This is a genomic window from Halovulum dunhuangense (genome assembly GCF_013093415.1).
Classification (GTDB): domain Bacteria; phylum Pseudomonadota; class Alphaproteobacteria; order Rhodobacterales; family Rhodobacteraceae; genus Halovulum; species Halovulum dunhuangense.
In genome coordinates, this window is the sequence record NZ_JABFBC010000001.1 from 1788498 (window position 1) to 2012258 (window position 223761).

Here is a 223761-nt window from a genome sequence, read left to right on the forward strand (position 1 = left end):
CGTCTCTTCCCGCTCGTCCAGCGGGCTGCGCAGGTTGTAGGCGCTCTTCTTGTTCGAGCCCTTCTTGATGGCGAGTGCGTTCATCGGTCTGCCTGTGCTTTGCGTGTCTTGGGATTACGTCTGGCGCGCCGGAATGTCCACCGGCGCATGAAGGGGGGCTGAGCGGGGGGGATCGGTGCTTTCCGCCAGAAGCGCGAGGAAAGCTGCGTAACGTGCTGCAAGGGAAGCACTTGTCGCCGCGTCCATCTCTTCCAGATGTCGATCCCGCACGCCCTTGTTGAACTGGGTGAAGCAGGACTCCAGCACCTCGGTCGCGATTGTGCGCGGGTCGCCCGCAAGCCCCAGGTGGTCCAGGATATCGGCCGCCGCTGCACCTGTGTCGAAGGCGAGGCGGTCATAGGTCAGCCGCCTGACTCCCGGCAACGCCATCCAGGCGGCGGCGGTGACGAGCTGGTTGTCGATCCCCGCCACCGCATCCGCGAGGGTGCCTATCTCGGAAAAGGCGGGCTTTCCGTTTGCCCGCGAGCGTCGGCCATGATCGAGCATCGACAGGGCCACGTCGCGCGGATCGCGCAGGATCGCGTGGGCGCGGGCGTGACCGGCTTCGATCAGCCGCGCGACCGCGGGATCGGGGCGGGTATGCGTCTTGAGCACCACCGGATGCCCGAGCCTGCGCACGGCATCCAGCAGCGCCTCGGCCTGCGCCTCGCTCACATGCTCGATCGCGTTGATGCTGCGCGAGACGACCAGCCCCGGGACCACCGGCACCGGTTGGGGAAAGCCGGCCCGTTCCAATGCGGCGCGGGCCAGCTGAAAGGCGAGGGTGGAGCCGCTCTTTGTCAGGCCATAGCTGAAAAAGATGAACGGCTCCATTCTATTGCGATCCGATCTTAAACCAGGACCGCGCCGCCGGCGTCGATTGCATCCTCGGTCGAGGCATCGCCCAGCAGCATCTCGTTATGGGCCTTGCCCGACGGGATCATCGGGAAGCAGTTCTCGTGCTTCTCGACCAGGCAATCGAAGATCACCGGCCCGTCATATTCCAGCATCTCCATGATCGCGTCATCGAGCTTGGCCGGATCCGAGCAGATGATGCCCTTGCAGCCGAAGGCCTCCGCCAGCTTGACGAAATCGGGCAGCGATTCCGACCAGCTGTGGGAATAGCGCTCGCCATGCAGAAGCTGCTGCCACTGGCGCACCATGCCCAGGCGTTCGTTGTTCAGGATGAACTGCTTGACCGGCGCGCGGTACTGCACGGCGGTGCCCATCTCCTGCATGTTCATCAGCCAGGACGCCTCGCCCGCGACGTTGATCACCAGCGCGTCCGGGTGCGCGATCTGCACGCCGACCGATGCCGGCAGGCCGTAGCCCATGGTGCCGAGGCCACCGGAAGTCATCCAGCGGTTCGGTTCGTCGAAACCCAGGAACTGCGCGGCCCACATCTGGTGCTGGCCCACTTCGGTGGTGATGTAGCGGTCGCGGCCCTTGGTCAGCGCCTCCAACCGTTCCAGCGCGTATTGCGGCTTGATGGTGGTCTTGGAGTTCTTGTAGCTGAGCGACTTCACCGCGCGCCACTTCTCGATCTGTTCCCACCACTTCGCCACGGCGGCCGAGTTGGTCTTGCGCCCGCGCGCCTTCCAGATCTTGAGCATGTCCTCGAGGACATGACCCACATCCCCCACGATGGGGATGTCCACATGGATGTTCTTGTTGATCGACGAGGGGTCGATGTCGATATGCACCTTGAACGAGCGGGGGCTGAAGGCGTCCGTGCGCCCGGTGATCCGGTCGTCGAAGCGCGCGCCGATGCAGAGCATGAAATCGCAGTCATGCATCGTCCAGTTCGCCTCGTAGGTGCCGTGCATCCCCAGCATCCCCAGCCAGTTCTGCCCCGAGGCGGGGTATGCGCCCAGCCCCATCAGGGTCGAGGTGACGGGGAAGTTCGTCTCCTTCGCCAGTTCGCGCAGCAGCTGGCTGGCGCCCGGGCCCGAATTGATGACGCCGCCCCCGGTATAGAGGATCGGGCGCTCGGCCCGCTCCAGCGCCTCGACGGCCAGGGTGATGCGGTCGATGTCGCCCTTGACCTGCGGCTGGTAGTGGTTCGTGCGCGCCTTGGCCGGCGGGGTATAGGTGCCGGTCGCGAACTGCACGTCCTTGGGAATGTCGATCAGCACGGGGCCGGGCCGGCCCGAGGTCGCCACATGAAACGCCTGGTGGATCGTCTCGGACAGGCGGTCGGTGTCCTTCACCAGCCAGTTGTGCTTGGTGCAGGGGCGCGTGATGCCCACCGTGTCCGCCTCCTGGAAGGCGTCGTTGCCGATCATGAAGGTGGGAACCTGGCCGGTCAGCACCACCATCGGGATCGAATCCATCAGCGCGTCGGTCATCCCCGTGACGGCGTTGGTCGCGCCGGGGCCCGATGTCACCAGCACGACGCCCGGCTTGCCGGTCGCCCGCGCATAGCCTTCGGCCGCGTGGGTCGCGCCCTGTTCGTGGCGCACAAGGACGTGGCGGATATCGTTCTGCTGGAAGATCTCGTCATAGATCGGAAGGACGGCGCCGCCGGGATATCCGAATACGGTGTCCACGCCCTGATCCTTCAGGGCCTGAACCACCATCTGCGCGCCGGTCATCTGCCGTGCCATGCCTTCTCTCCGTCTCTGCTGGGGGAATTCCCCCGGTTGATGCGCCCATCCGGGCATAAAAAAAGCCCCGGTGGAGGGGCCTGTGCGCGGGAAGTGCCGGGTGAGGTTCACCTCATCCGGGGCCCGCGCGTTCCGATAAGTACGACGATCATGTCCATGCGTCTTGTTTAGGCGCGGCGATCGCCGGGGTCAACAGGCTATGCCGGGTTTTTATGTCTCGGAAGGGCGATGTAAAGCCATAAAATTACAAAAGCTGGCGGGGCGGCGCAGTTTTCGGCAGGGCGCCGCCTCAACCGGGATGCTCCGGGTCGTTTTCCAGCAGGATCGGCCGCCCATGCGGGGTGGCATGCGCCGCCCGGACCCAAGCGGCGGCGGTGCGGGCCACCTCGGCAGGTAGGGCGGCGCCGCGTTCGGCCAGCAGCGCCTCGAGATTGGCGAGCCAGTGGTCGTAATAGTCGCTGCCATCCGACGCCGCATCGGGCCCGTTCAGGCGCACCGAAAGTCCGGCGGTCCATTCCGCCCAGCTGAAAAGCCCGCGTTCCTCGAGCGCGACGGCCAGCGCGAAGGCCTGCGCCTGCCAGGGCGCGTCGAAGGCGGGGGTGTCAGGCCGGTTCAAGATAGGGCTCCCATGCGTCGATCGAGACGGTCAGGCCCGGGGCCGCCGCATCCCCCCACAGCGTGCGGCCGTCGAAGGCCACGGTATAAAGCCAGTGCGGATCCTCGCCGCGGCCATGGGCGTGGCTGTCGGGATAGACATGCACGCCGCGCACCGCCTCGATCACGCCGGTCTTTTCACGCGCATAGCCGGGCAGGCGGGTGTGGCCCCGGGGCTGGTGGTTGCGGGTGCGCACGGTATCGCCGGGGGCAAAGCGGGCAGGGGTCCGGACGGGGCGATCCACCGGACCGCCCCGCGCCATCACGGGGGCCACCTGCGCCGCCTGAAGCCGCCGCTCGGGGCGCAGCCCTGCGCGCAGCATGTGGCCCGCGGCCAGTTCGTCGGCGCCGACCTCGCCGTGGCGCTGGAGCAGGATTTCCAGCGCGCGGATCCAGATCTCGTAATAGCTCGACCCGTAATAGGTCAGCGGCGGCAGGCTCTCGCGGGCATGGCGGGATTCGTCGAGGGTCCAGTGCCCCAGCGCGCCGGCGGCCAGTGTCAGCGCCAGCGCGCGCTTCTCCCAGTCGGCATGGAACAGCGGCTCGCGCGTCTCGGGCGACACGGGCCCGAAGCCGTCGCGCCCGCCCAGATCCTGCGGGCCGTTCATGTGCCGGGTCCCTGGGCAAGGCCGCAGCCGATCATGCTGTCGCGGGTGACAAGCTCCGCCAGCGCCTCGGCGTCCATGCCGTCGGTGCCTGCGGGCCGTTGCGGCACCACGATATAGCGCAACTCGGCCGTACTGTCCCAGACGCGGATGCGGGTGGTGTCGGGCAGGATCACGCCGAACTCGGCCAGCACGCCGCGCGGATCGCGCACCGCACGCGCGCGGTAGGGGGGTGACTTGTACCACACGGGGGGCAGGCCCAGCACCAGCCACGGGTAGCAGGAACAGAGCGTGCAGACGACCAGGTTGTGCTCGTCATCCGAGTTGAACACCGCCTGCAGATGCTCGCCCTGCCGCCCGCCATAGCCCATCTCGGCCACCGCCGAGGTCGCGTCGTCCCGCAGCCGCGCGGCGAAGTCGGGATCGGTCCAGGCGCGGGCGACCACGCGGGCGCCGTTGCGGGGCCCGATCCTCGTCTCCACCGTCTCGATGATCGCATCCAGTGCTGCCGGGTCCACAAGCCCCTTCTGCGTCAGGATCGTCTCGAGCGCGCGCACCCGCGCGGTCATCGGGTCCATGTGGTTGTCGTGGTCGTCGTCGCCATGGTCGTGGTGGTGGTGATCGTGCATCCCGCTCTCCTTCGCGCGGACCACGATAGCTGTGCCGGCCGCGCGGGCGCAATCGCCAAGCGGGCCGCCACGAGATCCGCGAACAGGTGTTTGCAACCCCAGATCAGGTCGCTAGTCTGTCGGCGCATCGCCGACGGGAAACCTGGGCGGGAACAACAAATCGGGAGTGAAACATGGATCGCCGATCCTTCTTGCGGGCCTCGGCCCTTGGTACCACCGCAGCCGCCACGGGGCTTGCCGCGCCCGCAATCGCGCAGGGCAACATCACCTGGCGCATGGTCACCACCTGGCCGCGCAACTTCCCCGGCCTCGGCGTCGGCGCGCAGCGACTGGCAGACAAGATCACGGCCGCGACCGATGGCCAGCTGACCGTGCAGGTCTTTTCGGCGGGCGAGATGGTGCCGCCGCTCCAGGCGCTGGATGCCGTGATCGACGGCTCGGCCGAGATGAGCCACGGCGCCGCGTATTACTGGCAGAACAAGTCCGTGGGCCTGTCCTTCTTCACCGGCGTGCCCTTCGGCATGACCAGCCGCGAGCATGCCGCCTGGGTGCGCTACATGGGCGGGCAGGAACTGTGGGACGAGATCTATGACCAGTTCGGCCTGCAGGGCTTCCTGTCGGGCGACACCGGCACCCAGGCCGGCGGCTGGTTCAAGAACGAGATCACCGGCATCGCCGACGTGCAGGGCCTGCGCTTCCGCACGCCGGGGCTGGGCGGGCAGGTCTGGCAGCGCATCGGCGCAAGCGTCACGAACCTTGCCGCGGGCGAGATCTTCCAGGCGTTGCAGACCGGCGCGCTGGACGCGGCCGAATTCGTCGGCCCCTACAACGACCTGGCGCTCGGCTTCTACCAGGTTTGCAAGCATTACTACACCTCGTCCTTCGCCGAGCCGGGGCTTGCGACCGAACTGGTGGTGGACAAGGCGAAGTACCAGGAACTGCCGACCAACATCCAGGCGATCATCCGCGATGTCTGCCAGGCGGAATACGACCAGGTCGCGTCGGACTTCGCCGCCAACGACCCGCGCGCGCTGGCGACGCTGGTGAACCAGCACGAGGTCATCACCCACGCCTCGTTCCCGGACGACATCGTCGAAGCGGGCGCGAACGCCGCGAACGAGATCATGCAGGAACTGCTGGCCAGCGATGACGACCTGACCCGCCGCACGGCGCAAAACTGGGTCGGTGCGCTGAATGTCCTGCGTTCCAAGACCGAGAGCGCGGATCTGGGCTACATCCTGGCCCGCCAGCGTTTCGTTCCCTGAGACGCGCAGGGCCCGGCGTACAGCGCCGGGCCCTTTCCTTTTCTGGCCTGTCCTGACCTAGCGCAGCACGCCGGGCAGCCAGGTGACGATGCCGGGAAAGACGAACAGGATCGCGATCGCCAGGATCTGCAGAGCCACGAAGGGGATCGCCCCCTTGTAGATCATGCCGGTCGTGACCGCATCCGGTGCAACACCCCGCAGGTAGAACAGCGCAAAGCCGAAGGGCGGGGTCAGGAAGCTGGTCTGAAGGTTCACGCCCACCATCACGCCGACCCAGATCGGATCGAGCCCCAGCGCCAGCAGCACGGGCGCGGTGATCGGGATCACGATGAAGATGATCTCGAAGGTGTCGAGGATGAAGCCCAGCACGAACATGATCAGCATGACCACGATCATCGCGCCGATCGCCCCCCCGGGCAGGCCGGACAGGAACTCGTGCACCAGGTTGTCGCCGCCCATCTGCCGGAACACGATGGAAAAGACCGACGCGCCGAAGAGGATGATGAACACCATCGAGGTGATGATCGCGGTCTGCCTGACCACCTCGCGCAGCACCGTGAAGGACAGCCGCCAGCGCAGCGCCGCCAGCAGGGTCGCGCCCACGGCGCCCACGGACGCCGCCTCGGTCGCGGTGGCGATGCCGCTCAGGATCGAACCCAGCACGGTGACGATCAGCAGAAGCGGCGGCACCAGGGCGGTGATGACCTCTTTCCACAGGTGCCGGCGCTCGTCTGCCGGCACCGGCGTCGCCGGGCAGGTCTCGGGGTGGACGATGGCCTTGAACACCATGAACAGGACATAGATCGCGACCAGCATCAGCCCCGGCAGGAAGGCGCCCGCGAAGAGATCCCCGACAGAGACCGGGGTGGGCGCGAAATTGCCCTTGGCCATCTGCACCTGCGCGTTGATGCCGGCCAGCATGTCGCCCATGAAGATCAGCACCGTCGAGGGCGGGATGATCTGGCCCAGCGTGCCGCTGGCGCAGATCACGCCGGTGGCAAGCTTCGGGTCATAGCCCGCGCGCAGCATCGCGGGCAGCGAGATCAGGCCCATGGTCACCACCGTCGCGCCGACCACGCCCGTGGAGGCGGCGAGCAGTGCGCCCACCAGGATGACCGAGATGCCAAGCCCGCCGCGCAGATCGCCGAACAGCTTGCCCATGGTGGCGAGCAGCTGCTCGGCGATGCGCGAGCGTTCCAGCATCACGCCCATGAAGATGAAGAGCGGCACCGCGACCAGCACCTCGTTGGTCATGAAGCCGGTGTAGCGGCCAGCGAGCGCCGCCAGGTTCGAGGGGTCGAACACGTCCAGCCAGATGCCGAGAAGCGCGAACAGAAGCGAGGTGCCGGCCAGGGTGAAGGCGACCGGATAGCCCAGCATGAGCATGCCGATCACGCCGAAGAACATGGCGCCGGCGAGGATCTCGCCGATCAGGACAGGATCCATGGCGGGCTACTCCGTGCCGGTGTTGTAGCGGTAGGTGTCGGGCACCAGATCCTCGCGTCCCCGCAGGATCAGCACCGAACGCGCCAGCATCGCCACGCCCTGGAGCGCGATCAGCACGGCAAAGACGAGGATGAAGCTCTTGAGGATGTAGAGCCCCGGCATGCCGCCGATATTGGCCGAACCCTCGGAGAGCCGCCAGGAGCGCTCGACGAAGGGCAGGCAGTAGACGAAGACGATCACCGCGAAGGGCAGCAGGAACACGAGCGTTCCGACCAGGTCGGCAAGGGCCTTCTTCCGCACGGAGGCGGAGCGGTAGAAGATATCCACCCGCACATGGCTGTCATGGAAGAGCGCGTAGCCCGCCACGGCGGTGAACATCGCGCCGTTCAGCCAGACATAGAGATCCTGCATCCAGAGCCGGGTGTTGCCGAACAGGTAGCGCTCGACCACGACCCAGAAGCACACCACCACGATGCCGAGCGACAGCCAGGCGAAGACGCCCCCGACAAGCCGGTTCACCGCGATGATGGCGCGCGTCAGCTGCGAAAGACCTGCGAGCACTGCTCCCCCAAATCGCGCGGCGGCCGGTTGCGAGGATGCCGTTCGCGTCTGTCCTGCCCCGGGCTCGCGCGGGCCGCGCGGGGGCGCTTTCGATATCTGCGGTGGTATGCACTTTCGCGCCCCGAGGGGTCAACGCCTAACTCGCGGGCCGCGCGGCTGTGGCAGGGGCGGATGCCTCCGGCGGGGATATTTGGCGAAAGTGGAAGATGGGGGTGCCGCGCGTTCCCCCGGGGGTCACTCGGCGTCGGGCAGGTAGATCGCGGCGACCTGTTCGGCGATGGGGTCGTTGCCCAGCGGGTGGGTGTTGAGGCGCAGTTCCGTGTCGCTGTCGAGGCGCTGCCAGTGGCCGGCGCGGTAGATCTCGAGCGGCTTGAAGCGCGCCTTGTAGTCCATCTTGCGCGAGCCCGGCACCCAGTAGCCGAGATAGACATGCTCGAGCCCCGCCTCCAGTGCGATTCGGATATGGTCGAGGATGACATAGGTGCCGAGCGAGCGGTCGGCGAGGTCGGGGTCGAAGAAGGAATAGACCATCGAGAGCCCGTCCGACAGCACGTCGGTCAGGCAGACCGCGGTCAGGATGCGCCCCTCGGGGCCGGGGCGGTAGTATTCGACGACCCGGCTTCGCACCGGGGTTTCCTCGACCATGGCGGCGTATTCGTAGACGTCCATGTCGGCCATGCCGCCGTCGGAGTGACGGCTGCCGAGATAGCGGCGGAACAGCGCGAACTGTTCCTCGCTGGCCCAGGGGGTCGTCGCCTCGCGGTGGAGATCGGCGTTGCGCCTGAGGATCCTGCGCATCGAGCGGCCCGGGGTGAAGTCGCGGACCACGATCCGCGCCGAAAGGCAGGCCGCGCAATCGGCGCAGGAGGGGCGGTAGAGCACGTTCTGCGAACGGCGGAAGCCCTGGTGCGAGAGCACGTCGTTCAGCGAGTCGGCATTGCTGCCCTGAAGCGCCGTGAACAGCTTTCGTTCGACCCGCCCGTCCAGATACGGGCAGGGCTGCGGTGCAGTGACATAGAACTGCGGTGACTGCGGAAGACTGTGACGCATCGTACCTGCAAACCCGTACTCCGGAAAAAAGCTAGCAGCGGGTCCGGGTCTTGTCCAACGCTCAATCGAGCGGGCGATTGATTGCCGTGGTGCCCAGCAAAAGGTCGGGAACGCCCTGGTTGTAGCGCGTCAGCAGCATCGCCGCGACGGTTGCGATCCAGCCTATGACGCTGGCCATCAGGAACAGGAAGAGGCCCGTGTGCAGCGCCGCCGTCACCAGGTCGAGCCGGTGGCCGCGGCGGTCGCGGAACTCGATCCCCATCAGCATCATGCCCCATGTGGCCGACGACGCGGCGATGGTGAGGGTGCGGTAGAGAAAGCTCGCGCCGAACAGGATGAAGGGGAACAGCATCAGCCCGAAGCCCAGCGTCAGCACGCCGAAGACCAGGGTGACGGCGGCGGCCGCGACCAGGATCACGAGCGCGTCGATCACCCAGGCGGCGGCGCGCTTCGCGGGCACGCCGGCGTAGAACTGGCGGTCATGCTCGGGATGGGGAAGGTCGGTCCAGCTGTCCATGGGGGAGAGTGTGGGCATGGGGCGGATCTTTCTCAAGGGGAAGGGCGCCCCCGCGACGGGCGGAGGCGCGGATTTCGTCCGCGTCAGGCGGGGCTTTCCTCGGGCCGGCCTTCGCCGCGGCGCTTGGCGTCGTCCATGAACTGGTCGAACTCGGCCTGGTCCTTGGCCCGGCGCAGCCGCTCCAGGAAGGACTGGAAGGCGTTCTGCTCGTCCTCGAGACGCTTCAGCGTGTCGTCGCGATAGGCGTCGAAGGCGGAGTTGCCGGAGCTGCGAAAGCGGGCGCCGGTATGGGACCATCTGCGGGCTGAACAGGTCATGCGGTTGCTCCAGAACATGTAGGCGAGAAGGGCGAGGCCGATCGGCCAGAAGGCGATGAAGGCGATCACCATGGCGGCGATCCAGGCTCCCTTGCCGCGCGCGTCGAGCCACGCCTCGGCGTCCGAGAACCAGCGGGTAATCCTGTGCATGTCCGGTCCTTTCGATGTGAATGTGAATTACATTTACATAGATGGAAAGCCGAGGGCGTGGCGCAAGAGGGGGCGGGCGATTTTTTCACCGCGCCGCGTCGGGGGGGATCAGGCCGAGCCCGCGCAGGTAGATGCCGATGCCGCTTTCCAGCAGTTCCTCCGCCTCGAAGGGCGAGGTGCGGCCGGGGGTGCCGCGGGCGAACAGTTCGACCACGCCATGGGCCAGCGCCCAGATGTGATGGCTGACCATGGTCGCGGGCGGGCGGCGGTCGCGGGGCAGGCTTGCGATCAGCGCCTCGGCCGCGCGGGTCAGCACGGCAAACGCGCGGTCGGCGGCGATCTTGAGCTCGGGGTTCGCGGCCGGCGACAGCCCGCTTTCGAACATCGTTATGTAATGGCCCGGATGGCTGCGGGCGAAGGCGAGATAGGCGCGGCCGGCCGCCTCGATCCCCTTCAGGGGCGAGGGCGCGGCGCGGGCGACGGCGCGGCCCAGGCTGTCGGCGAAGATCTCGAAGCCCTGGCGGGCGGCTTCCTCGATCAGCTCCTCGCGGCCGCGCACATGGCGATAGGGCGCGCCGGGGCTGACGCCTGCGCGGCGCGCCGCCTCGGTGATGGTGAAGCCGAGGGGGCCTTTCTCCACCACAAGCTCCAGCGTGGCCTCGACCAGCGCCTGGCGCAGGTTTCCGTGGTGATAGCCGCGTCGAGGGGAGGCGTTGTCGTCGCCCATGTCGGCCTCAGGCAAGCCCCATGGCGCGGGGGCTGCCGCAGATGGCGCTGTCGGGCGCCTCGACCTCGAGGCCGGGGATCGCAAGTTGGCGCAGCACCAGCCGGATCGCGGCCAGCCGTGCGCGTTTCTTGTCGTCCGAGCGGATCACCGTCCAGGGCGCGTGGTCGGAATGGCTGCGCTCGTAAGTCTCGCGGATGGCGGCGGTATAGGCGTCCCAGCGCGACAGCCCGTCGATGTCGATGCGGCTGAGCTTCCACTGCTTCACCGGGTCGCTCTCGCGCGCAAGGAACCGGCGAAGCTGTTCGGCGCGGCCCACGTTGAGCCAGATCTTGATGAGGGTCACGCCGTCGTCGACCAGCATCTGCTCGAAACCGTTGACCTGCCCGAAGAAGCGTTCGCGCTCTTCGTCGGTGCAGAAGCCGAACACATGCTCGACGACGCCGCGGTTGTACCAGGAGCGGTCGAAGAACACCATCTGGCCGGCGGCGGGCATGTGGGCGACGTAGCGCTGGAAATACCATTGCGTCGCCTCGACATCCGAGGGTTTGGACAGGGCGACCACATGGGCCGAGCGGGGGTTCAGGTTCTCGCGGAAGCGCTTGATGACGCCGCCCTTGCCGGCGGCGTCGCGCCCCTCGAAGACGATGGCGATGCGGGCGCCGGTGTCGTTGATCCAGCGCTGCGCGCGGGCCAGCCCGACCTGGAGCGCGTCCATCTCGGCGTCATAGACCTTGCCATCCATTTCCCGCCGGTAGGGATAGGTCGGTTCGAGGATGTCGTCCTTGTCCGCGCCCCGCAGGGCCGTGCGCACGTCTTCGGGTGCGCCGCTCCGGGCAAAGGCGCTGATCGCGCCGTCAAAGGGTTTCGCGAATAGCTGGCTGTCCATGAGGCCCCCCCTGGGTGGTTGGGGGACTATGGGCCGCGGGTGGGGAAAGGGCAACTAGATCGCGGCGTTGAGCCGGGAAAGCGCCTGCGCCACGACCGGGGTTGCGACATGGTGGGGCATGTGGCCCACGCCTTCGAGCAGGGTCAGCCGCGCCTGGGGGATCGCCCGGGCGAAGGGGATCGCGTGGATGTCGGCGGGCACGATGCCGTCGGTATCGCCGTGGATCACCTCGATCGGCATGCTCAGCCGGTCGTAGCGGGGAACCATCCGCCGCAGATGGCCCTTGAGATTGCCCACGTCGGCTGCGTTCGCGCGCACCGTGGCGGGGCGCAGGGCAAGGTCGGCGCCGACATTCTCGGCATAGCCCTCGGGCGGGCGCTGGGGCGCGAAGATGCGGTCGAGCGCGCCGCGCACCAGGCTGTCGGAAGCCAGCGCCGGCAGGATGCGCGACACCAGCGGCCCGGTGACGGGATTGCCGGCCAGCCCGTACATCACCCCCACGCCGCCCGGCCAGACCTGGCTGGGGGCCGAGATCAGGACAAGCCCCGGCACCCGGTCCGGGGCGTCGATGGCCCAGGCCAGCGCTACCGAGCCGCCATAGGAATGGCCCATCACGATCGCCTCGCCGAAGCCCAGCTGCGCGGCCGCCTGCCGCATCAGCCGCGCCTGCACGAAGGGATCGTCGCCATCGCGTGCGGGGCGTTCGGAAAAGCCCAGGCCCGGGCGGTCGAACATCAGCAGCGTGTTCTGCCGGCCAAGCGCCTGCGCGGGGCCGATGGTCCAGTCGCGCAGGTTGCCGCTGGCGCCATGGATGGCGACGGCCTTCGGGCCGCGCCCGGCGATCTGGTAGTGCAGGCGGGTGCCCTCGACGGTAATGAAATCGCCCGAGGGGCGGGTGGCAGCCTGGGTCAGGTCACTCTCCGTGGATGCGGCGCAACCGGCCAGGCCCGCCAGCCCGACCGCGGATGCGCCCAGCACAAGCGCGCGGCGGCGCGGATCAGGCCTGTCCGATTTCTCCGAGGTCGAAGGGCGTGGTCTGATATATCTCATTGATCCAGTTGCCATAAAACAGGTGCGCATGGCTTCGCCACCGGTTCTCGGGCCTGCGCGTCGGGTCGTCACCGGGGAAGTAGTTCACCGGCAACTGGATGGTATCCCCGCTCGCGACATCGCGATCATACTCGGCCTTGAGCGTGGTCGAGTCGTATTCGAGGTGATTGAGCATGTAGAGCGCCCGGTGGCAGGGATCGTCCACCAGGCAGACGCCCACCTCGTCCGAGGCCATGAGGATCTGCAACTCGGGCTCTGCCTCGATGTCCGAGAGGCGCATCTCGGTCCAGCGGCTGACGGGCACCACGAAATCGTCCGAGAAGCCCCGCAGATAGGGCGAGGCGGGGGCGAGATTGCGGTGCCGGAAGCAGCCGAAGGCCTTTTTCGGCAGGGTGTCCTTGTGGATGCCGTGGAAGTGGTTGAGCATCGCCATGCCACCCCAGCAGACCCCCATCGTGTGATGCACATGGGTCTGCGTCCAGTCGAAGATCTCGTGCAGCTCGTCGATATAGGTGACCTGGCCGAACTCCAGATGCTCGATCGGCGCGCCGGTGATGATCAGCCCGTCGAAGCGGCGGTCCTTGATGTCCTGGAAGCGGTGGTAGAACGCCTCCATGTGCTCGGCCGAGGTGTTGCGCGTCTCGTGCTCGGACATGCGGATCAGCGTAAGCTCGATCTGAAGGGGCGTCGCGCCGATCACGCGGGCGAACTGCGTCTCGGTCTCGGCCTTTTTCGGCATCAGGTTCAGAAGCCCGATCTGCAAGGGACGAATGTCCTGCCGCGCCGCCCGCTCCTCGGCCATGACCATGACACCCTCGCGCGAGAGGACGTCATAGGCGGGCAGGTCGGCAGGCAGCTTGATGGGCATGGAGCTGTGTTTCCGTAACTGTGTTCAGGCGCGCTTAAATGGCCGCTCGCCCGGCTTCTGGCAAGGCCCGTGCGATCAGGTGCTCGAAATCGCGGGCCTCGCGGACCCGTGCCACGTCGTCGGCCTCGATCGTGACGCCCCAGTTCCGCGCGATGGCCGCATAGATCGGCAGGCGATGTTCGAGCAGCCGGCGAAAGCCCCAGCGGATGAAGTCGTCGGGATCCACTTCCGCCTCGGCCACGCCGCGCGCGGCGCGGTAGTCGTCCCAGATCCCGCGCAGGAACCCTTCGGTGTAGTACATCGGCTTCGGCGCCTTCGAGAAGCGCGCGACCAGCGCCTCGACATGGGCGTCCGTGCCGCGGATCCACACCGGCAGGATGTTCGACGACAGCGGCTTCAGCACCGGATCCTCGGGGTTTTCGGGGTCCACGACTTCGCAGAGCGAACCGGAGGTGTCGGCCACGAAATGCGGATAGCCGTAGATCGCCTCGGCCTTGTCCGCGAAATGCAGCGCATCGAGCGTTGCCGCCACTTCGGCCTCGTGGTGCTGGCGCTGGCGGCGGACATATTCCTCGAAGGGGATGCCGCCCTTTTCGGGGTTGCCGGGCTTGCCCAGATAGGTCGACAGCGGGGCCAGATTCTGGAAGGTGATGTTCGACGCGATGTAGATCGAGTCCGACATCAGAAGCTCGCGCAGGAACGGGTTGCGCATCGCCTCGCGCTTGAAGTTGTCGACGATGTGCTCGCCCATGTAGCGGGTGCCGATGCGGAAATCGACGCTGTAGTGGAACCACTGCCCGCTGTCGCGCAGGATGTTCGAGACATGGGTCTTGCCCAGCCCCGACATGCCGAACAGCGCCACCCGCTTGTTGGGCGCGGCAAGCCAGTCGCTGGCGGTGCGGTAGAGCATGGCGGGCCTCCCGGTGGGGTCGCGGTCGGCGCCATCGGTAATCGACGGGGCGCGGGCCTTCAAACGAAAAACGCCGCGCCCGTAGGCGCGGCGTCGTCAATCCCGGCGCGGGCGGGGTTACTTTGCCACGGCCGCCAGCGAGGTGGTCAGGATCGACTCGGCCTCGGCGCGGTCGCCCCAGCCGATGACCTTGACCCACTTGCCCTCTTCCAGATCCTTGTAGTGCTCGAAGAAGTGCTTGATGCGGTCGCGGGTCTTCTGCGGCACGTCGTTCAGGTCGTTGATATGGGCCTGGAACGGATCGACCTTGGCCACCGGCACGGCGATCAGCTTGTCGTCCATGCCGCCATCGTCTTCCATCTTCAGCACGCCCACGGGACGGCAGCGGATCACGACGCCGGGCTGAAGCGGGAAGTCGCACAGCACCAGCACGTCGGTCGGGTCGCCATCCGCGTGCAGCGTGTTCGGCACGAAGCCGTAGTTGCAGGGATAGAACATCGGGGTGTTCACCACGCGGTCGACGAACACCGCGCCCGACTCCTTGTCGATCTCGTACTTGACCGGCGCCCCGCCCGCGGCGCCGCCGGTGATCTCGATGACCACGTTGATGTCCTGCGGCGGGTTCTTGCCGGCGGGGATCTTGTCGATGTTCATGTGTCAGCTCTCCGTTCGTGATGCGGGATCGGCGCCGCCCGTAGCATGGATGCTGCAAGCGCGAAAGCGCCTTGTGCGGCGGCCGTCCGGGGCAGGGGCGTTTTGCCGCCCGCGCGGCCCGGGCCGTGGCGGATTTCGCGATTGCCAGCGGGACCGCCGCCGGCTTAGCGTCGGGCCATGATCCGGCAGCTTGTTCCCGCGCTTCTCCTGGCCCTTGCCGCCCCCCTGCAGGCCCAGCCCGTGCAGATGGAGGCCCTGTCGCCCGAAACGGCCCGCCTGATCCGCCCGGTGGCCGAGGTGGCGGCGCGTGACCTGCAATCGATGCCCGCGATCCGCCTGACCACCCGGATGGCCGATGTCTGCGGCGGGGGCGATGGCAACCCGCTGATGCGCTACTGCACGTCGGAGAACGTGATCTTCGTGGCAAGCCAGCTTGGCACGGCGGTGCCGGATGCGCGCGCGGCCTCCTACATGCTGGCGCACCAGCTGGGCCACGCGGTGCAGGTGCGCCACGGACAGGCCGATCTGGCGCTGGCCGCGATCCGTGCCGCCCCCGCGCGCGAGGCGGTGCTGCGCGGCATGGTCACGCGGCAGGTGGAATGCATCGCGGGCGTGCTGCACGGCCGTGCCTTCGGGGCCGAGGGTCCGTCGATCGCCGACTGGTTCGGGGCCGAGCCCTTCACCGATGCCCATTGGGGCCGGGCGCCGGTGGGCGGGGGGCCGCGCGTTTCCATCGGGCTTGGCCCCCGCGACGAATGGTTCCGGCGCGGGCGCATGGCGGGAACCCTTTCGGGCTGCGCGGTGGACGAGCTGGGGACCGAGAGGATCGAGCGCGCCGCGCGCTAGAAGCGGAAGTTCAGGCCCAGATGCGCCACGTCGGTGTCGGCGCTGTCGGCATTGTCGCGCATGTTCGACAGGTGGAACCAGCCAAGGCTCAGATCCGCGCCCTCGGTCAGGGGCAGAGTCAGGTCGACGCCGCTGCGGAACTGGACCAGCTCGCCCCCGTCGAACCCGCCGCCGATGTCGGACTGGTAGAGCGCGGGACCGACAAAGGGCGTGACCGTCGCGCCCGACAGCGTGAACGTCTTGCCAAGCCCCGCCGACAGGAACAGGTCGCCCTGATCCGAGGCGCCGAAGCCATAGACCATCCGGAACCGTTCGAATGCGAGGTCGTCGGGGCGTGCGGTCAGGATCACGAAGGCGTCGGGCTCGGTGCCGGTGCCGCCGTACTGGGTGACGCTGCCAAGGGTCACAGCCACATCCATCCGCGCGCCATCGGGGGGCGGCAGATCGCCCGGCGCGAACAGGATGGTCGCACCCAGCGCCCCGATCAGTTCGGCATAGCTCAAGCCCAGCGGCATGTCGTTCACTCCCCGTCTTGCGTCGACCGTTGCTAGCGGGATCGCGCGGCCTGCGCCAGAGGGGGGCGCGTCATTCGCCGGGCGCTGATGCGCCGAGGACGCGGTCGAGAAAGCCCGTCAGCCGCGCCAGCGCCTCGAGGCCGGCCGGGTCGCTCAGGTCGAACTGGTATTCGTGCCCCAGCGGCGGCTGGCGGTCGGGCTCGAAGAACAGCCGGTCCACCTCGACGCCCTTTGCGGCGATGCTCTCGGCCAGGATCGCGGATTGCGGCGCCAGCGGGTCGCCATTGCCGACCGAGACGAAGCTGGGCGGGAAGGCGGGCGTGACGTGGCGCTGCACCGCCATCTGGGCAAGGCGCGGATCGCCCGCGATGTCGCGCTGGCCGAAATAGGACCAGACGGCGGTCTCGACGAAGCCCGCGAACGCGCCGCCGCCCGTGAGCAGGGTGGGGTCGTAGATGCCGCAGAAGAGCACCACGCCCGATGGCGCGACCTGCGGCGGGGCGATGCCGAGCGTCTCCCCGTAGGCGGGATCGGTGAGGGCGGCGGCAAGCTGGCCCGCGATCTGGGCGCCCGCAGAATCGCCTGCGATCACATGGCGTTGCATGTCGATGTTAAGGATGTCGGCCGCGCGGTTCAGATGCTGCAGCGCGCGGGCGGCCTGCTGCACCGGCACGGGGTAACGCGCTTCGGGCGCGCGCGTGTAGCCAAGCGCGATCGCGGCCACGCCGCGATCCGCGAGAAGGCGCAGGTAGCCCGACAGGTCCGAGCGGTCGCCGGCCACGAAACCGCCGCCATGGATCCAGATGACGACCGGGTGCGGGCCCTCGCCTGCCGGCAGGTAAAGGTCGAACCTCTCGCGTGGCGCATCGCCGTAGGGGATGCCGACGCGAACCTCCACCGCGCCGGTGGAGTATTCCGCGAGCGCCGCATTGCGCCGCTCTGCATCTTGGCCAAACGCGTAGCGGATCAGGAGCACCCTGGGCCAGGGCGTGAAGACCCAGGCCGCAGAACCGAGCAGGCCCGCGACCAGGACAAGACCGACAAGGATGCGAATGCTTCGCCGCATGTGCCCACTCCGCTGATCGGGGTCAGCGTAGCGCAGCGTCGCGGTCACGTCGCCCGCTATCGGGTGGGTGGGCCGTGGCGTCGTCGCGTTGGTCCCGCCGGATCGCGGTCGTCTCCCGGCCCCGGCGGCTGGGCTTTGTTCGCGTCTGGTGGGCGCGGAAGGCGGCTTCGTCGGTGAAAGCTTCCTCGACCGTCCGGACCAACGGTGGGCTCGACGCGAAAGGACAGGCAGGCGGGTACGGCGCAGGTCAGGGCGCCGCCCGGCCGGATCATTCCAGTTCGATCGTGCCCGGCGGCTTCGAGGTGCAGTCGTAGAACACCCGGTTCACGCCCGGCACCTCGTTGATGATACGGGTCGCGGTCTCGCCCAGGAAGTCGTGGCTGAAGGGGTAGTAGTCGGCGGTCATGCCGTCCACGCTGGTGACGGCGCGCAGCGCCAGCGCGTAGTCATAGGTGCGCCCGTCGCCCATCACGCCCACGGTGCGCATCGGCAGGATCGCGGCGAAGGCTTGCCAGATATCGTCGTAAAGCCCGTGCTTGCGGATCTGGTCGATATAGACCGCATCCGCCCGGCGCAGGATCGCAAGCTTCTCGCGGGTAATCTCTCCGGGGCAGCGGATGGCGAGGCCGGGGCCGGGGAAGGGGTGGCGGCCCACGAAATGCGCGGGCAGGCCCAGCTCGCGGCCCAGGGCGCGGACCTCGTCCTTGAAGAGTTCGCGCAGCGGCTCGACCAGTTTCAGCCCCATCTTCTCGGGCAGGCCGCCGACATTGTGGTGGGACTTGATGGTGACAGAGGGGCCACCCGAGAAGCTGACGCTTTCGATCACGTCCGGGTAAAGCGTGCCCTGGGCCAGGAACTCTGCCCCGCCCACGGATTTCGCGTGCTTCTCGAACACTTCGATGAACAGTCGGCCGATGGTCTTGCGCTTCGTCTCGGGGTCGCTGACGCCCTCGAGCGCGCCAAGGAACAGCTCGCTCTCGTCGGCATGGATGAGGGGGATGTTGTAGTGGCCCTGGAACATGCCCACGACCTCGTCGGCCTCACCCTCGCGCAGCAGGCCGTGATCGACGAAGACGCAGGTGAGCTGCTCGCCGATCGCCTCGTGGATGAGGACGGCGGCAACGGAACTGTCCACGCCGCCCGAAAGCCCGCAGATCACCTTCTTGTCGCCGACCTGCGCGCGGATCTTCGCGATCGCCTCCTCGCGGTAGGCGCCCATCGTCCAGTCGCCGGTGAAGCCCGCGAGCCTTGTGAAGTTCCGCAGGAGCCGCGCACCGTTGGGCGTGTGGTGCACCTCGGGGTGGAACTGCACCGCGAAGAAGCGCCGCGCGGGGTCGGCGATCATGGCGAAGGGCGCGTTGGGCGAGGTGCCGATGACCTCGAAGCCGGGCGCAAGCTGCGTGACGCGGTCGCCATGGGACATCCAGACCTGTTCGCGCCCGCTCTCGAACCAGCCGGAAAAGATCGAGTCGTCGCCGTGGCGGCCGGCGGGGGCGACATAGGCGCGGCCGAACTCGCGCTCGTGCCCGCTTTCCACCCGGCCGCCCAGCATGTCCATCATCACCTGCTGGCCGTAGCAGATGCCGAGGATCGGCAACCCCATGTCGAACAGCGCGCGCGGCGGCCGCGGCGCGTTGTCGTCGAGCACGCTGGCAGGTCCGCCGGACAGGATGACCGCCTTTGGCGCCATCTCGCGCAGCAGCTGTTCGGTCACCGCCTGAAAGGGGTGGATCTCGCAATAGATGTTCGCCTCGCGCAGGCGGCGGGCGATCAGCTGGGTCACCTGGCTGCCGAAATCGACGATCAGCAGGCGGTCATGGGCTTTGTCTGTCATGGCGCGGCTTTAGGGCGCGCGCCGGATTCGCGCAAGTGGGGCGGCGCGGCCTCAGCCCCGTGCGGGGGCAAGGCCGGCTTCGGCGATCAGCGCGGTCAGGACCGCGACGTGATCGGCGACCGAGTAGGTCGCGTCATTCGTGCGGCGTGTCGTTTCGAGACGGGCCTCCCGTTCGATCAGGCGCGAGGCGGCGTCGCGTCCGATGGCGGCGTCGCGGACGATGCGCGGCAGGTCGCGGTCGCGGTGATAGAAGGCCAGCCCCTTGCGGGCGGCGCCCACCAGCATGCGGGGGCGGTTCAGGGTGGCGAGCGTGTCGGAAAGGCTGGGCATGGTCGTGATCCTGCGGTTGGAAGAAGGGCCCCAGTATCCACGACACAACCGAGCGTTGCATTTTTAGGCGAAGCAGCGAACGCACGTTTTTGAAAAAGGTGAAAATAACGCAAATTTACGCAATTTAACTGCGCATTTACCAAACAACCATAGGTGGTGATGCTCTGGATTTTGCAGAGTAGAGCGATCTCATATGACGCCATGCGCCCCACCTGATCGCGAGTTCGTAAATGGTCCCGGAAGGAGTGGCGGCCGGGGACTTCCCGGCCTGCCCCCCGCTGTAAGCGCTTATCTGGCCCATACCGAGGGCGGCCTGCCGATCCGTGCCATAGCACGAATCCGGCAGGTCCAGCCCTCGACCATCCTTCGCCAGATCCGCCGGATCGAGTCCCGCCGCGAGGATCCGCTCCTCGATGCGGCGCTCGACCTGCTCGCAGAGATCCTTCCGTCCGATACCGAAACACACACCCTTTCGGAGGACTGGGCAAAGATGATCGAGAACGACAAGCCGCAAACCCGTGAAATCGAGCGAGAGGCCCGCCGCATCCTGCGCCGCCTGTGCGAGAAGGATGCCTTCCTGGCCGTGGCAGACGGCATGGAAAAGGCGGCGGTGCTGCGCGAGTCGGTGCCGGGCCGGCACACGCGGACGGCGGTGGTGGACCGCGAGGTGGCGCACCAGTTCGCGCTGCGCGACTGGATCGCCTGCGCGGGCAGCGGCAGGATCGCGCGCTACACCGTGACCGAGGCGGGGCGCGCCGCGCTGAAGCGGCTGCTGGCCGAGGAACGGCAGGCGCGCTCCGAGGCGGATCCGGTGGTCACGCCCTTCCGAGCCCAGCACCAGGACTGGGGCGAACGGCGGGTCATGCGCCATGACGGCCGGGGCGAGACGCAGCTGCGCTGCAACCTGGCCGAAAGCCCGCTGACCATGCTGGGGCGCAAGCGGGACCGGGACGGGACGGCCTATCTTGCGCCGGAACTCGTGGATGCGGGCGAGCGGCTGCGCGAAGATTTCGAACTGGCGCAGATGGGGCCGCGGGTGACGCAGAACTGGAACAGCTTCCTCACCCCCTGCGACGGCCCGTCGCCCATCGCGCGCGGCCCGGCCGAGGGGCCGGCCGCGGCCCGCGCCCGGGTCCAGGCCGCGTTCGCGGCGCTTGGGCCGGGACTTTCGGACGTGGCCTTTCGCGTGTGCTGCTTCCTGGAGGGGCTCGAGACGGCGGAAAAGCGGCTGGGCTGGTCGGCGCGCTCGGGCAAGGTGGTGCTGCGCATCGCGCTAGAGCGGCTGGCGATGCATTACGGCATGGCGCGGCCCGCGCAGGCGCCGATGGTGCGGCAGGCCTGAGGCCGGGCGGAAATCATGGGGCCGGGGCGCGGTGTACTGCCCCGGCCCCATGCGTTCGAAGGGGGAAGACCGGGCTGGCGCAGGTGGTCCGGGCGGGTATGCTGCTTGCAGGTCCCGTCGGGGGGCGAAGGCGCCATTGCCGGGGATCTCAGGTGCGAAGACGATCGGCCCGGCATTCGGGCGCAGGAGACCGGATGGACCCGACCGACATATGGATCGAGCCCCAAGGCCGCACCACCCGCCTGTGCTACACCTGCGAAAGCCGGTTCTCGCGCCTGATGGTCTATGTACTCGCGCCTTTTCTGGCGTTGGGGCTGCTGGCTCTGGTCGCCGCGACCATTCACTCGAGCGGGGCGGTCGCTGGGGTGGCCGTGCTCATGCTTGCGCTGGCGGTCCTGTGGCTCGTCCAGCGGTTTCACGCGCGACGGGACGTCCACGCGATCACGTTCGAGCCGGCCGTCCTGGTGGTGGGCGACCGATCCATCGACAAGCGGAAGATCACGGGCCACGGACGGTCGGGGCTGGGCGGGGATGTCGTCGTTCCAGCCGACGGTCTGCCACGGAATTTCACCCCGGGCCCGCATCTTTTCGTCGAGACGGACGGCCGCCAGCTTCCGATCACACCGGCGATGCGCAGCGACCAGGCCATTCGCCTGCACCGGCAGTTCGAGGCGCTGTACGATACATGGAAGGCGGCCCCTGCGGAGTGACCTTCGATGGACACCCCGCAGGCGCGTGACGGACGATCCGGCGCAATCGACTGGCCCGTATCGGTGGGGATCGGTCGGGCTGTCCCGTTCTTCCGGTTCAGGCGGAAGCGGCGGCGATGATCGGGCCGAAATCCTCGGCCTTGAGCGAGGCGCCGCCCACCAGGCCGCCATCCACATCCGCCAGTGCAAAGATTTGGGCCGCGTTGCCGGGCTTGACCGAACCGCCGTACAGGATGCGCAGCGCGTTGGCGACCGGATCGCCGAAGCGTGCCGTCAGATGCGCGCGGATCGCGGCATGCACCTCGGCGATCTCGGGCAGGGTGGGCGTGCGCCCGGTGCCGATGGCCCAGACCGGCTCGTAGGCGATCACGGTATTGGCGGCGGTCATGCCGTCGGGGAGCGACCCGTCGAGCTGGGTGCGGATGACGTCCAGCGCGCGGCCCGCGTCGCGTTCGGACTCTGTCTCGCCCACGCAGACGATGGCCACGAGGCCCGCACGCCAGGCGGCTTCGGTCTTGGCGCGGACCACGGCGTCGCTCTCGCCATGATCGGCGCGGCGTTCGGAATGGCCCAGGATGACATGGCTTGCCCCGCAATCGGCCAGCGTTTCGGCGGAAACGTCGCCGGTATGCGCGCCCGAGGGCTGCGCGTGGCAGTCCTGCCCGCCGATGGCATAGGGTGCGGCCCCGTCGGCCAGAAGCGGGATCAGCGGTGCGGGCGGGCAGATCACCACCTCGCAGCCGGGGTCGGGGTGCGCGGCCTTCAGCGCATCGAGAACCGCGCGCGAGGCGCGGGTTCCGTTCATCTTCCAGTTACCGGCGGCGATCTTGCGGCGCATCACTCTCTCCCGCTGATGGATGTCGGGGAGGGACTAGCAAAGGCCCGGGCGCGGCGCAACGCGCGCGCGGCCCTCACATGTCGGCGAACTTGATCGATTCGCCGCAGCCGCAGGCTTCGGTCACGTTGGGATTGTTGAAGCGGAAGCCGGATTCCAGCAGCGAGGTCTGGTAGTCGATCTCGGTTCCGAACAGGAACATCTGCGCCATCGGCGCGATCATCACCCGCGCGCCGTCCTGTTCAACCACCTCGTCAAGCGGATCGACGCTGTCAACGTAGTCCATGGTGTATTCCATGCCCGCGCAGCCGCCTTTCTTGACGCCGATGCGCAGCCCCTTGGTGCCGCCCTGTGCCATCAGCTTCGCGATCTGGCGTGCGGCAGCCGGGGTCATGGTGAGGGGGGATTTTCCGGGGATGGAGAACATTGCCTTCGCTTTCGTTTGCCACGTTGTGAAAGGTAAGCCCTTGCGGCTGGCGCATCAAGGCCGGGCGGGGTTGCCGCGGACGGTGACGCCGGGGGCCACGTCGCGGGTGACGACCGCGCCCGCGGCGATGATGGCGTCGTCGCCCACCGTGATACCCGGCAGCAGGATCGCGCCGCCCCCGATCCAGACGTTGCGCCCGATGGTGACGGGGCGGCCAAGTTCCAGCCCGGCGGCGCGTTCCTCGGGGCTGCGCGGGTGGTCGGCGGCGTAGATCTGGACGGCGGGGCCGATCTGGGTGCCGTCGCCAATGGTGATGTCGCAGACATCCAGCAGCACGCAGCCATAGTTCAGGAACACGCCGTCGCCGATGCGTATATGGGTGCCGTAATCGACCAAGAACGGCGTGCGGATCACGCTGCCCGCGCCGATATGGCCCAGCAGCTCGCCCAGGATCTCGCGCCGCAGGTCGGCATCGTCCAGCGTGGTCTGGTTGTATCGCTTCATCAGCCGCTGCGCGCGGGCGCGCATTCCGGCCAGTTCCGCATCGCCGGGCCGATAGGGCAGGCCCGCAAGCATTTTCTGCCGCTCGGACAGGCTGGGGCTCACATGAACCCCAGTTCCAGCCGCGCCTCGTCGGACATCATGTCCATGCCCCATTGCGGCTCCCACACCAGCTGGACGTTCACCGTCTTGACGCCCGGAAGCGGTTCGATGGCTTCCGCGACCCAGCCCGGCATCTCGCCCGCGACCGGGCAGCCGGGGGCGGTCAGCGACATGGCGATCGAAACGTCGCCCTCGTCGCTGATCTCGATGGTGTAGATCAGGCCCAGATCGAAGATGTTCACCGGGATCTCGGGATCGAAGACGGTGCGGCAGGCCTCCACCACGCTGTCGTAAAGCGGGTGATCCGTGGTCGAGGGCTTGATGAGCGGCGTGCCTTCCATCGGCGCGTCGGGTATCGCGGTCATGTCGGATCCTCTTCCAATTCCCGAGCAAACATATAGGAAATTCGAGCGGCAAGGTCCAGTGGGCGCGAGCCCTGCCGGCATTGCCAATCCGCGGGCTTTGGGGGATGTCTGCGCGACCATCACAAGGGGGCAGGACATGACCCGACGCTTCGGCTTTTCCATCCACGCGACCGACGGGCGCGCGCGCACCGGCGCGATCGAGACGCCGCGAGGCGAGATCCGCACCCCCGCCTTCATGCCCGTGGGGACCGCCGCGACGGTCAAGGCGATGCTGCCGGAAAGCGTGCGCGCGACCGGCGCCGACATCCTTCTGGGCAACACCTATCACCTGATGCTGCGCCCGACGGCAGAGCGCATCGCGCGGCTGGGCGGGCTGCACCGCTTCATGAACTGGGACCGGCCGATCCTGACCGACTCGGGCGGCTTCCAGGTGATGAGCCTGGCCGAGTTGCGCAAGCTGACCGAGGAAGGGGTGACCTTCCGCAGCCATGTGGATGGCGCGCGCCACAGCCTGACGCCTGAGCGGTCCATGGAAATCCAGCGGCTTCTGGGCTCGGACATCGTGATGTGCTTCGACGAATGCCCCGCGCTGCCCGCCGACCGCGCCCGGATCGAGCAGAGCATGCGGCTTTCGATGCGCTGGGCCGCCCGCTCGCGCGAGGCGTTCGGCGACCGTCCGGGGCATGCGCTGTTCGGCATCATGCAGGGCGGGCTTGAGCGTGACCTGCGCGAGGAGTCGGCGGAAAGCCTGAAAGCCATCGGCTTCGACGGCTATGCCGTGGGCGGGCTTGCCGTGGGCGAGGGGCAGGAGGCGATGTTCGGCGTGCTCGACTATGCGCCGGGGTTCCTGCCGCAGGACAAGCCGCGTTACCTGATGGGGGTGGGCAAGCCCGACGACATCGTGGGCGCGGTCCAGCGCGGCATCGACATGTTCGACTGCGTGCTGCCCTCGCGCTCGGGGCGGACCGGGCAGGCACTGACCCGGATGGGGGCCGTCAACATCAAGAACGCGCGCCATGCCGACGATCCGCGGCCACTGGACCCGGAATGTTCCTGCCCGGCCTGCACGCGGTATTCCCGCGCCTATCTGCATCATGTCTTCAAGGCCGGAGAGATCATCTCCTCGATGCTGCTGACCTGGCACAACCTGCACTACTACCAGGAACTGATGCAGGGCCTGCGCGACGCCATCGCCGCCGGAAGGTTGGCCGATTTCGCCGCATCCTTCCACGCGCGCCGCGCCGAGGGCGATCTGCCGCCGGTCTGACGCGAGGGACCGCTTGCGCCCGGCGGTCCGAGGTCTAGGATGGGCAGGGCAGGGGTTCGCTTGAAACCCGGCGCGGGGCGTCACATCTACCCATACCAAGGATGGAGGCGCGGCGTCGCTGGGAAAACCGGGGCCCGCGCTTCGCAGCAGAGGACATGATAATGACAGAACAGAGCAGCATCACCCACCCCGTCCTGCCGCTTCGCGACATCGTGGTGTTCCCGCACATGATCGTGCCGCTTTTCGTGGGCCGCGAGAAATCCGTCCGCGCGCTGGAAGAGGTGATGCGCGACGACAAGCAGATCCTGCTGACCTCGCAGAAGAACGCGGGCGACGAGGATCCCAGGCCCGAGAACATCTTCCGCACCGGCGTCCTGGCGAATGTCCTGCAATTGCTGAAACTGCCCGACGGCACCGTGAAGGTGCTGGTCGAGGGCCGGCAGCGCGCGCGCATCGTCGAGTTCCTCGACAACGACACGTTTTTCGAGGCGCGGGCCGAGCTGATCGACGAGGTGCCGGGCGATGCCGCCACCACCGAGGCGCTGAAGCGTTCGGTCGTGGAGGAGTTCGAGCGCTACGCCAAGCTCAACAAGAACGTCCCCGAGGAGGCCGTGCAGGCCGTGACCGAGGCAGAGGACGCCGCCAAGCTTGCCGACACCGTCGCGGGGCATCTGGGCGTGCGGCTTGAGCAGAAGCAGGACCTGCTGGAGACATCCAATGTCGCCGAGCGGCTGGAGAAGGTCTATGGCCTGATGGAGGGCGAGATGAGCGTCCTCAAGGTCGAGAAGAAGATCAAGACCCGCGTCAAGTCGCAGATGGAGCGCACCCAGCGCGAATACTATCTGAACGAGCAGATGAAGGCGATCCAGAAGGAACTGGGCGACGGCGAGGGTGGCGCGGACGACGCGACCGAGTACCAGGAGCGGATCGGCAAGACCAGGCTCTCGAAAGAGGCGAAGGAAAAGGCCGAGGCCGAGCTGAAGAAGCTGCGGTCCATGAGCCCGATGTCGGCCGAGGCGACGGTGGTGCGCAACTACCTCGACTGGATGCTGTCGATCCCGTGGGGCAAGCGCAGCCGCGTCAAGAAGGACCTGCGCAACGCCCAGGAGATCCTGGACCAGGATCACTACGGGCTGGAAAAGGTGAAGGAGCGGATCGTCGAGTATCTTGCCGTGCAGAGCCGCGCGAACAAGCTGCGCGGCCCGATCCTGTGCCTGGTCGGCCCCCCGGGCGTGGGCAAGACCAGCCTTGGCAAGTCGGTCGCACGGGCCACGAACCGCGAATTCATCCGCATCTCGCTCGGCGGTGTCCGGGACGAGGCGGAGATCCGCGGCCACCGTCGGACCTATATCGGCTCGATGCCCGGCAAGATCATCCAGTCGATGAAGAAGGCCAAGACGATCAACCCGCTGATCCTGCTCGACGAGATCGACAAGATGGGCCAGGACTTCCGCGGCGATCCGGCGTCGGCCATGCTCGAGGTGCTCGACCCCGAGCAGAACGCGACCTTCATGGATCACTACCTGGAGGTGGAGTACGACCTGTCGAACGTCATGTTCATCACGACGGCGAACTCCTACAACATGCCGCGCCCGCTTCTGGACCGGATGGAGATCATCTCGCTTTCGGGCTACACCGAGGACGAGAAGCGCGAGATCGCGCGGCATCACCTGCTCGACAAGCAGCTCAAGGGCCACGGCCTGAAGAAGGGCGAGTTCGAGCTGACCGACGCGGCGCTGACCGACATCATCCGCTACTACACCCGCGAGGCCGGGGTGCGGAACCTGGAGCGCGAGCTTGCGAAGCTGGCCCGCAAGGCGGTGACGCAGATCGTAAGGGGCGATACGGCGAAAGTGGTCGTGACGCCAGAGAACCTGGAGGATCTGCTGGGCGTGCGCCGCTTCAAGTTCGGGCTCGCGGAAGAGGCGGACCAGATCGGCGTGACCACGGGTCTGGCCTGGACCGAGGTGGGTGGCGATCTGCTGTCCATCGAGGCGCTGCGCCTGCCGGGCAAGGGCCGGATGAAGACCACCGGAAAGCTGGGCGAGGTCATGAAGGAATCGATCGAGGCGGCCAGCTCCTATGTCCGCTCCAAGGCGACGGACCTGGGCGTGAAGCCGCCCGAGTTCGACAAGATCGACATCCACGTCCACGTCCCCGAGGGCGCGACGCCCAAGGACGGGCCGTCTGCGGGGATCGCGATGGTCACCTCGATCGTCTCGGTCCTGACCCAGATCCCGGTGCGCCGCGATGTGGCGATGACCGGCGAGGTGACGCTGCGCGGCAACGTGCTGCCGATCGGCGGGCTGAAGGAAAAGCTGCTCGCCGCCCTGCGCGGCGGCGTCAAGACGGTGATGATCCCGCAGGACAACATGAAGGACCTGCGCGACATCCCCGACAACGTGAAGCAGGGGTTGCAGATCATCCCCGTGTCGAACGTGACCGAAGTGCTCAAGGTGGCGCTCACCCGCCAGCCCGAGCCGATCGAATGGGACGAGGAGGCAGAGGCCGCGGCCGCCGCCGCCGCCCGGACCGGCGAAAGCGGGGCAGGGGCGCAGGCCCACTGATCCGGGCCACAATGCGCAAGAAAGGGGGCGGTCCGAATGGGCCGCCCTTTTTCGTGGTGGGCGCTGTGGGGGACTTTCGGTGCATCGGGGATGGACAGACGTCGCGACCGCTTTTAGCCTGTGCCCATATAAGGTCGTAAATACATAGAAATAACGAAATGTCTTCAACCGTTCTGCACCGGGGCGCACTGGCGCTTGCGTTGCTTCTGATCCTGCTCGTCTACTCCGGATTTCAGCGGGAGTTCGTCGACGATACGCTGATCACCTTCGTCTACGCCCGGAACTTCGTCGAACACGGCTTTCCCTACTGGCACCCGGATCTGCCACCCGTCGACGGCTTCACCAGCGCGGGGCACATGCTGGCGCTGGCGGCACTTCACGCGACGGGGCTGGGGCTGGTCGCGGCAAACTCGATCCTGATGTTCGGCGCGGGCGCGCTGATCATCTGGCTCTATCTGGGCGCGGTGCGCGGCCTGTCGCTGGCCGCGCAGATCGGCGGTGGGCTGGTCATCGTGCTGAACTCCAGCCTCGCGGCCTGGACCGGGGCCGGGCTGGACGGCATACCCTATGCCGCGGTCTTCTTCGCTACATACCTGGCGCTCGAACGGGCCATTTCCCTGGGCCGGTTCACGCCGTCGTTGACCCTTGCGCTCTGTGCGCTGGCGCTGATGCGACCCGAGGGGCAGATCATCGGGTTGGGGATCCTGGCCTTCTGGATCGCGCTTCTGGTGATGCGCCGGGTGGGACGGGGCGGCCTCGGATGGCTGCCTGTCGTACTGGTTTTAATTCTCGGCATCTTTGCGGTCCGCATGACGATCTACGGCCACCCGCTGCCGAATACCTTCTACGCCAAGAGCGGCGACCGGATGGCAGAGCTTGAGGCAGGGCTCTATTATCTCTGGGGCTGGCTGGTGACGGGCGCGGGGCTTCTTTCAATAGCGATCCCGCTGGCGGTCCTGCGCGGCTCGGGCGGCTGGCTTCGGCTTCTGTTCCTTCTGGGAAACATTGCGCTGGTCGCTGTGGCGGGGGGCGATTCACACATTGCCTTCCGCTTCATGCTGCCGGTCCTGCCGCTGATCGCGATGGATGTGGCCTGGCTGCTGAACCGCGTCGAGACGCGCCGGATCGCGGCCGTCCTGTTGCTGGTCCCGTTCTACCTGGCGCTGCAAGGCCAACCGCTGCTGGCCGGGCGCCCGCCATTGGCTGCATTGCAGGCCAGCCTTGCCGCGATCGGAAAGGGAGAGTGGCCGATGCGGGAGATCGGGCATGCATCGAACGCGGCGCGGGACATTGCTGCGGCGAAGGAACTTTCGTTCCTTTTCCCGCCTGACACTCCCATTGCTGCTACAGATGTCGGGGCACTCGCCTACGGTCTTGACCAGCCGGTCATCGACGCTCTGGGGCTGAACAATCCGGATCTGGCGCATTTGCCCAAACTCGACGGGGAACAAAACCGATGGGGGCTGCCCCGGGTAGCGCTTCTGGCGGAAGCAGAGGTGCCGGTGTTTCATTTCTGGTTTCCGTCGAGCCATGCCTGGAGTGCGTCGGGGATCATTTACGGTGAAGAAAGCTGCTCCGTTCCCGCACGGATGTTCGCGACATTTGTCGATCTGGGTGGTCAGGCCCTCGCCGACAATTATGCGTTGGTTTCGGTCCCAGCATCAGATGCAAGGTCCCACCCGCTCAATCTGGTCGTACATCAGCGGGAACTCGTGACTTTGTCCCTACGGGTACCGGAAATCGAGGTGACGACGGAAGTGCGCGATTTCGCCGAGATCTGTGCAGAGAGTATCGCAGAATGGGGAAGCTAGATTGGATGTCGATTGTCCAACGATATTCCCGCCCCAACCCTCTTGCGCAGCCCCGCGCAGTTGGGTATCAGCCTTCGCACCGGCGGGTGATTAGCTCAGTGGTAGAGCGCTTCGTTCACATCGAAGATGTCGGGAGTTCGAATCTCTCATCACCCACCATTTCCCCCCGCCCGGGCGGGCCCGGGTGATTAGCTCAGTTGGTAGAGCGCTTCGTTTACACCGAAGATGTCGGGAGTTCGAGTCTCTCATCACCCACCATGCGGGGCGGTGAGCGGCTGGATATGCGCAGCTGCGCGCTGCTAGTCTTCGCTCGTGGGGCATGGACGCGGTTGCAATCGCCCTTGTGGTCTGCGCGGTCGACATCGCGCATCGCCCCAGGTTGCGGCGTCGGCCGGCCGGGGTCGCCTTGCCTCCTTGCCTGTGGCCGCGGACGAAGGATCGGGCGCGGCTGGAGCGGCCGCTGCGGATGCGCCGGGCGTTCGGGGTGAAAAGACTGAAAAGGGCTTCAATCCCGTCTTGACGCCCCGGCGGTGCGAACGTAGAAGCAGCACACCTCGGAACTGCCCGAGGCGATGATCGCGCGGTTGTAGCTCAGTCGGTTAGAGTGCCGGCCTGTCACGCCGGAGGTCGCGGGTTCGAGCCCCGTCAACCGCGCCACATCGCCCCGTGTTCCAGGAAATGCGCGGTTGTAGCTCAGTCGGTTAGAGTGCCGGCCTGTCACGCCGGAGGTCGCGGGTTCGAGCCCCGTCAACCGCGCCACTTTCTTTCCCGGATGTCCGGTCTTCACACCTACGATCGAACCTTCCATCGGCGCGTACGTTCCGCGCCTGGGACTTGGCGCATACCCGAGAGTTCGTTTCTCCGAAATCAGGCGTATTGAAACGGGTTGTTCTGCGGGATCCGTGGGGCGGGATTGATCGGGGAACAACGGAAACCGGAAGGCGCGTGCAATCGCCATTCTCCGCCGCCTGCGCGCTGGCACATGGCGGTGCCGCTGGTGTTACGACTACCTGCCCAAATATGTGCGGGCCGATGCGCTCTTTTGCGGGGAATCCTCTCAAAAGAGGGCCTCTAGATTGAGGAAAAATGAGAGTGCGGCGTCCATTGAGTTTGAGTAGCTCCACTTCCTGCAACTTGCAGGAGCGCCTTCAGCGCCTCGAGGTTGTCCCCTTGAACCAGGAGCCCCTCGTCGCCCGCGCCATGGCTCAGATCGGGCACCTCATCCAGTAGCCGATACGGCACACGATCCGCCGCCCGCAGATCCTCGTCTCTCGTCAACCAGTGCAGAAGCGGCATGCCCGATCCTCATTCTCGCCACCGGATCTTCGTGGCCCGGCTTCCCCGCCGCACGATAGGGGATGAGGGTTCCGGGGGAAAGCGATCAGGTCGAGGTCACTCCCAGCCGCGGCGAATGTCAGTCCGGTGGCACTCCGGGCAATGGATGCTGGATGTGGGCGTCCGCTCCTCGCGGGCTTCTCGCTTTTCATGCTCGGTCAACGCTTCGGCCATGAATCGATGGCCGCAGTTGTTGCATCGTAATCGGATTGTCTCAGGCAAGGCTCACTCCCGCTTGCGCCAGGAATTCTGCCCACAAGCTTTCGGCCGCCTGGTGCGGTGTCATGCGATCCCGCTCGTTGCCACTCATGAAGTTCATCATGGCCGTCAGGAACATCTCGTATTCGTCGTGCTCGACGTTGAGGCAGCCGTTGGACGTGTTGTCGTCGGCGTCTTCGGCGAAGACATATGATATGTCCCCGAGGACATGGCCGCCCGTCGAGCAGCGAACGGTGATGTGGGCGGTGCCGCCACGCATCCGGGTCCGGTTCACCACGGTGCAGGAAAACTTCTTGTCTGACCTGTCCGTGAACCTGCCGCGAAGGTCCTCGAGGGCGTCCAGCTCGGCGGTCGCGTCCTGAAAGTAGCGCCGGATTTCGTCGAATGCCTGATCTCTGAAGTCGCTCCGGTCGATCTCGTCGAACTGGCGCTGCACCCTGTATTTGCGTGGTTGAGCCACCGACGCAGGGGCTCTGCCAAATTCTGGCTGCGAAGTAGCTGGTGCCTGATCCATGTCATCGAGGACGCGGGCGACTTCCTCCACGATGTTCAGGAACGCAGTGTTCTCGTTGGTCCAGTTGCTGATCGGCTTCCCGTCCTTGGGCAAGGCCTTGAGCTTCCTGAACGGGCTCGATTTCCAGTAGCAGTCCTCCACGATGATCGGAATGACCCGCGCCGTCCCCTGCTCGTGGCGCTCCATGGCCCGGGCCATCTCTCTGTCCATGCAGTAGTCCGAGTTCAGGAAGTCCGGGCTTATGAGCAGGATGATGATGTCGCAGTCCTCCAACTCGGCCGAGATCTGCCCGTCGATCTCTTCGCCGGCACGAATTTCGCGATCATACCAGGTCTCGATCCGCCCATCACGACGCAGGGGGGACAGATGGGTCTTCAGCCTCTCCAGCGTCTCCTCGTCGCGGTGTGAGTAGGAAACGAAGATCTTCATAACGGCGCCTGTTCATTATTTGTTCCGAAAATACAGATCGCCATGGCGGTCGTCAACCGCGCGGCAGGATCCAAGATCAAAGCTCGGGAAGCCCCAGAAAATGGCGGTCCTTCCTGTTCGTGATCATGGCGTCGATTCTTGCCTTTATCCGCGGGGCTTGCTCCGCAGGGACTGTTTCCAGGAAGGCCAGGAAGGCGCCGCCGTAGATGATCTTTCTGCGGGCATCCGCGCGTCGGCTCTCTTCTTTCGCCTTCTGCGCGAGGTCGGAGAGAAGCGCCTTCTTCTGCTCGATCTCGCGGCTCAGCACCTCGATCTTCTTCTGGTTTCTCGACATCCCGTTTTCCTTCTGTCCATGAACCCCCGGAGGGATGTCGTGCCCGGGTCGGCGCTCCGCTTCATCTTTCTTGCGACCATGATTGACTGCGGCGGTTTCGGAACCTGACGACCAAGGAGGTCGGAAGGCGCCGCAAAACATGGCGGCGTCTGGACTTTCGACCAAGATCTTCTTTCTCTCTGGCTAACCAAGGGAAATAAATGTCATCAAACGTGTATATCCCCCGAAACAGCAAGTATTACTACCTACGCGTCAGTATCGACGGGAAGTAATACCGGGAGTCGCTTCGCACAACTTCTAAGCGGGCCGCAGAGAAGAAAGCGCGAGAAAGGATCAAGGATCTGAGAGGTAAGGCCGGACGTGGCGAGACCGAGTGGCTCTTTCATGTTGGCTTCACGAGCTTCTACGACAGTCTTGATCAAGACGATGAGGGTCATGGCTGGTCCTCCACGACCCGCGCACGTTATCAGACGAGTCTGCGCCAGATCGGTCTGACTTTGACCGAGGTCTTCCAAGAGCGTGGCGAGGACATCGAGGCAATCGGAGCATGGGAGGTCGACCTTAGATCGGTCTCGGAATTCGTCTCCATGCGCAAGGATGCGGGGGCTTCGATCGCGACGATCAATCGCGACCTGACCGCTTTCAACCATCTCATGCGGCACATCAAGAACATGGGCTGGATCGATACAAATCCGGTCCTGCAGTTCGAGAGGCAGGGAATGAAAGAGAGCCTTCCTGACATCGTTCTCCCCACCTATGAGGAAATCAAAAAGCTGGGTCGGCGCGCCCCCGGCACTCTGTTCTTCTTCCCGACGTTCCTCGATGCGACTGGGGGCCGCGTGACAGAGATGTCGATGATCAAGTGGGCGGACGTGAAAGGCATGGAGCGACCAGTTGAGGGCCATGTCACGCTGACCCTTCGGCATACGAAGGGGCGCAAGGTTCGGACAATCACGCTTCGCCAGCAAGCGATCGACATCCTGTTGAAGATCCCGCGGTCCAATCAGTCGCCGTACGTCTTCTGGAACAAGACCGAGGATGGCTACTACCGCACCGCGGCCAACCTGTTCTGGGACTATGCGCAGGAGACGGGGTTCGCCGCCCGGCTCCATGACATCCGCCACAAGTTCGCGATCGAGCGGCTGAAGGAGGGCTGGTCGGTCTACCGGGTGCAGGGCTACATCGGCCATGGCTCGGTGAAGACGACCGAGCGATATTATTTCCGCTACCTGTCGCAGGAGCAGCAGGCGATCGCCAATGCGGACGGCAACGTCGGTCTCTGACTTACGCTCGCCGCAGACCATGAAAGCCCCGCCCGAAACGGCGGGGCTTCGTCGTTTCAGCAGATTTGATCGGATGTTGTCGAGGCACATGCGATGACAGGTCGGCATAGTCGGCGGAGCCGGCGCGGCAAAAAGGCGTCATACTATGCCGACTCCGGCACCGCTCGTCATATTGGGCCTGAGAGCGTTAAGCACGGAAGATCTATGTATATCAATGGTTTAGTGGCGGAGAGACAGGGATTCGAACCCTGGGTGGGGTCGCCCCCACAACGGTTTTCGAGACCGCCCCGTTCGACCACTCCGGCACCTCTCCGCACGAGGCTGTGGCCTGTGCGCGGCTGTTTAGGGATCGGCCGCGGCTTTCGCAAGGGGAAAATTCGGGCGCTCCGGCGGGTCGCGCCGGGCGGGTGAAAGCGGTTGACTTCGCCCGGTGTTTTGCCCATACAGCGGGCTTCCAGACCCTGGGGCATCCGCGCTGGGGCCAATCATTGCCCGGATCCGCCGGGCACGCTGTTCGAGGCGCGGGCGACCGCAGCAACGCCGCAAGGGGCCGCAGAACGCGACAGACAGGAGACGAACGCAATGTTTGCGGTTCTGAAGACTGGCGGCAAGCAGTACAAGGTTGCCAAGAACGACACCTTCGCCGTCGAGAAACTCGCGGCAGAGCCGGGCGAGACGGTGCAGTTCAACGACATTCTCATGCTGGGCGGCGATGCGGTCACCGTGGGCGTGCCCTTCGTGGCCGATGCCGCGGTGCAGGCCGAGGTGGTGGACCAGTTCAAGGGTCCCAAGACCATTTCCTACAAGAAGCGCCGGCGGAAGCACTCTTCCCAGCGCAAGAAGGGCCACCGCCAGCAGCTGACCATGGTCCGCGTGACCGAGATCCTGGCCAGCGGTGCGGGCAAGTCGGGCGTGAAGGCCGCGATCGGTGCCGGGTCGGCCCCGGCGGCAGCTGAATAAGGAGACGGGCAGATGGCACACAAGAAAGCAGGCGGTTCCTCCCGCAATGGTCGCGATACCGCGGGCCGTCGTCTGGGCGTCAAGAAGTACGGCGGCGAAGCCGTGATTCCGGGCAACATCATCGTTCGCCAGCGCGGCACCAAGTGGTGGCCGGGCCAGAACGTGGGCCTGGGCCGCGATCACACCATCTTTGCGACTGCCGAGGGCAAGGTGACCTTTCACAAGGGCCTGAAGGGCCGCACCTTCATTTCGGTTCTTCCGGCTGCCGAGGCGGCGGAGTAACCGACCCTCAGGTCACGACGGAATCGGGGCCCGGTCGGTGAAACGGCCGGGCCTTTTTTCATGTTTCGCCACTGGCGGAACGAAGGAGCGGGAGCAATGGCCCTGATGACCGGGAACGGCGCCGCGGCGCAGGCGGGCGATCAGCCGGTGCTGGTCACCGGACGCCTGAGGCTGCGCCCGATCGAGCCGGCCGATGCCGGGCTGATGCGGCTTTACGCGCAGGATGCGCGGGTGGCGCGCATGACCCGCAACATCCCGCACCCGCTGCCGCCGGGCGCCACCGAAAGCTATATCGGCGCCGTGCTGTCCGGCGCGGCGCGCGAAACGGTCTGGGCGGTGGAGCATCGCGCCTCGGACGGGGGCGGCTTCATCGGGGTCGTCTCGCTGGGCCGGAAAGGGCGCATCGGCTACTGGTTGGGCGCGCCGTTCTGGTCCACGGGCTTTGCCACCGAGGCGGTGGAGGCGCTGGTCTCCCACGCGCTCGAACAAGGCTATCCACGGCTCGAGGCCGAAGTGTTCCAGGACAACCCGGCATCGGCGCGGGTGCTGACAAAGGCGGGCTTCGCCTATGTCGGCGAAGGCGAGGGCTTTTCGATCGCGCGGGGTGCTACCGCGCCCGTCTGGCATTACGCGCTGGAGGCAGGGCAATGAAGTTTCTCGATCTGGCCCGCGTCAATATCCGCTCCGGCTCTGGCGGGAACGGCGCCGTCAGCTTCCGGCGCGAGAAGTTCGTCGAGTATGGCGGCCCCGATGGCGGCGACGGGGGCAATGGCGGCAATGTCTGGGCCGAGGCGGTGGACGGGCTCAACACCCTGATCGACTACCGCTACCAGCAGCATTTCTTCGCCCAGAACGGCAAGGGCGGCATGGGCCGCCAGCGCACCGGACGCTCGGGCGACGATATCGTGCTGCGGGTTCCGGTGGGGACAGAGATCCTCGAGGAAGACGAAGAGACGGTGATCGCCGATCTGACCGAGGTGGGCCAGCGCGTGCTGCTTGCGCGCGGCGGCAATGGCGGCTTCGGCAACCTTCATTTCAAGACCGCCACCAACCAGGCGCCGCGCCATGCGAACCCGGGCCAGGAGGGGGTGGAGCGCACGATCTGGCTGCGGCTGAAGCTGATCGCCGATGTGGGGCTGCTGGGCCTGCCCAATGCGGGCAAGTCCACCTTCCTTGCGGCCACCTCGAATGCGCGACCCAAGATCGCGGATTATCCGTTCACCACGCTGCACCCGAACCTTGGCGTCGTGGGCGTGGATGGGACGGAATTCGTCGTGGCCGACATCCCCGGCCTGATCGAGGGCGCGCATGAGGGCAGGGGGATCGGCGACCGTTTCCTTGGCCATGTCGAACGCTGCGCGGTGCTGCTGCACCTGGTGGACGGCACGTCCCTTACGGTGGCCGAGGATTACCACACCATCATCCACGAACTCGAAGCCTATGGCGGGCAACTGGCCGACAAGCCGCGGGTCACGGCGCTGAACAAGATCGACGCGCTGGACGCGGACGAGCTGGCCGAGCGAAGGGCCGCGCTGGAGGAAGCCTGTGGCGGCCCCGTCCTGACGATGTCGGGCGTCTCGCGCGAGGGGGTGACGGAAGTGCTGCGCGCGCTCTTGCGCGTGATCCGGGCCGACCGCGCGCCCGCCCATGAGGAGAGCGGGGAATGGCGACCCTGACCGGCAGCCGAAGCATCGACGCGGCCGAGACGCTCGATGCCGCGCGACGGGTGGTCATAAAGATCGGCTCTGCCCTGCTGGTCGATGCGGCGAGCGGCGCGCTCAGGCGTGGCTGGCTCGAGGGGTTGGCCGCGGACGTGGCGGCGCTCAAGGCGCAGGGCAAGGACGTGCTGCTGGTCAGTTCCGGCTCGATCGCGCTGGGGCGGCGGATCCTGGGCCTGCCGCAGCGGAACGACCGGCTGGACGAGAGCCAGGCCGCCGCAAGCGTGGGCCAGATCCGGCTGGCGCAGAGCTACCAGGAGGTGCTGGCAGCCCACGGGTTGACCGCGGCGCAGGTTCTGGTCACGCTGGAGGATACCGAGGACCGGCGGCGCTACCTGAACACCCGCGCCACGCTGCGGACCCTGCTGGGGCTGGGCACGGTCCCGATCATCAACGAGAACGATACCGTCGCCACCGACGAGATCCGCTACGGCGACAATGACCGGCTGGCCGCGCAGATCGCCTCGCTTTCCGGGGCGGACGTGCTGGTGCTGCTGTCCGATATCGACGGGCTGTACACCGCGAACCCGCGCGAGGATGCGGGCGCCGCGCATATCCCGCTTGTCGAGGCGATCACGCCCGAGATCGAGGGCATGGCGGGCGGCACCGGCAGCGCCGGGGCCAAGGGCGGCATGAAGACCAAGATCATGGCGGCCCAGGTGGCGATGCGCGCGGGCTGCATGATGGCGATCACCATAGGCGACGTGGATCGCCCCCTGTCCGCACTGCGTGCGGGCCAGAGTGCGACCTGGTTCCGGGGCCTGTCGGATCCCAAGGCCGCGCGCAAGCAGTGGATATCGGCGATGAAGCCCAAGGGGCGCATCGCCATCGACGCGGGCGCGGCGCGCGCGCTGCGCGACGGCAAGTCGCTGCTGCCGGCCGGCGTGACGGATGTGAGCGGGTGGTTCGAGCGTGGCGATCCGGTGGAAATCGCGGGGCCGGACGGCGTGGTCCTGACGCTGGGGCTGGCGGCCTATGATGCGGACGAGGCTTCGGCCATCATGGGCCTGAGGTCGCAGGACATCGCGGCGCGGTTGGGCCATCCGGGCCGGGCGGCGCTGGTGCATCGCGACGACATGGCAATCTGAGGGAGGCGCGCATGGACGGGGCGGAACTGGACATACCCGCACTGATGCAGGACATCGGGCGGCGGGCACGCGCGGCAAGCGCGGTGCTTGCCACTGCCGGCGCAGGGACGAAGCGCCAGGCGCTGGAGGCGGCGGCGGACGCGGTCTGGGCCGCGCGCACGGCGATCATCGAGGCCAATGCGCGCGATCTGGACTATGGCCGCGAAAAGGGCCTGTCGGCGGCGATGATGGACCGGCTGCGCCTGGACGAGGCGCGCATCCGCGGCATCGCCGACGGCCTGCGCGCGGTGGCGGGGCAGGCCGATCCGGTGGGCCGGGTGCTGGCGGAATGGGACATGCCCTCGGGGTTGCATATCCGCCGGGTGGCGACGCCGCTGGGCGTGATCGGCGTGATCTACGAAAGCCGGCCCAACGTCACGGCGGATGCCGGCGGGCTGTGCCTGAAATCCGGCAACGCGGCGATCCTGCGGGGAGGGTCGGAGAGTTTCCATTCCTCCAGCGCCATACATGCCTGCCTGGTCGAGGGGCTGCGGGCCGCGGGGCTGCCCGAGGACGCGATCCAGCTTGTGCCGACGCGCGACCGCGCCGCCGTGGGTGCGCTGCTGACCATGACCGAATACGTCGATGTGGTGGTGCCGCGTGGTGGCAAGGGACTCGTGGGCCTGGTGCAGGCCGAGGCGCGGGTGCCGGTCTTTGCCCATCTCGAGGGGATCGTGCACATCTATGTGGATGCTGCCGCCGAGCCGGACCTGGTTTCCCCGGTGGTGCTGAACGCCAAGACGCGGCGACCCGGCATCTGCGGCGCGGTGGAATGCCTGCTGATCGACCGCGCCTACCTGGCGGCACAAGGGCCGAAGGTGATCGAGGATCTGCTTGCGGCAGGCGTCGAGGTGCGCGTGGGCGAGGGACTGGAGCATCTGCCGGGAACCACTCCCGCGACCGAAGCCGACTGGGGCCGCGAGTATCTGGACCGGATCATCGCGGTGAAGCTGGTCGACGGGGTGGACGCGGCGATCGCCCATGTGCGGCGCTACGGCTCGCAGCACACCGATTGCATCCTGACCCAGGACGACGCCGTTGCCGCGCGCTTCTTCGCGGAACTCGACAGCGCGATCCTGATGCGCAACGCCTCGACCCAGTTCGCAGATGGCGGCGAGTTCGGGATGGGCGCGGAAATCGGCATCGCCACCGGCAAGCTGCATGCGCGCGGCCCCGTCGGCGCCGAGCAGCTGACCAGCTTCAAGTACCTGGTCGAGGGGCAGGGCAGCCTGCGGCCCTAAAGCAGCCGCGAGAACATCACCACCTGCTGCCCGGACAGGCCCTGCGTAGCGTAAAAGGCCCGGGCGGCATGATTGTCCGCCTCGGTCGCGAGCCATATCTCGGCGCAGCCCAGGTTGCGCGCAAGGGTCACGGCCGCCTGCATCAGCGCAGTGGCGATGCCCTGCCGCCGGAGCGCCGTGGCAACGCCCAGCTCTTCTATGTAAAGGCCGGGCGCCTTGTCGGGGTGGCGGTGCAGGACCGCAGAGAGTTGGCCCACGACGCGCCCTGCCTGGACGGCCACGAAAAGCCTTTGTGCGGGGTCCGCCAGATAGGCGCCCAGATGCGCGGCCGTGGGGGGATGCGCGAACACCCCTTCCGCGACATGGTCGAGAAGGGCGGTATTGTGCCGGCCGATCAGGGTCACATGCGGGCTCATGCGACAGGATTACCGCAAGTCCGGGCCGCGGGAATCAAAAAAGCCGCGGCAGGGCGCGGCTTTCGATGGGGGGGTGCGGTCGCGCGTCAGCCGCGCCAGGTGCGGATCGGGCCGCAATCCATGTGCACGAAGTTCGACCGGCCGTAGCGGCCGACGCCGCCGGCGTTGCAGGCCTGCGCGGCACCTGCCATCTGCCCGATGGAGCGCGAGCTCATCCGCAGATCTGCGGCCATGCCCCGCATGTGGTAGGAGTTCTGCGCCACCCCGCGACTGTTGGAGCGCAGCATCCCGTTGGTGGCCGGGGCCCGGTAGCCGGAGATGACGCTGTACGCCTCTTCGGTGTCCATCAGCTTGGCGGCGGCGGCCATGATGTCGAGGTTGCGCGGATCATACTGGATCATCTCGTTCTCGCGCCAGTCGCGCATGAACCAGCTGATCTCGCCAAGGGCTTCGGGTATGTACTCCCCCTCGATCCAGTAGATCGTATCGACCGACTCTCCGGTGCGGGGGCTGTTGAGGCGGATGCGGCGTATGTCGCCCGCGCCGCGCAGGAAGCCTGCCGCATTCGCGTAGACGGGGGCCGCTGTCGCTGCAACCGCGGTGAAGATCCCGGCGAGCACGTCGCGACGGGATGTATTCCTGGGTTTGTTGATCATCTGCCTGCGTCTGCTGTCTGTTGTCGTTGTCGGGTCTGCGCGTTTGCTGCGTCTCGTGCCGAGTGATCCAGAACCAGAGGGGACCGCGCTTTCCCGTGTTTGTCCGAGCTGCCTGCGCGACCGTCCTCTCGTGCCGTGGGTGGACTATTCCATCCGCTGCCGGACGCGCCAAGGAATAGTTTCACCCCCCATACACCAATGCGCGAGATTCCGCCGAATCGACACGAATAGTGGTGTTTGAATGTGACGCAGCGGCAACGGGGCGTGGCATTGCGGCAAAAGTCACACGTCAAACGAAAAGCCGCGCCGTTCGCCGGGTTGTGACTTTCTGCGGGAATCGCGTGGCGATAGATTCGGCGTCGTGCGGGCGCAGTATTTCAGGGCGCCCCGGAACAGGTGAGGCAGGCATGATCCGAATTGCGACTGGTCTTTTCTTTGCCGTGGCGCTGGGTACGCCGGCGACATTGCTTGGCAGTGCGTCCATTCTGTCGGCGCAGACTGTCACGTCGGACGCGCCGGCCCCCATGATCGTGCTGGATCCCGCGGCAGAGGAATTGCGCACGCTTCTGACAGCCGAAGGTGCCATGGCCGAGCCGATGCTGACGGTTTACGCGCAGCACGATTTCGCGCCGATCTGGACCGAGGCCAAGGCCGCGGCATTGTTCGACGCGCTGGAGGATGCCGCCTCCCATGGGCTGCCCGCCGCGCGCTACGGCCTGTCCGATCTTCTGGCGCTGGATCTTGCGGCGCCCTCGCACGCAACGCGGGAGATGGCGTTGTCGCGGGCGTTCCTGGCGTATGCGCGGGACATCAATTCGGGCATCATCGAGCCGGGCAGCGCCGACGGCGACATCGAGATCTCGCCGCGCCGGCCTGATCCGGCGGCCTTGCTCGAGGGGCTGGCCGAGACACCCGACGCCGCGTCCTACCTGGCGGCCCTTGCGCCGTCGCATCCCGACTACGCTGCCCTTCTGGGCGAGAAGCAGCGCCTGGAGGCGTTGATCGAGGGGGGCGCCTGGGGCGAGACGGTGCCCGAGGGCAGCACGCTCAGGCTGGATGACGACAGTCCCCGCGTGGCCGCGTTGCGCGCCCGGCTCGGGCGGATGGACGGGCGCGACTACGGCACGTCGAGCCTGTTCGATGCGGAACTCGAGACCGCGCTCAGGGCTTTCCAGCTGCGCCATGGGCTGAACGATGACGGCGTCGCCGGACCCGCGACGCTGGCCGCGGTAAACGCCTCGGCCGAGGCGCGGCTGCGCCAGGTGGTGGTCAACCTTGAGCGGCAGCGCTGGCTCAACTACGAGCGGGGCGCGCGCCACATCTACGTCAACCAGGCCGATTTCTCGGTCCGGGTGATCGACCATGGCAAGACCAGCTTCTTCAGCCGCACGGTGATCGGGCAGACCCGGCACAAGACCCAGGAATTCAACGACACGATGACCCATATGGTCGTGAATCCGACCTGGCACGTTCCCTATTCGATCGCCACCGAAGAGATGTTGCCTAAGCTTCAGGCGAACCCGAACGCGCTTGGCTCGAACATGCAGATCATGACGCGCAGCGGCACGCGCATCAATCCGACGCTGGTGGATTTCAGCCAGTTCAGCCGGGGCAACTTTCCGTTCCTGATCAAGGAAGCACCCAATCCGGGCAATGCGCTGGGTCTGGTGAAGTTCATGTTCCCCAACAAGCACAACATCTATCTGCATGATACGCCGTCGAAATCCCTGTTCGCCCGCGACGTGCGCGCCTACAGCCATGGCTGCGTGCGGGTGCAGAAGCCGTTCGAGCTGGCGCAGGTTCTGCTGGCGCCGCAGGTCGACGACCCCGAAGCCGCCTTCCAGCGTTATCTGGCCGGTGGGCGCGAGCGGCGCGTCGATCTGGAGCAGCCGGTGCCGATCTATCTGACCTACCAGTCGGCCTGGGTCGACGAGGCGGGCGTTCCGCAGTATCGCGGCGACGTCTATGGCCGGGATGCGCGGGTGTTCGATGCGCTGACCGAAGCCGGGGTGCGCCTGTCCACCGTTGAAGGCTGAGACGCAAGTCTTTACATCCTGAGGGGCGGCCGGGGCGACCGGGCCGCCCCTTGTTTTGCGCGGATGGACGGGAATAGCTGATGACGCACACCCTTGGCAGCATCGCAGAGGCGCTTGGCGCGACCGCAGAGGGGCGGCTGGACCTGGCGATCACGGGGGTGGCCGAGCCTGCCCGCGCGACGGAAAGCGATCTTGCGCTGGCGATGGAGCCGAAATTCGCCGAGACGCTCGGCCAGGGCAAGGCGCGGGCGGCGGTGCTCTGGCAGGGGGCCGATTGGCGGGCGCTGGGGCTGGAAGGCGCGATCTTCGCGCCGCGCTCGCGCTATGTGCTGGCCGGTGTCGGGCGCGTCTTCGCGCCGCCGCTGACGCTTCCGCATGGCATCCACCCCTCGGCGGTGATCGAACCGGGGGCGATACTGGGCGAGGATGCCTGGGTCGGCCCCTTCACCTATATCGCCGTGGGCGCCCGGATCGGGCCGCGGGCGCGGATCCTGAACCATGTGTCCATCGGGGCGGATGCGGTGATCGGGGCGGATGCGCTGATCCATCCGCATGTGCATATCGGCCCGCGGGTGGTGATCGGGGACCGCTTCATCTGCCAGCCCGGCGCGATGATCGGCGGCGACGGGTTTTCCTTCGTCTCGCCCTCGCGCGATGCGGTGGAGGAGGCGCGCGCCACGGGCCAGATCAGCGCGGCCAGCCGAACCCCCGGCTTTGCGCGGATCAATTCGCTCGGGTCGGTCCGGATCGGCGACGACGTCGAGGTGGGCGCGAATGCCGCGATCGATCGCGGCACGATCTCCGACACGGTGATCGGGGACGGCACCAAGCTCGATGACCTTGTGGACATCGGGCACAACGTGCAGATCGGCCGCCATTGCCTGCTGTGCGGCCAGTCCGGCGTTGCGGGGTCGAGCATCCTGGGCGACCGCGTGGTGCTGGGCGGCAAGGCCGGGGTCGCGGATCATCTGCGGATCGGGTCTGACGTTATCGTGACCGGCGCCTCGGGCGTGAGTTCCCATGTGCCGTCCGGGCGGGTGATGATGGGCAACCCGGCCATGAAAATGGACCTGAGCGTCGCCTCCTACAAGGCGCTGCGGCGCCTGCCGCGGCTTCTCGAGAAGATGGAGTCCGCGCTAAAACGGGTTCCAAAGGACGATTCAAGCAGGTAAGGGAGTGCCGGGGCACAGGTAGAGGACGGAATGACGAAGACTGTCGCAGAGCAGGTCATCGCCATCATCGCCGAACAGGCGCTGATGGAGCCTGGGGACGTGAGCCCGGACGCCACGCTGGACGATCTTGGTGTCGATTCCCTCGGCCTTGTGGAGGCGGTCTTCGCAATCGAGGAAACCTTCGACATTTCCGTTCCCTTCAACGCAAACGATCCGGCACAGTCCGAATTCGACATCAGCAATGTGCGCGCGATGATCGCGGCGGTCGAGAAGCTGGTCGCCGAGAAGGGCACCTGAGCAGCGCATGAAGCGTGTGGTCATCACCGGACAGGGGGCGATCTCGGCTCTTGGCGACAGCGCCGTCGAGAACCTTGTCGCCATGCGCGAGGGGCGCAATGGAATCGGCCCGCTGGAATTCCAGGATGTCGAGCGCCTGTCCATCACCATCGGCGGCCAGATCCGCGGCTACGATCCGGTGGCGCGTTTCTCGCGGCAGGAAATCACGCTCTACGACAAGTTCACCCAGTTCGCCCTGATCGCGGCCGAAGAGGCCGTGGCGCAGTCCGGGCTGGTGCTGACCGAAAGGCTGGCGGCCGAGGCGGGCGTGGTGCTGGGCACCGCGGGCGGCGGGTTGCAGACCCAGGACGAAAACTACCGCCAGGTCTATGAAGAGGGGAAGAACCGCGTTCACCCCTTCGTGGTGCCGCGCCTGATGAACAACGCCGCCGCAAGCCATGTGTCGATGCGCTACAACCTGCAGGGGCCGACATTCACCGTGGCCACGGCCTGCGCGTCGTCGAACCACGCGATGGGGCAGGCTTTCAACCTGATCCGCTGCGGGACCACCAAGGTGATGCTGACCGGCGGGTCGGAAAGCATGCTCTGCTTCGGCGGCATCAAGGCCTGGGAAGGGCTGCGGGTGATGTCCAAGGATGGCTGCCGGCCGTTCTCGGCCAATCGCAACGGCATGGTCCAGGGCGAGGGGGCGGCGGTGTTCGTGTTCGAGGAATACGAGCATGCGCGGGCGCGCGGCGCCGATATCCTGGCCGAGGTGGTGGGCTTCGCCATGACCTCGGACGCCTCTGACATCGTGATGCCCAACAAGGAGGGCGCCAAGCGCGCGATCCGCGGGGCGCTCAGGGATGCGGGGCTGGGACTGGACTCGGTGGGCTATATCAACGCGCATGGGACCGGCACCACGGCGAACGACCGGACCGAATGCGCCGCCGTGCGCGAGGTGTTCGGCGCGCATGCCGACAGCCTGATGATTTCCTCGACCAAGTCGATGCATGGCCACCTGATCGGCGGCACGGGCGCGGTCGAGATGCTGGCCTGCGTGATGGCGGTGCGCGACGGGGTGATCGCCCCCACGATCAACCACGAGGAAGCGGATCCCGAATGCGATCTGGACGTGGTGCCGAACGTGGCGCGCGAGGCGGATGTGAGCGTCGCGCTGTCGAACGCGTTCGCCTTCGGCGGGCTGAACGCGGTGCTGGCGGTCAGACGGATCTGACCGCCGCGCTTTCCGGTTCTCAGTTCGCGTTCATCGCATCGAAGGCGGCGGTGAACCCCGTAAGCGAAAGCTCCAGGATCACCGGTTGGTCCGGCGCCGACACCGACAGAAGCCGCGCCCGCACCGTGGCGCCGGCCTTCATCGCCGCCACTTCCTCGTCGGTGAGGCCAAAGCGCGAGAAGCAGCCCGAACGGGTGCACCAGTTGAACGGATATTGACGCGCCTCGCGCTCGTCGATCTGCAGGATCAACCCTTCGGTCAGCAGCGTTCCAAGCGGGGTGATGACGGTCACGCCGGCGGCGGCCTCGGCTTCTTGCGGAAGCGCCACGATGGTCATTTCCGAAACCGGGTTCTGCTCGTTGTCCACGGCAAGCTGGTACATGAAGCAGTTGTCGCTCGTCTCCTCGCAACGCAGTTCCCAGTCCCCGAATTCGGTGATCGTCAGTTCTGGCTGTGCTTCGGATCCCGCGGTCGGGGCAGGTTCCGCCGGGGCGGGGGCGTCCACCGTGGTCTCGGGGGCGGCCTCGGGAGCCGGCTCGGTCGTGGGCGCCGCATCCTGCGCAAGGGCGTGTCCGGCAAGGATCGAGCCCATCATCAGCGCTGCGATGGCGAGGCTTCGGCTATGCATGATCGAATATTCCTTGTCTGTTTTGGACAGTCGCCCCTGAGGTGTCAGTTGCCCGGCGGGATGTCAACGCGCGGAATGGCGGTTTCCAGGCTCAAGCCGGTTCCCGCTCAGGCCCTTTGGGAGTCAACAGAAAAAGGCACCTTGCGGTGCCTTTCCCGGCTGCTTTGCAGCGTTCTCTCCCTGTCGGACCGGCCGACTTGTGGGGTGACGCTAGGGCCGGATTTCCGCCGCGTCAACAAGGAGTCGCGGGGAAGCGTGCAGGGGCCGCCCGCTGCCCCGGTCGGTGCTGCCCGGCGCGGCACATGCCCAAAAAAACGGCCGCACCAAGAATGGCGCGGCCAGTCCCACAGGGGTGAGGGAAGGGGGAGAAGATTGCCCTAAACCCCCTGCAGGATGGCGCAGAGAGGTTAATTTTGTATGTTGCGAAAGTCACCAAGGAGCAGGGAACCCGATGACGGATGATACCAGCATATTTCTGGGCGGCGGCGGCGAGAGCCAGGCCGAGCCCTGCACCCTGGCTTTGAAATACGCCAACCGCCACGGGCTGGTTGCCGGGGCCACGGGAACCGGCAAGACGGTGACGCTTCAGATCATGGCCGAAAGCTTTGCGGCCCGCGGCGTCCCGGTGTTCCTGGCGGATGTGAAGGGCGATCTTGCGGGCCTGTCGCAACCCGGTGCGCCCACCGACAAGGCACACCAGGCGCTACAGGACCGGGCGGCGAGGATCGGCTTTGCGGATTACGGCTATGACGCGTTCCCGGTCGTGTTCTGGGACATGTTCGGCGAACAGGGCCACCCGGTCCGGACCACCATTTCCGAGATGGGGCCGCTTCTGCTGTCGCGGCTTCTCGAACTGACCGAGGCGCAGGAAGGCGTGCTGAACATCGCCTTCCGGCTGGCCGACGAACACGCGATGCCGCTCATTGACCTGAAGGACCTGCGCGCCTTTCTCGTGTGGCTTGGCGAGAACTCGGCGCAGGTGGCGCTGCAATACGGCAATGTCTCGACCGCGTCTGTGGGCGCGATCCAGCGGCGGCTTCTGGTGCTGGAGAACCAGGGCGCGGCGGGCTTCTTCGGCGAGCCGGCGCTGGAATTGCACGACATGATCCGCACGGGGCCCGACGGGCGCGGCCAGGTCAACGTGCTGGCCGCCGACCGGCTGATGTCCTCGCCCCGGCTTTACGCCACGTTCCTTCTGTGGCTGCTGTCTGAACTGTTCGAGGAGTTGCCCGAGGTGGGCGATCCCGAAAAGCCGAAATTCGTCTTCTTCTTCGACGAGGCGCATCTGCTGTTCGATGGCGCCCCCAAGGCGCTGGTCGACAAGGTGGAGCAGGTGGCCCGGCTGATCCGCTCCAAGGGGGTAGGGGTCTATTTCGTCACGCAGAACCCCGACGACGTGCCGCCGCAGATCCTGAGCCAGCTGGGCAACCGCGTGCAGCACGCGCTGCGCGCCTTTACGCCCCGCGACCAGAAGGCGCTGAAAGCGGCGGCCGAGACCTTCCGCCCGAACCCGCGCTTCGACACCGCCGAGGCGATCCGCGATGTGGGTGTGGGCGAGGGGCTGGTATCCACGCTTCAGGCCAAGGGTGCGCCGGGCATCGTCGAGCGGGTGCTGATCCGGCCGCCTTCCTCGCGCATGGGGCCGATCGGCGCCGAAGAACGCCGCGCCGTGATCGCCGCCTCGCCGCTGCGCGGGATCTATGACCGGGCGATCGAGGGGGAAAGCGCCTACGAGATGCTTCAGGCCAAGGCCGAGAAGGCCGCAGCCGAGGCCGAAGCGGCCGAGCAGGACAAGGCGCGCGAGTTCAACGCGGCGCGGCGCTATTCACCGCAGGACAGGGGCCGGGCCACGTCGCGCACGCGCGCGGACGACTCGATCGGAGAGCTGCTCATAAAGTCCGCCATCAAGACCGCGTCGACCAGATCGGGCCGCACCTTCATCCGCGGCGTTCTGGGCGGGCTGTTCCGGGGCCGCTGACCACGCGCACGCCCCGGCATCATTCGAGCTTGCGCACGCGCAGCTTCGTCAGGCGGTTGCGTTCGCGTTCCAGCACCTGGAACCGGAAGCCGTGGAAGTTGAAGATCTGCCCCTCGGTCGGGATGGTCTGCGCCTCGTGGATCACCAGGCCCGCGACGGTGTTGGCCTCGTCGTCGGGCAGGTTCCATTCGCAGGCGCGGTTCAGGTCGCGGATCGTCATGCCGCCCTCGATCGTCACGGATCCGTCGGGCTCGGGCGTCAGGGTCTGTTCCTCGCGGTCGTGTTCGTCGGCGATCTCTCCCACGATCTCCTCGAGGATGTCCTCCAGCGTGATCAGCCCGCGCAGCGCGCCGTATTCGTCCACGACCAGCGCGAAGTGGGTCTTGCGGCGCAGGAACTCGCGCATCTGATCCTCGAGCGTGGTGGTCTCGGGGACGAAATAGGGCTCCATCGCCACGTCCATCACGTCGAACTTCTCCAGCGCCTTCAGCCCGCCGGTCCGGCGCAGAAGCGCATCGACCGCGCGCAGCAGATCCTTGGCATGGATCACGCCGACCACGTTCTCGGGCTCTCCGCGGTAGACGGGGATCCGGGTGTGGGGGGATTTCAGGCAGGTGGACAGGATTTCCTGCGGTGGCAGGTCGGCGTCGATCATCTCGATGTTCTGGCGGTGGAGCATGATCTCCTCCACCTCGCGCTGGCCCAGGTCCAGTGCACCCAGCAGCCGGTCGCGCGCCTCGCGCTGCACGGCGCCCTCGGAGTGATGCAGCGCGATGGCGCCGGCGATCTCTTCCTGGGCGGCCATGATGCTGGCCTTGGGATCGGTCTGCACGCCCAGCGCCGCCAGGATCAGCCGCACGAGCCAGCGCACGGTGTTGACGATGGGCGACAGGAACCGCACCACCACCGCGATGACGGGCGCCACGCGGGAGGCGGCCGTCTCCGCGTTGGTGATGGCATAGGTCTTCGGCATCACCTCGGCGAAGACCAGCACCAGCGCCGTCATCACCAGCGTCGCCACCGCAACGCCGCTGTCGCCGAACAGCACCGTCAGCGCCGAGGTCGCAAGCGACGTGGCAAGGATGTTGACCATGTTGTTGCCAAGCAGGACCGCGCCGATCAGGCGCTCGTTGTCCTCGGTCAGGCGCAGGGCGGTCTCGGCGCCCTTGCTGCCCTTGTCGGCCAGCGAATGCAGCTTGCCCCGCGACGAGGCGGTCAGCGCGGTTTCCGAGCCGGAGAAGAACGCCGACATCACCAGAAGCGCGACCACTGCAAGGACGGTTCCCAGAAGGGCGGCGTCCAGGCCGGCGGCAAGGGTGGCGGTTTCGGTTTCCATGGCGTTCAAGGCTCCTTGAGGGGGTTCGTCCTGTTATGGGTCGGGCTGCGCGCCGCTTCAAGCAGGGTTGGCGTGGCGAGTCAGCGTGACAGCGGGTGCCGGGTCAGCACGATCTGGCGCAGCCGTTCCTCGAGAACATGGGTGTAGATTTCGGTCGTGGCCACATCGGCATGGCCGAGAAGGGTCTGGATCGCGCGCAGATCGGCGCCGTTGGCCAGCAGATGCGTGGCGAAGGCGTGGCGCAGCGTGTGGGGGGAGACATGCGCGGGGTCGATCCCGGCCCGCGCGGCGAACCCTTTCACCAGCAGGAAGAATTGCGTGCGCGTCAGGTGCCCCGCCTTCGCCCGCGACGGGAACAGGAACGGGGACGCCGTCGCCCCCTTGCGTGCCGCTTCCGCCTCACGCGCGTAGCGACAGGCGAGCCAGTCCGACAGGGCGGCGCGCGCCGGGTCCGAAAGCGGGACCATCCGCTCGCGCCCGCCCTTGCCGCGGACGAACAGCATGCGCGGATCGCCCCGCGCGGCGGCGACCGGCAGGGAGACCAGTTCGCTGACCCGCAGGCCGGTGGCGTAGAGCATCTCCATCAGGCAGGTGTTGCGCAGGCGTTCGCCGTGGGTGGCGCCGGTCTCGGCCGCGGCCCCGAGCAGCGCCTCGACATCCCCCTCGCTCAGCGTGGCGGGCAGGTGGCGGCCCTGGCTCGGGCCCGCGATCAGCGCCGCCGGATCGTCGCCCCGCAGCCCTTCGGTAAAGGCGAAGCGGTAGAAGCCGCGGATGGCGGACAGCCGCCGGGCGCGGGTTGCAGGTGCGCGGCCGTCGGCGGCAAGGGCGGCCAGATAGTCCTCGATATCGGCGCGGGTCGCCTCCGGGACGGCTCCGCCGCGCCGCATGAGGTGATCGGCGAAATCGCGCAGGTCGCGGGCGTAGCTCTCGATCGTGTTGCGCGCGGCGCCGCGCTCGGCCTGCTGGGCCTCGAGAAACGCGGCGAACCAGGGATGGGACATGGCTACGCCTCGGGCAGCAGCAGGATCGTTTCCGCCGCGACCCTGCGGGCGGTCTCGTCCTGCCCGGCCATGCGCAGCAGGTAAAGCGCGGCGGCCAGGTCGCCTGGATCAAGCTCCGGACCGGGGGCAAGCAGGGTCAGCACCTGGACCATCGCCTCGCCGATGCGCCCCTCGTCGATCATCGCGCCCAGCTGCGCGGCATCGGCCGAGGGCGGCGCAAGCTGGGTCAGGCCGCGGCGGACCGCATCCTCGATGGGCGACAGGGCTGTCCCCTGCGGCAGATCCGCCCGGCCGAGCGCGAGCGCCCGCAGAAGCATGTCGGACCCGTCATTGTTGTCGGGCAACCAGCGCGCCGCCTGCGGACCGCTTCCCGCCAGCAGAAGCAGCCCACCGATCCGCCGGCGCGTGTCCGTGTCCAGGCCGTCGCGCGGAAGGGCCGCAAGCTGGCGGGCATAGACCGTGGCCAGCGCAGGCCGCAGCCCCAGGTCCGACAACAGCCGGTCCGCGCGTTCCAGCGCCCCGGGCAGCGCCTGCGCATCCATCGTGGCAAAGGCCTGGTCCAGTTCCTGCACCGCCGCCATCCGGTCCCATACGCCGCCCGACGCGGCGGGGGTGTTCTGCCGGTAGGCGTCGAACAGCGGCTCTGGCTCCATCGCGCCCTCGCGCACCAGCCGCTCGCGTGCCTCGATCCGGCTGCGCAGCGGCGCCTCGTTGCCCGCGTCGAGCCAGAGAAAGGCCGTGGGCAGCGTCGTGGCCGAACGCGGCAGCGCCACCGCCTCACGCAGGACATGGTCGAGCGTGGTCAGCGGCCGTGGCGCGGGGGGCGGCGTCTCTCCCTCGAACAGCTGCGGGTCCAGGAACCAGGCGAGCAATTCCTCCTGCGCCGGGGCGATATCGCCCACTTCGCGGGCCAGTTGCAGCGTGAGCGCGGCGGCGGACCAGTCGCCCAGCCGGGCAAGGCAGAAGACCCGCGCCGGAAAGGTCGGCGACAGGCCCGGCGAGTCGCGAAGCTGGCCGCAGATCTCGTCGATGCCGCCCGCCAGCAGGGCGATGTCGAAGGCGCGGCGGAACAGTTCGGGATCGGCCACGCCGGCCAGTTCGATCAGCGCGCGTGCATCCTCGAGCCGCCCGGCCGCCATCAGCGAATCCAGCCGCGCCAGAAGCACGCCGTTGCTGGGTCCCGACCCGATGGGAGGAAGCGTCTCGGTCAGCACCACGCGGCGATAGAGCTCGCGCGCCGCCGGCACGCCTGCGGGGCGCAGTTCGAGGATCAGGCTGCGCACCCGCAGCGCCGAGGCATCCGCCCACATGTCCGGATCGAACCCCGACTCGCGTGCCGACAGCAGCCCGATGCCGTTGCGGATCGGATCGTCGAGCCGGCTGGTCATGATCTCCGCCTCGGCAAAGGGGGATACCGTTTCGGGAGAAAGCGCCGCCGCCTGCCCGTCGGCCTGGGGCGCGGGGGTGCGGATCACGTCCGAAAGCCAGCCGATTGCGCTGCGCGGCGCGTCGCTGGCCTGCACGGGCAGGCCTGAGGCCAGGGCTGCGGCGATGACGACGAAGGGCCAGCGCCTGCGGGTCATGCGCTCAACCCTGAGCGGGGGTGACAGGGACGACCAGGGGTTCCTGCGGGGCCGGAAGATCGAACAGCAGCGCATAGACCGACAGCGCGATGGCGCCCAGCACGAGTAGGAGGAAAAGGTATTTCAACAACCGCCCCATGGGATCTGCCCTGCCTGTATTGGCCCGTCGTCCCGGGCTCTGTCATGGGTTCCTTGACTATGGAACTTACTTCGGGCTTCGGGTTACATCAACCGGAACCGGAACAGAAAGCGCATATGCATGGCCGCCGATCCTGAGCAGAAAATCACCGTCACGCTCACGCGGCCGCTGGTTCTGGTCGGGCTCATGGGGGCTGGAAAGACAAGCGTCGGCAAGCGGCTTGCGGCGTTTCTTGATGTGCCGTTCCACGATTCCGACCACGAGATCGAGGCCGCGGCCGGTCTTGAGGTGCGCGAGATTTTCGAGCGGTTCGGCGAGCCCTATTTCCGCGAGGGCGAGGTGCGGGTGATCCGCAGGCTGCTTGGCGGGCCTGCGGGCGTGCTGGCCACGGGGGGCGGCGCGTTCATCCAGCCCGCGATCCGCGAGGACATCGCCCAGACCGGGCTGTCGATCTGGCTCAACGGCGATCTGGAGACGTTGTGGCAGCGGGTCCGCGACAAGCCGACCCGGCCGCTGTTGCAGCAGAAGGACCCGCGCGGCGTGCTGGGCCGCCTGCTGGAGGCGCGCGCGCCGGTCTATGCGCTGGCCGACATCACGGTGCCGACCGAGCTGGGCGTGACCCACGAGCAGATGGTGCGCCGCATCCTGGAGGCGGTCCGCGCCCATGACATCGCGCATCCAGAGCGGGATCCGGTCTTGAAAAGAAAGGGAAGCGCATGAGCGAAGAGGTCTGGGTCGATCTGCCGGGGCGCGGCTATGCCATCCGCATCGGCGAGGGGCTGATCGACCGCGCCGGCGCCGAGATGGCCGCCGTGCTGAGGCGCCCGCGCGTCTTCGTGCTGACCGACGAGACGGTGGCGGCGCTGCATCTCGACCGCTTCCGCGCGGGCTGCGCCGCCCATGGCGTCGGTGTCGAGGCGCTGGCATTGCCGGCGGGCGAGGCCACCAAATGCTGGGCCCGGCTGGAAGAGGCCGTCGAATGGCTGCTGGAATGCCGGGTCGAACGCAACGACATGGTGGTGGCGCTTGGCGGCGGCGTGATCGGCGATCTGGCGGGCTTTGCCGCCGCGATCCTGCGCCGGGGTGTCGATTTCATCCAGGTGCCGACGACGCTGCTGGCGCAGGTGGACAGTTCGGTGGGCGGCAAGACCGGCATCAATTCGCCGCGCGGCAAGAACCTGATCGGGGCGTTCCACCAGCCGCGCCTGGTGCTGGCCGATACCGGCCTGCTGGCGACGCTGCCGCGGCGTGATTTCCTGGCGGGCTATGGCGAGGTGGTGAAATACGGGCTGCTGGGCGATGCGTCCTTCTTCGGATGGCTCGAGACGAACGGCCCCGCGCTGCGAGACGGCGACCGGGCGGCGCTGCGCCACGCGGTGCGCCGGTCCTGCGAAATGAAGGCCGAGATCGTTCTGCGTGACGAGACCGAGCAGGGCGACCGGGCGCTTCTGAACCTGGGCCACACCTTCTGCCACGCGCTGGAGGCGGCGACCGGCTATTCCGACCGCCTGCTGCATGGCGAGGGGGTGGCGATCGGCTGCGGGCTGGCGCTGGAATTGTCCGCGCGGCTGGGGCTGTGCTCGCAGGAAAATCCCGTGCGGCTGCGCGCACATCTGCGGCAGATGGGCGCGCGCGCGGCGCTTTCGGACATCCCCGGCCCGCTGCCCGACGCGGATGCGCTGATCGACCTGATGCGGCAGGACAAGAAGGTGCGCGACGGCGCGATCACCTTCATCCTGACCCATGACATCGGCGCTGCCTTCATCGCGCGCGACGTGGATCTGGCACCCGTGCGCGCCGTGCTGGCCGACGCGCTGGCCGAGCGCCGGGCTGCCTGAGGCGCGCGCTTTGCGGATGACGCGGGGCCATAACACCGGCGCAGGAGAGACGGGTTCGATGCGCCGCGAGGACGGGGTCGCCCGCGACATCAGCTATGCGAGTTCCGCCCGCACCCGCGCGGGGCGCGGTCTTATCCGTTCGATCGAGAACCTGACCGGGCGGCCGGCTCTGATCCGCATGGCCGCGGGCTACGAGCAGGAGGTCGGCGCGGGCCGCGACTTCTGGCAGGTCATGGTCGAGCGTTACGGACTTCGGCTGGACCTGCGGGGCGGAGGGATCGAGAACATCCCGCGCGAGGGGCCGCTGGTCGTCATCTCGAACCATCCCTACGGTATTCTCGACGGGCTGATGCTGGGGCATATCCTGTCGCGGGCGCGGGGGGATTTCCGGATCCTTGCCAACCACGTCTTCCGCAAGGCGGCCGATCTGGACCGGGTCGTGCTGCCCATCAGCTTCGACGAGACGCCCGAGGCGGTGGCGCTCAACCTTGCGACCCGCAAGGAAGCGATCGGCTACCTGGCGCAGGGCGGCTGCATCGGCGTGTTTCCGGGCGGGACCGTCTCGACGGCGCTCAGGCCCTTCGGGCGGCCCATGGATCCGGGCTGGCGGCGCTTTACCGCCAAGCTGATCGCGCGCTCGGGGGCGCAGGTGGTGCCGGTCTATTTCGACGGCCACAACAGCCGCCTGTTCCAGATCGCGAGCCACCTGCACGCGACCCTGCGGCTGGCGCTGCTGATCAGCGAGTTTCGCATCCGCGTCGGCGGCAGCGTGCCGGTGGTGATCGGGCAGCCGATCCAGCCCGCGACCCTGGCAGAGCATGCCCGCGACCCGGCCGCGATGATGGATTTCCTGCGCCGCGCCACCTATCAGCTCAGCCCCGACCCGATCCCGGATCTGGGTTACGGGCTCGATTTCGATACGGCACGCTGAGGATGCCCGCGATCGGCGTCTTCGACAGCGGTCTGGGCGGCTTGACGGTGCTGGAGCGGTTGCAGGCGGCGCTGCCCGGGCAGGGCTTCGTCTACCTGGGCGACAACGCGAACGCGCCCTATGGCACCAGGTCCGCGGGCGAGATCCTCGACCTGACCATGGCCGGGACGCAGGCGCTGTTCGACCGGGGCTGCGGGCTGGTGATCCTTGCCTGCAACACCGCCTCGGCGGTGGCGCTCAGGCAGATGCAGGAATTCTGGGTGCCGGCGGACAGGCGCGTGCTGGGCGTGTTCGTCCCGATGATCGAGGCGATCGTGGGCCGCCCCTTCGCGCAGCGCGGCGCGCCCACGCAATCGGCGGTGTCGGACGTACTTCTTTTCGCGACCCAGGCAACGGTGGCGAGCGGCGCCTTCAGCCGCGAACTGTTCCTGCGCGCAAGCGGGGTGCGGGTGGTCGAGCAGGCCTGCCCGGGGCTGGTGGATGCGCTCGAGGCCGGGGACCGCGCGGCTGCCGATGCCATCGCCGCGGCGCATGTGCGCGCGGCGCTTGACCGGATGCCCGCGCCCCGCGTGGCGGCGCTTGGTTGCACGCATTACCCGCTGGCGGCAGGGGCCTTTGCGGCGGCGCTTCCCGAGGGGTGCCGGGTCCTGTCGCAGGGGGATCTGGTGGCGGCGGCGCTCTGCGACTATCTGCGCCGGCATCCGCGGCTCGCAGGGGGCGGCGGCAATGCCTATCTGACGAGTGGCGATCCGCAGGCTGTGCGCCGGGCGGCGCAGGTGATGACCGGGCGTGACCTGCCCTTTGCGCCAGTGTGAATTGCAGGGGCGGGGTGGATGCAGTAAACGCCTCGCACCGACGGAAAAAAGGTGAGGGACATGGCGGACAAGGCACGCATCGCGATCCTGGGGGCAAGCGGCTACACGGGGGCCGAGCTTGTGCGCCTGATCGCCACCCATCCGGGCATGCGGATCACGGCGCTGACCGCCGATCGCCGCGCGGGCGAGAGCATGGGCGCGGTGTTCCCGCATCTGCGGCACCTGGACCTGCCGACGCTTTGCCGGATCGAGGACGTCAACCCCGACGACGTCGATCTCTATTTCTGCGCGCTGCCGCACGCCACCTCGCAGGAGGTGATCTCGGCCCTGCCGCGCGACCGCAAGATCGTGGATCTGTCGGCCGATTTCCGGCTGCGCGATCCGCAGGTCTATGCCGAATGGTACGGGCGCGCGCACAGCGCGCTCGACCTGCAGGAAGAGGCCGTCTACGGCCTGACCGAGTTCTACCGCGACGAGATCCGGGGCGCGCGGCTGGTCGCCGGCACCGGCTGCAACGCGGCCACCGGCAATTACGCGGTGCTACCGCTGCTGGCGGCGGGTGCGATCGACCCCGACGAGATCATCATCGACCTCAAGACCGGCGTATCCGGTGCCGGGCGGGCGCCCAAGGAAGGCACGCTGTTTGCCGAGGTGTCCGAGGGGTTCCACGCCTACAACATCGCCAGGCACCGCCATATCGCCGAGTTCGAGCAGGAATTCTCGAAGGTGGCGGGGCGGCCCGTGACGCCCACCTTCGTGCCGCACCTGCTGCCGCAGAACCGCGGGATCCTCGCCACGGTCTATGTCAAGGGAGAGCCCGCCGCGATCCATGCGGCGCTGGCCGCGCGCTACCAGGACGAGCCCTTCATGGTCGTGCTGCCCTTTGGCGAGGCGCCGGCCACGCGGCATGTGCGCGGCTCGAATTTCTGCCATATCGGCGTGGTGGCCGACCGCCGCCCCGGCCGCGCGATGGTCTTCGCGACGCTCGACAACCTGACCAAGGGGTCGTCCGGTCAGGCGATCCACAATGCCAACCTGATGCTGGGCCTGCCCGAGACGACCGGGCTGGACCTGGCCCCGATGTTCCCCTGACAGGAGGCGCGCCATGGCCGGACTGAAGAAGAAGCGCCGCATCCAGCTGCTCATGGCCGGGGCGGGTCTGCTTGTGGCGGCGACCGGCCTGGTGATCTATGCCGGGCGCGATGCGTTCGAATTCTTCCGCTCTCCCTCGCAGCTGGCGACCGACCCGCCGCGTGTCGGCGAGCGGTTTCGCCTGGGCGGGCTGGTGAAGGAGGGAAGCTGGGTCCGCAACGGCGAGACGCATCTCTTTGTCGTGACCGACATGACCTCGGACTTTCCCGTCAGCTACACCGGGATCGTGCCGGACCTGTTCCGCGAGGGGCAGGGGACGGTGGTGACGGGCACCATCGAGGACGGCGTGTTCCGCGCGACCGAGGTTCTGGCACGCCATGACGAGCAGTACATGCCCAAGGAAGTGATCGACGCGCTGAAGGAACAGGGCGTCTACGAGGAACCGGAGCCCGCTTCCTAACCAAATATCAACCATTCTGGCGCAGTCTCCCGGCCGTTCCCCGAGCAATCAGATCAGGAGTGGCCGATGCAGAGCGTCGAGGCCATTGCGCGTGACATCGTCGCGCGCGAGGGCGGTTTCGTGAACGATCCCGACGATCCGGGCGGGGCGACCCGCCACGGCGTCACCATCCATACCTTGCGCCGCCTGGGGCTGGATCTGGACCGTGACGGCGACGTCGATGCCGAGGATGTGCGCAGGCTCAGCGTCGATCAGGCCGTCCGCATCTACTGCGAGGAATATTTCCGCAAGCCGGGGCTCGACCGTCTGCCCGCCCGGCTGCAACCCACGGTGTTCGACATGTATGTGAACGCCGGGGCAGAGGCGGTGCGCCTTTTGCAGCGCCTGCTGGCCGAATTCGGCGAGCCGGTCGCGGTGGATGGCGTGCTTGGGCCCCGAACCGCCGCCGCCACCGCTGCCGCCTGGGCCAAGGCGCCCGCACATCTCGCCGATGCCTACGGGATCGCGCGGCGCAACTACTACTACGCGCTGGCCGACCGGCGGCCTGCCAGCCGCAAATACGCCCGGCGCAGGGATGGCGGCAAGGGCGGCTGGATCACCCGGGCCGAGCATTTCATCTCGGACCGCTTTCGCCTGACGGAGGCCGAGCATCGCGCGCGGGTGGCCGCATGGGGTTGATCGCAAGGCTTCTCGGGCTCGCCCCCGCTGTCACCGGCGTGGCCGAGGTCTTTGTCGCCAACCGCACCCAGCAGGCGCGGCAGGACCACGAGGCGCAGATCGAGAGCCTGCGCCAGATGGGGGCCGAGTTCGCGCGCCCCGAGCGGGGCTGGTTCGACCGGCTGGTGGACGGGCTGAACCGCCTGCCGCGCCCGGCGCTGGCGATCGGAACGCTGGGGCTGTTTGCCTTCGCCATGGCCGATCCGGTCGCTTTCGGCGTGCGGATGCAGGGGCTTGCGCTGGTGCCAGAGCCGCTGTGGTGGCTGCTGGGGGCGATCGTCTCCTTCTATTTCGGGGCGCGAGAGTTGCATCACATCCGCTCGGCGGTGCCCGGGCCCGATGCGGTGCGCGCCACGGTGGGCAACATCGCGACCCTCAGGGCGCTGGAGGACGAGGCGCCCGTCTCTTCCACCGAGAACCCCGCGGTTGCGGAGTGGCGCGCCGCCGCGCGCTGAATTATGGTCCGCTCCGTTCATTTCGACCGGAGCGGAGCCATTTTTCGATGAAGACCTATGAATTCGACTGGGTGGATGCCTTTACCCGCACGCCCTTTGCGGGCAATGGCTGCGTCGTCGTGCATGGCGCCGCCGACATCGACGTGCAGGACCGGATGCGGCTGGTGCGCGAGACGAAGCTGTCCGAATGCGCCTATGTCGTGCCCAGCGAAAAGGCCGATTTCGGCGCCCGCTACTATCTGGCCGGGCGCGAGATCCTGATGGCGGGGCATCCGACCATCGCCACCGTCGCATCTCTGATCGACCGTGGGCTGGTGGACCTGTCCGCAGGTCACGCCGCCTTCACGCTGGAGGTGGGGGCGGGCGTGCTGCCGATCACCGTCTCGGGGCGGGGGCCCGAAGCGCTCATCACCATGACGCAGGCCGCCCCGCATTTCGGAGCGCGCTTCGATCCCGGGAAGATCGCGGGCCTCTATGGCCTTGCGGCGGAGGACGTGATCGGTGCGCCGCAGCTGGTTTCTACCGGATCCACCTACTGCATCACGGTGCTCAGGGACCGTGCGGCCATCGACCGGGCCGTGCTCGACCTCGCTCGGCTGGCGGCGTGGCAGGCGACGCTCGACCGTCCCGATGCGACGGCGATAGAGCCGTTTCTGGTGACGCTTTCGGGCGCGACACCAGCCGGCGACACCTATGCACGGCTTCTGCTGCCGCCGCCGAACCCGCCCGAGGACCCCTTCACCGGGTCGGCCACCGGCTGCATGGCCGCCTATCTGTGGCATCACGGCCTGATCGAAAGTGCGCGCTTCACCGCCGAGCAGGGCCACGGCATGGGGCGCCCGGCGCAGGGTGCGGTCGAGGTGCTTGGCCCGCGCGAGGCGATTTCAGGCGTGCGGCTGGGCGGGCACGGGGTGGTGCTGATGTCGGGCACGCTCAGATTGGCGTGAGCCGCGACAACGGGGACTTTGAAACCCGCCGGTGCGGCGCCTATGATCCGGACAACACTCCGGAGGGAACATGAGCGCCGAACTCGGGCATTTCGCCGTCATCCTCGCCTTCATGGTCGCGATCGTTCAGATGGTCGTGCCGCTGGTGGGCGCGCAGAAGAACTGGGGCAACTGGATGGCCGTGGCGGCCCCGGCGGCGCTGGTGCAGGCCGGGCTGGTCACGCTGTCCTTCGGGGCGCTGACCTGGGCCTTCGTCACCTCGGACTTCTCGGTCGAACTGGTCGCCACCAACTCCCATTCCGCCAAGCCCATGCTCTACAAGATCTCGGGCACCTGGGGAAACCACGAGGGATCGCTTCTTCTTTGGATCCTGATCCTAGCGGTGTTCGGTGCGGCGGTGGTGCTGTTCGGGCGCAACCTGCCGCATCGGCTCAAGGCGCTGGTGCTGGCGGTGCAGTCCTCGATCTCGGTCGCCTTCCTCGCCTTCCTGCTGTTCACCTCGAACCCTTTCGAGCGGCTGGAGTTTCCGCCCTTCGACGGCAACGACCTGAACCCGCTGCTGCAGGATCCGGGCCTCGCCTTTCATCCGCCGTTTCTCTACCTGGGCTATGTCGGGCTCTCGATGGCGTTCTCCTTCGCCATCGCGGCCCTGATCGAGGGCAAGGTCGATCCCGCCTGGGCGCGCTGGGTGCGGCCCTGGACGCTGGCCGCCTGGGTGTTCCTGACCATCGGCATCGGGCTCGGGTCCTGGTGGGCCTATTACGAGCTTGGCTGGGGCGGCTGGTGGTTCTGGGATCCGGTCGAGAACGCGTCCTTCATGCCGTGGCTGATCTCGGCGGCGCTGCTGCATTCGGCCATCGTGGTGGAAAAGCGCAACACGCTGAAAAGCTGGACCATCCTGCTGGCGATCCTGGGCTTTTCCTTTTCGCTCATCGGCACCTTCATCGTGCGCTCGGGCGTCATCACCAGCGTGCATGCCTTTGCGAACGATCCCACGCGGGGCGTGTTCATCCTGCTGATCCTTGCCGTCTTCATCGGCGGCGCGCTCACGCTCTTTGCTGCGCGGGCGGGCAGCCTGCGCTCTGACAGCGTGTTCGCGCTGGCCAGCCGGGAAAGCGCGCTGGTGATGAACAACCTGCTTCTGGTGGTGGCGACGCTGGTCGTCTTCGTGGGGACGCTCTGGCCTCTGGTGGCCGAGATGCTGACGGGGCGCAAGGTGTCGGTCGGGCCGCCCTTCTTCAACATCTCGTTCACGCCCTTCATGGTGGCGCTGGCGATGATCCTGCCGCTGGGCGCGATGCTGCCGTGGAAGCGGGCGCGTCTGGATCGGGCGTTCCGCCCGCTCTGGGGCGCGGTCGCGCTGTCGGTCGCAACCGGGGCGCTGGTCTGGTCGCTGCAAACCGGCGGCGGGATGCTTGCGCCCATCGGCGCGGTGCTGGGCACCTGGATCATCCTGGGCGCCGCCACCGACCTGGGCCAGCGGGCGAAGCTTGGCAAGGCAAGCATGGGCGAGACGTTGCGCCGCCTGTCGAACCTGCCGCGCGCCGACTGGGGCAAGGCGGTCGCCCATGCGGGGCTGGGGATCCTCTTCATCTCCATCGCCGCGCTCGAGGCAGGCCAGCGCGAGGATATCCGCGTGGTCCAGCCGGGCGAAAGCTATGCCTTTGCGGGCTACGACATCCGCCTTGACGGCGTGCGCCGCTTCGAGGGGCCGAACTACACCTCGGACATGGCCAGCCTGAGCGTGATGCGCGAGGGCGAGGTGCTGGCGGTGCTGAGCCCTGAAAAACGCTTCTACCCGGTGCAGCGCATGCCCACGACGGAAGCCGGCATCGACCGCGGGGTGATGCGCGATCTGTACCTGGTGATCGGCGACCGGCAGGAGAATGGCGGCTGGGTCGTGCGCAGCTTCTGGAAGCCGATGGCGAACTGGCTCTGGACCGGCATGATCGTGATGGCCTTCGGCGGCCTGCTGAGCCTGACGGACCGCCGCTACCGGCTGGGCGCGGCGGTGCGCCGCCGCTCCGACATGGTGCCCGCGGAATGACCCGGCTGGCGACCCTTCTGGCGGCGATCCTGCTTTCGGCGGGCGCCGTCCTGGCCGTCCAGCCCGACGAGGTGCTGGACGACCCGGCGCTTGAGGAACGTGCGCGCGAGATCAGCGCCGAGCTGCGCTGCCTTGTCTGCCGCAACGAAAGCATCGACGAGTCGAACGCGGACCTGGCCCGCGACCTGCGGCTTCTGGTGCGCGAGCGGCTGGTCGCGGGCGACAGCGATCAGGAGGTGCTGGATTACCTGGTGGCGCGCTACGGCGAATATGTGCTGCTGCGTCCGCCATTCTCGGCCGGGAACGCCGCACTCTGGCTGGCGGCGCCGGCCATGCTGATCCTGGGTGGCGGCATCGCCTTCGTCTTCCTGCGCCGCCGTGCGCGGCCCGCCGGGCCAGCTCCGCTGACGGCGGAAGAAGAGGCGCGGCTTCAGGCGCTGCTGAAGGGGGACAGCTGATCGCGGTTGCGCGAGCGCGCGCGCCGCGCCAGTCTGCCCCCCGACACTGACAGCGGGTCTTCGATGCAGTACGAGACGATCCTTTATGACGTGGCCGACGAGATCGCCACGATCACCCTGAACCGGCCCGAGGTGATGAACGGGCTGAACCCGCAGATGCGCGCAGACCTTCTGCACGCGATGCGCCGCGCGCCTGCCGAGGCGCGGGCCGTGGTGCTGACCGGGGCAGGGCGCGGCTTCTGCTCGGGGCAGGACCTGGGCGAGCGCAAGCGCGTTTCGGACATCGACCTGGAGCGCGTCCTGCGCGAGGAATACGAGCCGCTTCTCAGGGCCATCGCCGACTGCCCGGTGCCGACGATCGCGGCGGTGAACGGGGCCGCGGCAGGGGCCGGGGCGAATCTGGCGCTGGCGGCGGACGTGGTGATCGCCGCGCGCTCTGCCTTCTTCATGCAGGCGTTTTCCCGGATCGGGTTGATCCCGGATGCCGGCGGCACCTATTGGTTGCCGCGCCAGATCGGGCTTGCCCGCGCGATGGGGGCGGCGCTGTTCGCCGAGCGCATCAGCGCCGAGCAGGCCGAAAGCTGGGGCATGATCTGGCAGGCGGTACCCGACGACAGTTTCGCCGCCGAAGTGCGCCGCCGTGCGCTGCAACTGGCGCAAGGCCCGACCGAGGCCTATCGCCGGATCAAGACCGCGCTGCGCGAAAGCTTCGACAACGATCTCGGCGCGCAACTCGACCTCGAGGCGCGGCTACAGGGCGAGGCGGGGCAGACCCGCGACTTCGTCGAAGGGGTGCTTGCCTTCATGGAAAAGCGTCCGCCCCGCTTCGAGGGGCGCTGAGCGGCGGAGTGCCGCCGGGGCTTGACCCCGCCCGGCTTTGCGCGATTGTCGGGCCATGCGCCTGACCGATGCCATCACCCGCACGCCCATCCCCTTCGAGCCGCGCCTGGGCCAGGAGGCGGCCGCCCCCTTCGCCGATCTGGGCGACTTGTTCCGCGATCTCGTGGCGGGGGCCGCGGGGTCGGCGCCGCATCTGGCCCATCTGGTCCGGCTGGAAGGCGAGTGGCTGCACGACGCGGCGCAGCGCGATCCCGGGGCCGTGCTGACAGAAGAGCTTGCGGCCCTGGACCAGGTGGCGCTGCCAGATCTGGCCCCCGCGCTGCGACGTGCCAAGCGCCGGGTCGGGCTGCTGACCGCGCTGGCCGATCTGGGCGGCGCGTGGGGGCTGGACGACGTGACCGGCGCGCTCAGCGATCTGGCCGACCGCGCGCTTTCGCTCGGCGTCAGCCGGCTGGTGTCCGAGGCGCAGGCGGCGAACCGGCTGCCGCAGGTCGAGGCGGCGGATGGCGGGCTGTTCATCCTGGCCATGGGCAAGCTCGGCGCGCGCGAGCTGAACTATTCCTCGGACATCGACCTGATCGCGCTGTTCGATGAAAGCCTTTATCCGGCAGACGCTTATCCAGAGATCCGCAAGCAGTTCATCAGAATCACCCAGGCGCTGGCCAAGCTGATCGGAGAGGAGACCGGCGACGGCTACGTCTTTCGCACGGATCTGCGGCTCAGGCCCGATCCGTCGGTGACGCCGGTCTGCATCGGCATGGGTGCGGCCGAACGCTACTACGAATCCCAGGGCCGAACATGGGAACGGGCGGCCTATATCCGCGCGCGGATCTGCGCGGGCGACCAGGCGGCGGGGGCGCGGTTTCTCGAGGATCTGACGCCCTTCATCTGGCGCCGGCATCTGGATTTCGCGGCCATCGAGGACGCCCACGAAATGCGCCGCCGCATCCGCGAGCACAAGGGGCTGGGCGGCCCGTTCCAGCTTCCGGGCCACAACGTGAAGCTTGGGCGCGGCGGCATCCGCGAGATCGAGTTCTTCGTGCAGACCAAGCAGTTGATCTGCGGCGGGCGCGACCCGGCGCTGCGCGTCTCGCGCACGCTGCCGGCGCTGGATGCGCTGGTGGATTCCGGCTGGATCCCGGGGAAGCTTGCGCGGGAACTGGGCGCGGCCTATGTCGCGCACCGCACGCTGGAGCACCGGCTCCAGATGCTGGAAGACGCGCAGACCCATGCCTACCCCACCACCGACAAGATGCGCGACCGGCTGGCGGCATTCTGCGGCGCACCCGACCGCGACGCGTTCGAGGCCGGAGAGGCCGCGCGCTTCGGCCGGGTGCATGTGCTGGCCGAAGGATTCTTCGCGCCCGACCCGGAAGAGGCCGATCCCGACGCGCTGTGGGCGGCGTTCCCCGACCCCGAGGAAACCCGCGCGCTGGTCGAGGCCTGGCTGCGGCTGCCCGCGCTCAAGACCGAGCGGGCGCGCGGCATCTTTCGCCGGATCGCGCCAAAGATCGCCAGCCGGCTGGGCGGGGCCGCGGACCCGCATGGGGCATTGATGACGTTCGACCGGTTCCTGCGCGGGTTGCCCGCGGGGGTGCAGGTCTTCTCGCTCTTCGAGGCGAACCCCCATATCCTGGATCTGCTGGTGGACATATGCGCCACCGCCCCGCGGCTGGCCGATTATCTGGGCCGCAATGCCGCCGTGCTGGACGCGGTGCTGGCGCCTGGCTTCTTCGACCCGCTGGCGGGGGTTGCGGAACTCGAGGCGGAACTCGATGCGCGGCTCGACGCGGCCGAGGGCTACGAGGGGGTGCTGGACGCCGCCCGCATCTGGGGGCGCGAGCAGTCCTTCCGGGTGGGCGTGATGCTTCTGCGCCGGATCGCCACGCCCGAAGAGGGCGCGGTCGCCTATTCCGCGCTGGCCGAGGCGGTGCTGCGTGCGCTGCTGCCCCGGGTGATCGAGGAACATTCCCGCCGCTACGGTCCGCCGCCCGGCGGCGGGATGGCGGTGCTGGCCATGGGCAAGCTCGGCTCGGGCGAGATGACGGCGCGTTCGGATCTGGATGTGATCACGGTCTATGACGCGACGCCCGACATGGAATCGGCGGGGCCGAAGGCGCTGTCGGCGCCCGCCTATTACGCGCGGCTGACGCAGGCTCTGGTGTCGGCGCTGACCGTGCCGACGGCGGAGGGCGCGCTTTACCAGGTGGATATGCGGCTGCGCCCCTCGGGACGGCAGGGGCCGGTTGCGACCTCGCTCACGAGCTTTGCCGCCTATCAGCGCGAACAGGCCTGGACATGGGAGCATCTTGCGCTGACGCGGGCGCGGGTGATCGCGGGGCCACCCGATCTGGAGCGGCGGTTGGCTTCGGCGGTGGACGAGGCGCTGGCCGTGCCGCGCGACCGCGCGCAGTTCCTGGCCGAAACGCGGGAGATGCGCGCGCGGCTGGCAGCAGCGCGGGAGGCGGCGGGCCGCGACCCCTGGGAGGTGAAGGACGGGCCCGGCCGGCTCCTGGATATCGAACTTGCGCTTCAGGCGGGCAAGGTGCTGTGCCCGGGCATCCGCGAAGTCGCGCCGCGCCGGATGATCGCGCCGCTGGTCAAGGCGGGGTGGCTGACCGAGCCGGAGGGAAAGCACCTGTCGGCCGCGCTGCGACGGCTTTCGGCGTTGCAGCAGATCACGCGCCTGTCGATCGAGGGGCGTTTCGATCCCTCGACCAGCGGGCCGGGCCTGGCCCAGCTGGCGGCGGCGGTGACAGGCGCATCCAGCGTGTCGGCCCTGAAGGAGCGGCTGCTCGCCGATGCCGAACGTTCGGCGGCCATCGTCGCCCGCGTGCTGGAGGGCTGAATGCGCCTGCCGATCGTCTGGCACGGGGACTACATCGCGCCGCTCAAGCCGGGGCATCGGTTTCCGATTTCGAAATACGGCTACCTGCGCGAGGCGCTGGTCCGTCGGGGCCTGCTTCCGCCCGAGGGCGGGCACGTCACCCCGGCCGAGGCGGGGTTTGCCCAGATCGCGGCGGTCCATGCGCCCGATTATGTGGACCGGGTCTTTTCCCGGACGCTTCGGCCCGAAGAGGCACGGATGATCGGGCTGCCCGGCACCGAAGCCGTCGCGCGCCGCGCGCGGCTGTCGGCGGCGGGCACGACGCTTGCCGCGCGGCTGGCGCTGGAGCATGGGATCGCCTGCAACGCCGCCGGCGGATCGCATCACGCCGGACCGCAGGGCGGGGCGGGCTACTGCGTCTTCAACGACGTGGCGGTCGCCGCGCGGGCGCTTCTGAACGAGGGGCAGGTGGGCCGGGTGCTGGTCCTGGACCTGGATGTGCACCAGGGCGACGGCACCGCGCGCATCTTCGAGGGCGATGCGGCTGTCTTCACCTTCTCGATGCATGGCGAGAAGAACTACCCGGTGCGCAAGGCCCGTTCCAGCCGCGACGTCGGCCTGCCCGACGGCATGGGCGACGCCGATTATCTTGCACGGCTGGACGCGGAGATGGACACGATCCTTCAGGGCTTTCGCCCCGACATCGTGTTCTACAACGCGGGCGTCGATCCCTATGAGGGGGACCGGCTTGGGCGGCTCGCGCTCAGCATCGACGGCCTGCGCGCCCGCGACCGTGCGGTGGTCGCGCGCATCCGGGGACTTGGCATCCCGCTGGTGGGGGTGCTCGGCGGCGGCTATGACGACGACACCATCGCGCTGGCAGAGCGTCATGCCATCCTGTTCGAGGAAGCCGCCCGCGTCGCGTGAACTTGCCCTGCGGGGCCTGCCGTCCTATGTCGCGGGAACACCACGCGGGGGGGGATCGGGCACATGGGCAAGGGCGAACTGGACATCGACGCGCGCGGCCTGATCCACGAGGCCTATCGCATCGAGGGCATCACCGATCCGGATTGCCGGACGATCTTTCTCGACTGGGCGATGGGGTTGGGGGCGGAGCACGATCCGCGCGCGGCGATCCGGGCCCTGCGCGACCATTACGGGCCTGCGCATCCGGGCCACCCGATGAACGCCGTGCTGGAAGAGGGGCTTGCCCGGGCCGCCCGGCCGGCCCGCCGCCGCAAGGCGCGCAAGCGCGGGGGCGCGTGACGCCCGCCCGGTGAGGGGCGGGCGCATCCAGTTCTACGCCTTTCGGAGCGCGTCGATCACCCGCACCCAGGACCGGATGCCGTGGTGAAAGCTTTTCAGGTCGTATTTCTCGTTCGGCGAGTGGATGTTGTCGTTGTCCAGCCCGAAGCCGATCAGGATGGAATCAGTGCCCAGGATCTCGCGGAAATGGCCGACGATGGGGATCGAGCCGCCGCCGCCGGTGAACACCGCGTCGTTTTCCCATTCCGGGCTGAGCGCGCGGCGCGCCCGCTCGAATTCCGGGCGGTCGGTGGGCATCACCGTCGCGCCCGCGCCGTCCTTGGCGTGGAACTCCAGCCGGCAATCGCCGGGCAGGCGGTCGCGCAGGAACTGCTCGAAGGCGGCGGTGATCTTCGCGGGATCCTGCTTGCCCACCAGGCGGAAGCTGACCTTGGCGTTGGCCTCGGCCGGAAGCACGGTCTTGAAGCCGGCGCCGGTATAGCCGCCCCAGATCCCGTTGATCTCGGCCGTGGGGCGCGCCCAGATCTGTTCCAGCACCGAATGGCCCTTTTCGCCCGCCGGGATGCTCAGGCCGACATCGGCCAGAAACGCCTCTCCGTCGAAGTCGAGCCCGTCCCAGGCGGCGCGCACCGCGTTCGCCACCGGCTCCACGCCGTCGTAGAAGCCGGGGATCGTGACGCGCCCCGCATCGTCATGCAACTCTGCAAGGATCCGGGTCAGGGCCCGGATCGGGTTCATCGCCGGCCCGCCATACATGCCCGAATGCAGGTCGCGGTTCGGGCCATGCACGGTGAACTCGGTCGCCACCAGCCCGCGCAACATGGTGCAGATCGCGGGCGTCTTCTGGTCGAACATGCCGGTGTCGCACACCAGCGCGATGTCGGCTGCCAACTCGTCGCGGTTGGCCTTGAGGAACGGGACGAGCGAGGGCGAGCCGCTTTCCTCCTCGCCCTCGAACAGCAGGGTGATGTTGCCGGGCAGGGTGCCATGGACGGATTTCCAGGCGCGGAACGCCTCGAGAAAGGTCATCAGCTGGCCCTTGTCATCGGACGCCCCCCGCGCGCGGATCACCTTGCCCGAAGGCGTGTCCTGCACTTCGGGGTCGAACGGATCGCGGTGCCACAGCTTCAGCGGATCCACGGGCTGCACGTCGTAATGACCGTAGAACAGCATCTTCGGCCCCTCGGCGCGGTGATGGGCCACGACCATCGGCTTGCCCGGCGTGTCGCGGCGCGACGCGTCGAAGCCCAGCGCCGCGAGTTCCTCCACCAGCCAGTCCGCCGCTGCCTTGCAGTCGGCGTCATAGGCCGGATCGGTCGAGATCGACGGGATGCGCAGCAGGGCGAACAACCGCTCGAGGCTTTGCTCCAGACCGGCATCCACCGCGGCGAGTACGGGGTCCACGGACATGAAAAATCCTTTCCTTCCTGAAACGGGATGCGCGGACCCTGCCTTTCGGCGCGGTGGGTGTCCAGTTGATTCACATCAAGGATCGGCCGGCGCATCGGGCGAATGCTGGGGGTCAGGCGAACAGGAAGAAGGACCGCCCCATGTACAGGAACATTCTGGTGCCCGTGGATCTGACCCATGAAGAGGTGGCGAACCGCATCCTCACGCTGGCGAAGCGCTTGTCGGCGTCGGGCGCGCGGGTGACGGTGATCCACGTCCTGCCCGACATCCCGAGCTATGTGGACACCTATGTGCCCCACGACGTGCGCGAGGCCCGCGCGAAGGAACAGCGCGAGATCCTCGAGCGGATGGTCGCGGCGGCGGGGCTGAAGGCGGATGTGCGCATCGCCTACGGGCCGCCCCACAACCGCATTCTCGACGTGCTGGACGAGGTGGCGCCGGACCTGGTCATCATCGGCTCGCACCGTCCGGGGCTGTCGGACTACTTCCTCGGCTCGACCGCCGCGCGGGTGGTGCGCCATGCGCAATGTTCGGTGCTGGTGGACCGCTGAGGGCGTGCAGGGGGCTGGCCCCGCGGCCTAGGGCTGACGGCGAAACGCCTCTTGCATGCAGCGGACGAAATGCTCCACCTGCGGGGTTGCAAGGCTGTAGTGGATCGCCTTGCCGTCGCGCCGGTTGACGACCAGCCCCTCCTGCCTGAGGCGGGCCAGCTGCTGCGAGACGGCGGCCTGCCGTTTTTGAAGCAGCAGTTCCAGCATGCCCACCGATTTCTCGCCCGAGGCGAGGTGGCGCAGGATGGAAAGCCGCTGCGGATGCGCCGCGGCCTTCATGAAGGCGATGGCCAGGTCGGTGTCGAACCCGCGGTCGATCCGGGGGGAGGTGCTTGCAGCGACACGGGTCGCGGATGCCGGGCCTGCAGTCGTCATGATCACACCAATCAATCGGGCAAAAGCCCGCTACAAATTACGTTACCGCTCAGCGGTTCAAGCCGCCCCCGGAATCCGGTATCGGGTGCGAAAATGACGAAATCATGGTGATGATTGGGAGATTTGGAGCGGGCGATCGGGATCGAACCGACGACATTCAGCTTGGGAAGCTGACGTTCTACCACTGAACTACGCCCGCGCTGGAAATCCTCTAGCCTGTCCGCCGCTGCCGGTCAATGGGGGGACGGATCAGCTTGCGCGGCGCCGCTTGCGCCGCCCGCCGTCGCCGCCCGAGGCGTTGAAGCTGGTTTCGGGCAGGCGCACCACCGCCGCCAGGTTGGGGTAGGGCGCACTCGCGTGGGGGATGTGGTTCGCGGCGACGAAATGTTCCTGGAAACGGGGCTCGACGGCGGTCTCCACCTTCTGGATGCGGCGCACCACGGTCTCGATCTCGCGCCGCGCGGCAGAGTTCAGAAGGGCGATCCGCGCGCCGGTCCCGGCCGCGTTCCCCGCCGAGGTCACCTTGTCGAGCGGGCAGTCGGGGATCATCCCCAGCACCATCGCGTGCTTGGGGCTGATATGCGCGCCAAAGGCCCCGGCCAGCACCACGCGGTCCACGCTGTCCACGCCCATCTGGTCCATCAGAAGCCGCGCACCCGCGTAAAGCGCGGACTTGCCCAGCTGGATCGCGCGCACGTCGCCCTGCGTCACCATGATGCGCGGCCCACCCTGGGCACTGCCGTCATGCAGCAGGTAGGCATGGGTCCGCCCCTCGGGCATGCAGCGCCAAGTGCCGGTCTGTTCGGCCGAGCCGATCAGCCCGCCCGGGTCCAGCAGCCCCGCCATGCGCATTTCGGCGATGGCCTCGATGATGCCCGAGCCGCAGATGCCGGTGATGCCGGTCGCGGCCGTCGCCTCGGCAAAGCCGGGCTGGTCGGACCACAACTCGCAGCCGATCACGCGGAAGCGCGGTTCCTTCGTCGCCGGGTCGATCTCTACCCTCTCGATGGCGCCCGGGGCGGCGCGCTGGCCGCTGGAGATCTGCGCGCCTTCGAAGGCGGGGCCGGTGGGCGAGGAGCAGGCCAGAACCTGGTGGCGGTTGCCCAGCAGGATCTCGGCATTGGTGCCGACATCGACGACCAGCATCAGGTCGTCGGACTTGTGCGGCGCCTCGCTCAGGGCCACGGCGGCGGCATCGGCGCCGACATGGCCGGCGATGCAGGGCAGGACGTAGACGCGCGCGTCGGGATGCAGGCGCAGGTCAAGCTCGGCCGCCCAGAGCGTCATCGCATCCGACGTCGCAAGCGCAAAGGGCGCCTGGCCCAGCTCTACCGGGTCGATGCCAAGCACCAGGTGATGCATGACCGGGTTCGCGACCAGCACCGCCTCGAAGATGAGTTCGGGCGCGATCTGCGCCTCGGCCGCGATCTGTCCGACCAGCGCGTTCAGCGCCTCGCGCACGGCCACGGTCATTTCGGACGCGCCGCCCGGGTTCATCATGGCATAGGAGACGCGGCTCATCAGATCCTCGCCGAAGCGGATCTGCGGGTTCATGATCCCGGCCGAGGCGACGACCTCTCCGGATTGCAGGTCGCACAGATGCGCGGCGATCGTGGTCGAGCCCAGATCGACGGCCATCCCGTAGATGCGCCCCTCGTGGAAGCCGGGCCAGACATGCATGATGCGCGCGGGCGTGAGGCCATTGCCCACATGCACCGCGCAGGTCACCTTCCAGTCGCCCTTGCGCAGCGCGGGTTGCAGCATCTGAAGCGTGCGCAGGTCGCCCTCGACATGGGCAAGATCCCATTGCTCGGCCAGCGCCTTTTCCAGCCGCTCCAGGTCGCCCGAGGGGTGGTGCATGTCGGGTTCCTCGACCTCGACGTAGTAAAGCCGGATGCAGGGATCGAGCACGATCTCGCGGGCTTCGGCGCGCTTGCGCACCACCTGCTTGTGGACCTGGCTTTCGGCCGGCACGTCGATCACCACGTCGCCCATGATCTGCGCCTGGCAGCCCAGCCGCCGGCCGTCGATCATGCCGCGCTTGGACTTGTAGCGTTCCTCGACGGCGTTCCAGTCGCTCAGCGCCTCGGGGCGCGAGGTGACGCCGTGCTTGGAAAACTCGCCGAAGGAGGGCTGCACCTGGCATTTGGAACAGATGCCGCGCCCGCCGCACACGCTGTCGAGATCGACGCCCAGCTTGCGGGCGGCGGTCAGCACGGGGGTGCCCGGCGGGAAGCGGCCACGCTTGCCCGAGGGCATGAAGATCACCAGCGGTTCGGTCTCGGCCATGATCGGCTCCTGTCCTTTTCGCCTGTCGTTCTAAACCTTGCGCCGCCCGGTGCAATGGGCGCGGGGGCTATCGTGCCGCGTCGAGCCAGCGCAGGATGACATCGCGGTCCCCGTCCAGCGCGGGGGCCGCGGGGCGGGTGGCGCTGTCGGCGCTTCCTGACAGCTTGATCGGCTGGCCCGGTCCGCGGAAGGCAGCGGCATTGCCGGCGGCATCGGCGATATCCACCACCATGTGCCGGGCCACCACCTGCGGATCGGCCATCGCCTCGGCCAGGTTCTGGATCGGGCCGCAGGGGATCCCCGCGCGGTCCAGCACGGAAAGCCAGTGCGCGGCCGGCTCGGTCAGCGTCACCGTCTCGATCCGGCGCTTGAGCAGGGCGGCATTCGTCGCACGCGCCGCGTTGGTCGCGAATTTGGGATCGGTGGCAAGTTCCCCCAGCCCCAGCACGCCGCAGAGCTTGGAGAACAGCGCATCGTTGCCGGCGGCGATCACGAAGAGCCTGTCCTCGGCATGGAAGGTGTCGAAGGGCGCGATCAGCGGGTGCCGCGCGCCGGTGGGGCCGGGGGGATGCCCGGTCACATGGGTCATCGCGATGGCATGGGGCAGGATCGCAAGCTGGCCGTCCAGCATGGCGACATCGACCTTGCGCCCGAGGCCCGTGCGCTCCCGCTCGTAAAGGGCCGCCAGCACGCCCTGCGCGAGGAACATGCCGGCGGCGATATCCCCGATCGAGGCGCCGACGCGCACCGGGTCGCGGCCCTCTTCGCCGGTGACGGACATGACGCCGCCACGCGCCTGCACCACCATGTCATAGGCGGGCTTGCCGGCCTCGGGCCCGGTATGGCCGAAGCCCGACACCGCGCCGTAGATCAGGCGCGGATGGCGTGCATGCAGCGTGTCCCACCCATAGCCCAGCTTTTCCATCACGCCGGGGCGGAAGTTTTCCAGCACCACGTCGGCCCGCGCCAGAAGCCGCTCGAACAGGGCGCGGTCGGCGTCCGCCTTCAGGTCCAGCGCGATCGACTGCTTGCCGCGGTTGATCGCCGCGAAATAGCCGCTCATGCCGTCCCGGAAGGGCGGGAAGGCGCGGGTGTCGTCGCCGCCGTCGGGGCGTTCCACCTTGATGATGCGCGCGCCCAGGTCGCCCAGGCTCATCGCGGCATAGGGGCCGGCAAGCACATGGGTCAGGTCGAGGACGACGATATCCTTGAGCGGGCCGGTCATCGCAGGACCTCAGCCGCGCCGCCGGCGGCGCCCCTCGCGGCCGCCGCGGCCGCCCGTCTCGCCCTCGGCGCCGGCGGGCTTGCTGGCGCGGATCCAGGCGGCGCCATGGGGGTCGTTGTTCATCAGCAGGTTCGCGGCGCGGATCGCCTCCATCTCCTGCGGGCGGACCGGGTTCATGATCGCGGAAGTCATGCCCGACGCGATGGCCATGGGCAGGAAGGCCGCGTTGATCCCGTGCCGGTTCGGCAGGCCGAAGGACACGTTCGAGGCGCCGCAGGTGGTGTTGACCTTCAGCTCCTCGCGCAGGCGGCGGACAAGGGCAAAGACCTGCTGGCCTGCCGTGGCCATCGCGCCGATGGGCATGACGAGGGGATCCACCACGATGTCATGGGCGGGGATGCCGTAATCGGCCGCGCGCTCGACGATCCGCTTTGCGACGGCGAAGCGCACCTCGGGATCCTCGGAGATGCCGGTGTCGTCGTTCGAGATCGCGACCACGGGCACGTTGTATTTCTTGATGAGGGGCAGCACGATCTCCAGCCGCTCCTCCTCGCCGGTGACGGAGTTGACCAGCGGCCGGCCGTGGCAGGCCTCGAGCCCGGCCTTCAGCGCCTCGGGGACGGAACTGTCGATGCAGAGCGGCACATCCACCAGCCCCTGCACCAGCTCGATCATCTGGCGCATCAGCGGCGGCTCGGTCTCGTTGGGGTTGGGGTTCGAGTTGTAGACGACGCCCGCGTTCACATCGAGCATGGTCGCCCCGCAGGCCACCTGTTCCAGCGCGTCCTTCTCGACGGTCGAGAAGTCGCCCGCCTCCAGCTGGGCCGCCAGCAGCTTGCGCCCGGTGGGGTTGATCCGCTCGCCGATCACGCAGAAGGGCTGATCGAAGCCGATGATGGCGGTCTTCGTCCGGGATTCGACGATGGTGCGGGTCATTCTGTGGTCCTGTCCTGTCTCATGCCCCGGGCCGCGGTGGCGCCCATGGGCCGTCCAATTCCGTTCAAGTCGTCCGCGGCGCCGCAAAGCCCGCCCGGCTGGAATACATGGAGTTGCGCGACATTGTAATCCGGGTGCGACGCTTTGTGATGCGCAGGGGGCGCTCAGCCCCTGTCGCGGAAGCCGTCGCTTGCGATCAGCGCGCGGATCGTGTCGGGATCGTGCTCTGCCTCCAGTCGGGCGGCCTCGGCTTGCGCGATGTCCTGCGGGTCGCCCTCGACCTGGTAGGGATCGGCGCGGCGCCATTCGCCAAGGTAGGCGTCGGCGTCGCGCGCGCCCACCTTCATGGCGCAACGGTCGATCGCCTGCTCGAACCGCTCGGGCAACTGGATCTTGACCGCGCGCCGGCCCTTGCCGACGATGACCTGCGCGGGGATGTCGCGCCAGTAGACGATGGTGACTTCGGGCATGTTCGGTCCTATCTGTCCGCAATTCGGTGGTGTGGCGTTGAAGTAGGCGCTGCGCGCGGGATTGTCAGCAGGGCAAGGCAATTGCATCTGTGATCCCGGGGCCGGATGACGTACAGAGGCATCGCAGCGAAACGCTTTGACGGTAGGATCCGACGCTCATGACTTCCACACGGACAAAGGGCACCCCGCCCAAGACCCTGTCTTTCGAATTCTTTCCCCCGCAATCCCCCGAGGCGGAGGCGCAGCTCTGGCGCTCGGTCGAGCGGCTGGCGCCGCTTTCGCCCAGCTTCGTCTCGGTCACCTACGGGGCGGGCGGGACCACGCGCGAACGCACCAAGGTCGCGATCCGCACCATCCAGGAACGCGCGCATCTCAGCGTGGCGGGGCACCTGACCTGCGTCGGCGCCTCGCGCGCCGAAACGATGGAGGTGGCCCACGCCTATCGCGCCATGGGCGTGACCCGGATCGTGGCGCTGCGGGGCGACCCGCCCAAGGGCGAGACGAAGTTCGTGCCCCATCCCGAGGGGTTCACCCATGCGGCCGAACTGGTCGAGGCGCTGGCCGCGGACGGGTTCGACGTGACCGTGGGCGCATACCCCGAGACCCATCCCGAGGCGGCCTCTCCGGAGGCGGATATCGACAACCTCAAGCGCAAGCTCGACGCGGGCGCGGACCGGGCGATCACGCAGTTCTTCTTCGAGGCGGACTGCTTCCTGCGCTTTCGCGACCGCTGCGTGGCGGCCGGGATCGACGCGCCGATCATCCCCGGCATCCTGCCGATCGAGAATTTCCAGCGCATGTCCCGTTTTGCCAGCGCCTGCGGCACCAGCGTGCCCGACTGGATGGAACGGGGCTTCGCGGATGCCGCCGGCGACGACGCGGCCGAGACGACGCTTGCCACCACCATCGCGACCGATCTGTGCGGGCGGATGCTGGAAGAGGGTGTGGATCACCTGCATTTCTACACGCTCAACAAGCCGGACCTGACCTTCAACATCGCCCGCGCGCTGGGGTTCGAGCCGGTGACGCCGAACCTTGCGGCTGGGAACGGCGTGGCCTGAGGGTCAAGCCGTGCCGACCGCGGCGCTTGCCGCAGGTCGGCCCTTGATGTAGCGTCAGGTCAAATGGCCGCCGATCACGGTGCGGCCCATGATTTGGCTGGATAGATGGCGCAGAAAACAGATGTTTCTGCGCAGGACAGGAAAAAGCGTGCCCGCCATCGCGGGCCGCGCAGCGCCCCTGCGCAGGAGAGCGGCGAGCTTTATGCCGCTCTCGACCTCGGCACGAATTCGTGCCGCATGCTGATTGCGGCGCCGCAGGGCCCGCAGTTCACGATTGTCGATGCCTTCGCCAAATCGGTGCGACTGGGCGCGGATCTCGAACGGACCGGGGCGCTGTCGCGCGCCTCGATCGAGCGCACGATCCGCGCGTTGCAGGTCTGTGCGGGCAAGCTGCGCAAACTGGAGGTGCGGCACACAAGGCTGGTCGCGACCGAGGCCTGCCGGCGGGCGAAGAACGGCCGCGCCTTCATCGAGCAGGTGGAAAAGCGCACCGGCCTGCATCTGGAGCTGATCCGCCCCGAGGAAGAGGCGCGGCTTGCCGTCATCTCCTGCGCGCCGCTGGTCGAGGCGGAAAGCGAGCATGTGATGGTGTTCGACATCGGCGGCGGATCGACGGAACTGGTCTGGATCGACGTCTCGGGCGTCGCGGCCGACCAGCGCGCCGAGGCGGTGATGCGGCTCGACATCCGGGGCTGGCGCCGGGCGGGCGGCCCGCAGGATCCGACCCCGGGCGAGGCGCGGATCGTCGATTTCATCTCCGTGCCGCTGGGCGTCGCGACCCTGCACGAGCGTTTCGACGACGTGGAGGACGAGAGCGCGCGCTTTGCGCTGATGAGCTGGTATTTCGAGGAACAGCTGACGAAATTCCGTCCCTACACGGACCTCGACGTGCTGGACGGGGTGGAGCGGTTCCAGATGATCGGCACCTCGGGCACGGTGACGACGGTGGCGGCCGCGCATCTGGGCCTGCGCCGCTACGACCGGCGCAAGGTGGACGGGCTGACCTTGAGCGTGGCGCAGATCGAGACGGTGATCGGCCGGCTGATGACGCTCGGCCCCGAGGGGCGGCGGATGGACCCCTCGATCGGCAAGGACCGGGCCGAGCTGATCGTCTCGGGCGCGGCGATCCTGCAGACGCTGATCCGCATCTGGCCCACCGACCGGCTTGGCGTCGCGGATCGGGGCCTGCGCGAGGGGATGCTTCTGTCGATGATGAACCGCGAGGGCGCGTTGAGATTGGGGAACAGACATGGCTGACGATACGCGGCGCAGTTCGGGGCGCGGGCAGCGCGACCTGAAGGTGCGGGTCAAGACCGCGCGCGGGCGGCGCACCAGCTCCACCCGCTGGCTGGAGCGGCAGTTGAACGATCCTTACGTCCAGCGCGCCAAGCGCGAGGGCTATCGCGGCCGCGCCGCCTACAAGATCATGGAGCTGGACGACAAGTTCCGCTTTCTCGTGCCGGGCGCGCGGGTGGTCGATCTGGGCTGCGCGCCGGGCGGCTGGTGCCAGGTGGCGGTGCCGCGGGTGAACGCGCTGGGCGAGAAGAAGGGCAAGGCCGTGGGCCGGGTCATCGGCGTGGACCTCCAGGAGGTGGAGCCCATTCCGGGGGTCGAACTGCACCAGCTGGATTTTCTTGCCGATGAAGCTGACGAGCAGGTGAAGCAATGGCTCGGCGGGCCTGCCGACGTGGTGATGTCGGACATGGCCGCCGCATCGTCCGGGCACAAGCAGACCGACCACCTTCGCATCATCGCGCTTTGCGAGGCGGCCGCGGATTTCGCCGCCGACGTGCTGGAGGAGGGGGGCACATTCGTCGCCAAGGTGCTGGCGGGCGGCGCCGAGACCGAGCTTCTGGCGCGGCTCAAGCAGGATTTCGTGCAGGTCCGCCACATGAAGCCCCCCGCCAGCCGGTCCGACAGTTCCGAGAAGTTCGTCGTGGCGACCGGGTTCCGGGGCCGCAAGCGGGACGCGGCCGGGGAGTGACGGCAAAAAGCGGGGACCAAGCCACTCGGCCCCCGTCTTGATGCTGAAAGATCGCCTTAAAACACTTGTCGGCGCGCTGCCGGAGAAGCGGTCCAGCGCCGGGAGAGCCCGACAATCTGCCCACGACCAAATTGGTAGCGGAGAATCGTGACGATTCCATGACGCGGGCCGCCCGGGCGGCCGCGACAGGCGTTCCGACGGGCAGAAATCCCGGTTTCCGCCATGCCGTCACGCAGGGCGCGGGGGCGGGGCTGCGCCGATCGTTGCGCCATCAGGCGGATCGGATGCCGCAGCGGAACGGGAACGGGCGCGCCGCTGCGGGCGCGCCCCCTCTTGCGTTTGCGTGGGAATGGATCGGCTCAGCCGACCAGCGCGTTGTCGTCGCGCTTCACCGCCACCACGGTCGATCGCGGCAGCGCCCCATCGCCGTCGGGGAAGGGGGCGTCGGGGTGCTGGATGCCCACGAACATGGTGCGCCTGTCGGCCGACCAGGTAAGGCCCGTCACCTCGGATCCGCTGGGCCCGGTGAGGAAACGCTCGATCCGGCCCGTGGCGGGGTCGCCCGCGAGCATCTGGTTGTTGCCCTGGCCGGCGAAATCGCCCTCGTTGCTGTCGTCGCCGTCGGTCTGGATCCAGACGAGGCCGGTCGAGTCGAACATCATCCCGTCGGGCGAGTTGAACATGTTGCCCTCGTTGATGTTCTCAGAACCGGCATAGGCATCCGAATGCACGGCCGGGTTGCCTGCCATGACATACAGATCCCAGGTAAAGCCGCTGGCGGCGTGGTCGTCCGCCTCGGGATACCAGCGCACGATCTGGCCATAGCCGTTCTCGGCGCGCGGGTTGGGGCCGCTGGCCGGGGTCCAGTCGCCGCCCGCATTGGCGCGCACGCCGCGGCGGGTGTTGTTGGTCAAGCAGCAGTAGCCCTCGACCGCGACCGGGTTCACGGCCACCCATTCCGGGCGGTCCATGGTGGTGGCGTTCACGCGGCTGCCGGCGGTGCGGCTGAAGATCAGGATCTCCTCGGCCGACATGCCGGTCGCCTCGGGGGTCAGGGCGACCCATTCGCCGGTCCCGTCGTCGTTGAAGCGGGCAACGTAAAGCTGGCCATCGTCCAGCAGGCCCGAAGTGTCGCCGCCCGGCACATAGATGCCGCTGGAGACGAACTTGTACATGAACTCGCCCCGCTCGTCGTCGCCCATGTAGACGACCACGCGGCCGTCACGGGCCAGCGCGCAGGCGGCGTTCTCGTGCTTGAAGCGGCCGAGCGCGGTGCGCTTGACGGGGGTCGACCCGGGGTCCGCGGGGTCGATCTCGACCACCCAGCCGTGGCGGTTCGGCTCGTTGGGGTTCATCGAGATGTCGAAGCGCGGGTCGAACTGCTCGTAGCGGTAGCGCCCCTCCAGCCCGATACCGTAACGGGCAAAACCCTCCGGACGCTCGAACGACGCATCGGTCGAGCCGAAGTAGCCGTTGAAGTTCTCTTCGCAGGTCAGGTAGGTACCCCAGGGCGTCTTGCCCGAGCCGCAGTTGTTCAGCGTGCCGAGCGCGAGAACCCCCTCGGGGTCGGCCTCGGTCTTCATCAGGTCATGGCCGGCCGCGGGGCCGGAAATCCGCATCGGCGTGTTGTGGTGGATGCGCCGGTTGTAGGGGCTGTCGATCACGACGGCCCAGCCGTCCGGGCCCTCGGCCACTTCCATCACGGTCACGCCCTGCATGTTCTGCAGGATGCGCACCTCGTCCGCATTGGCGGGCATGCCGTCCGCGCGATGAGGCAGGTTCACCTTGGTGTTCACATACTCGTGGTTCACCGCGATCAGCTGGCGATTGCCGACCACGAACAGCTCCATCCCGTCGGTGTTCTCGCCGAACACCTTGTCGGAAGCCTCGAGCGAGATGCCCGTCTCCTGCGAGAGCGGGTCGACACCCGAAAACAGCGGGTCGCCCCACTTGACCAGCGGCTGCCAGCTGTAGCCCTCGGGAACGTGCACGGTCGCGTCGGTCTGCGCCGCGATCGGGGTAAAGGCGAAGCGGCTCGCCGCTTCCTGCGCGCGGGCCGAGCCGCTGCTCAGAAGCCCGGTGCCCATCACCGCGGCGCCCGAGCCCAGCACCACCAGGTTGCCGAGGAAGCCGCGCCGCGTCATGGCGCGCTCGACCACGCGGTCGAAGCCGGTTTCCTCGGGGCGGGGGTCGTGCAACTCGTCCCACTCGTCCCAGGACAGCGTGGACTTGTCGATCTCGATGTTCATGGCGCCGAATCCTCCGTTGGCAGCGAAACACGCATTGGCTGCCATCGGTGTAGGGGGCGGCGTTTACCGATTTGTGACGCTTCGGCTGCGCTTGTGCGACAGCCCCGGCCGCGGGGCCGCGCGTTCCGGCGCGGGACTTTCCTTTTCCGGGCACCCGTGAAATAGGGAAGCGCCAATACCGACACACCATGGAGGCCCCTGATGGAGATTCGTGAGGCGCTCACATTCGACGACGTGCTTCTTCTGCCCGCGGCATCCAGCGTGATGCCCGCCCAGGCCGACACGCGCACGCGGCTGACCCGTTCGGTGCAGCTGAACATCCCTCTCCTGAGCTCCGCCATGGACACCGTGACAGAGCAGCGCATGGCCATCGCCATGGCGCAGGCCGGGGGCATCGGCGTGCTGCATCGCAACCTCGAGATCGAGGAGCAGGCCAACCAGGTGCGCCGGGTGAAGCGCTTCGAGAGCGGCGTGGTCTATGACCCGGTGACGCTGACCCCCGACCAGACGCTGGCCGACGCCAAGGCGTTGCAGGAACGGTTCCGCATCACGGGCTTTCCGGTTGTGCGCGACGGGCGCGTGGTGGGCATCCTGACTAACCGCGACATGCGCTTCGTCGAGGACGAGACGACGCCGGTGCACGCGATGATGACCGCCGACAACCTGGTCATGCTGCGCGAGCCGGCGGACCTGGCGACGGCAAAGCAGATCATGCATGCCCGCCGCATCGAGAAGCTTCTGGTCGTGGACCGGGAGGATCGGCTGACCGGGCTTCTGACGATCCGCGACATCGAACAGGCGGTGGTGAACCCGCAGGCCTGCAAGGACGCGCTGGGGCGGCTGCGCGTGGCGGCCGCGACGACCGTGGGTGACAGCGGCTTCGCCCGGTCCGAGGCGCTGATCGACGCCGGCGTGGACGTGATCGTGATCGACACCGCGCACGGCCATTCCGCTTCCGTGGCCGAGGCGGTGACGCGGGTCAAGAAACTGTCGAACGACACGCAGGTCGTGGCCGGCAACGTCGCCACCGCCGAGGCGACGCGCGCGCTGATCGACGCGGGCGCGGATGCGGTCAAGGTGGGCATCGGCCCCGGGTCCATCTGCACCACGCGCGTGGTGGCGGGCGTGGGCGTGCCGCAGCTGACCGCGATCATGGACGCGGTCTCGGCCGCGGGCGATACGCCGGTGATCGCCGATGGCGGGATCAAGCTGTCGGGCGATTTCGCCAAGGCGATCGCGGCCGGGGCGGATTGCGCCATGGTCGGCTCGCTTCTGGCGGGCACCGACGAGGCGCCGGGCGAGGTGTTCCTTTACCAGGGCCGCAGCTTCAAGGCCTATCGCGGCATGGGCTCGGTCGGCGCGATGGCGCGCGGCTCGGCGGATCGCTACTTCCAGAAGGAGGTGTCGACCGAGAAGCTGGTGCCCGAAGGGGTCGAGGGGCAGGTGCCCTACAAGGGGTCCGTGGGCGTGGTCATCCACCAGATGGTCGGCGGGCTTCGCGCGGCCATGGGTTATACCGGCTGCCAGACCGTGGCCGAGATGCGCAGGAACTGCAATTTCGTGCGGATCACCGGCGCGGGCCTGACCGAGAGCCATGTCCACGACGTGCAGATCACCCGCGAAAGCCCCAACTACCGGGGCGGCTGAGGCCGCACCGGGCAAGGAGACGCGATGACCCCCGGTGGCCGTCTTTCGGCGGCGATGGAGATCCTTGACGCGGTGATCGCGGGCGAGCCGGCCGAGCGGGTGCTTACCCGCTGGGCGCGGGCCAGCCGGTTCGCCGGGTCGAAGGACCGGGCCGCGATCCGCGACATCGTCTATGACGTGCTGCGCCGCCGGCGCAGCTGCCTCTGGTCCTCGGGCGCAGGGCAGGAAAGCGGCCGCGCGCTGGTCACAGGGCTTCTGGTGCAGACCGCGCCGCAGGATCTGACGCTTTATGACGGGGCCGGCCATGCCCCCGCGCCGCTTGGCGCCGAGGAGGAGGCGGGCCAGCGCGCCACGCTGGACGAGGCGCGGGTGGCGGTGCGCTGCGATTTTCCCGACTTTCTGGAACCGGAGTTGCGCCGCTCGCTGGACGAGCGGCTGGAGCAGGTGATGACCGCCCTGCGCGACCGCGCGCCGGTGGACCTGCGCGTGAACCGCCTGCGCGCGACACCGGATCAGGCGGCGCAGGCCCTGCGCGCCGAGGGGATCGAGACCGAGCCGCTCGCCGATGCGCCCGATGCGCTGCGCGTCGTCGCGGGCCAGCGCGGGGTTGCGGGCAGCCGCGCCTATCGCGACGGGATGGTCGAGTTGCAGGACGCGGCCAGCCAGCAGGTCGCCGCCGCCGTGAGGGCGGAAAAGGGGATGCGGGTGCTCGATCTCTGTGCGGGTGGCGGTGGCAAGACGCTGGCGCTTGCGGCGCATATGGGCGGGCAGGGCACTCTTGCCGCCTATGACGCGAACCCCGCGCGGATGCGCGATCTGCCGGCCCGGGCTGAACGGGCGGGCGTGCGGGTGACCATCGCGGATGACGGGCTGCTGGCGCGGATGCAGGGCGCCTTCGACCGGGTGCTGGTGGATGCGCCCTGTTCCGGCACGGGGGCCTGGCGGCGCAATCCGGATCAGAAATGGCGCCTGACGCAAGCGGATCTTGCAGAGCTTGTGGCGCTTCAGGCGCGGATCCTCGACCGGGCGCTGACGCTGGTCCGGCCCGAGGGACGGATCCTTTATGCCACCTGTTCGCTGCTGGCCTGCGAGAACGAGGATCAGCCGCGCGCCTTTCTCGACCGCCATGACCACGCGCTCAAGGGCGCCGAGCGGCGGCTCGATCCGGGCCCTGGCGGTGACGGTTTCTATTTCTGCGAGCTTTTGCCATAATCGCGCAACCAGAGAGGGAATCGGCTCGGCCCCGCAGTCCAGTTACCATCCGTTAACTGACCCAGCCGCATACCTGCCCGAAACGGCGAGCGTGAACGCATGGCGGCGATGACATCCGATACCACCCGGGCGGCGGGTCTGGCGGCCGCGCTGCCGCGCGACCCCTTGTATCTTTTCCTGCCGGTCGCCTGGGGCGGGCTGGGCGCAGCCTGGCTTGGCGGCGCGCCGTCGTGGCTGATCGTGGCGCTCTGGGTTGCCGGGGGGCTTGCGACGGCGCTGCAGTTGCAAGGGGCGGGCCGCGCCGCGCCGGTCGATCCCGCCTTCGGCCCGGCGCTGTTCCGGCTTTCCAGGGGCCGCGTGCTGCGCCCGCGGAACCGCGTCGCACGGCGCATGGCCGGGCTCGGCCCGGATCTGTTCGCCACCCTCGCCGGCGGTGTGGAGGGGGGCAGCGCCGCGCTGTTCCGGATGGGGCAGGAGGCCGAGCGCAAGGGCCATGCCGAAGTCGCCGCGCGATTCTGGGAACGTGCCTACCGGCTGAGCGCCGCGCGTGCGCGCGACGGCGGGCAGCACTGGCGGCTTGAACCGGTCGGGCCGCCCGGACCTGCGGCAATGCTGCCATCCGACGAGTCGGCCGCACTCGAGGATCTGCCGGTCGCGGTCGTCCGTCTCGATGCCGATGGCAAGATCCTGGCGGTGAACGCCGCCGCCCGTCGCCTGCTGGGAGAGGCGGCGCTCCCGGGGGTGGCACTGCCCAGCATCCTCGAGGGCATGGGCAAGCCCATGACCCAGCGCCTGCGAGAGACGATGGCGGGGCAGGCCCAGGGCCGCTCGGAAGTGGCGCGCTGCCACGGGGCGGACAGCGACGGCTTTCTCCAGGTCGTGATGACCCGCTGCGAGGGGGCGTGCGGGCCGAGCATCCTTGCGGTGCTGAGTGACGCGACCCAGCTGAAGACGCTGGAGGCGCAGTTCGTCCAGAGCCAGAAGATGCAGGCCGTGGGCCAGCTGGCCGGTGGGATCGCGCATGATTTCAACAACCTGCTGACCGCGATCAACGGCCATTGCGACCTTTTGCTCCTGCGGCACCTGCAGGGCGATGGCGATCATGCGGACCTGATGCAGATCCGCCAGAACGCGAACCGCGCGGCGGCGCTGGTGCGCCAGTTGCTCGCCTTCTCGCGCAAGCAGACCCTGCGGCCCCAGACGCTGCATCTGTACGATACGCTGGCCGAGCTGGCCAATCTGCTGAACCGGCTGCTGGGCGAGAAGTTCACCCTGAGGATCCGTAATTCCGAGGATATCTGGCCGGTGCGGGTGGACGAGCGTCAGCTGGAACAGGTGATCGTGAACCTGGTGGTGAACGCCCGCGACGCGATGCCCGACGGTGGGGTCGTCTCGCTCGAGACCAGGCGGCTGAGCCTGGATGCGCCAAGCGAGCGGGACCGCGCCATCATCCCGCCCGGGGACTACGCGGTCATCACCGTCGAGGACAGCGGCGTCGGCATCCCGCGGGACCGGCTGGGCAAGATCTTCGAGCCGTTCTACACCACCAAGAGGGCCGGCGAGGGGACCGGGCTGGGCCTGTCCACCGCCTACGGCATCATCAAGCAGATGGACGGCTTCATCTTCGTCGAAAGCGAGCCCGGTGTCAGGACCCGTTTCGAGATATTGCTGCCGCGCAGCACGTCCGAACCCGGCGCGGATGCCGATGCGCCGCCCGCGGTCCCGGCCGTGCGCCGGCGCGAGAGCGAGGGGCAGGGCGTGGTGCTGCTGGTCGAGGACGAGGCGCCGGTCCGCGCCTTTGCCGCCCGCGCGCTGCAACTGCGCGGGTTCACCGTGATCGAGGCCGAAAGCGGCGAGGCGGCGCTGGAACTGCTGGAGGATCGCGATCTGCGGGTCGATCTGTTCGTCTCGGACGTGGTGATGCCGGGTCTGGACGGGCCAAGCTGGGTGCGGCGCGCCTACCAGATGCGGCCCACGGCCAGCACGGTATTCGTGTCGGGCTATTCGATGGACATGTTCTCGGACACGAGCGAGCTGGTCCCGCGGTCGAGCTACCTGCCCAAGCCCTTTACCCTGAACGACCTGATCGAGCGGGTCCGCGACCACATGGACCGCTACGCGGCCTGAACGTGGTCAGGCAGCACGCGACGGCGGCGTCACCGTGCGCGCGGTGCCGCTTTCCCAGATGTCGAGTTCCGGCGCGAAATATGCCTCGAGCCGGGCGCGGGTCGCGGGCGCCAGTTCGGCCCGTCTGCGCGGCGAGGCGTTGTGATGCTCTATCGTCACCGGATGGTCGAGCCGGCGGGACAGGAAACGCGCGAACAGATCCATCTCCTCGAAGCGGAAGACGATGTCCACGATCAGCTTGCCCGAGGCGTCGCACAGGAATGCCTGGGGCCGCCACAGGTCGCGCAGGCAGGGCCGGTCGGCCCGGTCCATGTAGTCGTTGGCGAAACTCTCGAAACTGATGCCCGCCGTGCTGGCCGCACCCTCTTCTGGGCGGGAGCGGTAGCGCCACCAGCTCTCCAGCCAGTCGACCGGGTGGCGCAGCTGGCAGACCGTGTCGATCGGGCCGATGCCGGTCTCGGTCAGATAGGGGCGCAGGTAACGTTCGAAGTGATGGGCCGGCATGTGCGTGACCCGGTGGTGGCGTGTGAAGAGGATGTGGCAGCGCCGCCGGATCGCGTTCTCTACCGAGGTGGACCCGGTCTTGGTCATCGCGAGATAGGCGAAGCGCCCTTCGACATGCAGCAGCATGGACTCTCTCCTTCGGCTTCAGGCTTCTTAAACCAAGAGCGGCGAGGCTGGGAAAGGAAGAAAAATCCTGTTGCAATGTTCTCTTTTTGATCTCATGGTAAACGGAACAAGAGGCGAACAGAGCGGCGATTGCCCACCCCGGCAAAGCGTGAAATAAAGGTGCTCAAACATGGCGACTCCCCTTTTCGACTTGAGTGAAAAACGCAGCATGGACAAGCAGAAGGCCCTTGAATCGGCTCTGAGCCAGATCGAACGCAGCTTCGGCAAGGGTTCGATCATGCGCCTCGGCCAGGGCGGCGCGGTGATGGAGATCGAGGCGACCTCGACCGGTTCGCTCGGCCTCGACATCGCGCTCGGCATCGGCGGGCTGCCCAAGGGCCGCATCGTCGAGGTGTACGGCCCCGAATCCTCGGGCAAGACGACGCTGGCGCTGCATGTGATCGCGGAAGAGCAGAAGAAGGGCGGCGTCTGCGCCTTCGTCGACGCCGAACACGCGCTCGACCCGCAATACGCGAGGAAACTGGGCGTCGACCTGAACGAATTGCTGATCTCGCAGCCCGATGCGGGCGAGCAGGCGCTGGAAATCACCGAGACGCTGGTGCGCTCGGGCGCGGTTTCGGTCGTCGTGGTCGATTCGGTGGCGGCACTCACCCCGAAATCGGAACTCGAGGGCGACATGGGCGACCACCAGGTCGGCGCCCAGGCCCGCCTGATGAGCCAGGCCATGCGCAAGCTGACAGGCGCGATCAGCCGCTCGAACTGCATGGTCATCTTCATCAACCAGATCCGCATGAAGATCGGCGTGATGTTCGGCTCGCCCGAGACGACCTCGGGCGGCAACGCGCTGAAGTTCTACGCGAGCGTCCGGCTCGATATCCGCCGCATCTCCTCGATCAAGGACCGGGACGAGACGGTGGGCAACCAGACCCGCGTCAAGGTTGTCAAGAACAAGGTCGCCCCGCCCTTCAAGCAGGTCGAGTTCGACATCATGTATGGCGAGGGCATCTCCAAGGTGGGCGAGTTGGTCGACCTGGGGGTGAAGGCCGGTGTCGTCGAGAAGTCCGGCTCCTGGTACTCCTTCGGGGACCAGCGCATCGGGCAGGGGCGCGAGAACGCGAAGACCTTCCTGAAGGAGAACCCCGACATCTCTCTCATCATCGAGGACAAGATCCGTGCGGCCCACGGTCTCGAGTTCGCCATGAGCGAGGATGACGGCGCGGTGGTCGAGGACTGAGCGCGACACCGCGGCATCAGACACCGCGGGATTCAACGATCGGCGCCGGACGGGACCGTCCGGCGCCGATTTCGTTCAAGGCTATCGTCGATGCGGGACGGGCGGCCGGTTCCCGTTTCAGGATGCGCGGGCGAGGCGCGACGGCCCTTCGTCTATGGTGAAGCTGTCGACGATGGATTTCAGGCTGGCGACCGCCTGCTCGAGGCTGGCCAGCCCGGCGGCGCTGCGCTCGGCCAGTTGCGCGTTCGACTGGACCTCGTCTTCCATGCTGCGCACCATGCCGTTCATGTCGGCGATCCGCCGGGCTTCCTCGCGGCCGGCCGCGGCGACCTCCGAGATCGCGGCGGTCAGCGTGTCGAGCGATTTCGAGATCTGGTTGAGCGCCTCGCCGGTTTCGCGCACCATCTGCACCCCCTCGCCGACGCTGGCTGCGGATTGCTGGATCAGCTCGGTGATGTCGGCTGCCGCCTGCGTGGAGCGCTGCGCGAGCGACCGCACCTCGGCCGCCACCACGGCAAAGCCCTTGCCGGCCTCGCCGGCGCGCGCGGCCTCGACCGCCGCGTTCAACGCCAGCAGGTTGGTCTGGAACGAGATCGACTCTATCACCGTGGTGATCTCGTTGATGCGGTTCGAATTGCGTTCGATCTTGGCGACCGCGGCGACCGCCTTCTCGACCGCGGCCGAGCCGCGGCCGGTCCGGTCCGAGACGTCGCTGGCAAGGCGGTCGGCCTCGTCCATGCGGGCACTGTTGCGGCGCACGATTCCCGACAATTCGTCCATCGAGGCCGAGGTTTCCTCGATCTTCGCGGCCTGCTGCCCGTTGCGCTGCACCAGGTCGCGGCCGTCCTGCCCCATGCGCTGGCTGGTTGTGGTGGCCGTTGCGGCGGCCGCGCGGGCCGCGGCTACGACCGAGCGCAGCGAGTCGGCGGCATTCGTCACCCGCTGCTGCATCTGCCCGAAGCGACCGGCCATGGCCGGGGACGGCTTGTAGGTGAGGTCCCCTGCGCCCAAGGCGATGATACGGGCCTCCAGCTCGCCCATCGTCTGCGCGATCGACGAGAACAGCCGGTTCAGTTGCTCGGCCAGCCGGACCAGACCGGGGTCGTCGAACCGGCTGTCGATGCGGCGGGTGAAGTCGCCGTCCAGACCGGCCTCGACCATGGTCGAGAATTCCTGCTCCATCGTCGACATGATCCGTTGGCGCATTTCGGCGGCCTCTGCCTGGGCGGCTTCCATCGCCTCGCGCGCGGCGGTCGCGCTGGCGGTGGCGGCACGGGCTTCCTCTGCCTCGGCGCCGGCTTGCTCGAGCAGGCGCAGGCGCTCGCGGATGGTGACGATCATCGCCGCCGATTCCATCAGCAGGATCGCCGCATGTATCAGGGTGCGCCCGATATCCGCCCCGCCGGGATAGACCAGCTGCGGCGCGAGAAAGTTCAGCCCGAGGTGGTGCACGGCCACCACCAGCGTGGCCGCGACGATCGCCTTCACGTCGACCAGCGCCGCAAGGATCGCGACCAGCGCGAAGAAATACATGTGGCTGTCCACCTGCCAGGGATGGCCGCCCAGCGCCGCGGTGATCAGCGCGGCCTGCCCGACGAGGGCGATCGCCAGCGTCTGCCGCCCCGCGACGGGGTCGGTGCGCAGCATGGCCCAGGCGGCCGCCGTCAGCGCCAGGGAGATCGCCGGCAGCAGCAGCGCGGGGCCCGACAGGGCTATGGCCAGGCCAGTGATCACCGGCGCATGCGCAAGGCTGAACCCCAGCAGGATGCGCTGGGCGCGGTGGCGGGAGGTGTCGATCGCGTTCGTCATATGTCCTCTCGGGATCTGCCGCAAAGCGCGGTCAGCCGGCCCAGGTCAAGCATCAGCCAGACATCGCGGCGGCCCTGCACGGCCGCGATCTGTGTTTCGGAGAGCAGCGTCTCGGCGCCGATGCCGCGCGCACCGGTCATCAGCGGCGATGCCCCGACCTGATCGAGGATCGCGGCTGCATCGGCCCAGGGCGCGGCGATCACCAGCGCGGGGCGGTCGGGCCGGACAGGCGCGGCGGTGACGGCCCCGACCAGCGGGATCGCCATGACCAGGCCCGACAGAAGGATGTTCGCCAGCATCGGCGGGCTCCGGTGTGTCGTTGCGGATGCGACCCTCAAACCATGCAAACGTAAAGAATTGCCTTTCAGGGTGCGGGCCGCCGGCGAAAAGACGAGTTGTGGACAGTCCCTGCGTGCTGGGATAATCCCCATCGGGTGCGAATGCCGCGATCCCGAGGACTTACATGACCGTCAGCCTGAACGATATCCGCAGCACGTTTCTGGGGTATTTCGAGAAGAACGGCCACGAGGTGGTGCCAAGCGCGCCGCTGGTGCCGCGCAACGATCCCACGCTGATGTTCACCAATTCGGGCATGGTCCCGTTCAAGAACCTGTTCACCGGGATCGAGCATCGCGACTATACCCGCGCCACCTCGTGCCAGAAATGCGTGCGCGCGGGCGGCAAGCACAACGATCTCGACAATGTGGGCTACACCGCACGGCACCACACGTTTTTCGAGATGCTGGGGAATTTCAGCTTCGGGGACTATTTCAAGGAAGATGCGATTCCGCTGGCCTGGGACCTGATCACCAAGGAATTCGGGATCCCCAAGGACAAGCTTTACGTCACCGTCTATCACACCGATGACGAGGCGGCGGCGATCTGGAAGAAGCACGCCGGCCTGCCCGACGAGCGCATCATCCGCATCGCGACGGACGACAATTTCTGGATGATGGGGCCGACGGGGCCCTGTGGCCCGTCCTCCGAGATCTTCTATGACCATGGCGATCACATCTGGGGCGGCCCGCCGGGCAGCCCCGAGCAGGATGGCGACCGGTTCATCGAGATCTGGAACCTTGTCTTCATGCAGTACGAACAGTTCGAGGACGGCACCCGCCGCCCGCTGCCCAAGCCCTCGATCGACACGGGCATGGGGCTTGAACGCTTCGGCGCGACCATGATGGGCAGCCACGACAACTACGCCACCGACGTGATGCGCGACCTGATCGAGGCCTCGGCCCATGCGACCGGCGTGGACCCCTACGGGCCGCAGAACGTGCATCACCGGGTGATCGCGGATCATCTGCGCTCGACCTCGTTCCTGATCTCGGACGGGGTGCTGCCCTCGAACGAGGGGCGGGGCTATGTCCTGCGCCGGATCATGCGCCGCGCCATGCGCCACGCCCATCTGCTGGGCGCCAAGGATCCGGTGATGTGGAAGCTGGTGCCGGTGCTGGTGCGCCAGATGGGCCAGGCCTATCCCGAGCTTGCCCGCGCGCAGAAACTGGTCGAGGAGACGCTGCGGCTGGAGGAAACCCGCTTCAAGCAGACGCTCGATCGCGGCCTGAGCCTGCTGGATGCGGAGCTTGCCACGCTGGAGGAAGGCGCGGAATTGCCCGGCGAGACGGCGTTCCGGCTTTATGACACCTATGGCTTTCCGCTGGACCTGACCCAGGACGCGCTGCGCGAGCGGGGGCGCGCGGTGAACGTGGCGGGCTTCGAGGCCGCGATGGCCGAGCAGCGCGCCAAGGCCCGCGCGGCCTGGGCCGGCTCGGGCGAACAGGCGGATGCGGCGATCTGGTACGACATCGCCGAAGCCGAGGGCGTGACCGAGTTCCTTGGCTACGACACCGAAAAGGCCGAGGGCCAGCTTGTCGCCATCATCAAGGACGGCAAGGAAGCCAGCGCCGCGGTGGCCGGCGATGCGGTGGAACTGGTCTTCAACCAGACGCCCTTCTACGCCGAATCCGGTGGCCAGGTCGGCGACAGCGGCATGATCCGGACCGAGACGGGCCTTGTCACCATCACCGACACCCGCAAGACGGCCGGCGTCTTCCGTCACATCGGCACCGTGACCGAGGGCGAGATCGAGACCGGCGCCGCAGCCCAGCTGGAGGTGGATCACGCACGCCGCAGCGCGATCCGGGCCAACCACTCGGCCACGCATCTGCTGCACGAGGCGCTGCGCCAGGCACTGGGGGAGCATGTCGCGCAGCGCGGCTCTCTCAATGCCGAGGATCGGCTGCGCTTCGACTTCAGCCACACCAAGGCGATGACCCCGGCAGAGTTGCAGCGGGTCGAGGCCGAGGTGAACGCCTATATCCGCCAGAACACGCCCGTCGAGACGCGGATCATGACGCCCGAGGATGCGCGCGCGCTGGGGGCGCAGGCGCTGTTCGGCGAGAAATACGGCGACGAGGTGCGGGTCGTGTCGATGGGCGCGCAGGACGGCTCGGGCAAGGGGGCGGATGGGCGGACCTATTCGCTGGAACTGTGCGGCGGCACCCATGTGCGCCAGACCGGCGATATCGGCCTGTTCGTGACGCTGTCCGAGAGTGCCTCGGCCGCCGGCGTGCGCCGGATCGAGGCGCTGACCGGAGAGGCGGCGCAGGCCTATCTGGCGCAGCAGGACGCGACGCTGGCGCAGGTCGCGGGCGTGCTCAAGACCCAGCGCGCGGACGTGGTCGATCGGGTCAAGGCGCTGCTTGACGAGCGCAAGGCGCTCCAGAACGAACTGGCCGATCTGCGCCGGCAGCTGGCGCTGTCGGGCGGCGGCAAGTCCGAGGCGGCCGGGCCCGAGACGGTGGCGGGGGTGCCTTTCGTGGGCCAGACGCTTCAGGGCGTGTCGGGCAAGGATCTGCGCGGGCTGATCGATGCCCAGAAGGAGCGTGTCGGCTCGGGCGTGATCCTGCTGATCGCGGATGCGGGCGGCAAGGCGGCCATCGCGGCGGGTGTGACCGACGATCTGGTGGCGCGCTTCTCGGCGGTGGATATGGTGCGCGTCGCGGCCGAGGCCATGGGCGGCAAGGGCGGCGGCGGCCGGGCCGACATGGCCCAGGGCGGCGCGCCCGATGCGGGCCGGGCCGACGCGGCGCTTGACGCGGTGCGCGGGCTGATCGCCGGCTGAGGCAGGATTTCAAAGGCAAGGGGAGGAACAGCGATGCCGGCACTCTGGATCGCGAACGTGGATGTCTCGGACAACGAGGCCTATGCGAAATACGCCAAGCTTGCGTCCGAGGTGATCCCGGCGCATGGCGGCACCTTCATCGCGCGGGGCGCGCGCTATGTTCAGCTCGAGGGGCGGGAGTTTCCGCGCAACGTGGTCGCCCGTTTCGATACCGTCGAGGCGGCGGTCGCCTGCTACAACTCGCCCGAATACCAGGCGGCGCTGGCCCATGCCGAGGGCGCGGCCGAGCGTCAGCTGGTGATCGTGGAAATCACGGAATAATCTGCTGAAACAAGTAACTGCGTCGCGGTATTCACATCGCGACGTAGCGGTCGCGCCGGTGGTTGATGGCGATGATCAGGTTCATCACCACAGCACCTGCAAGCGACCAGGCGACCGATGCGGGCGGCAGCACGAACAGGGCCAGGCCGAACACCACAGCGTCGACCAGAAGCTGCGTCCAGCCGGCGCGAAAGCCGATCCGGTCCTGGAGATAGACGGCAAGGACGCCCACGCCGCCCAGGGATGCCCCGTGCCGGAAAAGCGCGAGCAGCCCCGAGGCGGTGATCATGCCGAACAGCACCGATCCCAGCAGCGGGTGCGACCAGTCCAACGTGACCTGGCCGGCCAGCCAGCCCGAGAGAACCGAAAGCAGGCTCACCGCCGCAAAGGTCTTGAGCGTGAAGCGCAGCCCCATGCGCCTCAGCGCGAGCCAGTAGAAGGGCAGGTTGATCGCGAAGAACACGGCGCCAAAGCTCCAGCCCGTGGCGTAGGAGATCACGATGGCAAGCCCGGCGGTCTGCCCCGTCACCAGCCCGAGACCCTGGAGGATCACCAGCCCGAAGGCGCACATAGCAGCCCCGAAGACGATGCCTTGTGCATCGTCCATCGCGCTGTGGCGTTTGGGGTCTGGCTGCGACATGGGCGGGCTTTCCTGTGACCGCATCCGCATGCACCGGCCGGGCCGAAGGTGCAACCCCCCGGCCCGCACGCTTCAGCCGGGAAGCGCCTTGTTCAGGTTCTCCTCGACTGCTGCGAGAAAGCCCTCGGTGGTCAGCCAGCCCTGGTCCGGGCCGACCAGCAGGGCCAGGTCCTTTGTCATGGATCCCGCCTCCACCGTCTCGACCACGACGCGTTCCAGCGTTGTCGCGAAAGTCATCAGCGCCGCGTTCTCGTCCAGTTTGGCGCGGTGCTTCAGTGCCCCGGTCCAGGCGTAGATCGAGGCGATCGAATTGGTCGATGTCGCCTCGCCGCGCTGGTGCTGGCGGTAGTGCCGGGTCACGGTGCCATGCGCCGCCTCGGCCTCGATGATGCGGCCATCGGGGGTCATCAGCACGCTTGCCATCAGGCCCAGCGACCCGAAGCCCTGCGCCACCATGTCGGACTGCACGTCCCCGTCATAGTTCTTGCAGGCCCAGACGAAGCCGCCCGACCATTTCAGGGCCGAGGCGACCACGTCGTCGATCAGCCGATGCTCGTAGGTGATCCCGGCGGCCTTGAACTTCTCGGCGAATTCGGTGTCGAATACCTCCTGGAACAGGTCCTTGAAGCGGCCGTCATACACCTTGAGGATGGTGTTCTTGGTGGACAGATACACCGGCCAGCCCAGGCTGAGCCCGTAGTTGAACGACGCGCGCGCGAAATCGCGGATCGACGCGTCGAGGTTGTACATCCCCATGTAGACCCCGGCGGACGGCGCGTCATAGACCTCGCGCTCGATCACGGTGCCGTCCTCGCCCACGAATTTCAGGCTGAGCTTGCCCCTGCCGGGGAAGGCGATGTCGGTGGCGCGGTACTGGTCGCCGAAGGCGTGGCGCCCGATCACGATGGGCCGCGTCCAGCCCGGCACCAGGCGGGGGACGTTGCGGCAGATGATCGGCTGGCGGAACACCACGCCGCCCAGGATGTTGCGGATCGTGCCGTTGGGGCTGCGCCACATCTGTTTCAGGCCGAATTCCTCGACCCGGCCCTCGTCGGGGGTGATGGTCGCGCATTTCACGCCGACGCCGATCTCGCGGATGCGGTTGGCCGCGTCGATGGTGACCTGGTCATCGGTGCGGTCACGCTCCTCGATGCCGAGGTCGTAATAGAGCAGGTCGATGTCGAGATAGGGCAGGATCAGCCGATCCTTGATGAAGCGCCAGATGATGCGGGTCATCTCGTCGCCGTCCAGTTCCACGATGGGGTTCGCCACCTTTATTCTGGTCATCCCGGTCCCTCCGTCTGAATGCCTGGCGCGGCTTTAGCGCAAGGCGGGCGGGATGGGAAGGCTTTGCATGCATTTGTATACCAAATGGCGTGGCCGCCGCGATTGCAACCGAAGGGCAGGGACTGTATCACCCGCGCCGGACCGCAGGGAGACAGGCATGGCAGGCACCGATCACGCACAGGGCAGGGACTGGCACGGGCCGCAGCCCGTTTTCGTGCTGGTACGCCCGCAGATGGGCGAGAATATCGGCGCGGCGGCCCGCGCGATGTGGAATTTCGGGCTGGAGCACATGCGCATCGTGGACCCGCGCGACGGCTGGCCGAACCCGGCCGCGTCCGCCACTGCCTCGGGGGCGGCGCGGGTGCTGGACCAGGTGCGGATCGATGCGACCACGGCGCAATCGGTCGCCGACCTGACCCATGTCTACGCCACCACCGCCCGCCCGCGCGAACTGACCAAGCCCGTCCTGTCCCCGCAGGAGGCGATGGAGGATGCCCGTGCGCGCATCGCCGCAGGCGAGCGGGTGGGGGTGATGTTCGGGCCAGAGCGCGCGGGGCTGGAAAATGCCGACGTGGTGCTGGCCAACACCATCATCACGGTGCCGGTCAACCCGGCCTTCGCCTCGCTCAACCTGGCGCAATGCGCGTTGCTGGTCGCCTATGAGTGGGGCCGCGAGGTGCTGCCCGTGGCCCGGCCCGAGCAGAAGCACCGCCCCGCCAACCGGGTCGAGGTGACCAGGCTGCTGGAGGCGCTGGAGGCGCGGCTGGACCGGGCGGATTTCTACCGCCCCGAGCACAAGCGCGAGCACATGCGCACGACGCTGCACAACATGTTCTACCGGCTGGACCTGACCGAGGCAGACATCCGCATCCTGCACGGCATCCATCGCGCGCTGGCCGACCGGCACCCGACGCGGGAGTGACGCGCGGGCCTTGCGCGAAATTGTCCGCTTGAGCGCCTTCGCGCCGGGGCCTAAATCTGGCCGCGCAGAGACAAGGACCACGCCATGACCGCAAAGCGCAGCATCTTCGAGGAAGTGTCCGGCAAGACGCAGGCCGCGCCCGCGCCGCGCCGCGCCGACCCGCGCGAGGGCGCGCGCACAGCGATCCGCATCTGGATGATGGTGCTTTTCGCGCTGGTGGTGGTGATGATCGCCGTGGGCGGGCTGACGCGCCTGACCGACAGCGGGCTGTCGATCACCGAATGGGCCCCGGTCACCGGGGCGATCCCGCCGATGAGCGACGCCGCCTGGCAGCTGGAATTCGACAAGTACCGCGAGATCCCCCAGTACCGGCTGATGAACGCGGGCATGACGCTTGAGGAATTCAAGTTCATCTACTGGTGGGAATGGGGCCACCGCCAGCTTGGCCGGTTCATCGGGCTTGTCTGGGGGCTTGGCTTCTTCTGGTTCCTGATACGCCGCCGCATCCCCGTGGGCTGGACGCCGAAGCTGCTGGCGCTTGGCGCGCTTGGCGGGCTTCAGGGCGCGATCGGCTGGTGGATGGTCGCCTCGGGGCTGACCGGCGACATGATCTCGGTCGCCTCATACAGGCTTGCCACGCATCTGGGCATCGCCTTTGTCATCCTGGGGCTGCTCGCCTGGTACATCTACGAGTTGCGCCAGCCGCAGATGGCGCTGATCCAGGCCCGCCGCCGCCGCGAGGGGGGCGCCATGGGCGCGACGCTGGTCGTGGGCATGGTGTTCGTGCAGGTGCTTCTGGGCGCGCTGGTCGCGGGCATCGACGCGGGCCGCACCTATGTCACCTGGCCGCTGATGGATGGGGGGCTCGTGCCCGACAACGCGCTCATCATGGATCCCGTGTGGCGCAACTTCTTCGAGAATGCGGGCACGGTGCAGTTCATCCACCGCATGTGGGCCTATGGGCTTCTGCTGGTGACGCTGGCGGTCTGGTGGCGGGCGCGCAAGCTGAGCGTCACCGCGCTGCGCCGCCGCTTCGACTGGCTGATGGTGGCGATGCTGGGCCAGACGGTGATCGGGGTGGTGACCGTGCTTTACGGCGCCCCTTGGGAGATTGCCATCGTCCACCAGTTCGGCGCGGTGGTGCTGTTCGCGCTGGCGCTCAGGGCGCGGTTCGGCGCGCTCTACCCGCCCGAGCAGCGCATCGCCCGCGCCTGACCCATCGATTCCCGAGGCGCTACTGCCGCCATTCGGGTTCGCGCTTGGCCAGAAAGGCGTCGATCCCCTCGCGGGTTTCGTCGAAAAGCATGTTCTCGGCCATGACGCGGCCCGCATGGGCATAGGCGTCGTCCAGTCCCATCTCGGCCTGGGCGTAGAAGGTCTCCTTGCCGATGGCCACCGCACGTCCCAGCTTGGCCGCGATCTGCGCGGCCAGCGCCCGCGTGTCCGCCTCCAGCATGTCGGGCGGGCTGACCCGGTTCACCAGCCCCAGTTCCGCCGCGCGGGGCGCGGACAGGAAATCGCCGGTGACAAGCAGTTCCAGCGCGCGCTTGCGGGGAATGTTGCGGCTGAGCGCCACCATCGGCGTAGAGCAGAACAACCCGATATTGACCCCGTTCACCCCGAAGCGCGCATCCTCGGCCGCCACCGCCAGGTCGCAATGCCCGACCAGCTGGCAACCGGCCGCGGTGGCGATGCCGTGGACCTGCGCCACGACGATCTGCGGCAGACGGGTCAGACCCAGCATCACCGCCGAGCAGCGGGCGAACAGGTCGCGATAGGCCGCCCGCCCGCCATCGGGGGCCTGGCGGCTTGCCTGCATCTCCTTCAGGTCATGGCCCGCGCAGAAGGCGCGCCCGGCCCCCCGCAGGATCACCACCCGGACGGATCGGTCCGCGCGCAGCGCCGCGATCTGGTCCGAAAGTGCCGCCAGCAGGTCGTCCGACAGCGCATTCAGCGCCTGCGGCCGGTTCAGCGTCAGCGTGGCGATGGCGTCGCGGTCCTCGCGCAACAGGATCGGCTCGGGCATCTCGATCTCCTTGCATCCGTCGGGCGAAGTCTCGACAGTCGCGGGCAAAATGGCAAGGGACAGGGTAAGGACATGGAACCGGTTCTGGGCGCGGCAGAGGTGGAGGCCTATCTCGACGAGGTGTTCCCGCAGGTGAGGGGGCGGTTCCGGATCCTGGAACTGGGCGAGATGCGGCTTTCCTGCGAGATGGCGGTGACCGACGCGGACCTGCGCCCGGGCGGCACCGTCTCGGGCCCCGCGATGTTCACCGCCGCCGACTGCGCCTTCTACATGCTGACGCTTGCCATGATCGGCCGCGAGGCGCTGACCGTGACCACCGGGGCCACGATCAATTTCATGCGCAAGCCCCGTCCGGGCCCGATCCGCGCCGAGGCGCGGCTTCTGAAGCTGGGCCGGTCGCTGAGCGTCGGCGACGTGCTGCTCTACTCGGATGGCGTTGCGGCCCCCGTGGCGCAGGCCAGCCTGACCTATTCCATCCCGCCGAAGCGGGGGCAGGGTGGCTGAAATATGGGGTATTCAAATACCTTATTTTCAAGCCACTGAAATTGAAGCATTTATTCCGAACGCATCTACTTGACTGCGCCGCGCAATCGAATAGAACCCCCGCATCCGTCATGCGTGGCGCGGAACTGTCCGCCTCACGCCCAAGAACCGGGACGAACACGATGAAAACCTACTCCGCCAAACCGGCAGAGATCGAGAAGAAGTGGGTCGTGATCGACGCCGAGGGCGTCGTTCTGGGCCGGCTTGCCTCGATCGTGGCCATGCGCCTGCGCGGCAAGCACAAGGCCAGCTTTACCCCGCACATGGACATGGGCGACAATGTCATCGTCATCAACGCCGAAAAGGTGCAGATGACGGGCAACAAGCGCGCCGACAAGAAATACTACTGGCACACCGGCTTTCCGGGCGGCATCAAGCACCGCACCGCGGGCCAGCTGCTGGAAGGCCGCTTCCCCGAGCGCGTGATCATGAAGGCCGTGCAGCGCATGCTGCCGGGCGGGCCGCTGAGCCGCAAGCAGCTGTCGAACCTGCGCGTCTATGCCGGCCCCGAGCACAACCACGCGGCGCAGTCGCCCGAGGTTCTCGACGTCAAGTCGATGAACCCCAAGAACACCCGGAGCGCATGAGATGGCTGACGATATCAAGACCCTCGACGATCTGAAGAACGTCGTCGCCCCCGCCCAGCCCGAGACCGTGACCCGCGCCGAGCCGGTCCGCGACAGCCTGGGCCGCTCCTACGCCACCGGCAAGCGGAAGGACGCGGTCGCCCGCGTCTGGATCAAGCCGGGCTCGGGCAAGGTCGTGGTCAACGGCAAGCCGATGGGTGAATACTTCGCGCGCCCCGTGCTGCAGATGGTGATCGGCCAGGCCTTCACCGTCGCTGGCGTCGAGGGCGAGTTCGACGTGATGTGCACCGTCAAGGGCGGCGGCCTGTCGGGCCAGGCGGGCGCCGTGAAGCACGGCATCTCCAAGGCGCTGACGCTCTATGAGCCCTCGCTGCGCCCCGCGCTGAAGGCGGCCGGCTTCCTGACCCGCGACAGCCGCGTGGTCGAGCGCAAGAAGTACGGCAAGCGCAAGGCACGCCGGAGCTTCCAGTTCTCCAAGCGCTGATCCGCTCGGACATCGAATTTCGGAAAAGGCAGCGCCCCGGCGCTGCCTTTTTCGTTGGCGTTAGGCCCGCCTTAACCATGGTCCCCCAGCACTGGAGCAAGTGTTCCGGGGGCAGGCGATGCGCTACAGGGCCGATATCGACGGACTGCGCGCCATCGCGGTGCTGGCCGTCATTTTCTACCACGCCGGCCTTCCGGGCGTGGGCGGCGGCTTTGTCGGCGTCGACGTGTTTCTCGTCATCAGCGGCTATCTGATCGCCACACTGCTGCTTGAGCAAGAGCGCGTGCGCGGCCGGATAGACCTGTGGGACTTCTGGGCGCGGCGGGTCCGGCGGCTTCTGCCGCTCACGCTGACGGTGGCGCTGGTCGCGCTGCCCCTGGGCTGGGTGCTGCTTCTTCCCCATTACCTGAAGGATTTCGGCCAGAGCCTTGCGCTTTCGCCATTTTTCGCCACCAACCTGCTGTTCTGGCAGGAGGCGGGGTATTTCACCGCGCGCGCCGCCGACAAGCCGCTTCTGCACCTGTGGAGCCTGGCGCTCGAGGGGCAGTTCTACCTGGTCTTTCCGCTGCTGTGGATCCTGCTGCGCCGGGCAGGCGACGCGCGCTGGCCCCTTGTCGGGGCGCTGGCGGCGGTCAGCTTCGCCCTGTCGCTGCGGGCCAGCCATGCCATGCCCGAAGGCGCCTATTTCCTTCTGCCCTTCCGGTTGTGGGAATTCCTTGCCGGTGCGCTGCTGGCAGCCCGTCCACTGGCGGGGCGATCGACGCAGCCCGGCTGGGTCGGCCTCGGCCTCATCCTGCTGGCTGCCGTCAGCCTCGATGCCGCAACGCCCTTTCCGGGGGTCGCGGCACTTCTGCCCGTGCTGGGGACGGTGCTTGTCATCCTCTGGCCTCCGCGCGTGCTTGGCGCGGCGCCGCTGGCCTTTCTCGGGCGGATCAGCTTCGGGCTTTACCTGTGGCATTTCCCGGTCTTCGTCCTGTTGGCGCAGGTCTGGCCCGATGCGCCGCTCTGGCCCGCGCTTCCGCTGCTGCTGCCGGGTCTGGTCGCGCTTGGCTGGGCAAGCTGGCGCTGGATCGAGCAGCCGATGCGCAGGCCGGGTGCCGGTCGGCATCTTCTGCCCGGTGCCGTCCTGGCGGCGCTGGTGGCGGGGCTTGGGCTGCATCTGTCGCAGGGCGCGCCGGGCCGCCTGCCGCCGGCCGCACGGATACCTCTTGCCCATGCCGAACGCTGGGCGATGCCCTGCCATGACACGCTGCACGCATCCGATCTGCGGGCGGGCCGTCTTTGCCGCATCGGCGCGGAAGGCGTCGCGCCGGGCATCGCGCTGCTTGGTGACAGCCATGCCGGGCATCTGACGCCCGCGCTCGGGCCGATGCTGGCCGCACGCGGGCAGGCGGCGCTGGTCTTCTCGCGCGGCTGGTGCGCGCCCATCCCCGGTTTCGGAACGGCCGCGCCGGGTCGGGGGCCGGAATGCGCGGACTTCATGGACGCCGCATGGGACAGTCTGGACGGGATCGACACCGTGATCCTGTCCGCGCAATGGGCGAATTTCACCGAAGGCAGGCGGGGGAACATGCCGCCCGTCAGCTATGGCCCGGCCCGGCATCCCGGTGAGAACCCGGCCGCGTTCGCCACAGCGCTGGACGGGCTTGCGGCGCGGGTGGCGGGGCGGCGCGTCATCGTGATCGGACCGGTTCCCGAATATCCGCGCCCGGTGCCCGACATGCTGGCCCGCGCGGTGCTTGCCGGACAGGGGGCGCCGGCCTCCGTACCCTATGGCACCCGCAACGCCCAGGCGCTGGCCGCCCTGCGGGCGTTTGCGGCGCGCACCGGTGCCGGGTTTCTCGACCCGCGCGACGGCTTCTGCACCCCCGTATGCCGCGCGGCCGATCCCGCGGGCGTGCCGTACTACCGCGACGAGGCGCATCTCTCGACGGCGGGCGCAACGCTGCTCGTGCAGCAGCTGATGCCGCTGCTCGATGCGCAGGTTTCGGCCCGCTTGCGGTAGCCTGCGGGGGATTTGCCGCTAATCTGAACCGGGTGCGAATCGACAGGTCCGGCAAGAAGGCGCAGAGACAGGCGCCCGGCAGACCAACCGGGGAGGATGCGGATGCGGCGCGGCGCGATTCTGGCGGGACTGTTTGCGGCGGCGCTCGCACAGGGGGCGGGCGCGCAGGATCACGGTTTCCTGGCCATCGGCGCCGGTTCGGTCGGCGGGGTCTACTACCCGACCGCCAGCGCCATCTGCCGGCTGGTGAACCGCGAGACGGACCGCCATGGCGCGCGCTGCGCGGCACAGGCCAGCGGCGGATCGGTCGCCAATATCGAAGCGATCCGCGACGGGTCGATGGAATTCGCCGTCGTGCAAGGCGACATAGAGCGTGCCGCGATGCTGGGAGAAGGGCCTTTCGAGGGCGTGGCCCTGCCAGAGTTGCGGGCGGTCTTTGCCGCCCATTCCGAGCCCTTTACGCTGATCGTGCGCGAGGGCAGCGGCATCGCGGGGATCGCCGATCTCCGGGGGCGGCGCGTGAACCTTGGCGCCCCCGGGTCCGGGCAGCGTGTCACGACCGAGCGGGTCCTGGCGGCGCAGGGGCTCGACATCGGCAGCATAGTGTCCACCGAAGCCTCGGGCCGGGCCGTGGCGGCAGAGATCTGCGGGGGCGGGGCCGATGCGCTGATCTATACCATCGGCCACCCGGCCGCGATCCTGCGCGAGGCGGCCGAGACCTGCGACCTGCGGTTTCTGCCGGTGGGCGGTCCTGAAATCGATGCGCTGCTCGAGGAAAGCCCGGCCTACAGCCGGGCCGTCATCCCCGCCGGGCTGTATCCGGGGACAGAGACCCCGGTCGAAAGCTTTGCCGTGGGCAGCGCGCTGGTGACGCGGGTCGACGTGGACGACGCGCTGGTCGCGACCGTCGCCCGCGCGGTCCTTGGCAATCTTGCGGAATTCCGGGCCCAGCACCCGGCGCTTGTCGGTCTGGATCCGAAGGCGATGCTGAGCGGTGGCACCACCGCGCCGCTGCATCCGGGCGCGCTGGCCGCCTATCGTGACATGGGACTGATCGACTGATGGACCTGGGCATTACCCAAAAGGTCGCCCCGCTGGTCGAGGCGGTGCGCCAGATGGTGCGCGAGGAGATCTCGCCGCTCGATGCGGAATTCCACGCCGAGGTGGGCAAGACGGGCGACCGCTTTGCCTATACGCCGCGCATGACCGGGATCCTGGAGGGGCTGAAGGAAAAGGCGCGCGCGCGCGGCCTGTGGAACTTCTGGCTGACCGAAGGGATCGGCGGCAACGGGCTGTCCACCGTGGAATATGCCTACCTGGCCGAAGAGATGGGCAAGGTCCGGATCGCGGCCGAGGTGTTCAACTGCTCCGCACCCGACACCGGCAACATGGACGTGCTGCGCCGCTATGCCGAGAAGTCGCACCAGGAACGCTGGCTTGTGCCGCTGATGGAGGGGCGGATCCGTTCGGCCTACCTGATGACCGAGCCGCAGGTCGCAAGTTCGGACGCGACCAACATCTCGCTCTCCTGCATCCGGGACGGCGACAGCTATGTCCTGAACGGCGAGAAGTGGTGGGCGAGCGGCGCGGGCGACCCGCGCTGCGCGCTGTATATCGTGATGGTGCGCACCGGGGGCGAAGACCTGCCGAAGCACCAGCGCCACTCGATGATCCTGGTGGACCCGAAGTCGCCCGGGATCGAGGTGCTGCGCCCGATGCAGGTCTATGGCCATGACGACGCGCCGCACGGGCACATGCATGTCCGCTTTGCCGATGTCCGGGTGCCGGCGGAGAACCTGCTTCTGGGCGAGGGGCGCGGCTTCGAGATCGCGCAGGGGCGGCTGGGTCCGGGGCGGATCCACCACTGCATGCGCGCGATCGGCCACGCAGAGGCGGCGCTGGAACTCATGTGCCGCCGCGCGCTGGACCGGTCGGCCTTTGGCAGGCCCCTGGCGCAGCTGGGCGCGAACTACGACATCATCGCCGAGTGCCGCATGGAGATCGAGCAGGCGCGGCTTCTGTGCCTGAAGGCGGCCTGGATGATGGAGCAGGGCGATGCGCGCGCGGCCGCACCCTGGATCAGCCAGATCAAGGTGGTGGCGCCGCGGGTCGCGCTGAAGGTGGTGGACGAGGCGGTGCAGATGTTCGGTGGGCAGGGCATCAGCCAGGACACGCCGCTGGCAGCCAGCTGGACGCATCTGCGCACGCTGCGGCTGGCGGACGGTCCGGACGCCGTTCATCGGCGCCAGGTGGCCCGCGCGGAACTCCGGCGTTACACGAATGACAAGGTGTAAGGGACTGTTCAGTCGGGGTTATCGCCCACATGGCTGAGGCTGCCGACCTGCTGCCCGTCGCGCGGGCCGAAGAGTGGCTGCGCGGCCGCATCCCCGGCTTCAGCCGGATCCATGCGGCGCAGAAGACGGCGACGGGGCAGTCGAACCCGACCTTCATCCTGGAAACCGATGCGGGGCGGCTGGTGCTGCGGCGCAAGCCGCCGGGGCGGCTTCTGAAATCGGCCCATGCGGTGGAACGCGAATACCGCGTGCTGTCGGCGCTGCATGGCAGGGGCGTGCCCGTGCCGAAGCCCTGGTGCCTGTGCGAGGACGAGGCCGTGCTCGGCACCGCGTTTTTCGTGATGGAGCATGTGGCGGGCCGGTGCGAGAACGACCCCCGCGCGCCGGGGCTTTCGCGGTGGACGCGGGCGGCACTTTACGACGACATGAACCGCTGCCTTGCCGCGTTGCACGCGCTCGACCCCGATGCGATCGGGCTTTCCGATTTCGGGCGGCCGGGCGATTATTTCGCGCGCCAGCTTTCCCGCTGGACCGCCCAGTATCGCGCCAGCCAGACCGAGCCCCAGCCGCAGATGGAGGCGCTGATCGACTGGCTCGGCGCGCATCTGCCGCCCGAGGATGGCATGGTCGCGCTCGTGCATGGCGACTGGCGGCTCGACAACCTGCTGTTCGACCCCGCGTCGGGCCGCATCACCGCGGTGCTTGACTGGGAACTTTCGACGCTCGGCCATCCGCTGGCCGACCTGGGCGCGCAGATCATGCAATGGCAGATGCCGGTGGGCCCGGACAGCCGGGGACTGGACGGCGTGGATCGGGAGGCGTCGGGTATCCCGTCCGACGCGGCCTATGTCGCCCGCTATGCCGAGCGCAGGGGCTGGCGCGCCCCGCCCGACATGCGTTTCCCGGTCGCCTTTGCCTTTTTCCGCATGGCCGCGATCCTTCAGGGTGTGCGGAAGCGGGCCCTGGACGGGAATGCGTCCAACCCCGAAAAGGCCCTGCGCATGGGGGCTTACGGCCCGGAATTCGCCCGCCGCGCGACCCGGTGGATCAGCGCGGGATCCTGAAGACGCAGCGCAGCCCGCCAAGATCGGGGCTGTCCGACAGGTCCAGGGCCCCGCCATGCGAGCGCGCCACGTCTTGTGCTATGGCAAGGCCCAGCCCCACGCCCGCGCCCTTGTCCTGGTTGCGCGCGGTGTCGAGCCGGGTGAAGGGGCGCATCACCTCCTCGCGCTTGTCCTCGGGCACCCCGGGGCCGTCATCCTCGACGATGAAATTCGCCGCGCGTTGCGTGAGCCGCAGGGTCAGGCGCACGCGGCTGGCGTGCCGGGCGGCGTTGTTGACCAGGTTGGTCAGCGCGCGTCTGATCGCCGCCTCGCGCAGCGGCATGGTTGCCGCGCCCGGTGTCTCTACCTGGACCGAGGTTTCCAGCAGGATGCCCGACCGGGCCGCCTGCTCGGCCAGTTCGGCGATCAGGCCGGGCAGGTCCACCTCCTGCATCTCTTCCATCTGGTCGCCCTTGGCGAAGGCGAGAAAGGCGTCGAGCATCCGCTCCATCTCGTTCAGGTCGCGGTTCATCTCGGCCGCCTCGGGCATGTCGTCGGCCAGCGCAAGCGTCAGCTTCATCCGCGTCAGCGGCGTGCGCAGGTCGTGGCTCACGCCCGACAGCATGAGCGTGCGCTGCTCGATCGCGCGCTCGATCCGGGCGCGCATCGACAGGAACGCATTGCCGGCGCGGCGCACTTCCTCGGCACCGGCGGGCCGGAACGGGACAGAGCGGCCCTTGCCGAAGGCGTCTGCCGCATCCGCCAGGTCCAGGATCGGGCGCATCTGGTTGCGCAGGAACAGGATCGCGATGGCCGCCAGCACCAGCGAGACGACGATCATCAGCACCAGAAGCTGGTGGGGGTTCGACGCGGTGACCCGCACGCGGGGAATGATCGCGTGCAGCACGCCCCGGTCGGTCTGAAGCCGCGCATCCACCATGCGGTCGTTGCTGCGCAGATCGACCCGCAGATCCGGGCCCAAGAGCGCCGTCATCTCCTGGATCAGGGCGCGGCCCGACAGGTCGTACCACAGGCGCAGGTTGTCGCCCGAGACGGTTTCCAGCGGTTCCAGGTCCAGCGTGATCGCCAGCGGCTCTGACAGGTTCTGAAGCCGAAGCTGCGCGATGGCCGCGGTCGGGGAAGTGTCGATCACCTGCTGGGCAACCGCGATCTCGCGCGCGATGGAGCGGGTCATCTGCCGCGTGACCCCCTCGAAATGGCGCTGCACGAAGACAAAGGCCACGACCAGTTGCAGGGCGATCAGCGGCACCATCACGATCAGGATGGTCCGGGGCAGCAGCGAGCGCGGCAGATAGGTCTTGAGCGGCGGGGCTTTCATCGCCATCACAGGCTTAGCGGGCGCCCGCCGCCCCCGCAAGGAGAAGCCCGTGCCTGACGCGCCATTCCCGCCCGGCCTGCGCCGCCTGATCGCGCCCAACCCGTCGCCGATGACGGCGGAGGGCACCAACACCTGGCTTCTGGGGCAGCGGCAGGTCGCGGTGATCGATCCGGGCCCGGACGATCCGGCGCATGTTGCGGCCATTCTCGGCGCGCTGGGGCCGGGGGCCGAGATCAGCCATATCCTCGTGACCCACGCCCATGCCGATCACTCGGGCGCCGTGCCCCGGCTGAAGGCCGCGACGGGGGCCGAGGTGCTGGCCTTCGGGCAGGCGACCGAGGGCCGCGCGCCCGCGATGGCGGCGCTGGCCGCACGCGAGGGGCTTGCCGGAGGCGAGGGGATCGACGCGGCCTTTGCCCCCGATCGCAGGCTGGCCCCCGGCGCGCGGGTGGAAAGCGACGAATGGCGGCTGACCGCGCTGCACACGCCGGGCCACCTGTCGAGCCACATGTGCTTCGTGCTGGAGGATGCGGCTGCGGTGTTCACCGGGGATACGGTGATGGGCTGGTCGTCCACGCTGATCTCGCCCCCCGATGGCAGCGTGAGCGAGTATCTTGCCTCGATCGATCTGCTGATGGACCGATCCGAGGATCTGTACCTGCCGGGCCATGGCGCCGCCGTGCCGCAGGGGCGGGCGCTTGCGGCCAGCCAGAAGGCGCACCGACTTGGGCGCGCGGCAGAGATCGTTGCGGGACTGGAAAAGGGGCCTGCCACGCTGGCGGCGCTGACCGCGGGCATCTACGCGGACCTGCCCGAACGCCTGCACCGGGCTGCGATGCGCAACGTGCTGGCGCATCTGATCGACCTGTCGTTGCAGGGCCGGGTCGCGCTGCCCGACGGCCCGCTCGACCGGGGCAGTTTCCGGCTGTCGTGACGCGGGCCGTCTGCCCCGGAAGAGGCGGGCAGGACGCGTGGCAGAAACTGGCCATATTCCTCTGGACGCTCCGGAATCGCTTTGCTATACGCGCCTCCAAGGTCGATGAAGCGGCTCTGATCCGGCGTAGCTCAGTGGTAGAGCATCGGACTGTTAATCCGCTGGTCGTAGGTTCGAATCCTACCGCCGGAGCCAGCTTCCGACCTTTGTTTTCAACATTTTACGCATTGGTCGCCGTACAGGCGGGCGTCCGCGTCGTTCCGGCGGGCGGGCGGCAATTTACGCCGTGGCAAAGCCGAAAACGGCGTCGTATAAGGCCGGCATGATCACGATCACGACAACCTCCGCACTTCAGGATTTCTGCACCCGCGCCGCCGCCCATGACTTCGTGACGGTGGACACCGAATTCCTGCGCGAGCGCACCTATTACGCCCAGCTCTGCCTGATCCAGCTTGCCGTACCCGGCGAGGCGGAAGAGGACGCCGTGCTGGTGGACACCATGGCCGAGGGGCTCGATCTTGCGCCGCTCCATGCGCTTTTCGCCGACCCGTCCGTGGTCAAGGTCTTTCATGCCGCGCGCCAGGATCTGGAGATATTCTACCATCTCTCCGGGGCCATTCCCGCGCCGCTTTTCGACACGCAGGTGGCCGCGATGGTCTGCGGCTTCGGCGAGCAGGTCGGCTACGAGACGCTGGTGCGCAAGATCTGCAATGCGGGTCTCGACAAGTCGTCGCGCTTCACCGACTGGAGCAGGCGGCCCCTGTCGGACAAGCAGCAGGCCTATGCGCTGGCCGACGTGACCCATCTGCGCGACATCTACCTCCACCTGTCGCGGCAGCTGCACGAGTCGGGCCGGGCCGGGTGGCTGGAAGAGGAGCTGGCGATCCTGACCAGCCCCGACACCTATGTCACCTTGCCGCAGGATGCGTGGAAGCGGGTCAAGACGCGATCGAACTCGCCGCGCTTCCTGGCGGTGGTGCGCGCGCTGGCCGAGCTGCGCGAGCATCTGGCCCAGACGCGCAACGTGCCGCGCAGCCGCATCTTCAAGGATGACGTGATCCTGGAACTGGCCGCCACCCGGCCGACGCAGGCCGAGGATCTGGCGAAATCGCGGCTCTTGCAGCGCGAGGCCCGCAAGGGCGACGTCGCCGAGGCGATCCTGGCCGCGGTGAACGCCGCCATGGCCCTGCCGAAGGACGCGCTGCCGCAGGTCGAGGAGATCCGCGAGCGGCGGCAGGGGCAGGAAAGCCTTGCCGACCTGCTGCGCGTGATGCTGAAGGCCAAGGCCGAGGAAACCGGCGTCGCGCAGAAGCTGATCGCCACCTCCTCGGATCTGGACGACATCGCCGCCGGTGCCGACGAGGGCTGCCCGGTATTGCGTGGCTGGCGCCGCGACGTGTTCGGCGAGGATGCGATCCGCCTGCGCGAGGGGCGGATCGCCCTGTCGGCCAATGGCGAAAAGATAAGGATCGTCGAGCTTTAACGCCTCAGATCGACGCTGTTGGTGCGCGCGACCACCCGGAAGCCGCGCACCTCTGCCAGGTCCGCATCGGGCACGAAGGTCGCGACGATCAGCCGGCGCTGCGTGTCGGTGCCCGTGGGCTCGACCGTCTCGGGCGGCAGGACGCGGAACTCATAGGTCACGACGCCGGCCTCGTCGGGCAGGCCGCCATTGACCGGGGCAAGCCGGGCGCCGAAATAGCCCTGGGTCGAGGCGATGCCGCTGGCGCGGATAATGACGCCGCGCAGCGCGGGCTCCGGCCGCACGGTTTCAAGCCGCTCGACCAGCACGCTGCCATCGGCGGGGGCGACCGGCATTCCGTCGCTGCTGCGCGCCGGCGCTTCGTCGCGGCCGCCGAAGGGATTGAGCGAGCCGATGGAGCCGAGCGATCCGAATGGATTGCTCGATCCGCCCGAACAGGCCGAAAGTGCGACAAGCGACAGCATCGCAATGGCTTTTGCCCGCATGAATGACGCCCCTTTCAACCTGTTACCCGAATTCGGTGATACCCAACACGCCTTCGCTTGAAAAGGGGCGACTGGACGTTGGGGGCTTAAGGGCATACATGGCGCAGGGAGTTATCTGGAACGGACAATGGCCGAGAACTTCGACGACATCGCCGCGAATTTCGCCTTCCTCGACGATTGGGAAGACCGCTACCGCTATGTGATCGAGCTGGGCAAGGAGATGCCCGGCCTCGACGAGAGCCAGCGCCTGCCCGCAACGAAGGTCGAAGGTTGCGCCAGCCAGGTCTGGCTGGTCCCGCATGTCGAGGGCAGCGGCCCCGGCGCGCGCATCCGCTTCGAGGGCGACAGCGACGCGCTGATCGTGCGCGGGCTGATCGCGGTGCTGCGCGCGCTCTACAACGGGCACAGCGCCACCGAGATCGCGGGCATCGACGCCCAGGCGAAACTGGCGGAACTGGGGCTGGACCAGCATCTTTCGGCGCAGCGCTCGAACGGGCTGCGCGCCATGATCGGGCGCATCCGCGCCATCGCCAAGCAGGCAGAAGAGGCCGCCGCATGAGAATTTCCCTCGAACAGCTGCTGGCGCAGCGCGACTGGATCCTGACCGACGGGGCGACGGGGACCAACCTTTTCAACGCGGGGCTTCCCGCGGGCGAGGCGCCGGAGCTGTGGAACACCGAGAACCCGGATGCCATCCGCGCGCTCTATCGCTCGGCCGTGGATGCGGGCAGCGACCTGTTCCTGACCAACACCTTCGGCGGCAACGCCTCGCGGCTGAAGCTGCACAATGCCGCGCACCGGGTTTACGAGCTGAACCGCGCCGCGGCCCTGCTGGGCCGCGAGGTGGCCGATGCCAGCCCGCGCCCGATCGTCGTGGCAGGATCGATGGGTCCGACCGGAGAGATCATGCAGCCCGTGGGATCGCTGAGCGAGGCCGACGCCGCCGACATGTTCGAGGAGCAGGCGCGCGGGCTGATGGATGGCGGGGCCGACGTGCTCTGGGTCGAGACGATCTCGGCACCCGAGGAACTGCGCGCCGCCGCCATCGGCATTGCCCGCGTGGGCGCGCCCTGGTGCTGCACCATGAGCTTCGACACCGCCGGGCGCACCATGATGGGCGTCACCTCGGCCGGGATGGTGGCGCTGATCGAGGAATTGCCGCACCGTCCCATCGCGTTCGGGGCGAATTGCGGGGTGGGGGCCTCGGACCTGCTGCGCACCGTGCGCGGCATGCATCTGGCCGGCGCCACGCTGCCGCTGATCGCAAAGGGCAACGCCGGGGTGCCGAAATTCGTCGAGGGGCATGTGCATTACAACGGCACGCCCGCCCTGATGGCCGATTACGCGCGGCTGGCAATGGATTGCGGCGCAAGGATCATCGGCGGGTGCTGTGGCACCGGGCCCGAGCATCTGGGCGCGATGCATGACGCGCTGGGGGCGCATCGCAAGGGGGCGGTGCCCGAGCTCGAGACCATCGCCGAACGGGTCGGAGGGTTCTCTTCCGACGTGGATGGCACCGGCGACAATGACGGCGGCGAACGCCGCGTCCGCCGCCGGCGCCGCGGCTGAAAAACGCGCGGCCGACCGCCGGCAGAAGGCATCCCCGCCTGAGCGTGGGCAACAAGAGACGGAAACGACGCAATGTCCGATGAAGACGATGATCTCGTCCTGAGCGAACTGGACGACGACGAACTGGTCGAGCAGATGATGGACGATCTCTATGACGGGATGAAGCCCGAGATAGAGGAAGGCGTGAACATCCTGCTGGAACGCGGCTGGACCCCCTATGACATCCTGACCAAGGCACTGGTGTCGGGCATGAAGGTGGTGGGCGACGATTTCCGCGACGGCATCCTGTTCGTCCCCGAGGTGCTGCTGGCCGCCAACGCGATGAAGGGCGGCATGGGCATCCTCAAGCCGCTGCTGGTGGAAACCGGCGCGCCGCGGCTGGGAAAGATGGTGATCGGCACCGTGAAGGGCGACATCCACGACATCGGCAAGAACCTGGTCGCCATGATGATGGAGGGTGCGGGCTTCGAGATCGTGGACCTGGGCATCAACAACCCGGCCGAGAACTACATCGACACCGCCCGCAAGGAAGGCGCGGACATTATCGGCATGTCGGCGCTGCTGACCACCACCATGCCCTACATGAAGGTCGTGATCGACACCATGAAAGAGCAGGGCATCCGCGACGAATACATCGTCATGGTCGGTGGCGCGCCCCTGAACGAGGAATTCGGCCGCGCGATCGGGGCCGATGCCTATTGCCGCGACGCGGCGGTGGCGGTCGAGACGGCGAAATCGCTGATGGCGCGCAAGCACAACCAGCAGGCGGCCAACGCCTGAGGGCGCCCAGGCGGGCCGACCGGCCGGGAACACTCTGCATCAGCGCCGCGATCTGCGGGGAGGTCCTTCGTGCGGGCGCGGCGTCTTGAAAGCCGGAGTCACCGGAATGGTGGCCGGAACGGCGTGCGGATTGCCGCGCTGGCGATCGGCAACCATCGGCATCTGCGCCACGTTGTCCGGGTAGTCGAAGCCATTTCGGCATGATCTCTTGATCGGGGGGCAGGTAGCGCCCGGTGGGTATGGCCCCCGCCTCGGCGCGATATCTCGGGACGTCCGCGCATCGCCCCGCGGCAGAGGCGGTGGCTCCACGGACCTCGTTTGACGATCTTGCGCCGGCCCCGGGTCAGTCTGGTCCGGGTCGATCCGGTTTGCATAAAGCGCGCCCCGACGATAGGGAAGCATCAGCCAGGGGGGACAAGCCCGTGATGGATGACACCGATCTTCCGGACGACGTGACGCTGACCGAAACCGGCCTGGCGGCCCAGGGGCAGGGGCGGGTGTTGCTGCTGGCCTGCGGGGCGCTGGCGCGCGAGATCCTCGCGTTGAAGGCCGTGAATAGCTGGGACCATCTCGACCTGCGCTGCCTGCCCGCGAAACTCCATCTGTGGCCCGACCGGATCCCGGATGCGGTCGAGGCGGCCGTGCGCGAGGCGCGGGCGGAGTATGATCGGATCTTCGTCGTCTATGCCGATTGCGGCACGGGAGGCGCGCTGGCGACGCGCTGCAAGGCGCTTGGGGTCGAAATGGTGCCGGGGCCGCATTGCTACGCCTTCTTCGACGGCAACGAGACCTTCGCCGCGCGCGGTGACGAGGAAATGCGCGCCTTCTACCTGACCGACTTCCTGGTCCGGCAATTCGACGCCTTCGTCTGGCAGCCGATGGGACTCGACCGTCATCCGGAACTGCGGGACATGATCTTCGGCAATTACGAGCGGCTGGTCTACCTGGCCCAGACCCGCGACCCGGCGCTGGTCGAAAAGGCGCGGGAGGCGGCTGCGCGGCTGGGCCTCGATTTCGAGATGCGCTTTACCGGCTATGGCGATCTGGCCACGGCCATTCGCGGCGCCGCGACCGACGATCAGATGTAGTCGGCGCGCACGAGCCCGTATTTCGCCATCTTCTCGTTCAGCGTTCGGCGGGGCAGGGCCAGCTCCTCCATCACCGCCGCGACAGAGCCGCGGTTGCGGCGGAGCGCGTTGTCGATCAGCATCTTCTCGAAGGCCTCGACATGCTCGCGCAGGGGCTTTTCCACCAGCACATGCGGGCCCGACACGCTGCCCGCGCGCTCGCCCTCGTCCAGCAGGCCCGACAGGCTTTCCTCGCCCCGGCGCTTGTTCAGCACCGCGCGCTCGGCCACGTTCATCAGCTGGCGGATGTTGCCGGGCCAGGGCGCCTGGATCAGGCGGGCCGCGTCCTCGGCCGACAGCTCGGGCGGTTCGCAGCCGTAATCCTCGGCAAACTGGGCGCAGAAGCGGTTGAAGAGAATGAGGATATCCTCGCCCCGCTCGCGCAGGGCGGGGGTCGAGAGATGCAGCGCCGCGACGCGGTAGAACAGATCCTCGCGCATCCCCTCGGGGGGCGTCTCGGTCGAGGTGATCTGGCTGGAGATCGCGATGATGTGCAGGTTGCGCGGCGCCTGTTCGACATCCGCCGTCTCGGGGCGGCTGAGTTCCGTCACCAGCCGCGCCTGCGTCGACTCGGGCAGGCTTTCGATGTTCTCAAGCGTCAGCGTCCCGCCGTCGGCGGCCTCGATCGCGGGGCGCTTGCCCGGTCCCTCGACCGGGCCGAACAGAACCTTGTCAATTTCTTCAGGGGCATAGGCCGCACAGTTGACGTAGACATAGGGCTTGCCCTTGCGCGGGCTACAGGCATGTAGCGCGTGGGCGATCAGCGACTTCCCGGTCCCCGTCTCGCCGGTGATCAGCACATGGCCGTCGGCCTGCGCCATGTCGAGGATCGTCTCGCGCAGCTTCTCGATCACCGCCGAGGATCCGACCAGCTTGCGCAGAAGCATGGTGCCGTCAGACATCTCGCGCCGCAGGTTGCGGTTGTCGAGGGTCAGGCGGCGGGTGACGGCCGCGCGCTTGACCATCTCGGCCAGGCGCTCGGGATCGAAGGGCTTCTCGATGAAGTCGTACGCCCCGCCGCGCATCGCCTCGACCGCCAGCGACACGTCGCCATGCCCGGTGATCAGGATGACGGGCAGCGACGAATCCATCTGCTGAAGGCGCTTCAGAAGCATCATGCCATCGACCCCGGGCATGCGGATGTCGGAGATTACGACGCCAGGGAAATCCGCGCGGATCTGCTTGAGCGCGTTCTCGCCCGAGTCGTAGGCGACCGCCTCGAAGCCCGAAAGCGTCAGCCACTGCGCGATGGATCCCCGCATGTCGGCTTCGTCGTCGATGATCGCGACAAGGGTCTTGCTGGCCATGATTTTCGCTTACTCCGCAGCCTTCATTGCGTCTTCCTTTGCACGCGGCAGCTGAAGTTCGAAGACGGCGCCCTTGGGGCGGGCATTTCTGGCAAGAAGGCGCCCACCCAACTCGTTGGCGATCCCGGCCGAAATGGCAAGACCGAGCCCCACGCCCTCGCCGGGCTTCTTGGTGGTGTAGAACGGCTCGAACAGGGCTTCGGGATCCTCGATCCCGTGGCCGTTGTCGCGCACCGACAGCGACACCTGCTGGCCCTGCACGAGAAGAATGTCGATCATCGGGTCGGGTTCCTCGGACACCGCGTCAAGCGCGTTCCTGAGCAGGTTGACGATGATCTGGTCCAGCCGCACCGGGTCTGCGCGCACCATGACCGGGACGTTCGGCATGGTCTTGCGCAACTCTACCCGGGTGTGGCCCAGTTGCGGCGCCATCATCGACAGGCTGCCGTCGACGGCATCGCGCAGGTCCACCAGCGTCAGCGAATCCGCGCCCTTGCGGGCGTAGGATTTCATCTGCCGGGTGATCGCACCCATCCGCTCGATCAGGTCGTCGATGCGGTGGAAGGATGTCAGCGCCTCGTCCACCCGCTTGCGCTGGAGAAGCAGCCGGGCGCCGGCCAGATAGGTGCGCATCGCGGCAAGCGGCTGGTTCAGCTCGTGGCTGACGGCCGCCGACATCTGGCCGATGGCGGCCAGTTTCGACGCCTGCTCAAGGCTTTGCTCGGCGACCTCGAGATGGCGCTCGACCTTCTGGCGCTGCTCGATCTCTTCGCTGAGCCGGGCGTTCAGCTGGCGCAGCTGGTCCGACTCCTCTGCGATCAGCCGCGACTGGCGCTGCAACCGCTTGTTGGCGAGGAACAGGAACAGCGTCAGCAGCAGCGCAAGGCCGGTCAGCTCCAGCGCGAGGATGCCGTTCACCTGCGTGCGAACGTCGGTCAGCGTCGAGAAATAGGTCAGCCGCCAGCCGCGGAACCCGGTCCGGATCTCGGTCCTGAGCAGCGGCACACCGTCGAGATAGACATACGGGTTGTCTTCCGCCCTGTTGCGCGGCGGACCAAAGGCCAGCCCCAGCCCGCTGGGCGGTGGCTCTGACGCCAGCACGTTCGTCAGCGTATTGTGCCGCCAGCTTGAGATGGATGTCAGGATGACCGTATCGGCGCTGTCGGTGACCGCCACCATGTCGTTGCGGTTGCGCCAGCTGGTTTCCACCTGGCGCATGTCCACCTCGACCACGATCACGCCCAGCGTGGTGTTCCCGCTCACGACGCGGCGCGAATAGTAGAAGCCGTGCGCGCCCCCGTCATCCGCGGATCCGGTCACCGTGAAGATGGTGCGCGGCTCGCGCAGGGCCTGGGTCACGAAGGTCTGGTCCGCCTTGAGTGCCCCCAGATTGCGCCGGTCAGAGGCGGCGACGACACGCCCCTCGATATCCACCAGCGACAGCGAGGCGACGCGGATATCCTCTGCCACCTCGATCAGCCTTTGCGAGGTGTTGGCGTACTCCCTGCTTTGCAGTGCCGTGATGAAGGCCGGGTCGCGCGCCAGCAGCAGCGGCACCAGCGACTGCTGGCGCAGAAGCGTGACCATGTTGGCCGAATAGAGCGCCGCGCGCAGTTGCGCATCGGCGCGCTGGTCCTCGGAAAAGCGCTGGGTCAGGAAGTGGTTGGTCGCCACCATCAGCGCGATGCCGAAGATCATGAAAGCCGCGATGCCCGCCCGCATCCAGGGCGACATGTTGGTGTTCAGGATCGTCGGGCGCGGCTGGTCGGTCATTGCCCGAGGCTATGCCAGAGCGGGAGGCGCGGCAAGCTCAGGCCACGCGTTCCAGCGCGGCCGCGAGCCCGGCGAACAGCGCCTTTCCGTCGGTGCCCCCCAGCGCCGGATCGGCGGCGCGTTCGGGATGGGGCATCATGCCCAGAACGCGACGGTTGCCCGACAGGATGCCGGCAATGTCCGCGGTCGCGCCGTTGGGGTTCTCGACATAGGTGAAGGCGATGCGATCCTCGCCCTTCAGCCGGGCCAGGGTGTCGGCATCGGCGATGTAGTTGCCGTCGTGATGCGCGACCGGATAGGCCACGATCTGCCCGGTCTCGTAGCCGCGGGTAAAGGCGCTGTCGCCGGTCTCGACCCGCAGGTGCACGGTCCGGCAGATGAACTTCAGGCCCGCGTTGCGCATCAGCGCGCCGGGCAGAAGCCCCGCCTCGATCAGCACCTGGAAGCCGTTGCACACGCCCAGCACATGCCCGCCGGCATGGGCGAAGTCCGCCACCGCGCGCATCACCGGCGCCTTGGCCGCGATGGCGCCGCAGCGCAGGTAGTCGCCGAAGGAAAACCCGCCCGGAATGGCGATCAGGTCCAGCCCCCGGGGCAGGGCGGCGTCCTTGTGCCAGATCATCGCGGGCTTCTGGCCCGTCGCCTGTTCGATGGCGACCGCCATGTCGCGATCGCAGTTCGATCCCGGAAAGACGATGACCCCCGCCTTCATTCCGCCAGCACCTCGATCCGGTAATCCTCGATCACAGTATTGGCGAGCAGCTTCTCGCACATCTGCGCGACTTCGGCCTCGGCGGCCTTGGGGTCGGTGGCGGACAGGGTCAGGTCGATCAGCTTGCCCTGGCGCACGCCCTGGACGCCCGCGAAACCCAGCGTCCCCAGCGCGTGGCGCACCGCTTCGCCCTGGGGGTCGAGGACGCCGTTCCTGAGTGTCACATAGACGCGCGCCCGCATGGCCGTCTCCTTCTTCACTGAACCAGTTTCGGGCCCTTCACGGTCCCGTTGCTGCGCGGCAGCACGCCCAGCCGGCGGGCCACCTCGGTATAGGCATCGGCCAGGTTGCCGAGATCGCGGCGGAACACGTCCTTGTCCAGCTTCTGCCCTGTCTCGATATCCCACAGCCGGCAGCTGTCGGGCGATATCTCGTCGGCGATCACCAGACGCTGGAAATCGCCCTCGAAGATGCGGCCGATCTCGATCTTGAAGTCCACCAGCTTGATGCCGACCCCGTACATCACGCCCGACAGGTAGTCGTTCACCCGCAACGCCAGCGCGATCATGTCGTCGATGTCCTGCTGGCTGGCCCAGTTGAAGGCGATGATGTGCTCTTCGGTGACCAGCGGATCGCCCAGCTTGTCGTCCTTCAGGTAGAATTCGATGATCGGGCGGGGCAGGGGCGTCCCCTCCTCGATGCCCAGCCGCTTGGCCATGGAACCGGCCGCGACATTTCGCACCACCACCTCGAGCGGGATGATCTCGACCATCCGCACCAGCTGCTCGCGCATGTTGATGCGCTTGATGAAATGCGTGGGCACACCCATCTGGTTCAGCCCGGTCATGAAGAACTCGGACAGGCGGTTGTTCAGGACGCCCTTGCCCTCGATCACGCCCTTCTTCTGCGCGTTGAAGGCGGTGGCATCGTCCTTGAAGTATTGAATCAGTGTATCGGGCTCGGGCCCCTCGTAGAGGATCTTGGCCTTGCCCTCATAGATCATGCGTCGGCGCGCCATGGCGATTGCTCCGATCCCTTGGGTTGGCCGATGCTATATGGGGTGCGGCCGGAAGCTACAAGGATTCTCGCGTCCGGGACTTGTGAGACGGGCCACCGGTCGCATAGGTATCAGATCGACGCATACCCCATGCTGGAGGACAGGATGACCACCTTCGACGATCGCGAACAGGCCTTCGAGAAGAAATACGCCCATGACGCCGAGATGCAGTTCAGGGCCGAGGCCCGCCGCAACAAGCTGCTTGGCCTGTGGGCGGCCGAGCTGCTGGGCAAGACCGGCGCCGATGCCGATGCCTATGCCCGCGAGGTGATCAAGTCCGATTTCCAGGAAGCCGGCGACGAGGACGTGTTCCGCAAGCTGTCGGGCGATCTGGGCGACATCGCGACCGAGGCCGAGATACGCACCAAGATGATCACGCTGCTGGCGCTCGCCAAGGAGCAGATCATGACCGAGGCCGGGAACTGAGCCGCCAGAAGGAAAAGGGCGGGTTCCGCAATCCGCAGAACCTGCCCACCAGGACCTGCGCCGCCTGCGGGCGCCCGTTCACCTGGCGCAGGAAATGGGCGCGCGACTGGGACCAGGTCAAGTTCTGTTCCGACCGTTGCCGCAAGGGCGGGGCGAAAGCCTAGAGCAACGCCTCGATCGCGCCCGAAAGCTGGGCGCTTTCGGGGCGAACCGATGACGGGAAATCCCCGACGATCCGCCCCTCGCCATCGAGCAGGATCTTGTGGAAGTTCCAGCGCGGGGTCACGCCCTGTTCGGCCGCCCAGCGGTAGAAGGGGTGCGCATCGCCGCCGCGCACGCGCGTTATCTCGGTCATCGGCAGGGTCAGGCCGAAATTGACCTCGCAGAATTCCTTGACCTCGGCCCCGGTCGCAAGCTCCTGCCCGCCGAAATCGTCGGAAGGCACCGCCAGCACCAGCACACGGCCGCCGAAGCCCTCGTGCAGGGCCTGAAGCCCGTCATACTGGTCGGTAAAGCCGCAGCGCGAGGCGGTGTTCACGACCAGCACCGGCTTTCCGCGATGGGCGGTCAGGTCGATCTGTCCGCCGTCTATGCTGGAAAAGCGGAAACCGTCATCGGCCATGGCTGCCGTTCCTGTCCAGAATACGATCCCAAGGGCAAGCGCCGCGCGACGTGTGAACATGCATCCCTCCTGTTTTCGGAGGATATACGTCGCGCGGGGCGCTTTGGTTTCAGTCCGGCTTCACGCCGCGCCGAAAACCCGGGCGAAGATCGTGTCCACATGCTTGGTGTGATAGCCAAGGTCGAACTTTTCCTCGATCTCGGCCTCGCTCATCGCGCGGCGCACATCCGGGTCGGCCTTCAGCTCTTCCATGAAGTCCTTGCCCTGTTCCCAGACCTTCATCGCGTTGCGCTGGACCAGGGTGTAGGCGTCCTCGCGGCTGACGCCCTTCTGGGTCAGCGCCAGCAGGACGCGCTGCGAATGCACCAGGCCGCGGAACTTGTTCATGTTCTTCAGCATGTTGTCGGGATAGATCACCAGCTTGTCGATCACCTGCGTCAGCCGCGCCAGCGCGAAATCCAGCGTCACGGTGGTGTCGGGGCCGATGTTGCGCTCCACGCTGGAGTGGGAGATGTCGCGCTCGTGCCAGAGCGCCACGTTCTCCATCGCGGGCACCACCGCCATGCGCACGAGCCGCGCAAGACCCGTCAGGTTCTCGGTCAGGACCGGGTTGCGCTTGTGGGGCATCGCGCTCGACCCTTTCTGGCCGGGCGAGAAATATTCCTCAGCCTCCAGCACCTCGGTGCGCTGGAGATGCCGGATCTCGATGGCGATGTTCTCGATCGAGGACGCGATCACGCCCAGCGTGGCGAAGAACATCGCGTGCCGGTCACGCGGGATCACCTGCGTGGAAACCGGCTCGGGGGTAAGCCCCATCTTCTCGCAGACATGCGCCTCGACCGCCGGGTCGATATTGGCGAATGTCCCGACCGCGCCCGAAATGGCGCCCGTCGCCACCTCGGCCCGCGCTGCCACCAGACGCGCGCGGTTGCGGTCCATCTCGGCGTGGAAGCGGGCGAATTTCAGGCCCATCGTCACGGGTTCCGCATGGATGCCGTGGCTGCGGCCGATGCAGACGGTGTCCTTGTGTTCCATCGCGCGGCGCTTGAGGGCCGCGAGCAGCCCGTCCATGTCCGCGAGCAGGATGTCGGCCGCGCGCACCAGCTGCACGTTGAAGGTGGTGTCGAGCACGTCCGACGAGGTCATGCCCTGGTGGACGAAGCGCGCCTCCTCGTTGCCGATGAGCTCGGCCAGGTGGGTGAGAAAGGCGATCACGTCGTGCTTGGTCACGCGCTCGATCTCGTCGATGCGGTCCACGTCGAAGGTCGCGTCCTTCGCCTTCCACACCGCCGCGGCGCTTTCCTTCGGGATCACGCCCAGCGCCGCCTGCGCGTCGCAGGCATGGGCCTCGATCTCGTACCAGATGCGGAATTTCGTCTCGGGCGACCAGATGGCGACCATCTCGGGGCGGGAATAGCGCGGGATCATGTGTCTCTCTCGGGGCCGGTTGTCTGAGGATTGGCGCCCTCATAGACTGCACCCGACCAGGCGGCAAGGGAGCGGTCCGTGGAAGGTTCGCCGGATCTGTGGGATTTCGCGGGCGACTGGCGGCTTTCGCGCCGGATCGACGATCGCCGCGCGGGCACGGCCGCGACCTTCGAGGGCAGGGCGGTCTTTGCGCCAGATGGCGACGGGCTCGCCTATGTGGAGACGGGAACGCTGCACTTGCCGGGCCAGCCACCGCTGGAGGGCAGCCGGCGCTACCAGTGGCGGCCGGGCATTCATGTACATTTCGAGGATGGCCGCTTCTTCCACGCGATCCCGCCGCAAGACCTGCGCCCCGAGGCGTCGCATGACTGCGCGCCGGACCTCTACCATGTGTCCTACGACTTCTCTGACTGGCCCGTCTGGCGCGCGGAATGGCGGGTTCAGGGGCCGCGAAAGGACTACACCCTCGTCTCGGACTACACGCCCGAAAGGTGATTTCGCCTTGCGTGAACGGGGTACCGGGTGCAAAACATCCCGAAACGCAATCGAAGAGGAACCGAGATGGCGACTGCGATGACCGACAAGGTGCTGGCGGACCTGGGCCCCGATCAGGGCACGGCGCTGTGGATCAAGCGGGTGGCGCTGGTGGTGCTGGGCGTGGCGCTGCTGGCCGCGACGGCAAAGATCAAGGTGATGATCCCGCCCTCGCCGGTGCCGATCACGATGACGACCTTCGCGGTGCTGACCATCGGGGCGGCCTATGGCGCGCGGCTCGGGTTCGCCACTGTGTTCGGCTACCTGGCGCTGGGCGCCATGGGCTACGACGTCTTCGCCTCGTCCTCGGCGACGGCGAACGGCATCGCCTACATGGGTGGCAGCACCGGCGGCTACCTGCTGGGCTACCTGCTGGCGACCGCCGCGATCGGTGCGCTGGCGCGGCGCGGCTGGGACCGGAGCGTTGGCGGCATGGCGCTGGCGATGCTGGTCGGCACCGCGCTGATCTATGTGCCGGGCGTCGCCTGGCTGGGCATGCTCTATGGCTGGGACCAGCCGATCCTGGCCTGGGGCCTGACGCCGTTCCTGATCGGGGATGCGATGAAGCTGGCGCTGGCCGCGCTGATCCTGCCGCTGGTCTGGAAGCTGGTGGGCGACGCGCGGACCTGAGCCCCGCCTCTGGCAAGAGAGATCGGACGGGCGCCCCTGCGGCGCCCGTTTCCGTTTCTTCAGGGCACCAGCCCCCACTGGTCGTGGTGGTGTTCGTCCATCGGGTGCCGGCGCACGCCGGTCACGCGCTCTGTGTGGTGCCAGGCCAGCTGACGCCAGTAGGGCTGGATGATCGTCCCGTCGGCAACGAGGATCCCCTCCAGTTCGGCCATGACCGCGCGGCGGGCATCGGGATCGACCAGGCCCAGCGCCAGCCGCAGCAGCTGGTCGAAATGCGGATCGGCAAAGCCGGTCTCGTTCCACATGCCGGTGCTGGCATAGCCAAGCGCAAGCGTCTGCACGCCGAGGGGGCGCATGTTCCAGCCGGTGCAGGAAAACCCGTGGCTCTGCCAGCTGCTCCAGAAATCGTCGCCATGCAGGATGGTGCGCCGCACCTGGATGCCCGCGTCGCGCAGTTGGGCTGCGATGGCATCTGCACTCGCCCGGTTCCAGTCGTCGTCGATCGAGACCAGCTCGTGTTCGTACTCCTCCAGCCCCGCCTCGCGGATCAGGGCAAGCGCCGCGTCGGGATCGGGCTCGGGGCGACCGATATCCGCATAATCGGGGTTCATCGGCGCGACGTGGTGGTTCTCGCCCACCGCGCCCAGGTCGGCATAGCCCAGTTCCAGGATGACGGCGTTGTCCACCGCCAGTTGCAGCGCCCGGCGCACCCGGGCATCGGCATAGACCGGCGCGGTGCGGCGGTTGGTGCGACACACCAGCGTCGCACCCGACAGCACGTCCTGCCGGATCAGTCCCAGGTCGTCGAACATCTGGACGAAGGCACCGGTGCTGTCATGGATCATGTCGATGCGCGCCTCGACGACGGCGCGGGCGAAATCGGACGGGTCGGTGCCCAGATCGACATACTCGATCCGCTCCACCGCCACCTCGCCGCCCCACCAGCCGTCGCGGCGGACCAGCACGGCCCCCTCGCCGGGCAGGATCGCGTCGAGCGTGTAGGGGCCGGTGCCGACCGGGTTCAGCGCGATGTTGGCGCCCTGGGCGTCGAAGTCGCGATGCACGATCAGCGCGGGGTAGTCGGCCATGCCCGGGATCAGCGTCACGTCCGGATCGACGAGCGTCAGTTCCACCGTCAGCGGATCGGGCGACGCGATGGCGCCCTCGCGCGCCTGTCCCGTCGCCGGGTCGATCAGCGAGGCCATGCGGTTCGTCATCGAATTGCCGGGAACGGTGGTGTCGCACCAGCGCCTCAGGTTGGCCACCACATCCTCGGCGGTGAAGGGATCGCCGTTCGACCATGTCACGTCGGGCCGCAGGCGCAGGACGTAGTGCCGGGCATCGTCCGACACCTCCCAGTCGCTGAGAAGCCAGGGCTCCAGCGTGAAATCGGCGGTGTAGCGCACCAGGTTCTCAAGCAAGCCGCGGGCGATGTTGCCCTTCTCGGACCAGTCGAAAAGCCGCGGATCGTCCACCGGAAACACCCGCATCTGGCAGCGCAGGATGCCGGGGGCGGGCAGGGGCGGGGCCTCCTGCGCGCGGGCGGGGGCGGGCAGGCCAAGCGCCATGTGCGCGGCCGGTCCGCTCAGGCCAAGGGCTGTCGCAAGGGTCAGGAACTCGCGCCGGTCCATCCGCCCCGTGCGTGCCGCCCGGGCCAGGGGCGCGATGGCGGGATGCGGCGGTCTTCCGTCTTTCGTTCCGGCCATCCTGCCCTGTCCCCCGTGGCTTTCTGTTAGGCCCCACCCTAGACCAGTCACGCCGCAACCCGCAACGCGTGCGGGCGGCGTGTCGGCGGGAAACCGGGGGCAAAGCGGCAATGTTACCAAAACTTGTCTGGAATTCCCGGCCGGTATCCTTAACCTTGTCGGCGACATTTGACCGACAGGAATGGAAAGACGCATGACCAGCCCCGAGACCGACCGCATCCTTGCCCGCATGATCGAGGCTGCCCGCCGCCGAAGGCTGGGCCGGCGCGGCTTCATGCAGGGCGCGCTTGCGACCGGGATGGGCGTGGGCGCGGCCACCGGGCTGTGGACCGGGCAGGTCATGGCGCAGACGCCGAAACGCGGTGGCATCTTTCGCGTGGGCATCAACGACGGCAATACCGGCGACCAGCTCGATCCCGGCCTGATCCAGTCCATCTTCGAGATCCAGATCTCTCATTGCCACCGCAGCTGGCTGACCGAGATCACCGACACCAACCAGCTTGGCCCCGACCTTGCTACCGGCTGGTCGGCGGCCGAGGGTGCCGCCGAATGGCGGTTCGAGCTGGCGCGCGACGTGACCTTTCACAGCGGTCGGGCGCTGACGGCGGCTGACGTGGTGGCCTCGCTCAATCACCACCGGGGGGCGCAGAGCACTTCGGCGGCAGCATCGCTGCTGGCGGATGTGACGGATGTCCGGGCGGATGGCGATCACGCCGTCATCATCACGCTGGCCGCGGGCAATGCCGATCTGCCCTATCTGCTGTCGGACTACCATATCCAGATCTGCCCCGCGAACGAGGATGGCAGCATCGACTGGCAGTCGGGCGACGGGACCGGGCCCTACCGGATCGTCAGCTACGAGCCGGGCGTCGGCGCCGAACTCGAGCGTCACGAGGGCTGGCATCGCGAGGGGGCCTGGTTCGACGGCATCCGCCTGACGGTGCTGAACGACCCCAACGCGCGGCAGACGGCGCTGGTCACCGGCGAGGTGGACGCCATCGCCACCGTGGATCTGAAGACCGTCGGCCTGTTGCAGAACGCGCCCGGCATCCAGATCGACGACGTGGCCTCGGGCGCGCATGTGACGATGCCGATGTTCTGCGACGTGGCGCCCTTCGACAATCTCGACGTGCGGCTGGCGATGAAATACGCCATCAACCGCGAGGAACTGATCGAGAAGATCCTGTTCGGCTACGGCTCGCTGGGCAACGACCACCCGATCGCGCCCTCGCTGCCCTACTGGGCGGACCTGCCGCAGCGCGAATACGACCCCGAGCGGGCGCGCTTTCACATGGACCGGGCCGGGCTTGGGCCGATCACGGTCGACCTGTCCACCACCGACAGCGTGCTGGCCGGGGGCGTCGATCTCTGCGTGCTGTTCGCCGAGCAGGCCAGAGCCGCCGGCATCACGATCAACGTCGTGCGCGAGCCGGCCGACGGCTACTGGTCGAACGTGTGGCTGAAGAAGCCCTTCAGCCTGATTTCCTGGGGCGCGCGGCCGACGCCGGACGTGATGTTCTCGCTGGCCTACAAGGCCGATGCCGCCTGGAACGAGAGCCACTGGCAGAACGAGCGCTTCAACGAGTTGCTGGCGCTCGCCAAGGCCGAGCTGGACGACACGAAGCGCGCCGAGATGTATGCCGAGATGCAGCTTCTCTGCCGGGACGATGGCGGGACCATCGTGCCCTTCTTCCAGAACCGGGTGATGGCGCGGCGCGACAATGTCATGCACGGGCCGAACATCGCCTCGAACTGGGAAATGGACGGCGCGCGCGCCTATCACCGCTGGTGGTTCGCCTGATCCTGAGGGGCGCGCTTCACAGCGCGCCCACCCGCACCAGCGCGGTGCGGATATCGGCCAGCGCCTCGGGCCCGAGCGGGGCCTGTGGCGCTATCGGGTCGCCGCAATCGAAGCCCTGCATCGCGAGCCCGGCCTTGATCGCACCGGCCAGGTTGTAGCGGGCAAAGACCTCGTTCACGGCCCACAGATCGCGCTGCAACGCCATGGCCTCGTTCCAGTTACCGGCGCGGCACAGATCGTAGAGCCGGACGCTCTGGCGCGGCACGATGCAGGACGGCCCGGCCATCCAGCCCCTCCCGCCGATCAGCATCACGGCGGTGGTGACATGCGAGGACGCGGCGAAGACGCCCAGATCCTCGCCCACCCGGTTCATCACCGTCAGCAGCCGCCCGGTATTGGTCGAGGCATCCTTCAGGTAGCGGATGTTGGGGTGCCGGGCGAGGGCGGCAATGGCCGGCACGCTCAGGTCGGAGCGCTGGAAATTCGGGTTGGTGTAGAGGGTTACCGGCAGATCCGTCGCATCCGCGATGGCGGTGAAATAGGCGACGACGCCGGCTTCCGAAATCGGGAAATACGCCTCGAGCACGGCCAGGATCCCGTCGGCGCCGATATCACGCCAGGCTTTCGCCTGCGCGGTCGCGTGGGTCGTGGCGGTCGCGGCAACCCCCGCGATCACCGGCACGCGTCCGGCCGCCGTCTCGACCACCGTCTCGATCACCGCGCGGCGCTGGGCGAAGTCGAGATAGGCGAACTCGCCGGTCGAGCCAAGCGGCGCAAGGCCATGAACGCCCTGGGAAATCAGGTGCTCGCATAGCCGCGCCAGCGTCTTGCGGTCGATGTTGCCGCGCGCATCGATCGGTGTCGCCACATAGGGAATGACGCCGTGCAGGTCCTTGGGGTCGCTCATCTTTCCTCCGCCGTCGGTGGGCTGCCCAGTTCCTTGCCGATGGCATCCCGTCCACGCTCGGCCAGCAGCCGGGTCAGCCAGTCCGGGTCCATCTGCGGCACCGAAGAGAGCAGCAGATCCGTGTAAGGGTGGTGCGGCGGGCGGAACATGTCGGCTTTCGGCCCCTGTTCCACGACGCGCCCCTCCTTCATCACCACCACCTCATCGGCGATCGCGCGCACCGTGGCAAGATCATGGGTGATGAACATGTAGGACAGGCCAAGCTCGCGCTGGAGCCGGTCCAGAAGCCGCAGGATCCCCTCGGCCACGATCTGGTCGAGCGCGGATGTGACCTCGTCGCAGATGATGAAGGCCGGGTCGGCCGCAAGCGCCCGGGCGATGCCCACGCGCTGCTTCTGGCCCCCCGACAATTCGGAAGGCAGCCGGTCGCGGTACTCGGCGGGGGCAAGTTCGATCTGGTCCAGCAATTCGTCCACCCGCCGCCGGAGCGCGGCCCCGCCCAGGCCCCGGTAGAAGCGGACCGGCCTGCCCACGGTCTCGGCCACGGTCATGCGGGGGTTCAGCGCGGTGTCCGCGGACTGCCAGATCATCTGGATCCGGCGCAGCAGGTCGCGCGGCCGCTTGCGGAAATCGGTCGGCAGGGGCGTGCCGTCGAACAGGATCTCGCCCGCATCGGGTGGCAGCAGCCCCGTGATGCAGCGCGCCGCGGTCGACTTGCCCGAACCCGACTCGCCCACAACCGCCACCGTGCGGCCGCGGTGGATATCGAAGGACACGTCCTCCAGCACGCGGCTGTCGCCGTAGCTGGCCGATACGCCGCGCAGCGACAGAAGCGGCGCCTCGGCCGCGGGCGGGGCAGGGCGCGCGGGCCTGCGGAAGCTGCGCACCGCCCAGAGCGAGCGGGTATAATCCTCTTGCGGGGCATCGAGCATGACGCGGGTGTCGGCCTCCTCGACATGGTCGCCCCTGAGCAGCACCTTGATGCGGTCGGCCATCTGCGCGACCACGGCCAGGTCGTGGGTGATGTAGATGGCGGCGGTGCCGAACTGCTCGACGATGTCGCGGATCGCGGCCAGCACCTCTATCTGCGTGGTGACATCCAGCGCCGTCGTCGGCTCGTCGAAGATGATGAGGTCGGGGCGGCAGGACATGGCCATCGCCGTCATCGCCCGTTGCAGCTGCCCGCCCGAGACCTGGTGGGGATAGCGAAAGCCGATCTCCTCCGGGTTGGGCAGGCGCAGGCGGCGGTACAGCTCGACCGCGTCGGCCTCGCTGTCCTCGCGCGATGCCAGCCCGTGGATGCGCGGGCCTTCGGTATGCTGGTCGATCAGCCGGTGCGCGGGGTTGAAGGACGCCGCCGCCGATTGCGCGACATAGGCGATCCGGGCGCCGCGCAAGCCACGCCGCGTGGCCTCGGGCGCCTGGACCAGGTCCATCCCGTCGAACACGACGCTGCCGCCCGAGATGCGGCAGCCGTCGCGGGTGAAGCCCATGGCGGCAAGGCCCAGGGTGGATTTGCCCGCGCCCGACTCGCCGATCAGTCCCAGCACCTCGCCGCGGTGCAGGGTCAGATCGACGCCCTTCACGATCTCGGACCAGCCATCGGATGACTGCGCTTCGATCCGCAGGTCGTTGATCTGCAACAGGACTTCGCCAGCGCTCATGGCATCATTCCTTCAGGCCCGAGGACAGGTGCAGCATCCAGTCCACCACGAAATTGACGCCCACCGTCAGCAGCGCGATCGCCGCCGCCGGGATCAGCGGCGTGACCAGCCCGAAGGAGATCATCGTTGCCGTCTCGCGCACCATCGACCCCCAGTCGGCCGTGGGCGGTTGCAGGCCGAGGCCCAGGAAGGACAGGGCGGAAATCGCGAGGAACACGAAGCAGAAACGCAGTCCGAACTCGGCCGCTAGGGGGGCTGCGATGTTGGGCAGCACCTCGCGGCGCATGATGTGCCATGTTCCCTCGCCCCGGAGGCGCGCGGCGGTGACGTAGTCGAGCACGACGATGTTGCCCGCGACCGCCCGCGTCAGGCGGAATATCAGCGGCGCGTAGAGCAGCGCGATGATCAGCGTCAGGTTCAGGATAGAGGTGCCGGTGATCGTGAGCAGCAACAGCGCGAAGATGAGTTGCGGGATCGCCATCAGCATGTCCGCGATCCGGCCCAGCGCCTGGTCGACCCAGCCGCCAAGCGCGGCCGCAAGCAACCCCGTGACGACGCCCGCGACAAAGGCGATGCCGGTGGTCAGAAGCGCGATGCCCACGGTGTTGCGCGCGCCGTAGACAAGGCGCGAGAACAGGTCGCGGCCGATCTGGTCGCCGCCCAGCCACATCTGGCCATCCGCGGGCTGGAAGGCGCGGCCCACGACCTCGGCCTCGCCGAAGGGGGCGATCAGCGGTGCGAAAAGCGCCGCGGTGGCATAGGTCACGATGACGATCAGGCCGAAACAGGCGGTCAGGGGCGCATCCCCGAACAGCCGTCCGGCGCGGTCGGGCAGGGCGCGGGCAAGCGCCTCCCGCACGGCCCAGGACAGGGCGATCGCGGCACCAAGGGCGCCAAGTGCCAGCGCAAGGCCGCTCATTTCGGATGCCTCAGCCGGGGGTTGGACAGGATCGCGCCCAGATCCGCGATCAGGTTGAACAGGATGAAGGTGGCCGCGAAGATCAGGCAGCAGGCCTGCACCACCGGAATGTCGCGGCGCGACACGCTGTCCACCAGCAGCTGGCCGATGCCGGGATAGACGAACACCACCTCGACCAGCACCACGCCGGTGATCAGATAGGCCAGGTTCAACGCCACCACGTTGATGATCGGGGCCAGCGCATTGGGCAGCGCATGGCGGGTCACGACCCGCGCGTTCGATGCGCCCTTGAGCCGTGCCATCTCGATATAGGGCGCGGCCAGCAGGTTGATGATGGCGGCCCGCGTCATGCGCATCATGTAGCCCGTGACCACCAGCGCCATGGTCAGCGCGGGCAGGAAGGAACGGTAAAGCCGTTCGCCCAGTTCCATGTCGGCGCTCACGCTCGAGATGGCCGGGAAAAGCGGCGTCTTGACCGCAAGAAGGACGATCAGGACGTAACCGAGAAAGAACTCCGGCGAAGAGATCGAAACCAGGCCCGCCGCGTTCGAGACGCGGTCGAAAATCGTGTTGCGCAGCAAGGCGGCAAGGATCCCCAGACCCAGCGCAAGCGGCACGGCGATGGCGGCCGCCAGCGCGGCAAGAAACAGCGTGTTGGCGAAACGGGGCAGGATCTGGTCCGCGACAGAACGGCCATTCGCAAGCGAGACGCCGAAATCCCCGCGCAGGACGCCACCCAGCCAGCCAATGTACCGCTCATGCGGGGGCAGGTCCAGGCCGAGTTGCCGGCGCAGCTGCGCGACGTTTTCCTCGGTCGCGCCCTGGCCAAGCACCTGCTGCGCCAGATCGCCGGGCAGGAGTTCCACCGCGCCGAATATCATGAGCGAGACGACGAACAGCGTCCCGAGCCCAAGTAGCAGTCGTTTCGCGATCAGCGGCAGGATGCCGGACACGCCAGATCTCCCGTTTCTGGCCGTCTCCTGGCCTGTCCCTCACGCTCTAGGTCGCAAGAGCGCGCCCATGGGGTCAACCCCCGAGAGGGCACAGGTAGCGTGACCGGGCGCGATTTCCGGTCATGGCCGGGTTTTTCGACATGACATCAAAAGCCGATAATCAATATTATGTTAAATATGTGCAATGCCACCGCTGCCGGACCCCACTGGACGCCAACGCGAAAACCCAGCAAAGAAAGCCACATGCGACCCGACATGCAAAGACCGATCCTGATTGCAGGCCCGACCGCCAGCGGGAAATCCGCACTCGCGCTTGCGCTTGCCGAGCGTTGCGACGGGATCGTCGCCAATGCCGACGCGTTGCAGGTCTATGACTGCTGGCGCGTGCTCAGCGCGCGGCCGTCGGACGCCGATCTGTCGCGCGCGCCACATGCGCTTTACGGTCATGTGCCGGCCGCCACCGTCTATTCCGTCGGCGCCTGGCTGCGGGACCTGACGCCGCTGCTCGGGTCGGACAAGCGCTTGATCATCGTCGGTGGCACGGGGCTTTACCTGTCGGCGCTCACGCGCGGCCTGGCCCCGATACCGCCCACGCCGGACACCATCCGCGCCGAAGGTGACGCGCTGCGCATGACGCGTGGACTGGACCCGTTCCGCGCCTACCTGGAACGGCACGACCCCGAGATCTGGGCCCGGATCGACCGCGCCAACGGCATGCGCCTCCAGCGCGCCTGGGAGGTGCACCGCGCGACCGGGCGGCCCTTGTCCGCATGGCAAAAGGATACCGGCAAGCCATTGATATCGCTGGATACGGCCCATCCCTTCGTTCTGGAAAGCCAGCCGGAATGGCTTGCGCGCCGGATCGACGCGCGTTTCGACGCGATGCTGGACCAAGGCGCGCTCGAGGAGGCGCGCGCGAACCTGCCTGGTTGGGATCCCGACAGACCCTCGGCCAAGGCCCTGGGCGGGCCCGAACTCGTGGCCCATCTTCAGGGAAAGATCAGCCTGCAAGAGGCTGTCGAAAAAGGAAAAACCGCCACGCGGCAATTTGCAAAGCGCCAGCGCACCTGGTTCCGGTCCAACATGAAGGCGTGGCGCCGTCTCGACGCCGGTCTGGCGACCGATGCCGAGACGATTTCCGAAATTCTTTCAATGGCTTGAGTAAAGCGCCTCGAACTGGCTCTTCTGCTTCCGGGTCCAGAGCACCGACAGGTGGTAGCCGTCGTCATCCTGCGCCTCGCGGGTGACGACATTCTCCTTGAACAGCCAGGCGCGCGCCCTGCCCTCGGAAAAGCCCAGATCGACCACCTCGGCGGTGACCGGCTCGGACAGCGTCGCCTCGATCGTGGCGAGAAGCTCGTCCACGCCCTCGCCGCTGGTGGCGGACAGCGCGACATGCTGCGCGGTGCGCCCGCTGCGGCGCTGCATCGCGGCCCGATCGTCGTCGGACAAGAGGTCGATCTTGTTCCAGACCTCGATCATGTGGTCCTGGCGTTCCTCGCCTATGCCAAGCTCTGCAAGGATCTTGCGCACGTCGGCGGCCTGTTCCTCGGTTTCGGGATGGGCGATGTCGCGCACATGCAGGATCAGGTCCGCGTCCAGCACCTCCTCCAGCGTCGCGCGGAATGCCGCGACCAGCTGCGTCGGCAGGTCCGAGATGAAGCCCACCGTGTCCGACAGGATCGCCTGCTTTCCGCCCGGCAGCGCGATGCCGCGCATCGTCGGATCGAGCGTCGCAAACAGCATGTCCTTGGCCAGCGTGCTGGCACCGGTGATCCGGTTGAACAGCGTCGACTTGCCGGCGTTGGTGTAGCCCACGAGTGCTATGATCGGGAACGGCACCTTCTTGCGCCCGGCCCGGTGCAGTTCGCGCGTCTTGACCACCTTGGACAGCTGCTTCCGGATCTGCACGATCCGCTCTGCCAGCGCGCGGCGGTCCGCCTCGATCTGCGTTTCGCCGGGGCCGCCGATGAAGCCCAGCGCACCGCGCTGGCGTTCCAGGTGGGTCCAGCTGCGCACCAGGCGCGATTTCTGGTAGCTCAGATGCGCAAGCTCGACCTGAAGCACGCCCTCGCGGGTCTGCGCACGGTCACCGAAGATTTCCAGGATCAGGCCGGTCCGGTCGAGGATCTTGACCTTCCACGCCTTTTCCAGGTTGCGCTGTTGAACAGGGCTGACGGGCCCGTCGATCACGACGAGCCCGATCTCGTTTTCGCGGCAGATCTCTGCCAGCTCCTCGACCTTGCCCGGGCCGAAAAGATGACCCGCGCGCGGGCGCGGAACCGGCACGACCAGGGCGCCGGCAAGCTCGAGCCCCGGCAGCGCCTCGGTCAGGCTGACCGCTTCGTCCAGCGCAAGCCGCGGCTCACGCTCGTATTTCGTTCCGGGCAGTACCGGATGCAGAACCTGGGTACGCAATCAGTTCCCGTCTTCCCCCTCGTAGAGAGAGACCGGTTGAGAGGGCATGATGGTCGAGATGGCGTGCTTGTAGACAAGCTGTGACTGGCCATCGCGGCGCAGCAATACGCAGAAATTGTCGAACCAGGTGATCACGCCCTGGAGTTTCACGCCGTTCACGAGGAATATCGTGACGGGTATCTTCGCCTTGCGGACGCTGTTGAGAAACGCGTCCTGCAGGTTCTGTTTCGTTTCGGCAGCCATTTTTGAGCCTTATCGCTTCTCTTGCCCGCTGTGCGGGATTATCGTTTGCAGTCGGTGACAATGGGTATGGTTTCGCAGATTTCCAGACCCGTGCCAAGGAATCTGTCCCGCAGTGCCGCAATAACGTCACTCGCGCCAGAAGTCCGGGTTGAAAAGCGATATCAGCACCAGGACCTCGACGCGGCCCAGGATCATGGCCGCACTCAGCACCAGCCGCTCGGGCCCCTCGAGCAGACCGTAGCTCAGGTTCGGGATGATCAGTTCCGCCGCCGGTCCCGTGTTGGTCAGGGCCGCCACGCCAAGCGCCATCGCCACGTCGAAATTCGTGCCCAGCGCGGTCAGGATCAGCAGGAGCAGGCTAGAGGCGAGCAGCAGCAGCATGACGAAGACAAAGGCGATCTGCGCGCCCTCGCGACGGATGCGCCGGGCCGTGACCCCTGCCCCGCCCACGGAATTGGGATGGATCATGCGCTGCATCTCGCGCACGCCGTGCTTGTAGAGCGCGTAGACCCGCAGCAGCTTGACGCCCCCGGTGGTGGTGGCGATCCCGCCGCCCATCATGCACAGCGTCAACAGGATCAGCCCGGGCGTCTGCAGGGCCGACCAGTCCTGCGCCGCGGCCCAGTCGCGGCTGTTGAAGCCGGTAGTCGACATGAAGCTGAGCGTGTTGAAAAGCGTCCCCCAGAAAGCCGAGAGCGCGCCCACCACGTCTTCCTGCACCGATACCTCGTAGGCGCCGACGAAATGGCGCAGGAACAGAAGCGCCGTGACGCCCAGCACCGCCACCGCCGCAAGCCGGTATTCGGGGCCGATATCGAACGGCCTGCCACGCACCTGTCGCCAGCCCAGCGTGGTCGAGCGCCGGCTGATGGCGATGACGATGAAGACAAGCACCAGCGCCTCGCCGACATGCCCTGAAGCCGCCTGCGAAAAGTCGCGCAGCGGCGTGATGCCGCTTGTGGAAAGGACCGACATCGCATGGACCAGCGCGACCAGCGCCCGATCCCCCGCCGCCATCAGCCCGAAGGTCAGCGCCAGCGTAAGGCCGGCATAGATCGGCAGCAGCGCCAGCGCGTGATGGCCAAGCCGCAGGCTCGGCGGCTCGTCCGTCCGCAGCGCCCGCTGCGCCTCGCCCTGGCCGCGGGCCATGGCGGCCCGGATCTCGAACCCGCCAAGGTTCAGGGGCTGCAGGATGGCCACCGCCGCCACGAGGATCAGGAAGCCCCCCGCCCAGCCGACCATGCCGCGCCACAGATGTACCGGGTCCGGCAGGCGCTCGGGTGCGTCGAACACCGTCGCCCCGGTTGTCGTCAGGCAGGACACCATCTCGAAATAGAGCTGCCCGAAGGTGAAGGTGGGCGCCAGCGGCACCATTGGCGTGGCCAGCATGACGGGCAGTGCGGCATAGGCCAGAAGCAGCGTCAGGATCTCGCGCCCGGGGCGCATCGCGGGGCGCGCCCGGCTGCTTGCCATGGCGATCATGCTGCCGATCACAAGGAAGAACATGCCATGCCAGAAGAACACCCGCCCGACGAAGTATTCCTCCAGCCACAGCGCGTGCAGCGCCGGTCCCATCATCATCAGCGCCGCGATGATCAGCAGGCAGGCCAGCGGCGGAATGTCCCTCAGCGCGGCTGCCATCTAGAAATAGTCGATGCTGACCTGGAACAGGCGTTCCACTGCGGCCACGTCCTCGCGCAGGGCGAATACGGTCATCGTGTCGCCCTCTTCGATCAGGGTGTCGCCGCGCGGCAGGATCAGCGTGTCGCGCTTGCGGATCGCACCGACCAGCGCCCCTTCGGGCAGGCCCGAATCCCGCACCCGCTTGCCCGCGATGGGGGATGTGCCCAGCACCTGCGCCTCCAGCACTTCGGCCTCGGCGTCGCCGATCGAATAGACGGCGCGGATCCGGCCATGCCGGATATGGCGCAGGATCGAGGATACCGTCGTCGCGCGCGGGTTGATGAAGGCGTCGATCCCGAGCGGCTGCATCAGCGGCGCAAGCGAGGGGTCGTTGATGAGCGCGATCACCAGCGGGCAGCCTTCGGCCTTGGCCCGGGCGCAGGACAGAAGATTGGTCTTGTCGTCGTCGGTCAGGGCAAGGACCGCGTCCGCCTTCTCGATATTGGCTTCCTCCAGCATCTGCACGTCAAGCCCGTCGCCATGCAGCACGATGGTCCGGCTGAGCGCGTCTGCCGTCGCCTCGGCCACATGGCGGTCGCGTTCGATCAGTTTCACCCGCGTCTTGCCCGGCGCCTGTTCCAGCGCCCGGGCGACCGACCGGCCGACGCTGCCGCCGCCGATGATGATGATGCGCTCGGACTTGCGATGCGTCTTGCCGAAGATCTCCATGGTGCGGGCCACGTCCTCGGTCGCGGCCATGATGTAGATCTCGTCGCCGACGAAAAGCTGGTCTTCGGGCTCGGGGGCGAAAAGCCGTTCGTCGCGCCGGATGCCCACCACGACCGCGCGCAGGGTGGAAAACAGCTCGGAAAGCTGCCGCAGCGGCGTATTGATGACGGCGCAATCCTCCTCGATGGTCAGGCCGATCAGCTGCGCCTGCCCGTCGAGGAAGCTTTCGGTATCGAATGCCGCGGGCGCCGCGAGCCGTTGAAGCGCCGCCTGCGCCACCTCCTGCTCGGGCGAGATCACCACGTCGATGGGCAGGTGATCGCGGCGGAACAGGTCGGAATAGATCGCGTCCAGATAGGCCTTGGCCCTGAGCCGCGCCACCTTGCGCGGCACCGAAAAGATCGAGTGCGCCACCTGGCAGGTCACCATGTTGACCTCGTCCGACTGGGTCGCCGCGATCAGCATGTCCGCGTCGCGGGCCCCTGCCCGCTCCAGTATGTCGGGATGCGATGCGAAGCCGGTGATCCCCGTCACGTCGATGGTCTCGGTTATGCGGCGGATCAGGCTCTCGCTCTGGTCGACGACCGTGACCTCGTTGCCCTCGGCCGCCAGGTGGCGGGCCAGCTGTCCGCCGACCTGTCCCGCGCCACAGATGATGACCTTCATGCCAGATCGTCCATTTCGGCCGGATCGCCCACCCGCGCGCCGCCGCGCGCCGTGGTGATGACGTTCAGCGATTTCAGTTTGCGGTGCAGGGCCGAACGTTCCATGCCCACGAAGCTTGCCGTGCGAGAGATGTTGCCCCCGAAACGGTTGATCTGCGCGATCAGGTACTCGCGCTCGAACTGCTCGCGCGCCTCGCGCAGCGGCAGGCCGGCATAGATCGCCGAGATGATGGCATGCGCATTGTCGGCGCCGCCGGTATTGGCCGGGAATTCCGATGCCTCGATCATGCCGCTGTCGGGGCCGAGGATCAGGCAGCGTTCAAGCACGTTGCGCAGCTGCCGGATGTTGCCGGGCCAGGACAGCGTCTGGAGATGCGCCTCGGCATCCTCGGACAGACGCCGCAGGGGCAATCCCTGCGTCGCGTTCAGTTCGGCAATGAAATGACGCGCCAGTTCGGGAATGTCATCGCGCCGCGCATCGAGCGGCGGCACCTCGATCGGGACCACGTTCAGCCGGTGATACAGATCCTCGCGAAAGGCGCCGAGCGCGATCTGGCTCTTGAGGTCCTTGTTGGTGGCCGACAGCACGCGCACATCGACCCGCACCGTGTCGGACCCCCCTGCCCGCTGGAAAGCCTGTTCGATCAGCACGCGCAGGATCTTGGACTGGGTGCCGGGCGGCATGTCGGCCACCTCGTCCAGGAACAGGATCCCGCCATGGGCCTGCTCGAACAGGCCCGGCTCGTGCCCTCGCTCGGGCGTGAAGCGGCCGAACAGCACCTCTTCCATGCGCTCGGGCTCTATCGTGGCGGCCGAGGCCACGACGAAGGGGCCGTTGGCGCGGTCGGATCTGAGATGGATGAAGCGGGCGGCGATCTCCTTGCCGCTGCCGGCGGGCCCGGTCAGCATTACCCGGCCATTGCCGCGCGCCACCTTTTCGAGCTGCGATTTCAGGTTTCTCAGCGCGGCCGAGGATCCGATCATCTCGGTCGCGGTCACGTCGCGGCGGCGCAGCTTCGCGTTTTCCCGCCGCAGACGCGAGGTTTCCAGCCCGCGGGTGATCACGACCATCAGCTGGTCGATGTTGAAAGGCTTCTCGATGAAGTCGTAGGCGCCCTGCTTCACGGCCGCGACCGCGATCTCGATGTTGCCATGACCCGAGATGATGACCACCGGGATCGCGGGATTGTCCCGGCGCACGGATTTCAGGATGTCGATACCGTCGAGCTTCGAGTCCTTCAGCCAGATGTCGAGGATGATCAGGTCGGGCGGCTCTCGGTTGATCTCGGTGAACGCGCTGTCGCTGTCCCAGGCAAGCCGCACGCTGTGGCCCTCGTCGCGGAGGATGTCGCCGACCAGCTCGCGGATGTCCCGCTCGTCATCCACTACAAGAATGTCACCCATGGCATCCGCCCCCCGATCTAGTCTTTTTCATGCAACATGCGCCTCTGGCGCAGGCTCGCCCGCAAGCCGGTCCTCGCCGATGGGCAGCACGATCCGTGCCTCGGCGCCCAGATGCCCGTCGGGGGCGAAACAGGGCGCGTCCATCAGTTCCAGCTGGCCGGAATGCTCCTCGATGATCTTGCGCACGATCGACAGTCCCAGCCCGGTGCCCTTCTCCTTATGCGTGACGTAAGGCTCGAACAAGCGGGTGCGCTGCGCCGGCAGTCCGGCGCCATTGTCCTGGATCTGGATGAGAAGCGCGCCCTCGATATCCGTCACCAGTACCCGGATCTCTGGCGCGTAGCCATCAGAGCCGTTATTTTTGACATGCTCGTCAATCGCTTCCGTCGCGTTCTTCAGAAGATTGGTCAGCGCCTGGCTCATCATCGTCTCGTCGATGCTGGCCATCACCGGGTGCGTCGGCGCCTCGAGCGCGAAGCGGATATCGGACCTTGCGCTTTCCTGAAGCAGCACCGCCGATCGGATCACCGCCATCAGGTCGGCGATGCGACGCTCCGGCGCGGGCATCCGCGCGAACTTGGAAAACTCGTCCACGATCCGGCGCAGATCGCCGGTCTGGCGGATGATCACGTCGGAATACTGCTCCAGCGTCTCGCGCTGGTCGCCGACGATGGGGCCGAACTTGCGCCTGAGGCGTTCCGCCGAAAGCTGGATCGGGGTGAGCGGGTTCTTGATCTCGTGCGCGATGCGGCGCGCGACGTCGCCCCAGGCGGCCATGCGCTGCGCCGATACCAGGTCCGACACGTCGTCGAAGGTCACAACGAACCCCTCGACCTGCCCGTCAGAACCGGCGCGGGTGGACATGCGCACCAGCAGCACCTCCTCGCGACCGCCGCGGACCAGCCGGACCTCGCCCTGGGTGACGGCACCGATCCGCCGCTCCAGCCGGTCGAACAGGGCCGCGAATTCCGGGATCGCCTCGGCCAGCGGCACCGACCCCGGCGCAAGGTCGTGCAGGGCAAGGTGTTCCGTCGCCGCGGAATTCGCCATCTCGATCCGGCCCTGCGCGTCGAGCCCGACCACGCCCGCGGTCACGCTCGACAGGATGCTGTCGAACAGGCGGCGGCGGCGCTCGGTCTCGCGGTTGGCCTCGACCAGGGCGTCGCGCTGCCCCTTCACCTGCCGGGTCATGCGGTTGAACACGCGGCCCAGCATGGCGATCTCGTCCTCGCCCTTGTCCTCGGGCACCTGCACGTCCAGATCCCCCGCGCCCACCCGCTGCGCGGCCGACGCCAGCCGGCCCACGGGCCGCGACAGCCGTTCGGCGAACCACAGGCCCAGCCAGATCGCGGCGAGAATGACGATCAGGGCGAAGCCCAGGTAGATCAGCGCGAACTCGAACAGCAGCCGCCCGCGGTCGCGTTCGAGCTGCTGGTAAAGCCCCACCGTCTCGCGCGTTTCGTCCAGAAGGTTCAGGATGTCGCCGTCCACGTCGCGGGTGACATAGAGATAGCGGTCCGGATAGGCCGAAAGCGCCAGCAGCGCCCGGAACTCGAAGTTGACCGTATCCTCGATGATGACCGTCTCTCCGGCGGCGGCGCGCGCGATCTCCTCGGGCAAGGGGGGCTCGTAGTCGAACAGGTAGCTGCGGTCCCCCCGCGCGCGCAGGTCGCCCGCCCCGTCGATCACGAAGGCCTCGGGCAGCTCGCGCTGCATCTGCACCTGCCCGCGGTTCAGCAACTCGCGGAACTGCGAGGGCGTGATCAGGGGAAAGCGCTCGCGCTGGCCGTTCAGGAACCGCGCGAGGATCTGCGCATCCGCCATCAGGTTCGAGCGGTGCTCTTCCTCATAGGCCTCGGCCGCGGCAAGCGAGTTGCCCACCACGTTGCGCACCCGGTCGGAAAACCAGCCCTCCAGCCCGAAATTGAGCGTCAGCGTGGCGAACACGGCCACAAGGATGGTGGGCAGCAGCGCGATGATCGCGAAGACGCCCATCAGCCGCATGTGCAGGCGCGAGCCCGCGGAATCGCGCCGCCGCGCCCCGAAGGTGGCGGCCACGCGGTGCGCGACCAGGCCCGCGACCAGCAGCACATAGACGAAATCGACCAGAAGGATCGGGCGCAGCAGCCGTTCCTCGAGAACCGAGCCCGCGCCCAGCGCAAGCCCCGTCAGAACGGCAAGAACCGGGCCGAGCGCCACCAGCGTCAGCGTCAGGGTGTTTCGCGTGCGGCGCTCGCGCAGGATTCGGTTGACCGAGTCCGTCAGGCGAAGCGTCTGACTCTGTTGCACTTTTGGAACAGACCTGTGGTTATCCGGCGTCTGTGGCCAGACTACATCATTTTCTTGCCACGTGTCACCGCAATGTCCAGATCCTGTATCTTCTTTCGAAGGGTATTCCGGTTGATGCCCAGAAGCTCGGCGGTCCGCACCTGGTTGCCGCGCGTGGCCGACAGCGACAGCGCGATCAGGGGCAGCTCCACTTCCTTCAGGATGCGGTCGTAAAGCCCCGGCGGCGGCAGGCTGTCGCCATGCAGGTCGAAATACCGCTTCAGATGGCTTTCGATCGCCTGGCTCAGCTTCTGGCTTTTCGCGCCCGTCGGGCTGCTGACGGAACTGGGCCGCGCCTTGATTTCCTGAAGCACGACCGCCGCCGAGATGATCTCGTCTGGGCAGAGCACGGCAAGCCGCTTCATCAGGTTTTCCAACTCGCGCACGTTGCCCGACCAGTCGAGCTTGCGCAGCTCGTCCAGCGCCTCGGGGGCGATGGTCTTGCGCGGCAGCCCCTCGCCTTCGGCGTTGCGCAGGAAGTGGCGCGCAAGGTCGGGGATGTCGTCAAGCCGGTCCCGCAGGGGCGGCAGGCGCACCGGCACCACGTTCAGCCGGTAGAACAGGTCCTCGCGGAAGCGGCCCTCGTTCACCAGCGTGCGCAGGTCCTGGTGGGTCGCGGCGATGATGCGTGCATTGGCGCGCAGCGTCTCGCGCCCGCCGACGCGGGAATATTCGTTGTCCTGAAGCACGCGCAGCAGCCGCGTCTGGGCCGCCACCGGCATGTCGCCCACCTCGTCGAGAAACAGCGTGCCCCCCGCGGCCTGCTCGAACTTGCCGGCGCCATCCGGGCCGGGCTGGGCGGCGGTGCCGAACATCTCGACCTCGATCATGTCCGACGGGATCGAGGCCATGTTGATCGCCACGAACGGCCCGTTCTTGCGCAGGCCGAAATTGTGCAGCGCACGGGCGACCAGTTCCTTGCCGGTGCCGCTCTCGCCCGAGATCATCACGCCCAGATCGGTCGTCATCAGCCGCGCCATGATGCGATAGACGTCCTGCATGGCCGGGGAACGACCGATCAGCGGCAGCGGCTGCGCCTTGTCCTCCGGCCGCTCCTCGCCGGTTCCCGTCCCGCGCCGCTTCTGGCGGGTCAGCGCCTTGTTGACCTGGCTCAGAACCTCGCGCAGGTCAAAGGGCTTGGGGATGTATTCATAGGCGCCCACTTCCGTCGCGCGGATCGCGGTCATCATGGTGTTCTGCGCCGACATCACGATCACCGGCAGGTCGGGGCGCTTGCGGTGGATCGCCGGCAACAGGTCGAGCGCATCGCCGTCGGGCATCATCACGTCCGACACGACGCAATCCCCCTCCCCCTCCTCGATCCAGCGCCACAGGGTCGAGATGGTGCCGGTCGAACGCACCCGGCAGCCGGCCCGGGTCAGGGCCTGGCTCAGAACGGTGCGGATGGTGCGGTCGTCATCCGCGACGATCACCGTGCCTTCCATCAGTCACTCTCCCCTTGGGTGGCGGCCGTCTCGGGCGCCAGATCCTCTTTCCAGACCGGCAGGCGGACGCGGAACTCGGTGCGGCCGGGCTGGCTGTCCACCTCGATCACGCCGCCATGGTCGCTCAGCACCTTCGAGACCAGCGACAGGCCCAGCCCCGTGCCGTTCGCCTTGGAACTGACGAAGGGGTCGAAGATGTCGCGGATCAGCGTCTCGGGGATGCCGGAGCCGTTGTCGATGATGCTGATGAGCAGCGGCAGCCCCTCGGCCTTGCGGCCCGGAAGCGACAGCTTGACCCCGGGCTGATAACCCGTGCGCACCCGCACGATCCCGCCCACCTGAGGGCAGGCCTCGGCCGCGTTCTTCAGCAGGTTCTGGAACACCTGCATCAGCTGGTCCGGATCGCCCGCCGTGAATGGCAGCGAGGGGTCATAGGTCTCGACGAAGCGCAGATGCCGCCCGAAGCCCGCCTCGGCCGCGCGCTTGGCGCGGTCCAGCACGTCGTGGATGTTCACGGGCTTGCGCAGCGTCGGGCGCAGGTCGCCGAATTCCTCGACCCGTTCCACCAGCTTGCCGATGCGGTCGGTCTCTTCCTGGATCAGGCGGGTCAGTTCCTGGTCCTCCTCGTCGAGGCTCATGGCCAGAAGCTGCGCCGCGCCGGAAATGCCGGCCAGCGGGTTGCGGATCTCGTGCGCCAGCATCGCGGCCATGCCGGTGACGGATCGCGCGGCCGAGCGGTGCGCCAGCGTGCGATCCATCTGCGTGGCGATGCCCGTGGGATGCAGCAGCAGAAGCACGTTGCCGGATCGGTCCTGCACCTGGGAGGCGTGGATCGTGTAGCTGCGCGCGTGCTTGTCCTGCCAGGACAGGTCCACGTCGTACTGCACCACCGACGCCACGCCGCGCCGCGTCTGGGAGACCCCCTCGAGGATCGGGCTCGAGCCGCCGATGAACGCCGCGAGCGGCTTTCCCGCCATCTGCCGCAGCGAGGTGGAGAACTGGCTTTCGGCCGCCCCGTTGCACGAAAGGATGTTGTCGTTCGGGTCGAGCAGCAGCGCCGGATAGGGCACCGCGCTCCAGATCGGGTCCTGGTCGATCGTCATGCGGCCCTCCGCGGTGCCGGCGCATCGGCAAGATGGGCAATGGCCGCCAGCACTGCCTCGGGCCGTTTCGCGGTCAGGATCTCGCGTCTGAGTGCTGTCGGCGTGTCCAGCCGGTCCATGTACCAGCCCAGGTGCTTGCGGGCGCAGCGCAGGCCCAGCTCCTGGCCGTAGAAATCCAGCATCGCCTCGTAATGTTCCGAAATCATGTCGGAAAGCGCGGCTCCTGCGGGAATGTCGGGGGGCGGCGTGCCGTGCAGTTCCGCCGCCACTTCGGCCAGCATCCAGGGCGCGCCCTGCGCGCCGCGCCCGATCATCACGCCGTCGGCGCCCGAGGCATCGAGCGCCTTGCGCGCGCTGGCCGCATCCACGATGTCGCCATTGGCGACCAGCGGCACCGTCACCGCCTCCTTCACCGGGGCAATGGCGGCCCAGTCGGCCTGGCCCTTGTAGAACTGGCAGCGCGTGCGCCCGTGCACGGTGATCATCGCGACCCCGGCCGCCTCGGCCCTTGCGGCGATCTCGGGCGCGTTCAGGCTGTCGTCGTCCCATCCGAGCCGCATCTTCAGCGTGACCGGCACATCGACGGCCGCAACCACCGCCTCGATCAGCGACAGGGCGTGATCGGGTTCGCGCATCAGGGCCGAACCCGACCAGCCATTCGTCACCTTCTTGGCGGGGCAGCCCATGTTGATGTCGATCACGCGCGCGCCCTCTCCGGCGCACAGGCGCGCCGCCTCGGCCATCCAGCGCGCTTCCCGCCCGGCGATCTGTACGGATGTGTTGGCGACCCCCAGCCCCAGGGCTGCTCGGGCACGCGCCGCCGGTTTTTCCTGCACCATCTCCTGGCTTGCCACCATTTCAGACACCACAAGCCCCGCACCGAAGCGTGCGACAAGGCTTCTGAACGGAACATCCGTGATTCCAGCCATCGGTGCCAGAAAAACAGGCGGGTCATAGCTGCATGCACCCAAGGTGATCGGCAATTGATTATTCCTTGTGCAGTTTGCCTGAATACATAGCCGGATGTGGACGTTTCAGCAATCCGCTTGTGCCCGCATGGCGGCTCTGATTTTGATACATGCACCATTCTTGACGAGGGGCCGATGGATTTTGCCGCTTTGATCGTCGCCGCCGGCAAGGGAGTGCGCGCGGGCGGCGGGATGCCCAAGCAGTATCGCGACCTGCGCGGGCAGGCGGTTCTGGCGCGCACCATCGCGGCCTTTCTCGACCACCCCTTCTGCCGTGCGGTCCAGGTGGTGATCGGCCCCGAGGACCGCGCCCTTTACGACGCGGCGACAGCAAGCCTGCACCCGGCACGGCTGCTGCCCCCCGTCACCGGCGGCGACACGCGCTCGGCCTCGGTCCGGCGGGGGCTTGCCGCGCTTTCCACCATGGAGCCGCCGGCGGTGCTGATCCATGACGCCGCCCGCCCCTTCCTCGGCCACGCGGTGATCGACCGGGTGCTTGGCGGCATCGGGCCGGGGCATGCGGCCTTTCCGGCGCTGCCCATCGTGGATGCGCTCTGGCGGGCCGAACATGGGCAGGTCACGGCCCCCCACCCGCGCGAGAACCTGTGGCGCGCGCAGACCCCGCAGGGCTTTCTCTATCGCGACATCGTGGCCGCGCACGACGCTGCCCAGGGCCCCGCCGATGACGATGTCGCCATCGCGCGGGCGGCGGGTCTTGCGGTTTCGGTCGTGTTGGGGGATGGAAACAACTTCAAGATCACGCTGCCGCAGGATTTCGACCGGGCCGAGAGATTGTTGAGGGAAGAGATGGACATACGCACCGGGAACGGCTTCGACGTGCACGCCTTCGCGCCGGGGGATCAGGTGATCCTGAACGGGGTCCGCATCCCTTTCGACAAGGCGCTTTCTGGGCATTCCGATGCCGATGTCGGCATGCACGCGCTGACCGACGCCATATTCGGCGCTCTGGCCGAGGGGGATATCGGCCAATGGTTCCCCCCTTCGGATCCGCAGTGGAAGGGGGCCGCCTCGCACATCTTTCTCGAAAAGGCGGTGGAGCGGGCGACGGCGCGGGGCTTCCGCATCACCAGTCTCGACTGCACCCTGATCTGCGAGGCGCCCAAGATCGGCCCGCATGCGGCGGCCATGCGCGAAAGCCTGTCGCGCATCACCGGGGTGGAGGTCGAGCGCATCAGCGTCAAGGCCACCACCACCGAGCGGCTGGGCTTCCCCGGCCGCGGCGAGGGGATCGCGGCATTGGCGACCGCGACGCTGGTCGGCGCATGATCCGGGCGATCGTCACCTTCGGCTATGTCGGTCTGATCCCCAGGGCGCCGGGGACCTTCGGCACGCTTGCGGCGCTTCCCGTGGGCTATGCGCTGCATGTGCTTGGCGGCTTCCCGCTGCTGGTGATCGCGACGCTTGCGGTTTTCGTCCTTGGCTACTGGGCGACGGTCCGGGCGATCGCGGATGACCCCACGGCCGATCCGGGCTGGATCGTGGTGGACGAGGTCGTGGGCCTGTGGATCGCGCTTTTCCCGCTGTCCTTCGGGCTCTGGCATGCGGGGGCGGCCCCGATGCTGTTTCCCTGGCCGGGCTGGGTCGGCGCCTTCGTCATGTTCCGCCTGTTCGACATCCTGAAACCCTGGCCCGTCAGCCGCGTCGACGCCATGCACGGGGCGGCGGGCGTGATGCTCGACGATGTGGCCGCGGGCGTGATGGCGGCGCTGGTCGTGGCGCTGGCCGCCTTCATCGCACACGGGATGATGGGCGCATGAGCCGCGCCGCCGAGGTGCTGGACGCCTGCCGCGCGCGGGGCTGGCATGTGGCGACCGCCGAAAGCTGCACGGGCGGGCTCATCATGGGGGCGCTGACCGATGTGGCGGGCTCGTCCGACGTGGTCGAGCGCGGCTTCGTCACCTATTCCAACGCCGCCAAGATCGAGATGCTGGGCGTCCGCCCCGAGACGCTCGACGCGGTCGGCGCCGTGTCCGAGGATGTCGCGCGGCAGATGGCCGAAGGCGCACTGAACCGTTCCCCCGCGGATATCGCCGTCTCGGTCACCGGGATCGCTGGCCCGGGCGGATCGGCTTTCAAGCCCGAGGGGCTGGTCTGGTTCGGGCTGGCGGCAAGGGGGCGCCCTGCCCTGACCCTGCGGCGCGAATTCGGGGCGATCGGCCGGGCGCATGTGCGCGCAAGTTCCGTGGAACAGGCGCTGGACCTGCTGCTGGCCGCGGCCCGCGATCAGCGCCTGCCGTAAAGTGCCGCCGCCCGCGCCTCGAAGGCGCGCACGATGCGCTGCATCGCCTCGTTGAACACCACGCCGATGATCGCCTGCAAGGTGCGCGAACGGAACTCGAAATCCACGAAGAAGCGGACCCGGCAGCGATCCTCGCCCAGGGTCTCGAATTCCCAGTGGTTGTTGAGGTAGCGGAACGGCCCTTCCAGGTACTCAACGTCGATCTTGCGCGCCTCGGGGTTCAGGGTCACGCGGCTGCCGAAACGTTCGCGGAACACCTTGAAGGATACGATCAGGTCCGCGTCGATCCGCTGGCCGTCGGGGATGTCCGTCACCTGCCGGATCCGCGCCGCGCTTACCCAGGGCAGGAACTGCGGATAGCTTTCGATATCGGCCACCAGCGCATAAAGCTGGTCGGCGCTGTAGGGCATCTCTCGGTTTTCGCTGTGCTTCGGCATGGGCGTCTATATGGCGGGTGGCTATCGGGTTGACAAAACCCCGGTTTGTCGCAGGCTGCGCCCCGGTACAGGCAAGGGGGTTCGAGTGCAACCGGATCATTCCACTTACGTCATCGACGAGATGATCTCGGCCAAGTCGATCGCCGCCCGGGTCGAGGAACTGGCGCGCCAGATCTCGGCGCATTTCCGCGGCACGAACAAGCTGGTGGTGGTGGGGCTTCTGCGCGGCTCTTTCGTCTTCATCGCGGACCTGGTGCGCGAGCTGGACCTGCCGGTCGAGGTGGATTTCCTCGAAGCCTCCTCCTACGGCAACGCCACGGAATCGAGCCGCGAGGTGCGCATCCTGAAAGACCTGCGCGGCGAGATCGAGGGCCGCGACGTGCTGGTGGTCGAGGACATCGTCGACACCGGCCACACGCTGAAACACGTTCTCGACATCCTGCGCACCCGGCATCCTGCCCGGCTGGAAGTCTGCGCCCTGCTCGACAAGCCCGCCCGCCGCGAGGTGGACATAAAGGCCACCTGGACCGGCTTCGAGATCCCCGACGAATTCGTGGTGGGCTACGGCATCGACTACGCGCAACGGAACCGCAACCTGCCGCATATCGGCAAGGTGCGGTTTTTATAAATACTTTCCTGGAGTTTCTTTAAATTCCAGAAATATTTTTTCTTGCTCTTTTGGCAACTTAATATTTTTATGCAGCCATTCAATTATTTTAATAACATCATGAATATCTTCCATATGTAGCTTCTTATTGCGGATTTGTTTTTCCAGTATTGATGTAGGCGATGATGAGCCGGAGATAAAAAAGGCGAAGGATGTGTCGCTAATATTATCAATACCTTGAAAGATAATATTACCGTTTATGCTCGTGGTAGAGAAATCCAATTTCGCCATATCCTCGTAAATTTTTGATATTTTATCTGAAATAGATGTATTTTTCGAGCTTTTCTCTGAGTTTGTGCTTTGAATTAACTGCTCTAATCGAAGAACAAACTGGTCTATTTTTATGATGTCTTCAGCCTTTGTAAGATTTCCAAATGCATTATATCTGCTACTAGGGCTTGTAAATCTTTCAATTCGATCCAAGAATTTTAACGGACTTTCTTCCAGATAGTACTTTTCTTGAAAACTATCTGGCCTATTAAAGTAGAAATTTAATTCAATTATTTGACATAATTTTGTATATAGTGCCTTTAATCCGTGGTTATATTCCTTGACCGGTTTATTATTTATTAAAATCAATGACTTCATATACTTCTCGAGTGATTGCCCTGCGCTCCAGAAAAAATTATGGTTAAGCTTGATATGAAAGCAGTACCTTGCAAGTAGATAGTCTTTTTGGGCCGGCTTATAAAAGGATTCGAATATGACTCGATCCTTAAAACTTTCTGGCTCATAGTATCTCGCAACCACTAGAAGTTTAACCGCCCAGCTTCGCGAGCCGGGCCGCCCTTAGCCGCGCGAAGTCGTCGCCGGCGTGGTAGCTCGACCGCGTCAGCGGCGTGGCCGAGACCATGAGGAAGCCCTTGCCATAGGCGGCCTTCTCGTAGGCGGCGAATTCCTCGGGCGTCACGAAACGGTCCACCGCGTGATGCTTCTTCGTCGGCTGGAGATACTGGCCGATGGTCAGGAAATCCACGTCGGCCGCGCGCATGTCGTCCATGACCTGGTGCACGGCCTGCCGGTTCTCGCCCAGGCCCACCATGATGCCCGACTTCGTGAACATCGACGGATCAAGTTCCTTGACCTTCTGCAAAAGCCGCAGCGAGTGGAAATAGCGCGCGCCGGGGCGCACTTCGGGGTAGAGCCCCGGCACCGTCTCGAGATTGTGGTTGAAGACGTCCGGCTTCGCCTCGACCACCGTCTCAAGCGCCGATGCGGGGCATTTCAGGAAATCGGGCGTCAGCACCTCGATCGTCGTCTCAGAGTTCTTGCGGCGCACGGCGCGGATGGTCTGGGCGATATGCTCGGCCCCGCCATCCTCCAGGTCGTCGCGGTCCACCGAGGTGATGACGACGTGCTTCAGCCCCAGCTTTTCCACCGCGACCGCCACGCGCCCCGGCTCGAACACGTCAAGCGCGTCGGGCCTGCCCGTCGCCACGTTGCAGAAGGTGCAGCCGCGGGTGCAGATCTCGCCCATGATCATCATGGTGGCGTGGCCCTGGCTCCAGCATTCGCCCACATTGGGGCAGCCGGCTTCCTCGCAGACGGTGACGAGCTTGTTCTCGCGCATGATCCGGGCCGTCTCGCGGTAGCCGGCGCTGGTCGGCGCCTTGACCCGGATCCAGTCCGGCTTGCGCAGGATCGGCGCATCGGCCTTTCGCTGCTTTTCCGGGTGGCGCTGGGTGCGGTCTTTCAGGTCTCGGGTCGTCATGCGTGCCTCCGGCGGCGGTGTGCGACGGCTTCTAGCAGGGACCGTCGCGAATGTCAGGTGCCCATGCCCGGGACGCGCCGGGCACGGGCCTGTCACCGATCAGAAATGGATCGCCCGGCCATAGGCGTCCAGTACCGACTCGTGCATCATTTCCGACAGGGTCGGATGCGGGAAGACGGTGTTCATCAGATCCTCTTCCGTGGTTTCCAGGCTGCGGCCCACCACATAGCCCTGGATGAGTTCCGTCACCTCGGCGCCGACCATGTGCGCGCCCAGAAGCTCGCCGGTCTTCGCGTCGAACACGGTCTTGACCATGCCCTCGGGCTCGCCCAGCGCGATGGCCTTGCCGTTGCCGATGAAGGGGAAGCGGCCGACCTTGATCTCGTAGCCCAGTTCCTTGGCCTTCGCCTCGGAGTAGCCCACGCTTGCCACCTGCGGGTGGCAATAGGTGCAGCCGGCGATGGCTTCAGGCTTGATCGGGTGCACGTCGTTCTTCCCGGCGATCAGCTCGGCCACCATCACGCCCTCGTGGCTGGCCTTGTGGGCAAGCCAGGGCGCGCCGGCGATGTCGCCGATGGCATAAAGCCCCTCGACCCCGGTGCGGCAATATTCGTCGGTCACGACATGGGTGCGGTCGATCTTGACGCCCAGCTTCTCCAGGCCCAGCCCCTCGACATTGCCGACGATGCCCACGGCGGAAATCACCGTGTCGAATTCGTGGGTCTCGGTCTTGCCGTCCTTCTCGACATGGGCGGTGACCTTGTCGGCGGCGCGGTCGAGCTTCTTGACCGTGGCCTTTTCCAGGATGGTCATGCCCTGCTTGGTGAACTGCTTCTTCGCGAAGGCCGAGATCTCGGCGTCCTCCACGGGCAGGATGCGGTCCATCACCTCGACCACGGTCGTCTCGGCGCCGAGCGTGTTGTAGAAGCTGGCGAACTCGATCCCGATGGCGCCCGAGCCGATCACCAGCAGCTTCTTGGGCATGTGCGGCGGTTGCAGCGCGGTCTTGTAGGTCCAGACCCGCTTGCCGTCGCCCTCCAGCCCCGGCAGCTCGCGCGCGCGCGCCCCGGTGGCAAGGATGATGTTCTTGGCCACCAGTTCCTCGGTGCCCTTGTCGGTCTTGACCGCGACCTTGCCCTTCGCGGGGATCGTGGCCTCGCCCATGATCACGGTGACCTTGTTCTTCTTCAGAAGGCCCCCGACCCCGCTGGAAAGCTGCTTGGCCACCCCGCGCGAGCGCTTGACCACCGCGTCGATGTCATAGCCGATGCCGTCCGCCTTCAGTCCGAATTCCTTGGCGCGGTGCATCAGGTGGAACACCTCGGCCGAACGCAGCATCGCCTTGGTCGGGATGCAGCCCCAGTTCAGGCAGATGCCGCCCAGATGCTCGCGTTCCACGACGGCGGCGTTCAGCCCCAGCTGCGCGGCCCGGATCGCGGCCACATATCCGCCCGGTCCGGCCCCGATCACGACGATGTCGAAGGATTTGCTGGCCATGGTGAGTCCTCTCTGCGAAAAATTGGCTTAGTGTTAAACCATCTGGCGCCGTGTTTCCACAGCGCAGGCTATGCGCCGGGTTCGGAACCGCCCTGCATCTGGCGCACGACCGCGCCGTAGCCACCGTCGTCCAGCAATGCCTGTTCCTCTGGCGTGGTCTTTCGGCCCAGCGCCCCGTTGCGATAGGGAAAGCGGCCGAAACGGCGGATGATCTCGCGGTGCGCGCGGGCGTGAAGGATGTTGTCCGTCCCCGGCATGGCGCGCTCGAAATGCGCGATGCCCGCGTCCTGCAGGGCCAGATCCTCGGCATGCATGAAGGGCAGGTAGAAGAACTGCCGCGCGGGTGGGTCGATCTCCATGTCCTCGCCGCGGGCGATGGCGTCCCTGGCGACGCCCAGCGCCAGCGCATCGGTCGCGAATGCCCGCCCCTCGCCGCGAAACAGGTTGCGCGGGAACTGGTCGAGCAGGATCAGGTTCGCAAGGCTTGCCCGCGCGCCCCCCGAAAAGGGCGCCCTGCCCGCCGCGTGCGCCTTTTCCCAAAGCGCGGCGAAGCGGCGCCGTATCTCGGCGTCGAGCGCGTCGTCCTGCCGGTACCACTGCTCCGGCGTCGTCTCTTCGAGCCAGAAGGCAAGGATGTCTTCGTGCGTGCTGTGCTGTTCCATGCCTGGCATGGTGCCCATCGGGGCCGGAAACGCAATCCCTCAGGCGCGCGCGGCTGCCTCGTCCGCCTTTTCCTGTGCAACCTCCTGCGCCACTTCCAGCGCGACCGGGGTCGCCTGGTGGAACACCGGCGAATAGGCGGTGGTGTCCTCGACCGCGGGTGCCGGGCGCTGGGTCATGCGGTAGAGCGCATAGACCATGACAGCGGCAAAGAGCGTGCCGAGAAAGACGAAGAACCCGACCGGGCCGATCCGCGCCATCAGCAGGCCGATCACGATGGGGCCCATGATCGCGCCCAGCCCGTTGGCGAACAGAAGCCCGCCCGAGGCGGAGGCCATGTCGCCCGGCTCCAGGAAGTCGTTGGTATAGGCGATCATCAGCGAATAGAGCGGGTTCGCCATCGCGCCCACGATGAAGCCCACGATGCAGACCACGGTGAAATCGCCCAGAACCGGCAGCGCAAGAAGCGAGGCGGCCGCCCCGATCGCGGTGCCCCCCACGATCAGCTTGCGCCGGTCCATCCGGTCCGAGATCCAGCCCACGGGATACTGGAACAGCAGGCCGCCGAGGTAGATCAACCCCACCAGCAGCGAGGTCTGCGCCGTGGAGAACCCGGCCTCCGAGGCGTAGACCGCGCTCATTCCGAAAATGCCCGAGAACACGCCCCCCAGCAGGAAGCAGCCGACCATGCCCAGCGGCGAGATATGGAACAGCTGCGCCAGCGTCATGGGCTTCGTCGCCTCGAAGGCCGGTGCGGGGGTCTTCGACAGCAGGATCGGCGCGAAAGCCACCGACACCAGCACCGACATGATGACGAAAAGCGTGTATTCGGCCGGATCTGCGATGTTCAGCAAGCCCTGCGCCGCGATGATGCCCACCATCTGCACGATCATGTAGAGCGACAGCGCCTGGCCCCGCGTCTCGTTGGTCGACGCCCCGTTGAGCCAGCTTTCCGACACGATGTAGACCCCGCAGAAGCATAGCCCGACGATGAAGCGCATCAGCGCCCAGCTGACGGGATGCGGGATCGCCGCATAAAGGATGAAGGCCGCCGAGATCAGCGAGGCCAGCGCCGCGAAGACGCGCACATGGCCCACCTGCGCGATCAGTGCCGGCGTCAGCTTGGAGCCCGCCAGGAAGCCAAGGAAATAGGCCGACATCACATAGGACATCGTGCCCGCGTCATAGCCCTCGATCGCGCCGCGCACGCCTAGTAGCGTACCCTGCAACCCGTTGCCCACCATCAGGAAAAGAAGGCCCAGCAGAAGCGGCCACGAGGTGCGCAAAACGGTCAGCATGAAAGTGTCCTGTCAGTCTTTCGGCCGCGGCAGCGGCATCCCGCCCTGGCCCCGGCAAGGCCAGTGCATCAGGCGTCGGGCAGCAGCAGCGAACTGTCGCCGTAGGAAAAGAAGCGGTATCGGCCCGCGATGGCATGGTCATAGATGCGGCGGATGCGGTCCACCCCCATCAGCGCCGAAACCAGCATCATCAGCGTGGATTTCGGCAGGTGGAAATTCGTCATCAGCCCGTCGGCCACATGGAATGCGAATCCCGGCCGGATGAAGATGTCGGTATCGCCCCGAAATGGCGCGATCGTGCCGCCGCGGGCGGCCGCTTCGATCAGGCGCAGCGCCGTGGTGCCGACCGGGATAACCCGCCCGCCGCGCGCCCTGGCGGCGGCGATGGCGGCGGCGGCTTCTTCCGTCACCTCGCCCCATTCGGCGTGCATCCGATGCAGGGCGATGTTCTCGACCTTGACGGGAAGGAAGGTGCCCGCACCGACATGCAGGGTGACGAAGGTGCTTTGAACGCCCGCCTCGGCCAGCCGCGCCAGCAGCGCGTCGTCGAAATGCAGCGATGCGGTCGGGGCCGCCACCGCGCCGCGCACCCGCGCGAACACCGTCTGGTAATCCTCCAGGTCCTGTTCGTCGGCGGCGCGCCTGCTTTCGATGTAGGGCGGCAGCGGCATCTCTCCGGCGGCTTCCAGCGCCGCGTCGAAATCCGGCCCCGTGCGGTCGAAGCGCAGCGCCACCATCGCGCCGTCGCGCGAGATCACCTCGGCCGACAGATCGCCGGCAAAGCGGATCACGTCGCCCGCGCGCAGGCGCTTGGCGGGCCGCGCCAGCGCGTCCCAGCTGCCGTCGGGGCGGGCATGGGCCAGCATCACCTCGACCTGCGAGACGCCGTCGCCATGCGCGCTGTCGCGGGTCCGCGTGCCGCGCAGGCGCGCCGGGATCACGCGGGTGTCGTTGAAGACAAGCAGGTCGCCGGGGCGCAGGAAATCGGCCAGGTCGGCCACATGCGCATCCGCGATGCCATCGCCCCGCGCCACCAGCAGCCGCGAGGCCGGGCGCGGCCGCGCGGGGCGCAGCGCGATGAGTTCCTCGGGCAGCGCGAAGTCGAAATCGTCGAGGGTAAGATCGTCCATGGCGCGGGTTTCAGCCACCGGGGGCGTCCGGGGCGCCCTGGGCGAATATCTCGCGGATGGCGCCGGGTGTCAGGATGGAAAGCGGATTGACCGAGATCTGCGGCTCGCTCGCGCTGCCTGTAATCCGAAAGTTGGCCCCCAGCAACCCCTCGCCGGGCCGCCCGCCCAGCAGCCGGCCGATCAGCGGCAGGCGCTCGAACATGCCGTTCAGCGCATAGAGCGGCGACAGCACGCCGTTCATGTCAAGCCGGCCCGCCACCGTGTCGTAGGTTCCCGAAATCGTCACGCCCAGATCCGGGCCGACCGCCCGCGCGCCGCTGACCGTCACGCGCCCGTCGGCAATCGCAAATCGCCCCTGCGCATCGGCAAAGGCGATCCCCTCGCCGCCCGCGGCCGCACGGCGCGCAAGACCCTCTACCGTGGCACCCTCCAGCAGACGCGCCAGGGTCGCATCGCTCAGGACCCGGCTGCCCTGAAGCGAGAAGACGCCCGACAGCGCCCCGCCGCCGGGGGCAAGCGAGACGCGCAGCGTGCCGCCCGCGGCATTGCGGAAAAGCCCCGCCGCGCGCAGGGCTGCGCCGCCATCCTCGCTTTGCAGGAACACCTCGCCCCCCTCGCGCAGAAAGCCCGAGAGCGGCGCCCGCCCGTTCACCTGCGCCGTGAAGCGACCCAGCGGCGCCTGCCCGGTCGCAAGGCTGCCGCGCAGATCCGTCAGCCGGATCGCGTCGGTCACGATCACCTCGCGCGGCGCGAAGTCGAGCGCGACACCCCCGCCGCCGCCGCCGCCGCCCAGCCCCGCCATTGGGGGCAGGCCGCGTCGCAGATCGATGCGCCCGCCCTCGATCGCGACCTTGGCCGGGTTCCCCGCCCGCCAGCGCAGCGGCGCATCGAGCCAGCCGCCAAGCGCCAGCCGCGACAGGCGCGCGCCCTCAAGCCGCTGCCCGGAGATGTCCAGCGCCCCCTCGATCCGCAGGCCCGGGGCACCCAGGCGCAGATCCTCGACCGTCGGCGCGGGGCCAAGGCGGCCCGCAAGTTGCAGGCTGCCTTCGGCGGCGGCCGATTTGCGCCAGCCCAGCGGCGGGATCGACAGGGCCAGCCCCGAAAGCGGCAGATCGACCGAATATGCAGGCGGCACGCCCTCGGGGCCCAGGGTCAGCGCGAAGCGGCCCGTGCCTTGCCCCTCAAGGCTGCCTTCCGGCAACGGAATGCCCAGCCCGGCGACGGACAGGGGCGTCACCACCAGGCTTCCGGTCACCGTCGCCGGTCCGGCATCGGGGCCAAGCGGCCGGGCAAGGCGCGCCTCCAGCGGCACGTCGTCCAGCCGCACGGTCCCCGCGATCTCGAGCGTGTCGTTCGTGGCGTTCAGCTTCAGCGTCTCTGCCGCCAGCACCCGGCCCGGCACCAGCGACCCCGAGCGGACATCGCTCAGCGTCGCGCGGACATCCGCCTCCACGTCCCGGTCCGTCAGCCCGTCGCGAAGCGGCAGGCGCAGGGTGGCGACCACCTCGGCGCGGCCGGTGGCCATGTCCGTGCCCTGCCCCGCGCGGCTTGGCAAGCGCAGCGGCGGGTTGTCCACCAGCGCCAGCAGCTGCGGGATCTGCCCTGACCCCTCCAGCCGTATCTCCGCCACCGACGGCCGGGCCCGCGCATCGGCAACCAGCATGCGGCTGCCCGCCAGATCGACGCCCGCGCCCTGCCCGGGCCCGGTGTGCCCCGCATCGAGCACCAGTTCGAACCGTCCGTCGATCAGCTGGCCCGTGCCGCGCGCGCCCACCAGCGCGGGCATCCGCGGCAGGATGCGCGCGACGCCGTCCCGGAAGCCGAAATCGAGGCCGATCTCCCGCGCGCCCCCGCGCTGGCGCAGGTGCAGGCTTGCCTCGGTCACAAGCCCCGCCTCAAGCCGCTCGTCCAGCCAGGTGCGCAGGCGCGGCCGCAACTCGGCGGGCCAGAGCGGCATGAGCCGGTCACGCGGCAGGTTCACCGCCCCTGCGTCCAGCGCAACGTCCCAGCCTTCGGGTTCCGGCCGGGCGCGGCCCGACAGGCTGACACGGGTATCGCCGTCGCGCAGTGACAGCGTGCCGATCTCGATCGTGAAGGGGCTGCGCGTGAGCCGCGTCACGGCGCGACCGTTGCGAAAGACGATCGGCGCGCCCTCGGTGCCCGCCAGCGCCACCTGGTAGAGATCGAGCTGGCTGACCAGCGCCGCGACCGCCCCCGTGGCATCGCGGTCCACCAGCACGACCCCGTCCGCGCGCAGGCTGCCGCGCTCGGTCACCAGATCGAGCGAGTCGAGCCGGAACCGGTCGCTGCGCGGGTCGTACGAGAAATAGACCGATGCCGCGTCGAAGGCGATCTCGCGCTCGGGCGTCGGGCGCAGGGCACCCGCGCCCATCCGAAGCGCGCCCGACAGCGCCAGCAGGTTGCCCGCATCGCTGAATTCCGCGGCAAGCGCCCCCGAGACCGGCGCGTCCACCAGCGCGAGAAACTCGAGCAGCGCCACCTGCGCCGCGACATCCCCGGGCCGCGCATTGTCGAAGCGGACCGCGTAGCGCGTGATCCCCGCCGCCTCCTGCCGCTGGATGGTGGCCTGCACCGGCACGGACGCCCCCTGCCCGTCGCTGAGCGTGGCAGTGACCGACGCGTTGAGCCGCCCGGCCCCGCGTTCGAGATAGGCGCTTGCGTCCCGCGCCACCCAGCGCCGCCCGGCGCGGCCGTCGTGATAGGTGATGTCGGCCCCGACCAGGTCCACCCGTTGCAGCCGCGACAGCGCCTCGAGCCGCCCGAAGATGGCGGCGGCGTCCAGCATGGCTTCGAAATCGGCGCCGCCACCCCCGCCCGCGCCCAACAGCGGCACCGGCGCACCGGCGCCCGCGCGATCGGCGCTCAGCGTCAGGGCCCCCGTTTCGGCCCGGATCAGGTCCAGCGCGATACCGTCGAGCGCGATGGAGGTCGGCCGCAGCGCCCCCTGCAGGCCGCCAAGCACCTGGAAGCCGGTGGCGATCCGCGGCAGCGACAGGCTCGGCCCCTCGCCGCCCCCGATGCGCACGTCGTTCAGCGTCAGTCCCGCAGGGTCCGCGCCTTCGCCCAGCGTGAAGCCGACAGAGCCGACGGTGATCTCCTCGGCGCCGATCCGCTCTGCGATCCAGTGCTTGAGCCGCGGGTCGATGGAGTTCAGCACGAATTCCCGCCCGTCGAGCAGCGCCAGCACCACCAGCGCGAGGATGGCCGTCAGGCTGACCAGCTTTGCCACCAGCGACCCCGTCTCGCGCAGGCAGAAGGCGCAGAACCGCGTCAGCCGCCCCTGTGCGGGGCGTCTGCGTCCGCGCCGCGCCGTGGTGGCGGCGATCTGTCTGCGGGCTGCCTTCAAGCCTGTACGATCCTCTGGCCGCTTCCCGCCCCCTCAGCGGGGGTGGTCAAGCTCTTGCCGGGCATGGCCCCGGTGCCATATCCAGCGGCAGGATCCACTCTAACCAAGAGGTGCCCCATGTCCAATACCGGCCCGCAACCCGGCGAAAATGCGCCCGACTTCACCCTGCCCCGCGACGGGGGGCAGACCGTCTCGCTGGCGGATTTCGCCGGCAAGGCGCTGGTGCTCTACTTCTACCCCAAGGACGACACCGGGGGCTGCACCAAGGAAGCAGTCGCGTTTTCCGGCCTGCTGGACGACTTCCACGCCGCCGGGGCCGCGGTGCTGGGCGTGTCCAAGGACACGGTCGCGAAGCACGAGAAATTCGTGGCCAAGCATGACCTGACCGTGCCGCTTCTGTCGGATGCCGAAGGCGATCTGTGCGAGCGCTATGGCGCCTGGGTCGAGAAAAGCATGTATGGCAAGTCCTACATGGGCATCGAGCGCTGCACCTTCCTGATCGGGCCCGACGGCACCATCGCCCGTGTCTGGCGCAAGGTGAAGGTTCCCGGCCATGCCGAGGAGGTGCTGGACGCGGTGCGCGCGCTGTGAGCGCGGCGCTGCCCGCAAGCCTTGCCGACTGTGCCGTGGCGGTGCTGGGCACGGCGGATGCCAGGGCCAAGACGGCCCTGTCGCGCCGCTGCGCCGCCGCCTGGTTCGAGGGGCGCGAACAGGGCAGGCCCATGCCGATCGGCACAGCCCGCCCGCCCGACAGGCCCGCGCGTCCCGCGAAGCCCGAACTTCTGGACCCGCGCGACGTGCCGCGCCGGCGCCCCGGCTCGGCGGCCGGCCGGCTGGCGATCCTGCACGCCATCGCCCATATCGAGTTGAACGCCGTCGACCTGCACTGGGACATCATCGCCCGCTTTACCCATGTGCCGATGCCCGCGGGCTTTTACGACGACTGGGTGAAGGCGGCAGACGAGGAATCAAAGCACTTCGACCTGCTGTCGGACCGGCTTGAAGCGCATGGCGCCTTTTACGGCGCGCTGCCCGCCCATGCCGGGATGTGGCGCGCGGCCGAGGACACGGCGCAGGATCTGGAGGCGCGGCTGGCCGTGGTGCCGATGGTGCTCGAGGCGCGCGGGCTCGACGTGACCCCGGGAATGATCGCGCTTTTCGAGAAGGCGGGCGATGCCGATACCGTCGCGGCGCTCGAGGTCATCTATGCCGAAGAGGTGGGCCATGTCGCCTATGGCTCGAAGTGGTTCCACTTCCTGTGCGGGCGTCACGATCACGACCCGAAGGACCGGTTCCACGACCTTGTGAGACGCTATTTCCACGGCGCGCTGAAGCCGCCCTTCAACGTCGAGAAACGCGCCGAGGCCGGTCTGCCGCCCGACTTCTACTGGCCCCTTGCCGAAGAGGTGTGACCGCCGGGTGCGCGGCATTTCGCCGATCCGCCCTGAACCATTCCCCTGAATGGTTGCGTGACCGGAACCGCTTCTCTACACGAGAGGGCATAACAAGAAATCGTGAGGCCGCAGCAGGCGGCACCCCACACACAACCGGGAAGATGACTGAGCGATGACAGCGGAAACCACCCCCGCAAGCCATGCCGGCCAACCTGCGCGTCCGACCGCACGAAAAATCGTCATCCAGACGCATCACGCGACCCGCGAAATTGCCCTGACCCCGTCGCGCATGGCGCTTCTGGCCGGTGCCGCGGTGCTTGGGCTGGGCTGGACGCTGACCGCGACCGCGGGTTTCGTGGTCTCGGCGCTGTCGCCCGAGGGTGCGGTGCGCGGCGAACTCGAACTGGTCGAGGCCGCCTACGAGGATCGGATCGCGACGCTGGACACGGCGCTGGCCGAAGCGACCCGCCGCGCAGACGACACCGCCGCGCGGCTCGATCTTGCGCTGGGCCAGATCGTGACCCAGCAGGCGATGCTCCAGGAGGCGCTGGCCTCGGAGACGGAACTCAGATCCTCCATCGGCGCGATGCGCGACAAGCTGGCCGAGGCGGTCGCCGCGCGCGACAGCGCCGAGGATCGCGCCCGCGAGCTGACCGCAAGCCTGACGGCCGTGCGCAATGCCGCCGACGGCGCCGGTTCCGCCGAGGAAATGGAGATCGTCCTCTCGGCCTTGTCCGATGCGCTGCACAATGCGGTGCGCGAGCGCGACACCCACCGGTCGGACCTGACGCGCCTCGAGTCCGAGATCGCGACCATGGAACTGCGCATGCAGGTCAATGCCGACCGGCAGGAACGGCTGGTCGCCTCGCTCGAGGATGCGGTGCAGGCCTCCTTCGGCCCGCTCGAGTCGATGTTCGAGAAGAGCGGGCTGAACGTGGACACGCTGATTTCCGGCGTGCGCCAGAGCTACAACGGCATGGGTGGCCCCGAGACGCTGTTCCGCGCCAGCCTGGGCGGGTCGGATCCGGAACTGGACGAGCGGTTTTCGGCGCTGATGTCCGACATGGACCGCATGAACATGATGCGGATCGCCGCGGCCAAGATCCCCTACACGATGCCGGTCCGTGTCGCCCACCGCTTCACCAGCGGCTTCGGCACCCGGCGCGACCCGTTCAATGGCGGCCGGCGCGCCCATAACGGCGTCGATTTCGCAGCCGGGCGCGGCACCCCCATCGAGGCGACAGCGGACGGTACCGTCACTTTCGCCGGATGGCAGAGCGGCTATGGCAACTTCATCAAGATCCGCCACGCCTACGGCTTCGAGACGCACTACGCGCATCTCAACAAAATTCACGTCAAGGTCGGAGACCGGATTGCCCGGGGCGATCATATCGGCGATATGGGTACCACGGGCCGCAGCACCGGCGTCCACCTGCACTACGAGGTGCACCTCGGCGGCAAACCGGTCAATCCGATGACATACATAAGGGCTGGCAGAGATGTTTTCTAAGAGCAAACCCGAACCGACGACGACCGAAAGCTCCGCGCCCAAGCCGCCGAGCCCGCCGAGCCCCTCGGCCACGGGCAGCAGCGCCCCTGCGTCCACGAGCCCGACGCCGGCCAAGCCCAAGCCCGCACCCTCCGTCCTGGCCTCTGACCTGGTGATCACCGGTCACATCAAGACCACCGGCGACATCCAGATCGAGGGCACCGTCGAGGGCGACATCCAGGCCCATCTTCTGACCGTGGGCGAGAACGCAACCGTCAAGGGCGAGATCGTCGCCGACGACGTCGTGGTCACCGGCCGCGTGGTCGGCCGCGTGCGCGGCCTGAAGGTGCGCCTCACCTCCACCGCCCGGGTCGAGGGCGACATCGTCCACAAGACCATCGCGATCGAAAGCGGCGCCCATTTCGAAGGCTCCGTCCAGCGCAACGACGACCCGCTCAAGGGCGACAGCAAGGCTGTGCGGGGCGGCAGCGCGGAGTAAGCTGACGCTTCAATCGGGGACACCTCTCAGTGAAACCGATTGAAGCGATCACCTTTCGCCGAGTCCTGCACGCCCTAGAATATGGGTCGGGCGCAAGCCCGACCCATTTTTGTACATCAGATTTCTGTTCGCCCAGCGCCAGAAATTCAGTACAAGTTGATCGGTTTCGGTATAGAATATCCGCTGGAACGGCTGATGTTTCTCAAGTATATACTTTAAGCTTTCAAATAGCCCCTGCTTCTTCAATTCCCAGTATTGGTCTGTCAGGCAGAGCTTTGCCGGATAGTGGTAGTGGTAGGAATGTGTTCCGTTATTGAACACACCATGAAGAGCATTCTCGTCAGCGCCACCAAAATGTGAGCAGACCACCGGAAGTGTGATCTGGTCCAGCCACGGCCGTTTGGGCTGGTCGAGCACAATTTCGTGTTGGGAACGATCCACCAGACATGCAAAGTGCATCCACTTCTCATGGAATTGCGCTGGGTCTTCGAAGCCAAAGCAACCGGCATTGTAGTAAGGAAAGCTGTCCTTGATATCCTCTCGGGCGTTCGCCTTCCGCGGGGTTTCAGAGCAGACTTCATAGACTGCCCGCCAGTACTCTTCCGTCGAAAACTTCTGGTCCTGTCCCTGAACGGGGAACATGTGTCCGCCCGGTGATACCAGAGGATGCGAGAAATCAAACTTCAGTTCAGATACATCGGCAGTAATGATTTGATCGGAATCAAAAAATATAAATGGTCTTCCTGCTGGCAGTTCACGGAGGCAGCAGATCTTATTTCCTTCTGGGTAGCTTTGCCCCCAGATTTCATTTTTAAATGGGACGATGTGACAACCACTTTTTACAAAATAATCCAATATTTGTGGATTGATGTTGTCGGGTTCATTGCTCCAATTTTCTCCCCGACGGGGGATAAGTATGTAGATATCGACTTTATCACCGCAGAAGTATCGGGCAGTTTCTACAAAGAGGACGGCCTCATACTGAAGACGACCATTCTGAGCAATAATCGCAATTGTAAGCTTCATAATACCCTTTTCAGAGGTAGTAAGTATCAATCCTCGCCGCGCGCCTCGGCCCGGCTCTTGCCGGCGACGTCCATTGCCAGCACGGCGGCCATGAAGGCGTCCAGGTCGCCGTCCAGCACCCCTTGCGTGTCCGAGGTTTCCACGTTGGTCCGCAGGTCCTTTACCATCTGGTAGGGTTGCAGGACGTAGGAGCGGATCTGGTTGCCCCAGCCGGCGCTGCCCTTGGCCTCGTGCTGGGCGTTGATCTCGGCGGTCCGCTTGTCCAGCTCCATCTGGTAGAGCCGCGATTTCAGCGCCTTCATGGCGATGTCGCGGTTCTGGTGCTGGGACTTCTCGGAACTCGTCACCACGATGCCCGTGGGCAAGTGGGTGATCCGGACCGCGGAATCCGTCGTGTTGACGTGCTGACCGCCCGCGCCGGACGAGCGGTAGGTGTCCACCCGGATGTCCGAGGGGTTCACCTCGATCTCGATGTTGTCGTCCACCACCGGATAGACCCAGACAGAGGCAAAGGACGTCTCGCGCGAGCCCTTGCCGAAAGGCGAGATGCGCACCAGCCGGTGCACGCCACTTTCGGACTTCAGCCAGCCATAGGCGTTGGGGCCGGAAATCTTGTAGGCGACCGACTTGATCCCGGCCTCGGATCCGGGTTCCTCGGACTGAAGCTCGACCTTGTAGCCATGCTGGTCGGCCCAGCGGATATACATGCGCTGAAGCATCTGCGCCCAGTCGCAGGCCTCGGTGCCACCGGCGCCGGCATTGATCTCGAGGAAGGTGTCGTTGCCGTCCGCCTCGCCGTTCAGCAGCGCCTCGATCTCGGCCTGCTCGGTGCGCTTGCGCAGCTCGGCAAGGGCCGCCTCGGCCTCTTGGACCACCTCGACGTCATCCTCGGCCTCGCCCAGTTCGATCAGGTCGCGATTGTCCGCCAGCTCCTGGGCAAAGCTCTTGTAGCGGTCGATCGCGTCCGAAAGCTGCTGGCGCTCGCGCATCAGCTTCTGCGCGCGGCCTGGATCGTTCCACAGCTCGGGATCCTCGGACATGGCGTTCAGCTCTTCGAGCCGATGCTCGGCCGTGTCCCAGTTGAGACGCTGGCGCAGCAGGGCCAGCGATTTCTCGATTTCGCCGATCTGGTTCTCTGTCTCTGCGCGCATGGGGGTCTTGTTTCACCTGGCCTGAACATGACGGGCGACCGGTCCGGGTCGCCCGCGCCTGTTCTTAATCGTCCCCGCCGGGGGCGGCAAGGGCGCGAGGCTAGTAAAGCCCGCCCGAGGACAGCTCTCCGAAGGAAGGGTTGGTCGGCACCACCCGCTGCTGCCCGTCCTGGCCCGTCTGCATGGACGCGCCGCCCTGCGCGCTGGAGAACAGCGGCAGATCCGCGCCCATGGCAAAGCCCCCGTCGATATAGGTGCCGAACTGGCCGATGGCCGGCTGCTCGCCCGCGCGGAACAGTTCCGCGACCACGTTCGAGCCCGATGCGTCGTCGGGCAGCCGCTGGCCGGTGAAGCGGTCGATCTTCACGAAGACCGTGTCGGGCGGCTGCGGGATGCGGAAGGAGCCGTGATCCTCCAGCGCCACGCGCATGAAATCGGTGAAGACGGGGCCGCACAGCGTGCCGCCATAGGCGCCATCGCCCATCGGGCGCGGCGTGTCGTAGCCGATATAGCAGCCCGCCGTGATGCGCGGGGTGTAGCCCACGAACCAGGCGTCCTTGGCGTCGTTGGTGGTGCCGGTCTTGCCCGCGATGGGCACGCCCAGCGTCCCCACGGTCGAGGCGGCGGTACCGCGCGCCACCACGCCCTGCATCATCGAGGACAGCTGATAGGCGGTGACCGGGTCCATCACCTGCTCGGCGGTGTCCCAGATCCAGGGCATGTCGGCGGGCGTCGCTTCCTGGCCCTCGCAGCCACGGCAGCCGCGCTGGTCGTGCTGGTAGATCGTGTTGCCGTATCGGTCCTGCACGCGGTCCACCAGCGTCGGCTCCAGCCGCTTGCCGCCATTGCCGAACATGGCATAGGCCGCCACCATGTTGAAAAGCGTGGTCTCGCCCGCGCCCAGCGAATAGGACAGAAGCTCGGGCATGTCCTCGTAGATGCCGAAGCGCTCGGCATAGGTGCTGACGCGGTCCATGCCGATATCCTGCGCGATGCGCACCGTCATCAGGTTCCGCGACTGTTCGATCCCGGTACGCACCGGCGTCGGGCCGTAGAAACGGTTGGACGAGTTGGTCGGACGCCAGACGCCCGCGCCGGTGTCCACTTCGACGGGCGCATCCACCACGATCGAGGCGGGCGTGTAGCCGTTGTCCAGGGCTGCGGCATATACGAACGGCTTGAAGGCCGAGCCGGGCTGGCGGGTGGCCTGCGTCGCGCGGTTGAACACCGAATGCTGGTAGGAAAAGCCACCCTGCATCGCCAAAACGCGCCCGGTCTGGGTGTCCATCGCCATGAAGGCGCCCTGGATTTCCGGGATCTGGCGCAGCGACCAGCGCTGGAAGGCGCCATCCTCGACGATTGCCGTCACGAGCACCACGTCGCCCACCTGGTAAAGATCCGAGGCGGCGCCGGGACGGCCGCCCTCCCTGCCCTCGCCGGCGCGGATGCGGGTGATCCAGTCGGCGTCGGAAAGTGCCAGGAAATGCCCGTCCTCGTCATTCTCCACGCCCTCGATGCCGATGCGGGCAGAGCTTTCGCCGACCTCCAGCACCACCGCCGGGATCCAGCCCACCACGTCGCGCGGCACGCGGGTTTCGGCCAGCGCCACGCGCCATTCCTCCTCGCTGTCTAGCGCATCGGGGGAAATCTGCGCCAGCGGGCCGAAATACGTCCCGCGCGAGCGGTCGAAGCGTTCCAGCCCGCGGCGCAGCGCCTCGGCGGCGGCGGCCTGAAGCTTCGGATCCACCGTCGCGCGCACCGTCAGGCCGCCGGTGAACAGCTCTTCCTCGCCGCCCTCCAGCCGGGTCGAAAGCTGGCGCCGGATCTCGTCGGTGAAGTAGTCCCGCGGCGGCAGCGCGTCGCGCGCGGACGGGATATCGCCCGACTGCACCGTCAGCAGGTCCGAGGCCCGCGCCGTCTCGTAGGTGTCGCGGTCGATATAGCCGTTCTCCAGCATCTGGCCGAGAACGTAGTTGCGCCGGCCGATCGCCTCTTCCTTCTCGCGCACGGGGTGGTAGTTCGACGGCGCGCGCGGCAGGGCCGCGAGATAGGCCACCTCGGCGGCCGTCAGTTCCTCCAGCGACTTGGAGAAATATGTCCGGGCGGCGGATGTCACGCCATAGGAGTTCTGCCCGAGGAAGATGTCGTTGAGGTACAGCTCGAGGATCTGGTCCTTCGATAGCGTCGCCTCCAGCCGGGTGGCGAGGATGATCTCCTTGATCTTGCGCACGGCGCTGCGCTCGCCCGACAGAAGGAAGTTCTTCATCACCTGCTGCGTGATGGTCGAGGCGCCGCGCAGCCGCCCGCCCTGCGCCGCATCGACCACGGCCGAGGCGATGCCCATGATGTCGAAACCGGGGTGGTTGTAGAAATTCTTGTCCTCGGCGCTGATGAAGGCGACCTTCACCAGGTCCGGAATCTCCTCGATCGGCGTGAAAAGGCGCCGCTCGCGGGCGAACTCGTCCATCAGCAGGCCGCGGCCCGAATAGATCCGGCTCAGCGTCGCGGGTTCGTAGCGCGACAGCTGCTCGTGATCGGGCAGATCGCGGCCATAAAGCCAGAACAGCCCCGCCAGCCCCGCCGCGGCCATGAACAGGCCCAGCGTGGCCCAGGTAAAGATGAAGCCAAGGAAATTCAGTATCAGTCGCATCCGCGTCTTCCGCCTGTCGCTGCTGCCGCCGCCTCGCCGGCACGGGATTTGGCGCAGGCACAGGCCTGCGCAGGCTACCAAGTCTACCCGGCCCTCAGCGCTGCATCAACGCCAGGAAGGCCCGATCGGCGGTCATCCACTCATCTATCCCGGTCACGATTGCGGCAGAAAACCGCCGCTGCCACGCTGGCGAGACCATGTCGGCACGGTCGCCCGCGTCCGAGAGAAAGCCAAGCTCGATCAGCGCCGACGGCATTTCGGGCGCGCGCAGGACCTGGAAATCCGCAGCCCGCAGGGGGCGCGACCGGATGACGCCCGTCGCATCCGACAGGGACTCGACCAGTCGTTCCGCCGCCATTCGGGAGCGCGTGCCATTGGCGCGGCTCTCCAGGTCCATCAGCGTGCGTGCGACATCGTCGAGCACCTCGCTCGGCCGCAGCCCGGCGGCGCTGTCCGAGCCGTTCTCCAGCCGGGCGCGGCGCGCACTCTCGCTGTCGGAAGCCTCGGAGGAAGAGACGTAGAGCGTGGCGCCGGACGCCTGTCCTGCGGTCACGGTGTTGGTGTGCAGCGACAGGAACAGGGCCGCGTCGCTGGCCCGCGCGAAACGGACACGGTCGTCGAGCAGCACGAAACGGTCATCGCGCCGCGTCAGCGCCACCTCGTAGCGGCCGGTGCGCTCCAGTTGCGCGGCCAGCTCCAGCCCGGTGGCAAGCGCGATGTCCTTCTCCGCGATCTCGCCGCGCAGCGCGCCCGGATCGATGCCGCCATGGCCGGGGTCGATCACGATGCGCGGCAGCGACGATGCCGCGGGCGGCGGTGGGGCGATCCGGCCCAGCACCTCGGGCCCCGGCGCCAGCCGTGCGGCGGCCGCCAGTTCCGCCCCTGACGCGCGTTCGAGCGCGATGCGCAGGGCGCCGCCGGGATCGATCCCCGCCTCGGCCACCGTCATCGGCCGCTCGAGCGGGGCGATCAGGCGCGACCAGCGCGCGTCGATCCGGCCCGCGCGCAGCGGGCCCGGCCCAGCCGGGGCAAGCCGCCCGGCGATCCGCAGCTCGGGATCGGCCACGTCCACCACCAGCCGGGGCGGGTCGGCAAGGACGAAGGCGCGGAAGGGCAACGGCGCGTCCAGATCGAGACGCAGGACCAGGCCGGAAAAGCGCGTCTCCTGAACGGCGGTCAGCACCACCTCTGCCCGCGCCGTGGCGGTCCCGCCCAGCAGCCCGAGGATCAGGGCACCGGCCTGCCGCCGTGTCATCCCGTGCATGTGCTTCGCCCGTCTGTTGCCTCGCTCCCCGTCAGTCGCGGGGTTGGCCCGTCTGTAGCACAGCCGGCCCGGGAAAAGAATTCGATTGTGCTGGCCATGCCCGCGCGGTTATCGTGCAAGTATCGCGCGGATCCTGGATCCCTGCGTTGTGTTATTTGTCGCTCGGCCCGGGCGCTGCATGGGCAGACACTGCCCTTGAGCCCCGACGAGACGCGACCGGCGCTTGCGCCAGTGGAAATCCGGCAATGGCCGGCGGATTGAATTCGCACCCCGAAACGGGTGCTGGAGATGGTAACGCGATGAACCGCGCAGGGCTATTGAACAGGACAGCAGGGCCGCCACCAGGCACCCGGGCGTCCGTTCAGGCCGCGCGGTCCTTAGCCTCAATACATGAACGCCCCGCCCCTTCGTCAGCCGTGGCTGCCGGGGGGCTTGCGCGTTTCAGAAGGACAACATGGCAAAGAAGATGCTTATCGATGCCACGCACGCGGAAGAGACCCGCGTTGTCGTGGTCGAAGGAAACAAGGTCGAGGAGTTCGACTTCGAGTCGCTGAACAAGCGGCAACTGGCAGGAAACATCTATCTGGCGAAAGTGACGCGGGTCGAGCCCTCGCTCCAGGCCGCCTTCGTGGATTACGGCGGCAATCGCCACGGTTTCCTTGCCTTCTCGGAAATCCACCCCGACTACTACCAGATCCCGGTCGCCGACCGCGAGGCGCTGCTGGCCGAGGAGGCCGCGCTCGACCGCGCCGAGGACGAGGAAGAGGCGGCCGAGAAGTTGCGCAGCCGTAGCCGCTCGCGCCGGCGCCCGCGCAGCCAGCCGGCCCGCGACGGCGCGGCCACTACCGCGGATGCGGTCGTCGTGGCCGACCCGGCCGACGCGGCCGAGGGCGAAGAGCCGGAATCGACCCTGGTCGAGGATCTTCCCGAAAGCCGCGAGCATGCGCACGCGGCGCAGGCTGTCGACCCTGCTGAAACGCCGGAGGATCAGGCCGCGGCAGAGCCGGCCGATCGCGATGCCCCTGAAGCCGAAGCCGAGATCGACACTCTGGGCGCCGAAGAGCCGCGCGAGGAAATGGCCCCGCGCCGCCCGCGCATGCGCCGCTACAAGATCCAGGAAGTGATCAAGGTGCGCCAGATCATGCTGGTGCAGGTCGTCAAGGAAGAGCGCGGCAACAAGGGCGCGGCGCTGACCACCTACCTGTCGCTGGCCGGGCGCTACTGCGTGCTCATGCCCAACACGGCGCGCGGTGGCGGCATCAGCCGCAAGATCACCAATGCCGCCGACCGCAAGAAGCTGAAGGAAATCGCCTCGGACATCGTGGTGCCGAAGGGCGCTGGCCTGATCATCCGTACCGCCGGCGCGAACCGCACCAAGACAGAGATCAAGCGCGACTACGAATACCTGCTGCGCCAGTGGGAACAGATCCGCGAACTGACGCTCAAGTCCATCGCCCCCGCGCATATCTACGAGGAAGGCAGCCTCATCAAGCGTTCGATCCGCGATCTCTACAGCCGCGACATCGACGAGGTGCTGGTCGAGGGAGAGGCCGGCTACCGCGAGGCGAAGGACTACATGAAGATGCTCATGCCTTCGCACGCGAAGAACGTGAAGCTCTACAACGAGATGCTGCCGCTCTTCTCGCGCTTTCAGGTCGAAAGCTACCTTTCGGCCATGTTCAACCCCACGGTGCAACTGCGCTCTGGCGGATATATCGTGATCGACGTGACCGAGGCGCTGGTCGCCGTGGACGTGAACTCGGGCCGCTCGACCAAGGAAGGCTCGATCGAGGAGACGGCGCTCAAGACCAACCTCGAGGCGGCCGAGGAAGTCGCCCGCCAGGCGCGGCTGCGCGACCTGGCCGGTCTGATCGTGATCGACTTCATCGACATGGAGGACCGGCGCAACAACGCCGCCGTCGAGAAGCGGCTCAAGGACAAGCTGAAATCCGACCGCGCGCGGATCCAGGTCGGCCGCATCTCGGGCTTCGGCCTGCTTGAGATGAGCCGCCAGCGCCTGCGCCCCGGCATGCTGGAGGCGACCACCGCCCCCTGCCCGCATTGCCACGGCACCGGGCGCGTGCGCTCGAACGACTCGATGGCGCTGGCGATCATGCGCGAACTCGAGGAGGAAGGCGTGCGCCAGCGCTCGAAGGAGGTGCTGGTCACGGCCCCGGTCGAGATCGCGAACTACATCCTCAACACCAAGCGCGAGCATGTCGCGATGATCGAGGGCCGCTTCGGCCTGTCGGTGCGGATCGAGGGCAACGCCGCCATGATCAGCCCCGAATACAAGATCGAGCGTTTCTCCACCGCCACCCGCGTGGTGCCGCAGATGCTGGCCGCCGCCCCGATCCGGGCCGAGGCATTCGCCGATCTGGAGGAGGTCGAGGAGCCCGAGGACGAGATCGAGGCGGAAGCCGAGGTCGAAGCCGCGCTCGCCCCCCGTCCCGAGAAGTCCGAGACGGGCGAGCAGTCCGGCAAGAAACGCCGCCGCCGTCGCCGTCGCAAGGGCGGCAAGCGCGAGGATGGGGCCGAAGTCGAAGACGGCAGCGAAGCCGCCTCGGAAAACGGCGCCGATGAAGCGGTGACCGCCAAGGACACCCCGGAAGGGACCGAGACCGCAGCCCCGGCCGAGACCGAGGAGAAGCCGAAGAAAAGCCGCAGCCGGACCCGCAGCCGCAAGCGCAAGGAACCCGAGGCCGCCGAAGCCGCGGAGCCGGCAGCCGAGACCGCCGAGCCGGTAACTGAGTCCGCCGAGCCGGCAGCCGAGGTCGCCGAGCCGGTAGCCGAGGTCGCCTCTGCGTCTGACGACGCGGCGCCGGCGCGGGAAGAAGCCGCGGCCGAACCTCAGACCGCCCCGGCGGAAGCTGCCGCCGAGACCGCGGCAGCGCCAGAGCCGCAGGCCGCAGAACTGGCGAAACCCGCCGGGCCGAAGCCGCGCAAGCCGCGGGTCCGCGCTTCTGCCAAGGCGACGATCGAGAAGGTGATCGGCGGCACGCCCGAGGAGACAGCGGAAGAACCCGCTGCCGAAATCGAGGCCGCCCCCGAGGCTGCCCCCGCACCCCAGGCAGAGCCAGAGGCAGGGACGGCGGCCGGGCAGCACGAAGCCCCCAAGCCCGACGCGCCCAAGCGCCGCGGCTGGTGGTCGCGCGCCCTCAGCGGGTCCTGAGCCGCAAATCGGGCGCGGCGCGGCTCAGGCTGCGCCGCGCCGCTGGAACCAGGCCTTCAGCCGTTCCGCCCCCTCGATCATGTCCGCGGTCGATCCGGCATAGGAAAACCGCAGGCTGCGATGTCCCCGTTCGGGGTCGAAATCCAGCCCCGGCGTGACCGCCACCCCAGCGTCTTCCAGGATCTCGGCCGCAAGGGCGCGGCTGTCCTCGGTCAGGTCCGACACATCCGCGTAAAGATAAAAGGCCCCGTCGGGCGGCGCGATCCGGGCAAAGCCCGCTTTCGGCAGTTCCGCCAGCAGATGCGCGCGGTTGGCGCGATAGGTTTCCAGGTTCGTCTCCATCTCGGCCCCGCAATCCAGCGCGGCCAGCGCCGCAACCTGGCTTGCATGGGGCGCGCAGATGAACAGGTTCTGCGCCAGCCGTTCGATCCGTCGGACATGATCCTCGGGGACGACCATCCATCCGATGCGCCAGCCGGTCATGCAGAAATACTTGGAGAACGAGTTGATGACATAGACGTCGTCGCCCGCCTCGAGCGCGGTCACGGGGCGGGTGCCGTAGTCGATACCGTGATAGATCTCGTCCGAGACGAAGCCGATGTCGCGGGCGCGGGCGGCCTCCATCAGCGCCGACAGGGCCGCGTGGTCCAGCATCGTGCCGGTGGGGTTCGCGGGGCTTGCCACCAGCGCGCCCTGCACATCGCCCGTCAGGTGATCCGGCGTCAGCTGCCAGCGGCTTTCCGCCCCGGTCGGGATGCGCACCGGCGTGAGTCCAAGCGCCTTTAGGATGTTGCGATAGCTGGGATAGCCCGGATCGCCGATCGCCACCCGGTCGCCGGTCTCGAACAGCGACAGGAACGCCAGTTGGAACCCGGCCGACGAGCCGGCCGTCACCACCACGCGCGAGGGCGCCAGGTCGACGCCGTACCATTCGCCGTAAAGCCGCGCGATCCGCGCGCGAAGCGCGGGCAGGCCAAGCGCCTCGGTATAGCCGAGCGTCCCCTGCTCCATCGCGCGGGCAAGGGCTTCGCGCGCGGCCTGTGGCGCCCCGGTCGCGGGCTGGCCCACCTCCATGTGGATGATGTGCCGGCCCGCGGCTTCCATCGCGCGGGCTGCGCCGAGCACGTCCATCACGATGAAGGCATCCACATCGCCACGGCTTGATGTTCGCATGGTTTTCCTCTTGGCTCTGCCCGAACGGTTCGGGAGGGTGTCGCAATTTTCCGCACGGTCCTGCAAGGGGCGATCGCATGCCTTGCGGCGCTGGCGCTGGCCGGGGCCGCCGGCGCGCAATCGCTGATCCGTGACGCCGAGATCGAGGCGACGCTGGAGCGTATCGTCGATCCGATCCTGCGTGTCTCGGGGCTGAGCCCGGCGCAGGTTCGCATCTACCTGATCGACAATCCCGATCTGAACGCCTTTGTCGCGGGGGGCGACAACATCTTCCTGCACACCGGCCTTCTGCAACGGCTGGAGACGGTGGACCAGGTCCGCGCGGTGGTTGCGCATGAGGTGGGCCACATCACCGGAGGCCACCTGTTCCGGCGAAACGAGCAGATCCGCGCCGCCTCGGGGACCGTGGGCCTTGGCGTCCTGCTGGCCATCGCCGCCGCCGCCAGCGGAAATGCCGAGCTTGCGATCGGCGCGGGCCTGACATCCAGCCAGGTGGCCGAACGCTCGCTTCTGTCGCACAACCGGGCCGAGGAAGCCTCGGCCGACCAGGCGGCGCTGCGCTACATGGAAGCGGCGGGCGCCGACCCGCAGGCGATACTCGAGGTGATGGCGCTGTTTCGGGGCCAGGAATACGGCGCCGACATGTTCGCCGATCCCTATGTGCGCACGCACCCGCTGTGGTCCGACCGGCTGCGCTTCATGCGCGAAGGGGTGGGTAATGCGCGCCCGGGCACCGCGCCCGATCCAGGTACGGCGCGGCTTCATGCCCGGATGCGGGCGAAACTCGACGGATTTCTGGAACCGCCGTCGGAAACGCTGCGCCGCCGCCCCGACGACGGATCCGAGGCAGCCCTCCTGGCCCGCGCCATCGCCTGGCACCGGCTGCCCGACATCGCGCGCGCGCGGGCCGCGATGGCGGTGCTGCTGGCGGCGCATCCCGACGACCCCTACTACCACGAGCTTGCCGGCCAGTTCGCTCTGGAGTCGGGCCGTGCGCGGGATGCCGTGGCCGCCTACAGGCGCGCGGCAGAGCTTGCGCCGCACGAGCCGCTGATCCTGTCGGGGCTGGGGCGCGCGCTGATCGCGCTCGACACGCCTGCCGCGACCGAAGAGGCGTTGCAGGTCCTGACAAGGGCGCGGCGGATTGATAAGGCTGATGCGCGGGCGCTGGCGAACCTTGCCATCGCCTATGCGCGGCTGAACCGGCCCGCGGATGCATCGCTCGCCACCGCCGAGCGCTACATGCTGTCGGGACAGCTGCGCGATGCGGGCATCCACGCCGCACGGGCGGCCCGCGCGTTTCCGCAAGGCGCCCCCGGCTGGCGCCAGGCAGAGGATATCCTGCGCGTCGTGCGGCGCGCCACGTCGTCGGAAGGAAGATAGACCATGAAGCTGACCCCCCTGTTCCTCGCAGCGGCGCTTGCGCTGGCCGGCGCCGCCAGTGCGGGGCCCTTCGACGACCTGTCCCCGGCCGACCGCGACGCGCTGCGGGCGGAAATCCGTGGCTACCTGCTCGACAACCCCGAGGTGCTGATGGAGGCGATCGCCGTGCTCGAGCAGCGCAACGCCGCCGCCGAAGCCAATGCAGACGCCGCCGCCATCGCCGCCCATGCCGAGGCGCTGTACTCCGACGGTGTCTCGCACGTCATGGGCAATCCGCAGGGCGACGTGACCATCGTCGAGTTCCTCGACTACCAGTGCGGCTTCTGCAAGCGCGCCCACCCGGAAGTGATGGACCTGCTCGCCCAGGACGGCAACATCCGGCTGATCCAGAAGGAATTCCCGATCCTGGGCCCGGTGTCCGAGACTGCCTCGCGCGCTGCACTCGCGGTGCTTCTGGATCAGGGCAGCGAGATCTACGAGGCCTTCACCGACGCGATGATGCGCTTTGACGGGCAGCTGAACCCCGGCGTGATCCGCGGGCTTGCGCGCGATGCGGGCGCCGACGTGGCGGCCATGGAGGCGCGGATGCAGGATGCCGACATCACCCGAATCATCGCGGAAAATCGCAGCCTGGCCACGGCGCTCCAGGTCTCGGGCACGCCGACCTTCGTGCTGGGCTCGGAACTGGTGCGCGGATATCTGCCGCTGCCGCAGATGCAGGAACGCGTCCGCAGCGTGCGCGAGGCGATGTGACCGGGGGCCGGCCGTGCTGGCGCGACAGGGCTTTCCCTCGGGCAGGCTGGCCCTTATAAAACGGCAGTCCTGACCAGAGCGGCGCAGGAAACCTCTCGAAAAGAACCGGGGTAAGGATGAGCAAGAACAACCACCAGTCCGATGTCGAATTCATCGCGGCGCTTGCCGCGCTGCTGCGGGAGCATGACCTGACCGAGGTCGAGGTCCGCCGCGAATACGGCGAGGACGACACGCTCGATGTGCGCGTGGCGCGCACACCCGCCGCCGCGGCCCCGATCCTGCATCAAGCGGCCCCTGCCCCGGCAGCCCCCGCCGCCGCCGCGTCCGCGGCGCCCGCCGCCGCCCCTGCCGTGTCCGAGGATCCGGCGCAGCACCCGGGCGCAGTGACATCGCCCATGGTCGGCACCGCCTATCTTCAGCCCGAACCTGGCGCCGCGCCCTTCATTGCCGTGGGAGATACCGTCAAGGAGGGGCAGACGGTCCTTATCATCGAGGCGATGAAGACCATGAACCAGATCCCCGCGCCGCGTTCGGGCAAGGTCAAGCGCATCCTGGTCGAGGACGGCTCGCCGGTGGAGTTCGGCGCGCCTCTCCTGATCCTCGAATAAGGCGGGGCAAGGATGTTCAAGAAGATCCTCATTGCCAACCGCGGCGAGATCGCGCTTCGCGTGATCCGCGCTTGCAAGGAAATGGGCATCCTCTCGGTCGCGGTGCATTCCACGGCGGATGCCGACGCCATGCATGTGCGCATGGCCGACGAGAGCGTGTGCATCGGCCCGCCGCCCGGCACCGACAGCTACCTGTCGATCCCCTCGATCGTGTCCGCCTGCGAGATCACCGGCGCCGAGGCGATCCACCCAGGCTATGGCTTCCTGTCCGAGAACGCCGCCTTCGTGCAGGTGCTCGAGGATCACGGCATCACCTTCATCGGCCCCTCGTCGGAACATATCCGCATGATGGGCGACAAGATCACCGCCAAGGAAACCATGCTGAAGCTGGGCGTGCCCTGCGTGCCCGGCTCCGAGGGCGGCGTGCCCACGGTGCAGGACGCCCGGCGGATCGCGGCCGATATGGGCTACCCCGTCATCATCAAGGCCACCGCGGGCGGTGGCGGGCGCGGCATGAAACTTGCGCGCAGGCCCGAGGAACTGGACATGGCCTTTTCCTCGGCCCGGTCCGAGGCCAAGGCCGCCTTCGGCAATGACGCGGTCTACATAGAGAAATACCTCCAGCGCCCGCGCCATATCGAGATCCAGATCTTCGGGGACGGCAAGGGTCGCGCCGTCCACCTGGGCGAGCGGGACTGCTCGCTTCAGCGGCGCCACCAGAAGGTGTTCGAGGAATCCCCCTCGCCGGCGATCGACGGCGAAACCCGCGCGCGCATTGGCAAGGTCTGCGCCGACGCCGTGGGGGCCATGGGCTATTCCGGCGCCGGGACGATCGAGTTCCTCTACGAGGACGGCGAGTTCTATTTCATCGAGATGAACACCCGCCTTCAGGTCGAGCATCCCGTGACCGAGGCGGTCTATGGCGTGGACCTGGTCCGCGAACAGATCCGCGTCGCCGCCGGCGAAGAGATGAGCCTGCGCCAGGAAGACCTGATCCCCAACGGCCACGCCATCGAATGCCGGATCAACGCGGAAAAGCTGCCCGAGTTCCGCCCCTCTCCGGGCCGGGTCACGGCCTTTCACGCGCCGGGGGGACTTGGCGTGCGGATGGACAGCGCGCTTTATCAGGGCTATTCGATCCCGCCCTATTACGACAGCCTGATCGGCAAGCTGATCGTGCATGGCTCTGACCGGACCGCGGCGCTGGCGCGGCTGCGGCGCGCACTCGGCGAGTTGATCGTCGACGGGGTCGAGACGACGACGCCCCTGTTCCACGCCCTCCTGGACGAGCCGGACATCCAGTCCGGGAACTACACGATCCACTGGCTCGAAAAATGGCTCGAAGCGCATAGCTGAGATGGGATAGGATCGGGGGCAGGATGAGAGATGACATCACGCCCCCGCTGACCGCACGCCTGCTTCTGGAGGCCTATGTCGCCGGGATCTTCCCGATGGCCGACGGGGCCGAGGCACGCGACGTTTTCTGGGTCGATCCGCAGCTGCGCGGCATCCTGCCGCTCGACGGGCTGCATGTGTCGCGCAGCCTGCGCAAGCGCATCCGCCAGGGCGGGTTCGAGATACGCGTGAACAGCCGCTTCGCCGAGGTGCTGGACGCCTGCGCCGACCGCGAGGAAACCTGGATCAACCGCCAGATCTTTTCGCTCTACATGGACCTGCACCGCACCGGCTATGCCCATTCGGTCGAGGTCTGGATGGACGGAAAGCTTGTGGGCGGGCTTTACGGCGTGGCGCTCGGCGGGGCGTTCTTCGGCGAAAGCATGTTCTCGCGCCGCCCGGACGCGTCAAAGATCGCGCTGGTCTGGCTGGTGGCGCGCCTGCGCGCGGGCGGGTTCACGCTGCTCGACACGCAGTTCGTCACGGACCATCTGGAAAGCATGGGCGCCGTGGAAATCACGCGCGCGGAATACCAGCGGCGTCTGGACAAGGCCCTTCGCCGGCCAGCCGATTTCTGGCGCCTGCCCCTGTCGACGGACGCTCAGTCGGTGGTGCAGCTCAGCACCCAGACATCGTAACGCGGATGGTCCAGCGCCGAAAGCGCGGGGCTTGATGCCAGCATCCAGCCGGTAAACCGGTCCGTATCGTCCCGCTCGTCCCGGATGCGCAGGAAGGCATAGGCATCGGCTTCTGGGCTTTCGGCCGGAAAGCGGCAGGCTTCAAGCGAGACGATCAGCCGCTCGAAGCGCAGCGTCTCGCCGACGGCGATGGTGAAGTCGCTCACCTCGTTGGTCAGCGTGTCGAGCCCCCGCAGGCGCGCCGCGCCCGCCACCCCGAACCGGGCGGCCTGCTCTTCGGTAAAGGTGTCGGCCGGATCGCTGCCCAGAAGTCCCTCGATCTCGGCCTCGAGGCCGAGCCCCTCCTCCACCGGTTCCTCAAGGGGCATCGCATCGCCCCCGTCCTGCGCCAGCGCGGCCAGCGGCAGGAGCGCGAGGGCGAGCGTCAGGCCAAGCCTGCGATGCATCACTCGGTCTCCCCGGTGTCGTTGGTGACGAAGCGCATCATCAGGTTGAGAAAGCTGACCGAGCTTTGCGTCAGCAGGATCTCGTCGCCCTCGGCCAGCATGAACTCGGATCCACCCGGCGTCAGTTCGACGTAGCTGCCCCCGAGAAGCCCCTCCGAGGCGATCTTCACGTCGGAATCGTCCGGAACCATGATCCCGTCATCGACCGTAAAGACCAGGTCCGCGCGATAGGTGTCGGGGTTCAGGTTGAGCCCGGTGACCGAGCCGATCTTGACCCCCGCCATGCGCACATCGGTCCCGACCGATACCCCCTCGGCCGAAGTGAAGCTGGCGCGCAGCGCGTAGCGCCCGTCGCCGTCGCCGAACAGGTCGGCGGACTGGTTGGCCACGAACAGAAATCCGCCTGCGACCAGCAGGACGCCCGCGCCCAGCAGGGTTTCCGTGACGCTGTTGGCCATGTCAGGACTGCTCCGGGCTCCAGGCTTCGTAATCGGTGCGCGCCTTGGGCACCGGAGCGTACAGGCTTCCGGGGGGATGATAGGCGGCCGGTGTCCCCGTCATGTTGGGCTGATGCGGCTTTTCCCACGCCTTGCGGGCCAGCGGCGCGCGCGTCGGCGGCTCCTGGAAGGTATGGTGCAGCCAGCCGTGCCACTCCGGAGAGACGCGGCTTGCCTCCGCCTCGCCGTTGTAGATGACCCAGCGCCGCGCACCGTCCTTCGACTGGTAAAAGACGTTGCCCTGCTCGTCGTCGCCGACCCTTGTGCCGTTGCGCGAGGTCCAGAGCCGCGTGCCCAGGGTCTGGCCGTTCCACCAGGTAAAGATCTCGGAAATCAGGCCCATATCCAACCCTTCCTTCTCGTGTTGACCCTTTCTAAGGCGGGGTCTGCCCGAGGTCCAGTGCCTAGGCAGGCTGCCGCGCAGTCACCTCGATCTCGATCTTCATCGCCGGGTCGATCAGCCCCGCCTCGATCATCATTGCAGCCGGGCGTGCCGTGCCGAAGGCCGCCCGCAGCGCTGGCCAGCACGCCTCGAAATCGTTCTTGTCGGCCATGACATAGGTGACGCGCACCACGTCGTTCAGGCTGGCGCCCGCCTGGGCGAGTGCCGCGCCGATGTTCTTCAGCGCCTGTTCGGCCTGCGCCAGCGCGCCCTCGGCAAGCGTCATCGTCTCGTAATTCATGCCCGTGGTGCCCGAGACGAAGACCCAGCCGTCGCAGACGACCGCGCGGGAATAACCGATCTCGGCCTCGAACCGCGACCCGGAAGAGATCAGGCGACGTGTCATGGAAGTCTCCGCAGGGGTTGAAGTTCAATCAAAAAGGGCCGCTGGATGCAGCGGCCCCTGTTGCGATGTCACGTTGTCTCAGCCGGCCGAGGCAGGCTCCTTGCGCTTGTCCGCATAGATCAGCAGCGGCTCGCCCTGGCGGTTGATCGCTTCCTCGTTGACGACAACCTCCTCGACGCCCTCCATGCCCGGGATCTCGAACATGCAGTCGAGGAGCACTTCCTCGAGGATCGAGCGCAGGCCGCGCGCGCCGGTCTTGCGCTCGATCGCGCGCTTGGCAATCGCGATCAGCGCCTCTTCGGTGAAGGTGAGATTGACGTCCTCCATCTCGAACAGGCGCTGGTACTGCTTGACGAGGGCGTTCTTCGGCTTGGTCAGGATGGTGACGAGCGCCTCCTCGTCCAGGTCGGACAGGGTGGCGATCACCGGCAGACGGCCGACGAATTCGGGGATAAGGCCGAATTTCAGCAGATCCTCGGGCTCCAGCTCCTTGAAGACGTCGCCGATCCGGCGGTCGTCATCCGCCTTGACGTTGGCGCCGAAGCCCATCGCGCTGCCCTTGTTGCGCTGGGCGATGATCTTGTCGAGCCCGGCAAAGGCGCCGCCGCAGATGAACAGGATGTTGGTCGTGTCCACCTGCAGGAATTCCTGCTGCGGATGCTTGCGCCCGCCCTGGGGCGGCACGCTCGCCACGGTGCCTTCCATGATCTTGAGAAGCGCCTGCTGCACCCCCTCTCCCGACACGTCGCGGGTGATCGAGGGGTTGTCGGACTTGCGGCTGATCTTGTCGACCTCGTCGATATAGACGATGCCGCGCTGCGCCCGCTCGACATTGTATTCGGCCGATTGCAGCAGCTTGAGGATGATGTTCTCGACATCCTCGCCGACATAGCCGGCCTCGGTCAGGGTGGTCGCATCGGCCATGGTGAAGGGCACGTCGAGGATGCGCGCCAGCGTCTGCGCCAGAAGCGTCTTGCCGCAGCCGGTCGGGCCGATCAGCATGATGTTCGACTTCGACAGCTCGACATCGGGGCTTTTCGACGAATGGCTCAGCCGCTTGTAATGGTTGTGCACCGCGACCGAAAGCACGCGCTTGGCCTTTTCCTGGCCGATAACGTAGTCGTCGAGTACCGCGCAGATCTCCTGCGGGGTCGGCACGCCGTCGGCGGATTTCACCAGGTTGGACTTCGTTTCCTCGCGGATGATGTCCATGCACAGCTCGACGCATTCGTCGCAGATGAACACGGTCGGCCCCGCTATCAGCTTGCGCACCTCGTGCTGGCTCTTGCCGCAGAACGAACAGTAAAGCGTGTTCTTGCTGTCGCCGCCGCCGGTCTTGCTCATGGTTCCCTCCTGGGCCCGGGTATCGTTCTCGTCAGCAGACGCTGGGCCCCGTCCGAGTCATATCATATTGTCCAAGGCGCATTAGGCAATGCGGGAAGGGGAATGACAAGGGACGCCACCGGTTTTTTGGCGGAACAATCCCTTGAGGTCCGTGACTTTCCCCGCATCGGCAGGGCCCGGTGCTTTCCTGCGCCCTTGCGCCGCAAGGACCACCATGGACGCCCCTGCGCCTGCCGTCGCCCGGCGCGGCTGGATGTTCCGCCGGACCGGGTGCTGCCTCAAGCGATGGCATGCTCCGCCGACACGCGCAGCGCGTTTCCCGGCGACGCCCAGCGGTGGGCAGGCCGGCCGTCCCGTTTCCGCCCGTCGTGGCAGAGGTGGGGATGGCCGGGCACGGCTGCAAGCCCTGCATCCGCGCCGTGGATCGCGTGCGCCAGAGCGGCCCCCGGGGGCCACCCGGCCTATCCCGCAAGCGCGCGGCGCGGCGCCTCGACCTGCGGAGCCGCATAGCTGAAGACGGAGAGTGCCTTGACCAGGCGTTCCGCATCCCGCTGGAGGCCCTGTATCTCGGCGTTGGTCTCGTCCACCATGCCGGCATTCTGCTGGGTGAGCCCGTCCATCTGGGTGACGGCCTGGTTTATCTCCTGCAGGCCCATGGCCTGTTCGCGCGCGGCATGAGAGATGTTGCCCACGATCTCGGTCACGCCCTTCACATGGCCCGCGATCCCGTTCAGGGCGGCGCGGGTCCGTTCGACCAGCGCGACGCCGCTGCGCACCTGCTGATCCGAGGATTGCACCAGGGCCTTGATCGTGCCGGCAGCATCGGCGCAGCGCTGCGCAAGGCCCCGCACCTCGTGGGCGACTACGGCAAAGCCCCGCCCGGCATCGCCTGCGCGCGCCGCCTCGACACTGGCGTTCAGCGCGAGAAGATTGGTCTGGAAGGCGATCTCGTCGATCAGCGTCACGATCTTGACGATCTCGGACGAGCCGTTCTCGATTTCGCGCATGGCGGCGCTGGCCTCGCTCACGACCTGGCCCGAGCCGTCGGTTTCCTCGCGCATCGCGACGACCAGTCGCGCAGCCTCTCCGGCGACGCTGGCGGTGGAGCCCACGCTTTCGGTCAGCTGGTGCAAGGCGGCCGAACTTTCCTCCAGGCTGGCCGCCTGTTGCGCGGTGCGGTCCGACAGGCGGTTCGTGCCATCGGTGATGCGTTGCGCTGCCGCGCCGATCGCATCGGCGCCCCTGGTAACGGTAGAGATCGCCAGCGACAGCCCGCCCAGCGCCTGGTTCAGCTTGACCGCGATGGCGCCGAACTGGCACGGCGCATCCTCGGGCATGCGCACGCCCAGATCATTCGCGGCAAGGCCCTCGACCACCAGTTCGATGGCGGCGATCCCATCGGCGATCTGCTTGTCCTGTTGCGCCTTCTGGGCAGCGATATCGGCGCGGGCCAACTCCAGCCGCGAGAGATACTCGGAAATGCCCATCCCGGCATCGAGGAACGCCGCGCGGATCAGCACGGCCACATCCTCCCGCAACTCATTCAGGTCGGGCCCCGGCCCGCGCCTGAACCACCCCTGCGGCACGCCATCCGCCTGTGCGCGGTCGATCATCTGGCGTACCAGATCCTCCAGCACCACGGCATAGCCGGCCAGGTACTTGTCGGGTTCCAGCCCGATGGAGGCATGGATCTGGCCCACCCTTCCGACGGCCTTTTCGTAATGCGCGTCGAAATTCGCCTCGGCCATCATGAGCCAGTGTTCGCGCTGGCGGTCCCGCGCATGCGCGATCCGCCCCGGAGACGCGAACTTGCCTTCAAGGTCCGGACGCGTGGCAAGCCTTGCGTAGAAGGTTTCAAGCGCCGGGCCCATGATCTCGCCGATCCGGGGTTTCAGCGCGGCAAGACGTTCCCGCGCGGGCGCGTCCATTCCGATGAAATCCAGTTGATCCTGGATGCGATTGTCTTTTCCGTCCACGTCCTGTCCCCGCAAATCCATGTCTGCGGGAACCTTCTTATCGGCGCGGCGTTACCCAATGGTTACGCCGCGCATCGACAAGTCAGCTGTCGGCCTCGCCACGATTGGTGACGATCTCGTCCACGATGCCCCAGTCGCGCGCGGCCTCGGCGGTCATGAAGTTGTCGCGGTCCAGCGCCGCCTCGACCTTTTCCAGTTCCTGCCCGGTGTGGCGGACATAGATCTCGTTCAGCCGATGCTTGAGCGCCTGCGTCTCGCGCGCGTGGATCATGATGTCGGTGGCCTGGCCCTGGTAGCCGCCCGAGGGCTGGTGCACCATGATCCGGGCGTTGGGCAGCGCAAAGCGCATCCCCGGCGCGCCCGCGGCCAGCAGCAGCGACCCCATCGAGGCCGCCTGCCCGATGCACACCGTCGAGATCTTGGGCCGGATGTACTGCATGGTGTCGTAGATCGACAGGCCCGAGGTCACGATACCGCCGGGGCTGTTGATATACATCGAGATTTCCTTCTTCGGGTTCTCGGCCTCGAGGAAGAGCAGCTGCGCCACGATCACGGTCGCCATGTCGTCATGGACGGGGCCGGACACGAAGACGATCCGCTCCTTCAGCAGCCGCGAGAAGATGTCATAGCGGATCGAGCCCCGCGCGGTCGTTTCGTCCACGGTGGGGATGATGAAGCTTTGCAGCGGCGAAAGCGGGTCATGCATGGGTGTTCTGCCTGTCCGGGGGGCCGCTGGGCGCGGCCCGGTGATCGGTCCCCTCTAGGAATAGTGCCGCGGCCGGGGGGCTGCAAGGGTCGCGGCGTACGGACCGGTCGGCGAATGCGGAAACGCGCGGGCCACGGGCCCGCGCGTTTCCCTGTCCGATCCGCCCGAGGGCGCGGGATCACTCCTCGTCGAGCGCCTCGATGGCCTTCTGCAGCTCGTCCTTGGAGACGGGCTTCTCGGTCACCTTGGCCTGTTCGAGGATATGATCCACGACCTTGTCCTCGAAGATCGGCGCGCGCAGCTGCTGCTGGGCGCCGGGGTTCTTCTGGATGAACTCGAAGAAGGCGCGTTCCTGGCCCGGATACTGGCGGGCCTGCTGGAACATGGCCTGCTGGAGTTCCGCGTCGGTGACGGTGATCTCGGCCTTGTTGCCGACCTCGGCCAGCAGCAGGCCCAGCCGCACGCGGCGCTCGGCCAGCTTGTTGTGCTCTTCGGTCGGCTCGATCGCGCCGTGGTCGTGGCCCTGGTGCTCGGGGTTTTCCTCGTGCCACAGCTGGTGGGCGATCTGGCGCGCCTCGGTCTCGACCAGGCTCGGCGGCAGGTCGAAGCTGACGGCGGCATCCAGCGCGTCCATCAGGCGACGCTTGAGCACCTGGCGCGCGGCGCCGGCATATTCCTCGGCCAGACGCTCGCGGATCTGCGCCTTCAGCGCCTCGAGATCGTCCATCCCGAACTTCTTGGCCAGCTCGTCGTCGATCTCGGCGGGCTTCGGGGCCTTCACGTCCTTTACCGTGCAGGAAAACACGGCTTCCTTGCCGGCAAGCTGCTTGGCCTGGTAGCTTTCCGGGAAAGTGACCTTGACCTCGAGCTCCTCGCCGGCCTTGGCGCCGACCAGCTGCTCCTCGAAGCCGGGGATGAAGCTGCCGGACCCCAGCACCAGCGGGTAATCCTCGGCCGCGCCGCCGTCAAAGGCCTCGCCGTCGATCTTGCCCACGAAGTCGATGACGATCTGGTCGCCGTCCTTCGCCTTCGAGCCCTTGCGGCGCGACTCGAAGTTGCTCGCCGACCCGGCAAGATTCTCGAGCGCCTCGTTCACGGCGTCGTCCTCGATCTCGGCGACCAGCTTTTCCAGCTCGATTCCGGTGAAGTCGGTCTCGGGCACCTCGGGAAGCGCCTCGTAGGTCAGGGCGACCTCGACGTCCTGGCCCTCTTCCCAGTTCTCGTTGGTCATCTTGACGTCGGGCTGCACCGCCGGACGGTCGCCCGTCTTCTCGAAATGCTCGCGCATCGCGGCATCGATGCTTTCCTGCATCGCCTCGCCCAGCACCGACTTGCCGAACATCTTCTTCATCAGCGCGGCGGGCGCCTTGCCCTTGCGGAAGCCCTTCATCTGGAAGCCCTTGCGCGCTTCCTCCAGCTTCTCGCTGACCTTGGCTTCCAGTTCGGCCGCCGTGACGGTAATCGAATAGCCGCGTTTCAAACCTTCGTTCAGGGTCTCGGTGACCTGCATGTGTCCTTCTTCCTCATACCTGGTTTTTGGTGCGGGTGGAGGGATTTGAACCCCCACGCCTTGCGGCACCAGAACCTAAATCTGGCGTGTCTGCCAATTTCACCACACCCGCGCACCAAGATCGTCCGCCGGTCGGGCTACCGGAAATCGGCGCCCTTCTAGCAAACACACCCGGGGGGCGCGAGGGAAAAATGCGCGCCGCGGGCCGCTATTCACGCAGTGCCCTCGCGCCGTGCGAAACCGCTGCCAGAACGCGGGGCAGCGCATCGGGAAGATCCTCGGCGATCAGGCCCGGACCGAAGGCGCGCGCGCAGTCCGCATGTAGCACGGCGGCACTCGCCGCGGCCGCGATCGGCGGCAGTCCGCGCGCCAGAAGCCCCGCGATGAAACCGGCCAGGACGTCGCCCGCCCCGGCGGTGGCAAGCCAGGGCACGGACCGCTCGTACAGCGCCGCCGCGATCCGGGTGGCGCCGGTCCGGTCGGCGATCACGGTATCGGGCCCCTTCAGCAGGACCGTGCAGCCCGCCCGCCGCGCCGCCGCCGTGACCGCGTCGACCTTCGAGAAGGCCGGACCGCGCCCGGGCGGCGCGGCGAGGCTTGCGGTGATATCGGGAAAGAGCCGCGCGAACTCGCCCATATGCGGTGTCAGGACGACGTTCTCGTGCAACAGATCGAACAGCGCCTCGGGCCGGTCGGCCCAGCAGCTCAGCGCATCGGCATCAAGCACCGTGGCGCGACCCGCCGCCAGCGCCACCCGCGCCAGCCCTGACGCCCGCTCGACCCCGAGGCCCGGACCAAGCAGCAGCGTGTCGAGGCGCGGATCCTCCAGTGCCGTGGCCAGCGCCGCGGCATCCCCTATCCCGCGCAACATCACCGCATCGAGCCGCGCGGCATGTTCGGGCAGCGCGTCGCCCGGCGCGCCGATCGTGACCAGCCCCGCACCCATCCGCAGCGCGCCGCGCGCCGCAAGCCGCGCCGCCCCACCATGCGAGGCAGGGCCCGACAGCACCAGCACATGCCCGTGTTCGTACTTGTGCCCCTGCCCTTTCAGCACCGCCTCCGGCGTTGCCTCGGCCAGGCGCACCACCGTCTCGGGCGCGACCCCGTCGGGCCCGAGACCGATATCGACGATGGCCAGCGCGCCGCACAGCGTCGCACCGGGCAGCAGGTAGTGACCGATGCGCGGGCGGTGAAAACTGACGGTCAGGTCCGCTGCCAGCGCATGGCCAAGATCGCGGCCGCTGTCGCTGCAGATGCCGCTTGGCAGATCCACCGCCAGCCGGAAGGCGCCGCTTCGGTCGATCGCGTCGCGAATCCCCGCCATGTCCGCGGGCAGGCCGCGGCTCAGGCCGGTGCCGAAGAGCGCGTCCACCACCAGATCGACCCCGCAGGCCATCGATGCGGCGATTTCCGGCCGGCGCCACGGCGCAGCCTCGCCCCATCGCGCCAGGTTTGTCGCCGCATCGGGCGGCAGCCGCGCGGGATCGCCCCAGAGCCTGACCTCGACCTGCCAGCCGCGCGCCCGCAACAGCCGGGCGACGACAAGGCCGTCCCCGCCATTGTTCCCCGGGCCGCACAGTACCAGCGCCCGGTGCGGCGCATGGGCAAAGGCGGGGCGTCTGGCCAGAAGCGCATCGACGACGCCGCGTCCGGCGCGTTCCATCAATTCCGCGCCACTTGCCTGTCCGCGCGCCATTGCGTGCTGCTCCGCGGCCCGCATCTGCCCTGCGCCAAGCAGTTCCATCCCGGAAAAACCTTCTCATTCTGCCTAAGAAATGTGCAAATTGCACAATTATGAGGCATTTACGCCGAAAGGGCCGCCTGCATCCATCCGCCACCAGCCTAGCGATTTGAAAAGCCCCCGACGAGGTGCTTTTTCCGTCGGGCACCCGGCGCGATCCGGCGCGGGGAGGAATGCGGGAGCACGAGATGAAAAAGATCGAGGCGATCATCAAGCCCTTCAAGCTCGACGAGGTGAAGGAGGCCCTTCAGGAGATCGGCGTCCAGGGTCTCTCGGTGATCGAGGCCAAGGGTTTCGGTCGCCAGAAGGGCCATACCGAGCTTTATCGCGGCGCAGAATATGTGGTCGACTTCCTGCCCAAGGTGAAGATCGAGGTCGTCATCTCCGACGACCTGGTCGACCAGGCGATCGAGGCGATCATCGCGGCCGCCAAGACGGGCAAGATCGGGGACGGCAAGATCTTCGTCTCCGAGGTGCAGCAGGCCATCCGCATCCGCACCGGCGAAGAAGGCCCCGACGCCCTCTGACGCCGCTTCCCATCCCGAAACCACGAACCATCAACTTGGGGAAACCTACCATGACCGACAGCTCTTCGATGCTGCGCACGATCAAGGACGAGGATGTCGAGTATGTCGACATCCGCTTCACCGACCCGCGCGGCAAGCTTCAGCACGTGACCGTCGTCGCCGACCTGGTGGACGAGGACTTCATGGCCGAGGGCTTCATGTTCGACGGCTCCTCGATCGCCGGCTGGAAGTCGATCGACAAGTCCGACATGAAACTGATGCCCGACGCGTCCTCGGCCTACATGGACCCGTTCTACGCCGAAAAGACGCTCTGCGTGCATTGCGACGTGCTCGAGCCCGACACCAACGAGGCTTATGAGCGCGACCCCCGCACCACCGCCAAGAAGGCCGAGGCCTATCTGAAATCGTCGGGCATCGGCGACCAGTCCTACTGGGGCCCCGAGGCCGAGTTCTTCATCTTCGACAACGTGAAGTACTCCACCTCGATGAACAAGGTGGCCTTCGAGGTCGACGCGCATGACGCGGCCTGGAACACCGACACCGACTACGAGATGGGCAACCTCGGCCACCGTCCGGGCGTCAAGGGCGGCTACTTCCCCGTGCCCCCGATCGACCATGCCCAGGACCTGCGCGGCGAGATGCTGTCGACCATGAAGCGCATGGGCATGAAGGTGGACAAGCACCACCACGAGGTCGCTTCGGCCCAGCACGAGCTTGGCCTGATCTTCGGCACGCTCACGGAGCAGGCCGACAACATGCAGAAATACAAGTACGTCATCCACAACGTGGCGAACGCCTACGGCAAGTCGGTGACCTTCATGCCGAAGCCGATCGCGGGCGACAACGGCACCGGCATGCACGTCAACCAGTCGATCTGGAAGGATGGCAAGCCGCTCTTCGCGGGCGACAAGTATGCCGACCTGTCGGACGAGGCGCTGTGGTACATCGGCGGCATCCTGAAGCATGCCAAGGCGCTGAACGCCTTCACCAACCCGTCGACCAACTCCTACAAGCGCCTGATCCCGGGCTTCGAGGCGCCGGTTCTGCTGGCCTACTCCGCGCGCAACCGTTCGGCCTCGATCCGCATTCCGTGGACCGAAAGCCCGAAGGCCAAGCGCGTGGAAACCCGCTTCCCCGATCCGTCCTGCAACCCCTACCTCGCCTTCTCGGCGCTGCTGCTGGCGGGTCTCGACGGGATCAAGAACAAGATCCACCCCGGCGACGCGGCCGACAAGGATCTCTACGACCTGCCGCCCGAGGAACTGGCCGGCATCCCCACCGTCTGCGGCTCGCTGCGCGAGGCCCTGCAGTCGGTCGAGGCCGATCACGAGTTCCTGCTGGCCGGCGACGTGTTCACCCGCGACCAGATCGAGGGCTATGTCGAGCTGAAGTGGGAAGAGGTGTACCGCTACGAGCACACCCCGCACCCGGTCGAATACGCGATGTACTACAGCTGCTGAGCGCAGCACTCCCCAGACCACTTCAGGGGCCCTTCGGGGCCCCTTTTTCTATTTTACGGCAATGGGTTCCGGGCTGGTCTTGCCAACCGGCGGCAACATGCGCCTAGCGCTGCGGCCGCGGGCCGCGGAAGCGTTCCGGCAGCGGCGCGGCGTGATCGTCGGACCCCTCCTCCAGCCGCGTCTCGAGCCAGTCCTCCAGCTCCACCAGATCCTCCGGCAGGGGCTGGCCGAGCGCGCGCATCTCGGACAGCTTCTCGCGCAGCCGTTCCTGGGCGACATGCGCGTCCTTCGGGGTGGCGGCGATTTCCTCCAGCAGCGCGTAGATGCTGGCCTTGAGCGTCTCGAAAGCCATCACGTCACCCCGCGCATCTGCGGCAGAACGGCGTCGCGGGCAGCAGGTCGAGGCGCTCCTCCGAGATGTCGTCGCCACAGGTGACGCACTGCCCGTAGCTGCCATCCTCGATCCGGCCGAGGGCTGCGCGGATCATCTCGATCTCCTTGCGGCCCGAATTTCCCAGCCGCTCCATCACCTCGTCATCCTCGCGCTCTGTCGCCCGATCCTCGTCGTCCTGGGGTGCGGGGGCGTCCAGCGCCTCCTCGATCTCGAGCAGCCGTTCGTTCAGCTCCCCGAGCCGCGTCTCCAGCGCCGCCCTGCGTTTGTCCCATTTGCCCATGTCGTCCTGCTCCTTTTCGCATGTCTCGCCCCAGCCTTGACCGGCTGGCGCGCGGCGGACCTTGATCCCGATCAACAGCCTGTCAACGAAAGCGCAGCCCGGTCAAGAGCGCCGCGTGATCCGAGCCGAAGGCATCGATCATCCGCGTCTCGGCCAGAAGTTCCTCGGACACCAGAACATGATCGAGCGGCAGGCCCGGCCAGAAGGCGGGCCGCAGAAAGGTCAGCCGCAACCCCGGCACGGCCCGCGTGCCGGTCGACTCGGCGATGCGCTTCAGGCTGGCGCCCCAGGCGGGGATGTTGAAATCCCCCGCGATGACGACGGGCTCTTCCAGCTCCGCGAGGATCCCGGCCACCCGTTCCGACTGCGCCGCCTGTGTGTGTGGCCAGGGCCAGGGCAGGTGCAGCGTCACGGCCGTCACTTCCCCCGCCGGCGTCGAAAGCCGCGCCCAGGCCACGCCCTGCCCCCGGGCGCAGCCGGGGCTGCCGATCATCGGGTGGCGCGACAGAAGCGCCACGTCGCCCACGCCCGCGAACTCGCAGAGCACCTGCGTGGGATAGCGCAGCGCATCCAGGATCGCGCGGTTGGGCCGGCTCACCTCCTGGAACGCCACGATATCGGCGCGCGCGGCCTCGACGCCGGCGACAACCGCCTGCGGCGTCGGGTTGTCGAAACGCAGGTTCTGGCTGAACAGCGTCAGTTCGGGCGGGCCGATGGGATCGGCCGGCAGCACTGCGGGCGCAAGGCCTGCGGCGGCCAGCATCGCGCCGGTCAGCGCGATGAACCGCGCCGTCATCGCCCGGAACACCAGCGCAAAGGCGAACAGCGCGCCAAAGGCCACCAGCGCATGCAGCCGAAAGGCGCCGAGCGTATCCAGCGCCGGGTGCCGGTCGCCGAAATAGCCGGCGATCACGGCCACGATCCCTGCGGTGGCGATGGCCGTGGTCAGGCCGCGAATGGCGTCGAGCATGGGATTCTCCTCCTGCTGCCGCGATGATTGAGGGATCGCAGGTGGAATGTCACCCGTGGCGGTTCGGATCCGCAGCGATCGGCGCAGCGCGACGCACCCGCCGCCTTCGGGCGCTATTGCGGGGACCGGGCCCAGATGTTCTAATGGCGCCAGCAAAAAACACAAAATCGAGCATGATCATGGCCGCAGACGATCTTTTCGCCGGGGGGGCAGACGATGCCACCTATGATGCTTCCTCGATCGAGGTTCTCGAAGGGCTCGAGCCGGTGCGCAAGCGCCCCGGCATGTATATCGGCGGCACCGACGAACGCGCGCTTCATCACCTTGTGGCCGAGGTGCTCGACAACGCGATGGACGAGGCGGTGGCGGGCCATGCCAACCGGATCGAGGTCGAGCTGCATGCCGACGGATCCTGCACCATCCGCGACAACGGGCGCGGGATTCCCGTGGACCCGCATCCGCGCTTTCCCGACAAGTCCGCGCTCGAGGTGATCCTCTGCACGCTGCATGCGGGCGGCAAGTTCTCGGGCAAGGCCTATCAGACCTCGGGCGGCCTGCACGGCGTGGGGGTTTCGGTGGTGAACGCGCTTTCCGACCATGTCCGGGTCGAGGTGGCGCGCAACAGGACGCTCTATGCGCAGGAATTCTCGCGCGGGATCCCGCAGGGGGGCTTGCAGACGCTGGGGCCGACGCCCAACCGGCGCGGCACGACCGTCACCTTCCATCCCGACCCGCAGATCTTCGGCGCGGGGTCGCGGCTCAAGCCCGCGCGCCTGCTGTCGATGGCGCGATCCAAGGCCTATCTCTTCTCGGGCGTGGAAATCCGCTGGAAATGCGCGGCCGAACTGGCCGACGACCAGACCCCCGAACAGGCGGTGTTCCACTTCCCCGGCGGACTTTCGGATTACCTGAAGGAACGGCTCGAAGGGTCTGCCACCTATAGCGAAAAGCCGTTTGCGGGAAAGGTTTCCTTTGCCGAGAAATTCGGGGCCTCCACCCCCGGCTCGGTCGAATGGGCGATCAACTGGACACCGTCGCGCGACGGGTTCGTGCAGTCCTACTGCAACACCGTGCCCACGCCCGAGGGCGGCACGCACGAGGCCGGTTTCTGGGCCGCGATCCTCAAGGGCATCCGCGCCTATGGCGAGCTTGCCTCAAACCGCAAGGCCGCCAACATCACCCGCGAGGACGTGCAGGCCGGCGGCTCCGCGATGATCTCGGTCTTCATCCGCGAGCCCGATTTCGTCGGCCAGACCAAGGATCGCCTGTCCACGGCGGAAGCGCAGAGGCTGGTCGAGCAGTCCGTCCGCGACCATTTCGACAACTGGCTGGCGGCGGACACGAAATCGGCGGGCGCGATCCTCGACTACCTGGTGCTCAAGGCCGAGGAGCGCCTGCGCCGCAAGGCAGAAAAGGAGACATCGCGCAAGTCCGCCACCAAGAAGCTGCGCCTGCCCGGCAAGCTGGTCGATTGCTCTTCGAACAGCCGCGAGGGGACCGAGCTGTTCCTGGTCGAAGGCGACAGCGCGGGCGGCTCGGCCAAGATGGCCCGCCTGCGCGAGATCCAGGCGCTGCTGCCGCTCCGCGGCAAGATCCTGAACGTGCTGGGCGCGGCATCGTCCAAGATGGGCCAGAACCAGGAGCTGAACGACCTGTGCCAGGCGCTTGGCACCGGGCTCGGCTCGAAGTTCAGCGTCGAGGATCTGCGCTACGAGAAGATCATCATCATGACCGACGCCGATGTGGACGGCGCGCATATCGCGGCACTTCTGATGACCTTCTTCTTCACCCAGATGCGGCCGATGATAGATCACGGCCATCTCTATCTTGCCTGCCCGCCGCTCTACCGCCTGACGCAGGGCGCGCACCGGGTCTATGCGATGGACGACGCGGAAAAGGACATGTGGCTGGAACGCGGCCTTGGCGGGCGCGGCAAGATCGACATCAGCCGCTTCAAGGGCCTGGGCGAGATGGACGCCAAGGATCTGAAGGAAACCACGATGAACCCCGCCACCCGCAAGCTGATCCGCGTCACCATCGACGAGGACGAGCCGGGAGAGACCTCGGGCCTGGTCGAGCGGCTGATGGGCAAGAAGCCGGAACTGCGCTTCCAGTACATCCAGGAAAACGCCCGCTTCGTGGAAGAGCTGGACGTCTGACGCACGGCGCAGGGCAGGCCATAATCCTGCCCAATCCCCCGGCCAGCATCAGGTCAAACGAACGGAGTGACCCGCCCATGCGCCCTGCCCTGACCGCCGCCATCCTTGCCCTTTCCGCGCTGCCGCTTCGGGCGGACGTGACAGACTGGAAGATGGTCGGCACCTGGGACATCTCGCACTATTCGAGTTCCGAGGGCTGCCTTGCCTATGCCGAGTTCGCGAACGGCACCGCCTTCTTCATCGGCTTCGACCTGTCCACGGGCGACCTGCTTCTGGACGTGACGCTGATGAACGGTGCGTGGCGCTCCATCGTGCCGGGCAGCGATTACACGGTGCAGGCCGTCTTCGGGGCCGAGACGCCCTGGGAACTGGCAATGATCGGAGAGGATTTCGACGGCACGCCCGGGCTGATGATGCTGGTCGATGCGACGTCCGACCAGGCCGCGCTGTTCATCGAGGAATTCAGCAAGACCTACGTGATGGCCTGGCGCTACAACGGCGCGCCGCTTGGCAGCTTTCCGCTTGCAGGTTCCCGCGCCGCCTTCGAGGAGGTGCTGGCCTGCCAGCGATCCTGGACGGTGGCGGCCGCGCCTGCGGACCCTTTCGCTGCGCCCGTCACGGATCCGTTCCGCTGAAAGGGGGCGTTGCCGCCCCCTGCCACAACGGCTTCAGAAGTCGAACAGATCCTCTAGGAAGCCGCCGCGCTTCTTCTTGCGGTAGCCCTCGTCGGTGTGGCCATGGCCGCTGCTGCGGTAGTCGTCGCGCGCCTGGTGCCGGGACGGCGCCTGGGACGGCGGCGGCGGGGGCATCTGGCCCTGCGCGGCGGAACGTTCGATGATCTTGTCCAGTTCCCCGCGGTCGAGCCACACGCCGCGGCAGGCGGGGCAATAGTCGATCTCGACCCCGTTGCGATCGCTCATCACCAGCGTCGTTCCATCAACCGGACATTGCATCGGAATTCCTTTCGATTGCCTGCCCCATGCGGGGCGATGCCCTCGATATCGGTGCGATCCGCGGCGGTTCAACCCGTGGGCCGGCGCTAGGCCGGAAACTGCGCGTAGCAGGCGGAAATCGCGGCATCGCGCCGCGCCCGCGCCACCGGCAGCCGTGCCCGCATCGAGGCGAGCTTGCGCTGTTCGGCCTCGATATCCAGCGGCACCGGCGTCTCGACGGTGCGGAAGCGCGTCTCCGAGCAGCCGGTCAGACCCACGCCCACCCGGCCCGTGCCAAGGCCCACGCCCGTGCACAGCACCGGGCGCTGGTAGGGGACGACTTCGCGATCCACCCCGTAGCCGCGCGCGATGTTCGCCTCGGCAATCGCGATGGCGGCCAGCAGGCCATCATGGTCGCGCTGCGCCTGGCTCACGCATTGTTCGAGCGGGCTCGCGCAGGCCGCAAGACCGAGACAGCACAGAATCCAGAAACGTCGCACTGAAAGCTCCTTTGAAACGAGGGTGCATGATGCGCCATTCGGCGCGCCCCCTCAACGGCCCTCTGGCCGAAGCAAGGGTGGCATCTGTCACCCCTGGAAGCAGAATGAATAGCAACTTCATGCGTTTTGAGGCATCATCTTCACCATTCCGTGAGGATTGGAGGGGGGCGGCATGGCAAAGGCGAACAAGGGCAAGCCCGGCGGCGGAGGTTCGGGCGAGATCATCGGAACGGACGGGCCGGATCTCCTTTCGGGCACATTGGGCGCGGACATCCTCCGCGCGGGCGCTGGGGACGACACGCTTTTCGGGCTCGACGGCGACGACGCGCTTTACGGAGAGGCGGGCAACGACCTGATCTCGCCGGGCCTTGGCAACGACCTGATCGACGGCGGCGAGGGAACCGATTTCGCCACCTACGACGTGATCTTCGACAGCTGGACCCTGACCGAGATCACGCGGGGCAAGAACAAGGGCGCTCTCGAACTGACCTACCAGGCCGGCGGCGTCAGCTACACCGATACGCTTGTGAACATGGAGTACGTTTTTCTCGGCGACGGATCGGTGCTCGATCTTGCGGGCGGCGGAGGCGGCGGTGGCACGCCCCAGACCGGGCTGATCACCTTCGAGGCGGACCAGACCACGACGGTGCCGGAATCCACCCTCTTCGGCATCGTGGTGCAATACGGCTATCACATCGTGGGCGAGGCGCAGGATTTCGTCGTGCTCCAGTTCAGCGCGCCGCAGGGCGACGCGAGTGCCGGCGTGCAGGAAACCGCCGGGGCGCTACTGGATCACGACGGCGACGACGATTTCGAGTTCCGGGTTTTCAGCGATGCCGATGGCACCACCCACGAGATGAACCTGTCGAAGGGCGGCGCGAGTTTCGATGTGGCAAGCCTGAAGCTGACCGGGCTCGACGCGGGCGAGACGGTGGAACTCGCCGTCGCCGATGCAGGCGGCGCGATCCTCGAGACGCGCACCTACACCGCGGGCGCCGACATCGCGGACGGGATGCTTGCGGTCGGCGCCTCCGATATCGGCCAGCTTGTCCTTGTGGCGGGCGCAGGCGACGCCTTTTATGTCGACGATATCCTGATCGCCTGAACGGGTCCGGCGCGGAGCACTTTCCCTGCGCCGGACCCGCGGCTCAAGCGTGGCCCGTCACTCCTGGATCGATTCGAGAAAATCCGCCACCGCCAGCACGCGCCCCCGCGTTTCCAGAACCGAGCCGTAGCTGCCGCTGCCGGCCGCCGCCTGCGCATCGAACACCGCGCCGTAGACCGGCATCGGCCCGCCATGCGCGCGCACCCCGGTGCGCCCGTCGATGATGTGGATGACCTGAAGCATCGGAAACGCGCCTTCATTGCGCTGGCTCAGCGTCGTCAGGTCCGGCGGCGCCACGGTGATCAGCTCCGCCAGCGGTCCACCGCCCTTTCCGTTCGATCCGTGGCAGCTTGCACAATACTCGATGTAGTTGTCCCTGCCCACGCTGTGATCCTGCGCCAGTGCCGGCATCGCGGCCAGCACGCCCAGCACCGCGGATATCGCGAGTCTCATGTTCCTTACTCCCCCCCTTTGCGCCGAACGGCTTGGGGGCATGCTGGCGCGTCGCAGCGGGGGCGGCATTGACATGGCTCAACCATCGCGGCCTGTCCCGCTTGCCACCGGTGCCGCGGTGGCCTAGGTCTCCGGCCGCGCGTCCGCGCCAAGAAACACCACCGAAGAAGGCTTTTCCGATGAAACAGAATCCGCTGGGCCGCACCGGCCTGACCGTGCCCGAGATCTGCCTTGGCACGATGACCTGGGGCTCGCAGAACACCGAGGCCGAGGCCTTTGCCCAGATGGATTACGCGATGGATCACAGGGTGAACTTCTTCGACACCGCCGAGCTTTACGCGACCGTGCCCGTCACCCCCGAGACACAGGGCCTGACCGAGGAGATCATCGGCAACTGGTTCGCGCGGACGGGGCGGCGCAACGAGGTCATCCTCGCCTCGAAGATGGCGGGCGGCGGGACGAAGCACATCCGCGAGGGGCGGCCGATCCTGCCCGAGGACATCCCCACCGCCATCGAGGGGTCGCTCAAGCGGCTCAGGACCGACCGCATCGATCTCTACCAGATGCACTGGCCGATGCGGGGGCATTACCACTTCCGCAAGATGTGGGCCTATGATCCCAGCCATCAGGACAGCGCCGCCGTGCGCCAGAACATCGCCGACGTGCTGGGCGTGCTGGCCGACGAGGTGCGGAAGGGCCGCATCCTGCATATCGGCCTGTCCAACGACACCGCCTGGGGCGTGATGCAATACCTGAACGAGGCAGAGCGCGCGGGCGGCCCGCGCGTGGCCAGCATCCAGAACGAATATTCCCTTCTTTACAGGAACTTCGACACCGATCTTGCGGAAGTGGCGCATCACGAGGATGTCGGGCTTCTGGCCTATACGCCGCTGGCGGCGGGGCTTCTGACCGGCAAGTACAGCGGCGGTCAGGTTCCGGCGGACTCGCGCGCGACGATCAACAAGGGGCTGGCGGGGCGGATCACGCCGCAATCGCTGGCGGCCTCGGACGCCTATGTGGCGCTGGCGCGCGCGCATGGCCTGGATCCCGCGCAGCTGGCGCTGGCCTTCTGCATGAGCCGGCCCTTCATGACGTCGGTCATCATCGGCGCCACGAAGATGGACCAGCTTGCCACCGCGATAGGTGCGGCCGATGTCACGCTCGGCGACGAGGTGCTTCAGGGCATCGCCGATCTGCACAAGGCCTATCCGCAGCCCTACTGATGGCACGGTTCTACTTCGCCTATGGCTCGAACCTGCTGACCGAACGCCTGGCCGCGCGCTGCCCCGGCGCGCGGCTTGTTGGTGGGGCGTGGCTTGCCGATCATGTGGTCGCCTTTGCCAAGCGCGGCTGGATGGACGGGTCTGGCAAGGCGACGGTCCTGCCCCGGCCGGGGGCCGTCGCGCCGGGGGTCGTCTACGAACTGGCAGAGGGCGAATTCGCCACGCTCGATGCGATCGAGGGCGTGGGGCGGGGTTGCGACCGGATCGACGGGGTGCAGGTGGGGGCCTGGCGCGCAAGCCTTTATGTCGCCACCGCGCCAGAGACGGGCTGCCGCCCCTTCGACTGGTACAAGGCGCTGATCCTGGCCGGGGCCGCGCAACACGGCCTCGACCCGGCCGGATTCGCGTCCCTGCGCGCCGCCCCGCATGACGTGGACCGGGACGCCACGCGCACCGGGCGCATCGCGGCACTCGAGGCGTTGCGCGCCGCGGGATTTCACGACTGGGAAAGCCTGCTGGCCTAGCCCGCCTGCTCGCGCAGCTCTTCCAGCTCCAGCCACTCCAGCTCGGCCGCCTCGAGCGCGGCCTGCCGCTCGGCCAGCGCCTGGGTCGCCTTGGCGAATTTCTGCGGCGCCGTGGTGTAGAGATCGGGATCGGCCAGGAACTCCGAAAGCTTGGCGATCTCGGCCTCCAGCCGTTCGATCTGCCCCGGCAACTCCGAGAGCCGCCGCTCCTGGTTGTAGCTGAGCTTCGCGCGCTCGGCCTTCGGCTTTTCACGCGGGGGGGCTGCGGGCTTCGGCCTTGCCGCGTTCACCGGTTCGGGCAGCCGGCCGCCCTGGGCCAGCATGTCGGAATAACCGCCCGCATAGACCGTGGCCCGCCCGTCGCCCGTCATCAGGATCGAGGTTGCCGCCACCCGGTCAAGGAAATCCCGGTCGTGGCTGACCAGCAGCACGGTGCCGTCGTAATCGTCGATCTGCTCCTGCAACAGGTCCAGCGTCTCGACATCCAGATCGTTGGTCGGCTCGTCGAGGATCAGGAAATTGCTCTGCCGCGCCAGGATCCGCGCCAGCAGCAGCCGCGCCCGCTCGCCGCCCGACAGCGCCCGGACCGGGCCGCGCGCCTGCGCCTCGGTGAAGAGGAAATCCTTCAGATACCCCACCACGTGGCGCGGCGTGCCGCGCACCATCACCTGGTCGGAATTCCCCGACACCCCCAGCGTCGGATCCAGCGTCAGGCTGTCCCACAGCGTCGCATCGGGATCGAGCGCCGCGCGGTTCTGGTCGAACACCGCCATGTCGAGCCCCGTGCCCAGCCGGACCCGCCCGGCATCGGGGTCCATCTGCCCGGTCAGCAGGTTCAGAAGCGTCGTCTTTCCCGCCCCGTTCGGCCCGATCAGCGCCACCCGGTCGCCGCGGTGGATGCGCAGGTCGAAATCCTGCACGATCGCCCGGTCGCCGAAGTGCTTGGTCACGCCCTCGGCCTCGACCACCAGCTTGCCGGACTTGGGACCGGACGCGAATTCCAGCGCCGCGGCCCCCGTGCGCCGGATCTGCGCCGCGCGGTCGGCGCGCATCTCCTGCAGGCGCCGCACACGACCCTGGTTGCGCTTGCGCCGGGCGGAAATGCCCTCGACCGCCCAGCGGCCCTCGGCCTTCAGCAGCCGGTCCAGCTTGTGGCGGGCCTGGTCCTCTTCGTCGAAGATCTTGTCGCGCCAGTCCTCGAAGGCGTCGAAGCCCTGCTCCAGCCGCCGCACGACGCCGCGATCGACCCAGAGCATGCTGCGCGTCAGCGCCCGCAGGAACGCCCGGTCGTGCGAGATCAGCACGAATGCCGCGCGGGTCTGGCGCAGCTCCGCCTCGAGCCACTGGATCATCCCGATGTCCAGGTGGTTGGTCGGCTCGTCGAGCAGCATCAGATCCGCGTCCTGCGCAAGCAGCCGCGCCAGCGCCGCGCGCCGCCGCTCGCCGCCCGAGGCGCGGTCGCAGGCAAGCGATCCATCCAGCCGCACCCCTTCCATCGCGATGTCGGCGCGGTAATGCTCGGCCTCGGGCAGGCCCGCGCGCACGAAATCGCCCAAGGTGGCGAAGGGCGTGAAATCCGGATCCTGCTCCATGTAGGCGACCGACTTGCCCGGCGGCACGAAACGGGTGCCGGCATCGGGCTGCACCAGCCCCGCCATGATCTTGAGAAGGGTGGATTTTCCCGACCCGTTGCGCCCGACAAGGCCGATCCGGTCGCCCGGTGCGACGGACAGTTCGGCCCCGTCCAGCAGCGGCACGCCGCCGAAGCCAAGGGTGATGTCGGAAAGCGTCAGAAGCGGTGGTTGTGCCATGTGGCCCCTATGGCGTCTTGGCGGGCGACATTCAAGCGGCGTCATCGCGGCGTTTGCATCGGCGGCGTCCCGCGCTAATCAGGTCGGGCATAACGATCAGGAGCAAGCATGCCCGTGGCCCCCTTCGGGCGGAACCTTTCCGCCGCCTTTCCGCCCCCTGTGATGGAGGCGCGCGCCTGGGCGCAGTCCGCCACCCTGCCCCCGGACATGCCGCTTCTGAACCTGAGCCAGGCCGCCCCGGTGGACCCACCGCCCGAGGCGCTGCGCCAGGAGATCGCCCGCGCCGCGCTTGAGGATCCGGGCGCGCATGTCTACGGCCCGGTGCTGGGCATGCCCGAGTTGCGCGAGGAGATCGCGGCGCGCTGGTCCGCGCTCTATCGCGGGCGCATCCATGCGCGGCAGGTCGCGATCACCGCCGGCTGCAACGAGGCCTTTGCCGCGGCGATCGCCTCGGTCGCCGATCCGGGGGATGCGGTGATCCTGCCGGTGCCGTGGTACTTCAACCACAAGATGTGGCTCGACATGAACGGGATCGAGACGCGGCTCCTGCCCTGCGGCGCAGGCATGCTGCCCGACCCCGAACAGGCGGCGGCGCTGATCGATGACCGCGTGAAGGCGATCGTGCTGGTCAGCCCCAACAACCCCACCGGCGCCGAATACCCGCCCGCCCTGATCGCGGCCTTTGCAGCACTTGCGCGGGCACGCGGCATCGCGCTGATCCTTGACGAGACCTATCGCGATTTCCATTCCGCGGGCGACGCACCGCACGCGCTGTTCGCGGGCGACTGGGCGGATGTCCTGATCCATCTCTATTCGTTTTCCAAGGTGTTCCGCCTGACCGGGCACAGGATCGGCGCGCTCATCGCCTCGGAACGGCGGCTCGCGCAGATCGAGAAGTTCCTCGACACCGTGACCATCTGCCCCAACCAGCTTGGCCAGCGCGCGGCCCTTCACGGCCTGCGCCACCTGGGCCCGTGGGTCGCCGAGGAACGGGCCGAGATCCTGCGCCGCCGCGCCGCGGTCGAGACCGCCTTCACCACCCTGCCCGGCTGGCGGCTTCTGGGCAGCGGCGCCTATTTCGCCTATCTCGAACACCCCTGGGACCGCCCGTCGGATCAGGTGGCGCAATGGCTGGTCGCGGCGGCGGGACTTCTGGTCCTGCCGGGCACCATGTTCGGCCCGCGCCGCGACCGGGGCGGCGATGGCAGCGCAGAGCGGCAGTTGCGCATCGCCTTTGCCAATGCCGATGGCGACGGTATCGCGGAACTTGCACGCAGGCTGGCGCAGGTCGCGCCGTGACGCTTGCGCCCACGCCTCTTGCGATGCCGACACCCTCGGCCTAAGACTGCCCGACACCGCGTGAACGCACGCCATCAGGACAGGGATGACCCATGCTCAGAGCCTTTCGATCTTCAAGCCGCGGCAAGGGGACTTCGATCGTCGTCTGGGCGCTTCTGGGCCTGCTCATCGTCGGTCTGACAGGCTTCGGGCTGGGCGGCGCGGTTTCCGGCCTGTCGGGCCAGAACGTGGCCAATGTCGGCGACCAGCGCGTCTCGCGCGAGGAATTCGTGCGCCGGCTGTTCCAGCAGCTCGACGCCGTCGGCGCGCAGACCGGCCAGCGCCCGACCATGCAGCAGGCGCAGCTTTTCGGGCTCGACCAGCAGGTTCTCTCGCAGCTCATCACGCAGGCGGCGCTGGACGGCAAGGCCGCCGACCTGGGCCTTTCGGTCGGTGACGAGGTGGTGCGCGAGGAACTCATGGCCGAACAGAGCTTCCAGGGCGCCAACGGCTTCGACAGCGCCACCTACCGCTTCTTTCTCGACCGTGCCGGGCTGACCGCCGCCCAGTTCGAGGAGCAGGTCCGCCGCGATACCACCCGCGCGCTGATGCAGTCGGTCGTCACGGACGGCACCTCGATGCCGCGGATCCTGGCCGAGACGGCGCTGGCCTTCGACGGAGAGCGCCGGACCGTGCGGCTTCTGACCATCGAGGAGCGGCATCTGGAGACGCCCGTCGGCACCCCCGACGATGCGGCACTTCGCGCCCAGTACGAGGCGAACCCTGACGCCTATACCACGCCCGAGACGCGGCGCGTCGCCTATGTGGCCCTCACCCCCGAAATCATGGCCACCGAGGTGGAGATCACCGACGATCAGGCCCGCGCCGCCTATGACGCCCGGTCGGACAGCTTCAACCGCCCCGAGCGTCGGCTGGTCGAGGTGATCGCCTTCGGCACCGAGGCAGGCGCCGCCGAGGCAAAGGCCGCGATCGACGCCGGCACGATGAGCTTCGACGACATCGCCGCCGAGCGGGGCCTGTCGGCGTCGGACCTGTCGCTCGGCCCGGTCCGGCGCGAGGATCTGGGCGCGGCCGCCCGCGAGGCGGTGTTCGGCGCCGAGGGGCCCGGGATCATCGGTCCGGTGCAGACCGATCTTGGCCCGTCCCTCTACAGGCTGAACGCCATCCTTCCGGCCCTCGCCACGCCTTTCGAGCAGGTGCAGGACGAGTTGCGCCAGACCCTGGCCGAGGAAGAGGCGCGCGGCCGGATCGTCGACTGGTTCGACCCGGTCTTCGACCTGATCGCCGCCGGCGCCACGCTGGAAGAGATCGACGCCGAAACGCCGCTCGAATTCGGAACCCTGGAGTTGACGGCCGAGATGGGCGAAGGCCTGGCCGGCGACATGGATTTCCGGCAGGAGGCCTTCGAGCTGGAACCGGGCGAGGCGCCGCGCGACATCATCGAGCTTGAGAATGGCGGCATCGCGGCGCTGCGGGTGGACGAGGTGGTGCCCCCTGCCCTGCGCCCCTTCGAGGAGGTGCGCGCCCAGGTCGCCACGGACTGGGCCGCGGCCGAGCTTGCCCGCAGGCTAGAGGCGCGCGCAGCCGAGTTGCAGGCGCTGCTGGAAACCGGGCGCACGCTGGACGCGGTCGCGGCCGATGCGGGGCTGACACCGCGCAGCCCGGCGCCGCTGTCGCGCACCGCCCAGCCCGAGCCGGGGCTGCCCGCGGGCATCGTGGACACCGCCTTCGGCATCGCGGCCACGGGCGAGAGCACGGTCATGGCCGGCCCCACCGCCGCCCATGTCGTGCAGCTTGACGAGATCGCGCCCGTGGACACCGCCAGCGAGGCCTATCGCCAGCAGCTCGATACGCTGTCCGCCGCGCTGGACGCCGAACTGGGCCAGACCCTGTTCCTGGGCTTCGCGCAGGACCTGGTGACGGCCGCGGCGCCCACGGTGAACCAGCAGCTGATCGCCGACACGCTGGCGCAGTATCCGTGATGCAGATCCAACCCGCCTTCGAGGATTTCGCACCCATCCACGAGGCCGGCCGCAACCAGCTGGTCTGGGCGCGGCTGGTGGCGGATCTCGATACGCCCGTCTCGCTGATGCTGAAGCTGGCGCAGGCCCGGCCCGACAGTTTCATGCTCGAATCCGTGACCGGCGGCGAGGTGCGCGGGCGCTATTCCGTCATCGGAATGCGCCCCGACGTGATCTGGCGCTGCCGCGGCACGGGGGCCGAGATCAACCGCGACGCGCGCTTCGATCCCGACGCCTTCGTGGCGGACGAGCGCGATCCGCTCGCCTCGTTGCGCGCGCTGATCGCGGAAAGCCGGATCGACATGCCCGCCGACCTGCCCCCCATCTCGGCCGGGCTGTTCGGCTATCTGGGCTATGACATGATCCGGCTGGTGGAACGTCTGCCGGGCGTGAACCCCGATCCGCTGGACCTGCCCGACGCGATGTTCCAGCGCCCCACCATCGTCGTGGTGGTGGACGGCGTGAAGGGCGAGGTCACCGTGGTCAGCCCCGTCTGGGCCGCCGCCGGCCAGTCGGCGCGCGCGGCCTATGCCCAGGCGGCCGAGCGGGTGATGGACGCTGTGCGCGATCTCGACCGGCCCGCCACGTCCGAGACCCGCAACCCCGGCGACTGGCTGGATCCGGGAGAGGCGGTGTCGAACACCACCCGCGAGGGCTATCACGCCATCGTCGAGCGGGCGAAGGACTACATCCGCGCCGGCGACATCTTCCAGGTGGTGCCGTCCCAACGCTGGGCGCTGCCCTTCGATCTGCCGCCCTTCGCGCTTTACCGGGCGCTCAGGCGGACCAACCCCTCGCCCTACATGTTCTTCTTCAACATGGGCGGTTTCCAGATCGTGGGCGCCAGCCCCGAGATCCTGGTGCGGGTCAAGGGCCGGACCGTGACCATCCGCCCGATCGCCGGCACCCGCCCCCGCGGCGCCACCCCCGAGGAGGACAAGGCGCTGGAGCAGGATCTGCTGTCCGATCCCAAGGAAATGGCCGAGCACCTGATGCTGCTGGACCTGGGCCGCAACGATGTCGGCCGGGTGTCGAAGATCGGCACGGTGGACCCCAACGAGCAGTTCATCATCGAACGCTACAGCCACGTCATGCACATCGTCTCCAACGTCGAGGGAGAGCTTGCGCCCGAGCATGACGCGCTTTCCGCGCTGCTGGCGGGGCTGCCGGCGGGCACCGTTTCGGGCGCGCCCAAGGTGCGCGCCATGGAAATCATCGACGAGCTGGAAAGCGAGAAGCGCGGCGTCTATGGCGGCGGCGTGGGCTATTTCTCGGCCAACGGCGACATGGATGTCTGCATCGCGCTGCGCACCGGCGTGGTCAAGGACGGCACGCTCTACATCCAGGCCGGCGGCGGTGTGGTCTATGACAGCGACCCCGAGGCCGAGTTCCAGGAGACGGTGAACAAGGCCAAGGCGCTGCGCCAGGCAGCGCGCGAGGCGGGGATCTTCGTCACCCGCCGCGGCGCCAACTGACGCTCAGCGCAGCACCGCCGAAACGGGCGCGAGCGTGACCGAGCGCGCCTCGTTGCTGCCGGTCCAGGCTGCGATGGCGTCCATCGTCTCGGGGCGCAGGCGGCCCACCACGATCACGCTGCCCCCGCGCGACGCGTCCAGCACGCCCCGCCCCAGTTCCAGCGCGATGTTGGCCGCCCCCGGATTGTCGTCGATCACCCGGTAGACCACGTCGCTGTAGACACCGGCCTCGTCCGCGATCAGCGGCACGTTGTTGAGCCCGGTGCCGCGATGGGTCAGCAGCCCGTGCCCGGTCACCGTCAGCGCCTCCAGCACCGCGTCGGTCAGGTCGCGGTCCCGCGGCATCGGGCCGTTGATCGGATCCATGACCGCGGTCGCCAGCGGCACCCGCTGGAACACCTCGGCCAGAAGCGGCTCGACGGCGGCGGGCGACATGCCCTCCGTGACGCCAAGCGCGCCTTGCGAGGGCAGGACCGCGACCACCTCGACGCCGGCGTCGCGATAGGCGCTGGCGACGCTGCCCGCGTTCTGGATGTCGGCGGTCACGCCCATGGTGACCGGCACGCCCAGCGACGACACGAGACCGCGCAGCAGGCTGTCGGCCCCCTCGTCGATCAGGATCACCGCCATCAGCGTCTGGCTTCCGACGGCCTCGAAGGCGACCGCGTTCTGCGCCAGCGCGTCACCCTCGATCAGTTCGGCCGCGGCGTCGTCGCTGATCGTGCCGACCTGCGGCACGGCGGCGCTTTCGACGTTCACGCTGGGTGCGGCTTCTGCCCCCGGTGCGGCCATCTGGGGCGCGGGCTGGGGGGCGGACGCGATGCGCGAAGGCGCCGCATCGTCCGACGGGCCAAGGGCGCCGCTGTCCCCGCCCGGCGCGGGAGTTCCCAGGCTCGGGCCCTCGGGGATCGGCGGGGCCGCCGCTTCCGGTCCTGCCTCGGGCGCCGCGGGTTCCGGCACTGCCGGTTCAGGCGTGGGCGCTGGCTCGGGCTCTGAGGCGGGTGCCGGCTCGGGCTCTGGCCGGGGTGCGGCCTCTGGCCCGGCCTCGGGCGCCGCCTCTCCCGCATCGCGCATGGCCGCGATCGGGCCGTTCTCGCTGGGCACCAGCACGGCCACCGCGGCCAGCACCGCGCCGACGGCCGCCATTCCCAGAACCACGCCGAAAAGATACCGGATCATTCCTGCTCCTATCCCGGCGGCTGCCTTTCCCGCCGATTTCGTCCCTGCCCCTCTTGACCATGCTCGGGCCTGCCGCGCATGTATAGCCAGCGTTCGGACTATGCGGAATGTCTGGCCGCTTATGCAAGGCGATGAGGGGCCTGATGCTGCTTTTGATCGATAACTACGACAGCTTCACCTACAACCTGGTGCATTACCTGGGCAGTCTGGGGGCAGAGGTCGTGGTCCGCCGCAATGACGCGCTCGACGTGCAGGCGGCGATGGCGATGCGCCCCTCGGGCATCGTGCTCTCGCCTGGGCCCTGCGATCCGGACCAGGCCGGCATCTGCCTTGCGCTGACCCATGCCGCGGCCGAGACCGGCACGCCGCTTCTTGGGGTCTGCCTCGGCCACCAGACGCTGGGCCAGGCCTTTGGCGGCAAGGTGGTGCGCCACACGGAAATCGTGCATGGCAAGCCCGGCATCATCCATCACAAGGGCCAGGGCTTGTTCGAGGGCCTTCCCTCGCCCTTCTCGGCCACGCGCTACCACTCGCTTGTCGTCGCGCGCGAGGGGCTGCCGGACTGCCTCGAGGTGACCGCCTGGCTCGAGGACGGCACGATCATGGGGCTGCGCCACCGCGAGTTGCCGCTTCAGGGGGTGCAGTTCCATCCCGAGTCGATCGCCTCGGAACATGGCCACCGGCTGTTGCGCAACTTCCTCGAGACCGTGGCGGAACCGGCATGAGCGACCCCCTCAAGCCGCTGATCGCGCGCGCGGCCGAAGGCGCGCTTACCCGCGAGGAGGCCGAGGCCGCCTTTTCCATCCTGATGGAGGGCAACGCCACCCCGGCCCAGATCGGCGGTCTGCTGATGGCGCTGCGCGTGCGCGGCGAGACGGTCGAGGAATACGCCGCCGCCGCCGCCGTCATGCGCCGCAAATGCGTCAAGGTCCGCGCCCCCGAGGGTGCCATCGACATCGTCGGCACCGGGGGCGATGGCAAGGGCACGCTCAACATCTCGACCGCCGCCGCCTTCGTCGTGGCCGGCGCGGGCGTGCCGGTCGCCAAGCACGGCAACCGCAACCTGAGTTCGAAATCCGGCTCGGCCGACGCGCTGTCGCAGATGGGCATTTCCGTCATGGTCGGCGCTGCGGTGGTCGAGCGCGCGCTTGCGGAGGTCGGGATCGCCTTCATGATGGCGCCGATGCACCATCCGGCAATGCGCCATGTCATGCCCGCCCGGCAGGAACTGGGCACGCGCACCATCTTCAACATCCTCGGGCCGCTGACCAATCCCGCCGGCGTCAAGCGCCAGCTGACCGGCGCCTTCAGCCGCGACATCATCCTGCCGATGGCCGAGACCTTGGGCGCGCTGGGGTCCGACCGGGCCTGGCTGGTCCATGGCGCGGACGGCACCGACGAAATTTCGATCGCGGGCGTGACCCATGTGGCGCGGCTGGACGACGGCCATGTCACCCTGGGCGAAATCCACCCCGAGGATGCCGGCCTGCCGGTCCACGCCTTCGACGCGATCCTCGGCGGCACCCCCGAGGAGAACGCCCGCGCGCTTCGCGCCCTGCTGGCGGGCGAGGCGTCGGCCTATCGCGACGCGGTGCTGCTGAACGCTGCAGCCGCGCTGGTGATCGCGGGCACTGCCGCCGATCTGCGTGAGGGGGTCGCGCGTGCGGCGCAAAGCATCGACAGCGGCGCCGCCGCCGCCAGGATCGCGGCGCTGGCCGAGCTGACGACCAAGGCTGCGGAGGCCGAGAAATGAGCGCGACGGTTCTGGACCGCATCAAGGCCTACAAGCTTGAGGAAATCGCCACGGCGAAATCCGAGCGTCCGCTGCCAGGCGTCGAGACGGCGGCCCGCGCCGCCCAAGCACCCCGCGCCTTCGAGGGCGCCTTGCGCCGTGCGCGCGCCGAAGGGCGCTACGGGCTGATTGCCGAGATCAAGAAAGCCTCGCCCTCCAAGGGGTTGATCCGCGCGGATTTCGACCCGCCCGCGCTGGCCCGCGCCTATGTCGAGGGGGGGGCCGCCTGCCTGTCGGTGCTGACCGACGCGCCCTCTTTCCAGGGGCGGCCCGAATACTTGCAGGCTGTGCGCAAGGCCGTCGATATCCCCCTGATCCGAAAGGATTTTCTATACGATCCCTACCAGGTGGCCGAGGCACGCGCCTGGGGGGCGGACTGCATCCTGATCATCCTTGCCAGCGTCAGCGACGCGCAGGCGGCGGAACTTGAGGATGCGGCGCGCGGCTGGGGCATGGACGCGCTGATCGAGGTACACGACGCCGGGGAAATGGCCCGTGCGCACAAGCTGAAATCCCGCCTTGTGGGCATAAACAACCGCAATCTCAAGACCTTCGAGACGCGGCTTGAGACGACCGAGGAACTTGTCGCCAAGGCCCCCGAGGGCGCGCTGATCGTGTCCGAAAGCGGGCTGTTCACGCCCGCGGACCTGGCGCGCATGGCGGGTTGCGGCGTGACCACCTTCCTGATCGGCGAAAGCCTGATGCGGCAGCCCGATGTTGCCGCGGCGACGGCGAAGCTGCTGGCGGATCCCGTGATGAAAGCGGCGCAATGAACGGAAAACTCACGCATTTCGACGAAGCCGGCCACGCGCATATGGTCGATGTGTCGGACAAGCCTGTCACCCATCGGACGGCGACCGCGATCGCGCAGATCCACATGCAGCCCGAGACCCTTTCCCTGATCCGCGAGGGACGCGCGAAAAAGGGCGACGTGCTGGCCGTGGCGCGGTTGGCGGGGATCATGGCGGCGAAAAAGACCCATGACCTGATCCCGCTCTGCCATCCGCTGGCGCTTTCCAAGGTCACGGTCGACCTGACCCCGGCAGAGAACCCGCCGCGCGTCGAGATCGAGGCGACCGTCAGGACCACCGGCCAGACCGGGGTCGAGATGGAGGCGCTCACCGCCGTGACCGTGGCGGCGCTGACCGTCTATGACATGGTCAAGGCGGTCGATCGCGGCATGGAGATCACCGGCGCGCGCCTGACCTTCAAGGATGGTGGCGCATCGGGCCGGTTCGAGGCGCCCTGATGCTGAGCGTCGCCGAGGCGCGGGCGCGGATCCTGTCCGGCATCCGGCCCGTTGGTTCTGAAGAAGTGTCGCTTCTGGACGCGGCCGGCCGGGTGCTGGCCGAGCCGCTGACCTCGCGCCGCACGCAACCGCCCTTCGCCGCCTCGGCCATGGATGGCTACGCAGTGCGCCGGTCCTATTCGCAGCCCGGCATGACGCTGCGCGTGGTCGGAGAGGCCGCCGCCGGGCGCGGCTGGACGGGCACGCTTGGCCCCGGCGAGGCGGTGCGCATCTTCACCGGCGCGCCGGTTCCCGAAGGCGCGGACGACATCCTCATCCAGGAGGATGCCGAGCGGAACGGCGACACCATCACCGTGCGCGAGACCCGCGACCAGGCGCGCCACATCCGCCCCGCCGGTGCGGATTTCGCCGCCGGTGCGCCCTTCCCCGGCCTCGGGCCGCTGACATCGCTCGATATCGCGCTGCTGGCCGCGATGAATCACGCGCACCTGCCGGTGCGGCGCAAGCCGGTCGTGGCCCTGATCCCGACCGGGGACGAGCTGGTGCCACCGGGTGCCGCGCCGGGGCCCGACCAGATCGTGAGTTCCAACAATTACGGGCTTGCGGCGATGCTGGCACAGGCCGGCGCCGCGCCGCGCCTGTTGCCGATCGCCTCGGACAGCCCCGACAGCCTGCGCGCGACGCTTGCACTGGCCTCGGACGTCGACCTGATCGTGACGCTCGGCGGCGCCTCGGTGGGCGATCATGACCTGGTGCAGGAGACGGCCATCGCCGAAGGGCTGACGCTGGATTTCTACAAGATCGCGATGCGCCCGGGAAAGCCGCTGATGGCGGGCACCCTGCGCGGGACGCCAATGATCGGCCTGCCCGGAAATCCCGTCTCGGCAATGGTTTGTGGCGTGATCTTCGTGCTGCCGGTGATCCGCGCCTATCTGGGCCTGCCGCCGGACCCGGTGATCCGCATGGGCCGGCTTGCGAATGCCGTTCCCGCCAACGGCCCGCGCGAGCACTACATGCGCGCCCGGCTGACCGAGACTGCCGACGGCCCGCTGGTCGAGGTGTTCGAGCGCCAGGACAGCTCGCTTCTTCATGTGTTGCAGGCCGCGAACTGCCTTGCGATCCGGCCGCCGCGTGCGCCCGCATCGGAACCCGGCGACGCGGTGGCATTTCTGCCGCTTCCCTGAGAGGGGTTCGTTAATCACTTCGGCGATAGCGTTCCGAATTGACACAAAACGAGAACTTTGCCAGAACTGTTGAGAACGAAGCGCCAACTGCGCGGGGTCCGGATGAAACCGGGCGGTTCCCCGGGCTGGCATGAGACGGGACAAGAGCAGGATGTTGACGAAGAAACAGCTCGACTTGCTGAAGTTCATCCACCGCCGGATCCAGCGCGACGGTGTGCCGCCCTCTTTCGACGAGATGAAGGAGGCGCTGGACCTCCGCTCGAAATCAGGCATCCACCGGCTCATCACCGCGCTGGAGGAACGGGGCTTCGTCCGCCGCCTCGCGCACCGCGCCCGCGCCATCGAAATCGTGAAGCTGCCCGATGGGGTGGCCGAGGATAACGTCACGCCGCTGCACGGCCGCGAACGTGCCGCGCCGCCCGCGGGCGTGGACTACGCGGTCGCGGTGGACCTGCCGGTGATGGGCCGCATCGCCGCCGGTACCCCGATCGCGGCCATCGAACAGGTGTCGCACCACGTCGCGGTCCCGGGCAGCATGGTTTCCGGCCAGGCCCGGCATTTCGCGCTGGAGGTCAAGGGCGACTCGATGATCGACGCGGGCATCAACAATGGCGACATCGTCGTGATCCGCGAACAGTCCAGCGCCGAGAACGGCGATATCGTGGTGGCGCTGGTCGAGGGCCAGGAAGCAACGTTGAAGCGCCTGCGCCGCAAGGGCAACGCCATCGCGCTCGAGGCCGCCAACCCCGCCTACGAGACGCGGCTCTACGGGGCCGAGCAGGTCAAGGTGCAGGGCAAGCTGGTCGGGCTGATCCGCAGCTACTGAGCGACCGTCCAGGGCCGCTGCCCGCTGACCATCCGCGTGGTGAGCGGGCTTCCCCAGCGATCGAGACGGAAGGCATGCGCACCCTCGCGGCGCAGCGTTTCGGCATCGATCAGCGAACAGCCGGCCGGGACCGCGGACGCCCTGTCCGGCCCTGCGCCGGGGGCGATGACAAGGGACACGCCCACGCAGGCCGATCCGCCTTCGGGTGCCGACTTCAGCCACAGGACGCGCCGGCCGTCGGGCAGCCGCCATTCGACCGCCTCGCCCCCCGCGCCATCTGTGCGGGCCGCCGCCGCACGCTGGTCGGCCGCATCGCCATCATTTTCAAGCCAGACGCGCGCGGCAAAGCCCGCGCCGCGGGCGCGGTTCAGGGCAAGCCCCTCGGCCCCGCGCACGCCCACGAGCGCGCCGTCGGGATCGACCATGACATCGGGGCGCGGCGTGGCGGCCCAGAACGCGATGGCAAGGGCTGCGACCGGCAGCCCCGCCAGTCGGGGCGGTCCCCGAAGTGTTGCCAGCGCATAACCGCCAAGCGCGATCAGCCCCAGCGCCCAGCCGGGCCCCGCCGGGACCAGCCACAGCGGCGCAGGAAGCGATGCGGCCCAGCCGGCCACGGCCAGAATGTGGTCGATGCCGAGTTGCATCAGCCACAACGCCACCCCCTCCAGACCGAACGGCCAGAGAAGAGCCGCGATCAGCGCCGAGGGCATGACGACGAACCCCATCGCGGGCACCGCGAGGATGTTCGCGATCAGCCCGTAGCGCGACATCTGGTGAAAGTGAAAGGCCGAGAAGGGCGCGGTCGCGAGCCCCGCCACCAGCGAGGTCAGCGCAAGCCCCAGCGCAAAGCGCAGGACGCGCCCGCCCCGCGCATCCATCCGCCGCCAGGGCGCCCAGGATTGCAGGGCGCCATAGGTCGCGATCAGCGCGATCGTGGCGGCGAACGACATCTGGAACCCCGCCCCCATCACCGCGAAGGGGTCGATCACCAGCAGGATCAGCCCCGCCAGCGCCACCGCCCTCAGGGTCAGCGCGGGGCGGTCGGCAAGCACGGCACAGAAGACGACGGCGGCCATGATGAAGGCGCGCTGCGTGGCGACGCTCGCGCCCGAAAGCGCAAGATACCCCGCCCCCGCCGCCATCGCGCCAAGCGCCGCGATCTTCTTCGCGGGCAGGCACAGCGCCACGCCCGGCACCGCCGCCAGCGCAAGACGCAGCGCGACGAACATCGCCCCCGTCAGCAGCCCCATGTGCAGCCCCGAGATTGCCAGCAGATGTGCAAGGTTCGACACGCGCAGATCGACCAGGTCGGCCGGGTCCACGCCTGAGCGGTCCCCGAACAGGATCGCCGCGGCAAAGCCCCCAGAGTGGGCCGGCATCCGCGCGCGGATGGCATCGGACAACTGCATCCGCAGCGAAAACAGCCACAGCGCGGCGGGCGGGGCCGTGGGCGGCTCCGCCAGCACAACGGGCTCGGCCGAGGATCCGATCGCGCCCAGCCCGTCGAACCAGGCGTGGCGGCGGAAGTCGAAGCCGCGCGGCTCGACCGGTGGCAGCGGCGGGGTCAGGCGGGCGCGCAGCATGATCCGGTTGCCCGGCGCAAGCGTCCCGGGATCGGGCGGGCGGGCCAGCACGATGCGCACGCGGTGCGGGGTCTTCTCGGGGGCCAGCCCCTCGATCCACACCTGGTCGAGCCGCACGCGGATGCGGTTCTGCTCGGACCGGTCGAGGCCCACGACCCGGCCCATGACCGCGCCGAAGGTGATCCGTTCCAGCACCGGCGCCTGCATCCGCGCGGTCTGCGCATCGGCCAGCGCAAAGCCAAGGCAGGCCAGGCCGGCAAGCGCAAGCGCCGACCCGCGCCGCCGCCACAGGTGCAGGCCGAGCAGGACCGCGCCCGACCCGCCCAAGGTCAGCGAATGCCCGAGGCCGGGTTCCGACTTCAGCGCGAAATAGACGCAGATCCCCACGGCCATCGCCGCGGGCGCCCAGAGCAGGAGCGTGCCGCGCTGCGCCTCGATGCCTGCGCTCAGCCGCACTTGTTTCCCCCGCCGGTTCTGGCCTAGATAGCGCGCAAGCATTCTCCTGCACTGGTTTCCCGGAGGTTAACTCATGGCGGCATCCGCCCCGGTGGTCACCCGTTTCGCCCCCTCTCCGACCGGCTTCCTGCATATCGGCGGGGCGCGCACGGCGCTGTTCAACTGGCTTTTCGCCCGCCATCACCAGGGAACCTTCCTGCTCCGGATCGAGGATACCGACCGCGCGCGCTCGACCCCCGAGGCGACGCAGGCCATTCTCGACGGCCTCAAGTGGCTGGGCCTCGACTGGGATGGCGAGCCGATCAGCCAGTTCGCGCGGTCCGACCGGCATGCCGAGGTCGCCCACAGGATGATCGAGGACGGCACCGCCTATCGCTGCTATGCCAGCAAGGAAGAGATCGACGCCTTCCGCGAGGCCGAAAAGGCGGCCGGGCGCCCGCCCCTGTTTCTTTCGCCCTGGCGCGACGGCGGCACGCCCCCTGCCCCCGACGCGCCCTACGTCGTGCGCCTGAAGGCGCCCCGCGACGGCGAGACGGTGGTCGAGGACCAGGTCCAGGGCACCGTCACCTGGAAGAACGAGACGCTGGACGACCTGATCCTGCTGCGCTCGGACGGCACGCCCACCTACATGCTGGCCGTGGTGGTGGACGATCACGACATGGGCGTGACCCATGTGATCCGCGGCGATGACCACCTGACCAACTCGGCCCGGCAGACGCTGATCTACCGCGCCGCCGGATGGGAGACGCCGGTCTTCGCCCATATCCCGCTGATCCACGGGCCCGACGGCGCGAAACTGTCCAAGCGCCACGGCGCCCTGGGCGTGGAGGCCTATCGCGACATGGGCTACCCGCCCGAGGCGATGCGCAACTACCTGGCCCGGCTGGGCTGGAGCCATGGCGACGACGAGTTCTTCACCACCGAACAGGCGGTCGGGTGGTTCAACCTGGAAAGCATCGGCAAGTCGCCGGCGCGCTTCGACTTCAAGAAGCTGGAGAATCTGTCGGGCCAGCACATGCGGGCGATGGATCCCGCCCACATGTTGCAGGCGCTAAGCGATTACGTTGCGTCGCAGAACATGCCCCCCTTCACCGAGGACCAGAACGCGCAGATCCTGGCGGCCGCCGAGGGGCTGAAGGAACGCGCCAAGACCTTTCCGGAACTCCTTGAAATGGCGCACTTCATCCTTGGGCAGCGTCCGTTCGAGCCGGACGAGAAGGCCGCCGCGCAGCTGGACACGGTATCCCGTGGTATGCTGTCCAGATTGACCACGCGCCTGCAACATGCTAGCTGGACGCAGGCCGCGCTGGAGGCTGAAATCCGGGATTTCGCCGACAGCGAGGGCCTCAAGCTAGGCAAGGTTGCCCAACCCCTTCGCGCGGCGCTGACAGGCCGCACGGTATCGCCCTCCGTGTTCGACGTGATGGGCGTGATCGGCAAGGAAGAGACGCTGCTGCGCCTGGCCGACGCGACCGGCTGAGAGAGCCGGCAAAAAGAGATGAGACGCGCCACCCGCCGACCCTGGCGGGACGGTCGCAACAACAACAAGGATGACGACATGGCGATAGACAAGGGCGCGAGCGCGACGCTGATCTTCGGCAACAAGAAGCTGGAATTGCCAATGGCAAGCCCGACCCTGGGTCCGGACGTCATCGACATCCGCAAGCTTTATGGCGAAGGCGACGTCTTCACCTATGACCCGGGCTTCGGCTCTACCGCGTCCTGCGAGAGCGCCATCACCTATGTGGACGGCGACAAGGGAGAGTTGCTCTATCGCGGCTACCCGATCGATCAGCTGGCCGAGAAGTCGCATTTCCTCGAGGTGTGCTACCTGCTCGTCTATGGCGAGCTGCCGAGCGGCGAACAGCTCGAGGATTTCGAGAACCGGGTGACAAGGCACACCATGCTGCATGAGCAGATGCAGTATTTCTACCGCGGCTTCCGGCGCGACGCGCACCCGATGGCGGTGGTCTGCGGCGTGGTCGGCGCGATGTCGGCCTTCTACCACGACTCGACCGACATCAACGATCCCTGGCAGCGCGAGGTCGCCACGATCCGCCTGATCGCCAAGATGCCGACGATCTGCGCCTGGGCCTACAAGTACTCGATCGGCCAGCCCTTCGTGTATCCGCGCAACGACCTGGATTACGCGTCGAACTTCCTGCACATGTGCTTCGCGGTTCCCTGCGAGGATTACAAGGTCGACCCGATCCTGGCCCGCGCGATGGACCGCATCTTCACGCTGCACGCCGATCACGAGCAGAACGCCTCGACCTCGACCGTGCGACTGGCGGGCTCGTCGCAGGCGAACCCCTTTGCCTGCATCGCGGCCGGCGTCGCCTGTCTCTGGGGTCCGGCGCATGGCGGTGCGAACCAGGCCTGCCTGGAGATGCTGCGCGAGATCGGAACGCCCGACCGCATCCCCGAATACATCGAACGCGCCAAGGACAAGAACGACCCGTTCCGCCTGATGGGCTTCGGCCACCGGGTCTACAAGAACTACGACCCGCGCGCCAAGGTGATGCAGGAAAGCGCCAAGGAAGTGCTGGAGCTGATGGGGGTCAAGGACAACCCCACGCTGCAGGTCGCCCAGGAGCTGGAAAAGATCGCGCTGAACGATCCGTATTTCATCGAGAAGAAGCTCTACCCCAACGTGGACTTCTACTCGGGCATCATCCTCGACGCGATGGGTTTCCCGACCTCTATGTTCACGCCGATCTTCGCGCTGGCGCGGACCGTGGGCTGGATCTCGCAGTGGAAGGAAATGATCGTGGACCCGAGCCAGCGCATCGGCCGGCCGCGCCAGATCTATACCGGCCCGACCCACCGCGACTATGTGGACGTGGCGGACCGGAAGTGAGACCCGAGGGGCCGGCGCAAGCCGGCCCTTTTCCGTTTCGACAATGGATTTTCCATGAGCAAGAGCCTGAGACGCGTCATTTCCGACGCGGAGTCGCGGGGTGTCCCGATCTCTCCCGTGCAACTCGACGCCAGCACCCGCACCGCGCAGGACGCGGCCGATGCCGTGGGCGCGACCGTCGATCAGATCGTGAAATCCGTGATCCTGCGCGCCCTGGGCAGCGACGAGCATGTGCTGTTCCTGACCGCGGGCAGCAACTTCGTCGATGACGCCAAGGCCGCCGCCGTTGCGGGCGTGCCGCTTGAAAAGGCCGACGGCAACAGTATCCGCGCGGTCACCGGCTTTGCCATCGGGGGCGTGTCGCCCTTCGGGCACCTGACCCCGATCCGGGCCTATTTCGACCCGCATATCCTGAGCTTCGACACGGTCTGGGCCGCTGCCGGCACGCCCAACCATGTCTTCTCGATCGCCCCGAAGACCCTGCTGGATGCCACCGGCGCAACGGTGGCGGATTTCACCCGATAGCGGTCAGCACGGACCGCGCCGCACGCAGGCCCGGCGACTCCTGCCCGCGCCCCAGCGCCGTCATGGCGGCGGCGAAACGCGTGGTCTGCCGCGTCCGGGCCGCGGGATCGTCCAGAAGATGCGCGGTCGCCTCGGTCAGCGCCTCGGGCGTGGCGGCATCGAAGATGAATTCGGGGATCACGGCCGCATCCTCGAGGATGTTCACCAGCGAGGCGTGGCGCACCTTGACCAGCCGCTTCGCAAGAAAGGCCGACACGGCGCTCGCGCGGTAGGTCACCACCATCGGCGTGCCCGCGGCAGCCACCTCCAGCGAGACGGTGCCAGAGACGGCCAGCGCGGCGGTGCTGGCGGCAAAGGCAGCGCGCTTGCGGGCCTCGGCCAGCGCGCCCGGCAGGATCGAGGGGTCGAGGATCACCGGCCGCCCCGGCGCCCCCTCGAAAAGCGCGCGCAGCTCGGGCACCCTTGGTCCGACCGCGGGGATCACGACCCGCAGCGAGGGGCGCCTTGCCGCCAGCCGGTCCAGCACCTCGCGGAACAGCGCACCGTGGCGCGCCACTTCCCCCGCGCGGGATCCGGGCAGCAGGCACAGAAGGGCCGCATCGGGCGCGATGCCCGCGCCTTGGCGGAAGGCGGCGCATTGCGCGGCATCGGCCACCGGGGTCTCGGCCACCGGGTGGCCCACGAAATCGCACGTCATGCCCGCGGCGGTCATGTAGGGCGGCTCGAACGGCAGAAGCGCCAGCACATGATCGATGACCTTCGCCATCTTCGCCGCGCGCCCCGGCCGCCACGCCCAGACCGAGGGCGCGACATAGTGGATCGTCCTGAGCCGCGGCAGCCGCCGCCGCGCGCGGCGCGCGACACGCAGGCAGAAATCCGGGCTGTCGATGGTGACAAGCGCATCGGGCGCGGCGTCCGCCACCGCATCGCCGGTCTGGCGGATCAGGCGCATCAACTCCGGCAGGCGCGGCAGCACCTCGGTCAGGCCCATGACCGAAAGCCGGTCCATCGGGAAAAGGCTGTCCAGCCCCTCGCCCGCCATAAGCGGGCCGCCGATCCCCTCGAAGCGCACCGTGCCGCCGGTCAGGTCCCGCAGCCCCGCCATCAGGGCGGCCCCCAGCCGGTCGCCGGACGCCTCTCCCGCGATGATGAAGATGCGCGGGGCGGCAGTGCTCATGCCGGCCGGCCCCAGATGAACATTCCCAGCGCGTTGGCCCGCGACAGCGTCTCGTCCTCGCCCAGGATCAGCACGCCGCCCGCCTGCACGACGATGCCCGCAAGTCCCGCCTCGTGGGCGCGCGTCACCGTGTCGGGGCCGATCGCGGGCAAGTCCGTGCGCCAGTCCTGCCCCGGTTTCGGCGCCTTCAGCAGCAGGCCGCGCGCGCCCTCGGGATCGGGGCGGAAACCGCCGGCGGTGCGGGCCACGAAATCCAGCATCGCGTCGGTTCCCTGGATGCTTTCGATACCCAGGCAGATGCCTTGCGCCACCACCACGCCCTGCCCCACATCGACGGCGCCGAGGGCGGCCACGATCTCGGCCGCGCGCGCGGCATCCGCGCGGTCGCCCTCGGATGGGCGCGCCTCGGTCAGCACGCCCTCCTGCGCGATCAGGCTCGACAGGATCCGGTGGGCGGCCACGATGTGCAGGCCCTCGTCCTCGAAGATGGCGGTCACGATCCGAAGCGCCGCATCGTCGCCCGAGCGCAGCGCCCGGAACAGCTGCGGCGCCAGCGCGATCGCCTTCATGTCGAAACGGATGGGGCTGAGGCGCGGGCGCCGGACGCCACCGGCAAAGGTCACCTCGCTCACGCCCGCCCGCCGCAACGCGGCGAACAGGCGCCCCGGCTTCTCGAAGATGGCCGGGATGACCGGGTGCCCCTCGGCCCAGTCGAGATTGATGCCCTCGAAGACAACCACCTGGTAGGGCCGCCCACGGCGCCGGCACTCCTCGGCCAGCATGCGCGGCAGCGTGCCGGAACCCGCCACGATCGCAAGCCCGCCGATATTGGCCGTGGCGCCGGTCTGAAGCATCGGCCGCGCCCTCACTCGGGGGTGGTGACGTGGCGTGACGAGCCTTCGGCCAGGAATTCCAGCACCTCCGCCACCAGCGGGTTGTCGGCATGGCTTTCGGCCACGCGGGCCGCGCGTTCCGTCAGCGTGCCGTCGCCCTCGAACAGCGCGCCGTAAGCCGCGCGCAACCCGTTGATATGCGCCTTTTCCGCCCCGCGCCGCTTCAGCCCGACAAGATTGAGGCCCGCCAGATGCGCCCGCTCGCCCGTCACCGTGCCATAGGGGATCACGTCGGCCACGACCCCGGCAAGCCCGCCGATCATCGCCCCCGCGCCGATGCGCACGAACTGGTGGATGCCGGCAAGCCCGCCGATCACCGCCCCGTCGCCCACGACCACATGACCGCCCAGGGTCGCGGCATTGGCAAAGATGGCATGGCTGCCGATGATGCAGTCATGGCCCAGATGCACATGGTTCATGAACAGGTTGCCGTCGCCCACCCGCGTCTCGCCGCCGCCGCCCACGGTGCCGGGGTTCATGGTGACGTATTCGCGGATGGTGTTGCCGTTTCCGATCTGCAGAAGCGTGCGCTCGCCCTTGTATTTCAGATCCTGCGGCCGCTGCCCGAGCGAGGCGAAGGGAAAGACGATGTTGCCCTCTCCCATCACCGTATGGCCGTCGATGGAGACATGGGACTTGAGTTCGGTCCCCGCCCCGATGGTCACGTCCGACCCGATCACGCAATAGGGGCCGATGCGCACGCAGTCGCCGATGATGGCGCCTTCGGCGACGATCGCGCTGGGATGGATGATGGCGCTGTCAGAGATGCTCATGCGTTCAGGACCCGTTCGGATTTTGCTGGATCATCGCCATGAAGACCGCCTCTGCCGCGACCTCGTCGCCGACCTTGGCGATGCCGTCGAATTTCCAGATCTTGCCACCGCCGCGCTTGACGGTGACATGCAGTTCCAGCACGTCGCCCGGTTCCACGATGCGACGGAAGCGCGCCTCGTCGATGGACATGAAATACACCAGCGCGCCCGCATCGGTCAGATCGAGCGACCAGGATACCAGCACCGAGGCCGCCTGCGCCATCGCCTCGACGATCACCACGCCGGGCAGCACCGGCTTGGCGGGGAAATGCCCCTCGAAATAGGGCTCGTTGGCCGAGACGTTCTTGATGCCCACGGCGCTTTTCGCCTTGTCCATGTTCACCACGCGGTCGATGAACAGGAACGGGTAGCGGTGCGGGATCAGGCGCTTGATCTCGTGGATGTCGGCGATCTTCAGATCCGGGTCGATCGTGAGGGCCATGGTGGCGTCACTCCTGCTGCGTCGGGGCGTCCAGGGCTGGTTGCCGCTGATAGCTTTCGTCCAGCCGTTTAATCGCCTCGTCGGTAATGTTCAAATCCTGTCTTGAAATCAGCACGTTCCGCTGGTCGATCACCGCCGCCGCACCCGTCTGGTTCATCAACTCCAGCAGCACCGGCCCCACCCGGTTGAAGAACTCGGCGCGGCGCCGGTCGATCCGGCGGCTGAGCGCCTCTGCCTTCTGTTCCTGGGCGGCGCGGGTCGCCACGACGCGCGCGTCGAACTCGTCGGCCTTGGCCCGGAACGCTTCCGGATCGAGGCTCGGGCGTTCCGCGGTCAGCGCGCGTTCCTCTTCCTCGAACTGACGGTCGAGTGCCGCGTTCTCGTCGCGCAAAGCCTGGGTTTCGGCCTCGTTGGCGGCGATCAGGCTCTGTCCCAGGCGGGAACCCGAGTAGAGCCGGTCCTGATCGAGCACCAGGATCGGCCGCGGTTCGCGCGGAATGTCGAAGCCGAGCGACTGGGCGGCCAGGCCGCCAGCCAGCGCGAGCAGGACCGCCACGGTCGCGACCAGCCGCCGCATGATCAGAACCGCGTGTCGACGGTGATCCGGAACTCCTCGAACTCGTCACCCGCGACCGAGTCGATGGGCTTGGCATAGTTGAAGCGAAGCGGGCCGATCACCGTGTCCCAGAACAGCGACACGCCGGCAGAGCTGCGCAGCCGTGCGCTGTCATCGACCGTGCCCGATGCGCCCGCCACGTCGTACAGATCCCAGAGCGAGCCGACATCGGCAAAGACCCCGCCATAGATGCCGAGGTTCTCCGGCAGGCCGATGGGGAACGTCGCTTCGAACCGTGCCACCGCGTAGAGATTGCCGCCAAGCGCGTCGTCGATGTCCTCGCCACCCGATCCGCAGGCCGTGCAGCGGTCGCGCGGGCCAAGGCCCCCGCGCGAGAAGCCGCGGAAGCTGTCGCCGCCCAGCACGAAGCGGTCGGTGATCCGCGTGCTGTCGTTGAAGGACACCAGCGCGCCCGCCTCCAGTTCAGCCGTCAGGATGACTTCCTCGTCGAGGATGGAGGTGTAGGCGCGGGCCAGCGCCTCGGATTTGGAGTATTGCGCATCGCCGCCCAGCCCCGCGAAGTCCTGGCTGAAGCGCAGCAGGAAGCCGGCGCTGGGATCGACCGGCGAATTCCGCTTGTCGAGCGTATAGGTGAAGCCCGCGCCGATGCTGAGCTCGGTGCCCGCCTCGCGCTGAAGGATCGGCGAGACGCCCGTCGGGTCGACGTCGATCTCTTCCTGGGTCACGAACAGGCGCACCGACAGGCGGCCGTCTTCGGACAGCGGGAAGCCGAGGGCGGGGATCACCCCGATCGAGGTGGTGTTGATCGAGGATTCGTCTCGGTCGAATTCCCGGTAGAAGGCCGAGATCGAGCCCGACAGGTCCTGGTCGAAAAGCGCGGGCTCGGTGAACGAAAACGCGAAGGTGTTGCTTTCCTCGCCTGCCGCCAGCTCGATCGAGGCGCGCTGGCCACGGCCGAGGAAGTTCCGCTCGGACAGGCCGATGGTGCCGGTGACGCCCTCCGAGGACGAGAACGCGGCCCCGAAACTTAGCGATCCGGTCGGCGCCTCTTCGACCTCGACCGAGATCACCGCGCGGTCGGGCGCCGAGCCTTCGCGGACCCGGGTCGACACGCGGTCGAAGAAGCGAAGCGCCTGGATGCGCTGCTCGGCCTCGCGCAACTCGCGGGCATTGAAGGGATCGCCCTCCACCACCCGGAACTGCCGCCGGATCACCCGGTCCAGCGTTTCGGTGTTGCCCTGGATGTCGATGCGCTCGACGAAGACGCGCGGCCCCTCGACCAGCTCGAACGCGATGTCGACGGTCCCGTTCTCTTCGTTGCGGGTCAGGCGCGGCACGATCTCCACGAAGGCGAAGCCGTTCTGCCCGGCAAGAAAGGCCATGCGCTCGATCACCCTGTCCACCCGCTCCTGCGAATAGACATCGCCGGGCTGAAGGTCGATCAGCGCCTCGAACGCGGCCGGATCTAGTCCGGGGGCAAAGGTGGTGACGGTCGAACGGCCATAGCGGAACTGCTGGCCTTCGGTGACCGAGAAGGTCAGGAAAAAGGCGTTGCGCTCGCGCGACAGCTCGGCCGCGGCGCTGTCCACGCGGAAATCTATGTAGCCGCGGTTCAGGTAGAAATCGCGCAGCAACTGGCGGTCCAGCTCCAGCCGGTCCGGATCGTAGACGTCGTTGGTGAACAGGAAGCTGAACAGCCCCGCCTGCCCGCTTTGCACCACGCGGCGCAGGCGTCGGTCGGAATAGGCCTCGTTGCCGATGAAGCTGATGCGCTGGATCTCGGTCACGCGGCCCTCGAAGACCTCGTAGACCAGGTTCACGCGGTTGTCGGGCAGCCGGATCAACTTGGGCGTCACTTCCGCCGTGATCCGGCCCGAGCGGGCATAGGCCTCGATGATGGCGCGGGCATCGGCCTCGGCGGCGGTGCGCGAATAGGGGTCGCGGGGCCCGAGCTGCACGACCTGCAACAGCGCCTCGTCGTCCAGCCGGTCGTTGCCTTCGATGGCGACCTGGTTGATCGTCGGGTTCTCGACCACGGTGATCAGGATGCGCCCGCCCCGCGGCTCGATCCGCGCATCCTCGAACAGGCCGGTGTCGAACAGGCGCTGAAGTGCTGCGTTGATCTCGGCCTGGGTGACAGGCTGGCCCGGGATCAGCCCGGCAAAGACCTGGATCGTGTCGGCGGGGATGCGCGCATTGCCCTCGACCGTGACCGAGGAAACCTGGAACAGCTGAAAGGCGTCCTGCGCGCGGCCGGGTGCGGGCACCGCAAGCGCGGCGGCGGTGGCAAGAAGCCCCGCTGCCAGCGTGCCGGTGAAACGGGAAAGAGAGGGCCGGAGCGCGCGCCTTGTCATGGTCGTCCTGTCCTTTGCAATCATCGGTGCCATCAGCTGGTGAAAAGCCGCATGAGGTCGTTATAGGTCGCGAAGAGCATCAGCAACAAGACAAGTGACAGGCCAACCGTCATGGCAATGCGCATCACCGCCTCTGCCGGGGGTTTGCCCGCCAGCGCCTCGTAGCCGAACATCAGAAGGTGCCCGCCATCGAGAACCGGGATCGGAAACAGGTTCAGCATGCCGATCGCGGTCGAGATCACGGCGATCAGGATGATCAGGCTGAGGGCCCCCTGTTCGGCGCTCGCCCCCGAGACCTGCGCGATGCCCAGCGGCCCCTGCAGGTTGTCGGCGCCAAGATTGCCCAGGATGATGTGCTTGATGCCCGTCAGCGACTGCACGACCACGTCCACCGTGCGCTCTGCCCCGATCGCCACCGCGCCCCACGGGGTTGGCGTATAGCTCTGCGGATAATAAAGCGCCTCGCCGCCCACGCCGATCATCACCCGCGTCTCGACGCTGCCATCGGGGTTCAGGCGCTCTGTCTCGCGCGGGGTGATCTCGAGTGCGATCGTCCGCTCGCCCCGCACCACTTCCAGCGCCAGCGGCGCGCCGCCCGAATTCATCACCGTGTCGCGCAGATCGCCGAAGGATTGCAGGCGCTGCCCGCCCGCGCTGCGGATGTAGTCGCCCGGTTCCAGCCCCGCGGCCGCGGCGGCCGAAAGCGGCTCTACCCCCGACACCAGCGGCGGCAGGGGATAGGGCGCGGACACGTTCAGCCGGTCGGTTCCGCGCTGGATCTCCAGCGACAGGGGCGCCGCCGATTCCATCTCGTCGGCCAGCTCGTAGATCTGGCCGAAACGCTCGATGGGGGTGCCGTTCACGCTGAGCACGCGGTCGCCGGGTCGCAGTTCCACCTGCTCTCCGGGAAGGGATGCGATCTCGCCGATCACCGGATCGTCGGTGCCCACGCCCTGCCACAGGGCAAGCCCGCCGAAGAGCACGATCGACAGGATGAAATTCGCGACCGGGCCCGCGGCCACGGTCAGGCTGCGCTTCCAGACCGCGGCGCCGTGGAAGCTGTGCGCGTAATCCTGCGGGCTCAGGTGATCGAGCGCGCCCGGGTCGGCCCGGCTCGACCCGTCCGCATCGCCCACGAACTTGACGAAGCCGCCAAGCGGCAGCGCCGCGACCTGCCATTTCGTGCCGCGCCGGTCGACCCAGCCCAGCAGGCGCGGGCCGAAGCCCAGCGAAAAGGTGTCCGCCTTGATGCCGCACCAGCGCCCGACGATGTAATGGCCGTATTCATGGACGAAGACGACGACGCCCAGCACGATCACGAAGGCGATGGCCGAGGACAGGAAACCGCCCACGAACGGAAGGTTTGCGATCAGTTCCATGCGTCTGCCCCACTCAAACCGGCCGGATGTCAGCCCTGCCGCGCCACCCAATCCTCGCCGAAACGGCGTGTCCGTCGGTCATAGCCCATGACATCGTCCAATGAAATGCCTTCGCGGGCGGCCGCAGCCTCGGGCCCCAGCGCATCGAGCGCGGCCTCGACCAGCGCCGCCATGTCGAGAAAGCCGATCCGCCCGGCAAGAAACGCGTCGAGCGCCGCTTCCTTGGCCGCGTTGAACACGGCGCCAGCCAGGCCACCGGCGGCCATCACCTCGCGCGCAAGACGCAGCGCCGGGAAACGCACCGGATCCTCCGCCTCGAAATCGAGCCGGGATAGTGCCGCGAAATCCAGCCGATCCACCGGCAGCGGGCGGCGTTCGGGCCAGTTCAGCGCGAAGCCGATGGCGCCGCGCATGTCGGCCGGGCCCATCTGCGCGATGATCGCCCCGTCGCGGAAGCCGATCATGGAATGGATGATCGACTGCGGATGCACCACCACCTCGATCTGGTCGGGCGTGACGCCGAAGAGCACCTGCGCCTCGATCATCTCGAGCGCCTTGTTGAACATGGTGGCGCTGTCGATCGAGATGCGCACGCCCATGCTCCAGTTCGGATGCGCCATCGCCTGCGCGGGCGTCATCGCCGCCATCTCGTCGCGGCTGCGGGTGCGGAACGGCCCGCCCGAGGCGGTCAGCAGGAGCCGCTCGATCCCGCCACGATCCTCGCCCTGCAACGCCTGGAATATGGCGCTGTGCTCGCTGTCCACCGGCAGAAGCCGCGTGCCATGCGCGCGGCAGGTCTCGATCAGCAGCTGGCCCGCGCAGACAAGGCTTTCCTTGTTGGCCAGCGCCAGCGTCCCGCCGTTCCGCGCCGCCGCAAGGCCCGGTGCAAGGCCCGCGGACCCCACGATGGCCGACATCACCCAGTCGGCGGGGCGCTCGGCCGCCGCGATCAGCGCCTGCGGCCCGGCGGCGGCCTCTACCCCGCTGCCCGCAAGCGCTGCGCGCAGATCGTCAAGCCGCGCGGGATCGGCGGTGACCGCCACCTGCGCCTTCAGCGCGCGTGCCTGTTCGGCCAGCAGCGCGATGTTGCCCGCGCCCGTGAGCGCCACGACCTCATAGGCCTGTGCGCCGCCCTGACGGGTCAGCAGGTCCACCGTGTTCACGCCGATGGAGCCGGTCGCGCCAAAGATCGAAACCCGCCGCCGCCCGCTCATGCGAAGAACATCCCAAGCAGCGCATAGGCCCAGAGCGCGCCGATCAGCCCGTCGAACCGGTCCAGAAGCCCGCCATGGCCCGGGATCAGCGACGACGCGTCCTTTACCCCGTAGCGGCGCTTGAGCCAGCTTTCCAGCAGGTCGCCGGCCATGCTGGCCACCGCCATGATGCCGCTCAGAAGCACGAGGACGGGCAGCGAGACGTGGCCCGAGAAAAGAAACGCCGTGCCCACGATCAACGCCGCCACCAGCCCGCCGATGGCGCCCGCCCAGGTCTTTTTCGGGCTGAGCCGCGGCCAGAGCTTCGGGCCGCCGATCAGGCGGCCTGCGAAATAGGCGCCGACATCGGCCGCGATGACCACGCAGACCAGCCACAGGACCAGCGGAAAGCCCTGCGCGGGGTCCGCGCGCATGTCCACGAGGATCGCCATGGGCAGCGCGATATAGGCAAGCCCGGGCAGCATCCACTCGATCCGCGCCCGGTCCGACAGCGCGGTCAGCACCAGCCCTACCGCCAGCGCCGCCACCCCGTAGGGCAGATCGGCAAGACCCGTCGCCGCCACGCAGGCGGCCCCCGAGCCTGCCATGATCCAGAGCGTCCGGTCCGACAGCGACAGGCCCCGCAGCACGATCCGGCGGTATTCCCACAGCATCAGCCCGGTGCCGGCCATCACGAGGATGGTAACGTAAAGCCCGCCCCGCCAGAAATCGATCAGCGCGATGGCGATCAGGACGGCGGCCGAAGCCATGCGTACGCCAAGATCCGCGAAACTCGGGCCTTTGGGTGTCGTCTCCGTCATCCGGTCGCCGCACCGAAGCGCCGCTCGCGGGCGCCATAGCGCTCGATGCAGCCGGCCAGCACCTCGGCGGTGAAATCGGGCCAGCAGATGTCGAGGAATTCGTATTCGGCATAAGCCGCCTGCCAGAGCAGGAAGTTCGAGATCCGCACCTCGCCGGAAGTGCGCAGCACCAGGTCCGGATCGGGCAGCCCCGCGGTATCCATGAAGGCGCCGAGCCGCGCCTCGTCCAGTTCGGCCGGGTCGAGCCGCCCTTCCGCCACCGCGGCCATCGCGCGGCGGGTGGCACGCAGGATCTCGTCCCGACCGCCATAGTCTATCGCCACGGTGACGTTGAGCGCCGTGTTGCCGGCGGTCAGTTCCTCCAGCCAGCCCATCATTCCGCCAAGATCCGCGTCCAGCCGGTCGCGATTGCCGATGAAACGGATGCGCACCCCTTCCTTCACCAGCCGCGCGCTTTCCTTCTTTATGTAGTGCCGGAACAGCCGCATCAGCCCGGCCACCTCTTCGGCCGGCCGCTTCCAGTTCTCGGTCGAAAAGGCGTAAAGCGTCAGATGCGTGATCCCCAGATCCGGGCACGCGCGCAGCACCTCGCGCAGGCGCTCCACGCCCTTGGCGTGCCCGGCAAGCCGGGGCATCCCCCGCCGCAAGGCCCAGCGGCCGTTGCCGTCCATGATGATGGCGACGTGGCGGGCCTCGGGCTTGCGGTGAAGGGCGCGGGTGTTGGGCATCAGGCGGACATGCAGGCTCAGACCTGCATGATCTCCTCCTGCTTGTGCTCCAGCGCCGCGTCGATCTTCTTGATCGTCGCGTCGGTCAGGTCCTGGATCTCCTGCTCCCACAGCTTCTGGTCGTCCTCGCTCATGCCGGCGGCCTTGGCCTTCTTGAGCTGGTCCATCCCGTCACGCCGGACGTTGCGCACCGCGATGCGGGCGCTTTCGGCGTATTGCCCGGCCACCTTCGCCAGGTCGCGGCGGCGTTCCTCGTTCAGCTCGGGGATCGGCAGGCGCAGGATCGTGCCGTCCATCACCGGGTTGATGCCAAGCCCAGAGTTGCGGATCGCCTTGTCCACGGCGTTCACCAGGCTCTTGTCCCAGACATTGATCAGCACCATCCGCGGCTCGGGCACGTTGATCGTCGCGCACTGGTTGATCGGCATGCTCGAGCCATAGGCATCGACCATCACCGGATCCAGCATCGAGGCCGAGGCGCGGCCCGTGCGCAGCGAGGCGAATTCGCCCTTCAGCGCGGCAACCGCGCCATCCATGCGCTTGGCCAGCGCGTCGATATCGATGTCATCCACATCGTCGCTCATGGGATACTCCTTGTCAGGCGCCGGTGGCGGCGCCCTGCAACTGGGGTTTGGTCTGCTCGGACACGATGGTGAACTTGCCACGCCCCGAAACGACGCCCACCAGCCCCTCGGGGGCGTTGAGCGAGAATACGATGATCGGCAACCGGTTCTCGCGCGCCAGCGCAATGGCCGAGGCGTCCATCACCTTCAGATTGCGGGTCAGCACCTCGTCATAGCTGATCTCGGGGAAGAATTTCGCATCCGGGTTCAGCTTGGGGTCGCTGTCATAGACGCCGTCCACCTGCGTGCCCTTGAAGATGGCCTCGCAGGACATCTCGTTGGCGCGCAGGGTCGCGGCGGTGTCGGTGGTGAAATACGGGTTGCCGGTGCCGGCGGCAAAGACGCACACGCGCCCCTTTTCCAGGTGGCGCACGGCGCGGCGGCGGATATAGGGCTCGCACACCTGGTCCATCGGAATGGCCGAGATCACGCGCGTGAACACCCCCATCGACTCGAGCGCCGACTGCATGGCGAGCGCGTTCATCACCGTGGCCAACATGCCCATGTAGTCGGCGGTCGTGCGTTCCATCCCCTGCGCGCTGCCCTGCAACCCGCGGAAGATGTTGCCGCCGCCGATCACCATGCAGATCTGGACGCCTGCCTCGCGCAGGCGCTTCACTTCGGCGGCGATGCGTTCGACGGTGGGCGGATGCAGCCCGAAGCCCTGCGGCCCCATCAGCGCCTCTCCCGAGATCTTCAGCAGGACGCGGCGAAATCGGGGTGTCGGGCTGTCGTCCGTGTCGGCCATCCGGTCTGCTCCGCCTGTCATTATTCCGGTCGCTAAAATGTCGGAAAAGAAGGGGGCTTTCAACGCCCAAACCGCGCGCGGAGAGCAAATTCGCGCAGCTTTCCGCCTTGGCCGAACCGCCGCGCATTTATCTCGCGGTTTCAAATTGATGCCATATTTCGCCGCCAACGTGCACCTATCGGCAAATGGCGGAGCCGCGTCTCCGGCCCCGCAGCCACGAAAGGCGCAAATCGAGATGACCCCGAGAAAGCCCATGTTCACGAGTGCTGTCGCGTTTCGACCCCTGCTGGCTGGAACCGCACTCTGCACGGCGCTGCTCGCGGGCGAAGCTATGGCGCAGACGGTTGCGCTGAGCGCCCCCGGCACGGCCGTCCGAATCGAGGGGCGGCTTCTGTCCTATGACAACGGCACCTATGTGATCGAAACCTCGATCGGCCAGATATCGGTGCCAACCGACGGGCTGGTCTGCGAAGGCGCGACCTGCCCCACCCCCGAACAGATCGCCCGCGCCAATGTCATCAACGGCGTGCCCGGCGAACGCGTGGCGCTGACCGCGACCACGGGCGGGCTGCGGATGGAGGGCACGCTCATCTCCTACGAGAACGGGCTCTACCGGATCGAGACGCCGCTGGGCCCGCTCGAGGTTCGGGCGCAGGGAACGACCTGCGAGGGGCCGGGCTGCCCGCTGATCCCGCAGGACAGCGCGGCGCTTGCCCCCGCGCCACAGACACAGACGCAGGCCGATGGCGCCCGCGTGACGGTCCCCCGCCTGGACCGCGCGCCGGATGTCCGTTTCGCGGGGCCCGCGCCGCTTCTCGACCGGGTCGTGCCCGCGCTTGTGGTCGACCTGGCCGATGCACGCGGCGCGCGCCTCGACATGGCCGATACCGTATCGGTCAGTGCGGCCGATGCCGCCGCTGCCGGTCTGCCGGCGGGGGGGATGGCGTTCAGCCTGGAAGAGAGGGGCGCGGGGACGCTGGTCGTCGCCCGCTATACCGAAAGCCCGGCCGAGGCGCTCTCGCTTGCGGACGGGGCCGAAACCGATATCGCCCTCGTGCCGACGCGGCCGGGCGCCCTGCCCGGTCAACCGCTTCTGGGAACCGAGGCGCTGGTCGCGGTCGTCTCTCCGCAGAACACCGTGGCGGCGCTTTCGGCCGAGGATCTGACGGAGATCTTCTCGGGTCGGGCGCGCAACTGGTCGGCCTTCGGCGGGCCGGATGCAGACATCCGCGTGATCGGCCTGCCGCCGCGCAGCGACGTGACCGCGGCCCTTGCCGAGACGCTGCTTGCCCCGCGCGGGCTGAACGCGCGTGCGCCCGATACGTTGGTGGCGGACACCGACGCGCTGGCCGCGGCGGTTGCGGCCGATCCCACGGCCATCGGCTTTACCGTGCAATCCGCAAGCGACGGCGCGCGGCGGTTGGCGCTGTCGTCAAGCTGCGGCCTGACGGCCGAGGCGACGCCCGAGGCGGTGCTGACCGGGCGCTACCCGTTCAGCCGCGAGATCCGGGCGCTGCCCCGCGCCGGTGCCGGCGAAGAGGCGGGACTGGTGCTCGCCCATCTGCAAGGCGCCGCGCAGGACGTGATGACCGATGCCGGGATGATCGGCCCCGAACTGGTGCGCTTTTCCCTCGAACAGGAAATGGGCGGGCTCGCGGCGCGCCTGCCGCAGATCGGCGACGAGGATCGCCGCGCACTGGTCGATACCGCGCTCAGGATCATGCCCGCCGCCGAACGGCTGGGCACGGTGTTGCGCCTGACCGAGGCGGGCGACGCGCTCGATCCCGCCTCGCGCGAGCAGATCGGCCGGATCATCGACCTGGCCGCCGAGCAGGGCCTGGCCGAACTGTTCCTCGTCGGCCATGCCGAGGATACCGGCGACGCGTTCACCAGCCGCGACATGGGCCGGGCGCTGGCGCGCCAGGTGCGGTCGCTGATGCTGTCGGCGGATGTCGAGGGCAAGCTCGACACGACGCTGCTGCGCACCGTGGGCCTTGGCGCGGTGACGCCGATCGCCTGCGCCGATGCGCCGGGCGCGGCCGCGTCCAACCGCAGGGTGGAGATCTGGGTACGGCGCTGAAAGCGGGGCGCAAACCTACCCAGGGGAAAGGGCCGCGAAAGCGGCCCTTTCTGTTTGCGGGATACCCCGTGAAACACCCGGTCGGACAACGAAAAAGGGCCGCTTTCGCGGCCCCTTCCCGAAGTTCGAGGGCGGCTTGCGCTCAGCCCTTCATGGTCTTGGCGACCTCGGCCGCGAAGTCCTCTTCTTCCTTCTCGATGCCCTCGCCCACCGCGAGCCTGACGAAGCCCAGGATCTCGGCGCCGGCGTCCTTGGCGGCCTGGGCCACGGTCACGTCGGGGTTCATCACGAACTTCTGGTTCAGAAGCGTGACTTCCTCGAAGAACTTGTTCATCCGGCCGACGATCATCTTCTCGATCACCGCATCGGGCTTGCCGCTTTCGCGGGCCTGGTCGGTCAGCACCTGCTTCTCGCGCTCGATCAGCGCGGGGTCCAGATCCTTTTCCGACAGCGAGGCAGGGTTGGTCGCGGCCACATGCATCGCGATCTGCTTGCCGATCGCCTCGTCGCCACCCTTCAGCGCGACCAGCACGCCGATCTTGCCCATGCCGTCAGCGGCGGCGTTGTGGATGTAGGCGGCCACGCTGTCGCCCTCGATACGGGCCATGCGGCGCACGGACATGTTCTCGCCGATGGTCGCGACCTTGTCGGTCACCACGTCGGCGACCGGCTTGCCGCCCATGTCGGCGGCCTTCAGCGCCTCGACATCCGACACACCCAGCGCGACGCCCGCGATACCGGCGACCATCTTCTGGAAGTCGGCATTCTTCGCGACGAAGTCGGTTTCCGAGTTCACCTCGACCGCGACGCCGACGCCACCCTCGACGCGGACGGCCACAAGACCCTCGGCGGCGGTGCGGCCCGACTTCTTGGCGGCCTTGGCCAGGCCCTTGGTCCGCAGC

The 223761-nt window shown here is 67.7% G+C and carries 213 protein-coding genes, 8 tRNA genes and 1 pseudogene (2 of these 222 running past the window's edge); 104 read left to right on the plus strand and 118 right to left on the minus strand.

Going from position 1 to position 223761, the window contains the following annotated elements; genetic code table 11:
• From ilvN to nthA, 6 genes are all read right to left on the minus strand, one after another.
• Positions 1 to 84: the start of an acetolactate synthase small subunit gene (gene ilvN / locus HMH01_RS08640; RefSeq protein WP_171324325.1), read on the minus strand. 483 nt of this gene lie to the left of the window's left edge; 84 of the gene's 567 nt are visible here — the first part of the coding sequence; the start codon lies at positions 82 to 84; its stop codon lies off the left edge, out of view.
• A gap of 30 nt (positions 85 to 114) precedes the next feature.
• The gene (locus HMH01_RS08645; RefSeq protein WP_171324327.1) at positions 115 to 873 is read right to left on the minus strand and encodes a sulfotransferase domain-containing protein; all 759 of its coding nucleotides are present in this window, start codon (positions 871 to 873) and stop codon (positions 115 to 117) included.
• A gap of 17 nt (positions 874 to 890) precedes the next feature.
• On the minus strand, positions 891 to 2645 hold the full coding sequence (locus tag HMH01_RS08650; protein ID WP_171324329.1) for an acetolactate synthase 3 large subunit: 1755 nt from the start codon (positions 2643 to 2645) through the stop codon (positions 891 to 893).
• Between the two features lie 289 nt (positions 2646 to 2934).
• Positions 2935 to 3261: a nitrile hydratase accessory protein gene (locus HMH01_RS08655; protein ID WP_216366778.1), complete on the minus strand. Its 327-nt coding sequence runs from the start codon at positions 3259 to 3261 to the stop codon at positions 2935 to 2937.
• Positions 3248 to 3907 carry a nitrile hydratase subunit beta gene (nthB, locus tag HMH01_RS08660; RefSeq protein ID WP_171324331.1) on the minus strand — a complete coding sequence of 220 codons (660 nt, stop codon included), beginning with the start codon at positions 3905 to 3907 and terminating at the stop codon, positions 3248 to 3250. Before nthB ends, HMH01_RS08655 begins: the two co-directional genes overlap by 14 nt.
• Entirely contained in the window at positions 3904 to 4533 is a 630-nt protein-coding gene (gene nthA / locus HMH01_RS08665; RefSeq protein WP_171324333.1) for a nitrile hydratase subunit alpha, read from the minus strand. Before nthA ends, nthB begins: the two co-directional genes overlap by 4 nt.
• 173 nt (positions 4534 to 4706) lie before the next feature.
• Here nthA and HMH01_RS08670 point away from each other — a divergent pair, with 173 nt between their 5' ends.
• Positions 4707 to 5798: a TRAP transporter substrate-binding protein gene (locus HMH01_RS08670; RefSeq protein WP_171324335.1), complete on the plus strand. Its 1092-nt coding sequence runs from the start codon at positions 4707 to 4709 to the stop codon at positions 5796 to 5798.
• Between the two features lie 57 nt (positions 5799 to 5855).
• Here HMH01_RS08670 and HMH01_RS08675 read toward each other — a convergent pair whose 3' ends face one another.
• The 11 genes from HMH01_RS08675 to ppa all read right to left on the minus strand — a co-directional run bounded on the left by HMH01_RS08675 (position 5856) and on the right by ppa (position 14934).
• Positions 5856 to 7244, minus strand: coding sequence for a TRAP transporter large permease (locus HMH01_RS08675; protein WP_171324337.1), 1389 nt, complete (start codon positions 7242 to 7244; stop codon positions 5856 to 5858).
• 6 nt (positions 7245 to 7250) lie between these two features.
• The gene (locus HMH01_RS08680; protein ID WP_171324339.1) at positions 7251 to 7805 is read right to left on the minus strand and encodes a TRAP transporter small permease subunit; all 555 of its coding nucleotides are present in this window, start codon (positions 7803 to 7805) and stop codon (positions 7251 to 7253) included.
• Positions 7806 to 8039: 234 nt separating this feature from the next.
• Positions 8040 to 8855, minus strand: coding sequence for an arginyltransferase (locus HMH01_RS08685; protein ID WP_171324341.1), 816 nt, complete (start codon positions 8853 to 8855; stop codon positions 8040 to 8042).
• 61 nt (positions 8856 to 8916) lie between these two features.
• The gene (locus tag HMH01_RS08690) at positions 8917 to 9390 is read right to left on the minus strand and encodes an RDD family protein (protein WP_171324343.1); all 474 of its coding nucleotides are present in this window, start codon (positions 9388 to 9390) and stop codon (positions 8917 to 8919) included.
• A 65-nt stretch (positions 9391 to 9455) separates the two neighbouring features.
• Positions 9456 to 9839 (minus strand): DUF2852 domain-containing protein, encoded by a 384-nt coding sequence (locus HMH01_RS08695; RefSeq protein WP_171324345.1) that lies wholly within the window; start codon positions 9837 to 9839, stop codon positions 9456 to 9458.
• Between the two features lie 85 nt (positions 9840 to 9924).
• Positions 9925 to 10566 carry a TetR/AcrR family transcriptional regulator gene (locus HMH01_RS08700; protein ID WP_171324347.1) on the minus strand — a complete coding sequence of 214 codons (642 nt, stop codon included), beginning with the start codon at positions 10564 to 10566 and terminating at the stop codon, positions 9925 to 9927.
• A 7-nt stretch (positions 10567 to 10573) separates the two neighbouring features.
• Positions 10574 to 11452, minus strand: a complete 879-nt coding sequence (gene ppk2 / locus HMH01_RS08705) for a polyphosphate kinase 2 (RefSeq protein ID WP_171324349.1) — start codon at positions 11450 to 11452, stop codon at positions 10574 to 10576.
• 54 nt (positions 11453 to 11506) lie between these two features.
• Complete coding sequence (locus HMH01_RS08710) at positions 11507 to 12502, minus strand: alpha/beta fold hydrolase (RefSeq protein WP_171324351.1); 996 nt, start codon at positions 12500 to 12502, stop codon at positions 11507 to 11509.
• The gene (gene metA / locus HMH01_RS08715; RefSeq protein WP_171324354.1) at positions 12450 to 13370 is read right to left on the minus strand and encodes a homoserine O-acetyltransferase MetA; all 921 of its coding nucleotides are present in this window, start codon (positions 13368 to 13370) and stop codon (positions 12450 to 12452) included. Before metA ends, HMH01_RS08710 begins: the two co-directional genes overlap by 53 nt.
• 34 nt (positions 13371 to 13404) lie before the next feature.
• The gene (locus tag HMH01_RS08720) at positions 13405 to 14280 is read right to left on the minus strand and encodes an ATPase (protein WP_171324356.1); all 876 of its coding nucleotides are present in this window, start codon (positions 14278 to 14280) and stop codon (positions 13405 to 13407) included.
• A 117-nt stretch (positions 14281 to 14397) separates the two neighbouring features.
• Complete coding sequence (gene ppa / locus HMH01_RS08725; protein ID WP_171324358.1) at positions 14398 to 14934, minus strand: inorganic diphosphatase; 537 nt, start codon at positions 14932 to 14934, stop codon at positions 14398 to 14400.
• Positions 14935 to 15111: 177 nt separating this feature from the next.
• Between ppa and HMH01_RS08730 the strand changes: the two genes are divergently transcribed.
• Positions 15112 to 15780, plus strand: coding sequence for a hypothetical protein (locus HMH01_RS08730; protein WP_171324360.1), 669 nt, complete (start codon positions 15112 to 15114; stop codon positions 15778 to 15780).
• Here HMH01_RS08730 and HMH01_RS08735 read toward each other — a convergent pair.
• From HMH01_RS08735 to HMH01_RS08750, 4 genes are all read right to left on the minus strand, one after another.
• Positions 15777 to 16295, minus strand: a complete 519-nt coding sequence (locus HMH01_RS08735; RefSeq protein ID WP_171324362.1) for an acyloxyacyl hydrolase — start codon at positions 16293 to 16295, stop codon at positions 15777 to 15779. The genes HMH01_RS08730 and HMH01_RS08735 overlap by 4 nt on opposite strands.
• A gap of 70 nt (positions 16296 to 16365) precedes the next feature.
• Entirely contained in the window at positions 16366 to 17361 is a 996-nt protein-coding gene (locus tag HMH01_RS08740; RefSeq protein ID WP_171324364.1) for an alpha/beta hydrolase, read from the minus strand.
• A 268-nt stretch (positions 17362 to 17629) separates the two neighbouring features.
• Entirely contained in the window at positions 17630 to 19195 is a 1566-nt protein-coding gene (gene guaA, locus HMH01_RS08745; RefSeq protein ID WP_171324366.1) for a glutamine-hydrolyzing GMP synthase, read from the minus strand.
• 51 nt (positions 19196 to 19246) lie between these two features.
• Positions 19247 to 19525, minus strand: a complete 279-nt coding sequence (locus HMH01_RS08750) for a DUF6477 family protein (protein WP_171324368.1) — start codon at positions 19523 to 19525, stop codon at positions 19247 to 19249.
• Between the two features lie 193 nt (positions 19526 to 19718).
• Here HMH01_RS08750 and HMH01_RS08755 point away from each other — a divergent pair, with 193 nt between their 5' ends.
• The gene (locus HMH01_RS08755; protein ID WP_246237299.1) at positions 19719 to 20867 is read left to right on the plus strand and encodes a DUF6456 domain-containing protein; all 1149 of its coding nucleotides are present in this window, start codon (positions 19719 to 19721) and stop codon (positions 20865 to 20867) included.
• A gap of 194 nt (positions 20868 to 21061) precedes the next feature.
• The gene (locus HMH01_RS08760) at positions 21062 to 21577 is read left to right on the plus strand and encodes a hypothetical protein (protein ID WP_171324370.1); all 516 of its coding nucleotides are present in this window, start codon (positions 21062 to 21064) and stop codon (positions 21575 to 21577) included.
• A gap of 97 nt (positions 21578 to 21674) precedes the next feature.
• Here the strand turns inward: HMH01_RS08760 and tpiA are convergent, their stop codons facing one another.
• From tpiA to HMH01_RS08780, 4 genes are all read right to left on the minus strand, one after another.
• Positions 21675 to 22415, minus strand: a complete 741-nt coding sequence (gene tpiA, locus HMH01_RS08765; protein ID WP_171324372.1) for a triose-phosphate isomerase — start codon at positions 22413 to 22415, stop codon at positions 21675 to 21677.
• A gap of 73 nt (positions 22416 to 22488) precedes the next feature.
• On the minus strand, positions 22489 to 22839 hold the full coding sequence (locus HMH01_RS08770; protein WP_171324374.1) for a HesB/IscA family protein: 351 nt from the start codon (positions 22837 to 22839) through the stop codon (positions 22489 to 22491).
• A 54-nt stretch (positions 22840 to 22893) separates the two neighbouring features.
• A complete protein-coding gene (locus HMH01_RS08775) occupies positions 22894 to 23415 on the minus strand; it encodes a sugar O-acetyltransferase (protein ID WP_171325321.1) in 522 nt (173 codons plus the stop codon).
• Between the two features lie 26 nt (positions 23416 to 23441).
• The gene (locus tag HMH01_RS08780) at positions 23442 to 23807 is read right to left on the minus strand and encodes an SUF system Fe-S cluster assembly protein (RefSeq protein WP_171324376.1); all 366 of its coding nucleotides are present in this window, start codon (positions 23805 to 23807) and stop codon (positions 23442 to 23444) included.
• 136 nt (positions 23808 to 23943) lie between these two features.
• On the opposite strand from HMH01_RS08780, the gene tgt reads away from it, so the two are divergent.
• From tgt to HMH01_RS08815, 7 genes are all read left to right on the plus strand, one after another.
• On the plus strand, positions 23944 to 25074 hold the full coding sequence (tgt, locus tag HMH01_RS08785; RefSeq protein ID WP_171324378.1) for a tRNA guanosine(34) transglycosylase Tgt: 1131 nt from the start codon (positions 23944 to 23946) through the stop codon (positions 25072 to 25074).
• A 161-nt stretch (positions 25075 to 25235) separates the two neighbouring features.
• The gene (gene lon / locus HMH01_RS08790) at positions 25236 to 27641 is read left to right on the plus strand and encodes an endopeptidase La (RefSeq protein WP_171324380.1); all 2406 of its coding nucleotides are present in this window, start codon (positions 25236 to 25238) and stop codon (positions 27639 to 27641) included.
• Between the two features lie 200 nt (positions 27642 to 27841).
• Complete coding sequence (locus HMH01_RS08795; RefSeq protein ID WP_171324382.1) at positions 27842 to 29452, plus strand: hypothetical protein; 1611 nt, start codon at positions 27842 to 27844, stop codon at positions 29450 to 29452.
• Between the two features lie 84 nt (positions 29453 to 29536).
• Positions 29537 to 29611: transfer RNA gene (locus HMH01_RS08800), tRNA-Val, on the plus strand.
• A 23-nt stretch (positions 29612 to 29634) separates the two neighbouring features.
• Positions 29635 to 29710 (plus strand) — tRNA-Val (locus HMH01_RS08805).
• A gap of 322 nt (positions 29711 to 30032) precedes the next feature.
• A tRNA-Asp gene (locus HMH01_RS08810) sits at positions 30033 to 30109 on the plus strand.
• Positions 30110 to 30134: 25 nt separating this feature from the next.
• Positions 30135 to 30211 (plus strand) — tRNA-Asp (locus tag HMH01_RS08815).
• Positions 30212 to 30523: 312 nt separating this feature from the next.
• On the opposite strand, the gene HMH01_RS08820 is transcribed toward HMH01_RS08815, so the two are convergent.
• From HMH01_RS08820 to HMH01_RS08830, 3 genes are all read right to left on the minus strand, one after another.
• Complete coding sequence (locus HMH01_RS08820) at positions 30524 to 30748, minus strand: hypothetical protein (RefSeq protein WP_246237300.1); 225 nt, start codon at positions 30746 to 30748, stop codon at positions 30524 to 30526.
• 253 nt (positions 30749 to 31001) lie between these two features.
• Complete coding sequence (locus HMH01_RS08825) at positions 31002 to 31949, minus strand: toll/interleukin-1 receptor domain-containing protein (protein ID WP_171324384.1); 948 nt, start codon at positions 31947 to 31949, stop codon at positions 31002 to 31004.
• A 76-nt stretch (positions 31950 to 32025) separates the two neighbouring features.
• Complete coding sequence (locus HMH01_RS08830; RefSeq protein ID WP_171324386.1) at positions 32026 to 32448, minus strand: hypothetical protein; 423 nt, start codon at positions 32446 to 32448, stop codon at positions 32026 to 32028.
• Between the two features lie 332 nt (positions 32449 to 32780).
• Between HMH01_RS08830 and HMH01_RS08835 the strand changes: the two genes are divergently transcribed.
• Positions 32781 to 33566, plus strand: coding sequence for a tyrosine-type recombinase/integrase (locus HMH01_RS08835; RefSeq protein WP_171324388.1), 786 nt, complete (start codon positions 32781 to 32783; stop codon positions 33564 to 33566).
• 223 nt (positions 33567 to 33789) lie between these two features.
• Here the strand turns inward: HMH01_RS08835 and HMH01_RS08840 are convergent.
• Positions 33790 to 33879, minus strand: a tRNA-Ser gene (locus HMH01_RS08840).
• Positions 33880 to 34148: 269 nt separating this feature from the next.
• Here HMH01_RS08840 and rplU point away from each other — a divergent pair.
• From rplU to HMH01_RS08870, 6 genes and pseudogenes are all read left to right on the plus strand, one after another.
• A pseudogene (gene rplU / locus HMH01_RS08845) lies at positions 34149 to 34520 on the plus strand (50S ribosomal protein L21); the annotation flags it as partial.
• Between the two features lie 18 nt (positions 34521 to 34538).
• Positions 34539 to 34808, plus strand: coding sequence for a 50S ribosomal protein L27 (rpmA, locus tag HMH01_RS08850; protein ID WP_171324392.1), 270 nt, complete (start codon positions 34539 to 34541; stop codon positions 34806 to 34808).
• A 96-nt stretch (positions 34809 to 34904) separates the two neighbouring features.
• Positions 34905 to 35459: a GNAT family N-acetyltransferase gene (locus HMH01_RS08855; protein ID WP_343035200.1), complete on the plus strand. Its 555-nt coding sequence runs from the start codon at positions 34905 to 34907 to the stop codon at positions 35457 to 35459.
• A complete protein-coding gene (gene obgE / locus HMH01_RS08860; RefSeq protein WP_171324394.1) occupies positions 35456 to 36484 on the plus strand; it encodes a GTPase ObgE in 1029 nt (342 codons plus the stop codon). The genes HMH01_RS08855 and obgE overlap by 4 nt, the downstream gene beginning before the upstream one ends.
• Positions 36472 to 37614 carry a glutamate 5-kinase gene (gene proB, locus HMH01_RS08865; protein WP_171324396.1) on the plus strand — a complete coding sequence of 381 codons (1143 nt, stop codon included), beginning with the start codon at positions 36472 to 36474 and terminating at the stop codon, positions 37612 to 37614. Before obgE ends, proB begins: the two co-directional genes overlap by 13 nt.
• 11 nt (positions 37615 to 37625) lie before the next feature.
• Entirely contained in the window at positions 37626 to 38894 is a 1269-nt protein-coding gene (locus tag HMH01_RS08870; RefSeq protein ID WP_171324399.1) for a glutamate-5-semialdehyde dehydrogenase, read from the plus strand.
• Here the strand turns inward: HMH01_RS08870 and HMH01_RS08875 are convergent.
• Positions 38891 to 39310 (minus strand): GNAT family N-acetyltransferase, encoded by a 420-nt coding sequence (locus HMH01_RS08875; RefSeq protein WP_171324401.1) that lies wholly within the window; start codon positions 39308 to 39310, stop codon positions 38891 to 38893. The genes HMH01_RS08870 and HMH01_RS08875 overlap by 4 nt on opposite strands.
• Before the next feature lie 86 nt (positions 39311 to 39396).
• The gene (gene mepK / locus HMH01_RS08880; protein ID WP_171324403.1) at positions 39397 to 39966 is read right to left on the minus strand and encodes a peptidoglycan L,D-endopeptidase MepK; all 570 of its coding nucleotides are present in this window, start codon (positions 39964 to 39966) and stop codon (positions 39397 to 39399) included.
• 407 nt (positions 39967 to 40373) lie between these two features.
• On the opposite strand from mepK, the gene HMH01_RS08885 reads away from it, so the two are divergent.
• The 4 genes from HMH01_RS08885 to HMH01_RS08900 all read left to right on the plus strand — a co-directional run bounded on the left by HMH01_RS08885 (position 40374) and on the right by HMH01_RS08900 (position 44687).
• The gene (locus HMH01_RS08885) at positions 40374 to 42002 is read left to right on the plus strand and encodes a L,D-transpeptidase family protein (RefSeq protein WP_171324405.1); all 1629 of its coding nucleotides are present in this window, start codon (positions 40374 to 40376) and stop codon (positions 42000 to 42002) included.
• 80 nt (positions 42003 to 42082) lie between these two features.
• On the plus strand, positions 42083 to 43174 hold the full coding sequence (lpxD, locus tag HMH01_RS08890) for a UDP-3-O-(3-hydroxymyristoyl)glucosamine N-acyltransferase (RefSeq protein ID WP_171324407.1): 1092 nt from the start codon (positions 42083 to 42085) through the stop codon (positions 43172 to 43174).
• A gap of 30 nt (positions 43175 to 43204) precedes the next feature.
• A complete protein-coding gene (locus HMH01_RS08895; RefSeq protein WP_171324409.1) occupies positions 43205 to 43471 on the plus strand; it encodes an acyl carrier protein in 267 nt (88 codons plus the stop codon).
• A 7-nt stretch (positions 43472 to 43478) separates the two neighbouring features.
• Positions 43479 to 44687 carry a beta-ketoacyl-[acyl-carrier-protein] synthase family protein gene (locus HMH01_RS08900; protein WP_171324411.1) on the plus strand — a complete coding sequence of 403 codons (1209 nt, stop codon included), beginning with the start codon at positions 43479 to 43481 and terminating at the stop codon, positions 44685 to 44687.
• A gap of 19 nt (positions 44688 to 44706) precedes the next feature.
• Here the strand turns inward: HMH01_RS08900 and HMH01_RS08905 are convergent, their stop codons facing one another.
• Complete coding sequence (locus tag HMH01_RS08905; RefSeq protein ID WP_171324413.1) at positions 44707 to 45315, minus strand: invasion associated locus B family protein; 609 nt, start codon at positions 45313 to 45315, stop codon at positions 44707 to 44709.
• A 451-nt stretch (positions 45316 to 45766) separates the two neighbouring features.
• Here HMH01_RS08905 and HMH01_RS08910 point away from each other — a divergent pair, with 451 nt between their 5' ends.
• Positions 45767 to 47293, plus strand: coding sequence for a helicase HerA-like domain-containing protein (locus HMH01_RS08910; protein ID WP_171324416.1), 1527 nt, complete (start codon positions 45767 to 45769; stop codon positions 47291 to 47293).
• Positions 47294 to 47312: 19 nt separating this feature from the next.
• Here the strand turns inward: HMH01_RS08910 and HMH01_RS08915 are convergent, their stop codons facing one another.
• The 4 genes from HMH01_RS08915 to HMH01_RS17950 form a co-directional block, all read right to left on the minus strand.
• A complete protein-coding gene (locus HMH01_RS08915) occupies positions 47313 to 48629 on the minus strand; it encodes an HlyC/CorC family transporter (protein ID WP_171324418.1) in 1317 nt (438 codons plus the stop codon).
• Between the two features lie 80 nt (positions 48630 to 48709).
• On the minus strand, positions 48710 to 49630 hold the full coding sequence (locus tag HMH01_RS08920; RefSeq protein ID WP_171324420.1) for a site-specific tyrosine recombinase XerD: 921 nt from the start codon (positions 49628 to 49630) through the stop codon (positions 48710 to 48712).
• 2 nt (positions 49631 to 49632) lie between these two features.
• Positions 49633 to 51213, minus strand: coding sequence for a hypothetical protein (locus tag HMH01_RS08925; RefSeq protein WP_171324422.1), 1581 nt, complete (start codon positions 51211 to 51213; stop codon positions 49633 to 49635).
• Between the two features lie 4 nt (positions 51214 to 51217).
• Entirely contained in the window at positions 51218 to 51340 is a 123-nt protein-coding gene (locus tag HMH01_RS17950) for a hypothetical protein (RefSeq protein ID WP_281365953.1), read from the minus strand.
• Between the two features lie 132 nt (positions 51341 to 51472).
• Here HMH01_RS17950 and HMH01_RS08930 point away from each other — a divergent pair, with 132 nt between their 5' ends.
• From HMH01_RS08930 to HMH01_RS09000, 15 genes are all read left to right on the plus strand, one after another.
• Positions 51473 to 52072 carry a shikimate kinase gene (locus HMH01_RS08930; protein ID WP_171324424.1) on the plus strand — a complete coding sequence of 200 codons (600 nt, stop codon included), beginning with the start codon at positions 51473 to 51475 and terminating at the stop codon, positions 52070 to 52072.
• Positions 52069 to 53190 carry a 3-dehydroquinate synthase gene (gene aroB / locus HMH01_RS08935; RefSeq protein ID WP_171324426.1) on the plus strand — a complete coding sequence of 374 codons (1122 nt, stop codon included), beginning with the start codon at positions 52069 to 52071 and terminating at the stop codon, positions 53188 to 53190. Before HMH01_RS08930 ends, aroB begins: the two co-directional genes overlap by 4 nt.
• A gap of 16 nt (positions 53191 to 53206) precedes the next feature.
• Positions 53207 to 54121, plus strand: a complete 915-nt coding sequence (locus tag HMH01_RS08940; protein ID WP_425483587.1) for a lysophospholipid acyltransferase family protein — start codon at positions 53207 to 53209, stop codon at positions 54119 to 54121.
• Between the two features lie 2 nt (positions 54122 to 54123).
• Entirely contained in the window at positions 54124 to 54936 is an 813-nt protein-coding gene (locus tag HMH01_RS08945; protein ID WP_171324428.1) for a glutamate racemase, read from the plus strand.
• A gap of 60 nt (positions 54937 to 54996) precedes the next feature.
• Positions 54997 to 56028 carry an N-acetyl-gamma-glutamyl-phosphate reductase gene (gene argC / locus HMH01_RS08950; protein ID WP_171324430.1) on the plus strand — a complete coding sequence of 344 codons (1032 nt, stop codon included), beginning with the start codon at positions 54997 to 54999 and terminating at the stop codon, positions 56026 to 56028.
• A 13-nt stretch (positions 56029 to 56041) separates the two neighbouring features.
• The gene (gene ccmE, locus HMH01_RS08955) at positions 56042 to 56488 is read left to right on the plus strand and encodes a cytochrome c maturation protein CcmE (protein ID WP_171324432.1); all 447 of its coding nucleotides are present in this window, start codon (positions 56042 to 56044) and stop codon (positions 56486 to 56488) included.
• A 66-nt stretch (positions 56489 to 56554) separates the two neighbouring features.
• On the plus strand, positions 56555 to 57166 hold the full coding sequence (locus tag HMH01_RS08960; protein WP_171324434.1) for a holin-associated N-acetylmuramidase: 612 nt from the start codon (positions 56555 to 56557) through the stop codon (positions 57164 to 57166).
• Positions 57157 to 57660, plus strand: coding sequence for a holin family protein (locus HMH01_RS08965; protein WP_171324436.1), 504 nt, complete (start codon positions 57157 to 57159; stop codon positions 57658 to 57660). The genes HMH01_RS08960 and HMH01_RS08965 overlap by 10 nt, the downstream gene beginning before the upstream one ends.
• A gap of 47 nt (positions 57661 to 57707) precedes the next feature.
• On the plus strand, positions 57708 to 58607 hold the full coding sequence (locus HMH01_RS08970; RefSeq protein WP_171324438.1) for a PhzF family phenazine biosynthesis protein: 900 nt from the start codon (positions 57708 to 57710) through the stop codon (positions 58605 to 58607).
• Between the two features lie 70 nt (positions 58608 to 58677).
• The gene (locus HMH01_RS08975; protein WP_171324440.1) at positions 58678 to 60654 is read left to right on the plus strand and encodes a heme lyase CcmF/NrfE family subunit; all 1977 of its coding nucleotides are present in this window, start codon (positions 58678 to 58680) and stop codon (positions 60652 to 60654) included.
• Positions 60651 to 61112 carry a cytochrome c-type biogenesis protein gene (locus HMH01_RS08980; RefSeq protein ID WP_171324442.1) on the plus strand — a complete coding sequence of 154 codons (462 nt, stop codon included), beginning with the start codon at positions 60651 to 60653 and terminating at the stop codon, positions 61110 to 61112. Before HMH01_RS08975 ends, HMH01_RS08980 begins: the two co-directional genes overlap by 4 nt.
• Before the next feature lie 63 nt (positions 61113 to 61175).
• Entirely contained in the window at positions 61176 to 61952 is a 777-nt protein-coding gene (locus HMH01_RS08985; protein WP_171324444.1) for an enoyl-CoA hydratase-related protein, read from the plus strand.
• A gap of 55 nt (positions 61953 to 62007) precedes the next feature.
• Positions 62008 to 64800, plus strand: a complete 2793-nt coding sequence (locus HMH01_RS08990; protein ID WP_171324446.1) for a bifunctional [glutamine synthetase] adenylyltransferase/[glutamine synthetase]-adenylyl-L-tyrosine phosphorylase — start codon at positions 62008 to 62010, stop codon at positions 64798 to 64800.
• Positions 64801 to 65706, plus strand: a complete 906-nt coding sequence (locus HMH01_RS08995) for a histone deacetylase family protein (protein WP_171324448.1) — start codon at positions 64801 to 64803, stop codon at positions 65704 to 65706.
• Positions 65707 to 65769: 63 nt separating this feature from the next.
• Positions 65770 to 66045, plus strand: coding sequence for a hypothetical protein (locus HMH01_RS09000; protein ID WP_171324450.1), 276 nt, complete (start codon positions 65770 to 65772; stop codon positions 66043 to 66045).
• Positions 66046 to 66078: 33 nt separating this feature from the next.
• On the opposite strand, the gene HMH01_RS09005 is transcribed toward HMH01_RS09000, so the two are convergent.
• Positions 66079 to 67455, minus strand: a complete 1377-nt coding sequence (locus HMH01_RS09005) for a dipeptidase (RefSeq protein ID WP_171324452.1) — start codon at positions 67453 to 67455, stop codon at positions 66079 to 66081.
• Positions 67456 to 67595: 140 nt separating this feature from the next.
• Here HMH01_RS09005 and HMH01_RS09010 point away from each other — a divergent pair, with 140 nt between their 5' ends.
• The gene (locus HMH01_RS09010; protein WP_171324454.1) at positions 67596 to 68006 is read left to right on the plus strand and encodes a universal stress protein; all 411 of its coding nucleotides are present in this window, start codon (positions 67596 to 67598) and stop codon (positions 68004 to 68006) included.
• A 27-nt stretch (positions 68007 to 68033) separates the two neighbouring features.
• Here the strand turns inward: HMH01_RS09010 and HMH01_RS09015 are convergent, their stop codons facing one another.
• The 6 genes from HMH01_RS09015 to HMH01_RS09040 all read right to left on the minus strand — a co-directional run bounded on the left by HMH01_RS09015 (position 68034) and on the right by HMH01_RS09040 (position 73301).
• Positions 68034 to 68381: an ArsR/SmtB family transcription factor gene (locus HMH01_RS09015; protein WP_171324456.1), complete on the minus strand. Its 348-nt coding sequence runs from the start codon at positions 68379 to 68381 to the stop codon at positions 68034 to 68036.
• Between the two features lie 124 nt (positions 68382 to 68505).
• A tRNA-Gly gene (locus HMH01_RS09020) sits at positions 68506 to 68580 on the minus strand.
• Between the two features lie 50 nt (positions 68581 to 68630).
• Positions 68631 to 70670, minus strand: coding sequence for an ASKHA domain-containing protein (locus HMH01_RS09025; RefSeq protein WP_171324458.1), 2040 nt, complete (start codon positions 70668 to 70670; stop codon positions 68631 to 68633).
• A 67-nt stretch (positions 70671 to 70737) separates the two neighbouring features.
• Positions 70738 to 71895: a CaiB/BaiF CoA transferase family protein gene (locus tag HMH01_RS09030; RefSeq protein ID WP_171324460.1), complete on the minus strand. Its 1158-nt coding sequence runs from the start codon at positions 71893 to 71895 to the stop codon at positions 70738 to 70740.
• A 9-nt stretch (positions 71896 to 71904) separates the two neighbouring features.
• Positions 71905 to 72831, minus strand: coding sequence for a methyltetrahydrofolate cobalamin methyltransferase (locus HMH01_RS09035; protein WP_171324462.1), 927 nt, complete (start codon positions 72829 to 72831; stop codon positions 71905 to 71907).
• 164 nt (positions 72832 to 72995) lie between these two features.
• Positions 72996 to 73301 (minus strand): virulence factor, encoded by a 306-nt coding sequence (locus HMH01_RS09040; protein ID WP_171324464.1) that lies wholly within the window; start codon positions 73299 to 73301, stop codon positions 72996 to 72998.
• 158 nt (positions 73302 to 73459) lie between these two features.
• On the opposite strand from HMH01_RS09040, the gene metF reads away from it, so the two are divergent.
• The 3 genes from metF (at position 73460) to HMH01_RS09055 (ending at position 76346) form a co-directional block, all read left to right on the plus strand.
• Complete coding sequence (gene metF / locus HMH01_RS09045; protein WP_171324466.1) at positions 73460 to 74362, plus strand: methylenetetrahydrofolate reductase [NAD(P)H]; 903 nt, start codon at positions 73460 to 73462, stop codon at positions 74360 to 74362.
• Positions 74363 to 74467: 105 nt separating this feature from the next.
• Entirely contained in the window at positions 74468 to 75619 is a 1152-nt protein-coding gene (locus tag HMH01_RS09050; RefSeq protein ID WP_171324468.1) for a Ppx/GppA phosphatase family protein, read from the plus strand.
• Positions 75612 to 76346, plus strand: a complete 735-nt coding sequence (locus HMH01_RS09055) for an RlmE family RNA methyltransferase (RefSeq protein WP_171324470.1) — start codon at positions 75612 to 75614, stop codon at positions 76344 to 76346. Before HMH01_RS09050 ends, HMH01_RS09055 begins: the two co-directional genes overlap by 8 nt.
• 359 nt (positions 76347 to 76705) lie before the next feature.
• Here HMH01_RS09055 and HMH01_RS09060 read toward each other — a convergent pair whose 3' ends face one another.
• Complete coding sequence (locus HMH01_RS09060) at positions 76706 to 78595, minus strand: PhoX family protein (RefSeq protein ID WP_171324472.1); 1890 nt, start codon at positions 78593 to 78595, stop codon at positions 76706 to 76708.
• Between the two features lie 201 nt (positions 78596 to 78796).
• Between HMH01_RS09060 and guaB the strand changes: the two genes are divergently transcribed.
• From guaB to HMH01_RS09075, 3 genes are all read left to right on the plus strand, one after another.
• Complete coding sequence (gene guaB, locus HMH01_RS09065) at positions 78797 to 80242, plus strand: IMP dehydrogenase (protein WP_171324474.1); 1446 nt, start codon at positions 78797 to 78799, stop codon at positions 80240 to 80242.
• Between the two features lie 24 nt (positions 80243 to 80266).
• Complete coding sequence (locus tag HMH01_RS09070; RefSeq protein WP_171324476.1) at positions 80267 to 81454, plus strand: RsmB/NOP family class I SAM-dependent RNA methyltransferase; 1188 nt, start codon at positions 80267 to 80269, stop codon at positions 81452 to 81454.
• 108 nt (positions 81455 to 81562) lie between these two features.
• A complete protein-coding gene (locus tag HMH01_RS09075; RefSeq protein WP_246237301.1) occupies positions 81563 to 83581 on the plus strand; it encodes a hybrid sensor histidine kinase/response regulator in 2019 nt (672 codons plus the stop codon).
• 6 nt (positions 83582 to 83587) lie between these two features.
• Here HMH01_RS09075 and HMH01_RS09080 read toward each other — a convergent pair whose 3' ends face one another.
• Positions 83588 to 84211: a sulfotransferase family protein gene (locus HMH01_RS09080; RefSeq protein WP_171324480.1), complete on the minus strand. Its 624-nt coding sequence runs from the start codon at positions 84209 to 84211 to the stop codon at positions 83588 to 83590.
• 208 nt (positions 84212 to 84419) lie between these two features.
• Here HMH01_RS09080 and recA point away from each other — a divergent pair, with 208 nt between their 5' ends.
• Positions 84420 to 85445 carry a recombinase RecA gene (recA, locus tag HMH01_RS09085; RefSeq protein WP_425483588.1) on the plus strand — a complete coding sequence of 342 codons (1026 nt, stop codon included), beginning with the start codon at positions 84420 to 84422 and terminating at the stop codon, positions 85443 to 85445.
• 117 nt (positions 85446 to 85562) lie between these two features.
• On the opposite strand, the gene HMH01_RS09090 is transcribed toward recA, so the two are convergent.
• A complete protein-coding gene (locus HMH01_RS09090; protein WP_171324484.1) occupies positions 85563 to 87254 on the minus strand; it encodes a methyl-accepting chemotaxis protein in 1692 nt (563 codons plus the stop codon).
• A complete protein-coding gene (locus tag HMH01_RS09095) occupies positions 87251 to 87553 on the minus strand; it encodes a hypothetical protein (RefSeq protein WP_171324486.1) in 303 nt (100 codons plus the stop codon). Before HMH01_RS09095 ends, HMH01_RS09090 begins: the two co-directional genes overlap by 4 nt.
• 164 nt (positions 87554 to 87717) lie before the next feature.
• Here HMH01_RS09095 and alaS point away from each other — a divergent pair, with 164 nt between their 5' ends.
• On the plus strand, positions 87718 to 90381 hold the full coding sequence (alaS, locus tag HMH01_RS09100) for an alanine--tRNA ligase (RefSeq protein WP_171324488.1): 2664 nt from the start codon (positions 87718 to 87720) through the stop codon (positions 90379 to 90381).
• Positions 90382 to 90414: 33 nt separating this feature from the next.
• A complete protein-coding gene (locus HMH01_RS09105) occupies positions 90415 to 90702 on the plus strand; it encodes a DUF1330 domain-containing protein (protein ID WP_171324490.1) in 288 nt (95 codons plus the stop codon).
• 31 nt (positions 90703 to 90733) lie between these two features.
• Here HMH01_RS09105 and HMH01_RS09110 read toward each other — a convergent pair whose 3' ends face one another.
• Together HMH01_RS09110 and HMH01_RS09115 are read right to left on the minus strand one after the other, a co-directional pair.
• On the minus strand, positions 90734 to 91342 hold the full coding sequence (locus tag HMH01_RS09110) for a YitT family protein (protein ID WP_171324492.1): 609 nt from the start codon (positions 91340 to 91342) through the stop codon (positions 90734 to 90736).
• 72 nt (positions 91343 to 91414) lie between these two features.
• Entirely contained in the window at positions 91415 to 92629 is a 1215-nt protein-coding gene (locus HMH01_RS09115; RefSeq protein WP_171324494.1) for an NADP-dependent isocitrate dehydrogenase, read from the minus strand.
• A gap of 157 nt (positions 92630 to 92786) precedes the next feature.
• On the opposite strand from HMH01_RS09115, the gene HMH01_RS09120 reads away from it, so the two are divergent.
• Both HMH01_RS09120 and ctaA read left to right on the plus strand, forming a co-directional pair.
• Positions 92787 to 93551, plus strand: a complete 765-nt coding sequence (locus HMH01_RS09120) for an RNA methyltransferase (protein WP_171324496.1) — start codon at positions 92787 to 92789, stop codon at positions 93549 to 93551.
• A gap of 84 nt (positions 93552 to 93635) precedes the next feature.
• Entirely contained in the window at positions 93636 to 94766 is a 1131-nt protein-coding gene (gene ctaA, locus HMH01_RS09125; protein ID WP_171324497.1) for a heme A synthase, read from the plus strand.
• Between the two features lie 19 nt (positions 94767 to 94785).
• Here the strand turns inward: ctaA and HMH01_RS09130 are convergent, their stop codons facing one another.
• Positions 94786 to 95577 carry an enoyl-CoA hydratase gene (locus HMH01_RS09130; protein WP_171324500.1) on the minus strand — a complete coding sequence of 264 codons (792 nt, stop codon included), beginning with the start codon at positions 95575 to 95577 and terminating at the stop codon, positions 94786 to 94788.
• 72 nt (positions 95578 to 95649) lie between these two features.
• Between HMH01_RS09130 and HMH01_RS09135 the strand changes: the two genes are divergently transcribed.
• The 7 genes from HMH01_RS09135 to HMH01_RS09165 all read left to right on the plus strand — a co-directional run bounded on the left by HMH01_RS09135 (position 95650) and on the right by HMH01_RS09165 (position 102554).
• A complete protein-coding gene (locus HMH01_RS09135) occupies positions 95650 to 96081 on the plus strand; it encodes a PaaI family thioesterase (RefSeq protein WP_171324502.1) in 432 nt (143 codons plus the stop codon).
• Positions 96082 to 96242: 161 nt separating this feature from the next.
• Entirely contained in the window at positions 96243 to 96707 is a 465-nt protein-coding gene (gene rplM, locus HMH01_RS09140) for a 50S ribosomal protein L13 (protein WP_171324504.1), read from the plus strand.
• A 1-nt stretch (position 96708) separates the two neighbouring features.
• Positions 96709 to 97191: a 30S ribosomal protein S9 gene (gene rpsI, locus HMH01_RS09145; protein ID WP_171324506.1), complete on the plus strand. Its 483-nt coding sequence runs from the start codon at positions 96709 to 96711 to the stop codon at positions 97189 to 97191.
• A gap of 118 nt (positions 97192 to 97309) precedes the next feature.
• Positions 97310 to 99196, plus strand: a complete 1887-nt coding sequence (locus HMH01_RS09150) for an acyltransferase family protein (RefSeq protein WP_171324508.1) — start codon at positions 97310 to 97312, stop codon at positions 99194 to 99196.
• Between the two features lie 102 nt (positions 99197 to 99298).
• Entirely contained in the window at positions 99299 to 100258 is a 960-nt protein-coding gene (locus HMH01_RS09155) for a TAXI family TRAP transporter solute-binding subunit (RefSeq protein ID WP_171324510.1), read from the plus strand.
• Positions 100258 to 101490, plus strand: coding sequence for an acyl-CoA dehydrogenase family protein (locus HMH01_RS09160; protein WP_171324512.1), 1233 nt, complete (start codon positions 100258 to 100260; stop codon positions 101488 to 101490). Before HMH01_RS09155 ends, HMH01_RS09160 begins: the two co-directional genes overlap by 1 nt.
• A gap of 29 nt (positions 101491 to 101519) precedes the next feature.
• Complete coding sequence (locus HMH01_RS09165; protein ID WP_171324514.1) at positions 101520 to 102554, plus strand: phosphotransferase family protein; 1035 nt, start codon at positions 101520 to 101522, stop codon at positions 102552 to 102554.
• Here the strand turns inward: HMH01_RS09165 and HMH01_RS09170 are convergent.
• A complete protein-coding gene (locus HMH01_RS09170; RefSeq protein WP_246237302.1) occupies positions 102538 to 103878 on the minus strand; it encodes an ATP-binding protein in 1341 nt (446 codons plus the stop codon). The two genes, HMH01_RS09165 and HMH01_RS09170, sit on opposite strands and share 17 nt — an antisense overlap.
• Positions 103879 to 103921: 43 nt before the next feature.
• Here HMH01_RS09170 and HMH01_RS09175 point away from each other — a divergent pair, with 43 nt between their 5' ends.
• The 3 genes from HMH01_RS09175 (at position 103922) to rnd (ending at position 106289) form a co-directional block, all read left to right on the plus strand.
• On the plus strand, positions 103922 to 104806 hold the full coding sequence (locus HMH01_RS09175) for an MBL fold metallo-hydrolase (protein ID WP_343035205.1): 885 nt from the start codon (positions 103922 to 103924) through the stop codon (positions 104804 to 104806).
• Positions 104807 to 104926: 120 nt separating this feature from the next.
• A tRNA-Asn gene (locus HMH01_RS09180) sits at positions 104927 to 105001 on the plus strand.
• 127 nt (positions 105002 to 105128) lie between these two features.
• Positions 105129 to 106289 (plus strand): ribonuclease D, encoded by a 1161-nt coding sequence (gene rnd / locus HMH01_RS09185; RefSeq protein WP_171324516.1) that lies wholly within the window; start codon positions 105129 to 105131, stop codon positions 106287 to 106289.
• Here rnd and HMH01_RS09190 read toward each other — a convergent pair.
• The gene (locus HMH01_RS09190) at positions 106286 to 106774 is read right to left on the minus strand and encodes a hypothetical protein (RefSeq protein ID WP_171324518.1); all 489 of its coding nucleotides are present in this window, start codon (positions 106772 to 106774) and stop codon (positions 106286 to 106288) included. The genes rnd and HMH01_RS09190 overlap by 4 nt on opposite strands.
• A 127-nt stretch (positions 106775 to 106901) precedes the next feature.
• Between HMH01_RS09190 and HMH01_RS09195 the strand changes: the two genes are divergently transcribed.
• The 4 genes from HMH01_RS09195 (at position 106902) to HMH01_RS09210 (ending at position 110211) form a co-directional block, all read left to right on the plus strand.
• Positions 106902 to 107333 carry a SufE family protein gene (locus tag HMH01_RS09195; protein WP_171324519.1) on the plus strand — a complete coding sequence of 144 codons (432 nt, stop codon included), beginning with the start codon at positions 106902 to 106904 and terminating at the stop codon, positions 107331 to 107333.
• Positions 107330 to 108343: a betaine--homocysteine S-methyltransferase gene (gene bmt, locus HMH01_RS09200; RefSeq protein WP_171324521.1), complete on the plus strand. Its 1014-nt coding sequence runs from the start codon at positions 107330 to 107332 to the stop codon at positions 108341 to 108343. The genes HMH01_RS09195 and bmt overlap by 4 nt, the downstream gene beginning before the upstream one ends.
• A gap of 72 nt (positions 108344 to 108415) precedes the next feature.
• Positions 108416 to 109123, plus strand: coding sequence for a corrinoid protein (locus tag HMH01_RS09205; RefSeq protein ID WP_171324523.1), 708 nt, complete (start codon positions 108416 to 108418; stop codon positions 109121 to 109123).
• 425 nt (positions 109124 to 109548) lie between these two features.
• The gene (locus HMH01_RS09210; RefSeq protein ID WP_171324525.1) at positions 109549 to 110211 is read left to right on the plus strand and encodes a DUF1638 domain-containing protein; all 663 of its coding nucleotides are present in this window, start codon (positions 109549 to 109551) and stop codon (positions 110209 to 110211) included.
• On the opposite strand, the gene HMH01_RS09215 is transcribed toward HMH01_RS09210, so the two are convergent.
• From HMH01_RS09215 to purC, 5 genes are read right to left on the minus strand one after another with little or no spacing between them, the layout of a single operon-like run.
• A complete protein-coding gene (locus tag HMH01_RS09215; RefSeq protein WP_171324527.1) occupies positions 110202 to 111557 on the minus strand; it encodes a sigma-54-dependent transcriptional regulator in 1356 nt (451 codons plus the stop codon). The genes HMH01_RS09210 and HMH01_RS09215 overlap by 10 nt on opposite strands.
• Positions 111558 to 111566: 9 nt before the next feature.
• Entirely contained in the window at positions 111567 to 113330 is a 1764-nt protein-coding gene (locus HMH01_RS09220) for a sensor histidine kinase (protein ID WP_171324529.1), read from the minus strand.
• Positions 113331 to 113367: 37 nt separating this feature from the next.
• Positions 113368 to 114042, minus strand: coding sequence for a phosphoribosylformylglycinamidine synthase subunit PurQ (gene purQ / locus HMH01_RS09225; RefSeq protein WP_171324531.1), 675 nt, complete (start codon positions 114040 to 114042; stop codon positions 113368 to 113370).
• The gene (purS, locus tag HMH01_RS09230; RefSeq protein WP_171324534.1) at positions 114039 to 114284 is read right to left on the minus strand and encodes a phosphoribosylformylglycinamidine synthase subunit PurS; all 246 of its coding nucleotides are present in this window, start codon (positions 114282 to 114284) and stop codon (positions 114039 to 114041) included. The genes purQ and purS overlap by 4 nt, the downstream gene beginning before the upstream one ends.
• Positions 114285 to 114298: 14 nt before the next feature.
• Entirely contained in the window at positions 114299 to 115060 is a 762-nt protein-coding gene (gene purC, locus HMH01_RS09235) for a phosphoribosylaminoimidazolesuccinocarboxamide synthase (RefSeq protein WP_171324536.1), read from the minus strand.
• A gap of 144 nt (positions 115061 to 115204) precedes the next feature.
• Here purC and HMH01_RS09240 point away from each other — a divergent pair, with 144 nt between their 5' ends.
• Together HMH01_RS09240 and HMH01_RS09245 are read left to right on the plus strand one after the other, a co-directional pair.
• On the plus strand, positions 115205 to 115525 hold the full coding sequence (locus tag HMH01_RS09240) for a DUF1476 domain-containing protein (RefSeq protein ID WP_171324538.1): 321 nt from the start codon (positions 115205 to 115207) through the stop codon (positions 115523 to 115525).
• A gap of 41 nt (positions 115526 to 115566) precedes the next feature.
• Positions 115567 to 115689, plus strand: a complete 123-nt coding sequence (locus HMH01_RS09245) for a DUF2256 domain-containing protein (protein ID WP_343035242.1) — start codon at positions 115567 to 115569, stop codon at positions 115687 to 115689.
• Here HMH01_RS09245 and HMH01_RS09250 read toward each other — a convergent pair.
• Both HMH01_RS09250 and purB read right to left on the minus strand, forming a co-directional pair.
• Positions 115686 to 116207, minus strand: coding sequence for a glutathione peroxidase (locus HMH01_RS09250; RefSeq protein WP_171324540.1), 522 nt, complete (start codon positions 116205 to 116207; stop codon positions 115686 to 115688). The genes HMH01_RS09245 and HMH01_RS09250 overlap by 4 nt on opposite strands.
• Before the next feature lie 60 nt (positions 116208 to 116267).
• On the minus strand, positions 116268 to 117575 hold the full coding sequence (gene purB, locus HMH01_RS09255) for an adenylosuccinate lyase (RefSeq protein WP_171324542.1): 1308 nt from the start codon (positions 117573 to 117575) through the stop codon (positions 116268 to 116270).
• Positions 117576 to 117653: 78 nt separating this feature from the next.
• Between purB and HMH01_RS09260 the strand changes: the two genes are divergently transcribed.
• A complete protein-coding gene (locus HMH01_RS09260) occupies positions 117654 to 118070 on the plus strand; it encodes a DUF6314 family protein (protein ID WP_171324544.1) in 417 nt (138 codons plus the stop codon).
• Positions 118071 to 118136: 66 nt separating this feature from the next.
• Complete coding sequence (locus HMH01_RS09265; protein ID WP_171324546.1) at positions 118137 to 118739, plus strand: biotin transporter BioY; 603 nt, start codon at positions 118137 to 118139, stop codon at positions 118737 to 118739.
• Between the two features lie 59 nt (positions 118740 to 118798).
• On the opposite strand, the gene HMH01_RS09270 is transcribed toward HMH01_RS09265, so the two are convergent.
• On the minus strand, positions 118799 to 120445 hold the full coding sequence (locus tag HMH01_RS09270) for an ABC transporter substrate-binding protein (protein WP_171324548.1): 1647 nt from the start codon (positions 120443 to 120445) through the stop codon (positions 118799 to 118801).
• Positions 120446 to 120638: 193 nt separating this feature from the next.
• Between HMH01_RS09270 and HMH01_RS09275 the strand changes: the two genes are divergently transcribed.
• Positions 120639 to 122246 carry an ABC transporter substrate-binding protein gene (locus tag HMH01_RS09275; protein ID WP_171324550.1) on the plus strand — a complete coding sequence of 536 codons (1608 nt, stop codon included), beginning with the start codon at positions 120639 to 120641 and terminating at the stop codon, positions 122244 to 122246.
• A 16-nt stretch (positions 122247 to 122262) separates the two neighbouring features.
• On the opposite strand, the gene HMH01_RS09280 is transcribed toward HMH01_RS09275, so the two are convergent.
• From HMH01_RS09280 to HMH01_RS09295, 4 genes are read right to left on the minus strand one after another with little or no spacing between them, the layout of a single operon-like run.
• Entirely contained in the window at positions 122263 to 123153 is an 891-nt protein-coding gene (locus HMH01_RS09280; RefSeq protein WP_171324552.1) for a dihydrodipicolinate synthase family protein, read from the minus strand.
• Positions 123150 to 124817 carry an ABC transporter ATP-binding protein gene (locus HMH01_RS09285; RefSeq protein ID WP_171324554.1) on the minus strand — a complete coding sequence of 556 codons (1668 nt, stop codon included), beginning with the start codon at positions 124815 to 124817 and terminating at the stop codon, positions 123150 to 123152. Before HMH01_RS09285 ends, HMH01_RS09280 begins: the two co-directional genes overlap by 4 nt.
• A 4-nt stretch (positions 124818 to 124821) precedes the next feature.
• Positions 124822 to 125736, minus strand: a complete 915-nt coding sequence (locus tag HMH01_RS09290) for an ABC transporter permease (RefSeq protein WP_171324556.1) — start codon at positions 125734 to 125736, stop codon at positions 124822 to 124824.
• Complete coding sequence (locus tag HMH01_RS09295) at positions 125733 to 126689, minus strand: ABC transporter permease subunit (protein ID WP_171324558.1); 957 nt, start codon at positions 126687 to 126689, stop codon at positions 125733 to 125735. The genes HMH01_RS09290 and HMH01_RS09295 overlap by 4 nt, the downstream gene beginning before the upstream one ends.
• Before the next feature lie 255 nt (positions 126690 to 126944).
• Between HMH01_RS09295 and miaA the strand changes: the two genes are divergently transcribed.
• Positions 126945 to 127850 (plus strand): tRNA (adenosine(37)-N6)-dimethylallyltransferase MiaA, encoded by a 906-nt coding sequence (gene miaA / locus HMH01_RS09300; RefSeq protein WP_246237303.1) that lies wholly within the window; start codon positions 126945 to 126947, stop codon positions 127848 to 127850.
• Here the strand turns inward: miaA and hflX are convergent.
• The 9 genes from hflX to dusB form a co-directional block, all read right to left on the minus strand.
• Positions 127839 to 129107, minus strand: a complete 1269-nt coding sequence (hflX, locus tag HMH01_RS09305; protein ID WP_171324562.1) for a GTPase HflX — start codon at positions 129105 to 129107, stop codon at positions 127839 to 127841. The two genes, miaA and hflX, sit on opposite strands and share 12 nt — an antisense overlap.
• Positions 129108 to 129350 (minus strand): RNA chaperone Hfq, encoded by a 243-nt coding sequence (gene hfq / locus HMH01_RS09310; protein WP_171324564.1) that lies wholly within the window; start codon positions 129348 to 129350, stop codon positions 129108 to 129110. It lies immediately after the preceding gene.
• A 126-nt stretch (positions 129351 to 129476) separates the two neighbouring features.
• A complete protein-coding gene (locus HMH01_RS09315; protein ID WP_171324566.1) occupies positions 129477 to 130991 on the minus strand; it encodes a TrkH family potassium uptake protein in 1515 nt (504 codons plus the stop codon).
• Positions 130992 to 132368: a Trk system potassium transporter TrkA gene (gene trkA, locus HMH01_RS09320; protein WP_171324567.1), complete on the minus strand. Its 1377-nt coding sequence runs from the start codon at positions 132366 to 132368 to the stop codon at positions 130992 to 130994.
• Entirely contained in the window at positions 132365 to 133771 is a 1407-nt protein-coding gene (gene ntrX, locus HMH01_RS09325) for a nitrogen assimilation response regulator NtrX (protein ID WP_171324569.1), read from the minus strand. The genes trkA and ntrX overlap by 4 nt, the downstream gene beginning before the upstream one ends.
• 27 nt (positions 133772 to 133798) lie before the next feature.
• Positions 133799 to 136060 (minus strand): ATP-binding protein, encoded by a 2262-nt coding sequence (locus HMH01_RS09330; RefSeq protein WP_171324571.1) that lies wholly within the window; start codon positions 136058 to 136060, stop codon positions 133799 to 133801.
• 41 nt (positions 136061 to 136101) lie between these two features.
• Entirely contained in the window at positions 136102 to 137544 is a 1443-nt protein-coding gene (ntrC, locus tag HMH01_RS09335; protein WP_171324574.1) for a nitrogen regulation protein NR(I), read from the minus strand.
• Entirely contained in the window at positions 137544 to 138647 is a 1104-nt protein-coding gene (locus HMH01_RS09340; protein ID WP_171324576.1) for a two-component system sensor histidine kinase NtrB, read from the minus strand. Before HMH01_RS09340 ends, ntrC begins: the two co-directional genes overlap by 1 nt.
• Entirely contained in the window at positions 138644 to 139630 is a 987-nt protein-coding gene (dusB, locus tag HMH01_RS09345; RefSeq protein WP_171324578.1) for a tRNA dihydrouridine synthase DusB, read from the minus strand. The genes HMH01_RS09340 and dusB overlap by 4 nt, the downstream gene beginning before the upstream one ends.
• A gap of 120 nt (positions 139631 to 139750) precedes the next feature.
• Between dusB and HMH01_RS09350 the strand changes: the two genes are divergently transcribed.
• The 3 genes from HMH01_RS09350 to HMH01_RS09360 are packed head-to-tail and all read left to right on the plus strand — an operon-like array spanning position 139751 to position 141875.
• Positions 139751 to 140902, plus strand: coding sequence for a bifunctional 2-C-methyl-D-erythritol 4-phosphate cytidylyltransferase/2-C-methyl-D-erythritol 2,4-cyclodiphosphate synthase (locus HMH01_RS09350; protein ID WP_171324580.1), 1152 nt, complete (start codon positions 139751 to 139753; stop codon positions 140900 to 140902).
• Complete coding sequence (locus HMH01_RS09355) at positions 140899 to 141393, plus strand: phosphatidylglycerophosphatase A family protein (RefSeq protein WP_171324582.1); 495 nt, start codon at positions 140899 to 140901, stop codon at positions 141391 to 141393. Before HMH01_RS09350 ends, HMH01_RS09355 begins: the two co-directional genes overlap by 4 nt.
• Positions 141390 to 141875, plus strand: coding sequence for a CinA family protein (locus HMH01_RS09360; protein WP_171324583.1), 486 nt, complete (start codon positions 141390 to 141392; stop codon positions 141873 to 141875). Before HMH01_RS09355 ends, HMH01_RS09360 begins: the two co-directional genes overlap by 4 nt.
• Here the strand turns inward: HMH01_RS09360 and HMH01_RS09365 are convergent.
• A complete protein-coding gene (locus HMH01_RS09365) occupies positions 141860 to 142312 on the minus strand; it encodes a type II toxin-antitoxin system RatA family toxin (protein WP_171324586.1) in 453 nt (150 codons plus the stop codon). The two genes, HMH01_RS09360 and HMH01_RS09365, sit on opposite strands and share 16 nt — an antisense overlap.
• Positions 142313 to 142433: 121 nt before the next feature.
• Here HMH01_RS09365 and hpt point away from each other — a divergent pair, with 121 nt between their 5' ends.
• Positions 142434 to 142940, plus strand: a complete 507-nt coding sequence (gene hpt, locus HMH01_RS09370) for a hypoxanthine phosphoribosyltransferase (protein ID WP_171325327.1) — start codon at positions 142434 to 142436, stop codon at positions 142938 to 142940.
• Here hpt and HMH01_RS09375 read toward each other — a convergent pair.
• From HMH01_RS09375 to HMH01_RS09405, 7 genes are all read right to left on the minus strand, one after another.
• Positions 142935 to 143567 carry a hypothetical protein gene (locus HMH01_RS09375; RefSeq protein ID WP_171324588.1) on the minus strand — a complete coding sequence of 211 codons (633 nt, stop codon included), beginning with the start codon at positions 143565 to 143567 and terminating at the stop codon, positions 142935 to 142937. The two genes, hpt and HMH01_RS09375, sit on opposite strands and share 6 nt — an antisense overlap.
• A gap of 169 nt (positions 143568 to 143736) precedes the next feature.
• A complete protein-coding gene (gene lipA / locus HMH01_RS09380) occupies positions 143737 to 144690 on the minus strand; it encodes a lipoyl synthase (RefSeq protein WP_171324590.1) in 954 nt (317 codons plus the stop codon).
• 99 nt (positions 144691 to 144789) lie between these two features.
• On the minus strand, positions 144790 to 146187 hold the full coding sequence (gene lpdA / locus HMH01_RS09385) for a dihydrolipoyl dehydrogenase (RefSeq protein WP_171324592.1): 1398 nt from the start codon (positions 146185 to 146187) through the stop codon (positions 144790 to 144792).
• 68 nt (positions 146188 to 146255) lie between these two features.
• Positions 146256 to 146849, minus strand: coding sequence for a DUF924 family protein (locus HMH01_RS09390; protein ID WP_171324594.1), 594 nt, complete (start codon positions 146847 to 146849; stop codon positions 146256 to 146258).
• Between the two features lie 39 nt (positions 146850 to 146888).
• Positions 146889 to 148145: an MFS transporter gene (locus HMH01_RS09395; protein ID WP_171324596.1), complete on the minus strand. Its 1257-nt coding sequence runs from the start codon at positions 148143 to 148145 to the stop codon at positions 146889 to 146891.
• A 68-nt stretch (positions 148146 to 148213) separates the two neighbouring features.
• Complete coding sequence (gene queA, locus HMH01_RS09400; RefSeq protein WP_171324598.1) at positions 148214 to 149275, minus strand: tRNA preQ1(34) S-adenosylmethionine ribosyltransferase-isomerase QueA; 1062 nt, start codon at positions 149273 to 149275, stop codon at positions 148214 to 148216.
• A gap of 10 nt (positions 149276 to 149285) precedes the next feature.
• On the minus strand, positions 149286 to 152642 hold the full coding sequence (locus HMH01_RS09405) for an AsmA-like C-terminal region-containing protein (RefSeq protein ID WP_171324600.1): 3357 nt from the start codon (positions 152640 to 152642) through the stop codon (positions 149286 to 149288).
• A gap of 117 nt (positions 152643 to 152759) precedes the next feature.
• Between HMH01_RS09405 and HMH01_RS09410 the strand changes: the two genes are divergently transcribed.
• From HMH01_RS09410 to HMH01_RS09425, 4 genes are all read left to right on the plus strand, one after another.
• The gene (locus HMH01_RS09410) at positions 152760 to 153233 is read left to right on the plus strand and encodes a peroxiredoxin (protein ID WP_171324602.1); all 474 of its coding nucleotides are present in this window, start codon (positions 152760 to 152762) and stop codon (positions 153231 to 153233) included.
• Complete coding sequence (locus tag HMH01_RS09415; protein ID WP_343035210.1) at positions 153230 to 154054, plus strand: ferritin-like domain-containing protein; 825 nt, start codon at positions 153230 to 153232, stop codon at positions 154052 to 154054. Before HMH01_RS09410 ends, HMH01_RS09415 begins: the two co-directional genes overlap by 4 nt.
• A 154-nt stretch (positions 154055 to 154208) precedes the next feature.
• Positions 154209 to 155546, plus strand: coding sequence for a DUF5930 domain-containing protein (locus HMH01_RS09420; protein WP_171324604.1), 1338 nt, complete (start codon positions 154209 to 154211; stop codon positions 155544 to 155546).
• The gene (locus HMH01_RS09425) at positions 155536 to 156024 is read left to right on the plus strand and encodes a bactofilin family protein (protein WP_171324606.1); all 489 of its coding nucleotides are present in this window, start codon (positions 155536 to 155538) and stop codon (positions 156022 to 156024) included. Before HMH01_RS09420 ends, HMH01_RS09425 begins: the two co-directional genes overlap by 11 nt.
• A gap of 48 nt (positions 156025 to 156072) precedes the next feature.
• Here HMH01_RS09425 and HMH01_RS09430 read toward each other — a convergent pair whose 3' ends face one another.
• The 4 genes from HMH01_RS09430 to HMH01_RS09445 form a co-directional block, all read right to left on the minus strand.
• Positions 156073 to 157050 (minus strand): hypothetical protein, encoded by a 978-nt coding sequence (locus HMH01_RS09430; protein ID WP_171324607.1) that lies wholly within the window; start codon positions 157048 to 157050, stop codon positions 156073 to 156075.
• Positions 157051 to 157076: 26 nt separating this feature from the next.
• On the minus strand, positions 157077 to 158201 hold the full coding sequence (gene prfB / locus HMH01_RS09435) for a peptide chain release factor 2 (RefSeq protein WP_171324609.1): 1125 nt from the start codon (positions 158199 to 158201) through the stop codon (positions 157077 to 157079).
• A gap of 100 nt (positions 158202 to 158301) precedes the next feature.
• A complete protein-coding gene (locus tag HMH01_RS09440) occupies positions 158302 to 160851 on the minus strand; it encodes a penicillin-binding protein 1A (RefSeq protein ID WP_171324611.1) in 2550 nt (849 codons plus the stop codon).
• A gap of 94 nt (positions 160852 to 160945) precedes the next feature.
• Entirely contained in the window at positions 160946 to 162115 is a 1170-nt protein-coding gene (locus HMH01_RS09445) for an N-acetylmuramoyl-L-alanine amidase (protein WP_171324613.1), read from the minus strand.
• Between the two features lie 454 nt (positions 162116 to 162569).
• On the opposite strand from HMH01_RS09445, the gene HMH01_RS09450 reads away from it, so the two are divergent.
• The gene (locus tag HMH01_RS09450; RefSeq protein WP_171324615.1) at positions 162570 to 165287 is read left to right on the plus strand and encodes an Rne/Rng family ribonuclease; all 2718 of its coding nucleotides are present in this window, start codon (positions 162570 to 162572) and stop codon (positions 165285 to 165287) included.
• Positions 165288 to 165311: 24 nt separating this feature from the next.
• On the opposite strand, the gene HMH01_RS09455 is transcribed toward HMH01_RS09450, so the two are convergent.
• Positions 165312 to 166460, minus strand: coding sequence for a pyridoxal phosphate-dependent aminotransferase (locus HMH01_RS09455; protein ID WP_171324616.1), 1149 nt, complete (start codon positions 166458 to 166460; stop codon positions 165312 to 165314).
• Positions 166461 to 166613: 153 nt separating this feature from the next.
• On the opposite strand from HMH01_RS09455, the gene HMH01_RS09460 reads away from it, so the two are divergent.
• The 5 genes from HMH01_RS09460 to aat all read left to right on the plus strand — a co-directional run bounded on the left by HMH01_RS09460 (position 166614) and on the right by aat (position 171237).
• A complete protein-coding gene (locus HMH01_RS09460; protein WP_425483601.1) occupies positions 166614 to 167843 on the plus strand; it encodes a M48 family metalloprotease in 1230 nt (409 codons plus the stop codon).
• Positions 167844 to 167846: 3 nt separating this feature from the next.
• Complete coding sequence (locus HMH01_RS09465; protein WP_171324618.1) at positions 167847 to 168596, plus strand: DsbA family protein; 750 nt, start codon at positions 167847 to 167849, stop codon at positions 168594 to 168596.
• 116 nt (positions 168597 to 168712) lie between these two features.
• Positions 168713 to 169204 carry an acetyl-CoA carboxylase biotin carboxyl carrier protein gene (gene accB, locus HMH01_RS09470; protein WP_171324620.1) on the plus strand — a complete coding sequence of 164 codons (492 nt, stop codon included), beginning with the start codon at positions 168713 to 168715 and terminating at the stop codon, positions 169202 to 169204.
• 12 nt (positions 169205 to 169216) lie between these two features.
• Positions 169217 to 170560 carry an acetyl-CoA carboxylase biotin carboxylase subunit gene (accC, locus tag HMH01_RS09475; protein ID WP_171324622.1) on the plus strand — a complete coding sequence of 448 codons (1344 nt, stop codon included), beginning with the start codon at positions 169217 to 169219 and terminating at the stop codon, positions 170558 to 170560.
• 23 nt (positions 170561 to 170583) lie between these two features.
• Positions 170584 to 171237: a leucyl/phenylalanyl-tRNA--protein transferase gene (gene aat, locus HMH01_RS09480; protein WP_171324624.1), complete on the plus strand. Its 654-nt coding sequence runs from the start codon at positions 170584 to 170586 to the stop codon at positions 171235 to 171237.
• Here aat and HMH01_RS09485 read toward each other — a convergent pair.
• The 10 genes from HMH01_RS09485 to HMH01_RS09530 form a co-directional block, all read right to left on the minus strand.
• On the minus strand, positions 171201 to 171683 hold the full coding sequence (locus HMH01_RS09485) for a DUF2155 domain-containing protein (protein ID WP_246237305.1): 483 nt from the start codon (positions 171681 to 171683) through the stop codon (positions 171201 to 171203). The two genes, aat and HMH01_RS09485, sit on opposite strands and share 37 nt — an antisense overlap.
• On the minus strand, positions 171683 to 172141 hold the full coding sequence (mlaD, locus tag HMH01_RS09490) for an outer membrane lipid asymmetry maintenance protein MlaD (RefSeq protein WP_171324626.1): 459 nt from the start codon (positions 172139 to 172141) through the stop codon (positions 171683 to 171685). The genes HMH01_RS09485 and mlaD overlap by 1 nt, the downstream gene beginning before the upstream one ends.
• A 1-nt stretch (position 172142) precedes the next feature.
• Complete coding sequence (locus tag HMH01_RS09495) at positions 172143 to 172523, minus strand: NADH:ubiquinone oxidoreductase subunit NDUFA12 (RefSeq protein ID WP_171324629.1); 381 nt, start codon at positions 172521 to 172523, stop codon at positions 172143 to 172145.
• Between the two features lie 61 nt (positions 172524 to 172584).
• Complete coding sequence (locus tag HMH01_RS09500) at positions 172585 to 172968, minus strand: RidA family protein (RefSeq protein ID WP_171324630.1); 384 nt, start codon at positions 172966 to 172968, stop codon at positions 172585 to 172587.
• Positions 172969 to 173046: 78 nt separating this feature from the next.
• A complete protein-coding gene (gene clpX / locus HMH01_RS09505; RefSeq protein WP_171324632.1) occupies positions 173047 to 174312 on the minus strand; it encodes an ATP-dependent Clp protease ATP-binding subunit ClpX in 1266 nt (421 codons plus the stop codon).
• A gap of 461 nt (positions 174313 to 174773) precedes the next feature.
• Positions 174774 to 176309 carry a globin-coupled sensor protein gene (locus tag HMH01_RS09510; protein ID WP_171324634.1) on the minus strand — a complete coding sequence of 512 codons (1536 nt, stop codon included), beginning with the start codon at positions 176307 to 176309 and terminating at the stop codon, positions 174774 to 174776.
• Between the two features lie 61 nt (positions 176310 to 176370).
• Positions 176371 to 176994, minus strand: a complete 624-nt coding sequence (locus tag HMH01_RS09515) for an ATP-dependent Clp protease proteolytic subunit (protein ID WP_171324636.1) — start codon at positions 176992 to 176994, stop codon at positions 176371 to 176373.
• A gap of 178 nt (positions 176995 to 177172) precedes the next feature.
• Positions 177173 to 178504 carry a trigger factor gene (gene tig / locus HMH01_RS09520; protein ID WP_171324638.1) on the minus strand — a complete coding sequence of 444 codons (1332 nt, stop codon included), beginning with the start codon at positions 178502 to 178504 and terminating at the stop codon, positions 177173 to 177175.
• 27 nt (positions 178505 to 178531) lie between these two features.
• Positions 178532 to 178616 (minus strand) — tRNA-Leu (locus HMH01_RS09525).
• 96 nt (positions 178617 to 178712) lie between these two features.
• Positions 178713 to 180248 carry an NAD(P)H-hydrate dehydratase gene (locus HMH01_RS09530; protein WP_171324640.1) on the minus strand — a complete coding sequence of 512 codons (1536 nt, stop codon included), beginning with the start codon at positions 180246 to 180248 and terminating at the stop codon, positions 178713 to 178715.
• Positions 180249 to 180433: 185 nt separating this feature from the next.
• Here HMH01_RS09530 and HMH01_RS09535 point away from each other — a divergent pair, with 185 nt between their 5' ends.
• On the plus strand, positions 180434 to 180772 hold the full coding sequence (locus tag HMH01_RS09535; RefSeq protein WP_171324642.1) for a P-II family nitrogen regulator: 339 nt from the start codon (positions 180434 to 180436) through the stop codon (positions 180770 to 180772).
• A gap of 50 nt (positions 180773 to 180822) precedes the next feature.
• Complete coding sequence (gene glnA, locus HMH01_RS09540; protein WP_171324644.1) at positions 180823 to 182232, plus strand: type I glutamate--ammonia ligase; 1410 nt, start codon at positions 180823 to 180825, stop codon at positions 182230 to 182232.
• 103 nt (positions 182233 to 182335) lie between these two features.
• Here glnA and HMH01_RS09545 read toward each other — a convergent pair whose 3' ends face one another.
• The 3 genes from HMH01_RS09545 to HMH01_RS09555 form a co-directional block, all read right to left on the minus strand.
• Positions 182336 to 182584, minus strand: coding sequence for a hypothetical protein (locus HMH01_RS09545; protein WP_216366779.1), 249 nt, complete (start codon positions 182582 to 182584; stop codon positions 182336 to 182338).
• Between the two features lie 4 nt (positions 182585 to 182588).
• Positions 182589 to 182906 carry a TraR/DksA family transcriptional regulator gene (locus HMH01_RS09550; RefSeq protein WP_171324646.1) on the minus strand — a complete coding sequence of 106 codons (318 nt, stop codon included), beginning with the start codon at positions 182904 to 182906 and terminating at the stop codon, positions 182589 to 182591.
• A gap of 82 nt (positions 182907 to 182988) precedes the next feature.
• Positions 182989 to 183876 carry an endonuclease/exonuclease/phosphatase family protein gene (locus HMH01_RS09555; RefSeq protein WP_171324648.1) on the minus strand — a complete coding sequence of 296 codons (888 nt, stop codon included), beginning with the start codon at positions 183874 to 183876 and terminating at the stop codon, positions 182989 to 182991.
• A 179-nt stretch (positions 183877 to 184055) separates the two neighbouring features.
• Between HMH01_RS09555 and parE the strand changes: the two genes are divergently transcribed.
• Positions 184056 to 186035: a DNA topoisomerase IV subunit B gene (gene parE / locus HMH01_RS09560; protein WP_171324650.1), complete on the plus strand. Its 1980-nt coding sequence runs from the start codon at positions 184056 to 184058 to the stop codon at positions 186033 to 186035.
• A gap of 77 nt (positions 186036 to 186112) precedes the next feature.
• The gene (locus HMH01_RS09565; protein ID WP_171324652.1) at positions 186113 to 186670 is read left to right on the plus strand and encodes a hypothetical protein; all 558 of its coding nucleotides are present in this window, start codon (positions 186113 to 186115) and stop codon (positions 186668 to 186670) included.
• A gap of 33 nt (positions 186671 to 186703) precedes the next feature.
• On the opposite strand, the gene HMH01_RS09570 is transcribed toward HMH01_RS09565, so the two are convergent.
• Together HMH01_RS09570 and HMH01_RS09575 are read right to left on the minus strand one after the other, a co-directional pair.
• Positions 186704 to 186988 (minus strand): TFIIB-type zinc ribbon-containing protein, encoded by a 285-nt coding sequence (locus tag HMH01_RS09570; RefSeq protein ID WP_171324654.1) that lies wholly within the window; start codon positions 186986 to 186988, stop codon positions 186704 to 186706.
• An 86-nt stretch (positions 186989 to 187074) separates the two neighbouring features.
• Positions 187075 to 187467, minus strand: a complete 393-nt coding sequence (locus HMH01_RS09575; RefSeq protein WP_171324656.1) for a hypothetical protein — start codon at positions 187465 to 187467, stop codon at positions 187075 to 187077.
• Positions 187468 to 187639: 172 nt separating this feature from the next.
• Here HMH01_RS09575 and HMH01_RS09580 point away from each other — a divergent pair, with 172 nt between their 5' ends.
• On the plus strand, positions 187640 to 188572 hold the full coding sequence (locus HMH01_RS09580; RefSeq protein ID WP_171324658.1) for a calcium-binding protein: 933 nt from the start codon (positions 187640 to 187642) through the stop codon (positions 188570 to 188572).
• Positions 188573 to 188629: 57 nt separating this feature from the next.
• Here the strand turns inward: HMH01_RS09580 and HMH01_RS09585 are convergent, their stop codons facing one another.
• Positions 188630 to 189025, minus strand: coding sequence for a c-type cytochrome (locus HMH01_RS09585; protein WP_171324660.1), 396 nt, complete (start codon positions 189023 to 189025; stop codon positions 188630 to 188632).
• Positions 189026 to 189204: 179 nt separating this feature from the next.
• On the opposite strand from HMH01_RS09585, the gene HMH01_RS09590 reads away from it, so the two are divergent.
• Positions 189205 to 190248: an aldo/keto reductase gene (locus HMH01_RS09590; RefSeq protein ID WP_171324662.1), complete on the plus strand. Its 1044-nt coding sequence runs from the start codon at positions 189205 to 189207 to the stop codon at positions 190246 to 190248.
• Positions 190248 to 190772, plus strand: coding sequence for a gamma-glutamylcyclotransferase family protein (locus HMH01_RS09595; RefSeq protein ID WP_171324664.1), 525 nt, complete (start codon positions 190248 to 190250; stop codon positions 190770 to 190772). Before HMH01_RS09590 ends, HMH01_RS09595 begins: the two co-directional genes overlap by 1 nt.
• On the opposite strand, the gene HMH01_RS09600 is transcribed toward HMH01_RS09595, so the two are convergent.
• The gene (locus HMH01_RS09600; protein ID WP_171324666.1) at positions 190769 to 192583 is read right to left on the minus strand and encodes an ABC-F family ATP-binding cassette domain-containing protein; all 1815 of its coding nucleotides are present in this window, start codon (positions 192581 to 192583) and stop codon (positions 190769 to 190771) included. The genes HMH01_RS09595 and HMH01_RS09600 overlap by 4 nt on opposite strands.
• Before the next feature lie 108 nt (positions 192584 to 192691).
• On the opposite strand from HMH01_RS09600, the gene HMH01_RS09605 reads away from it, so the two are divergent.
• The 3 genes from HMH01_RS09605 (at position 192692) to trpE (ending at position 197378) form a co-directional block, all read left to right on the plus strand.
• Positions 192692 to 193882 (plus strand): aminotransferase, encoded by a 1191-nt coding sequence (locus HMH01_RS09605; RefSeq protein ID WP_171324668.1) that lies wholly within the window; start codon positions 192692 to 192694, stop codon positions 193880 to 193882.
• 92 nt (positions 193883 to 193974) lie between these two features.
• A complete protein-coding gene (locus HMH01_RS09610) occupies positions 193975 to 195864 on the plus strand; it encodes a SurA N-terminal domain-containing protein (RefSeq protein ID WP_171324670.1) in 1890 nt (629 codons plus the stop codon).
• Positions 195864 to 197378, plus strand: coding sequence for an anthranilate synthase component I (gene trpE / locus HMH01_RS09615; RefSeq protein WP_171324672.1), 1515 nt, complete (start codon positions 195864 to 195866; stop codon positions 197376 to 197378). The genes HMH01_RS09610 and trpE overlap by 1 nt, the downstream gene beginning before the upstream one ends.
• A 3-nt stretch (positions 197379 to 197381) precedes the next feature.
• Here the strand turns inward: trpE and HMH01_RS09620 are convergent, their stop codons facing one another.
• Complete coding sequence (locus HMH01_RS09620) at positions 197382 to 198557, minus strand: divergent polysaccharide deacetylase family protein (protein WP_171324674.1); 1176 nt, start codon at positions 198555 to 198557, stop codon at positions 197382 to 197384.
• 143 nt (positions 198558 to 198700) lie between these two features.
• On the opposite strand from HMH01_RS09620, the gene HMH01_RS09625 reads away from it, so the two are divergent.
• The 6 genes from HMH01_RS09625 to lexA all read left to right on the plus strand — a co-directional run bounded on the left by HMH01_RS09625 (position 198701) and on the right by lexA (position 203608).
• Entirely contained in the window at positions 198701 to 199282 is a 582-nt protein-coding gene (locus tag HMH01_RS09625; RefSeq protein ID WP_171324676.1) for an anthranilate synthase component II, read from the plus strand.
• Positions 199279 to 200310 (plus strand): anthranilate phosphoribosyltransferase, encoded by a 1032-nt coding sequence (gene trpD / locus HMH01_RS09630; RefSeq protein ID WP_171324678.1) that lies wholly within the window; start codon positions 199279 to 199281, stop codon positions 200308 to 200310. Before HMH01_RS09625 ends, trpD begins: the two co-directional genes overlap by 4 nt.
• Positions 200307 to 201122, plus strand: coding sequence for an indole-3-glycerol phosphate synthase TrpC (gene trpC, locus HMH01_RS09635; protein WP_171324680.1), 816 nt, complete (start codon positions 200307 to 200309; stop codon positions 201120 to 201122). The genes trpD and trpC overlap by 4 nt, the downstream gene beginning before the upstream one ends.
• On the plus strand, positions 201119 to 201598 hold the full coding sequence (moaC, locus tag HMH01_RS09640) for a cyclic pyranopterin monophosphate synthase MoaC (protein ID WP_171324682.1): 480 nt from the start codon (positions 201119 to 201121) through the stop codon (positions 201596 to 201598). The genes trpC and moaC overlap by 4 nt, the downstream gene beginning before the upstream one ends.
• Positions 201598 to 202782: a molybdopterin molybdotransferase MoeA gene (locus tag HMH01_RS09645; protein WP_171324684.1), complete on the plus strand. Its 1185-nt coding sequence runs from the start codon at positions 201598 to 201600 to the stop codon at positions 202780 to 202782. Before moaC ends, HMH01_RS09645 begins: the two co-directional genes overlap by 1 nt.
• Positions 202783 to 202933: 151 nt before the next feature.
• Positions 202934 to 203608, plus strand: coding sequence for a transcriptional repressor LexA (lexA, locus tag HMH01_RS09650; protein WP_171324697.1), 675 nt, complete (start codon positions 202934 to 202936; stop codon positions 203606 to 203608).
• Here the strand turns inward: lexA and HMH01_RS09655 are convergent.
• Entirely contained in the window at positions 203602 to 205647 is a 2046-nt protein-coding gene (locus HMH01_RS09655; RefSeq protein WP_343035212.1) for a ComEC/Rec2 family competence protein, read from the minus strand. The two genes, lexA and HMH01_RS09655, sit on opposite strands and share 7 nt — an antisense overlap.
• 73 nt (positions 205648 to 205720) lie before the next feature.
• Here HMH01_RS09655 and gltX point away from each other — a divergent pair, with 73 nt between their 5' ends.
• The 3 genes from gltX (at position 205721) to HMH01_RS09670 (ending at position 209032) form a co-directional block, all read left to right on the plus strand.
• Positions 205721 to 207127 carry a glutamate--tRNA ligase gene (gltX, locus tag HMH01_RS09660; RefSeq protein WP_171324701.1) on the plus strand — a complete coding sequence of 469 codons (1407 nt, stop codon included), beginning with the start codon at positions 205721 to 205723 and terminating at the stop codon, positions 207125 to 207127.
• Between the two features lie 78 nt (positions 207128 to 207205).
• Positions 207206 to 208507 carry a citrate synthase gene (gltA, locus tag HMH01_RS09665; protein WP_171324703.1) on the plus strand — a complete coding sequence of 434 codons (1302 nt, stop codon included), beginning with the start codon at positions 207206 to 207208 and terminating at the stop codon, positions 208505 to 208507.
• A gap of 54 nt (positions 208508 to 208561) precedes the next feature.
• Positions 208562 to 209032 (plus strand): YbaK/EbsC family protein, encoded by a 471-nt coding sequence (locus tag HMH01_RS09670; RefSeq protein ID WP_171324705.1) that lies wholly within the window; start codon positions 208562 to 208564, stop codon positions 209030 to 209032.
• On the opposite strand, the gene lpxB is transcribed toward HMH01_RS09670, so the two are convergent.
• From lpxB to pyrH, 12 genes are read right to left on the minus strand one after another with little or no spacing between them, the layout of a single operon-like run.
• A complete protein-coding gene (gene lpxB, locus HMH01_RS09675; protein ID WP_171324707.1) occupies positions 209022 to 210209 on the minus strand; it encodes a lipid-A-disaccharide synthase in 1188 nt (395 codons plus the stop codon). The two genes, HMH01_RS09670 and lpxB, sit on opposite strands and share 11 nt — an antisense overlap.
• Positions 210206 to 211063: an LpxI family protein gene (locus HMH01_RS09680; RefSeq protein ID WP_171324709.1), complete on the minus strand. Its 858-nt coding sequence runs from the start codon at positions 211061 to 211063 to the stop codon at positions 210206 to 210208. Before HMH01_RS09680 ends, lpxB begins: the two co-directional genes overlap by 4 nt.
• An 11-nt stretch (positions 211064 to 211074) precedes the next feature.
• Positions 211075 to 211875: an acyl-ACP--UDP-N-acetylglucosamine O-acyltransferase gene (lpxA, locus tag HMH01_RS09685; RefSeq protein ID WP_171324710.1), complete on the minus strand. Its 801-nt coding sequence runs from the start codon at positions 211873 to 211875 to the stop codon at positions 211075 to 211077.
• A gap of 4 nt (positions 211876 to 211879) precedes the next feature.
• A complete protein-coding gene (gene fabZ, locus HMH01_RS09690; protein WP_171324712.1) occupies positions 211880 to 212356 on the minus strand; it encodes a 3-hydroxyacyl-ACP dehydratase FabZ in 477 nt (158 codons plus the stop codon).
• Between the two features lie 7 nt (positions 212357 to 212363).
• On the minus strand, positions 212364 to 212933 hold the full coding sequence (locus tag HMH01_RS09695; protein WP_171324714.1) for an OmpH/Skp family outer membrane protein: 570 nt from the start codon (positions 212931 to 212933) through the stop codon (positions 212364 to 212366).
• A gap of 2 nt (positions 212934 to 212935) precedes the next feature.
• A complete protein-coding gene (bamA, locus tag HMH01_RS09700) occupies positions 212936 to 215287 on the minus strand; it encodes an outer membrane protein assembly factor BamA (RefSeq protein WP_171324716.1) in 2352 nt (783 codons plus the stop codon).
• Between the two features lie 32 nt (positions 215288 to 215319).
• Positions 215320 to 216666, minus strand: a complete 1347-nt coding sequence (rseP, locus tag HMH01_RS09705) for an RIP metalloprotease RseP (protein WP_171324718.1) — start codon at positions 216664 to 216666, stop codon at positions 215320 to 215322.
• A 29-nt stretch (positions 216667 to 216695) separates the two neighbouring features.
• Positions 216696 to 217880, minus strand: a complete 1185-nt coding sequence (gene dxr, locus HMH01_RS09710; RefSeq protein WP_171324720.1) for a 1-deoxy-D-xylulose-5-phosphate reductoisomerase — start codon at positions 217878 to 217880, stop codon at positions 216696 to 216698.
• Positions 217877 to 218629, minus strand: coding sequence for a phosphatidate cytidylyltransferase (locus tag HMH01_RS09715; protein ID WP_171324722.1), 753 nt, complete (start codon positions 218627 to 218629; stop codon positions 217877 to 217879). The genes dxr and HMH01_RS09715 overlap by 4 nt, the downstream gene beginning before the upstream one ends.
• A gap of 47 nt (positions 218630 to 218676) precedes the next feature.
• A complete protein-coding gene (uppS, locus tag HMH01_RS09720; protein WP_171324725.1) occupies positions 218677 to 219408 on the minus strand; it encodes a polyprenyl diphosphate synthase in 732 nt (243 codons plus the stop codon).
• Between the two features lie 17 nt (positions 219409 to 219425).
• On the minus strand, positions 219426 to 219992 hold the full coding sequence (gene frr / locus HMH01_RS09725) for a ribosome recycling factor (RefSeq protein WP_171324727.1): 567 nt from the start codon (positions 219990 to 219992) through the stop codon (positions 219426 to 219428).
• A 13-nt stretch (positions 219993 to 220005) separates the two neighbouring features.
• Positions 220006 to 220779 carry a UMP kinase gene (pyrH, locus tag HMH01_RS09730; RefSeq protein ID WP_171324729.1) on the minus strand — a complete coding sequence of 258 codons (774 nt, stop codon included), beginning with the start codon at positions 220777 to 220779 and terminating at the stop codon, positions 220006 to 220008.
• A gap of 235 nt (positions 220780 to 221014) precedes the next feature.
• Here pyrH and HMH01_RS09735 point away from each other — a divergent pair, with 235 nt between their 5' ends.
• Positions 221015 to 222859 (plus strand): substrate-binding domain-containing protein, encoded by a 1845-nt coding sequence (locus tag HMH01_RS09735; RefSeq protein ID WP_171324731.1) that lies wholly within the window; start codon positions 221015 to 221017, stop codon positions 222857 to 222859.
• Between the two features lie 142 nt (positions 222860 to 223001).
• Here HMH01_RS09735 and tsf read toward each other — a convergent pair whose 3' ends face one another.
• A protein-coding gene (tsf, locus tag HMH01_RS09740; protein WP_171324733.1) for a translation elongation factor Ts crosses the window boundary here: on the minus strand, positions 223002 to 223761 show its 3' portion. It continues 116 nt past the right edge of the window; the window shows 760 of its 876 coding nt (coding positions 117-876); its start codon lies beyond the right edge, outside the window; the stop codon is at positions 223002 to 223004.

Bases quoted from the DNA above. Each gene is read 5' to 3' on its own strand.
- HMH01_RS08930 (WP_171324424.1), top strand. From the start codon at position 51,473: ATGGCCGCCGATCCTGAGCAGAAAATCACCGTCACGCTCACGCGGCCG.
- uppS (WP_171324725.1), bottom strand. From the start codon at position 219,408: ATGCCCAACACCCGCGCCCTTCACCGCAAGCCCGAGGCCCGCCACGTC.
- hfq (WP_171324564.1), bottom strand. From the start codon at position 129,350: ATGGCTGCCGAAACGAAACAGAACCTGCAGGACGCGTTTCTCAACAGC.
- aat (WP_171324624.1), top strand. From the start codon at position 170,584: ATGAGAGATGACATCACGCCCCCGCTGACCGCACGCCTGCTTCTGGAG.
- HMH01_RS08700 (WP_171324347.1), bottom strand. From the start codon at position 10,566: ATGGGCGACGACAACGCCTCCCCTCGACGCGGCTATCACCACGGAAAC.
- HMH01_RS09155 (WP_171324510.1), top strand. From the start codon at position 99,299: ATGCGGCGCGGCGCGATTCTGGCGGGACTGTTTGCGGCGGCGCTCGCA.
- purQ (WP_171324531.1), bottom strand. From the start codon at position 114,042: ATGAAGGCGGGGGTCATCGTCTTTCCGGGATCGAACTGCGATCGCGAC.
- rpmA (WP_171324392.1), top strand. From the start codon at position 34,539: ATGGCACACAAGAAAGCAGGCGGTTCCTCCCGCAATGGTCGCGATACC.
- HMH01_RS08735 (WP_171324362.1), bottom strand. From the start codon at position 16,295: ATGCCGCTGGGCTTGAGCTATGCCGAACTGATCGGGGCGCTGGGTGCG.
- HMH01_RS09510 (WP_171324634.1), bottom strand. From the start codon at position 176,309: ATGGATTTGCGGGGACAGGACGTGGACGGAAAAGACAATCGCATCCAG.
- HMH01_RS09425 (WP_171324606.1), top strand. From the start codon at position 155,536: ATGTTTTCTAAGAGCAAACCCGAACCGACGACGACCGAAAGCTCCGCG.
- HMH01_RS09670 (WP_171324705.1), top strand. From the start codon at position 208,562: ATGAGCAAGAGCCTGAGACGCGTCATTTCCGACGCGGAGTCGCGGGGT.
- proB (WP_171324396.1), top strand. From the start codon at position 36,472: ATGGCGACCCTGACCGGCAGCCGAAGCATCGACGCGGCCGAGACGCTC.
- HMH01_RS09445 (WP_171324613.1), bottom strand. From the start codon at position 162,115: ATGCACGGGATGACACGGCGGCAGGCCGGTGCCCTGATCCTCGGGCTG.
- HMH01_RS08820 (WP_246237300.1), bottom strand. From the start codon at position 30,748: ATGCCGCTTCTGCACTGGTTGACGAGAGACGAGGATCTGCGGGCGGCG.
- nthB (WP_171324331.1), bottom strand. From the start codon at position 3,907: ATGAACGGCCCGCAGGATCTGGGCGGGCGCGACGGCTTCGGGCCCGTG.
- HMH01_RS09395 (WP_171324596.1), bottom strand. From the start codon at position 148,145: ATGCTGACCGTTTTGCGCACCTCGTGGCCGCTTCTGCTGGGCCTTCTT.
- HMH01_RS09080 (WP_171324480.1), bottom strand. From the start codon at position 84,211: ATGCTGCTGCATGTCGAAGGGCGCTTCGCCTATCTCGCGATGACCAAG.
- HMH01_RS08730 (WP_171324360.1), top strand. From the start codon at position 15,112: ATGATCCGGCAGCTTGTTCCCGCGCTTCTCCTGGCCCTTGCCGCCCCC.
- HMH01_RS09115 (WP_171324494.1), bottom strand. From the start codon at position 92,629: ATGACCAGAATAAAGGTGGCGAACCCCATCGTGGAACTGGACGGCGAC.
- HMH01_RS08920 (WP_171324420.1), bottom strand. From the start codon at position 49,630: ATGTCCCATCCCTGGTTCGCCGCGTTTCTCGAGGCCCAGCAGGCCGAG.
- HMH01_RS09420 (WP_171324604.1), top strand. From the start codon at position 154,209: ATGACAGCGGAAACCACCCCCGCAAGCCATGCCGGCCAACCTGCGCGT.
- HMH01_RS08960 (WP_171324434.1), top strand. From the start codon at position 56,555: ATGCAGAGCGTCGAGGCCATTGCGCGTGACATCGTCGCGCGCGAGGGC.
- ntrX (WP_171324569.1), bottom strand. From the start codon at position 133,771: ATGGGTGACATTCTTGTAGTGGATGACGAGCGGGACATCCGCGAGCTG.
- HMH01_RS09465 (WP_171324618.1), top strand. From the start codon at position 167,847: ATGAAGCTGACCCCCCTGTTCCTCGCAGCGGCGCTTGCGCTGGCCGGC.
- ctaA (WP_171324497.1), top strand. From the start codon at position 93,636: ATGACCGCAAAGCGCAGCATCTTCGAGGAAGTGTCCGGCAAGACGCAG.
- HMH01_RS09735 (WP_171324731.1), top strand. From the start codon at position 221,015: ATGACCCCGAGAAAGCCCATGTTCACGAGTGCTGTCGCGTTTCGACCC.
- mlaD (WP_171324626.1), bottom strand. From the start codon at position 172,141: ATGGCCAACAGCGTCACGGAAACCCTGCTGGGCGCGGGCGTCCTGCTG.
- gltX (WP_171324701.1), top strand. From the start codon at position 205,721: ATGGCGGCATCCGCCCCGGTGGTCACCCGTTTCGCCCCCTCTCCGACC.
- HMH01_RS09195 (WP_171324519.1), top strand. From the start codon at position 106,902: ATGGCCGAGAACTTCGACGACATCGCCGCGAATTTCGCCTTCCTCGAC.
- HMH01_RS09215 (WP_171324527.1), bottom strand. From the start codon at position 111,557: ATGGCCAGCAAGACCCTTGTCGCGATCATCGACGACGAAGCCGACATG.
- HMH01_RS08925 (WP_171324422.1), bottom strand. From the start codon at position 51,213: ATGACCCGCAGGCGCTGGCCCTTCGTCGTCATCGCCGCAGCCCTGGCC.
- HMH01_RS08975 (WP_171324440.1), top strand. From the start codon at position 58,678: ATGAGCGCCGAACTCGGGCATTTCGCCGTCATCCTCGCCTTCATGGTC.
- HMH01_RS09355 (WP_171324582.1), top strand. From the start codon at position 140,899: ATGATCCGGGCGATCGTCACCTTCGGCTATGTCGGTCTGATCCCCAGG.
- HMH01_RS09030 (WP_171324460.1), bottom strand. From the start codon at position 71,895: ATGACCGGCCCGCTCAAGGATATCGTCGTCCTCGACCTGACCCATGTG.
- HMH01_RS09110 (WP_171324492.1), bottom strand. From the start codon at position 91,342: ATGTCGCAGCCAGACCCCAAACGCCACAGCGCGATGGACGATGCACAA.
- rseP (WP_171324718.1), bottom strand. From the start codon at position 216,666: ATGGAACTGATCGCAAACCTTCCGTTCGTGGGCGGTTTCCTGTCCTCG.
- HMH01_RS08670 (WP_171324335.1), top strand. From the start codon at position 4,707: ATGGATCGCCGATCCTTCTTGCGGGCCTCGGCCCTTGGTACCACCGCA.
- HMH01_RS09130 (WP_171324500.1), bottom strand. From the start codon at position 95,577: ATGCCCGAGCCGATCCTGTTGCGCGAGGACCGCGACGCCATCGCCACG.
- HMH01_RS09055 (WP_171324470.1), top strand. From the start codon at position 75,612: ATGGCTGACGATACGCGGCGCAGTTCGGGGCGCGGGCAGCGCGACCTG.
- HMH01_RS09090 (WP_171324484.1), bottom strand. From the start codon at position 87,254: ATGACGAACGCGATCGACACCTCCCGCCACCGCGCCCAGCGCATCCTG.
- metF (WP_171324466.1), top strand. From the start codon at position 73,460: ATGACTTCCACACGGACAAAGGGCACCCCGCCCAAGACCCTGTCTTTC.
- alaS (WP_171324488.1), top strand. From the start codon at position 87,718: ATGACCGTCAGCCTGAACGATATCCGCAGCACGTTTCTGGGGTATTTC.
- HMH01_RS09275 (WP_171324550.1), top strand. From the start codon at position 120,639: ATGACCAGCCCCGAGACCGACCGCATCCTTGCCCGCATGATCGAGGCT.
- clpX (WP_171324632.1), bottom strand. From the start codon at position 174,312: ATGAGCAAGACCGGCGGCGGCGACAGCAAGAACACGCTTTACTGTTCG.
- HMH01_RS09105 (WP_171324490.1), top strand. From the start codon at position 90,415: ATGCCGGCACTCTGGATCGCGAACGTGGATGTCTCGGACAACGAGGCC.
- HMH01_RS09500 (WP_171324630.1), bottom strand. From the start codon at position 172,968: ATGACACGTCGCCTGATCTCTTCCGGGTCGCGGTTCGAGGCCGAGATC.
- glnA (WP_171324644.1), top strand. From the start codon at position 180,823: ATGACCGACAGCTCTTCGATGCTGCGCACGATCAAGGACGAGGATGTC.
- HMH01_RS09495 (WP_171324629.1), bottom strand. From the start codon at position 172,523: ATGGGCCTGATTTCCGAGATCTTTACCTGGTGGAACGGCCAGACCCTG.
- accB (WP_171324620.1), top strand. From the start codon at position 168,713: ATGAGCAAGAACAACCACCAGTCCGATGTCGAATTCATCGCGGCGCTT.
- HMH01_RS09050 (WP_171324468.1), top strand. From the start codon at position 74,468: ATGGCGCAGAAAACAGATGTTTCTGCGCAGGACAGGAAAAAGCGTGCC.
- HMH01_RS09485 (WP_246237305.1), bottom strand. From the start codon at position 171,683: ATGCATCGCAGGCTTGGCCTGACGCTCGCCCTCGCGCTCCTGCCGCTG.
- HMH01_RS09285 (WP_171324554.1), bottom strand. From the start codon at position 124,817: ATGAGCGCTGGCGAAGTCCTGTTGCAGATCAACGACCTGCGGATCGAA.
- HMH01_RS09570 (WP_171324654.1), bottom strand. From the start codon at position 186,988: ATGCAATGTCCGGTTGATGGAACGACGCTGGTGATGAGCGATCGCAAC.
- HMH01_RS09025 (WP_171324458.1), bottom strand. From the start codon at position 70,670: ATGGCCGAGACCGAACCGCTGGTGATCTTCATGCCCTCGGGCAAGCGT.
- HMH01_RS09595 (WP_171324664.1), top strand. From the start codon at position 190,248: ATGGCACGGTTCTACTTCGCCTATGGCTCGAACCTGCTGACCGAACGC.
- trpD (WP_171324678.1), top strand. From the start codon at position 199,279: ATGAGCGACCCCCTCAAGCCGCTGATCGCGCGCGCGGCCGAAGGCGCG.
- HMH01_RS09000 (WP_171324450.1), top strand. From the start codon at position 65,770: ATGGGCAAGGGCGAACTGGACATCGACGCGCGCGGCCTGATCCACGAG.
- HMH01_RS09645 (WP_171324684.1), top strand. From the start codon at position 201,598: ATGCTGAGCGTCGCCGAGGCGCGGGCGCGGATCCTGTCCGGCATCCGG.
- HMH01_RS09150 (WP_171324508.1), top strand. From the start codon at position 97,310: ATGCGCTACAGGGCCGATATCGACGGACTGCGCGCCATCGCGGTGCTG.
- guaA (WP_171324366.1), bottom strand. From the start codon at position 19,195: ATGACAGACAAAGCCCATGACCGCCTGCTGATCGTCGATTTCGGCAGC.
- HMH01_RS09590 (WP_171324662.1), top strand. From the start codon at position 189,205: ATGAAACAGAATCCGCTGGGCCGCACCGGCCTGACCGTGCCCGAGATC.
- HMH01_RS08945 (WP_171324428.1), top strand. From the start codon at position 54,124: ATGCCCGCGATCGGCGTCTTCGACAGCGGTCTGGGCGGCTTGACGGTG.
- obgE (WP_171324394.1), top strand. From the start codon at position 35,456: ATGAAGTTTCTCGATCTGGCCCGCGTCAATATCCGCTCCGGCTCTGGC.
- HMH01_RS08710 (WP_171324351.1), bottom strand. From the start codon at position 12,502: ATGAGATATATCAGACCACGCCCTTCGACCTCGGAGAAATCGGACAGG.
- HMH01_RS09625 (WP_171324676.1), top strand. From the start codon at position 198,701: ATGCTGCTTTTGATCGATAACTACGACAGCTTCACCTACAACCTGGTG.
- HMH01_RS09220 (WP_171324529.1), bottom strand. From the start codon at position 113,330: ATGACCGACCAGCCGCGCCCGACGATCCTGAACACCAACATGTCGCCC.
- HMH01_RS09580 (WP_171324658.1), top strand. From the start codon at position 187,640: ATGGCAAAGGCGAACAAGGGCAAGCCCGGCGGCGGAGGTTCGGGCGAG.
- HMH01_RS09290 (WP_171324556.1), bottom strand. From the start codon at position 125,736: ATGAGCGGCCTTGCGCTGGCACTTGGCGCCCTTGGTGCCGCGATCGCC.
- HMH01_RS08695 (WP_171324345.1), bottom strand. From the start codon at position 9,839: ATGCACAGGATTACCCGCTGGTTCTCGGACGCCGAGGCGTGGCTCGAC.
- HMH01_RS09455 (WP_171324616.1), bottom strand. From the start codon at position 166,460: ATGCGAACATCAAGCCGTGGCGATGTGGATGCCTTCATCGTGATGGAC.
- aroB (WP_171324426.1), top strand. From the start codon at position 52,069: ATGAGCGAAGAGGTCTGGGTCGATCTGCCGGGGCGCGGCTATGCCATC.
- HMH01_RS09240 (WP_171324538.1), top strand. From the start codon at position 115,205: ATGACCACCTTCGACGATCGCGAACAGGCCTTCGAGAAGAAATACGCC.
- HMH01_RS09350 (WP_171324580.1), top strand. From the start codon at position 139,751: ATGGATTTTGCCGCTTTGATCGTCGCCGCCGGCAAGGGAGTGCGCGCG.
- bamA (WP_171324716.1), bottom strand. From the start codon at position 215,287: ATGACAAGGCGCGCGCTCCGGCCCTCTCTTTCCCGTTTCACCGGCACG.
- HMH01_RS09070 (WP_171324476.1), top strand. From the start codon at position 80,267: ATGACCCCCGGTGGCCGTCTTTCGGCGGCGATGGAGATCCTTGACGCG.
- ntrC (WP_171324574.1), bottom strand. From the start codon at position 137,544: ATGGAAGGCACGGTGATCGTCGCGGATGACGACCGCACCATCCGCACC.
- HMH01_RS09535 (WP_171324642.1), top strand. From the start codon at position 180,434: ATGAAAAAGATCGAGGCGATCATCAAGCCCTTCAAGCTCGACGAGGTG.
- HMH01_RS08965 (WP_171324436.1), top strand. From the start codon at position 57,157: ATGGGGTTGATCGCAAGGCTTCTCGGGCTCGCCCCCGCTGTCACCGGC.
- HMH01_RS08915 (WP_171324418.1), bottom strand. From the start codon at position 48,629: ATGGAAACCGAAACCGCCACCCTTGCCGCCGGCCTGGACGCCGCCCTT.
- HMH01_RS09135 (WP_171324502.1), top strand. From the start codon at position 95,650: ATGGAACCGGTTCTGGGCGCGGCAGAGGTGGAGGCCTATCTCGACGAG.
- HMH01_RS09340 (WP_171324576.1), bottom strand. From the start codon at position 138,647: ATGACGATCGACCAGGACCCGATCTGGAGCGCGGTGCCCTATCCGGCG.
- tig (WP_171324638.1), bottom strand. From the start codon at position 178,504: ATGCAGGTCACCGAGACCCTGAACGAAGGTTTGAAACGCGGCTATTCG.
- HMH01_RS08720 (WP_171324356.1), bottom strand. From the start codon at position 14,280: ATGCTCTACCGCACCGCCAGCGACTGGCTTGCCGCGCCCAACAAGCGG.
- HMH01_RS08980 (WP_171324442.1), top strand. From the start codon at position 60,651: ATGACCCGGCTGGCGACCCTTCTGGCGGCGATCCTGCTTTCGGCGGGC.
- HMH01_RS09600 (WP_171324666.1), bottom strand. From the start codon at position 192,583: ATGGCACAACCACCGCTTCTGACGCTTTCCGACATCACCCTTGGCTTC.
- HMH01_RS09250 (WP_171324540.1), bottom strand. From the start codon at position 116,207: ATGTTCACACGTCGCGCGGCGCTTGCCCTTGGGATCGTATTCTGGACA.
- rplM (WP_171324504.1), top strand. From the start codon at position 96,243: ATGAAAACCTACTCCGCCAAACCGGCAGAGATCGAGAAGAAGTGGGTC.
- HMH01_RS08940 (WP_425483587.1), top strand. From the start codon at position 53,207: ATGACGCGGGGCCATAACACCGGCGCAGGAGAGACGGGTTCGATGCGC.
- HMH01_RS09715 (WP_171324722.1), bottom strand. From the start codon at position 218,629: ATGGCTTCGGCCGCCGTCCTGATCGCCATCGCGCTGATCGATTTCTGG.
- metA (WP_171324354.1), bottom strand. From the start codon at position 13,370: ATGCCCATCAAGCTGCCTGCCGACCTGCCCGCCTATGACGTCCTCTCG.
- HMH01_RS09450 (WP_171324615.1), top strand. From the start codon at position 162,570: ATGGCAAAGAAGATGCTTATCGATGCCACGCACGCGGAAGAGACCCGC.
- HMH01_RS08685 (WP_171324341.1), bottom strand. From the start codon at position 8,855: ATGCGTCACAGTCTTCCGCAGTCACCGCAGTTCTATGTCACTGCACCG.
- HMH01_RS09695 (WP_171324714.1), bottom strand. From the start codon at position 212,933: ATGCGGCGGCTGGTCGCGACCGTGGCGGTCCTGCTCGCGCTGGCTGGC.
- argC (WP_171324430.1), top strand. From the start codon at position 54,997: ATGGCGGACAAGGCACGCATCGCGATCCTGGGGGCAAGCGGCTACACG.
- bmt (WP_171324521.1), top strand. From the start codon at position 107,330: ATGAGAATTTCCCTCGAACAGCTGCTGGCGCAGCGCGACTGGATCCTG.
- ppk2 (WP_171324349.1), bottom strand. From the start codon at position 11,452: ATGGACAGCCAGCTATTCGCGAAACCCTTTGACGGCGCGATCAGCGCC.
- HMH01_RS09610 (WP_171324670.1), top strand. From the start codon at position 193,975: ATGCTCAGAGCCTTTCGATCTTCAAGCCGCGGCAAGGGGACTTCGATC.
- HMH01_RS08895 (WP_171324409.1), top strand. From the start codon at position 43,205: ATGACGAAGACTGTCGCAGAGCAGGTCATCGCCATCATCGCCGAACAG.
- HMH01_RS09015 (WP_171324456.1), bottom strand. From the start codon at position 68,381: ATGACGACTGCAGGCCCGGCATCCGCGACCCGTGTCGCTGCAAGCACC.
- ccmE (WP_171324432.1), top strand. From the start codon at position 56,042: ATGGCCGGACTGAAGAAGAAGCGCCGCATCCAGCTGCTCATGGCCGGG.
- pyrH (WP_171324729.1), bottom strand. From the start codon at position 220,779: ATGGCCGACACGGACGACAGCCCGACACCCCGATTTCGCCGCGTCCTG.
- HMH01_RS08650 (WP_171324329.1), bottom strand. From the start codon at position 2,645: ATGGCACGGCAGATGACCGGCGCGCAGATGGTGGTTCAGGCCCTGAAG.
- purC (WP_171324536.1), bottom strand. From the start codon at position 115,060: ATGGCGCGCCGACGCATGATCTATGAGGGCAAGGCCAAGATCCTCTAC.
- gltA (WP_171324703.1), top strand. From the start codon at position 207,206: ATGGCGATAGACAAGGGCGCGAGCGCGACGCTGATCTTCGGCAACAAG.
- HMH01_RS09440 (WP_171324611.1), bottom strand. From the start codon at position 160,851: ATGCGACTGATACTGAATTTCCTTGGCTTCATCTTTACCTGGGCCACG.
- HMH01_RS08905 (WP_171324413.1), bottom strand. From the start codon at position 45,315: ATGCATAGCCGAAGCCTCGCCATCGCAGCGCTGATGATGGGCTCGATC.
- trpC (WP_171324680.1), top strand. From the start codon at position 200,307: ATGAGCGCGACGGTTCTGGACCGCATCAAGGCCTACAAGCTTGAGGAA.
- HMH01_RS09190 (WP_171324518.1), bottom strand. From the start codon at position 106,774: ATGCGGGCAAAAGCCATTGCGATGCTGTCGCTTGTCGCACTTTCGGCC.
- trpE (WP_171324672.1), top strand. From the start codon at position 195,864: ATGCAGATCCAACCCGCCTTCGAGGATTTCGCACCCATCCACGAGGCC.
- lpxD (WP_171324407.1), top strand. From the start codon at position 42,083: ATGACGCACACCCTTGGCAGCATCGCAGAGGCGCTTGGCGCGACCGCA.
- HMH01_RS09390 (WP_171324594.1), bottom strand. From the start codon at position 146,849: ATGGAACAGCACAGCACGCACGAAGACATCCTTGCCTTCTGGCTCGAA.
- frr (WP_171324727.1), bottom strand. From the start codon at position 219,992: ATGAGCGACGATGTGGATGACATCGATATCGACGCGCTGGCCAAGCGC.
- miaA (WP_246237303.1), top strand. From the start codon at position 126,945: ATGCAAAGACCGATCCTGATTGCAGGCCCGACCGCCAGCGGGAAATCC.
- HMH01_RS09585 (WP_171324660.1), bottom strand. From the start codon at position 189,025: ATGAGACTCGCGATATCCGCGGTGCTGGGCGTGCTGGCCGCGATGCCG.
- HMH01_RS08990 (WP_171324446.1), top strand. From the start codon at position 62,008: ATGCGCCTGACCGATGCCATCACCCGCACGCCCATCCCCTTCGAGCCG.
- HMH01_RS08875 (WP_171324401.1), bottom strand. From the start codon at position 39,310: ATGAGCCCGCATGTGACCCTGATCGGCCGGCACAATACCGCCCTTCTC.
- HMH01_RS09565 (WP_171324652.1), top strand. From the start codon at position 186,113: ATGCGCCCTGCCCTGACCGCCGCCATCCTTGCCCTTTCCGCGCTGCCG.
- HMH01_RS09545 (WP_216366779.1), bottom strand. From the start codon at position 182,584: ATGGCTTTCGAGACGCTCAAGGCCAGCATCTACGCGCTGCTGGAGGAA.
- HMH01_RS09040 (WP_171324464.1), bottom strand. From the start codon at position 73,301: ATGCCCGAAGTCACCATCGTCTACTGGCGCGACATCCCCGCGCAGGTC.
- HMH01_RS08675 (WP_171324337.1), bottom strand. From the start codon at position 7,244: ATGGATCCTGTCCTGATCGGCGAGATCCTCGCCGGCGCCATGTTCTTC.
- HMH01_RS09035 (WP_171324462.1), bottom strand. From the start codon at position 72,831: ATGACCCGCACCATCGTCGAATCCCGGACGAAGACCGCCATCATCGGC.
- HMH01_RS09165 (WP_171324514.1), top strand. From the start codon at position 101,520: ATGGCTGAGGCTGCCGACCTGCTGCCCGTCGCGCGGGCCGAAGAGTGG.
- HMH01_RS09060 (WP_171324472.1), bottom strand. From the start codon at position 78,595: ATGAACATCGAGATCGACAAGTCCACGCTGTCCTGGGACGAGTGGGAC.
- HMH01_RS09360 (WP_171324583.1), top strand. From the start codon at position 141,390: ATGAGCCGCGCCGCCGAGGTGCTGGACGCCTGCCGCGCGCGGGGCTGG.
- HMH01_RS09005 (WP_171324452.1), bottom strand. From the start codon at position 67,455: ATGTCCGTGGACCCCGTACTCGCCGCGGTGGATGCCGGTCTGGAGCAA.
- mepK (WP_171324403.1), bottom strand. From the start codon at position 39,966: ATGATCAACAAACCCAGGAATACATCCCGTCGCGACGTGCTCGCCGGG.
- rpsI (WP_171324506.1), top strand. From the start codon at position 96,709: ATGGCTGACGATATCAAGACCCTCGACGATCTGAAGAACGTCGTCGCC.
- HMH01_RS08825 (WP_171324384.1), bottom strand. From the start codon at position 31,949: ATGAAGATCTTCGTTTCCTACTCACACCGCGACGAGGAGACGCTGGAG.
- purS (WP_171324534.1), bottom strand. From the start codon at position 114,284: ATGCGGGCGCGCGTCTATGTGACACTCAGGAACGGCGTCCTCGACCCC.
- HMH01_RS09010 (WP_171324454.1), top strand. From the start codon at position 67,596: ATGTACAGGAACATTCTGGTGCCCGTGGATCTGACCCATGAAGAGGTG.
- fabZ (WP_171324712.1), bottom strand. From the start codon at position 212,356: ATGGCCCTCACGATCGACCCGGATCTGAAGATCGCCGACATCCACGAG.
- rnd (WP_171324516.1), top strand. From the start codon at position 105,129: ATGATCACGATCACGACAACCTCCGCACTTCAGGATTTCTGCACCCGC.
- HMH01_RS08775 (WP_171325321.1), bottom strand. From the start codon at position 23,415: ATGCTTGCGGGCCTGCCCTATCGGCCCGGCGATGCGGAACTGGCCGGA.
- HMH01_RS08760 (WP_171324370.1), top strand. From the start codon at position 21,062: ATGGACCCGACCGACATATGGATCGAGCCCCAAGGCCGCACCACCCGC.
- lpdA (WP_171324592.1), bottom strand. From the start codon at position 146,187: ATGGCCAGCAAATCCTTCGACATCGTCGTGATCGGGGCCGGACCGGGC.
- HMH01_RS09550 (WP_171324646.1), bottom strand. From the start codon at position 182,906: ATGGGCAAATGGGACAAACGCAGGGCGGCGCTGGAGACGCGGCTCGGG.
- HMH01_RS09515 (WP_171324636.1), bottom strand. From the start codon at position 176,994: ATGCATGACCCGCTTTCGCCGCTGCAAAGCTTCATCATCCCCACCGTG.
- HMH01_RS08770 (WP_171324374.1), bottom strand. From the start codon at position 22,839: ATGTTCTCCATCCCCGGAAAATCCCCCCTCACCATGACCCCGGCTGCC.
- HMH01_RS09205 (WP_171324523.1), top strand. From the start codon at position 108,416: ATGTCCGATGAAGACGATGATCTCGTCCTGAGCGAACTGGACGACGAC.
- lpxB (WP_171324707.1), bottom strand. From the start codon at position 210,209: ATGAGCACTGCCGCCCCGCGCATCTTCATCATCGCGGGAGAGGCGTCC.
- HMH01_RS09160 (WP_171324512.1), top strand. From the start codon at position 100,258: ATGGACCTGGGCATTACCCAAAAGGTCGCCCCGCTGGTCGAGGCGGTG.
- HMH01_RS09280 (WP_171324552.1), bottom strand. From the start codon at position 123,153: ATGAGCGACCCCAAGGACCTGCACGGCGTCATTCCCTATGTGGCGACA.
- HMH01_RS09170 (WP_246237302.1), bottom strand. From the start codon at position 103,878: ATGGCGATGAAAGCCCCGCCGCTCAAGACCTATCTGCCGCGCTCGCTG.
- HMH01_RS08855 (WP_343035200.1), top strand. From the start codon at position 34,905: ATGGCCCTGATGACCGGGAACGGCGCCGCGGCGCAGGCGGGCGATCAG.
- HMH01_RS09680 (WP_171324709.1), bottom strand. From the start codon at position 211,063: ATGCTTCAGACCGGCGCCACGGCCAATATCGGCGGGCTTGCGATCGTG.
- HMH01_RS08755 (WP_246237299.1), top strand. From the start codon at position 19,719: ATGACGCCATGCGCCCCACCTGATCGCGAGTTCGTAAATGGTCCCGGA.
- HMH01_RS09620 (WP_171324674.1), bottom strand. From the start codon at position 198,557: ATGATCCGGTATCTTTTCGGCGTGGTTCTGGGAATGGCGGCCGTCGGC.
- HMH01_RS09095 (WP_171324486.1), bottom strand. From the start codon at position 87,553: ATGCTGGCGAACATCCTTCTGTCGGGCCTGGTCATGGCGATCCCGCTG.
- accC (WP_171324622.1), top strand. From the start codon at position 169,217: ATGTTCAAGAAGATCCTCATTGCCAACCGCGGCGAGATCGCGCTTCGC.
- HMH01_RS08750 (WP_171324368.1), bottom strand. From the start codon at position 19,525: ATGCCCAGCCTTTCCGACACGCTCGCCACCCTGAACCGCCCCCGCATG.
- purB (WP_171324542.1), bottom strand. From the start codon at position 117,575: ATGATCCCGCGCTATTCCCGCCCCGAGATGGTCGCCATCTGGTCGCCC.
- lon (WP_171324380.1), top strand. From the start codon at position 25,236: ATGACAGAACAGAGCAGCATCACCCACCCCGTCCTGCCGCTTCGCGAC.
- nthA (WP_171324333.1), bottom strand. From the start codon at position 4,533: ATGCACGATCACCACCACCACGACCATGGCGACGACGACCACGACAAC.
- HMH01_RS08780 (WP_171324376.1), bottom strand. From the start codon at position 23,807: ATGACCGCGATACCCGACGCGCCGATGGAAGGCACGCCGCTCATCAAG.
- HMH01_RS09315 (WP_171324566.1), bottom strand. From the start codon at position 130,991: ATGGCAGCCGCGCTGAGGGACATTCCGCCGCTGGCCTGCCTGCTGATC.
- HMH01_RS09365 (WP_171324586.1), bottom strand. From the start codon at position 142,312: ATGCCGAAGCACAGCGAAAACCGAGAGATGCCCTACAGCGCCGACCAG.
- tgt (WP_171324378.1), top strand. From the start codon at position 23,944: ATGACCCGACGCTTCGGCTTTTCCATCCACGCGACCGACGGGCGCGCG.
- HMH01_RS09265 (WP_171324546.1), top strand. From the start codon at position 118,137: ATGGCGACTGCGATGACCGACAAGGTGCTGGCGGACCTGGGCCCCGAT.
- HMH01_RS09430 (WP_171324607.1), bottom strand. From the start codon at position 157,050: ATGAAGCTTACAATTGCGATTATTGCTCAGAATGGTCGTCTTCAGTAT.
- HMH01_RS08885 (WP_171324405.1), top strand. From the start codon at position 40,374: ATGATCCGAATTGCGACTGGTCTTTTCTTTGCCGTGGCGCTGGGTACG.
- HMH01_RS09530 (WP_171324640.1), bottom strand. From the start codon at position 180,248: ATGGAACTGCTTGGCGCAGGGCAGATGCGGGCCGCGGAGCAGCACGCA.
- HMH01_RS08870 (WP_171324399.1), top strand. From the start codon at position 37,626: ATGGACGGGGCGGAACTGGACATACCCGCACTGATGCAGGACATCGGG.
- HMH01_RS09605 (WP_171324668.1), top strand. From the start codon at position 192,692: ATGCCCGTGGCCCCCTTCGGGCGGAACCTTTCCGCCGCCTTTCCGCCC.
- lipA (WP_171324590.1), bottom strand. From the start codon at position 144,690: ATGACGACCCGAGACCTGAAAGACCGCACCCAGCGCCACCCGGAAAAG.
- HMH01_RS09075 (WP_246237301.1), top strand. From the start codon at position 81,563: ATGACATCCGATACCACCCGGGCGGCGGGTCTGGCGGCCGCGCTGCCG.
- hpt (WP_171325327.1), top strand. From the start codon at position 142,434: ATGATCTCGGCCAAGTCGATCGCCGCCCGGGTCGAGGAACTGGCGCGC.
- guaB (WP_171324474.1), top strand. From the start codon at position 78,797: ATGGAGATTCGTGAGGCGCTCACATTCGACGACGTGCTTCTTCTGCCC.
- queA (WP_171324598.1), bottom strand. From the start codon at position 149,275: ATGGACGATCTTACCCTCGACGATTTCGACTTCGCGCTGCCCGAGGAA.
- lexA (WP_171324697.1), top strand. From the start codon at position 202,934: ATGTTGACGAAGAAACAGCTCGACTTGCTGAAGTTCATCCACCGCCGG.
- HMH01_RS08995 (WP_171324448.1), top strand. From the start codon at position 64,801: ATGCGCCTGCCGATCGTCTGGCACGGGGACTACATCGCGCCGCTCAAG.
- moaC (WP_171324682.1), top strand. From the start codon at position 201,119: ATGAACGGAAAACTCACGCATTTCGACGAAGCCGGCCACGCGCATATG.
- HMH01_RS08910 (WP_171324416.1), top strand. From the start codon at position 45,767: ATGACGGATGATACCAGCATATTTCTGGGCGGCGGCGGCGAGAGCCAG.
- HMH01_RS09375 (WP_171324588.1), bottom strand. From the start codon at position 143,567: ATGAAGTCATTGATTTTAATAAATAATAAACCGGTCAAGGAATATAAC.
- HMH01_RS09270 (WP_171324548.1), bottom strand. From the start codon at position 120,445: ATGGCCGGAACGAAAGACGGAAGACCGCCGCATCCCGCCATCGCGCCC.
- HMH01_RS08690 (WP_171324343.1), bottom strand. From the start codon at position 9,390: ATGCCCACACTCTCCCCCATGGACAGCTGGACCGACCTTCCCCATCCC.
- HMH01_RS08900 (WP_171324411.1), top strand. From the start codon at position 43,479: ATGAAGCGTGTGGTCATCACCGGACAGGGGGCGATCTCGGCTCTTGGC.
- tpiA (WP_171324372.1), bottom strand. From the start codon at position 22,415: ATGCGCCGCAAGATCGCCGCCGGTAACTGGAAGATGAACGGAACCCGC.
- HMH01_RS09120 (WP_171324496.1), top strand. From the start codon at position 92,787: ATGGCAGGCACCGATCACGCACAGGGCAGGGACTGGCACGGGCCGCAG.
- HMH01_RS09210 (WP_171324525.1), top strand. From the start codon at position 109,549: ATGGATGACACCGATCTTCCGGACGACGTGACGCTGACCGAAACCGGC.
- HMH01_RS09410 (WP_171324602.1), top strand. From the start codon at position 152,760: ATGTCCAATACCGGCCCGCAACCCGGCGAAAATGCGCCCGACTTCACC.
- HMH01_RS08740 (WP_171324364.1), bottom strand. From the start codon at position 17,361: ATGCGGCGAAGCATTCGCATCCTTGTCGGTCTTGTCCTGGTCGCGGGC.
- HMH01_RS08985 (WP_171324444.1), top strand. From the start codon at position 61,176: ATGCAGTACGAGACGATCCTTTATGACGTGGCCGACGAGATCGCCACG.
- prfB (WP_171324609.1), bottom strand. From the start codon at position 158,201: ATGCGCGCAGAGACAGAGAACCAGATCGGCGAAATCGAGAAATCGCTG.
- parE (WP_171324650.1), top strand. From the start codon at position 184,056: ATGGCCGCAGACGATCTTTTCGCCGGGGGGGCAGACGATGCCACCTAT.
- HMH01_RS08970 (WP_171324438.1), top strand. From the start codon at position 57,708: ATGAAGACCTATGAATTCGACTGGGTGGATGCCTTTACCCGCACGCCC.
- ppa (WP_171324358.1), bottom strand. From the start codon at position 14,934: ATGAACATCGACAAGATCCCCGCCGGCAAGAACCCGCCGCAGGACATC.
- trkA (WP_171324567.1), bottom strand. From the start codon at position 132,368: ATGAAGGTCATCATCTGTGGCGCGGGACAGGTCGGCGGACAGCTGGCC.
- lpxA (WP_171324710.1), bottom strand. From the start codon at position 211,875: ATGAGCATCTCTGACAGCGCCATCATCCATCCCAGCGCGATCGTCGCC.
- dxr (WP_171324720.1), bottom strand. From the start codon at position 217,880: ATGAGCGGGCGGCGGCGGGTTTCGATCTTTGGCGCGACCGGCTCCATC.
- HMH01_RS08645 (WP_171324327.1), bottom strand. From the start codon at position 873: ATGGAGCCGTTCATCTTTTTCAGCTATGGCCTGACAAAGAGCGGCTCC.
- HMH01_RS09555 (WP_171324648.1), bottom strand. From the start codon at position 183,876: ATGCTCGACGCCATTCGCGGCCTGACCACGGCCATCGCCACCGCAGGG.
- recA (WP_425483588.1), top strand. From the start codon at position 84,420: ATGGACAAGCAGAAGGCCCTTGAATCGGCTCTGAGCCAGATCGAACGC.